The 180795-nt window shown below is 32.5% G+C and carries 150 protein-coding genes; 74 read left to right on the top strand and 76 right to left on the bottom strand.

All coding sequences use genetic code 11. From position 1 onward, the window contains the following. The 7 genes from Q0822_RS17130 to Q0822_RS17100 all read left to right on the top strand — a co-directional run. Positions 1 to 2418: gliding motility-associated C-terminal domain-containing protein (locus Q0822_RS17130; protein WP_299126076.1), on the top strand; the 2418-nt coding region annotated here is incomplete at its 5' end. 32 nt (positions 2419 to 2450) lie between these two features. Then, entirely contained in the window at positions 2451 to 3380 is a 930-nt protein-coding gene (locus tag Q0822_RS17125) for a type IX secretion system membrane protein PorP/SprF (protein ID WP_299126072.1), read from the top strand. A 10-nt stretch (positions 3381 to 3390) separates the two neighbouring features. Next, positions 3391 to 5370 (top strand): OmpA family protein, encoded by a 1980-nt coding sequence (locus tag Q0822_RS17120; protein WP_299126069.1) that lies wholly within the window; start codon positions 3391 to 3393, stop codon positions 5368 to 5370. A gap of 105 nt (positions 5371 to 5475) precedes the next feature. Then, complete coding sequence (idi, locus tag Q0822_RS17115; protein ID WP_299126082.1) at positions 5476 to 6000, top strand: isopentenyl-diphosphate Delta-isomerase; 525 nt, start codon at positions 5476 to 5478, stop codon at positions 5998 to 6000. Continuing rightward, complete coding sequence (locus Q0822_RS17110; protein ID WP_299126066.1) at positions 6000 to 6410, top strand: 6-carboxytetrahydropterin synthase; 411 nt, start codon at positions 6000 to 6002, stop codon at positions 6408 to 6410. The genes idi and Q0822_RS17110 overlap by 1 nt, the downstream gene beginning before the upstream one ends. A gap of 4 nt (positions 6411 to 6414) precedes the next feature. Beyond that, positions 6415 to 7386 (top strand): type I phosphomannose isomerase catalytic subunit, encoded by a 972-nt coding sequence (locus tag Q0822_RS17105; protein WP_299126064.1) that lies wholly within the window; start codon positions 6415 to 6417, stop codon positions 7384 to 7386. 69 nt (positions 7387 to 7455) lie between these two features. Beyond that, on the top strand, positions 7456 to 7725 hold the full coding sequence (locus Q0822_RS17100) for a hypothetical protein (protein ID WP_299126061.1): 270 nt from the start codon (positions 7456 to 7458) through the stop codon (positions 7723 to 7725). 104 nt (positions 7726 to 7829) lie between these two features. On the opposite strand, the gene Q0822_RS17095 is transcribed toward Q0822_RS17100, so the two are convergent. From Q0822_RS17095 to Q0822_RS17055, 9 genes are all read right to left on the bottom strand, one after another. Next, positions 7830 to 8282, bottom strand: a complete 453-nt coding sequence (locus Q0822_RS17095; protein WP_299126058.1) for a GNAT family N-acetyltransferase — start codon at positions 8280 to 8282, stop codon at positions 7830 to 7832. 22 nt (positions 8283 to 8304) lie between these two features. Continuing rightward, on the bottom strand, positions 8305 to 9018 hold the full coding sequence (locus tag Q0822_RS17090) for a DUF4369 domain-containing protein (RefSeq protein WP_299126055.1): 714 nt from the start codon (positions 9016 to 9018) through the stop codon (positions 8305 to 8307). A gap of 51 nt (positions 9019 to 9069) precedes the next feature. Then, positions 9070 to 10380 (bottom strand): DUF819 family protein, encoded by a 1311-nt coding sequence (locus tag Q0822_RS17085; protein WP_299126052.1) that lies wholly within the window; start codon positions 10378 to 10380, stop codon positions 9070 to 9072. Positions 10381 to 10446: 66 nt separating this feature from the next. Further along, a complete protein-coding gene (locus Q0822_RS17080; RefSeq protein WP_299126050.1) occupies positions 10447 to 10626 on the bottom strand; it encodes an Arc family DNA-binding protein in 180 nt (59 codons plus the stop codon). 11 nt (positions 10627 to 10637) lie between these two features. After that, on the bottom strand, positions 10638 to 10796 hold the full coding sequence (locus Q0822_RS17075) for a DUF4177 domain-containing protein (protein ID WP_299126047.1): 159 nt from the start codon (positions 10794 to 10796) through the stop codon (positions 10638 to 10640). Between the two features lies 1 nt (position 10797). Beyond that, positions 10798 to 10983: a hypothetical protein gene (locus Q0822_RS17070; protein WP_299126044.1), complete on the bottom strand. Its 186-nt coding sequence runs from the start codon at positions 10981 to 10983 to the stop codon at positions 10798 to 10800. Between the two features lie 2 nt (positions 10984 to 10985). Beyond that, positions 10986 to 11846, bottom strand: coding sequence for an SPFH domain-containing protein (locus Q0822_RS17065; protein WP_299126041.1), 861 nt, complete (start codon positions 11844 to 11846; stop codon positions 10986 to 10988). 294 nt (positions 11847 to 12140) lie between these two features. After that, positions 12141 to 13067, bottom strand: a complete 927-nt coding sequence (locus tag Q0822_RS17060) for an alpha/beta hydrolase (RefSeq protein ID WP_299126039.1) — start codon at positions 13065 to 13067, stop codon at positions 12141 to 12143. A gap of 374 nt (positions 13068 to 13441) precedes the next feature. Further along, positions 13442 to 14047, bottom strand: a complete 606-nt coding sequence (locus tag Q0822_RS17055) for an alpha-ketoglutarate-dependent dioxygenase AlkB (protein WP_299126037.1) — start codon at positions 14045 to 14047, stop codon at positions 13442 to 13444. Positions 14048 to 14080: 33 nt separating this feature from the next. Between Q0822_RS17055 and Q0822_RS17050 the strand changes: the two genes are divergently transcribed. Then, entirely contained in the window at positions 14081 to 14761 is a 681-nt protein-coding gene (locus Q0822_RS17050) for a M15 family metallopeptidase (protein WP_299126034.1), read from the top strand. Position 14762: 1 nt separating this feature from the next. On the opposite strand, the gene Q0822_RS17045 is transcribed toward Q0822_RS17050, so the two are convergent. The 4 genes from Q0822_RS17045 to Q0822_RS17030 all read right to left on the bottom strand — a co-directional run bounded on the left by Q0822_RS17045 (position 14763) and on the right by Q0822_RS17030 (position 17722). Further along, complete coding sequence (locus Q0822_RS17045) at positions 14763 to 15944, bottom strand: MFS transporter (RefSeq protein ID WP_299126031.1); 1182 nt, start codon at positions 15942 to 15944, stop codon at positions 14763 to 14765. A 12-nt stretch (positions 15945 to 15956) separates the two neighbouring features. Then, positions 15957 to 16313, bottom strand: coding sequence for a hypothetical protein (locus Q0822_RS17040; protein WP_299126029.1), 357 nt, complete (start codon positions 16311 to 16313; stop codon positions 15957 to 15959). Then, positions 16306 to 17283: a hypothetical protein gene (locus Q0822_RS17035; RefSeq protein ID WP_299126026.1), complete on the bottom strand. Its 978-nt coding sequence runs from the start codon at positions 17281 to 17283 to the stop codon at positions 16306 to 16308. The genes Q0822_RS17040 and Q0822_RS17035 overlap by 8 nt, the downstream gene beginning before the upstream one ends. A gap of 94 nt (positions 17284 to 17377) precedes the next feature. Then, positions 17378 to 17722 (bottom strand): DUF6249 domain-containing protein, encoded by a 345-nt coding sequence (locus tag Q0822_RS17030; RefSeq protein ID WP_299126025.1) that lies wholly within the window; start codon positions 17720 to 17722, stop codon positions 17378 to 17380. Between the two features lie 140 nt (positions 17723 to 17862). On the opposite strand from Q0822_RS17030, the gene Q0822_RS17025 reads away from it, so the two are divergent. Both Q0822_RS17025 and Q0822_RS17020 read left to right on the top strand, forming a co-directional pair. Next, positions 17863 to 18450, top strand: coding sequence for a sigma-70 family RNA polymerase sigma factor (locus Q0822_RS17025; protein WP_299126023.1), 588 nt, complete (start codon positions 17863 to 17865; stop codon positions 18448 to 18450). Next, positions 18434 to 18838 carry a hypothetical protein gene (locus tag Q0822_RS17020; RefSeq protein WP_299126022.1) on the top strand — a complete coding sequence of 135 codons (405 nt, stop codon included), beginning with the start codon at positions 18434 to 18436 and terminating at the stop codon, positions 18836 to 18838. The genes Q0822_RS17025 and Q0822_RS17020 overlap by 17 nt, the downstream gene beginning before the upstream one ends. Here Q0822_RS17020 and Q0822_RS17015 read toward each other — a convergent pair. The 17 genes from Q0822_RS17015 to Q0822_RS16935 form a co-directional block, all read right to left on the bottom strand. Further along, on the bottom strand, positions 18835 to 20151 hold the full coding sequence (locus tag Q0822_RS17015; RefSeq protein WP_299126020.1) for a hypothetical protein: 1317 nt from the start codon (positions 20149 to 20151) through the stop codon (positions 18835 to 18837). The genes Q0822_RS17020 and Q0822_RS17015 overlap by 4 nt on opposite strands. Before the next feature lie 62 nt (positions 20152 to 20213). After that, the gene (locus tag Q0822_RS17010; RefSeq protein WP_299126018.1) at positions 20214 to 21449 is read right to left on the bottom strand and encodes a DEAD/DEAH box helicase; all 1236 of its coding nucleotides are present in this window, start codon (positions 21447 to 21449) and stop codon (positions 20214 to 20216) included. A gap of 36 nt (positions 21450 to 21485) precedes the next feature. After that, positions 21486 to 22442: a 23S rRNA (adenine(1618)-N(6))-methyltransferase RlmF gene (gene rlmF, locus Q0822_RS17005; protein ID WP_299126016.1), complete on the bottom strand. Its 957-nt coding sequence runs from the start codon at positions 22440 to 22442 to the stop codon at positions 21486 to 21488. 45 nt (positions 22443 to 22487) lie between these two features. Next, the gene (locus Q0822_RS17000) at positions 22488 to 23012 is read right to left on the bottom strand and encodes a hypothetical protein (RefSeq protein ID WP_299126013.1); all 525 of its coding nucleotides are present in this window, start codon (positions 23010 to 23012) and stop codon (positions 22488 to 22490) included. A gap of 76 nt (positions 23013 to 23088) precedes the next feature. Continuing rightward, positions 23089 to 23526: a hypothetical protein gene (locus Q0822_RS16995; RefSeq protein WP_299126011.1), complete on the bottom strand. Its 438-nt coding sequence runs from the start codon at positions 23524 to 23526 to the stop codon at positions 23089 to 23091. Continuing rightward, positions 23519 to 24319 (bottom strand): class I SAM-dependent methyltransferase, encoded by an 801-nt coding sequence (locus Q0822_RS16990; protein WP_299126008.1) that lies wholly within the window; start codon positions 24317 to 24319, stop codon positions 23519 to 23521. Before Q0822_RS16990 ends, Q0822_RS16995 begins: the two co-directional genes overlap by 8 nt. A gap of 12 nt (positions 24320 to 24331) precedes the next feature. Continuing rightward, entirely contained in the window at positions 24332 to 27784 is a 3453-nt protein-coding gene (locus Q0822_RS16985; RefSeq protein ID WP_299126006.1) for a pyruvate carboxylase, read from the bottom strand. Between the two features lie 231 nt (positions 27785 to 28015). After that, on the bottom strand, positions 28016 to 28651 hold the full coding sequence (locus tag Q0822_RS16980) for an MOSC domain-containing protein (RefSeq protein ID WP_299126002.1): 636 nt from the start codon (positions 28649 to 28651) through the stop codon (positions 28016 to 28018). Positions 28652 to 28654: 3 nt separating this feature from the next. Then, positions 28655 to 29830 carry an NAD-dependent epimerase/dehydratase family protein gene (locus tag Q0822_RS16975; protein ID WP_299125999.1) on the bottom strand — a complete coding sequence of 392 codons (1176 nt, stop codon included), beginning with the start codon at positions 29828 to 29830 and terminating at the stop codon, positions 28655 to 28657. A 177-nt stretch (positions 29831 to 30007) separates the two neighbouring features. Continuing rightward, positions 30008 to 30592 carry a Crp/Fnr family transcriptional regulator gene (locus Q0822_RS16970; RefSeq protein WP_299125996.1) on the bottom strand — a complete coding sequence of 195 codons (585 nt, stop codon included), beginning with the start codon at positions 30590 to 30592 and terminating at the stop codon, positions 30008 to 30010. A 161-nt stretch (positions 30593 to 30753) separates the two neighbouring features. Then, on the bottom strand, positions 30754 to 31488 hold the full coding sequence (locus Q0822_RS16965) for a hypothetical protein (RefSeq protein WP_299125993.1): 735 nt from the start codon (positions 31486 to 31488) through the stop codon (positions 30754 to 30756). 108 nt (positions 31489 to 31596) lie between these two features. Then, positions 31597 to 32676: a serine hydrolase domain-containing protein gene (locus Q0822_RS16960; protein ID WP_299125991.1), complete on the bottom strand. Its 1080-nt coding sequence runs from the start codon at positions 32674 to 32676 to the stop codon at positions 31597 to 31599. A gap of 103 nt (positions 32677 to 32779) precedes the next feature. Continuing rightward, positions 32780 to 33532, bottom strand: coding sequence for a LytTR family DNA-binding domain-containing protein (locus Q0822_RS16955; RefSeq protein WP_299125989.1), 753 nt, complete (start codon positions 33530 to 33532; stop codon positions 32780 to 32782). A 129-nt stretch (positions 33533 to 33661) separates the two neighbouring features. Further along, positions 33662 to 34168, bottom strand: a complete 507-nt coding sequence (locus Q0822_RS16950; RefSeq protein ID WP_299125986.1) for a hypothetical protein — start codon at positions 34166 to 34168, stop codon at positions 33662 to 33664. Positions 34169 to 34354: 186 nt separating this feature from the next. Further along, positions 34355 to 35863, bottom strand: coding sequence for a hypothetical protein (locus Q0822_RS16945; protein ID WP_299125984.1), 1509 nt, complete (start codon positions 35861 to 35863; stop codon positions 34355 to 34357). A 106-nt stretch (positions 35864 to 35969) separates the two neighbouring features. Further along, positions 35970 to 37883 (bottom strand): molecular chaperone HtpG, encoded by a 1914-nt coding sequence (htpG, locus tag Q0822_RS16940; RefSeq protein WP_299125981.1) that lies wholly within the window; start codon positions 37881 to 37883, stop codon positions 35970 to 35972. 140 nt (positions 37884 to 38023) lie between these two features. Beyond that, positions 38024 to 40468, bottom strand: a complete 2445-nt coding sequence (locus tag Q0822_RS16935; RefSeq protein ID WP_299125978.1) for a prolyl oligopeptidase family serine peptidase — start codon at positions 40466 to 40468, stop codon at positions 38024 to 38026. A 166-nt stretch (positions 40469 to 40634) separates the two neighbouring features. On the opposite strand from Q0822_RS16935, the gene Q0822_RS16930 reads away from it, so the two are divergent. From Q0822_RS16930 to Q0822_RS16920, 3 genes are read left to right on the top strand one after another with little or no spacing between them, the layout of a single operon-like run. Continuing rightward, positions 40635 to 41639 carry a beta-ketoacyl-ACP synthase III gene (locus tag Q0822_RS16930; protein ID WP_299125976.1) on the top strand — a complete coding sequence of 335 codons (1005 nt, stop codon included), beginning with the start codon at positions 40635 to 40637 and terminating at the stop codon, positions 41637 to 41639. Between the two features lie 15 nt (positions 41640 to 41654). Next, on the top strand, positions 41655 to 43655 hold the full coding sequence (locus Q0822_RS16925; protein WP_299125974.1) for an NAD-dependent epimerase/dehydratase family protein: 2001 nt from the start codon (positions 41655 to 41657) through the stop codon (positions 43653 to 43655). Positions 43656 to 43701: 46 nt separating this feature from the next. Beyond that, complete coding sequence (locus Q0822_RS16920) at positions 43702 to 44808, top strand: heparin lyase I family protein (RefSeq protein WP_299125972.1); 1107 nt, start codon at positions 43702 to 43704, stop codon at positions 44806 to 44808. Positions 44809 to 45151: 343 nt separating this feature from the next. Here Q0822_RS16920 and Q0822_RS16915 read toward each other — a convergent pair whose 3' ends face one another. Beyond that, entirely contained in the window at positions 45152 to 47596 is a 2445-nt protein-coding gene (locus tag Q0822_RS16915) for a TonB-dependent receptor (protein ID WP_299125969.1), read from the bottom strand. Positions 47597 to 47696: 100 nt separating this feature from the next. Here Q0822_RS16915 and Q0822_RS16910 point away from each other — a divergent pair, with 100 nt between their 5' ends. After that, on the top strand, positions 47697 to 48059 hold the full coding sequence (locus Q0822_RS16910; protein WP_299125966.1) for a CoA-binding protein: 363 nt from the start codon (positions 47697 to 47699) through the stop codon (positions 48057 to 48059). 20 nt (positions 48060 to 48079) lie between these two features. Here Q0822_RS16910 and Q0822_RS16905 read toward each other — a convergent pair whose 3' ends face one another. Continuing rightward, positions 48080 to 51331 (bottom strand): VCBS repeat-containing protein, encoded by a 3252-nt coding sequence (locus Q0822_RS16905; RefSeq protein ID WP_299125963.1) that lies wholly within the window; start codon positions 51329 to 51331, stop codon positions 48080 to 48082. A gap of 145 nt (positions 51332 to 51476) precedes the next feature. After that, entirely contained in the window at positions 51477 to 52943 is a 1467-nt protein-coding gene (locus Q0822_RS16900) for a sodium:solute symporter (protein WP_299125960.1), read from the bottom strand. 78 nt (positions 52944 to 53021) lie between these two features. Here Q0822_RS16900 and Q0822_RS16895 point away from each other — a divergent pair, with 78 nt between their 5' ends. The 4 genes from Q0822_RS16895 to Q0822_RS16880 all read left to right on the top strand — a co-directional run bounded on the left by Q0822_RS16895 (position 53022) and on the right by Q0822_RS16880 (position 58840). Next, entirely contained in the window at positions 53022 to 55556 is a 2535-nt protein-coding gene (locus Q0822_RS16895) for a T9SS type A sorting domain-containing protein (protein WP_299125957.1), read from the top strand. Positions 55557 to 55640: 84 nt separating this feature from the next. Then, positions 55641 to 56258: a recombination mediator RecR gene (gene recR, locus Q0822_RS16890; RefSeq protein ID WP_299125954.1), complete on the top strand. Its 618-nt coding sequence runs from the start codon at positions 55641 to 55643 to the stop codon at positions 56256 to 56258. Positions 56259 to 56262: 4 nt separating this feature from the next. Further along, complete coding sequence (locus tag Q0822_RS16885) at positions 56263 to 57363, top strand: glycosyltransferase family 2 protein (RefSeq protein WP_299126079.1); 1101 nt, start codon at positions 56263 to 56265, stop codon at positions 57361 to 57363. Positions 57364 to 57454: 91 nt separating this feature from the next. Then, the gene (locus tag Q0822_RS16880) at positions 57455 to 58840 is read left to right on the top strand and encodes a dihydrolipoamide acetyltransferase family protein (RefSeq protein WP_299125951.1); all 1386 of its coding nucleotides are present in this window, start codon (positions 57455 to 57457) and stop codon (positions 58838 to 58840) included. 218 nt (positions 58841 to 59058) lie between these two features. Here Q0822_RS16880 and Q0822_RS16875 read toward each other — a convergent pair whose 3' ends face one another. After that, positions 59059 to 59883 carry a hypothetical protein gene (locus tag Q0822_RS16875; RefSeq protein WP_299125949.1) on the bottom strand — a complete coding sequence of 275 codons (825 nt, stop codon included), beginning with the start codon at positions 59881 to 59883 and terminating at the stop codon, positions 59059 to 59061. 191 nt (positions 59884 to 60074) lie between these two features. Between Q0822_RS16875 and Q0822_RS16870 the strand changes: the two genes are divergently transcribed. The 8 genes from Q0822_RS16870 to ftsY all read left to right on the top strand — a co-directional run bounded on the left by Q0822_RS16870 (position 60075) and on the right by ftsY (position 64901). After that, complete coding sequence (locus Q0822_RS16870; RefSeq protein WP_299125947.1) at positions 60075 to 60851, top strand: 3'-5' exonuclease; 777 nt, start codon at positions 60075 to 60077, stop codon at positions 60849 to 60851. Positions 60852 to 60867: 16 nt separating this feature from the next. After that, the gene (locus Q0822_RS16865) at positions 60868 to 61479 is read left to right on the top strand and encodes a fumarylacetoacetate hydrolase family protein (protein ID WP_299125944.1); all 612 of its coding nucleotides are present in this window, start codon (positions 60868 to 60870) and stop codon (positions 61477 to 61479) included. Next, positions 61480 to 61821 (top strand): Hpt domain-containing protein, encoded by a 342-nt coding sequence (locus tag Q0822_RS16860; protein WP_299125942.1) that lies wholly within the window; start codon positions 61480 to 61482, stop codon positions 61819 to 61821. Beyond that, positions 61822 to 63066, top strand: coding sequence for a competence/damage-inducible protein A (locus tag Q0822_RS16855; RefSeq protein WP_299125940.1), 1245 nt, complete (start codon positions 61822 to 61824; stop codon positions 63064 to 63066). Between the two features lie 115 nt (positions 63067 to 63181). Further along, complete coding sequence (rpmB, locus tag Q0822_RS16850) at positions 63182 to 63418, top strand: 50S ribosomal protein L28 (RefSeq protein WP_008271039.1); 237 nt, start codon at positions 63182 to 63184, stop codon at positions 63416 to 63418. Between the two features lie 27 nt (positions 63419 to 63445). Then, positions 63446 to 63628: a 50S ribosomal protein L33 gene (gene rpmG, locus Q0822_RS16845; RefSeq protein WP_008271040.1), complete on the top strand. Its 183-nt coding sequence runs from the start codon at positions 63446 to 63448 to the stop codon at positions 63626 to 63628. A 6-nt stretch (positions 63629 to 63634) separates the two neighbouring features. After that, positions 63635 to 63787, top strand: a complete 153-nt coding sequence (locus Q0822_RS16840) for a DUF4295 domain-containing protein (RefSeq protein WP_008271041.1) — start codon at positions 63635 to 63637, stop codon at positions 63785 to 63787. Positions 63788 to 63926: 139 nt separating this feature from the next. Beyond that, the gene (gene ftsY, locus Q0822_RS16835) at positions 63927 to 64901 is read left to right on the top strand and encodes a signal recognition particle-docking protein FtsY (protein WP_299125937.1); all 975 of its coding nucleotides are present in this window, start codon (positions 63927 to 63929) and stop codon (positions 64899 to 64901) included. 85 nt (positions 64902 to 64986) lie between these two features. Here the strand turns inward: ftsY and Q0822_RS16830 are convergent, their stop codons facing one another. After that, positions 64987 to 66240 (bottom strand): fibronectin type III domain-containing protein, encoded by a 1254-nt coding sequence (locus Q0822_RS16830; protein ID WP_299125935.1) that lies wholly within the window; start codon positions 66238 to 66240, stop codon positions 64987 to 64989. A 190-nt stretch (positions 66241 to 66430) separates the two neighbouring features. Between Q0822_RS16830 and Q0822_RS16825 the strand changes: the two genes are divergently transcribed. Then, on the top strand, positions 66431 to 68104 hold the full coding sequence (locus Q0822_RS16825) for an amidase family protein (protein WP_299125933.1): 1674 nt from the start codon (positions 66431 to 66433) through the stop codon (positions 68102 to 68104). Here the strand turns inward: Q0822_RS16825 and Q0822_RS16820 are convergent. Beyond that, positions 68101 to 69189: a serine hydrolase domain-containing protein gene (locus tag Q0822_RS16820; RefSeq protein ID WP_299125931.1), complete on the bottom strand. Its 1089-nt coding sequence runs from the start codon at positions 69187 to 69189 to the stop codon at positions 68101 to 68103. The two genes, Q0822_RS16825 and Q0822_RS16820, sit on opposite strands and share 4 nt — an antisense overlap. A gap of 80 nt (positions 69190 to 69269) precedes the next feature. Between Q0822_RS16820 and rimO the strand changes: the two genes are divergently transcribed. Beyond that, positions 69270 to 70577 carry a 30S ribosomal protein S12 methylthiotransferase RimO gene (gene rimO / locus Q0822_RS16815; protein WP_299125928.1) on the top strand — a complete coding sequence of 436 codons (1308 nt, stop codon included), beginning with the start codon at positions 69270 to 69272 and terminating at the stop codon, positions 70575 to 70577. A 36-nt stretch (positions 70578 to 70613) separates the two neighbouring features. Here rimO and Q0822_RS16810 read toward each other — a convergent pair whose 3' ends face one another. Then, positions 70614 to 71429 (bottom strand): hypothetical protein, encoded by an 816-nt coding sequence (locus Q0822_RS16810; protein ID WP_299125925.1) that lies wholly within the window; start codon positions 71427 to 71429, stop codon positions 70614 to 70616. A 546-nt stretch (positions 71430 to 71975) separates the two neighbouring features. On the opposite strand from Q0822_RS16810, the gene Q0822_RS16805 reads away from it, so the two are divergent. The 11 genes from Q0822_RS16805 to Q0822_RS16755 all read left to right on the top strand — a co-directional run bounded on the left by Q0822_RS16805 (position 71976) and on the right by Q0822_RS16755 (position 83603). Further along, a complete protein-coding gene (locus tag Q0822_RS16805) occupies positions 71976 to 73934 on the top strand; it encodes a tetratricopeptide repeat protein (protein WP_299125922.1) in 1959 nt (652 codons plus the stop codon). Continuing rightward, complete coding sequence (locus Q0822_RS16800; RefSeq protein ID WP_299125919.1) at positions 73934 to 74671, top strand: LytTR family DNA-binding domain-containing protein; 738 nt, start codon at positions 73934 to 73936, stop codon at positions 74669 to 74671. Before Q0822_RS16805 ends, Q0822_RS16800 begins: the two co-directional genes overlap by 1 nt. 145 nt (positions 74672 to 74816) lie before the next feature. Beyond that, a complete protein-coding gene (locus tag Q0822_RS16795; RefSeq protein WP_299125916.1) occupies positions 74817 to 75404 on the top strand; it encodes a hypothetical protein in 588 nt (195 codons plus the stop codon). 47 nt (positions 75405 to 75451) lie between these two features. Continuing rightward, positions 75452 to 77416: a leucine-rich repeat domain-containing protein gene (locus Q0822_RS16790; protein ID WP_299125914.1), complete on the top strand. Its 1965-nt coding sequence runs from the start codon at positions 75452 to 75454 to the stop codon at positions 77414 to 77416. A 96-nt stretch (positions 77417 to 77512) separates the two neighbouring features. Further along, positions 77513 to 77746, top strand: a complete 234-nt coding sequence (locus Q0822_RS16785) for a hypothetical protein (RefSeq protein WP_299125911.1) — start codon at positions 77513 to 77515, stop codon at positions 77744 to 77746. An 88-nt stretch (positions 77747 to 77834) separates the two neighbouring features. After that, positions 77835 to 78221 (top strand): hypothetical protein, encoded by a 387-nt coding sequence (locus Q0822_RS16780; protein WP_299125907.1) that lies wholly within the window; start codon positions 77835 to 77837, stop codon positions 78219 to 78221. 17 nt (positions 78222 to 78238) lie between these two features. Beyond that, on the top strand, positions 78239 to 79075 hold the full coding sequence (locus tag Q0822_RS16775) for a hypothetical protein (RefSeq protein ID WP_299125904.1): 837 nt from the start codon (positions 78239 to 78241) through the stop codon (positions 79073 to 79075). A gap of 12 nt (positions 79076 to 79087) precedes the next feature. After that, positions 79088 to 80851: a hypothetical protein gene (locus Q0822_RS16770; protein WP_299125902.1), complete on the top strand. Its 1764-nt coding sequence runs from the start codon at positions 79088 to 79090 to the stop codon at positions 80849 to 80851. Then, the gene (locus tag Q0822_RS16765) at positions 80844 to 81830 is read left to right on the top strand and encodes an SH3 domain-containing protein (RefSeq protein ID WP_299125899.1); all 987 of its coding nucleotides are present in this window, start codon (positions 80844 to 80846) and stop codon (positions 81828 to 81830) included. Before Q0822_RS16770 ends, Q0822_RS16765 begins: the two co-directional genes overlap by 8 nt. Positions 81831 to 81896: 66 nt before the next feature. Beyond that, positions 81897 to 82241: a hypothetical protein gene (locus tag Q0822_RS16760; protein WP_299125897.1), complete on the top strand. Its 345-nt coding sequence runs from the start codon at positions 81897 to 81899 to the stop codon at positions 82239 to 82241. A 66-nt stretch (positions 82242 to 82307) separates the two neighbouring features. Further along, entirely contained in the window at positions 82308 to 83603 is a 1296-nt protein-coding gene (locus tag Q0822_RS16755) for a hypothetical protein (RefSeq protein ID WP_299125894.1), read from the top strand. Positions 83604 to 83629: 26 nt separating this feature from the next. Here the strand turns inward: Q0822_RS16755 and Q0822_RS16750 are convergent, their stop codons facing one another. The 7 genes from Q0822_RS16750 to Q0822_RS16720 all read right to left on the bottom strand — a co-directional run bounded on the left by Q0822_RS16750 (position 83630) and on the right by Q0822_RS16720 (position 89287). Then, positions 83630 to 84172 (bottom strand): DUF4287 domain-containing protein, encoded by a 543-nt coding sequence (locus tag Q0822_RS16750; protein ID WP_299125891.1) that lies wholly within the window; start codon positions 84170 to 84172, stop codon positions 83630 to 83632. 3 nt (positions 84173 to 84175) lie between these two features. Then, positions 84176 to 84760 (bottom strand): SRPBCC domain-containing protein, encoded by a 585-nt coding sequence (locus Q0822_RS16745; RefSeq protein ID WP_299125888.1) that lies wholly within the window; start codon positions 84758 to 84760, stop codon positions 84176 to 84178. 61 nt (positions 84761 to 84821) lie between these two features. Beyond that, positions 84822 to 85655, bottom strand: a complete 834-nt coding sequence (locus Q0822_RS16740; RefSeq protein WP_299125885.1) for an AraC family transcriptional regulator — start codon at positions 85653 to 85655, stop codon at positions 84822 to 84824. Positions 85656 to 85659: 4 nt separating this feature from the next. Then, a complete protein-coding gene (locus Q0822_RS16735) occupies positions 85660 to 85986 on the bottom strand; it encodes a hypothetical protein (RefSeq protein ID WP_299125883.1) in 327 nt (108 codons plus the stop codon). An 11-nt stretch (positions 85987 to 85997) separates the two neighbouring features. Beyond that, positions 85998 to 86372: a VOC family protein gene (locus tag Q0822_RS16730; protein ID WP_299125881.1), complete on the bottom strand. Its 375-nt coding sequence runs from the start codon at positions 86370 to 86372 to the stop codon at positions 85998 to 86000. Positions 86373 to 86417: 45 nt separating this feature from the next. Next, positions 86418 to 86777, bottom strand: a complete 360-nt coding sequence (locus Q0822_RS16725) for a VOC family protein (protein WP_299125880.1) — start codon at positions 86775 to 86777, stop codon at positions 86418 to 86420. A gap of 29 nt (positions 86778 to 86806) precedes the next feature. Then, positions 86807 to 89287, bottom strand: coding sequence for a M14 family metallopeptidase (locus Q0822_RS16720; protein WP_299125877.1), 2481 nt, complete (start codon positions 89285 to 89287; stop codon positions 86807 to 86809). A 115-nt stretch (positions 89288 to 89402) separates the two neighbouring features. Here Q0822_RS16720 and bshC point away from each other — a divergent pair, with 115 nt between their 5' ends. After that, positions 89403 to 91001, top strand: a complete 1599-nt coding sequence (gene bshC / locus Q0822_RS16715; RefSeq protein WP_299125875.1) for a bacillithiol biosynthesis cysteine-adding enzyme BshC — start codon at positions 89403 to 89405, stop codon at positions 90999 to 91001. Between the two features lie 224 nt (positions 91002 to 91225). After that, on the top strand, positions 91226 to 96394 hold the full coding sequence (locus Q0822_RS16710; RefSeq protein ID WP_299125874.1) for an RICIN domain-containing protein: 5169 nt from the start codon (positions 91226 to 91228) through the stop codon (positions 96392 to 96394). A gap of 392 nt (positions 96395 to 96786) precedes the next feature. On the opposite strand, the gene Q0822_RS16705 is transcribed toward Q0822_RS16710, so the two are convergent. Beyond that, positions 96787 to 98556, bottom strand: coding sequence for a tetratricopeptide repeat protein (locus tag Q0822_RS16705; RefSeq protein ID WP_299125871.1), 1770 nt, complete (start codon positions 98554 to 98556; stop codon positions 96787 to 96789). Positions 98557 to 98592: 36 nt separating this feature from the next. Then, positions 98593 to 100404, bottom strand: a complete 1812-nt coding sequence (locus Q0822_RS16700) for a tetratricopeptide repeat protein (protein ID WP_299125870.1) — start codon at positions 100402 to 100404, stop codon at positions 98593 to 98595. 228 nt (positions 100405 to 100632) lie between these two features. On the opposite strand from Q0822_RS16700, the gene Q0822_RS16695 reads away from it, so the two are divergent. The 5 genes from Q0822_RS16695 (at position 100633) to Q0822_RS16675 (ending at position 110504) form a co-directional block, all read left to right on the top strand. Continuing rightward, entirely contained in the window at positions 100633 to 101280 is a 648-nt protein-coding gene (locus Q0822_RS16695; protein ID WP_299125868.1) for an outer membrane beta-barrel protein, read from the top strand. 96 nt (positions 101281 to 101376) lie between these two features. Continuing rightward, a complete protein-coding gene (locus Q0822_RS16690) occupies positions 101377 to 101907 on the top strand; it encodes a T9SS type A sorting domain-containing protein (protein ID WP_299125865.1) in 531 nt (176 codons plus the stop codon). Positions 101908 to 101939: 32 nt separating this feature from the next. Beyond that, positions 101940 to 104120 (top strand): hypothetical protein, encoded by a 2181-nt coding sequence (locus tag Q0822_RS16685; protein WP_299125862.1) that lies wholly within the window; start codon positions 101940 to 101942, stop codon positions 104118 to 104120. Between the two features lie 31 nt (positions 104121 to 104151). Next, positions 104152 to 109800: a T9SS type A sorting domain-containing protein gene (locus Q0822_RS16680; RefSeq protein WP_299125859.1), complete on the top strand. Its 5649-nt coding sequence runs from the start codon at positions 104152 to 104154 to the stop codon at positions 109798 to 109800. Beyond that, positions 109797 to 110504, top strand: coding sequence for a hypothetical protein (locus Q0822_RS16675; RefSeq protein WP_299125857.1), 708 nt, complete (start codon positions 109797 to 109799; stop codon positions 110502 to 110504). Before Q0822_RS16680 ends, Q0822_RS16675 begins: the two co-directional genes overlap by 4 nt. Before the next feature lie 78 nt (positions 110505 to 110582). Here the strand turns inward: Q0822_RS16675 and Q0822_RS16670 are convergent, their stop codons facing one another. The 4 genes from Q0822_RS16670 to Q0822_RS16655 form a co-directional block, all read right to left on the bottom strand. Then, positions 110583 to 111563: a hypothetical protein gene (locus Q0822_RS16670; protein WP_299125854.1), complete on the bottom strand. Its 981-nt coding sequence runs from the start codon at positions 111561 to 111563 to the stop codon at positions 110583 to 110585. Further along, positions 111554 to 112249, bottom strand: a complete 696-nt coding sequence (locus Q0822_RS16665) for a hypothetical protein (protein ID WP_299125852.1) — start codon at positions 112247 to 112249, stop codon at positions 111554 to 111556. Before Q0822_RS16665 ends, Q0822_RS16670 begins: the two co-directional genes overlap by 10 nt. A gap of 203 nt (positions 112250 to 112452) precedes the next feature. After that, positions 112453 to 114315 (bottom strand): tetratricopeptide repeat protein, encoded by a 1863-nt coding sequence (locus Q0822_RS16660; protein ID WP_299125849.1) that lies wholly within the window; start codon positions 114313 to 114315, stop codon positions 112453 to 112455. Positions 114316 to 114449: 134 nt separating this feature from the next. Further along, positions 114450 to 116015 carry an MBL fold metallo-hydrolase gene (locus tag Q0822_RS16655; RefSeq protein ID WP_299125847.1) on the bottom strand — a complete coding sequence of 522 codons (1566 nt, stop codon included), beginning with the start codon at positions 116013 to 116015 and terminating at the stop codon, positions 114450 to 114452. 234 nt (positions 116016 to 116249) lie between these two features. On the opposite strand from Q0822_RS16655, the gene guaA reads away from it, so the two are divergent. Genes guaA through Q0822_RS16635 form a run of 4 tightly spaced genes read left to right on the top strand, consistent with a single transcriptional unit; the run spans position 116250 to position 120494 of the window. Further along, on the top strand, positions 116250 to 117785 hold the full coding sequence (gene guaA, locus Q0822_RS16650; RefSeq protein ID WP_299125845.1) for a glutamine-hydrolyzing GMP synthase: 1536 nt from the start codon (positions 116250 to 116252) through the stop codon (positions 117783 to 117785). Positions 117786 to 117798: 13 nt separating this feature from the next. Next, the gene (locus Q0822_RS16645; RefSeq protein ID WP_299125842.1) at positions 117799 to 119706 is read left to right on the top strand and encodes a LysM peptidoglycan-binding domain-containing protein; all 1908 of its coding nucleotides are present in this window, start codon (positions 117799 to 117801) and stop codon (positions 119704 to 119706) included. A 12-nt stretch (positions 119707 to 119718) separates the two neighbouring features. Beyond that, positions 119719 to 120261, top strand: coding sequence for a DUF922 domain-containing protein (locus Q0822_RS16640; protein ID WP_299125840.1), 543 nt, complete (start codon positions 119719 to 119721; stop codon positions 120259 to 120261). 5 nt (positions 120262 to 120266) lie between these two features. Then, complete coding sequence (locus tag Q0822_RS16635; protein ID WP_299125839.1) at positions 120267 to 120494, top strand: DUF3820 family protein; 228 nt, start codon at positions 120267 to 120269, stop codon at positions 120492 to 120494. A gap of 15 nt (positions 120495 to 120509) precedes the next feature. Here Q0822_RS16635 and Q0822_RS16630 read toward each other — a convergent pair whose 3' ends face one another. The 4 genes from Q0822_RS16630 to Q0822_RS16615 form a co-directional block, all read right to left on the bottom strand. After that, on the bottom strand, positions 120510 to 121394 hold the full coding sequence (locus Q0822_RS16630) for a hypothetical protein (protein WP_299125838.1): 885 nt from the start codon (positions 121392 to 121394) through the stop codon (positions 120510 to 120512). Positions 121395 to 121516: 122 nt separating this feature from the next. Next, the gene (locus tag Q0822_RS16625) at positions 121517 to 122338 is read right to left on the bottom strand and encodes an alpha/beta hydrolase-fold protein (protein WP_299125835.1); all 822 of its coding nucleotides are present in this window, start codon (positions 122336 to 122338) and stop codon (positions 121517 to 121519) included. A gap of 36 nt (positions 122339 to 122374) precedes the next feature. Further along, positions 122375 to 123250 carry a hypothetical protein gene (locus Q0822_RS16620; protein WP_299125832.1) on the bottom strand — a complete coding sequence of 292 codons (876 nt, stop codon included), beginning with the start codon at positions 123248 to 123250 and terminating at the stop codon, positions 122375 to 122377. Between the two features lie 6 nt (positions 123251 to 123256). Beyond that, positions 123257 to 123832: a non-canonical purine NTP diphosphatase gene (locus Q0822_RS16615; RefSeq protein ID WP_299125830.1), complete on the bottom strand. Its 576-nt coding sequence runs from the start codon at positions 123830 to 123832 to the stop codon at positions 123257 to 123259. Between the two features lie 162 nt (positions 123833 to 123994). Here Q0822_RS16615 and raiA point away from each other — a divergent pair, with 162 nt between their 5' ends. Beyond that, positions 123995 to 124294 (top strand): ribosome-associated translation inhibitor RaiA, encoded by a 300-nt coding sequence (gene raiA, locus Q0822_RS16610; protein ID WP_299125828.1) that lies wholly within the window; start codon positions 123995 to 123997, stop codon positions 124292 to 124294. Between the two features lie 44 nt (positions 124295 to 124338). On the opposite strand, the gene rlmH is transcribed toward raiA, so the two are convergent. Beyond that, positions 124339 to 124812: a 23S rRNA (pseudouridine(1915)-N(3))-methyltransferase RlmH gene (gene rlmH / locus Q0822_RS16605; protein ID WP_299125826.1), complete on the bottom strand. Its 474-nt coding sequence runs from the start codon at positions 124810 to 124812 to the stop codon at positions 124339 to 124341. Positions 124813 to 124903: 91 nt separating this feature from the next. On the opposite strand from rlmH, the gene nadC reads away from it, so the two are divergent. From nadC to priA, 3 genes are read left to right on the top strand one after another with little or no spacing between them, the layout of a single operon-like run. Further along, on the top strand, positions 124904 to 125761 hold the full coding sequence (gene nadC / locus Q0822_RS16600) for a carboxylating nicotinate-nucleotide diphosphorylase (RefSeq protein ID WP_299125823.1): 858 nt from the start codon (positions 124904 to 124906) through the stop codon (positions 125759 to 125761). A gap of 25 nt (positions 125762 to 125786) precedes the next feature. Then, positions 125787 to 126749: a YihY/virulence factor BrkB family protein gene (locus Q0822_RS16595; protein WP_299125820.1), complete on the top strand. Its 963-nt coding sequence runs from the start codon at positions 125787 to 125789 to the stop codon at positions 126747 to 126749. Next, the gene (priA, locus tag Q0822_RS16590; RefSeq protein ID WP_299125817.1) at positions 126749 to 129202 is read left to right on the top strand and encodes a primosomal protein N'; all 2454 of its coding nucleotides are present in this window, start codon (positions 126749 to 126751) and stop codon (positions 129200 to 129202) included. Before Q0822_RS16595 ends, priA begins: the two co-directional genes overlap by 1 nt. A gap of 82 nt (positions 129203 to 129284) precedes the next feature. Here priA and Q0822_RS16585 read toward each other — a convergent pair whose 3' ends face one another. After that, complete coding sequence (locus Q0822_RS16585; RefSeq protein ID WP_008271090.1) at positions 129285 to 129980, bottom strand: LytTR family DNA-binding domain-containing protein; 696 nt, start codon at positions 129978 to 129980, stop codon at positions 129285 to 129287. Between the two features lie 199 nt (positions 129981 to 130179). On the opposite strand from Q0822_RS16585, the gene rpsF reads away from it, so the two are divergent. From rpsF to Q0822_RS16560, 5 genes are all read left to right on the top strand, one after another. Next, positions 130180 to 130530, top strand: a complete 351-nt coding sequence (gene rpsF, locus Q0822_RS16580; RefSeq protein ID WP_186845851.1) for a 30S ribosomal protein S6 — start codon at positions 130180 to 130182, stop codon at positions 130528 to 130530. A gap of 2 nt (positions 130531 to 130532) precedes the next feature. Beyond that, positions 130533 to 130829, top strand: a complete 297-nt coding sequence (rpsR, locus tag Q0822_RS16575) for a 30S ribosomal protein S18 (RefSeq protein ID WP_186845850.1) — start codon at positions 130533 to 130535, stop codon at positions 130827 to 130829. Between the two features lie 12 nt (positions 130830 to 130841). After that, the gene (gene rplI, locus Q0822_RS16570) at positions 130842 to 131291 is read left to right on the top strand and encodes a 50S ribosomal protein L9 (protein WP_299125811.1); all 450 of its coding nucleotides are present in this window, start codon (positions 130842 to 130844) and stop codon (positions 131289 to 131291) included. 67 nt (positions 131292 to 131358) lie between these two features. Beyond that, on the top strand, positions 131359 to 132228 hold the full coding sequence (locus Q0822_RS16565; protein ID WP_299125808.1) for a glycerophosphodiester phosphodiesterase family protein: 870 nt from the start codon (positions 131359 to 131361) through the stop codon (positions 132226 to 132228). A 6-nt stretch (positions 132229 to 132234) separates the two neighbouring features. Continuing rightward, the gene (locus Q0822_RS16560; protein WP_299125806.1) at positions 132235 to 132711 is read left to right on the top strand and encodes a DUF6495 family protein; all 477 of its coding nucleotides are present in this window, start codon (positions 132235 to 132237) and stop codon (positions 132709 to 132711) included. On the opposite strand, the gene Q0822_RS16555 is transcribed toward Q0822_RS16560, so the two are convergent. Continuing rightward, the gene (locus tag Q0822_RS16555; RefSeq protein ID WP_299125804.1) at positions 132708 to 132911 is read right to left on the bottom strand and encodes a hypothetical protein; all 204 of its coding nucleotides are present in this window, start codon (positions 132909 to 132911) and stop codon (positions 132708 to 132710) included. The two genes, Q0822_RS16560 and Q0822_RS16555, sit on opposite strands and share 4 nt — an antisense overlap. Next, positions 132904 to 134145 (bottom strand): ABC transporter permease, encoded by a 1242-nt coding sequence (locus Q0822_RS16550; protein ID WP_299125802.1) that lies wholly within the window; start codon positions 134143 to 134145, stop codon positions 132904 to 132906. Before Q0822_RS16550 ends, Q0822_RS16555 begins: the two co-directional genes overlap by 8 nt. Before the next feature lie 166 nt (positions 134146 to 134311). On the opposite strand from Q0822_RS16550, the gene hisS reads away from it, so the two are divergent. After that, a complete protein-coding gene (gene hisS / locus Q0822_RS16545; RefSeq protein WP_299125800.1) occupies positions 134312 to 135682 on the top strand; it encodes a histidine--tRNA ligase in 1371 nt (456 codons plus the stop codon). A 61-nt stretch (positions 135683 to 135743) separates the two neighbouring features. Here the strand turns inward: hisS and Q0822_RS16540 are convergent, their stop codons facing one another. Beyond that, the gene (locus Q0822_RS16540; protein WP_299125797.1) at positions 135744 to 138995 is read right to left on the bottom strand and encodes a LamG-like jellyroll fold domain-containing protein; all 3252 of its coding nucleotides are present in this window, start codon (positions 138993 to 138995) and stop codon (positions 135744 to 135746) included. A 423-nt stretch (positions 138996 to 139418) separates the two neighbouring features. On the opposite strand from Q0822_RS16540, the gene Q0822_RS16535 reads away from it, so the two are divergent. Next, entirely contained in the window at positions 139419 to 140006 is a 588-nt protein-coding gene (locus Q0822_RS16535) for a fasciclin domain-containing protein (protein ID WP_299125794.1), read from the top strand. 87 nt (positions 140007 to 140093) lie between these two features. Here Q0822_RS16535 and Q0822_RS16530 read toward each other — a convergent pair whose 3' ends face one another. Then, positions 140094 to 143492, bottom strand: coding sequence for an amidohydrolase family protein (locus tag Q0822_RS16530; RefSeq protein ID WP_299125791.1), 3399 nt, complete (start codon positions 143490 to 143492; stop codon positions 140094 to 140096). 243 nt (positions 143493 to 143735) lie between these two features. Here Q0822_RS16530 and Q0822_RS16525 point away from each other — a divergent pair, with 243 nt between their 5' ends. Next, the gene (locus Q0822_RS16525) at positions 143736 to 149525 is read left to right on the top strand and encodes a PKD domain-containing protein (RefSeq protein ID WP_299125789.1); all 5790 of its coding nucleotides are present in this window, start codon (positions 143736 to 143738) and stop codon (positions 149523 to 149525) included. 12 nt (positions 149526 to 149537) lie between these two features. Next, positions 149538 to 150533: a PorP/SprF family type IX secretion system membrane protein gene (locus Q0822_RS16520; protein WP_299125787.1), complete on the top strand. Its 996-nt coding sequence runs from the start codon at positions 149538 to 149540 to the stop codon at positions 150531 to 150533. 3 nt (positions 150534 to 150536) lie between these two features. Here the strand turns inward: Q0822_RS16520 and Q0822_RS16515 are convergent, their stop codons facing one another. Both Q0822_RS16515 and Q0822_RS16510 read right to left on the bottom strand, forming a co-directional pair. Further along, entirely contained in the window at positions 150537 to 151979 is a 1443-nt protein-coding gene (locus Q0822_RS16515; RefSeq protein ID WP_299125786.1) for a DASS family sodium-coupled anion symporter, read from the bottom strand. A 156-nt stretch (positions 151980 to 152135) separates the two neighbouring features. Continuing rightward, positions 152136 to 153425, bottom strand: coding sequence for an NAD(P)/FAD-dependent oxidoreductase (locus Q0822_RS16510; protein WP_299125784.1), 1290 nt, complete (start codon positions 153423 to 153425; stop codon positions 152136 to 152138). A gap of 456 nt (positions 153426 to 153881) precedes the next feature. On the opposite strand from Q0822_RS16510, the gene Q0822_RS16505 reads away from it, so the two are divergent. Together Q0822_RS16505 and Q0822_RS16500 are read left to right on the top strand one after the other, a co-directional pair. Further along, positions 153882 to 154688 carry an SdiA-regulated domain-containing protein gene (locus Q0822_RS16505; protein ID WP_299125782.1) on the top strand — a complete coding sequence of 269 codons (807 nt, stop codon included), beginning with the start codon at positions 153882 to 153884 and terminating at the stop codon, positions 154686 to 154688. Positions 154689 to 154932: 244 nt separating this feature from the next. Next, complete coding sequence (locus Q0822_RS16500; RefSeq protein ID WP_299125779.1) at positions 154933 to 155754, top strand: SDR family oxidoreductase; 822 nt, start codon at positions 154933 to 154935, stop codon at positions 155752 to 155754. A 95-nt stretch (positions 155755 to 155849) separates the two neighbouring features. On the opposite strand, the gene Q0822_RS16495 is transcribed toward Q0822_RS16500, so the two are convergent. After that, positions 155850 to 156005 (bottom strand): hypothetical protein, encoded by a 156-nt coding sequence (locus tag Q0822_RS16495; RefSeq protein ID WP_366125113.1) that lies wholly within the window; start codon positions 156003 to 156005, stop codon positions 155850 to 155852. A 51-nt stretch (positions 156006 to 156056) separates the two neighbouring features. Beyond that, on the bottom strand, positions 156057 to 159764 hold the full coding sequence (locus Q0822_RS16490; RefSeq protein WP_299125777.1) for a metallophosphoesterase: 3708 nt from the start codon (positions 159762 to 159764) through the stop codon (positions 156057 to 156059). Positions 159765 to 159819: 55 nt separating this feature from the next. Here Q0822_RS16490 and Q0822_RS16485 point away from each other — a divergent pair, with 55 nt between their 5' ends. Continuing rightward, positions 159820 to 161010 (top strand): Pycsar system effector family protein, encoded by a 1191-nt coding sequence (locus tag Q0822_RS16485; RefSeq protein ID WP_299125775.1) that lies wholly within the window; start codon positions 159820 to 159822, stop codon positions 161008 to 161010. 89 nt (positions 161011 to 161099) lie between these two features. Here the strand turns inward: Q0822_RS16485 and Q0822_RS16480 are convergent, their stop codons facing one another. From Q0822_RS16480 to Q0822_RS16450, 7 genes are all read right to left on the bottom strand, one after another. Then, positions 161100 to 161246 (bottom strand): hypothetical protein, encoded by a 147-nt coding sequence (locus Q0822_RS16480; RefSeq protein ID WP_299125772.1) that lies wholly within the window; start codon positions 161244 to 161246, stop codon positions 161100 to 161102. Positions 161247 to 161841: 595 nt separating this feature from the next. After that, positions 161842 to 162936 carry a DNA topoisomerase IB gene (locus Q0822_RS16475; protein ID WP_299125770.1) on the bottom strand — a complete coding sequence of 365 codons (1095 nt, stop codon included), beginning with the start codon at positions 162934 to 162936 and terminating at the stop codon, positions 161842 to 161844. 24 nt (positions 162937 to 162960) lie between these two features. Next, positions 162961 to 163092, bottom strand: coding sequence for a hypothetical protein (locus Q0822_RS16470; RefSeq protein ID WP_299125768.1), 132 nt, complete (start codon positions 163090 to 163092; stop codon positions 162961 to 162963). 28 nt (positions 163093 to 163120) lie between these two features. After that, positions 163121 to 164482: an NAD-dependent succinate-semialdehyde dehydrogenase gene (locus Q0822_RS16465; RefSeq protein WP_299125766.1), complete on the bottom strand. Its 1362-nt coding sequence runs from the start codon at positions 164480 to 164482 to the stop codon at positions 163121 to 163123. 114 nt (positions 164483 to 164596) lie between these two features. Beyond that, entirely contained in the window at positions 164597 to 165625 is a 1029-nt protein-coding gene (locus Q0822_RS16460; RefSeq protein ID WP_299125764.1) for a response regulator transcription factor, read from the bottom strand. 149 nt (positions 165626 to 165774) lie between these two features. Next, positions 165775 to 166371 carry a DUF2652 domain-containing protein gene (locus Q0822_RS16455; RefSeq protein WP_299125762.1) on the bottom strand — a complete coding sequence of 199 codons (597 nt, stop codon included), beginning with the start codon at positions 166369 to 166371 and terminating at the stop codon, positions 165775 to 165777. Between the two features lie 11 nt (positions 166372 to 166382). Further along, a complete protein-coding gene (locus Q0822_RS16450) occupies positions 166383 to 167657 on the bottom strand; it encodes a DUF2254 domain-containing protein (protein WP_299125760.1) in 1275 nt (424 codons plus the stop codon). A gap of 195 nt (positions 167658 to 167852) precedes the next feature. Here Q0822_RS16450 and Q0822_RS16445 point away from each other — a divergent pair, with 195 nt between their 5' ends. Then, positions 167853 to 168428 (top strand): hypothetical protein, encoded by a 576-nt coding sequence (locus Q0822_RS16445; RefSeq protein ID WP_299125758.1) that lies wholly within the window; start codon positions 167853 to 167855, stop codon positions 168426 to 168428. Between the two features lie 84 nt (positions 168429 to 168512). Here Q0822_RS16445 and Q0822_RS16440 read toward each other — a convergent pair whose 3' ends face one another. After that, positions 168513 to 168722: a DUF2945 domain-containing protein gene (locus Q0822_RS16440; protein WP_299125756.1), complete on the bottom strand. Its 210-nt coding sequence runs from the start codon at positions 168720 to 168722 to the stop codon at positions 168513 to 168515. A gap of 237 nt (positions 168723 to 168959) precedes the next feature. On the opposite strand from Q0822_RS16440, the gene Q0822_RS16435 reads away from it, so the two are divergent. Then, on the top strand, positions 168960 to 169409 hold the full coding sequence (locus tag Q0822_RS16435) for a PA2169 family four-helix-bundle protein (RefSeq protein WP_299125754.1): 450 nt from the start codon (positions 168960 to 168962) through the stop codon (positions 169407 to 169409). A gap of 120 nt (positions 169410 to 169529) precedes the next feature. On the opposite strand, the gene Q0822_RS16430 is transcribed toward Q0822_RS16435, so the two are convergent. Next, a complete protein-coding gene (locus Q0822_RS16430) occupies positions 169530 to 170567 on the bottom strand; it encodes an AraC family transcriptional regulator (protein WP_299125751.1) in 1038 nt (345 codons plus the stop codon). Positions 170568 to 170751: 184 nt separating this feature from the next. Here Q0822_RS16430 and Q0822_RS16425 point away from each other — a divergent pair, with 184 nt between their 5' ends. Further along, complete coding sequence (locus Q0822_RS16425; RefSeq protein ID WP_299125749.1) at positions 170752 to 171453, top strand: SOS response-associated peptidase family protein; 702 nt, start codon at positions 170752 to 170754, stop codon at positions 171451 to 171453. A 19-nt stretch (positions 171454 to 171472) separates the two neighbouring features. Here Q0822_RS16425 and Q0822_RS16420 read toward each other — a convergent pair whose 3' ends face one another. Continuing rightward, on the bottom strand, positions 171473 to 172492 hold the full coding sequence (locus Q0822_RS16420) for an AraC family transcriptional regulator (protein WP_299125747.1): 1020 nt from the start codon (positions 172490 to 172492) through the stop codon (positions 171473 to 171475). Positions 172493 to 172657: 165 nt separating this feature from the next. After that, a complete protein-coding gene (locus Q0822_RS16415; protein WP_299125745.1) occupies positions 172658 to 173692 on the bottom strand; it encodes an AraC family transcriptional regulator in 1035 nt (344 codons plus the stop codon). A gap of 233 nt (positions 173693 to 173925) precedes the next feature. Here Q0822_RS16415 and Q0822_RS16410 point away from each other — a divergent pair, with 233 nt between their 5' ends. The 4 genes from Q0822_RS16410 (at position 173926) to Q0822_RS16395 (ending at position 175949) form a co-directional block, all read left to right on the top strand. Further along, entirely contained in the window at positions 173926 to 174087 is a 162-nt protein-coding gene (locus Q0822_RS16410) for a DUF1328 domain-containing protein (RefSeq protein WP_299125743.1), read from the top strand. Between the two features lie 46 nt (positions 174088 to 174133). After that, positions 174134 to 174274 carry a hypothetical protein gene (locus Q0822_RS16405; protein ID WP_299125741.1) on the top strand — a complete coding sequence of 47 codons (141 nt, stop codon included), beginning with the start codon at positions 174134 to 174136 and terminating at the stop codon, positions 174272 to 174274. Between the two features lie 270 nt (positions 174275 to 174544). Next, entirely contained in the window at positions 174545 to 175012 is a 468-nt protein-coding gene (locus Q0822_RS16400) for a DNA starvation/stationary phase protection protein (protein ID WP_299125739.1), read from the top strand. Positions 175013 to 175070: 58 nt separating this feature from the next. Beyond that, the gene (locus Q0822_RS16395) at positions 175071 to 175949 is read left to right on the top strand and encodes a mechanosensitive ion channel family protein (RefSeq protein ID WP_299125737.1); all 879 of its coding nucleotides are present in this window, start codon (positions 175071 to 175073) and stop codon (positions 175947 to 175949) included. 520 nt (positions 175950 to 176469) lie between these two features. Here the strand turns inward: Q0822_RS16395 and Q0822_RS16390 are convergent. Continuing rightward, positions 176470 to 177045, bottom strand: a complete 576-nt coding sequence (locus Q0822_RS16390; protein WP_299125735.1) for a hypothetical protein — start codon at positions 177043 to 177045, stop codon at positions 176470 to 176472. A 322-nt stretch (positions 177046 to 177367) separates the two neighbouring features. Here Q0822_RS16390 and Q0822_RS16385 point away from each other — a divergent pair, with 322 nt between their 5' ends. Continuing rightward, positions 177368 to 180637, top strand: coding sequence for a glycosyl hydrolase (locus Q0822_RS16385; RefSeq protein WP_299125733.1), 3270 nt, complete (start codon positions 177368 to 177370; stop codon positions 180635 to 180637). The last annotated feature ends 158 nt before the right edge of the window (positions 180638 to 180795 follow it).

Raw genomic sequence — 180795 nt, 5'->3', positions numbered from 1 at the left:
GAGACAGTAGATGGTCCAGATGCAGGCACGGATCCAACAGAAGATCCAACACGAACGAACTTAGCGCCAAATGCAGAACTCACAGTAACCAAGACGACCGATGGAGTGATTACATCAGCAGGAGCGGCAGGTTTATTAGATGATACAATAGATTATACGATTACAGTAGAGAACACAGGCAATGTAACGATTACCGATATCGTAGTTACGGATGCAGATGTAACGTTCTTAACAGGGACGAATCCAATCGTTAGTTTAGCAGCAGGAGCGAGTGCGACCTTTACGGTACGAAAAGTGATCACCGCAGCAGACATCGCTAATGGTTATGTAGAGAACAGTGCGAGTGCAACAGGAGACAGTCCAAGTGGTACAGATGATGTTACGGATGTATCTGATACGGACGTGGACCCAGACAATGATCCAATACCGAACAATGAGACAGTAGATGGTCCAGATGCAGGCACGGATCCAACAGAAGATCCAACACGAACGAACTTAGCGCCAAATGCAGAGCTTACCTTAACTAAGACAGTAGTAATAAGTAATGATGTTGCACCAACTGGTATAAGTTTAGGAGATGAGTTAACCTATACATTCAGTGTGGAAAACACTGGTAATGTAACGGTCAGCAATATTACTATCGATGATCCTTTAACAGGTACGACAGGTTTATCTATAGTTCCAAGTATATTATTACCAGGTGAGATAGGTGCGGCAACAGTGACCTATAATGTAGATCAGGATGATGTTGATGCAGGCGTGATAGAAAATAGCGCAACTGCAACAGGAGACAGTCCAATGGGTACTGATGATGTAAGTGACATCAGTGATAATGGTGATGAGCTAACAGATGGACCAGACCCTGATAATGATCCAACAAATGATCCAACGGTAATAATTATACCAACAAATCCAGAATTAAGTATTACTAAGGCAAGTAGCTTAGATTTAGGAGCTGATGGTGTAGCAAGTGCTGGGGATATTATTACCTATACATATACTGTCACAAATACGGGTGATGTAACAATATTTGATGTAAGTGTTAATGAGAGTGCTGCAAACTTTACAGGCACAGGCATTTTACCAACACCAACATATGTTAGTGGGGGAAGTGATGAAGATGGTGAAGCAGACCTAGAGGATATGGTTGTTGGAATAGGTACGATAGTTTACACGGCAACATATACAATTACTCAAGATGATTTAGATGCTGGATTTGTAACGAACCAAGCTACAGTAGATGGAACGGATCCAAACGGAAATCCAGTAACAGATGATAGTGATGATCCAACGGATGCGACTAGTGATGATGATCCAACAATAACAGACCTTCCTGAAGATGCGAGAATCAGCTTAATAAAGACATCATTACCTTTAGCAGACACCAATGGTGATGGAATAGCTGGAAGTTTAGGTGATATTATATCATATGTGTTTATTGTAGAGAATACAGGAAATGTTACGCTAACAAATATTGAAGTCCAAGATGTGTTACCTGGTATTAATTTAATGGGTGGACCTATTGCCCAGTTAGTTCCTGGTGAAATTGATGCTACAACATTTACTGCAACATATGAGATTACTCAAGCTGACTTAGATGTTGGTAGTGTAACAAATTCAGCTTCTGTTAACGCTGAAGGACCTAGAGGTGATATAACTGATCCAACGGATGATGTTAGAGATACTAGTGACGATCCAAATGACACCAATGATAATGATGATAATGGTGATGGTGAACCGGATGATCCTACTGTCGTAATATTAAATTCAATTTATGATTTAGAAGTCGTTAAAACGGTTGATGAATTGCAACCTGCAATTGGGTCTGAAGTTATATTTACTATAGAAGTGGCAAACATTGGTAATGTTACAGCCACCGATATTGTAATTAATGAACAAATACCAAGTGGATATGTATTTGTTTCAGCTATAACAACAGCAGGAACATATTCTGACTTTGATGGAGAGTGGACCATTGCTCAATTAAATCCTGATCAAGTAGAGATTCTACAAATTACTGTTGAAGTATTAGGGTTTGGTGATTACTTAAACACGGCATTTGTACAAAGTTCTGTAGGAGGTAATGATGTTAATCCTGGTAACAATGAAGACAGTGCGGAAGTTGATCCAATTTGCTTAACCATCTACAATGAATTTTCACCAAATGGTGATGGCGTTAATGAAAATTTCGTGATTGATTGTATAGAGCGATATCCAGATAATATACTAGAAGTTTATAACAGATGGGGAAATATAGTTTATTCTAAAAAAGGATATTTAAATGATTGGGATGGTACTTCTAACGGAAGAGCTGTGATTAATCAATCTGAAAAATTACCAGTAGGTACATATTATTATGTTCTCGATCTAGGTGATGGCTCAGATCCAAGAGTTGGATGGTTATACATTAACAGATAAACTAATTATTACTGAATATAAAATATATTAAAATGATACATAAATCATCACTAGTAAAAGGATTAATAGTTTTAGTATTTACTATACTTAGTGCTAATAGTTTTGCACAACAAGATCCACAGTACACACATTATATGTACAATACGCTAAGTGTCAACCCTGCCTATGCAGGTCAAAGAGAAACACTAAGTGTGGTTGGTTTACATAGAAGTCAATGGGTAGGTATTGATGGAGCACCACAAACACAATCCTTAGGAATTCATTCCCCTTTACGTAATGAGCGCATTGGTTTAGGATTAAATATTGTAAACGATGCTTTAGGCCCTGTAAAGGAAACTTTTATAGATGCTAATTTTTCGTATACAATTCCATTAAACGCTAATGATTTAAAATTGTCATTTGGGGTAAAAGGGGGTTTTCATAACTTACAATCAGATTGGTCGTTAGGTGTTATTCAGCAAGTTGGTGACCCTACATTTGCAGATAATTTAAGTACATGGTCTCCAACTATAGGAGCAGGTTTATACATGCATACTAGAAAATGGTATTTAGGTTTAGCAGTCCCTAATTTTTTAGAGACAGAGCATTATGATGATGTTCAAGTTTCATTAGCTACTGAACGTATGCATTTTTTTGCTATTGGTGGCTATGTATTTAATATAAGTGAAACAACAGAATTGAAACCAGCCTTTTTAATTAAAGGTGTGGCTGGTGCGCCATTAATTGCAGATGTATCTGCTAATTTATGGTTTCAAAAGAATTTTACTTTAGGTTTAGCTTGGAGATGGGACGATTCCTTTAGTGCTTTGGCAGGTTTGCAAGTCACGCCTGGCATGTTTGTTGGATACAGCTATGATATGACCACAACTGGATTAAATAACTATAATAGTGGAACACACGAAATTACTTTAAGATTTGAAGTTAAGAGATTGGGTAGAATTTTATCACCACGATTCTTCTAAAAATAAGATTATGAAAACAATTACTAAATATATTTTATTAACGTTTGTATTAGTATTTTCTTTTACAGTATTTGCTCAAAATGGAAAAATACAAAGTGTTAAAGATGACTACAGAGATTTTGCTTACGTCAAAACAAGTGAGGTTTTATTAGAAGTTGCAAAAAAAGGTTATAAGTCTGTAGATTTATTTCAGAAACTAGGAAATTCATTTTATTTCAGAAATGAAATGGAAAATGCTGCTAAGTGGTATGGTGAATTAATGGCAATGGGAGAAGTTATAGATCCAGAGTATTATTTCAGATATGCACTAGCTCTCAAAGGTATTAAGGATTATGAGGGTTCAGATAAATGGATGAAAAAATTCAATGATTTAAAACCTGATGACTTAAGAGGTAAAGCATTTGTGTCTAAAGTTGATTATAAATCAACAATAGAAAAGATAAGTAGAGATGATATTGAAATCATAAACTTAGAGTTTAATACTGAATTATCAGATTTTGGAACTACAGAATTTGAAAACGGAATTGTATTTGCTTCAGCAAGAGGTGGTGGTCGTAAATACAGATGGAATGAAGAACCTTATTTAGACTTGTACATAGTTGAAAAAATAGATAGTACATCCTACGGTGAAGTTAAAGAAATTGAAGGTAAAGTAAACACCAAATTTCACGAGTCTAGTGCTGTATTTTCACCTAATGGTAAGTACATGTTCTTCACTAGAAATAATTTCTTTAGGTTAAGATATAAGGAAGATGATACAGGAATAAATAGACTTCAATTATACAGAGCTACATTGAGCGAAGACGGTTCTTGGGATGAGATTCATAAAATTCATTTTAATAGTGAGGATTATAGTGTTGCACACCCTACCTTAAATGTTACTGGTACTAAATTGTATTTTGCATCAGATATGCCAGGTACATATGGTCAATCTGATATTTTTGTTGTAGATGTAAATGATGATGGGACTTTAGGAGAACCAGAAAATTTAGGAACATCTATAAACACTGAAGGTCAAGAATCATTTCCTTTTATGAATACTAACGGTGATTTATATTATTCTTCAACAGGATTTCCTGGTTTAGGAGGATTAGATGTATTCGTCTCTGAAGGTCTAGACCAGAAATTTATTGGTTCTAATAAAAACTTTTCTATCAAAAATATTGGTGAACCTGTCAATAGTGCTTTTGATGATTTTGGATATTATGAAAACTTAGTTACAGAACGTGTTTATTTTAGTTCTAATAGAGAAGGAGGCAAGGGAAGCGATGATATTTATACGTTTGAAATACCAGAGTGCGAACAGATAGTTGAAGGAATTGTCCAAGATAAAAAGACTGATGAGTTAATAACTAATGCAACAGTCATTTTATTTGATGCAGAAGGGAATGAATTAGAACGTAAAACTGTAGGTGCTGATGCTGCTTTTCAATTTGAATTAGAATGTGAAAAAGAATATCTAATAAGGGGAGAAAAGGAAACGTATGCTTCTGATGAAAAACGTTTTACAACACCAAATAGAAAGCAAGAATTAAAACTACAATTATTGTTAGAGAAAGATGAAATTGAAATTAATCCATGTGATGATTTAGCTAAGATTCTAGATATTCCTATAATTTATTTTGATTTTGATAAATCTAATATTAGATATGATGCTGAAATTGAGGTACAGAAGGTATTAGCAGTATTAAATAAATACCCAACAATGACCATTGACATTCGTTCTCATACAGATTGTAGAGGACCAGCTTCTTATAATGAAAAGTTATCAGATAGAAGGGCACAATCTACCCGTCAATATTTAATAAGCAAAGGTATAGCAGAAGAGCGTTTAACTGCTAAAGGTTATGGTGAGTCGAGATTAGTAAACGATTGTGGCTGCGAACCAACAAACGAGTCTAGTTGTTCTCAAGAAGAACACCAATTAAATAGGCGTAGTGAGTTTATTATTACAAGTTTAAATGGTAAATCTTGTGATGATAAAGAATAACTATTTATCTAAATAATTTATATAAATGGCCGTTTAATTTTTAAACGGCTATTTTTTATGACTTCCTTTACCTTTTTTAAAGATGAAGGTGTTAATTTTGCTTTTATGATAGAAGAACAAGTCATCCTAGTAGATGAAAACGATAACCAGATTGGCCTAATGCCAAAAATGGAAGCCCACGAAAAAGCACTCCTTCATCGTGCATTTTCGGTATTTATTTTTAATAATAAGAATGAACTAATGCTTCAACAGCGTGCTATGCATAAGTACCATTCTCCAGGTTTATGGACTAACACGTGTTGCAGTCATCAACGCGATGGTGAAAGTAATTTGGAAGCTGGTAAACGTCGTTTACAAGAAGAAATGGGATTTGTTACCGATTTAGAAGAATCTACTTCATTTATTTACAAGGCACCTTTTGATAACGGTTTAACTGAGTATGAATATGATCATATTATGATTGGTCATTTCGAAGAAGAGCCGAAAATCAATGAAGAAGAGGTGGCAGATTGGAAATGGATGGAACTTGAAGAAGTAAAAGTTGATATGGCTTTGCATCCAGAACTATATACAGCATGGTTCAAGATTATTTTTGAGAAGTTTTATGAATTTATAAATATTAACAAGTAATGAAAGTAACAGTACATAGAAAAGCGCACTTTAATGCAGCACATCGTTTATATAGAAAAGACTGGAGTTTTGAGAAAAATGATGCTGTTTTTGGTCTATGTAATAACCCGAACTTTCATGGTCATAATTACGAATTAATTGCCAGTGTTACAGGAGAAATTGATCCTGAAACGGGTTATGTTATAGACGTAAAGATTTTAAAAGATATTATTAAATCTGAGGTCGAGGATGCTTTTGATCATAAGAATTTAAATGTTGAAGTTCCAGAATTTCAGGATTTAAACCCAACAGCAGAAAATATTGCCGTTATAATTTATAATAAGGTAAAGGCAAAGCTCGATGCTAAATTCCATCTAGAAATTACACTTTATGAAACTCCGCGTAACTTCGTAACGTATTCAGGCGAGTAGCTAAATGAAAAAGAGATTGTATCCATTAAAGTTTACACCTATTCTAAAAGACAAAATTTGGGGTGGTGAAAAACTAAATAAATATCTTAACAAAGCCTCTAATTCTAAGACTACAGGTGAAAGTTGGGAAATAAGCACAGTTTCTGATGCAATATCAATAGCATCTAATGGTGAGCTGAAAGGAAAATCTCTTCAAGAGCTTTTAGAAACTTATAAATCTGATTTGGTAGGCCAAAAGAACTATAAAAGATTTGGAAATAATTTTCCGTTGCTCATAAAATTTATAGATGCTAAAAACGATTTAAGTCTTCAGTTACATCCTAATGATGAGTTGGCAAAAGAAAGACATGATTCATTTGGTAAAACAGAGATGTGGTATGTTATGCAGGCTGATGAGGATGCAAACCTTATAGTTGGCTTTAATCAAAAAGTCGATAAGACTACTTATTTAAAACATCTCAAAGAAAATACACTTACTCAAATTTTAAACTTTGATAAAGTAAAGGAAGGTGATAGCTATTTTATTAAGGCAGGAAGAATTCATGCTATTGGTGCAGGTGTAATGCTCGCAGAAATACAGCAAACTAGTAATATAACTTATAGAGTACACGATTGGGATAGAGTCGATGAAGAAGGTAATAAACGAGACTTACACAATGACGTTGCTATCGATGCTTTTGACTTTAATATGAAAGATGACTTTAGAGTAAACTATAATAAAAATAAGAATACGTCAAATGAAATGGTGAATTGCGCATTTTTCACAACTAGTTTTTTAGAATTAGATTCAGACATAGAGAAACAAAACATGTATGACTCTTTTATGATATATATGTGTGTTGATGGTGAAGTAGAAGTTAGTACTGATATTTATAACACTAAGTTATATAAAGGAGAAACTATATTAATTCCTGCGGTAATTAGAAATTATAATTTAAAAACTAATTACGCCAAGCTTCTCGAAGTCTATGTTTAAAACTTCAATTTATTTTCAAAAGATTTAACCCAAGTATTTGTTATTTTTGCACAAATAAATATATGAATTATGGCAAATAAAAGAGATTTAAAGAAAGATATAAACCATGTTTTCGGTGATATATTAGACGCTGTTTATTATTGGGAATTAGAAAACACACAAAAATCAACTAAAGAGAGTGAAGCTATTATTGATGATGCTTTTGCTGGATTTGATGAGTTAATTGCGCGTGTAAATGATAGAAGTGTAGAGGATACAAAAGCTCACTTTAAGTCTATTAATAGTGATTTAGAATCAAAGGGAAAAGTTCTAATAGATAGAATTAATAAATTGAAGTAACATTTGAACTGGTCTTTTTGTAAGCTTATACTTAAAAATTAAAAATCCAATGACGAATAATTAGTCATTGGATTTTTTAATCTATTTTATTCTTTCTAAGAATTTTAAAAATGTAGTTTCATACCTTCGTGAGTAGCTTTAAAACCCAAGTTTTTATAAAACTTTATAGCTTCTGGTCTTTGTTTATCGGTAGTTAATTGTATCAAATGAGCATTTTTAGTTTTTGCACGCTCAATAGCCCACTTAAACATTATTTTACCAAGTCCAACACCTCTTTGATCTTTCCTTATCCTTACAGCTTCAATTTGGGCTCTTATTCCACCTTGATAGGTCAAATATTGAATAAAAGTAAGTTGTAATGTTCCAATAACCTCCAAGTCTTCATTTTCTACAACAATTAACTCATTGTTTGCATCTAAATTTATTTTTTCAAATGCATTTAAATACTGCTCAGGGAGAGGATCTTTAAAAACCTCTCTTTTCTTACCAAGTTCATCATCAGCAATCAAAGCTACTATCTTCGGAATATCATTTTTTGTTGCTTTTCTAAATTGCATTTAACCAGATTTGATTCATTTTCTATTCCACAGATTTTCTATTTTCAATAACATCACCTAATTTCTTTCCGTAAAAAGAGCTTTTAACATCATCAGTTAAATTATTGTACACTGAATCTATATAGATTGGATTAGCATTAGGAATATCATAAAGTGTTAAATATGGCGCAATTTCACTGTCTTTATTATTAAGAGCAAAATTTATAGTGTGCGCATATTTTAGTTTTAATATTTTTTCAGATCGTTTAGATAATGAATCTGTAGTTATACTATCATTTGCTCTTTGTGCTATAAAACTGGCTTTAATAATATCGAGATTTTGATCGTTATATCTTTTTTGAACTCTTGTATATTCATCTAGTTTTTTTTGTAATTCAGAACCAGTTATTTGGGCATCATAATTAAAATTCTTTAAAGTAGTATTGATTTCAGTAACTCCTTTGTCTGCAAAAAACGGGATAAAATGTTCCTCCCCATCATTCTTATATAACTTTAAATAAAGCACAATAGGTTCTTCTATTTCGGTTTTTAAGGTGAACTCTGGTTGACCATTAATAACCATAGAGTCTAGATCTATAATAAAAGTAGAGTCTCCATTCTTTTGGAGATAAACAACTCCTTTTTTAAGCCCTTTAATATGTCCTTTCAAAGTGAAATTGGCTTCGTTGTCTTTGCTACAAGAGATTGCTAGGAATACTAAAAGAATAAGAGTTAAGGCTTTATTTAAATTTGTCATATTTTGCTTTGATATTAAGATGGCAAATATCTAATATTAGTTTTAGAATTACTAACTAACGGCTGCTAATTCCATTAAAATTGTACAGCCTATGGCAGCAATAGTACCAACAGCATATCCGAAAACAGCTAAAAGAACACCAACAGTAGCTAATGATGGGTGAAAAGCTGAAGCTACTATAGGTGCTGAGGCTGCCCCACCAACATTTGCTTGGCTCCCAATGGCTAAAAAGAAATATGGTGCTTTAATGAGTTTTGCAATAAGGATTAAAAGCCCTGCATGGATGGTCATCCAAATGAGTCCAATAACTATAAGCATTTTATTATCAAAAATGAGAGTTAAGTCCATTTTCATACCAATACTTGCCACCAAAATATAGATAAACACACTCCCAAATTTACTAGCACCAGCACCTTCATAATTTTTTGCTTTTGTAAACGATAATAGAATAGCAATTAAGGTAGCTATACTAATCATCCAGAAGAATTTAGACCCTAAGAATGTAAATATATTGCGCGTGGTCGGTGATTCAATGCCAGCAACTAAATCTTCGAAAAAAGGTGCTAAAAAGTTTGAGGATAAATGTGCAATACTCACCGTTCCGAATGCTATAGCACAAATAATCATAATATCTGTAAGTGATGGATTTCGTTTTACTTTTTCTGAAAATGCAGACACTTTTTCTTTTAATTCTTCAATGGACGCCGTATCTGCTTTTAACCATTTATTAATGCGATTTCGTTTTCCTATACCTATTAAAATAATCGCCATCCAAACGTTTGCAACCACGATATCTACAAATACCATTTGTCCATATTTAGCTTGGTTGTAGCCATAAATTTCCAACATTGCAGTTTGGTTGGCACCTCCACCGATCCAACTTCCAGCTAGTGTAGACAAGCCTCTCCATACCGCGTCTGGTCCAATACCACCAACAGTTTCTGGTGAAAATGTTGCTATCAGTAAAATGGCAATTGGTCCACCAATAATGATTCCTATTGTACCTGTAAAGAACATTACGAGTGCTTTCCATCCTAAATTAAAAACGGCTTTTAAATCTATACTTAAGGTCATTAATACCAGTGCTGCTGGCAATAAATAACGACTTGCCATATAATATAAACTAGTACTATGTTCGGTTTCAACACCAGTTTCGGAAATGGTTGTCCATTCTGGCGCGATTAATCCTATAGTTGTTAATAGAGCAGGAATCATATACGCCATAAATAATCCAGGAACTATTTTGTAAAACTTTGGCCAAAAGCCCGTTTTTATAGATTCGGTTAAAAACACGAATCCTAATGCGAGCATTAGGAGACCAAAAACAATAGTGTCATCAGTAAAAATTGGTGTAGTGTCCATAGTTAGGATTATTTAGTGTCTGCAAAATACCAAAATAAAGTGCATAAAAAAAGTGACCGCTTAGGATCACTTTTCTTCGTTGGGTTTATCTTTCTTTTTAGGTTGCCTGTTGTGCTCCTTTAAGTACTGCATCAGCATCCATTCTATTTGCCCGTTGGTACTACGAAACTCATCTGAAGCCCATTTTTCAACAGCTTTCAGCATCTCTTCATTGATGCGTAGTGCGAATGCTTTCTTTTTAGACATTAGCTTTAATTTTACCTGTTTTTATCGCGTTCAAAAATAATCATCGGTGAATTCTGACCAATATGTTTTACTTCCCAGCCTTCTCTGGCATATTGGTTTAGGAAGTCTTCATATTTTTGAATACGATTTTTAAATCCAAGTTTTGGCGTTACTACTTTATATTCTTTCATGTTATTCTTCTTCCGTTTTATCATTTTTAAATACAACTAATGCTAAAGCCACACCTATTATAACACCAACCATGGAGCCGTAAACTGTACTTATAGCTATATCTCCGGTAACAGCTCCAATTGTAGTACCAATACTGGTGCCCATTGCACAGCCAACACCTATAGAAAGTATTTGATTTTGATTCATTTTTAATGACTTAAAGTTCCTGTATTTAATACTGGTGATGCATCTTTGTCTCCGCAAAGTACAACCATAAGATTACTTACCATAGCCGCTTTGCGTTCTTCATCTAAATCTACAACTTGTTTTTTATTAAGCTCGTCAATTGCCATTTCTACCATGCTCACAGCACCTTCAACTATTTTATGTCTTGCCGCTACAATTGCAGTTGCTTGCTGACGCTTTAGCATAGCATTTGCAATTTCTTGTGCATAAGCTAAATAACCGATACGAGCTTCTAAAACTTCAATACCAGCAATAGATAAACGCTCATCTATTTCTTTCTCTAAAGCATTGCTTACTTCATTTACACTAGATCGTAAGGTGATGTCTTCTGCTAAACCTTCGTCTGCAAAATTATCATAAGGATACATACTCGCCAGTTTACGTACAGCGGCATCAGTCTGTACACGCACAAAATTTTCGTAGTTATCCACATCAAAAGCGGCTTTGTAAGTATTTTGTACACGCCATACTAAAATGGTACTAATCATTACTGGGTTTCCAAGTTTGTCGTTTACTTTAAGACGCTCACTATCAAAGTTACTGGCTCTAAGTGATATTTTCTTTTTGGTATAAAAGGGATTCACCCAATAGAAACCATTCTTTTTAACTGTGCCAACATACTTTCCAAATAATAATAATACACGAGATCCATTAGGCTGGACCATTAAAAATCCGAACGCTAATATTACAGCGGCTAAAATTCCAAAAGCAGACCAACCCGTTTGTGTAATTGGAATTAGGGATATACTACCAAAGAATAGTACTAAAAATAAAAATAGCATTAGGTAGCCATTTGCCGGAACGATGATTTTCTCTTCTTTCATAATCTTGTAATTTAATTGGTTAATAATCATTGAAAATCAATATGATATTAAAATGATATCATAAAGATATAACATATTAGTGTACGGATAGTTGTTTTTGTTACATTTTTATTAAAAACATTATAAAATAAAGTTTGGCACGCCATTTGTATTATAGTAAGTGTAATGAATATTACGATAGTTACCGCAAGGTAACACTACTACAAAATCGTAACATTACATTTGGTTGGTTAGTTAGAAAAAAGCATCTCGTGGTTGGGATGCTTTTTCATTTTAAGACTATTAGAGTTCTACCTAAGAGTTGATAAAGTCTGTAATGCTGGTAATTAATTGAGGGGAAATGGTTCTAAACGATTCGTTATAAGATTTAGAGTTTTCTAAATCATCACCTTTTATTTCGAATAAGACATGATTCATGTTTTCAATAATTATGAGGTTAGCTTTTTCATTTGCTTCTTTCAATAATTTAGATTCACTTTCAGAAACCTGAAGATCTTTTGTTCCATTAACTATTAGAATAGGCATGTCTAGTTCTTTAATTAATTCTTTAGGATTGAATTGCATCCAATTCATCATAAAAGCTTGTATATCTGGTCCGAAAAGAGAAGCTAATGTCTCAGGGTAATCTGTAGTAGCTTCTCCTGCTTTTAATTTGTTTACAACTTTCTGAGCTTCTTTACCTAGTTTTGGTGCCATCTTAGTCACTTGTTCTACCAAAACATCTCCAATATTATTACTAGCACCAGCAAGAGAAATAAAGCCGTCAGCTTTGTCTTTTGAAGCTAACATACCAACCAAACTTCCTTGGCCATGACCAATCACATAAATTTTTGAATAGGTTCCTTTTTCTTTAAAGTAATCAATGACTGCTGAGGCATCGCTAACAAAGTCATCAAACATAATGTCATTATCTACTTTACCTTCACGAATCTGTTTTACAATGCGTTTATCGTATCTAAATGTTGAGATACCATTATTAGATAGACTTTCTGCGAGTTTTTTAAGAGAGTTGTTTTTTAAAAAATTCTGATTTCCATCTCTATTCGTTGGCCCTGATCCTGCGATGATTATTGCTAGACTAGATTTATTCGAGGAATTGGGACTTAATAATGTACCATCAATCCATTTTGTAATGGATAGATTTTCTTCGCTATATATTTTTTTTTGACAAAAACTAACTGAGCTAATCAATACTAAAACCAGAAATAAATATCGTTTCATTTTTAATTTTTAAGCGTTATAAAATTAATAGATATTCAATTGAATTCTAAAAATAGAAACCAATTTTATATTATTTTATTGTTAATCCGTTATTGATTTTAGTAACTATAAATATGCATTTCATCGTTGAAATGCATATTTTCATCTTTAAATGTTAAAATTAAATGTATTTTATCGATTAAATATGTTTTTTAGCGTTGTAATTAAAACGTAATTATATATTTGACTCGTACTAAAATTTAGTTTTTAGTTCAATGGATTAATTAATTAATATTTGCCTTATGTTATGTTGACTTAGAGACCCTAAATCTACTTACATAGTAAAAAAGCAAATTAAGGAAAACCGAGATTGAGGGATCTCGGTTTTTTCTTTTTTATAGATCTAATAGGCTTCTAAAAGTGAGATTTATTCTTGGCTTTATCTGCTTTTTAGTCTTAGCAATTTGATGAATCCAAAAGTGTTGCATTTCACCTTTCATAATAAGTAAGCTGCCATGTTCTAATGTTAATTTATGGCGTTGGTCTTTTAAAAATCTATGCTTAAAGTGAAACGGTCTAGCTTCACCAAAGCTTACAGAGGCTATTTCAGGATTCTCACCTAATTCTTTCTCATTATCTGCATGCCAACCATTACTGTCATTGCCATCTCTGTAAAGGTTAATTAAAAGCGTATTAAAATTGTAATTAGATAAATCTTCAACTTTGTTTTTGATAGTTTGAAGTGTTTGAGTAAACGGTTTTGGATACATCACAATATTAGAATAACTATAAGGTTGATTAGATTCTCCAAACAAAGCTGTTAATCTTGGCTGTTTGTAGGTCTTTCCAAAAACTGTTATATCGTCGTGTTGCCAATTGGTTTTGGTTTCTATAATTTTGAAATATGAATTTGCTTCCTCTTTTGAAAAAAAATCTGGAATGTAGATAAGCTCTGCATTTGGAAGTTTAAAATGTTGTTTCTCTTGTGAAAACAAGTCCATAGTATAAATTTTCTCTAAATTAGCATTAAGCTTATGAAATTCAAAACCATTATTTTAGTTATTTGCATTGCTTTTTTTGCTTTTGCGTCAAAACAAAGCCAAGATGTACCTAAGGGTTTTGTCTATGCAAGAGATATTATTAAAGATCTTGATGTAGAATTACGCTATTATACTACAAACAACTTTGTTGGTGACACTATTGATGGTTACAAGTCCAATCGTTTGATAATAACAGAGCAAACTGCCGAAAAACTAAAATTAGTTCAAGAAGAATTGCATCAACAGAATTTATGCTTAAAAGTATACGACGGTTACAGACCACAACGTGCTGTTAACCATTTTATCCGTTGGGCAAGAGATTTGAATGATACAATTAATAAGCAACAATTTTATCCAAATGTCAATAAACGCAACTTGTTTAAAGCTGGTTATATCGCGTCGCGTTCTGGTCATAGTAGAGGAAGTACACTAGATTTAACGATTACTAATGGAGAAACAGGAGAACCTTTAGACATGGGAAGTCCATATGATTTTTTCGGTGAGCAATCTTGGGTAGATTATAAAGATATTACTGAAGAACAAAAGAGAAATAGACAGTTGCTACAAACTGTTATGCTAAAGCACAATTTTAGAAACTATCCTAAAGAATGGTGGCATTTTACCTTACGTTGGGAACCATTTCCTAAGACTTATTTTGATTTTGAGGTAGAATAAGTTACGTTTTCTTTAGGTAATACAAACCAATTATAGGACCTAAGGCTAATATTAAAAATACAAATTGTGTAAAGTTGTAAGTTGCTATTAAAAAATTTAGCAGTTGAATACTTACAATAGTAATAGCAAACCCAATACAATTTACAATAGTTAAAGCTGTGCCTTTTGATTGGGCAGTGCTATTTTGTGCTACTAAGGTTGAAAATAATGGTGAGTCAGCGATAACAACCATTCCCCAAATAATAAGAAAGGAGATGAAAATTACACTAGAATTTATTAAGAAGAATAAAGGCGATAATAAACAACATAAACCAGAAATACTTAATGCTATTACTGCTGCTTTTTTTGTGCCACAACGACTAGAAATATAACCTCCTGCAATGCAAGCTAGAGAACCAGATGCAATAATGATAAATGAAAATAAAGAGATGTTTAGTTGATGGTCATGAAGTTCCGAATGCAATAATAGAAGAATAGGAACGAAAGTCCAAAAGGCATAGAGTTCCCACATATGTCCAAAGTATCCAAAAGCCGCAGATCTAAACGATTTATTTTTAAAAACTGTAACGATTTTTGAAAAATCAAAAGTATTGGCTAATTTCTGATAAGGACCATTAGGTACAAATAATAGCATTAAAACACCTCCCAACAATGCTAATGCAGAAGTTACACAAATAACTGTTTCCCATTCAAGACTTAATCCGAAGGACTTAATAAGGTGTGGAAATGCAGTACCTAATACCAATGCTGCAACTAAAAAACTGAGTGATTTTCCCAGGCCTTTTTCAAAATGGTCTGCTGCAATCTTCATTCCTACAGGATATATACCTGCGAGACTAAATCCCGTTAAAAATCTAAAACATAATAGGGTAATAATGGTATTATTTGAATATAGCATTCCTAGGTTAAAACCAGCACCAAGAACAGCACAAATAAAAAATATCTTGGAGGGCGAAAATCGGTCGCTCAAAGTCAGTATAGCAAATGCTAATGTTCCGACAATAAAGCCAAATTGTACTGAACCACTTATATAACCTAATGAATGAGGACTAACATTGAACACAGAAATTAAATCTTCAATAATTGAATTACCAACAAACCAAAGCGAAGTACAACAAAACTGAGAAAATATAATTATTATTAAAATCCATTTGGTCGCAAGAGATGTGGTCTTAATTTCCAAGATGCTTATACTTTAATTCAAATAAATCCAAGCCCAATACATCAATCCAAATTGAAGTGGTATTCGAAGCAATAAAATCCATTTAGGAATGCCAGCCGAAGCTTTTTCTCCAGAAAGCATATAAAAATGTACTAATAAGAAAACGATGAGCATGGCAATAATGCCATAAATTGAAACTGCTTTTAAAACGGGAATGCACAAACCTACACCCAAAAGTATTTCAGCAATGCCACTCCAAAAGACCAAAACCTTATGATTAGGTAAGTACCTTGGCATAATACGCATATACATTTTTGGTTTTATAAAATGCATAAGTCCTGCTAATATGTATATACCTGCCATAATATAAAGACCAATAGGCTCATTCATCCTTATAAGTTTTATAAGTTAACCCGATTCCGTAGTTAAAAAGATTCTTATCTAATAAACTCGATTGAAAACCATTTCCATTTTCAAATTTCAACCAATTATTTCCGCTAATAAACACACGCTTTATGTAGGTGTTTTTAGATTCAACTTTTTCTGTAAAAGGGAGTAATGGTCTAAAATTAGTTGGTATTTTTATAACATTACCATTTTTAGATTCAATTTCTTTGTATTTCTTATTTGGTAGCAATTTTCCTAGTTTGTCTGTGTAACCTAAAACTTGTAAAGACACAAAAAAACCATTTTCAGGAATATAAATATCAAACTCATCTACATTCAATTCAAAAACATCACCATCCTTTTCGGTTGCTCTAAACACAATAGTTTCGTAAGTAAGAACTTTGCCAGGAATACCATTATTATTGTTATAGAATTTCACCTTAAATAAAGTTGAAAACTTTTTCTTTTCACTATTAGATCGCTTACGCTTTTTCCAATCTTTAGATTCTAAAGCAATAGGGAAAGAAACACTAGATAATTTTTGGTCTTTGGTGGTGGTTTTAGGAAAATAAACGGCAATTTCAGATTCTATGGTTGGTAACCAGCAGTTATAATAATTATCATCTAAATATGGTTTTAGTGTTTCTTTTTTAAACTTTCTATCTAGTTTAACACCAACGACAACTTCATCTAACTCATCTGCTTTTGGTTGAAGAAACAATTCATCTGGAAGATTTTTAGTTGAGATATTAAGATTTTTAAAACCTAAGGCTGAGATAAACAGTGAATCTATATCTGGATAAAGTTTTTTAGTAAAGTAAAATTGACCTTCGTCATCGGCAAAAATACCATTACCATTACCAAAGGAAATAGTGGCATAACTTACAGGATACTTAGTAATACTATCCTTTACGGTTATCTGAGCAAATGATAATTGCCCAATAAATAATATAACAAATAAAATCTTACGCATGGTTAAGCTTATAGATTTTAAATATACGTCATTTATGCGCATAAAAAAACGCCTCAAATATGAGACGTTTTTCTACTTGATTGATGATATTTAATTAGTCCTCTAATGCTTTTTTAGTTTGTGTAAAGCCTACATACAAGCCAACACCAGCCATTAAGAATATCATTGCAGGATAAACAGCATCATCGTCTAAGACAGTATATGTATCTATGATAGTGGCAATGAATACTCCTATTCCTATACCCATTAGAAGGAATGCTAAATTTAAGACAATAACTTTCCAAGAAGAACCAGTACGTTTTCCTATATTAAATATACTGGCGTCTGCACCTTTTTCTATTAGTGCTAGTCGTTCTTTATTTCGAGTAGAAAAGTATAAGTAGACTATTCCAAAAATAGCTGCAAAAAAACTGAGTGGTATTAAAATTTCTTCGTCCATAATGTTTGTTTTTTAATTGATTAATTTTATGTGTTCCTAAGTTAGGACGATTACTTTTCAATTTAGGTTACACTTTTTTTGAAAAATATTTTTTCGAGTTTCTGTAACCTTATATATAAATCAGTCGTCTTAAAAACAAAATGACCACCAACAAAGATCAAATACTAATCGACGCTATTAAAAATGGCGATACTAAAGCTTATGCGCAATTAGTAGATTGTTATAAGGATTTGGTATATACTTTAGCGTTGCGTATGCTTAAGCACAGAGAAGAGGCAGAGGAAGTAGCGCAGGATACATTTATTAAAGTGTTCAAGTCTTTAGATAAGTTTAAAGGTGATTCTAAATTTTCAACTTGGATATACAGAGTGGCTTACAATACGTGTTTAGATAATATAAAAAAGAATAAAAAACATCTTAATGACGTCGCTATTGATGAATATAACTTTAATAAATTAGACACTATTGATAATGCTTTAGATAATATGATAAAAGAAGAGAAAAGTGTATTAATAAAAAAGTGCATTAATAAGTTGCCAGAAGATAGCAGTGCTTTATTGACTTTGTTTTATTTTGAAGAATTATCTTTAGATGAAATATCAAAAATTATAAATATTGAAGCCAATACAGTTAAAGTGAAGCTTTTTAGAGCTCGAAAAAAATTAGCTGTTATATTAGAACAGTATTTGCAACCACAAAATAGATTGAATTATGGAAAAGGAAGATAAAAGAATAGAGGCTATAGTTAATAAATTAATGCAAGCTGATAGTGTGGAAAAAGCTCCTTTAGATTTTACAGATAATGTAATGGCTAAAGTAGATGTACTTTCTAAATCTTCGGTTACAACTTATAAACCACTAATACCAAAGGTTGTTCTGTATGCCATAGCTGCAAGTTTTATTGCTCTGGTTGTTTATATTTTATTTAAAAGTCCTGCTGATAATACGAGTTTATCTGAACGTTATAATTTACCAGAGCTCTCATTAAACCCTCTTGAAGGTTTATCGTTCGATTTTTCTAGTACCTTAATGTATGCAACAGTATTATTTGCCATTATGATAAGTATTCAAATACCGCTATTAAAACAATATTTTAATAATAGACTGTCTTATTAATTAGGATAATACCAAAACGGAATTCTAGAATAATACACTTGTTGCGTATCTTTTTTTCGAATACGCTCTCTAAGAACTTTTAGTAAATGTTTACCTTCTGGTAAATTTTTAATACCTATATAAGTTTCAAAGCCTTTTTGACCATTTGAGCTTTCTCCAAGTATAAAGTCACTTTTATATATTGTGGAATCAATTTTTATGGTGAATATATCATTAAGTGTTTTCATGTAAGCACCTCTCAAACTATCTCGTTTTGACCATGAGACTGTAGAATTGGTGTACATTTGAGATTTTAATCCTCTAAGATCATCTTCAGGTTTTAGCGTTGGGTTAAAATCAAATATGTAATCATCAAAGTCCTCATCGATCATCATAAATACTTTTAAGTAATTATTTGTAACAATTTTAGATTCAATAGCGACATCTTGAATAAAAGTATCTTCAGTAAGCGCATCTTCATAATTCCGGCTGTCTGCAATAATGCTATTAGAGTCCATGTCATGACTAAAATAGTTAGATGTTTTATAGTTAAAAGTAGAAGCTATAACAATCAAAATATAAATAGGAACAAGGGCTAAACTGACTCTTCTTCCAAATTTATTATCTAAAAAATTATAGACAAGAGGACGATATAAAAATGCTAATGTTACTTTACTAAATACCCAATAAAAAGGGAAATATATGCGACTTAACCATTTCTTTTTCTTTAGCCAACCTAATGTTAAAAAGTCGATAAAGGTTAAGAGCATTCCAGTTACAAAAAAGAGAAGTAAAGGGATACCTATTAAAGGTCCATAAGTATCACTAATAGCATCATTGTCCACAGTTAATCTTACTATGATTACAATGGTTAAAATACTAAAGGTAAAAGCCAGTACATAGAATATCAATAAGAAGGATATTGCGAAAATAATACTACAATAATCTTCTAATCGACCAATATATCTATCAAAAGAGCCTACTTTCTTTTTTAGATATTTTGAAAACTTTTGACTGTAATTGAGTTCCTCATAGTCAATATCACCAGAAACATAACGTAGTCCTAGGGCACCAATCCAAAGCCCTCTTAAAACAACATGTAGAAGAAGATTAAAAATAAGAATGGCACAAGAGACCATAACAACAGTTAATACAATCCACGAATATACTTTTTCGTCATTCTGCGCGGCCTTTACTGCTATACTAATATGCGGAAAAGCAGTGAACAGACCAAAAATGGCAAAACCAGAAATCAGTAATTCTAACTGCCAGCTTTCTTCCTGAAGTTTTTGAAGTAGTTTTTTAAATGCAGGATTATTGTAATCTTGACTCATTGTTAGGTTGATTAAATAATAAGTTTAAATTTAGTAATTAAAAGGTGAATCAACTTATAATTTTAATACCAACGCTTCTTCTTTTTCTTAGAAGCGACACTCTTTCGACCTTTTTTGTACTTACTACCTTTCTTCTTATGCACTATTGGCTTCGCTTTAGGATCTAAAGGATAAGGATGCTCTGTCTCTACAGGAATTTGAACATTTATATAATTCTGAATCGTTTTTACATAGCTCTTCTCATCAGCAGAACACATGGCATAAGCTTTTCCTATATTTCCTGCACGACCAGTCCTACCAATTCTATGTACATAAGTTTCGGCTTGGTTTGGCATATCAAAGTTAAAGACATTATCGAGTTCATTAATATCAATACCACGTGCAGCAACGTCAGTGGCAATAAGGACTTTCACATAGCCATTTTTAAACTTATTTAAAGCAGTCTGTCGTTCACTTTGTGCTTTATCGCCATGAATACTGTCAACAGTATAACCATTCTTAAGTAAAGTTTGTTCAAGTTTATTTACACCAAATTTGGTTCGTCTAAAAATGAGTACGTTACCTTTTATAGTATTTCGCATTAAGTGCAAACACAATTCTATTTTGTTACGCTTAGGTACATAATACAATACTTGACTCACATCTTTTGCAACAGATTTTGTCGGAGTGACATCTACCCGTTCAGGATTTTTAAGAATAGTATTGGCTAGCTGCTCAATTTTATAAGGAATTGTTGCTGAAAATAATAAGGTTTGTTTTCCTTCAGGACAAAGACGTTCAATTTTCTTTACATCATCAATAAAACCCATGGCCAGCATTAAATCGGCTTCGTCTAACACAAAGGTTTCGATATAATCTAGATTTATATAATCTTGTTTATGTAAATCGAGTAGGCGACCAGGAGTAGCTACTAAAATATCAACACCCTTTTTAAGAACATCAATTTGAGGTTCTATAGAAGCACCTCCAAAAACTACTAAAGATCGTAGATTAGTAAACTGCGCGTAAGTTTTAAAATTTTGTTGAATTTGAACAGCAAGTTCCCTCGTAGGACTTATAATTAATGCTCTAATTTTTTTGCCTTTTTTTGGAGCATCTTGTTTATCAAACAATTGTTGTAAAATGGGTAAGGCAAAAGCCGCTGTTTTACCAGTTCCGGTTTGTGCAGATACGATCACATCTTTGCGGTCTAAAACTAAAGGAATAGCACGTTGTTGTACCAAAGTTGGTTCTACATAACCTGAAGCTTCAATAGCTTTTTGTAAAGGTTTTATAAGGTGTAAGTCTTTAAAGGACATGCTTTTATTATTTATTGTAAAGTTATACTATTAGGTTTACCAACGGTCAGCTACCCATTTGTTTTGTTCTTGCTCAGATAAAAACGTCCAAGCAATAAAACGACTCACTTTTTGTCCTTGTCCCATTTCAATAGTTTTCACATCCGTAGCTTTTACTTTTTCTAAAATCTTATACGTTGGTTTTAGCGTCACCTCTTTAGAAATTAAACTAGTAAACCACAAGCATTGCTTACCAAAATTTCGGCTTTCATAAATCATGTCTTTTACAAAACGTGCTTCACCACCTTTGGTCCATAATTCTTCTTGTTGTCCGCCAAAATTGAGAACCGCTTTGCTTGGTCGTCTTCCTTTTAAATTTTTCAGCTTTTTAAGGCTTGCTTTTTCAGCGTCTTTTAATGAGGCATGAAATGGAGGATTGCACATGGTAAAATCAACTTTTTCTTCAGGTTTTAAAATGTCTTTGAAGAAAGCATTAGATTGTTCTTGTCGCCTAATCTCAACGCTAGATTTTAATCTTGAATTGCCTTGTTCAATAGCTTTTGCCGAGGTAATTGCTGTTTCATTGGTATCACTACCAATAAATGACCAACCATATTCATAATTACCGATAATAGGATAAATACAACTTGCTCCAACACCAACATCTAAGCCCTTTATATGATTCCCTTTCGGAATTTCAGAACCATTTCCTTTTAATAAATCTGCAATGTTATGAATGTAGTCTGCACGACCAGGAATTGGCGGGCACAAATAGTGCTCAGGAATTTCCCAGAACTCAACACCATAATGATGTTTTAAAAGTGCTTTATTTAAAGCTAATACAGCTTTAGGATTAAAAAAATCTACAGAGTCATCACCATATTTATTTGGTGCAACAAAAGGAGCTAATTCTGGTGAACTCTTTATAAGCGCCTCAAAATTGTAACGTGCTCTATGTTGACTTCTAGGATGAAGCTGTGATTTTACTTTTGGGTGTGTTTTCTTTTTTTGCAACTTCTTTAAGTTTGTTGCTGCAAATGTAGTTGAAAAGAATATGACTTAATTGCTTGAATTGTTTTTTAGAGACTTTCTTAATTTACGTTTAAATTTTCTGTTATTCGATGTCATAATAATAACTCCGCATCGACCTCTTGATCCATACAAAGCTGAAGCAATATTTTCTTTTCTTATAATTGTCATTTTATCAATGTTTTTACTCGTAATTAGTTCGAGTATTTGATTTGTCTTAGTAAATAAAATTGGATCTAATATATAGGAGTCTTCTCTTACGCTAAGAAAAAATAATATTTTACATTGACAATCTGATTTCTTTATTGCCTCACTAGCAGTTTCGCCCTCTTTCACATAAACTTCACATGGTATCTTTTTTTTGTTGTAAATCGTATCTGATAATACTTTCTCTTTTATTGCAGTTATTTGACTCGATTTTGAGTTTATTTTTTCAAATTTAGTAATCCAATTAGCATTTTGACTTTCTGTGAGAATTGAATCAGCCTTTTTTTCTTGAGAAAAAGTGGTATTGTATATAAAAAGAAAAAATATAAGAATTAAAAAATGTTGCATTTTTTGTAAATTTTCACCAAACTTAAGAACGAATAATTATTATTAAAACTCTAAATGAGTAAACAGCTACTTTGGTTTAGGGAAACACTTTTCTAGTCATAACTAAAGGTAGTCCAATTAATATAAACGCAACAAGATTTATAAGTATAATATTATGAATAGCCCCATAGTAGAATGAAATTCCACTATCAACAACAAACCAAGATAGTAAGCCAAACCACATCGCTTTGTAAGCCCAAGGTTCTTTCTGTTTAAAAGAATTTTCGGAAATCATAACCATTAAAACATGAAACCCAATGATGGTGCCTCCAATAATTCCGAATAGCCAATTTTTTAATTGTAATACATCAGAATTAAATTCGGTTGAATTGAAAAATACATCTTTAGTATAATCATTATGCATTTCAAAGAAAATTGAATTACCCGCAAAAGCCACCAATATGCCAACTATAATAGTAAGCACGTTAGCATATGTCAACCATTTCTGCCAAAAGTAAAACTGCTTGTCAGTCATTTTTATACTTTAGATTTTCTCCTATTATATAAAGATAATCACCAAAATCATTTTCATAAGATTTTATGATGTCTTTTATTTTTTTACAATCAATATCTTTTCGTAATTCGGTTAGACCCTTTTCAATTTCATCTTTATTGGCTAAGGCACTAAAGGACGAAATGCCATGTCTAATACTTTTATCAAAATATAATTTTGGGTTTTGCTTACCGCAGTATAGAAATTGATCTTTTAAATCTGGTTTTATATTATAAGTTTCGGTTGCTGTAATTTGAAGTCCTGAAGAGTTCATAGCTTCTTCAACAGCTTCTAAAGTTGGCATTTGTAGCATGGAATCCTCCAACATTTTTGGAAAATAATGATTGAGCCAATAGCCTTTCATTTGTTGTGGAGTAGAAGTGAAGATGACAATTTTACCATTGGGTCTTAGAATATAATTTAATTCAGAAAACGCTCTTGCAAGATTACTCCAATGATGAATGGTCAGAGTGCCAATAATACCATCAACACTATTCTTAGGCAAATCAGTTTTTTCGGCAGATCCAATTTTCCATTTAATCTTTTGATTTTGAGATTCTGCTTTTTTAAGCATTTCAACAGAAGGATCAATACCAATAAATTGAAAGCCTTTATTCTGCAATGCATCAGTATAGTTACCAGTGCCGCATCCAATATCTAAATACAAGCCATTTTTATTGGGATTGAGATGCTTTAAAAGCTGCTCCGTTAAATACGAATCTGCTTTACGCGTTTGGTTGTAATTAACTCCAATAGAATCGTACTTGGGTGACATATTTTTAAATTCTTATTCAAAGGTAACAATAAGATCATCTTGTTTTACCATACTACCTTCATCTAAAGCTACAGATTTAATTTTTCCAGATTTGTGAGCCGTGACAGTGGTTTCCATTTTCATGGCTTCAATAACAAATAAAGGATCATTTTCCTTTACCGTTGCTCCTTTCTTAACTAAAACTTTGTACAAAGAACCTTGTAATGGAGCACCAATTTGGTTAGTATCTTCTTGATTAATTTTTGCGTTTTCTACTTTAGTAATATTTAATGATGTATCAAAAACTTCAACAAATCGGTTTTCTCCATTCACTTTAAAAAATACTGTTCTAACGCCTTCATCATTAGGAATACCAATTGAAAGCAATTTTATAATTATGGTTTTACCAGGTTCTAAGGTAACAAGCGTTTCTTCTTGAAGCTTCATACCATAAAAGAAATCTTTAGTCGGTATGAGCGCTACATTTCCATATAGCTTGTAATTTTCATGAGCTTTTTCAAATACTTTAGGGTATAACATATAAGATAAAAAGTCTTCCATTTCAATTGGTCTTGTAAAGCCTTGTTGGAACTTTTTCTTGAAAGTGGCATACTCTTTAGTAAAATCTACAGGTTTTAAATGTGCATTTGGGCGTTCTGTATATGCTTCTTTGTTTTTGAGAATAATTTTTTGAAGCTTCTTTGGAAACCCACCAACAGGTTGTCCTAAATCTCCTTTAAAGAAATTAATAACAGATTCTGGAAACGAAATTCCATCGCCACGTTCCATCACATCATCTGGTGTTAAGTTGTTGGTCACCATAAAAATGGCCATATCACCAACGACCTTAGAACTGGGTGTTACTTTTATTAAGTTACCAAACATTGTGTTGACTTTTGCGTACATTCTCTTTACATCATCAAACCGGTCTCCTAAGCCTAGGGCATTTGCTTGAGGTCGTAAATTTGAATATTGACCTCCAGGAATTTCATGTTGAAAAACTTCTGCTGTTCCTGCTTTTAAACCCGATTCAAATGGATAGTACATTTCACGTGTATCTTCCCAGAAATTTGAAAATTGATTTAAAGTATTCATATCAAAATTATGAGCACGCTCTTGCCGTTTCATCATTTCTACAACCGCGTTAAAATTAGGTTGTGATGTTAAACCCGATAAACCTCCTAGAGCAACATCGACTACATCTACTCCCGCTTCAATAGCTTTTAGATATGTTGCGGTTTGTAAAGATGAGGTGTCGTGTGTATGCAAATGAATAGGAATGTTAACTGTATCTTTTATTGCGGAAACGAGTTGTGTTGCAGCGTAAGGCTTAAGTAAACCTGCCATATCTTTTATAGCGACCATGTGAGCGCCAGCATTTTCTAAATCCTTGGCTAATTGTGTGTAATATTTTAGGTTGTATTTTGTTTGCTTTGGGTCTAAAATATCTCCAGTATAACTGATGGCAGCTTCAGCAATTCCGCCAGTTTTTTCTCTGACATAGTTAATGCTTGGTTCCATAGCTTTTACCCAATTGAGTGAATCAAAAATTCTAAAAATATCGACACCATTCTCCCAAGACTTTTCTACAAATTTTTCAATTAAATTATCGGGATACGCCTTGTAACCAACACCATTAGAGCCTCGCAATAGCATTTGAAATAGAATATTTGGCACAGCTTTTCGTAATTCTCTTAGACGTGTCCATGGACTTTCATGCAAAAAACGTAAGCAAACATCAAAGGTCGCACCTCCCCAAACTTCCATACTAAAAGTGTTAGGATGATTTTTTGCAAAACTCTCTGCTACTTTTAACATATCGAAAGTTCTCATACGTGTTGCTAAAAGCGATTGATGAGCATCTCTCATCGTGGTATCCGTGTAATGTATTTTTTTGTCGTCTTTAAGCCATTTGCAAAAAGCTTCTGGACCAAGTTTGGTCAATAAATCTTTAGTGCCTTTAGGAAACGCATCTGTACGCTTATATTTAGGAACTTTGGCGCTTGTAAATACTTTACTCCTATCTATGTATTTGACATCTGAGTTTCCATTAACGGTAACTTCAGCTAAAAATTTAACAGCTTTAGACGTTCGGTCTTGCGGTAATTTAATTTCGAATAATTCTGGTGTATTCTGAATAAAGTTTACAGTAACTTTTCCATCCCTAAACGTATCATGATGAATGACATTTTGAAGAAAATGGATATTAGTTTTTACACCTCTAATTCTAAATTCTTTTAGAGCACGAGCCATCTTTCTAACGGCTCCATCTAGTGTTCTGCCATGAGCGGAAACTTTTACTAACATAGAATCAAAAAATGGACTCACATTATAACCTTGGTAAATACTTCCGGCATCTAAACGAATTCCCATTCCTGATGCACTTCTATAGGTGGTTATGTTTCCGTAATCTGGTGTAAAGTTATTTTCAGGATCTTCAGTAGTTAATCTACATTGAAGCGCAAATCCATAAGTTTGCAAGGACTTTTGCTCATAAATTTTTATTTGTTTGTCAGATAATTTGTATCCACCAGCAATGAAAATTTGTGTTTTTACCAGATCGATACCAGTAACCATTTCTGTAACGGTATGCTCAACTTGAATTCTGGGGTTGACTTCTATAAAATAGATATTGTCTTTTTGGTCTACCAAGAATTCTACTGTACCAATATTATTATATTTAACCTCTGAGGTGATATTTATCGCATACTTGTACAAGGCATTTTTTACCTTTTGCGATACATTAAAAGATGGTGCGACTTCAACTACTTTTTGATGTCGACGCTGTACAGAGCAATCGCGCTCAAATAAATGACGAATATTACCATGTCTATCTGCTACAATTTGTATTTCAATATGCTTTGGGTTTTCTACATACTTTTCTAAAAACATTGTGTCGTCACCAAAAGCGTTTAAGGCTTCATTTCTTGCCGAATCAAAATTTTGTTCTAAATCTTTATTGTTTCTAATCACTCGCATACCTCGTCCACCACCTCCCGAAGCAGCTTTTAGCATTAATGGATAACCAATGGTATTTGCTTCAGAAACGGCAATTTTTAGCGACGTTAGGCTTTTTTTATTGCTTTCAATAATGGGTACTTTACATTTAACAGCGATTTTTTTAGCCATGATTTTATCTCCTAAAGCGTCCATAACTTCTGGGTCTGGACCAATAAAAATGATATCGTTTTCTGCGCATCGTCTGGCAAATTCTGAGTTTTCAGATAAAAAACCATAGCCTGGATGTATAGCATCTACATTTTTGTCTTTAGCTAAGGCTACTATTTCTTCAATATTTAAGTAGGGCTTTAAAGGGTCATTATCTTCACCAATTTGGTAAGACTCATCCGCTTTATTTCTATGTTGAGAATAGCGATCTTCATAAGTATAAATTGCAACTGTATTTATGTTTAATTCTGCACAGGCTCTTAAGACACGGATAGCAATTTCACTTCTATTAGCTACTAATATTTTTTTGATTTTCATGCTTTGTAGGATAAGTTGGTATTAATATAAATAAGTGTATGATTCTAGTAATTTTTGTTCAATTTTGTCAATTTATAAAAATCTACTACAACGTTTTCGTTAAAATACATAATTTATTAATGATTAGCTTTTAAGTACTTAGAAAATAGGTGTGTGGTATAATAAAAACTATAATCGGATTCTTTGGTCAATAAAATCCGATGAGCATGCAAAAAATTGATTTTGAATAGTTTAGCGAGCAAAAAACGTTAAACGTTTTTTTAAAATTTGGGGTAAAGCATCGTTATTAAGCAATAAATCAATGTGGGTTTGGTTTTTATTTTTGGCATAGAGTAATTCAAATAATTGAAAAATAGATATGCTTTCTTTTTTGCGTTCAATTAACTCAAAATCGTCTCCAGTTTTTACTTCACCTTCTTCTAAAACTTTAATATAGGTACCAGAATACCCATGTTGAATAAATTGTTGCAATACAGCCTCTGTCCCAAATTTATGAGCAAATTTAAAACAAGGTTCTCTAGGTTGTGTTATCTGCACTAATGCACTACCCAATTTATAAATATCACCTACAAAAAGTTGTCTTTCATCTAAATCTTGAACTGTTAAGTTTTCGCCTAGCATGCCGAAATTCCATTCTAAATTTGGATATAAATTCTGCCAATACTGATATTGATTTGCTGAGAATAAATAGCATGCTTTAAATTCACCTCCATGAACCTTTCTATCTGAAACTTCATCACCTCTTACTTCTTGTTTACCTAAATAGATTGGAACATCAGTTGGTTTCTTATAAATACCAGTTGTAACTTCTTTTCCATTCCATATGAATAGTGTAGGTTGCGCAATGTTGGTAGAAATGATTTTCACAGACTAAGACTTTATGGCTTTCCAATTTTCAAGCATCTCTTTTTCTTTTGATAACAATGTATTTGGATTATCTTCATACTTTTGCCGATGTTCTTTGGTAATTGCATCAGAATTCCACCAATCATACGTGTCTTTCACACTCTGTGTTAATGGCCTAAAAGTTAATCCAGCTTCAATAGATTTTGAGTTTGAAATTCTAGCTGAACCATAATTTTTTTCACCTCCCATAATCCAAGGTACTGAATAGTATAAATTGTTTTTAACTAAAAAATCATAATCATCTACCATTACAAATGACGATTGAACATCAAACGCTTTTGCAGCTTCTTTTACAAATTGCTGCATGGTTTGCGCTGTTTTAGGACCAACACCATTATAAGTGCCATGTTGCTTGTTCTCTGCTAGTCTAATAAACCACTCGGCAATATCTCTTACATCTACATATTGTACAGGATCTTCTTTTTTACCTGGTACTAGAATCTCATCACCAATTGCTAGACGAATTGGCCAATGTATAAAACGATCCGTTTTGTCTGCTGGACCAATCATGTAGGTTGGCCTAATGACAATTGTGCGCTCTTTACCAAATGCCTTGATAGCTTCAAGCTCAGAATTGGCTTTCATTACACCATACTCTTGCTCGTATTTTTCATTTTCTGTAAGACCTTCTGGCATTTCTAAAACTAGTTTGGTGTCTTCTTTAATATTATCTGTTAAATAGGGATAATATACTCCTGTTGATGAAGTATACATGTACATACCAACATTATCTTTTAGCAAATTGGCAGTAGCTTTGGTCCATTCAACATTTCGGCCAGAATTATCAATTACTACATCCCATTTTCTATTTTCTAGAGCCTTAAGATTATCTTCTCTATCACCAATAAGTTGTTCTACTTGGTCGAATAGCTCAGAATAGACTGATGGTTTTGTTTTTCCACGAGTAAAGGTTGAGACTGAATGACCACGTGATAAAGCATATGCTATTTGATGAGGTCCTAAAAAACTAGTACCACCAAGAATTAGGATATTTAGTTTTTTTAAAGTTGTTTCTGAATCTTTAGTTTCTTCCTTAGGTTCAGACTTACAGCTAATTAAGCCACTGCCTAATATTGGAATTGCAAAACTTGCTAATGTACTTTTTATTATAAATTCTCGTCTAGTCTGTGGCTTCTTCATCTTTTAAAGTCTTTATAATTTTAAAGGTATAAAAAAAAGCGCAAGTTTATTCAACTTGCGCTTTTCAGCTATTAACCGTCAGTCTATTTGGTTAGTACAATAGTTAGGGTTTGTACAATGCAAACATATGAGTATAAAGTCTAATAAAAATTGATGTATGATAATAAATAAAAATAGTTAAGAATTAGATAGTTCTTTTCTAATCCTGCTTAGGCTTTCTGTAGTAATACCTAAATATGATGCAATGTGATAATTTTTTATACTCTTTTCTATATTAGGGTAGGTATTTATAAAATTTATATAACGTTCTTTTGCAGGAAGAGATATGTTGCCAAGCATTCGGGTTTGAAATGATGCGAATGCTCTTTCAAGTTTTTTTCTAAAAAAAGATTCAATTTTAGGGCTTTTTTCATACAGAAAATCTCTATCTTTTTTTGAAAGTTCATAGACAATAGCATCACTAATAACCTCAATATTCATAGTTGCTTTTGTATCAGTAAAGAATGCAGTACAATCACATATCCACCAATCTTTTATAGCAAATTGTATTGTACGGTCTTTACCGTTTGCATCTATGTGATACAATCTTAAACAACCTTCATAAACGTAGTATTGTATATCTCCAGCTTCATTAGCTTGAAGAAGTTGTTTTCCTTTTTTGTACTCAGCTCTTTTTAAAACAGAACTAATAATCTTAATTTCATCTTTCGAAAAATTTAGATCTTTAAATATTTCTATGGCAGTCGAGTTGGTGTTAGGCACTTTAAACTTTAGTTTGGTTACAGAAAGATATATAAAACCTATTAGTTCACTTTGTTAAATTCGTTACTGTAAATTAATATCAGTTTATCGGTTTTATTATATAAGAAAAAACCACTTTGTTTTCGTAAAGTGGTTTATTATAAAGTAAATGACTAATTATTTTAAACAGGCTTAGATGATTGACTAAGTCTTAGTTCTGGTATAATATTTTTCATTTTTGCAAAAGCTAAACTTAACTTTCCTTCTCTTATATCATCAAGTAGCCACTTGCCTTCAGTGTATTCCATAATCCAAATATGTTCTTCATCACCGAAGACATTCTTACCTTCTACTATTCTGCGTGTGTCACGATCAATTAGATAATCCTTAATATTTGCACTAATAACAAATGCTATTTTTGATCCTTCAAAATTATCATCACTAGTTATTTCTGTATAAACAGGTTTTATACTTTTTATTTTATCCAATTTGCAAATATTCTTCAAATTCTCGCGCTTCCAACGGTCTATGTGTACTTGTTGTTGATTTTGCCAATACCAATGATTTACATAGTCAGAGACTTCATTCATGTTTTCCTTATCCCACGCTTCATAGACTCTTGTGAAAATATTAGAGACATTTTTTTCAAGATTTAACCAAGAAAAATCCCTGTTTTTAAGTCCTACTTGGTTAAGTTGTTTTTTTGTTTTTCTTATTGCAAAAAATTCTACTGTATAGGTATAAACAATTAATGGAAAGAATACAATAAAGAGAGCAAACAAAATTAGCTTTCCCCACCATGTTTTAAAAAGTCCTTTAGCAATAGTGCCTCCAGGACCTGCATAGACAGGGTCGATATAAAATAGAAATCCAATAATAAGTATAGTTAAAAGTATTTTCTTGTGATGTGGTTTCATTATCTAATGATTTTGATCTAAAGTTAATAAAAAAACCACTTTGAATAAACAAAGTGGTTTTAAATATCTAGGGTGTTGAATTAAGTTTAGTAATACAAATATATCATCTCAGTCTTTACGTTGAGAAATATCTATCAATTTTCCTGAAACTGTAGAAACTTCTCTGCTAGCACCAGATGTATTAGCCATTACTATAATTACTGTTTTAAGGCTTGGTATTACAAAAAATTGTGTTGATGAGCCTCTTTGCGATCCACTATGCCCAATAATATTACTTTCTTTTTCTTTTCCTCCATAGAGAAAGAATCCAAAGCCGTAACCATTATTAACTTTTTCTAAACTATGATGCTGTACCATAAAGTCATAGGTTTCTTCATTTATTAGTGTATGATTAATTATAGCATTTCCAAACTTAATAATATCGTTTACTGTAGAATAAAATCCACCAGCCGGAACTCTATTAGTCAGGTTGTTTGTCTTAGATTCTTTAATTTCCCCTTTGCGATCTCTTTGATATATTGATGAAGCGTTTTTTCGTTTTACTTCTGGCTTTTCAATTCCTGTATTAGTCATTTCGGCTTTATCCCAGATGTGTTTTTGCATATAAGTTTCATAAGATAGATTAGAAATTTTTTCGATTAGTATACCTAAAACAACATAACCATAACTGGTGTAGTAGTATTCTGTACCAGGTTCAAAACGTAGTTTACGGTCCTTAAAAACGTCATAGACATCTAAAAGTGAAGTATAAATGATTGTATTTTCTCCTTCTTTTTTGTTTTTGTATGCTCCAATTCCAGAAGTATGAGATAAGATATGCTTAGTTGTAATTTTTGTTTTTCCTTTTTGTACAAATTCAGGTATATAAGTATCAATTGGTAAATTGATATCTAATAGACCCTTTTCAACCAGTTGCATAACAGCTATAGCTGTCATAGGTTTTGCAATAGAAGCTATTCTAACTTCTGTGTCTAAAGTGAAATTTTTCTTTTTATCCTTGTCGGCATAACCCGTAGCGGCTCCCCATATGACTTCCCCATTAACAGAATAGCTTCCTGATGCTCCAACTGCAGAACCGTCTTTTACAATAGATTCTAATAAAGCATTGGAAGTTTTAGTTCTGTCTTGAGCTATGACAAAAAAGGCGTGTAAAACCAAAATGATTGTGGTTAAAAATGTCTTATTCATGATGAAATTATTTAAAATTGATTTACTTCAAAAGTAAAAATGAATCTTTTGCTAATCACCATATTCATTGCGTTTGGGATAAACTATTAGTTTTTAGGGACGACTAAATCACTTCTAATAGTGCAGCTCTATAATTTTTAGAAACTGGGACTTCCATTTGTGTTAATATAATACTACTAGAACCATTCCATTCTTTGAAATGGGTTGGATTAATTAAATGTGAACGATGTACTTTTAGTAAATCTGGCACATCATTTTGAATACCTTTTAATGTGTTTCTAAGCAATTTTTTTTGAAGTTTGTCATTTATTAGATAGCTCACTTCGACATAATTATCTGCACTAGAAATACAGATTAAATCTTCAGGTAATATTTTTAGAACATCTAATTTATTATCGCCTTTTAGGATGATGGTATTTTGAATTCTATTGGGCATTTTTTTATTCAAAAACCATCTCAAAAATAGAATTATTGGTAAAATAATTAATCCAATAGGAAGATATACATACAATACAAATGTTTCGAAATTATAATCGCCATTAATTATTTCAGTTTTATAATAGCTGTATGATGCTATAATTTGAAATGCATTGAACACAATAATAAAAGCAGCTTCTAATAGAATTGTCCATTTTTTAAGATAACGATGGATTAAATTCTGAAAAGGAATTATTAGCATGTAAGTCAAAAAACTAATAACTCCATAGAAAGGTAGAATTAATAATCGTACTTCGAAACTTAGATCACCAGCGTCAAAAGGGGCAATTATAACCAAGAAGAAGACCAGCCATAAACTAATAATTAAAGCTACAATTGTATGATGCTTATAAGATGTGTTTAGTGGTAGTTTTAACATTGATGAGTTGATTGATAAAAACGAAGTTAGTTGAAAATTTTTATAACAACAAGTAGCAAAAAACCACTTAGACTATTCTAAGTGGTTTAAGTATTTCATGAGATGCAAAAAAACTATTAATTATAAGAACTATAATTTCACAAAGTCAAATACGTATCTAATTTCCTGATCATCAACAACAATTGTAAAATAAAAATTAAACTTTTGACGACCATCATTACTATTACCATTGCTTGAATAGGATGCATTATAAATGTTCTGTCCCTGGAATGTAGAATCAAAGCTTAAATCACCAGAAAATCCGCCAGGAGTAGAACCTCCGCTAATCCAATCTCCAGTGATGATTTCAGAATTATCACAGTCATTATCATTATTCAAATTGTAATTTTTAAATTCTATCTCATTATTTGATTTAAACTTAAAAGCACCTAATAAATCACAATCTATATCTGGATAAGGTATTGTAGAAGTTCCCACTATCCAATTCATTTGCTCGATTACCATATATTCACCAACAGGGCTTATTGGTGGTGGTGCTGATGGAACGGCTTCCATATCACCAGCACAATTATAAGTCATTAACCCAATAAGTAATAGGTATATAATTTTATTAAAAAGCTGCGAATTGATATTCATGGTTATAGATTTTTAACAATAAAAGTAAAGAACTTATTAGTTCTTTAAGTAGTTTTTACAATTAATTTTGAGGTTCCTGTGAAAGCAGAAATATAATACTTAATCATATTATGACTAGGCTTGATATAGTTAGTTAACTCTTCACTATTTAAAAGGCTCTTGAACTAAACTTACAAAATCTTTTATTTAATTACAATTACCATTAATAATATCTTCTCCAGTCGGATTTTGGGCGTTAAATTCTACACCATAATTTTCAACAAATCCATTCGTAAATAGATTAGTAAGTGAACAAAAGTTACTTAAATTTGGGTTGTCATAAATTCCAATATTATCTGCAGACGTTAATGATTCTAGACCATTTAGACTAATTAGGTTTTCATTCTGATTCAAACTTAATATCCCTATATGTGTCAATGAATCTAGTCCTTCTAAACTAGTAAAATTAGACTGAAATAGTTCCAAAAGATCCATATTATTAACATTTTGGAATGCACTTAAACTGGTAATAGGACTCCCGAAATTTATTTTGAGCGTAGAAAAAGAGGTTAGATTTTCAAAAACTGGAAGGTCAATTAAGTTGTTATTGCCTGTAATTATAAGTCCACGAAGGGTTTCTGTATTTGCAACAGCATTTATATCTGAAAGGCTAGCGTTTTGGTTTAGTGAGAGTGATTCTAAGTTATTAACTGATTGAAGTCCGTTAAGATTTGTTAAACTATTATTAGTATCTATAGAAATGGCTTTAATAGTTTGCAAATTTTCTAACCCAGAGATATCAATTAAACTATTATTAGTTTGTATCGCTAAAAATCTATCTAATCCAATTGCCAGTAGACTATTCAGTCCGTTTAAATTCACAAGATTGTTGTTATTCGTTATATACATATCGCCAGCACTAACGTATTCTAAACTATTAAGTCCATAAAAATTCTGCAAATTTTGATTATTTATAATGTAAAAATTTCCTCTAATTAAGTTTAGATTATCTAAACCATCAAAACTTTCTAACAAACTATTATTTTCTATCTTAAAACCTTGAGCAACCCAATCTGCTATGACTCGAAGATTTTCAAGTCCTTGAAAATTTGTAAGATTTGATTCTACAATATCAACTTGCAAACCAGTTTCATACAATTGATTTAATGGTGATAAATCAGAAACAGAACCACCAATACGTAAACTTCCTGTTATTGAATTGTAGTTATTAGATCCAAATTCAATTACTTCTTCTTGAGTTGTCAATTCAATACTACCATTATAAGTTTTATTTCCATCCGTATTTAATATCACTTCATTTCCGTATCCAACACCATCTGCATTAATAGCATATCCTACTATGTATATAACTGAACTTTCTTCTGGTAAAGGCTCTAATGAGATAGAATACTCACCTAACTCATTTAGAGGTAAATAAGCGCTGTTTGAATTATTTTCTAAGCTTAAATTGGGTTCAAAACCAATTATTATTCCAGCTTCTACTACACCAGATTGTTGTTGATTTATAACTTTAAAACTTAATTGAGCTGAAACGGGAGTTATGTCAGAAGCTTCATAAGTTATTACTTGCGGTAAGTTTAATACTTCCACAATTTCATCCTCATTCTGAGAAGAATCATCCTTACTACATGAATAAAATAATATAACAGTTAGTATTAAGTATAATGGCATTAACTTGTTTAGACTGAAATTCATTGAAAATAAATTTGGTTGGAGTAAATATAAAAAAACCACTTTGAATAAACAAAGTGGTTTTTAATATGTGAGATGCTGAAATCAAGTTCAGCATAACAAATCGAGATTACTTAATCATATCATAACTACGCTTAATAAAGTTAGTTAACTCTTCGCCTTTTAAAAGACCTTGAGATAAACGTGCTAAATCTAAACTTTGATTGATTAAACGTTCTTGCTTCTTTTTGGTTTTGGTGTTTAGAATCTCGCCAACCAATTCAGAATTGGTATTGACGATGAGGTTATACATTTCTGGCATGTTGCCCATTCCAAACATTCCGCCACCACCACCTGTTTGCTGCATCTCTTTCATACGACGCATAAACTCTGGTTGTGTAATAATAAATGGTGAAGCGTCACTATCCATTGCTTCTAATTGTACCATAAACTTTTCAGAAGGTACAACGGCTTTTAAAACTTCATCTAGCTTTGTTTTTTCTTCATCTGTTAATTTAGAAATAGTGGTCTCATCTTTCTTAATTAAGTTATCGATGTGGTCTCCATCTACACGTGCAAAAGAAATATTCTCTTTTGTAGTTTCTAACTTTTGAATTAAATGCGAAACGATAGGTGAGTCTAGCATTAAGACTTCATAGCCTTTGGCTTTTGCAGATTCAATGTAGCTATGTTGCTCATCTTTGTTAGACGCATAAAGAATGACCATTTTATCATCTTTGTCAGTCTGCTTTGCTTTAATAGCGTTGGTTAATTCTTCAAACGTATAGAATTTTCCATCTACTGTTGGATATAATGCAAAAGCATCTGCCTTTTCGAAAAATTTCTCTTCAGAGAGCATTCCGTATTCGATAACGATTTTAATATCGTCCCATTTCTTTTCAAAATCTTCTCTGTTATTGTTAAATAACGATTTCAACTTATCAGCTACCTTACGCGTAATGTAAGATGAAATTTTCTTCACCGCTCCATCAGCTTGTAAGTAACTACGTGATACATTTAACGGAATGTCTGGTGAATCAATAACACCACGAAGCATTGTTAAGAATTCAGGCACAATACCTTCTACATTATCAGTGACGAATACCTGATTTTGGAACAATTGAATTTTATCTTTCTGAATGTTTAAATCATTCGTCATCTTAGGGAAATACAATATTCCTGTTAAGTTGAACGGATAATCTACATTAAGGTGAATATTGAATAATGGCTCTTCAAATTGCATTGGATACAACTCTCTGTAGAAGCTACTATAATCTTCGTCCTTTAAATCAGCTGGTTGTTTTGTCCAAGCCGGATTTGGGTTGTTAATGATATTATCTACTGTAATTTGCTTGTGTGGTTCAGTCGTTTCTTTACCTTCAGCATCAGTAGTTGTTTTTGGAGTAAACTCTGGATCGTTTATTTCCTTAGTTCCGAATTTAATCGGAATAGGCATAAACTTATTATATTTCATCAACAACTCACGAATTTTAGATTCTTCTAAAAAGCTCGTTTCATTTTCAGAGATATGAAGAATGATTTCTGTTCCTCTATCTTTTTTGTCAGATTCTTCTAAGGTGAATTCTGGGCTTCCATCACATGTCCAATGTGCAGCTGGTTCATCTTTATGGGATTTGGTGATGATTTCTACCTTATCTGCCACCATAAATGATGAGTAGAAACCTAAACCGAAATGACCGATAATACCAGAGTCTTTTTCAGAATCCTTGTACTTTTCTAAAAATTCTTCAGCTCCAGAAAATGCAATTTGGTTGATGTATTTTTCAACTTCATCAGCTGTCATTCCCAAACCTTGATCGATAATATGAAGTTTTTTTTGGTCTTTATCAATCTTTACTTCAATCTGCGGATTGCCATATTCAGATTTAGATTCACCTATACTGGTAAGGTGTTTTAGTTTTAGTGTTGCATCTGTTGCATTACTAATAAGCTCACGTAAAAAGATTTCGTGATCACTGTATAAGAACTTTTTAATTAACGGAAAGATATTCTCTACCGATACATTAATGTTTCCTTTTGTCATGATATATAGTTTTTTGTGTATAAAATTTAATAACTACTCATAGACAAATAAAATACCAAGACAAGTTTTGTGACAAGATGACATAAAAAAAAGCCATTCTAATTAAAGAATGGCTTTTCAACTAGATATACATAAACTATTTAGTTTTTAATCTTTTCTTCATTTTTAATAGGTTCTTCTTTTTCGACTTTATTTTTTACATGCTTATCTAACCATTGGTCTTGTTCCCAAAGCATATGCATAATAGATTCTTTAGCTCTATAGCCATGACTTTCTTTTGGCAGCATTACTAATCTTACAGGTGCTCCAAGCCCTTTAAGAGCGTTGAAATAACGTTCACTTTGTAATGGATAAGTACCTGAATTATTATCAGCAACACCATGTATTAAAAGTAGCGGTGTTTTCATCTTATCTGCATGCATAAAAGGTGACATATTGTAATAGATTTCTGGTGCTTCCCAATAACTACGTTCTTCACTTTGGAATCCAAAGGGAGTCAACGTTCTATTATAAGCTCCACTTCTTGCAATACCTGCTGCAAATAAATTGGAATGAGATAATAAATTTGCTGTCATAAATGCTCCATAACTGTGACCACCTACAGCAACTTTATCTCTATCAATATACCCTAAGTTGTCAACGGCATCAATTGCAGCTTTTCCGTTAGCGACTAGTTGTGTTCTAAATGAGTCATTTGGTTCTTCACTGCCTTCACCAACAATTGGGAATGCTGCACCATCTAATACGACATAACCTTTGGTTACCCAATAAATTGGTGAGCCCCAATAAGGATATACAAATTCGTTTGGATTAGCCGTACTTTGAGACGCACTTGCTTTATCTTTATATTCGCGAGGATAGGCCCATAAAATCATTGGATATTTTTCACCTTCTTTATAATCTAAAGGCAAGTATAGAGTACCATCTAAATCTAAACCATCATCTCGTTTGTAATTGATAACACGTTTGTTAACGGCTTCTAAACTTTTAAAAGGATTTTCAAAATCAGTGATAGCCTTTAAAGCATTTTTCTTTTTAATATTTCTGATGTAGTAATTCGGATATTCTTTTTGTGATTCAATACGAACAAGAATTTCTCCTTTTTTCATATCAATCGCATAGTTTAGGCTTTCTAGTTTGTCTGTGTATTTAGATTGGTATAAACGTTTCGTTTTATCTGTCTTAATATTGTATTCATCTATAAAAGGAAATTGGCCTTCTTTAGAATAACCGTCTCCCATTAAATAGAGTTTGTCACCATTCATATTTAGCGTGTATTGACCTAAATCATTTTTTGCACTTACAAAATTTCCAGGATCACTATATACGTCTTGGTAATTTCGATCAGATATAACTTTAGATTTGCCCGTAGATGGATTAAATAAATAGGTTTTTGTGTTTCTGGTATTCCACCAATAATCATAAGCCACAGCGGTATTGTCATTTCCCCATTGAACACCGCCAAAACGCTGTTTGGTTTTTAAAATTAACGTTTGTTGACCGTTGAAAGGAGCTTCCACTTGGTAAACAGCATCTCTATAATCTGTTTCTATTTCTGGATCACCTTTATCTAACGCTTCTGCCCAAAAAAGGGTTGATGGTTTATCACCTCTCCAATTCATATTACGTTTTCCCATACGAGTGGACATAAACCCTTTAGGTCTTACTTCGTCCAAAGGCACTTCATTTACAGTTCTAACTTTATTGCCGTTCTCGTCATATATGGTACTTTCGCTTGGGAATCTTGTATAGGTTACTAAATAAGAAAAAGGACGCTTTATTGTTGTGATCATAATATACTTTCCATCAGGTGAAAAATCAATACCACGATACATATCCGCATCTAAAAAGTCTTCAACATTACCATCTATAGATATTTTTTTAATTTCTGAACGCGCAAGTTGTTCAAAATTAAATTCATCATTCGGAGTCTTTAATAAATCTTGATAGGTTCGGTTTTGCGCCTTTTCACCATCACTAACAGATACTGTAGGACCAGTAGGTATTGCAGTTTCTGTATCAATTAGCGGTTTTCTATCACTTGGTAACATTTTTACTAAAAGATGCTTGTTGTCCTTAAACCAATTGATTGTACTTCGCATATTGGCATTTACATTAGCTGAAGTGAGTTTAGTAGCTTTTGCCTGTGCAATATGTAATACCCATACTTCAACACCTTTTATTGTGGTGTTTAGACAGGCAATCATAGATTCATCTGGTGACCAACTAAACCCTGAAAGCCTTGCATCTTCAGGTAAACCAGAAACTTGGGTTGCGTCTTTATCTGTTATTTTTTTTACCTTGAGATTGGTGTAATAATTAGTTCTACTACCAATATTGGTGACAGGATTGATGCGTAAACCAGCTAATCGTAATTCAGTTTCTGAAAGTTCTGCGATAGATTTATACTGGTTACGATAGAGTAGAACCATATGTTCTCCCTTACTATCGATTTGAACACCTGGTGCTAAATCTACGTCTGCCAATTCTAGAATTTCTTCTGACGGTTGCTGATAGGTGAGGCTTTGCTGTGTATAGCCATTTAAGCACAATAAAAATGCAAATAGTTGGATGATGTTTTTCATGATGATATAAATTGGATTAGTGGTTTGAAGGTAATAAAATTTGAAGCCTAAAAATGTGATAGAGTTGTTAAAATTGGTCAATCTATTATGCGTGCATAACGAATATAAAATGGAATAAAAATTTATTGTACCTTAAACTTTAAATTAGCAAGACTAAATATAAACTATGTACAATTCAAAAATAATAGGCTTAGGTAAATACGTGCCAGATAATGTAGTAACAAATGATGATCTATCTAAAATGATGGATACTAATGACGAGTGGATACAAGAGCGTACTGGTATAAAGGAGCGACGTTGGATAAAAGAAGGTACTGAAGATACGTCTGCTGTAATGGGAGCTAAGGCTGCCAGGATTGCTATTGAACGAGCAGGATTAACAAAAGATGATATCGATTTTATCGTATTTGCAACTTTGAGTCCGGATTATTATTTTCCAGGTTGTGGTGTACAAATACAAGATATGTTAGATATGCCAACTGTAGGTGCTTTAGACGTACGTAATCAATGTTCTGGATTTATCTATGCTGTTTCTGTAGCCGATCAATTTATTAAAACTGGTATGTACAAAAACGTATTAGTTATAGGAGCTGAATATCATAGCAATGGTTTAGATAAGAGCACAAGAGGGCGTGGAGTCACAGTAATCTTTGGCGATGGAGCAGGAGCAGCAGTATTAAGTAGGGAGGAAGATACTTCTAAAGGAATTTTATCAACGCACCTGCACAGTGAAGGTAAATATGCAGACAAGCTCATTGTAGCGTCTCCAAGTATTGCACATTGGGTTCCAGAGATTATTGAAGCTGGTGAAGAGGACTTATCATACTTTCCGTATATGGATGGCACCTTTGTATTTAAAAATGCTGTCGTTCGTTTTAGCGAAGTTATTATGGAAGGTTTAGCTCAAAATGGTTTACAACGAGAGGATATAGACATGTTAATTCCGCATCAAGCCAATTTAAGGATTGCGCAATTTATACAGAAGAAATTTAGCTTAAGGGACGACCAAGTGTTTAATAACATTATGAAGTATGGTAACACTACTGCCGCTTCTGTAGTTATAGCCTTAACTGAAGCTTGGGAAGAAGGTAAGATAAAAGAGGGTGATAATGTAGTTTTGGCTGCTTTTGGTAGTGGTTTTACTTGGGGAAGTTGTATTATTAAATGGTGATTTACATCTTAAAACGTGGATAATATAAGAGTTGGAATTACATGCGTTGGTAGCGGAATAGGGCAATCCATAATAGATTCTTGTAGATTATCAGATTTACCGTTAGTAACCTTTGGCCTAGATAACAGTGCTTTTGCATATGGACTTTATGAATGCGATCACATAATAGAAATACCAAATGCTACTTCTGCTAATTATGTAGAAAACATCATTTCTATATGTTTACAACATAATATTCAAATTCTTATTCCTGGTCTAGATGATGAGCTTCAATTATTTTCTAAAAACATCGAAAAGTTTAATCAGTCTGGTATTAAGATTATTATCTCAGGAGAAAAGGTTTTAAATCTTGTAAGAGATAAAGCCATGATGACCAAAGACCTTAGTAGTGTTGCTGATATTTTTGTTCAAAGTTTTTATACAAAGGAAGATTTTTTAGAAGCCTTAAATTCTAACAAGGCTAATTATCCTGTAATTGCAAAGCCATCTGGTGGATCTGCATCGACTGATGTACATATCATATTTGATGCATCTGATTTTCATTTAATATCTAAGAATCATATTATCCAGGAGATTGCAAAACCTCATAAAGATGATGTTAATATTAAACTTTTTGAAGAACAGATAAGTAAAAGGATTAATCCGCAAATTTCAGAAATTTCAATTCAATTAGTTGCTAATAGAGTAGGTGATATCATAGGAAAAATGGCATCTTTTAATCGTTTAAAAAATGGAGTTCCAATAGAAATTATTCCCTATGAAAATGCTGATGTATGGAATGAGATTGATAAAATAATTCCAGCCATTAAATCACTTGGACTCAGAGGCCCATTGAATATACAAGGTCGAATGACTGATAAAGGTTTAAAGATCTTTGAAATGAATGCTAGATTTACTGGCATTACTGGTTTACGAGCTTTAATGGGTTTTAATGAGGTAGAAGCTTGTATTAAAAGTTGGTTCGATATAGGTTTTAGTGAAAGTTCACTTCAAATAAATAATTCAGTATTTGGTACGAGACAAGTTTTAAATAAATCTATTCATAAGGATAGAAATCCAAAAGTTGAAAGTTTATTTTCTAAAATCAATCCTTCTCAAAGTTCTGAAACAAAAAAAATATTATTTACTGGCGCCACTGGTTTTTTGGGTAGAAATTTAATAGATGAACTTTTGAAGCAAAATATAAGTTTTGCCATTACAGCTTTAGTTAGAGATAAACCTGCTGCCCAGCTAATTTTACCGCAAAGTATAAAGATTTATGATATTGATGACTTAGAAAAAGGAAACTTCTCTTTGGGAAGTGTTGATGTATTGTTGCATTTAGGATTTGCACGTCCACATAAAAAATATGAAGAAATTGCTGAAAGTTTGGCATTCACTGCCAAAATTTTTAGACGTGCTGTAGAAAATCAATTGAGTAATATTATTAATATATCATCTCAAAGCGTATATGGGCAAGGGATTTTACCTCTTTGGAATGAAAGCACTATGGTGGCTCCAAATTCACCATATTCTTCTGCAAAATATAGCACAGAATTAATACTTAATGAACTATCGCATCAAAATAAGCATTTAAATACGACATCGTTAAGGCTTGCCGGAACTACTGGTGGAGCCAAAGGTTTGATTAATGTTGATTTGATGTCAAAATTTGTAAAAATGGTGAAAGAAGGGCAAGACTTGAGTATCGTTGGCGGAGCACAAGTGTTTGAGCGTATAGATGTTAGAGATGCTGTTTCTGGTATTATTTCATTATTAAATAGTCCATCAAATAACTGGAAGCCTATTTATAACCTTGGGTCTGGTCATCAATTTACATTGTTGGATATGGCCGAAGAAATAATAAAAATTGGTAAAATTTATAATTCGGATAATTCTTCAAAAATTAATATTGAAACAAAAGATGTTGATTTAAAATTCGGAATGGATATTACCTCTTTTTGTAACGACATGGGTTGGAAACCAAAATATTCTTTTCAGGATACAATTCACTCATTATTTAAATTTGATTATTGATTTCTAAATTTTTTCACGTATTTTTCTCTCGTCCAAGACCTTAACTATGAAAAAACCTTTCTTCCTAATTTTAATAATCATTTTGATTTCTACTTTAATTAGTTGTAGTGATAATGATGAAACTACCCAAGCCATAACGACTGATATTTCAATAGTTTCATCTGCAAGTGAAGTTACTTGGACGAATTATACTGATTTATCGCAAAAACTAGAAAGTGTATTAAGTTATAGTTATGGCAGTGCTCTTGTTAGTGAGACACAAAAACTACAAACTTTTAATGCAGATACGACTCAGGTAAATGCAACAATTGGTTTTAAAATGGAATTTCAGAATCAATACATTGATTCAAACCCATCCAATAATTCAGTAATCATTACACTTATAAAAGAAGTTGAAAACCCAAGTCCGCAAAGTGTTGAGTTAAATGCTGATGGACCAGGAGGTACATATGATTTAATCACTTCAGTATTAGCTCCAGGTCATAACCCAATAGAAGTGCCTGATTGTAATCATACAGAATTCGGTGATCATATCGATGAAATTTTTGATAACGAATTAAATTCAAATGTTTTTCAATTTTACATCCATGTTTCACCAGACAATGATCGTTGTATAAATTTTGATAGACAGCGAAATGAAATAAAAACGTATAACCAATCTCCAGATAATTTGTTGGGAGTAGAAAACGAAACTGTAGTTTACAGATGGAAATTTAAATTAAAATCTGGATTTCAGTCCTCACCAAATTTTACACATATACATCAATTAAAGTCAGTAGGTGGATCATTAGAAAGTATGCCTATGTATACGTTAACTACAAGAAAGGGAAGTCCAGACAAACTTCAGTTACGTTATGCCGAAACTGATGATCAAGATACCATATCAGAAACTGAATTAGGACCTTTCATTGATAATTGGGTAGAAGTCACTGAAACTATAAAATATGGTACGTCAGGAACCTATGAAATTGAAATAAAAAAAGTAAGTGATGGCGCAATTCTATTTGAATATTCAAATCCCTCAATTATTAATTGGAGACCTGGAGCTACTTTTGTAAGACCAAAATGGGGAATCTATAGAAGTCTTATTAATGAACAAGATTTAAGAGATGAAGAGGTTTTATTTGCCGATTTTAGTATAACTGAAATTTAGTAATGATTATATAAATACCTCAAAATAAAAAAGCCCAAACAATTATCTCGTCTGGGCTTTTTAACTATTAACCAACTTAACTAACACTATTATAAATTTTCATTTATAATTACTATTACTTAAAACTTATCTCATTACTATAGACGTAATAATTCTGTTTTTATTTCATGATTACATGAGTTTAACGTGTATTTAACAAAAACCCGAAACAGATGTTTCGGGTTTTCTTTATTTAATAGTTATACAATAACACTAACCATCAACTATTTTTGTCAACTATTAAATATTCTATTTTATTATTTTAAAGACACTTCTAAAGGTTGAATGTGACACTTTAGTATTGTTAAAATATACCTCCTCCTTCTTTCTCGTCATTATCTCTTCGCTTACGAGATTTAGCTCTATATTTTCCACCACCAAAGCGATAAGACAAACGACCTGAGATTTGTTGACTTTCCCAATTAAATTGTCCACGTTGTAAAAATGGTCTTTGACCATTAAACTGTGCAAACATAGTATCGAAAATGTCATTATAGCTTAAGCTAAAGTTGGCGCGTCCTTCCATAAAGTTATAGCGCATACCTAAGTTAACCATAAGCATATCTTCCATTTCAAACTGAATGTTTTTGTTCTTTCCTCTATACATTCCAAAGACCGAAAAACTTAGACTTTTAGAAGCCTTAAAGTTGTTGAATGCTCTAAGGTTCCAAGCAACGTTATCTACTTCTACAGTATTTAAAAGAATATTTTGATTATCATCAAACGATTCTGCTATACTCTTTTGCGTTTGTGAAAATAAATCGAAACTTGCATTGATACTCCACCATTTCGTAGGACGATAATTTGAAGATAATTCTACACCATAAGCAGTAGTATTATCGAAATTTAAATTCGTAAGAATTAAGCGGTCGATGTTGGTACGATCAATTAAGATGGCTTGTTGTATTTCATCTTCGATAATTCTGTAAAATATACCGGCTGTTATACTTCCTTTTTCAAGCTTTCTGGTGTAGTTAGTTTCAAAAGAATTTGTGAACTGTGGCAATAATTCTTGATTTCCGAATTGCGAAATCAAAGCTGTATTGAATTCTGGTAATGGATTCACTTGTCCGATTCCTGGGCGATCAATTCTTCTGCTATAGCTGAATTGATATGAGTTCTTTTCCGTTGGTGTGTAAGTGAAAAATGCAGAAGGATATACTTCAAAATAATCGTTTTCAAAAGGAATCGTTAATTCTTCATTTGCTGCCAAATCTCTTCTAAATGCTTCTGAATCTACATTTACAGTTTCTGCTCTTAATCCAACTTGGTAACTCCACTTCTCTAGTTTTTTGCCATAAGTAGCATAAGCCGAGTAGATGTCTCTGGTATAGTCGAAACGTGTTGTTGTTGGGATATAATCTCCAACCATATTTTGTTCTCGTCCATCAGATTCGTAAAAAATACTGTTGTCAAACAAACGTGCTTGTAAACCTAATTCTAATTTTACGGATTCAGATAATGGTTTAACATAATCTAGATTTATAGTAGTACGGTTTCTGTCCGTATTTGTATCTTCAATAAAGTTAGGGCGTTGAGCACTAAAAAATGTATTGTTTGTACCTCCAAAACCTTCGAATATATTATGATCTACTTCAAGTTCAATGTTATGACCTTCTTCATCAAAATCGTGCTTATAATTAAAATTATACTGCTGAGAGTCGTTTTCATTTACACCTCTAATTGCCTGAGATTGGTCTAAAGAAGGATCCAGTAAATAGTCTATGCGAGTGTTTACATCAGTCCAGCCATCAAAGATGTTTTGATTTGTGAATATTGATATGGTATTCTTATCATTTAAATAAAAATCGACACCAACCTTAAATAAATTCGATTTATTATTATTTAATATATCGAAATTTTGATTGATTTGCTGTTCGACTCTATTGATTCGTCCGTAATTGAAATTTTTTGCTACACTATTATTATAAGAGCCGTAAAAGTTGAATTTTCCATTACGATAATTTGCATCTATTGAACCATTAAACTTAGGCTCAATGTCATAATTTAAACCAACATTTATATTTCCATTAAAACCAATTTGAGTGTTTTTGTGAAGCACAATGTTTATAATACCACTCATACCTTCAGGATTGTACTTTGCTGAGGGATTGGTAATTAACTCAATGCTCTTTATGGAGGTGGAAGGAATCTGTTTTAGTAATTGTTCTGCAGGAATATTGGATAATTTTCCATCTACCATAACACGTACGTTTTGATTGCCACGTAAACTAATGGAACCTGTTTGTTGATCTACGCTTACCGAAGGCAGATTATTCATAATCTCACTTGCTGTTGCACCAGCGGTTTGTAAATCCTTACCAATGGTTATAACTTTTCGATCTACTTTTTGTTGAATTGTTGATACATCTGCCACAACTGTTACTTCATCTAAACCTGTCGCTTCTTCTTCTAATTTAATATCTCCTAAATCTACTTTGTAGTTTCCTTTACCTAATTTAACAGGCTGGTCAATTGTTTTATAACCTACAAATTGAATAGAGACAACAACATCTCCCTCTGGAATTTTGTCAATTTTAAAAGTACCATCATCATTGGTAATACCACCAGTGATAATTTTATTGGCTACATCTTTTATTACAATATTTACATAAGGTAATGGCTGATTGAGATCGGCATCGATAACACGTCCTGAAATAGAGCCGCTTTTAATGTCTGAGTTGGAATTGGGTTGGGAGAATGCTAATGCAGAAAATAGCATAGCAAACATTACAAATAAATGTTTCATTGATTGATTTTTTTTGATTGATTGATAGTTCGTTAATGGATAGACGACTACTTTTACACTATGTTACCTTATTTAACATTACTTAACATCTTTTTAACATATGAGTAAAAAAACATTGGTGCTAGGCGCATCACTTAAAACAGAGCGTTATTCTAATATTGCTATAAATAAATTAAGAAATTATAACCACGAGGTCAAAGCTTTTGGTGTTATAGAAGGTGAAGTTGCTGACGTCAGTATTGATAAGGAGTTATTACAATATGAAACGATCCATACAGTAACTTTATATCTTAACCCTAAGCGACAAGAAGCTTATTACAATTACATTATTGGCTTAAATCCACATCGGGTTATCTTTAATCCAGGCACTGAAAACCCAGATTTTTATAAGCTACTAAATGAAAAGAATATTGAATATGAAGTGGCTTGTACTTTAGTTCTTCTGGCAACAGGACAATATTGAAGATGTAAAAAATTTAGAAATTATTCTTTGTAAGAATAAAGTTTTAATTCGTTATCATTACTTAGGATAAGAACAAGGTTTTTATCCTTCATTTTAATGGTTTCAATTTGTTTTATTTGTGTATTAAATGGCTCAATTCCAAAATCTGAAACAGGTTGATAATCAGATTCGTCTTTAACCATAAGTCCTTTTAAAGATGTGTAAGACCCATGATATGTATTAACTTTATATGAATTCCCGCCCACAAGTAGTGACGAATCGCCATTAATTTCTATTTGAGAAAATGTATTAATTGGTGCCATTTGAAACGCTTCAGGAAGTGCTATAAATTCAGTAAAATTACCATTATCGTTTTTTATATAACCTGAAGCTAAGGTGTGAACTTTAAATTTCTCAGCTAGATTAATGGACCCTTTTCTTATAATTTCTTCAATGGTTTTACCAGCATAACTTTTATGATCGACATAGATTTTATTAATCACATTCATCTGTCCTGCCATCTCGTCTTTAGAGTTTAACGGATAATATTTTCCTTCTTTATTATAAGCTATAAGTGTTTCATTTTTACCGTTCTTATCAAAATCTGAATAATACTTTACTAAAGGACCATCAAAGTTGAGGTTGAACTTAGTATTTAATCCCCAATTTCCTAGTAAAATATCTTTATCGCCATCCTTATCAATATCAAATGTTGAAATAGTTTGCCAGAGTCCATTCATATCTCCTGGCAAATCCATTAATTCTAAGATACCTTTTTTGTTTATATAAATTTTTGGAGCATCCCATTCTGTTGCAACTAATAGATCCTTTATGTCGTCACCATTTATATCTTCCCATTTAGCAGATGTCACTTTAGAAGTTAACTCAAAATTTTGAGCCTTTGAAAAAGTACCTTTCCCATCATTTTCTAAAATATAAGAGTTCACAGGTTTTCCAGAATCTTTTGCATCTGCTACATTTCCAATAAACAAATCAATATCTCCGTCATTATCATAGTCGTAAGCATCAACTGCTGTGGTAACTAAATAGTTTAAGGGAATCTGTTTTTTAGATCGATTAAATTTTCCATTTTCGTTAATATATAAACGATCTTGTTGGAATTTTTCGATTTTACCTTCATTAATACCAGAAGCAACATATAAGTCTAAATCACCATCATTATCTGCGTCAAAAAATGCGGCATCATTATCTTCAAAAATAGCATCGTTTTCAATTTCTGGAATTTTCATTTTTGAAAAACTAGTTCCACTATTCATAAATATATGTGCTTTCTTTCCTGAAGCATTTCCAATGAAAACATCTTCGAAACCATTACCATCTATATCTGCTTTTGCTACAGCTGGTCCTAAAGTTGAAATTTTATATGGGATTAATTTCTCTTCTTTAAAATCATTATAATTATCTTCTCCATGATTGAACTCAAATAGATTTTCTTTAGTGAAAGTTGAATTAGTACGACTAGAGTCTTCGTAACTGTAAGTCTCATTTCCTTCTGAATAACTAACATTTAAAACATCATTTACCTTAGGGTTTTTGAGAGTTTGAAATTCATTATTTGGCCAAATAATCTGAATGGAATCAATTGATGTTGCATCATCAATTCCAAAATATAGTTTGCTTTCTATAGACGAAATAAATCCTCTAGACTTAAATAATTGCTTTAATTGAGGTTTTCCGTTATTGTAAACAATAGCTTTAATGCCAATTCCTTCTTTATTTCCTCCTTTATATTTAAAATCTAAAGCAACATAATTTTTTGTGCTATCAGTAGTGTTTTTATAAATACCGGCCGTTTCACCAAAATTATTGGTTACTAAATCTAAATCACCATCTAAGTCGAGATCGACATAAATAGCTCCATTAGAGAGATTTGGAACATTCTCTATCCAATCTCCAGTTTTATTTTTAAACAATTTAGAATTGCCTTCAAAAATTTCATTGGTTACTTTACCACTAGTCATTTCTCCAATAGAATTAAATAACCATTCTAATCCATCTTTTTCTGAGCGTCCTTTAAATGCACTCGAGACATATTTTTTGAAGTCTAATCCATTTGGTCGTCTTAAAATTCCGTTTGAGATAAATAAATCTTGATGACCATCGTTATTAAAATCTGCGAACAATGGTGCCCAGCTCCAATCTGTATCTGCAACTTTGTTTAATAGTGCTGTTTCTTGAAAGTAGTTTCCAGAATTATTGATTTGAAGCATGTTTCGAGAATATTGATCTTTATAACCTAGTTCCTTTAGTTGAACTTGCATATTAAACATAGCATCATCTCCTTCGGTCTCCTTTAAAATACGCTCACTTTTTGGTAACATATCTAAAGTCATAATATCCTGATAGCCATCACCATTAATATCTGCAGCATCACTTCCCATCGAAAATCTGCTTATGGTTGTAAAAGCATCTGCAAGACTTTCGGTAAATGTGCCGTCTTGGTTATTGAGATAGTAATAATCGTCCTCGTGAAAATCGTTGCAAACATAGATATCATCCCAACCATCATTATTATAATCTGCAATGGAAGCACTTAATCCATAACCATTAACACCACCAAAAATATTCGCCTTTTCACTGACATCAGTAAACTTCCCATTGTTATTATTTAGTAAAACATCACCAACTAATGGAGCTCTTTTATGTCGTAATTCGGCTTTTCCATGTGATAGTGTGGTATGTACTGCATGATTTACGATATATACATCTAAATCGTCATCTTTATCGTAATCGAAAAAATAGGCTTGAGTAGAATATCCTTTAAAATCTAGACCATAGTCTTTTGACTTTTCTGTAAATGTTCCATCTCCATTATTGATAAAAAGTTCATTGTGACCTTCAAAATCTAAAAGACCAGAAACTGCACACACATAGATGTCTAATAACCCATCATTATTAATATCTACCATTGTAACTCCTGTGTTCCAGCTTGAGTTACCAGAGATATTAGCTGTCTTAGAAATATCTTCAAATTTTAAATTGCCTTTATTTAGATATAATTTGTTGTCTCCCATGTTAGATACGAAATACAAATCTGTGAGACCGTCATTATTAACATCCCCTGAGGCAACTCCACCACCATTGTAATAGTAAATGTAATTGATAATGCTATGCTCAGCATCTTCAGAAACTATATTTGAAAAATCAACACCTGTAACTTCTTCTGATAATTTATTTAGAACATAATTAGGAGTGTCGGTTACATTTTCTGCATCGTCAGAACAGGCTAGCAATAGAAATATTGCAACCAGAGTAAGGGATATGTTTTTCATTTGTGCGATGGTTAGTCAACCAAACAAAAATAACGATTTTTTAACAAACCTTTAACGTATGTAGTTTATTAATAATTTTTGGAACAAAGAGAAATTGAAACCTAAATTAATTTAGTGTCAAGGTGAGTTTATAAACTATTTAATATCAATTAGATGGATGCTTTTTTCTAATTAATAGTAAGCCCAAAAAGGTTAGTAAACCATTAAGAGGAAGAATTTCCCAATGGAATATATAGGCTCCAATTATCGATTCTGGTAAAGAAGTAATTAGAAAACTTACGACGATTGAAAGTAAAGCCACAATCCACGCATATTTATCTTTTATTTGGTACTTAGTTAAAATTCCAAATGCGAATAATCCAAGTAATGGACCATAGGTGAAGGTTGCAAATTTAAAGAGATTGCTGACAACGTTACCTTCAAGCATATTGAAGAGAATAACAACTAGTATCAATAAAACAGAAACAGCTATATGTACCTTTTTTCGCAATGACTTTTGTTGCTCTTCTGGACGGTTTTCAATATTTAAGAAATCTACACTAAATGATGTTGTTAAAGACGTAAGAGCACTATCTGCACTAGAATAAGCAGCTGCAATTAATCCAATAATAAAAGTAATAGCTAATGCAGAGCCTAGTCTTTGATTCATAGCTATTTCAGGAAATAATAAATCTGTTCTTGTTTTTCCATCTAAAACAGGAATATTAACGTTAAATTTTTCTGCGTAGATAAATAATAAAGCACCTAATGATAGAAACACAAAGTTGACAAAAATGAGTAATGTTGCCATGCTAAAGATATTTTTCTTTGCTTCTTTTTGATTTTTGCAAGTTAGATTTTTTTGCATCATATCCTGATCTAAACCAGTCATAGCAATAGCTATGAAAATACCGCCTATAAAATATTTCCAGAAATAAGTCTTAGCATTCGGGTCATCAAAAAAGAAAATTTGTCCTTTAGCTTTAAATTCTGAAGAGCTTAAAAACTCAAAATAAGACCATTCTAATTTTACATTTATTAAGTAAATGGCAACACCAACAGACGTTAGCATAGCTAATGTCTGCAAAGTATCTGTCCATACAATAGTCTTAATTCCACCTCGATTTGTATATAACCATATTAGTAAAATAGAAATGACAACGGTTAACCAAAACGGAACTCCGATTTGATCAAAAACAATATACTGCATTGCAAGAGCTACTAAAAATAGTCTAAAAGAGGCTCCAGTGACTCTAGATAACAAAAAGAAAAAGGCTCCTGTTTTGTAACTGACATACCCAAAACGTTGTTCTAGGTACTGATATATAGAAGTAACATTTAATTTATAATATATTGGAATTAAAACAGATAAGATAAATAGATAGCCAACAAAGAATCCTAAAACACCTTGCATGTAAGCAAATTGTTCGCCTCCAATCATTCCCGGAACAGATATAAAGGTAACACCCGAAAGTGATGCGCCAATCATACCAAATGCTACGATATACCAGGGTGACTGTCTTTTCGCCTTAAAGAATACGTCATTACTATCGTCCTTCCCAGTAAAATAGGAGATTAAAACCAATAAGCCAAAATAGCTAGATATTAAAATCAGTATAGATGTTGGTGTCATAAATAAGAAGCTTTCTTAAAATAAATTTTACGAAAAGTAGTACTTTTGAGAAAAATAGCTATTTAAAATTAAAGAATTATGAAAAAGATCTATCTATTGTTAGTGATATTTGCTTTTTTGACGAATTCTTGGTCTCAAGAATACATGCAAATGATTGCAAAGGGTACATATTCAGTACAAGAAATTCAAGCAGAAGCAGAAGCTTATTTTAATGAAGTTGGTAGAGAAAGAGGAAAAGGTTATAAACCTTATAAACGTTGGGAAGCAACAGCGTTACTTATGATGGATGAAAACGGTATGTTAAAATCTCCTGATTATTATCTAAATGTTTTAGAAGAGTATAATACATACCAAAATGAAAACTCAAATTCTTTTGCTAGGACTACTGTAGGCACATGGGAAGATTTAGGACCAACATCTTGGACAGCTGCACCAAATGGTTATAATCCCGGAGTTGGTAGAATTTCCGCTTTGGATGTGCAACCATCCGATCCTAATCATATGATAGTTGGTAGCCCTACTGGTGGTGTATGGAGAACTACCGATGGAGGATCTAATTGGACAGTACTAACAGATAATCTATCTAACTTAGTTGTTGGATCTTTAACAATTCACCCAACTCAGCCCTCAATTTATTATTGGGGAACTAACTTCGGTGTTATTTTTAGGTCATTAAACTCTGGAGCAACATGGAATGTTTTAGGCGATATAGGAAATGGTGTAGTAAACAAAATAATAGTAGACCCAACTAGTACTTCTAAATTATATTGCAGTGCACAAGGTGGTGGAATATATAAATCCACTAATAGTGGTTTTACTTGGTCCATTATTCATCCAAATGCTACGAATGGATATGATGTAGAATTTAAACCAGGTGACCCAAGTGTTGTCTATGCTTCTGGTACTTCGGTTTTTAGATCTACTGATGGTGGAAATTCATTCGCTGAAGTAGGAGCTCCTTTTGATTCTGGACCAAAAATGATAGGAGTGGCAGAAGGTTCTACAAATTCTAGTAATCAATCTTATGTCTATGTTTTAGAAGCTTCGGGTGGTATTTTTAATCAAATTTATAGATCAACAAATAGTGGTTTATCTTTTTCAGCAGTAAACACAGAGACTAAAAATTATTTTGGATATGCATCTGATGGAAGTGACGATTTAGGACAAGCACCTAGAGATATGGATGTTGTTGTGAGTTCTTCTAATGCCAATGACGTTTTTATTGCAGGAATTAATACATGGTACTCTAATAATGGAGGTGCTACATTTACAATAACATCGCAATGGATTCCTGGAAATGCTACTAATCAAAATATTGGTTATTGTCATGCAGATGTGGATATTTTAAGATACGTAAATGGCGAGTTATATGTTGGTAGTGATGGTGGAGTATATAAAGCTGCTAATCCAACTACCATTAATAGTAATTATTATTCGGATTTAACGGATGGTATAAGCAATAGACAATTCTACAGAATTGGTGTAAGTCAAACGAATCCTGTCGTTGTTGTTGGTGGCTCACAAGATAATGGTAGTTCTGTTTTAAGAACAGATGGAATATGGTATGAATGGTTTGGAGCTGATGGAGGAGAATCTTTAGTAGATAAGGACGATGCTGATATAATATATGGCTCAACTCAATTTGGTAATTTTATTAAGAGTGATGACGCTGGCCAAAGTATAATCGGTGTTACTGCGCCAGAAGATAAAGGCGGACAGAATAATTGGAATTTTTTTTCAACACCGTTTGAACAAGATCCAATAGATTCTAATACAGTTTATATAGCTTTTGATGAAGTCTACAAGTCAATAGATGGTGGAGCTAGTTGGACTTCGTTATCGGACGATCTTTTTTCATCTAACATTTCCGCGTTAAAAATTGCACCTTCTAATAATGATTATATATATGTATCACTAAGTGATCGTTTTTGGAGAACTACAGATGGTGGTACAACATGGAGTGAAGCAACAAATTATCCTGGAGGAAGCATTGTATCTATTGCGGTGCATCCAACAGACCCAGATAGAGTCGCAGTAACTTCTAGTTTTGGGAACAAAGTTTACGTCACTACTGATTCTGGTGTAACTTGGATTCCTTATGGTTTTGATTTACCATTTGGCTTTACTCCACTATCACTCGTTTGGGATGATAATCCAGATAATGGACTTTACTTAGGAATGAATTACGGGGTATACTATACTGACGATACTATAGTTGATTCGTGGATACCTTTTAATAATAACCTACCAAATGTTATTATTTATGAACTGGAAATTAATTATGCAACTAACAAAATATATGCAGGTACACATGGAAGAGGCTTATGGGCTTCTGATACTTATGACTCAACTTTAAGCACAAATGATTTTGAATTAAATGAAGTTTCTTTATTTCCAAATCCTGCGAATAACGAGATTAATATAAAATGGAGTAATCCAGAAGATGTTAGTATCAGAGTGTACAATACTCTAGGAAAATTGATGTCTTATCATAAAAAGATAAGCTTATTAAATGGCTTTAAAATTGATATGACGTCCTTTAATTCTGGAGTATATTATGTGAAGCTGAATAGTTCTAAAGGGGAAATCACTAAAAAGTTGATTTTAAAATAGCAACATAAATTTTGTTTAAAAGTCCGACTATAACTCAATTATAACCGGACTTTTTTATTTCTAAAATTCAGTACCTTCGCAATTATGGAATTTTCATCTAAACTCTTAGAAAATGCGGTTAACGAAATGTCGCAATTACCTGGCATAGGCAAGCGTACAGCTTTACGTTTGGTGCTACATTTATTGAGGCAACCAGAAAATCAAACCTTTCAATTAGCTGATGCATTATCAAAGGTGAGGGCAGACATTAATTTCTGTAAATCTTGCCATAATATTAGTGATAAACCACTTTGTGAAATTTGTAGTAATCCTAATCGTAATGACGAACTTATTTGTGTTGTTGAGGATATTAGAGACGTGATGGCTGTAGAAAACACAAGCTCTTTTAAAGGATTATATCACGTTTTGGGTGGAAAAATTTCACCAATGGATGGCATAGGACCACAGGATTTAAACATTAATTCTTTAGTGGAAAAAGTAAAAACGGGCAAAGTAAAAGAATTAATTTTTGCGATGAGTCCAACGATGGAAGGTGACACGACTAACTTCTATATTTTTAGACAGATTCAAGATTACGATGTAGCTACTTCGACCATTGCTAGAGGTGTTGCAGCAGGTAATGAATTAGAATATACAGACGAAATTACTTTAGGGAGAAGTATTATAGACCGTGTTCCTTTTGAAGCCTCTTTAAAATCTTAATAGTCTGAAGTTATCAGTAATCATATTAAACTATAATGTTCGTTATTTTTTAGAATTATGTCTAAAAAGTGTCGAGGTTGCCATTCAAAATATTGATGCAGAAATTATAGTTGTAGACAACAATTCGCCGGACGATAGTTGCGCTATGATAAAGCAATTATTTCCAGCTGTAAATTTGATAGAAAACAAAGAAAATTCAGGATTTTCAAAAGGAAATAATATTGGTGTTTCAAAAGCAAAAGGTGAGTATTTGTGTATTCTTAATCCAGATACGGTTGTTGCAGAAGACACGTTTACTAAACTAATCAGTTTTGTGGATACTAAAAATAACCTCGGAATTGTTGGTTGTCAGCTCATTGATGGAAAGGGTAAATTTCTTCCAGAGAGTAAGCGTAATATTCCAAAGCCAAAAGTAGCATTAAAGAAACTATTGGGTAGCGATAAGGCTTATTATGCTAATCAATTAGCAGTTGATGCCGTTGGTGAGGTCGAAGTATTGGTTGGTGCTTTTATGTTTGTAAAAAAAGAGGTTTACAATACTGTTGGTGGCTTTGACGAGGATTATTTTATGTATGGTGAAGATATCGATCTGTCCTATAAAGTTTTAAAAGCTGGCTACGATAACTATTATTTTGGAGAAACTACAGTTATTCATTATAAAGGGGAAAGCACTTTAAAAGACTCTAAATATGCCAAACGTTTCTATGGAGCAATGCAGATATTTTATAAAAAACATTTTAAGCGAAATATTTTATTCAATGCACTGGTTTGGTTAGCTATTAAGGTTGCATATAGTATTAGAAAGAGTCCAAATTCAAAAAAAGCAACATCGCAAAATATAGTGATTTACACCAATGACTTGCCGGAATCCTTAAAACAACAACTGCAACAACCTATAGCTATTAGAACTGAAATCAAAGACAGTATACCAAATAACACTTTGGTTATCTACGATTTAGGCATAATGGAAACACAAGCTGTTATTGATGATATGAAGAAAAAATCTAAACAAGAAAATATAGTCTTTAGATTATTGCCGAAAAACAGTAAATTTATCCTCGGAAGTGATAGTGCTATAACAAGAGGCGAAATAATACGCTTTTAAAATCGTTATAATTGAATTAAAATCAATAAAATATCGCTTTTTTTATTAATTTTGCAATCGATTATAGAATAAAGACCTTCAAATTATAAATATGGCAAAGTTTGAACTTAAGTTACCTAAAATGGGAGAGAGTGTTGCGGAAGCAACTATAACCTCATGGCTTAAAGATGTAGGAGATACTATTGAAGCTGATGAAGCCGTTTTAGAAATAGCAACAGACAAAGTAGATAGTGAAGTACCAAGTGAAGTTGATGGTGTTTTGGTTGAAAAGCTATTCAATGTAGACGATGTTGTACAAGTCGGACAAACCCTAGCAGTAATAGAAACAGAAGGAGGAGATACTGTTGAGGTTAAAGCAACTGAGCCCGAACCAGCTGTTGAACCTGAAGCTCCTAAAGTAGTCGCTGAAGTTGCGCAGACTGTTGTAGCGGCAAAAACTTTAGTAGAACCTGTGATATCTTCAGAAGACCGTTTTTATTCACCATTAGTTAAAAATATAGCAAAGCAAGAAGGTATTTCTCAAAGTGAACTAGATGCCATTCCTGGAACAGGAAAAGATAATCGTGTTACAAAAAATGATATCAAAGCCTATATTGCATCTCGTGGTTCTGCACCAGTTCAGACAACACAACCAGTGGTAGCTAAGGCTGAAGCTCCTAAAAATGAACCTGTTGTTGAGCAAAAAGTAAATGTTACTGAAACAGCTGCTAAAGCTCCCGTTAAGCAAACTGAAGAAAAAGCTATTGCGAAACCAATAACAGCTTCTGGAGACGATGAAATTATAGAAATGAGCCGAATGGGTAAACTCATTTCAAAGTACATGGTAGATTCTATACAAACATCTGCCCATGTGCAGTCGTTTATAGAAGCAGATGTCACAACCATTTGGAACTGGAGAAAGAAAGTTAAGGATGAGTTCTTAAAACGCGAAGGTGAGAATTTAACCTTCACTCCAATTTTTATGGAGGCGGTTACAAAAGCATTAAAAGAATTCCCTATGATGAATATTTCTGTACAAGGGGATTCAATCATTAAAAAGAAAGCTATTAATGTTGGTATGGCAGCAGCGTTACCAGATGGCAATTTAATTGTACCTGTAATTAAAAATGCAGATCAGCTTAATTTATTTGGAATGGCAAAACGTGTTAATGATTTAGCAACACGTGCCAGAGAAAATAAATTAGATCCAGATGATATACAAGGCGGCACATATACTGTAACTAATGTTGGTACGTTTGGAAGTATTATGGGAACACCTATTATTAACCAACCTCAAGTTGGTATTTTAGCATTGGGTGCTATTAGAAAAGTACCTGCTGTTATCGAAGGACCAGAAGGAGATTATATAGGTATTCGTTACAGAATGTTCTTATCACATTCTTACGACCACAGAGTAGTTAATGGCGCACTAGGAGGCCAATTTGTAAAATATGTAAAAGATTATTTAGAGGCTTGGGATTCTTCTCGCGAAATCTAATTTGTTCTTTTGAAAAAATTATTAAAGCGAAAAGCACAGTTTTAACTGTGCTTTTTTTATAGGTTTTGATTAGTTTCGTTTAACGTTGTTGTGTATGGTTAGTTGCGTGGTTAAGCAACTAAGTTAGCAAACAAATCACAGATAGAAAATTCCAGCGGAATTTTCGTAAGTCGGCAGTGACCAAGCAATTAATTATACACGGTGTTGTAACACGTTTTTTATTCAATTCCAATTACTATCGGAATTTGTGATTTAACTTCTTTTTCATTTACACAAGCTGGATACCAATCAGTAAATTCAATTAGCAATTCCTTAACCTGAATTTGTGTTTCTTTATTTAACTTTCTAAAATCTCCAAAAAATCTGAACGGTTCTTTTTCGATTTTCCCATTTTCATTTATGATTACGAAAGCTCTTATTTTATTAGGCTTGTAACCTTTAATTTTTTTTATTTTTTCAGTCAGAACTTTATGGTCAGATTTCAAGGAAGGCATCTTGTCGGGACGCAAATAAACTCCGTTTTCATTTGTTATTCCGTAAAATACTTTGTTTTGTTCCAAAGCCCATAAATAATCAGATGATGACTTATCAATTCCTTTGAAAGATTTGAATTTGCCTTTAAACGTTATTTGCTTTAATATTTCTCCGTTTTCATTAACCTTTTTTATTTTCATTTCATATTGTCCTCGCAATCCGTTTGTTCCCTGAAAAGGATTTTGATTTAATTTAAAGTCAATATCAAGTATTTTATATTTTGTTCCAATTTCAGCAACATCAGTCCAATATTCGTAGTCTGAATTTATGATGTTTAGGTTATTGTCAATTTCAAAACATATAGTATGTCCAGTAAATCCTGTGCTGTATTGGTTTAAAATTTTAATATTTGAATTCTCGCTGATTTCTATATCAAAACTTTTGTATTTCTTAAGTTCGTTTGCAATATTGTCAAATCGGTTAAATTCATCTTTAATTTCATATTTCACAATATTTTGGTCAATCGTAACTTTTTTTTGTCCGAAAGCACAATTTGCGATTAAAATCAATATGATAATTTGAATTCTCAATGTTCGTTTTAAATGTTTTACAACTTTAGTGATATGAGTCCGTTTTAATGACTTATATCAGACATTAAACGAAGGTAGCTTTTTAATTTTACAAAGTCAAGCCAGCTTTTTCATTCCAATCAAGGCTATTCTGTATATTCTATTTATCTTTGAGTTTCAAAATAAAAGCAATGCAACTCAACCTAACAAAGCCTATCTGTTTTTTCGATTTAGAAACTACAGGAATCAACATTTCAAAAGACAGAATTGTAGAAATATCTATCCTTAAAGTTTATCCAAATGGTAAAGAAGATACTAAAACTTGGTTAGTCAATCCTGAGATGCCAATTCCTGCTGAGGTAACTGCTATTCATGGTATCTCAGATGCTGATGTGGCTGACAAACCTACCTTTAAAGACTTATCGAAAGAGATCTATAATATGATTAAAGATTCTGATTTAGGAGGTTTTAACTCTAACCGTTTCGATATTCCTTTATTGGCAGAAGAAATGCTTAGAGCAGAAATAGATTTTGATATGAAAGGCAGACAATCTGTAGACGTACAGACTATTTTTCATAAAATGGAACAACGAACCTTAGTTGCTGCTTACAAGTTTTACTGTGATAAAGACTTAAGCGATGCTCATAGTGCGGAAGCTGATACTAAAGCTACATACGAAGTCCTAAAAGCTCAAATCTCTAAATACGAAGAATTAGAAAACGACACCAAATTCTTAGCGGAATTCAGCTCACGTAAAAAGTTTGCTGACTTTGCAGGTTTTTTAATTTTTAATAAAGAAGGAGAAGAGTGTTTTTCGTTTGGAAAGCACAAAGGCAAAAAAGTAGTAGAGGTTATGGAAAAAGAACCAGGTTATTTTGGCTGGTTGCTCAATGCGGATTTCCCTTTATATACTAAAAAAGTGTTAACTGCTATTAAATTGCGTCAGTTTAATAATAAATTGAGTTAGAAGCTAATCATCTAGAATGAAACTAATCTGCATAGGTAGAAACTATACCGACCACATTAAAGAATTAGAAAACGAAAAGCCAACAGATCCTGTGGTGTTTTTAAAACCCGATACAGCGATTTTATTGAAGAAACAACCATTTTTTATTCCAGATTTTTCTGATGATGTGCATCACGAAGTCGAAGTTTTGGTGAAAATCAAAAAAGTAGGAAAGCACATCGATAAAAAATTTGCCCATAAATATTACGATGAAATTGGACTAGGAATTGATTTCACAGCACGCGATTTGCAAGCACAATTAAAAGCAAAAGGCTTACCATGGGAAAAAGCTAAAGCCTTTGATGGTGCTGCTGTAATAGGGAAGTGGTTACCAAAAACTCAATTTGATGATGTCAATAATATCAACTTTAGTTTAAAGAAAAACGATGACGTCGTTCAACAAGGAAGTACAGAATTAATGCTGTGGAAAATTGATGAACTTATAGAATATGTGTCAAAATATTTTACTTTAAAAATAGGAGATATTATCTTTACAGGAACGCCAGCAGGAGTTGGTAAGGTATTTGCTAATGATACATTAAAAGGATATATTGAAAACGAAGAATTGTTTTCTATAAAAATAAAATAAATGCCAGAACATTATAAATTACACCGTGTACGCGAAATGGCTGATAACGACGAAGATTTCGTTGCAGCACTAGCAGCAGCTTTTATAGAGGAAGTGCCAGAAGATGCAGAACGCTTAAGAACAGCTGTGCCAGCAAAAGACTATAAAGAAGTTTACCAAGCAGCTCATAAAATGAAGCCTACAATAGATTTATTTGAGCTTGGAGTTTTAGATGAACTCATCGAAGTACAAGATTGGGGAAAATTTGAGCAGTCTGATAAAAGTGTCGATGGACAACTTCAATCCGTTCTAACAGCAGTAGAAAATGCTACCAACGAAATAAAAGCCGATTTCGGACTGTAAATGCAAGCAGAAATCATCACTATTGGCGATGAGATTCTCATTGGTCAGATTGTAGATACAAATTCGGCATTTCTTGGTAAGGAATTCAATAAAATTGGTATTTCCGTATATCAGATTACATCAGTTCAAGATGATAAAGCACATATCTTAAAATCACTACAGGAAGCTGAAGAAAATGCAGATATCATTATTATTACCGGTGGATTAGGTCCTACTAAAGATGACATTACCAAACACACTTTATGTCAATATTTTAATGACACTTTGGTAGAAGACGAAGAAGTACTGGCCAATGTTGAACAACTATTCTCAAAATATAATATACCTCTATTAGAGGTGAATAAGCACCAAGCTTTAGTTCCATCTAAGGCAAAGGTGTTAACGAATAAATATGGTACAGCTCCAGGAATGTGGATGGAAAAAAATGGTAAGGTGTTTGTATCGCTTCCAGGTGTGCCTTATGAGATGAAGGCTTTAATTTTAGACCTAGTCATTCCTAAGCTTAGAGAACAATTTAAGTTTCCGTTTATAATGCACAAAACTGTATTAACTTATGGTTTAGGTGAAAGCTCATTAGCAAAACGTATTGAAGTTTGGGAAGATAATTTACCAAGTTTTATAAAGTTGGCTTACCTACCAAGTTTAGGAAGAGTAAGGTTGCGGTTATCTGGAAAAGCTATGGATAAAGCTAAAGTTGAAGCTGAAATAGAAAAACAAGTTGCTTTGCTACTACCTCAAATAGAAGATGTCTTTATTGGTTTTGAAGAAGACAAATCTATAGAAGCAGTAATCGGAGTACAATTAACAGAAATGGGTAAAACTTTATCAATCGCTGAAAGTTGTACAGGAGGAAACATAGCACAAGCATTTACAGCTAACCCAGGTGCATCTAAATATTTTAAGGGGAGTATTGTGAGTTATGCAACAGAATCTAAAGTAAAGATTTTAGAGGTTCCCGAAAGTGATATTGCTACAAATTCAGTAGTAAGTAAAGAAGTAGCAGAAGCGATGGCGAAAAATGTACTTACTTTATTTAATAGTGACTATGCTATTAGTACTACAGGTAATGCAGGACCATCAAAAGGAGATTCAGATGCTGAAGTAGGCACAGTTTGGATAGCAATAGCTACAAAAGATAAGGTGTATTCTGAGGTTTTTAACTTTGGAAATCATAGAGAAAAAGTAACGGTGAAGGCAAAAAATAAAGCCCTTGAAATGCTTCAAAAAGAAATTAAAAAAAAGTAGATATATATTTTTGCTAAACCTCAAAGTTTTATTAAATTTGCACCCTGTTTTAAAATAAACATTTTTCGGATTTATTATAAACAGAAAAAAATAATAGACCTAAAGAAAGAATACAATGTCAAGAGTTTGTGAACTTACAGGGAAAAAAGCGATGGTTGGAAACAATGTTTCTCACGCGATGAATAAAACAAAACGCAAGTTTAATGCAAACTTAGTTAAGAAGCGTTTCTTTATTCCTGAAGAAGATAAGTGGGTAACATTAAAAGTTTCTACATCAGCATTAAAGACTATCAATAAAATTGGTATCAGTGCAATGTTAAAAGAAGCTAGAGCAAAAGGATTTTACAAATAATAGCGTAAAAGCTAAAGTCAATTTAAAATGGCAAAAAAAGGAAATAGAATACAAGTTATCTTAGAGTGCACAGAGCACAAAGCTTCTGGTCAGCCAGGAACATCGAGATATATTACAACAAAGAACAAGAAGAATACGCCAGACCGTATGGAGATTAAGAAATTTAATCCTATCCTTAAGCGTATGACAGTTCATAAAGAGATAAAATAAGAAATCATGGCAAAGAAATCAGTAGCATCTTTACAGACAGGATCAAAACGTTTGACAAAAGCGATAAAAATGGTAAAATCACCAAAAACTGGAGCTTATATGTTCGTAGAATCAGTGATGGCACCAGAATTTGTCAATGACTTTTTAAACAAAAAATAATTTCTATTTATATATAGATTTATGAAACTGCTTTCGTTTGAAAGCAGTTTTTTTATGGCTATATTTGAGCTGGTATGACAACTTAGCAGTAAACTAGTATAGGCAAGGTTGTTGCGATATGCAAAGCAAATAGAATACAATGAGTTTTTTTAAAAAAATATTCTCTTCCGAAAAGAAAGAGACACTAGATAAAGGTTTAGAGAAATCTAAATCCACTTTTTTCAATAAATTAAATAAAGCAGTTGCAGGTAAATCTAAAGTAGATGATGATGTTTTAGATAATCTTGAAGAAATCTTAGTAACCAGTGATGTTGGTGTTAATACAACACTAAAAGTCATTGAGCGTATAGAAGCACGTGTTGCGAAAGATAAATACTTAGGTACTTCTGAACTTAATCAAATACTAAGAGAGGAAATTGCAGCCTTATTATCAGAAACTAAGTCTGGTGAAGAAACGGAATACACCATTCCTAATTTACCAAAGCAAGAAGATGGCTCTAAAACACCTTATGTACTTATGGTGGTTGGAGTTAATGGAGTGGGTAAAACCACAACCATAGGTAAATTGGCTTATCAGTTTAAAAAGCAAGGCTTGAAAGTAGTTCTTGGTGCAGCAGATACGTTTAGAGCTGCCGCAATAGATCAATTGCAGGTTTGGGCAGATCGTGTAGATGTACCAATGATTAGACAAGAAATGGGATCTGATCCTGCTTCAGTAGCTTTTGATGCTTTACAATCTGGTGTCAATCAAGACGCTGATGTTATAATCATAGATACTGCAGGTCGTTTGCATAATAAGGTGAACTTAATGAATGAGCTAACCAAAGTAAAACGTGTGATGCAAAAAGTGGTTGATAATTCACCTCACGATGTATTACTAGTACTAGATGGTTCAACAGGTCAAAATGCTTTTGAGCAAGCAAAACACTTTACAGCAGCAACTGAAGTGACATCGTTAGCGGTTACTAAATTGGACGGAACGGCAAAAGGTGGAGTGGTGATTGGAATCAGTGACCAGTTTCAAATACCTGTAAAATATATTGGAGTAGGTGAAGGTATTGAAGATTTACAAGTGTTCAATAAGTATGAATTTGTAGATTCTTTTTTTAAGTAATTAAACTAAATATCAAGTAATAAAAAAAAGTACTATTAGTAATAACCTTTTACTAATAGTACTTTTTTATTTATAAGAGCTAAAACTAATTACATATATCTTCGAGAGATAAAAGTACTCCAACAGGTGGATTAGTACCAGAATCTATCAGCGAACCATTTGGTGCAAATATTTCATAACCAACTTCTTCAGGATAAGTATCACCAGTAAATTCAAATATTAATACCGTTGTATTGCTAGGGACATTTACGGTTTGTGTACCCGTTGTTTGATTTGTTTGTCCAGATGCATCAGGAATAGTCGCATAGGAAACAGAATCATTAACGGTTATTTTTATACCATTTCCTTGCCAGCCATCTCCATAATAATCATACATGACAATAGTCCAATCACCTACAAAATTAGAATTAAGCTGATTTGTAGTCACTACTAAAGCGTCTGTATATTCGCTATAGCCATCGGATCCGCAGTTTGCTCTTACATAAACTTCATATGTCGTATTAGGTACTATATTTTCTGTTAAGACAAAATTTGTTTCAGATGTATTTATTACAGTACCGTTTCCTATCGCAAACCCAACTTCACCATATTCAATTTCCCATGCGGTTTCATTGTTACTAGACCAACCAATTCTAAATGAACAAGATTCTAACTCATAAAAATCTAAATTATTTGGTGTTACACAAGATGCTTCTGTTGTAAATGTGGTAGGTCCGACAAAATCGCTAGAAATATCACTAGAACAATTAGACTTTACGTAGAAATCATATTGCGTAGTTGGAGAAAGATTAGAAAGTTCATAAGAGTAGTTAGAAGTTGTCATTGACGTTCCAGTTCCGAGATTAAATCCGGCTATACCATATTCAATATCAAAAGATGCAATAATGCTACTATTTTCGTCATCATCAACAAACCATTCTAGATAAGCACTGTCTCCTGTTACGTTGTAGACATTAGGAACTGCTGGTAAGGGACAATTAATATTTGGAGTAGTAAAACTCAATGGGCCAACCCAACTACTAAAATCACTACCATCGCAACTACTTCTCATATAGACCTCATAAGATGTGTTGGCACTTAAGTTTGGTAAGTTTTGGGAAGTACCATTTATAGTAATAATATTTCCTTGTCCTTGATTAAAACCAGATGTCCCATATTCTATTTGAAAATTAGAATTGTCATTACTGTTACTCCAAGTAAGCGTAGCTGTATTCTCTAAAACGTTACTAATAGCAACGTTACTAGGACTAGTACAATTACTTCCTTGTGGATCGTCTCCTTCACTTGAGCAATTAAAAGTTAATAAAAGCAAGAATAAATAAAATAGTGATTTTTTCATTTTTTGTATGTCGTATAAATTTTTTCAAATGTAAATATAAAGTAAGAAAAAACAACTAAATACTGCAGTTTTGTTTGTAACGATAATACTCTTTTTTATAGCTATCATAGTAAGAAAGAACTAAGTGTACAGCACAATAAAATTTACGATACTTAAAGCGGTTTTTGTATTTTTATAAAAAATACTAATCATGCGTAATTTCCTATTCATTCTGCCTTTCTTTTTTATTCTTTCATGTAAAAACACTAAAACTTCAAGTACTGTAGCACCTAAAGAGAATGCTGAAGCAGTAACGCAATCGTCAACAGAGGATGCTTCAGATTTGAGCGCAATTTCTACCAAAGACTTCAGAGAGTTTAAAGTTTTAGATTCTAAAAACTTAACCAAGGCTGAAATCTGGATTACTATTAATCCTCAATTAGCTGATTTTACAGAAGAAGACTACAATCGTTTAAAACCTCATATCTTAGAAAAGGATATTAATACACTCCAAAATAATAGAAGAGCTCAAAAATTCACATATGAAGAGTTAACCAAATTCTATTTATACCGTATTAGAAAGTATGATCGTGAAAATCCATTATCACTAAACTCTGTAATTGCTGTCAATCCAAATGTTATTGAAGACGCAAAACTTAGAGATCGAGATTTTAGAAATAAAAAATGGAAGCATCCAATTTTTGGAATGCCAATTCTTCTAAAAGATAACGTAAATGCTTCTGATATGGCAACTACAGCTGGTGCTGTGGCGTTAAAAGACAACTTTACAGAAGATGCTTTTATAGTAAATAAATTAAAATCTAATGAAGCTTTAATACTTGGGAAAGCCAATCTTAGTGAATGGGCATATTTCTTTTGTGGTAATTGTCCAAGCGGTTATTCTGCTATTGGAGGACAGACTTTAAATCCTTATGGGAGACGAATTATCGATACAGGTGGATCTAGTTCTGGAAGTGGAGTTTCTGTAGCGGCTAATTTTTGTGCTGCTGCAATTGGTAGCGAGACAGCAGGTTCCATTTTGTCTCCTGCAAGTCAGAATTCGACAGTAGGCTTAAAACCCACCATTGGATTGGTGAGTAGAAGTGGAATAGTGCCTATTTCTTCAACTTTAGATACTGCAGGTCCAATTACAAAAACAGTTACAGATAATGCCATTGTGCTTGATGCTATTTATGGCTATGATAAATCAGATACAAAATCAATGAAAATAGAAAACGTTGAAGCCTATTATCGTATGCCTTCGACTAATACTTTAATGGGAAAGCGTTTCGGAGCACCAAAGCGATTACTATCAGACACGCTATATGCTAAGGCATTAGAGGTTTTAAAACTACAAGGAGCAGAGATTGTAGAAATAGAAGAAGAACTGGTTGGACTTCCGAATTTCTTACGCTTACTTAATCTGGATATGAAGAAAGATTTACCAGCTTATATGGAAGGTTATGCCAACAAAAATATTGATTTGAGAACCGTTTCTGATGTGATGAATTTCAATTTAAAAGACTCTTTAAAAACAATGCCTTACGGTCAGAATTTATTCAAAGGTATTGCTAATGATAAAGGTGATACTGAGTATTTAGAGCGAATTAAAGATACCTTAAGTACTAATGGAAAGCAATATTTTGATACTCCTATGATGGCTAATGATTTAGATGGATTTTTGTCTATTAATAATTACCACGCAGCTTTTGCAGCTGTTGCAGAATATCCTGCATTAACCGTACCAATGGGTTACACTGATGAAGGTGCTCCAAAAGGATTAACTTTTATAGCTAAATCTCTTCAGGAAAAACAATTATTAGAATGGGCTTATGCTTATGAGCAAGCTTCAAAAATGCGACTAACACCAAAAGATTATGACTAATTAATTAAGTCATTTATTTTTTCCCAAAGCAAGTTGTCATAATCTGATAGACTTAACTGTCCGTTATCTCCACCATCATTTCCCATGCGTATTATGACTAGTTTTTTGCTAGGAATTACATATAGTTTTTGGTCGTTGGCACCTAGACCAGCTATTAAATCATCAGGTGCATTTGGTATTAATTTTCCAGTAAATGAGTTTTCAGAACTTGGCAAGATATACGAAGATTTGCCATTTAACCAACACAAGTAACCATAAGCAGGATTTAGGTTCTGTGATGTATTTGTCATTTCAGTGAAATAATTCGCATCACCTAAAATAATGTCGTCTTCCCATATGCCTTCATTAAGACATAATAGGCCAAATCGTGCCATACTTCTAGCATTACTGGCATAGAATCTATTATAACCAAATTGAACCCAACCACCTTGCATTCCTATCTTATTTTTTAATTCTGAGTTGAAATAAGTATCAAAATCAGAATTTAAGGCACCAGAAATAATAGATTGCGTTAGTGTATATGGTGCGTTATGATAATACCAAAATGAATTTGGGTCATCTAAATACGTTAGACAATCCATATCAGTACAATATAAATCATCTGTGTAATCCAGTCCTGTTGTCATGGTTATATGATTTTTTACTGTAATTGCATTCTCTTGCTCTGAGGTTAAGCTACTCCAACCACTTCCTAAATAATTTGAAGATGAATCAGTAATATTTAATAAACCGTCTTCTTGCGCTATACCTAATGTAAATGCAGTTAGCGTTTTACCGGCAGAAAACCATGGATTATTAGAGAGCATAGTAGTTCCGTTGAAATAAGATTCATTCACAATTCTACCATTATGCAAAATTATAAATGACTTGGTGTCACTGTCTTCTAGAAAATCTAAAAGAGGTTGTAGCGCATTTTCATTCCAATCTAAATTTGATATAGATTTGGTTTCCCAAACATCAGAATCGTTCGGTGGAAAATATAGCATTTCATCAATAGGAGGCTCGTCTATAGAACTGTCATCCGAAGAACACGAAAAAGTGAGAATGAGACTTAGAATAATGTAGGTTAATCGCATTGGTTTCATAGATTGGTTTTTATTTAAGACCTATAAATATACTAAAGGTTTAATTTACGTTGTATCTTTGCAAACTGATTTATAAAAACATGCGTACAAAGACTTTAAAGAAAAATAGGATCAATGTAGTGACTCTTGGTTGTAGTAAAAATGTTTACGACAGTGAAGTTTTGATGGGTCAACTAAAAGCCAGTGGTAAAGATGTAGTTCACGAACAGGAAGGTAATGTTGTTGTTATTAATACTTGTGGTTTTATTAATAACGCTAAGGAAGAAAGTGTCAATACCATTTTAGAGTACATGCAAAAGAAGGAAGATGGAGAAGTTGATAAAGTATTTGTTACAGGATGTTTAAGTGAACGCTATAAACCAGATCTGCAGAAGGAAATCCCAAATGTAGATCAGTATTTTGGGACTACAGAATTGCCTGGATTATTAAAAGCATTAGGTGCAGATTATAAACATGAATTAATTGGTGAGCGTCTAACCACAACTCCAAAAAATTATGCTTACTTAAAAATTGCAGAAGGTTGCGACAGACCATGTAGCTTTTGCGCTATTCCTTTAATGCGGGGAAAACATAAAAGTACTCCAATAGAAGAAATTGTTATTGAAGCTGAAAAATTAGCTGCTAATGGAGTAAAGGAATTGATTCTTATTGCTCAAGATTTAACGTATTACGGATTAGATTTATATAAAAAGCGAAACCTTGCTGAATTGCTAGAACATTTGGTTAAAGTAGAAGGTATCGAATGGATTCGTTTACATTATGCATTTCCAACTGGTTTTCCAATGGACGTGTTAGATGTAATGAATCGAGAACCTAAGGTTTGTAATTATTTAGATATTCCATTGCAACATATTTCTGATTCTATTTTAAAGAGTATGCGTCGTGGAACAACTAAAGAGAAAACCACAAAATTACTCAAAGACTTTAGAGTAAAAGTGCCAGAAATGACCATTAGAACAACACTTATTGTTGGTTATCCTGGAGAAACCCAAGAAGATTTTGAAACCCTTAGAGATTGGGTAAAAGAGATGCGTTTTGAGCGATTAGGATGCTTTACTTACTCGCATGAAGAGAATACTCATGCCTATAATCTTGAAGATGATGTACCAGAAGAGGTGAAGATGGAACGTGCTAATGAAATTATGGAGATTCAATCCCAAATTTCATGGGAACTCAACCAAGTAAAAATAGGACAGGAGTTTAAAGTTGTTATTGATCGAAAAGAAGGTAATTATTTTGTTGGTCGTACAGAATACGATTCACCAGATGTAGATAATGAAGTCCGTATTGATGCTACTAAAACCTATCTAAAGACAGGTGAGTTTACTACTATTAAAGTCATTGAAGCTGAAGATTTTGATCTTTATGGTGAAGTTGTGTCATCCTGAGCGTAGTCGAAGGGTTGATCTTTATGGTGAGGTTGTCTAGCAACCATCTCTTGGTCCAAATGTAAAAACCAATTCTTGGTCTATCTTTTCACCTTTTACATTTTCAGCTGGTATCCATTTTCCAGGTATATTTTCTAAGAGTTGAATAAATTTTTTATCAATAGAAGGATAACCCGTTGTCATGGCATCGTGCTTAACATCCTTAACGCTTCCCTCTTTAGAAATTACAAAAGATAGTTTTATAGCTCCAAGGTCGTCACCTTTTATAACTTTCATGCTTTCTTTGCTGTTCACCTTGAGATATTCGATTAATGCATCTTTTCCTTCATAATAAGTGGCTTGCTTTTCTGGAACAACAGTAATATGAGGCCCAAAAAAGCGTTCCTCTAATTTACCTGTCTCTTTATTCTTTGATTTGAATTCGGTTCTAATAGTAAAATGACTAAAATAGTCTGTCGCTTTTAGAATTTCTTTTTGCGCATCTGTTAGTTTGGCTGAAGTTCCTCGTGCACGTATTTGCGATAGTTGATTATCTTTTACAATAATAACATCTACTGAATTGATATACTCTATTTGTGCCTTCTCTCCGTCATTAAGAAAATCATAAATTGTGGTGGCACTGTGGACGTCTTCTTTTTTTACAGCTGCAAATCTTGCGTCCACTCCATAATATAAATCAGGAATTGATTTGGTGTTTGTGTCTTTTATATTTGGGTCCTCTAGAGCAAGGTCTTTGCTGTTTGAGGAATCTTCGGAAATTACTTCGGTATTACTAATACAGTTAGTAAAACCAAAGATTAATAGACTTAAAATAGCTAGTTTGATGTTGAATGAAATAATACCCTTTTTCATAATTGATTGACTTAGATGACTAATTTTTTTCAAATATAAGTTGGAAGGTATATTCTGTCTCTAGATGATATGTGAAAAAAGTGCAAAATTTATGTGAAATAACGAATATTAAATCAATCCTAGCACTTATTGCTTAAAACCCTTCAAAAAAAGATTTCTTGTGTCTCACTGGACTTAATAAGTGTAATTTGTGGTATTACAACAAACGAATACTATTTTAAGTTTATATTTAATTCGTTATTTAGCCAAAACATTTCTGTGTATTTTTAAATAAGAAGATATTACAGTTTATACATGCACCTATTATTTAGTTATATGAAAAACATCAATTTGTCAGTTATTATTTTTGTCTTCTTCTTGTTTTTTCAGGCAATTTCTTTTTCTCAAAATACCAAAATAGATAGCCTTAAAATTGAATTACAGAATCATAAAGAAAAAGATACCACCCGAGTAAACCTATTGAACGAAATAGCCTTTTTGACCTATAAAAATGATTTAGATACGACTATAAACTATGTAAAGGAATCTGAAGCCATTTCTGAGTTGATGGGTTTTAAAAAAGGAAAAGCTAGAGCCCTATATATAAAGGGATTGGCACAATCTGAAGAGTCGGATTTTGACAGAGGATTTGAGTTTATGGAGAAGGCTCTTCAATTGTATAAAACAATAAATTATAAGGCTGGTATTTCAGAGTGCTATGATGGCATGGGTCTCATCCTTAATAATAAGGGTGAAACGAAAGAAGCTATTACATATTATCTGAAATCGGCTCGTGTTAATGAAGCAATTGGAAACAAGGAAGGTGTTGCTGCTGATTACATATCGATTGGAGTTGCGTACTATGAAATTGGTGATTACAACGAAGCATTAAATCAATATAAGAAAGCACTGCAAATAAATAAAGAAATAAATAATGATGAGGGAATAGCTCGATGTCTAATTAACATTGGAAATATTCATATAGTAAAAGGTAACTTTCCTCTCGCTATAGAGTATCAACATAAATCATTAGAAATAAATGAAAAAAGAAAAGATACCACGTTGATTTCATTTTCTCTAAATAACTTGGGAGTTATCTACAATAGCTTAGGAAATCATGAAAAAGCAATACCTTTTGTTAAACAAGCTTTAGAAATTCAGAAAAAGAGTGGTGATAAAAAGCGTATAGCAGAAACTTTGAATAATTTGGGTGCGTTGTATATTAATATAAAGAATTATGAAGAAGCACATAAATATTTGAAAGAAGCATTACACCTATGTCAAGATATTAATAATAAATTCATTGAAGGCAATACTTTAAATAATATTGGATCTGTATTTCTATACAAAAAGAATTATTATAATTCACTTGAATATTATGAAAAAGCAAGCATAATTAATTTAAATATAGGTAATAAGCGCGCTTTATTAACCACATATTTTGGTTTAGCTAGAGTTTATGCAAATCTGAAAAAAAATGCTGAAGCATTGACTTATGCTTTAAAAAGCAAACGCCTTTCCCAAGATTTTAAATTAGTAGAAATGGAGAGGCATATTCATGAATTGCTAGTGAAAATTTATAAAAGCAATAGAAATTATAAAAAAGCACTAGAAAATCATGAGCAATATAAAATACTTAGCGATAGTATATTTAATAAAACAAATTTAGAAAAGATAGCTCAGTTAGAAGCTGAATATAAATACAGACAAGCCTTAGATTCTGCTAATATTAGAGAATTAAAACTAACTAAAACAGTTGCGGCTACTTCTCAAGATTTAGAGAAAACACAACGAAATTATTTGTGGGCCATTATTGGGGTGCTTTTGCTTTCAATTCTGTTAGGTGCTATTGTTTTTTATCAAAAACTAAAAAACGCAAAATCAAAAACACAAAATGCCATTATGGAGCAGAAGTTATTACGCTCGCAAATGACACCACATTTTATCTTTAATTCGCTTTCTGTTTTGCAAGGCATGATTTTAAATAAAGAAGAAAAAAAGTCGGTGCATTATCTTTCAAAATTTTCAAAATTATTACGTATTACTTTAGAAAATTCAAGAGATAAAACAGTGTTGTTATCCCAAGAGTTAACGGCCGTTCAAGATTACTTAGCACTTCAAACTTTGGAGAATGATGCTTATAAATGTACGATACTCGTAGAAGATTCAATAGATGTGCCTACATTTGAAATTCCACCTATGCTTATTCAGCCCTTTGTAGAAAATGCTATTGAGCATGCGTTTGTAAATCAATCTGAAGACAAAAAAATTGATATACGCTTAATGTATAAGAATAAAAAATTGATTTGTAATATTGCTGATAATGGTGTTGGTATTAACTCTAAAAGAGAAACTAATAATAAAAATAAAAATTCTCTAGCAACGACAATTACTTCAGAACGCTTAAAGGTACTATCCAAGGATTTTAATATGGAAGGTTCGGTAACTATTGAAGATAGAGAAAAACATAACGAACAAGGTACATTGGTGACTTTAGTTATTCCTTATAAAATAAATGTTGAATAATGAAGACATTACTGGTTGAAGACAAAGCATATATTAGAAAAGGCTTACTTAATTTATTAGGTCAAATAGAGACTGATGTCGAAGTCATTGGTGAATGCGCCTCTGTTAAAGAAGCTGTAGTAGTCGCAAATGCTTGTAAACCAGATTTAATTTTTCTAGATATTAATCTTACAGATGGCAACGCTTTTGATTTTTTAGAACAAACAGAACATCTAGATTTCAAAATTATTTTTATTACGGCTTATGAAGAATACGCACTTAAAGCATTAAAAATAGGAGCGGTAGATTATATTCTAAAACCTGTAGATATAAAAGATCTTGAAATCGCTTTAAATAAGGTTAAGAGTTTACATGTTGAAGAACAAAAACAGCAAATACAGACTGTGAAATCAGTTTGGAATAATGATGAATCTAAATTAATATTATCCCTCCACGATAGCTTTCAGGTTATAGATTTAAATGAACTTATGTATTGTGAGTCGGACAAAGGCTATACATCTTTTTTCTGTAGTGATGGTAAAAAACACGTCGTATCTAAAACCTTAAAAACTTTTGAAGAACAACTCAGTGCAGCTAATTTTATACGTCCGCATCAATCATTTATGGTGAATCTAGCATTCATAGATAAATATGACAAATCTGGTGTGATTCATTTAAAAAATAGTAAAAAAATACCTGTCTCTTCACGAAAAAAAGAGCAATTTGTAACGGCTTTTTTAAACAGAAATATAGATTAAATACAAAAATATCGGACTAAAAACCTAATTTTTACAGATATTTCTTAAAGTGTCACGCTTATTTATTTATACCTAGAAGAAATAGATTCTCTATTTTTTTCTTCACTCTAGTCATATACATTTATCCTAATAATAGATAAATATTATGAAAAATTTGACCCCAAAGATCAGTAGAGTAGGATTACTGTTTGTATTATTAGTCATATTTAAACTAGTATCGTGCAGTGGTACAACCAATAACCAACCAGCAACTGCAGATGGATTTTCGGCAATAGAAAACGAACTAAAAAATAAGTTTGGTGACGACGCCTATTATACAGACTTAAGCATTACCTACGATAAATCTATCGGTAATATTATTGGAGTGACTGTAACTGAGGAGCCAGAATCTCTAAAAATGGGACAATGGAATTTATCACAAGATACATGGACGCAAAACTCAGATATCACCATAGAAGTTCCTAAAGGCACTAAAGCGGCTGATTACATGTTTCAGTTAGGTAAAACCATAAGCTTATCCAAATTAGGTGGCTTAGTTGAACAATCAGTTCAAAAGCTAAAGGATGAAAAAGACCTTAAAAATCCAACCTTGCGCACTGCTGCTTTAAATTACCCGGATAACGGAGATATCTCTAAAGCCGAATATATAATCAATCTCAAACCAGAAAACGGTGGCACCACCTTTAGGTTTTACTATACACTAAATGGTGACCTTATTAAAATGAATTATTAAACAACTTATAACAACTTTACTTTAACCTATTTTAAAAATCAAAAATCATGAAAAAACAACTACTTATTTTAATGACTCTATGTATATCCGTATTAGGGTATTCTCAAGTGTTTTTCGTTACAGATACTTATAGCAACTCACTAAGATGCTCGGTAACATCTACTAATACTGTTTCTATAATATTAGGAAGCACAATAAATAATATCAATGTCGATATACCTGCATCTGTTTCTAATGGAGGGTCAACTTATAACGTTACTGAAATTGGCTCAAATGCTTTTAGCGGCACAATAGTATCTAGTGTTAATATACCTAATACGATAACTAGTATAGGCCAATCTGCTTTTTTAAACACCAATCTAGCATCTGTAGTTTTACCTAGTAATTTAGTAAATATTGATAATTATGCTTTTCAAGGCAATCAATTAACTGAACTTACCATTCCTAGTAATGTTACCAATATAGGTATTGGAGCTTTTAGAAGTAATAATTCTTTAACCACTGTTACGTGTTTAGCTACCATACCACCTTCCATAACAACTGCCAATAATTCAAATGACACCTTTTATGATGGCTTTACTGGAAATCGTAGTGATATAGACTTAATAATACCTTCAGGTACAACAGGTGCTTATGTTACAGATCCTGGTGCTCTGTGGACAGGTTTTAATTCTGTTACAGAATTATTAAATGTTGGTGATACTTTTATTGTAGATTATATAACCTATGAAGTGACTTCGGTAGCACCAGATAATGTCGAAGCTATTGATTATGATATGACTGGAGGTACTGTAGTTGATATACCTGCTACTGTTTCCTATAGTGTTACAAATTATAATGTTACTAGTATTGGTTTAGGTGCTTTTCAATCTAATCAACTAACCAGTGTTACAATTCCAAATAGTATTACTAATATTAAAGATGGAGCATTTAATAATAATCCATTCACAAGTATTATAATACCAGAGAGTGTTACCAATATTGGTTCTCTAGCTTTTGCGGTAAATTACTTAAATACTATTGTTGTTTTAGGTACCACTCCACCCACCATAACAACAGGTGGTGGTGGTGAGACTTTTGCAAACTCTAGTCGACCAAACATTAATTTAGTTATAACCAACAATTTAACAGACGAATATGTTACAAATCCTGGCGCATTATGGACAGGGTTTAAAATGGTTTTTGAGGCCACGTCACCAACTACGGTTGAAGTTTCAAATTACGACCCAGCAAATGGCACCAGTGTTGTCATACCAGCAACTGTTACAGCAGGTTCAATAGTATTCGATGTAGTTAAAATTGATGATTCAGCATTTGAAAATATTGGATTAACTAGTGTTACTATTCCTGATAGTGTGACAAGTATTGGGATTTCAGCTTTTAACACAAATAATTTAACCAGTGTAACCATCCCAGATAGTGTTACCCTTATTGGCACTACGGCTTTTGCAACAAACCCTATTACTAATTTATCATTAGGAGCGAATGTTACCGATATTGGTATTGGAGCTTTTGTAGATAATAATTTATCTGATGTTACTATTCCTAGTAATGTTAATTTTATCGGTTTGTTAGCTTTTGCCAATAACCCATTAGCTAGTGTAACCTCATTGGCTACAATACCACCAACAATCACCACAGGTACTAATGATACTTTTGCTTTTAACCGTAGTAATATCCACTTGCATATTCCACCAGGTACTTTGGGAGTTTATGTCACAGATCCTGGAGCTTTATGGACAGGTTTTAATCCAGTAACAGAAGATGCAAACCTAGGTACTTCTGATTTTGAGCTAGCCAATGCAATTAATGTTTATAACACTAAAGATGAACTAAAAATTATCTCAAACGGTTCAGTTAGATTAGAAAACTATACCATTTACAGTATTGCAGGCGCCAAAATAAAAGAAGGCACAGAAAGCACTATTGCTATTGATGCGATAGCTAATGGTATTTATGTTATAGAACTCAACTTTGATAATGGTCGAGTGACCAAAAAATTTATAAAATAAAAACCCCAATTTACTTAAAACACACTAGTTGTTGTATTTACAACATCGTAAATACAACAACTAGATATGTATAATCAACTAAAACGAAAATATATTATGGAACACATTACATCTAAATTAGGAAAAGGAGGGCTACTATTAGCTGCCTTAGGAATTATGTCAATTGTACTCTCAGTTTTTAATTACAATGTTAGAATACTCGCTTGGGTAGATGCTTGGGGCAATACCACAGGATGGATTATTAGAATTCTATTAATTGTTGGTGGTGGAGCACTATTCTTAATCTTCGGAAGAGATGATGAAGATGAAGACTATTCAATAGACGAATAAGAATTAACATTTTAAACAACGTTTACATTTAGATATATCCTAATTGTTGACCTTATTAAAGTGAACTATTAATTAAAGATTATAAACAATGGAAAACTTAATTGAAATTAAAAACGACTATAACTCATTAGATAAATTATACAATCTTCTAAAGAAGGATTCGAATTTCGAATGTTCCAAAGCGTATGACTCTTGGGAAGTACGAACAGATCCCAATGGCCAAATGGCGCAATGTATTGTTCTTAAAAAGAGCGGAATGCATGCCATAAAAGCCTTTTTTGTAAATGAAAATACGTTGAAAATTAATTATATAATTCCTAACAAATTAATGCATGCCTACTTTGGAAAAAGTGAAAAAGCTTATCGGAGTATTATTGAGATTGTAGCTGGTACAATAAAACAAGCACTACTGGCAGGTTCTCAGCAAAAAGCATTTGAAGAACTTGAGAAAACGGTTAAAAGAGCAGCTGCCTAAGTAAACTTTCAAATGTTTTGGTAACTAATAAATTCGTAGTTCTTTTATTTATTTGTATCCTTTTCTCTTGTAATACAATAGAAGAGGATACTAGCTTTAAAATCTATCATTTAAAGCCTAATAATATTCACAAAAACCCTGAAAGGGTTACAAAAAATGGTTGGTTTACAATAACAAGGAATGATTTCTTTGTTGTGAAGAATTATGATATAAACAATGAACAGCATAAAATAAAAATTGACAGTTTCGTGGTTAATTATTTAAAAAAAGATGATTTTTTAACAACTAATAAAAACGTTAATTGGCGTTTAACTTTTTTTAAATATGGTGATGGTATCGATGAACATACAGAGCATATATCTGGCACAGATTACACCATCCATAATCTGTTTTCTTATAAAAAAGAGATTGCCAATTACTATTTTAACACTAAAATAGGTTATGCTGGTACATATTATAGAATTTTACCTGAAGAGCTAAATAAAGACAAAAGAAAAATCGTATCCAATTATTTTAACACACTGGATTTAAACCTAGAACAAACGGAAGGTTTCACAAAACACCTTACTGCTGTTTCTAAAAGAAATGACACTATTCAAGTTGTAGCAAGATTAATTTCAAAAGAAGATTGGGATGTATTTTATGTAGGGCAATTAAAAGTTGAAAAAGTACTCAGAGGCATGGTAAATAGCGATACACTAAAAGTCAGTTATAAGAATAATAATTCACTTGAAATTGGATCTGAACAACTTGTTTTAAACCTTATTGAATATGATTTGGTAGCAGGTGATGGTCCTAAGTACTATGTTGTAGAAGATGATAGCAAAATAGCATTGGGCAAAAAAGAGAACTAAAAGTAAAATTCAATGAAAAAAATAAGTTTTGGTTTGCTTATACTTCTGTGTTGTTGCTGTGAAAATTCTTCAAAGCAAGAAATTAGTATTCACAATTTGCAAGAGTGTTTTATTGTCAAAGATGAAATAACCTTTTTAAAGCAGTTCCCGAAGAACTTCAAACAGTACAACGACTATTTTGGATGGGATAATGTTAATGAAGCACCTCAAAAATTGTACACAGAAGCTGAAGATTATACTGAATATTTCTTCGATTTACTCAGAAATCCAAAATACAAAGCGTATGAAAAAAATATCATAAATATTTGTATTGACGGACACTGGGAAGCAGATGCTATAAATTATTTTCAAGACGAAACTCTAAAGTATATCAAAGAAAATCAAAAATATTCTTTAGTAAACAAGTTAAACGATAGTGACGCAAAATCGGTCCTGTTTTTTTTGTTAGATGGACCGCATCCACAATTTGATGCAGATTTCGCTTCTCATTTAAATACTGAAAAAAAGACGATACTGGATAATTTATTTAAAACAGACTTTTTCGACAACAATGAAAATCCAGACCCATTTGAAGCTGAAATTGTTTCAAGCGCATATAACATTTCAGACTATGAAAATGTTGAACATTATTTTATTAAGAATATTGATATTAACAACGATGCAATTATAGATAAAGTTGTGAGTGCAGGTCCTTATGAAGGTGATGAATTGCTATTATTTATTAATGACAACAATACATATGAATTTGCCTTAAAAACAATAAATTTTTCAGAAGATGGAGGCCATCAAATTATAGATATCAAAGAAAGCGAAGCAGGTTTTGTTATCGTAACGGCTTTTCCAGATGGCGGTTTTTTTGAGGCTCACCATTATATTTCATTTACAAACAATCAATGGATTTTAACCAATACCATTTATAAAACTGTGTCGAGCAATGAGGAAGATGCGTTTATTTATGTTTGTGATGTTAAACAGAACAAAGAACTTAGTGATACAGCTAGTTTAAAGAAACTCAAATCAACGCCATATGAGTCAGAAAGAGAAAAGGTTTGTTTAAAAGAAAATAGAGTTAAGTTAGCAATTATTGATTCTATTAGTATTAGTGAAATAAGAAGATTCAGCCGTTTAAAAAATCCTACTATCTATGGCTATTACCAGTATGAAAAAAAAGATGAAGTAGTAATTTGGTCAGACAAACTTTTTGGAAGATGTTGCTCTAATACTGACATCAGTTTTACTAAGAATTTGTTTTTTAAGATGAGTTCTAACTATAGTAATACTAAGTATCCTATTACGAATGTATCGGATCAGCAATATTTAACGGCTTTTGTTTTTAAACCAAATTTAAACGTTGAAATTGATGTACAATTGGACTTAGATAAATCCTTTTTAGATGGTAAATATTCAAACAAAAATCTTCTCAAGGCTAATGAGATTATTATGAACCCTATAAAACTTAGTATAGTTAATGGGTATGTTAAATCGAAAACCCTTTTTTATGAAAACAGTCGAGTTAAAGAGTTGCGAGTATCTATAAATAATCAATACATACAATCTATAATTTTATTAGACACACCATTGGTTCAAGAATTTAAAGTAAATGCGGTTTTTAAAACAAATGACATCATCTCTTTAGAGCCTGCGTCATATTATAAAGGGACTAAATACAATGATGTCTGTATTTCAGAAATACAAACAAATCTAGGAGAAACTGCCCTCGCAAGTTTAAATGAAAAGTATAATCTAATGGAGTTAATTAATAAGCAAAATGAATAAAACACTAATAATATGCTTAGTCATTCCAATGTTTCTATTTTCTCAAAGTGAAGCATCTCAGAACTATTATTATATAAACGCGGAGAATGGGTTGAATGTGCGTTCTGAACCGAAACTATCTTCGGAAAAAATGGCAAAGCTACCTCACGGCGTTATTGTTGAAAAGCTGACTGATACAAATCATGAATTAATTATAACAGATAATGGAGCGCAAATCAAAGGTCATTGGGTAAAAATTAAATATTCTAACTACACATATCTAGTTTCAGAGGAAACTGAATCGTTTGAAAGAGAAGGCTATGTTTTTAATGGGTATTTAAAACCTCTAGCAAATAAAAATAGTATGACCATTACTAAGATTAATAAATCCCAATTTGAAGAATGGTTAACGACTGTTCCAAAGCAAGTTTATATATCCAAAAAAATCAGTAATCTTGATTCAGTTAAAGCCATCCTTAAAGATCGCGTTGATTGGATGACAGAGGCTGATCTTGATGAAGGTGATTATATAAATTGTTTAATTAAAAGCATCACTATAGCTAATGGACAAAAACTTATTATTAATCAAAACAGTAACGATTGTTATTTTGCAGAAGACGCATCTGGATATTATCCAGAATATGATATCCTAGTTTTAGAAGGTGGTCATTCTATTGATGTGTGCTTTTCTATAAAAACGGGAGAAACTACTGACATCATTGGAAATCCTGAATATATAATCGCCTCACCAAAAAATACATATAGATTAAACGGTACTTTTGGTGGACAAGAATGTGTGTCCTATTTTTTTCAAAAAAAGGTAAATGGAAAATTTATTTATTTAACAGAATTTGATGAAACGTATTTCCCATGTCGATTTAAAGAATTTCACTGGATTACTGAAACAAAATTTATATACAGCACAACATACTCTATTTTTCATACTATTGATAGTGACATAGAATATTTTAAAGGAGAAATAAATAGCAAAAAAGATTAAAATGAAACAACATCTATAAAAGCAACTGATAACTTAAGCTTCGAACTAGCGTATTAACATGTTGTGATGAAAATACTTAAACAAATTTTAGCCTATTTATTTTGGATAGGAATTTCATTTGTAGCTGCTTTTAGTTACGTAAGGATACTCATAGGTCCAGAACCAGATGAATCAAACGGGTTTTTGAATCTGTTAGACTTATTAATTAATCGCACTGTAATTGTACAGTTAGTGCCAATAATTGCAAGTATCATAGCCATACTGTTTATCCTTACGGATATTTTTTATCTTAAAAAGAAACTTAAAAATAATTCAAAAGGAATACCTAGTCGATTTTTGGTAATTATGCTCATAACCATAGTAGTCGGAATCACACATTATATATTAGAAAAGGTTATTGACATTATTTAGAAAAAAGAATTTTTAAAGTTGAACTATAGCTCAACTGAATTAACAAAGCATTCAAAGCCAATAAAGATGATACAAGCACATACTAAGCACATGAAATTTTTAAATATCCTAATTGTAATTATAACAATCAATTTTACAACCAGAACAGTAGCACAAGAACGTGAAGCACTTCCTGCACAAGATGCTATGGGTACTCCTGCTAGTGATGTAGAAAAGAATACTGAAAAATTTATTCAACTTATAGCTGCGATGTGGACCAGAGAAATTCCACTAACCGACGATACAAATTTTGACAGTTTCATTGAGGCAGAAGATTACAAAACGGTTGATGCAAAGACCCTGAAATTAGAAGAAGTATATCCTGATTTTAATAAAGAAGGTTATAACTATAAGGCTATAAGGTCTTATAAAATAGAATTATCTGAAGAATTTTATGCTGTGGTCGTCACGCTTCTTAAAGGCGAGCACGAAATGGAATCTACATTAATCAACTATGATTTAAAAGGAAATATAATCGATTATCATGTGATTGCTTACGATGAGATTGCAGAAGGGCAATCGAGAATAGAGTCTAAAATCACAAAGAATATGATAGAAAGTAATCACATCTTTTACGGTAACCAAGTGCAAATAGAGCGCATCTTATCTGCAATTTTAGACGATGGAATAATTGACGGTATAGACCTTGTAGAATTGCATAAGGAATATGATAATTATCCTTTGATTTATGAAACCCTAGAGCAATTGCATTTAAATCAATTAGACATAAACATGGAGCTTTTCGTTAACAAAGTTATGCCCAATAACGAGAGCGAGATAATTATGGTAATTCCTGAAATTATTGAAGAAAGTATTGATGGTCTAAAGATGGATTGTCACATCGTAGTAGTGAATGTACAAACCCAAAAAGTAATACATCACTATGTAGATAAGGGCTATAGGTCAAATGCCGTACAACTCACCGAGATATCCATTGATACCGCTCGCTATCAGGTGTCTGAAAACGAAAGAGCTTTTGGCTTACGTGTGTTTTATTACAGCAGGTCCCAACCCAATCCTTACAGCAATAAAACACTTTCTCTTTATGTAAAATCAGGGGATTCTTTACGTAATATTTTAAATAGCTATGATGCTATGGAATATTCAGGCGAATGGGACACCAGATGTGCTGGTGAATTTACAGATATGAAAAATATTTTCATTATATCTAAAGAAAAGACAAATGGTTATTTTGATATCATTGTAAAAAGTGAAATTACTGATACAGAGAGTTTCCTTGATAAAAAAGACGAATGCAACTCTACAGAAAAGCTTTCAACTAAAAAAACTGTACTGAAATATGATGGTAAAGCTTATCACTAATAATAGATACATATGTTTTGTATCAACTATTCAGCTTCTTTATAAGCTTCCTTCATCCAACCGACCAACTCATCATCAATGTCATCTACCGAAGTAATTTGAACCCGATGTGTGCACATCGTACCAAAAGGACCTGAATTACCTAATCGATCTGTTGTTGGTTTGTTAGGTAACTTTAAACCTAAATCGATTCGTGTTTTAGTTGCTGGTTTTATTAAAACAAACTGTCGTTTTCTAATGACACTTACACTGGTCTTTTTAGGTGTTATAGTAATGTCTTTTCCAAAACCTTTTACAATAGGTAATAGCTTTTCATAAATTGGAAAAAGGCTTTCTTTACCTTTATATTGAGACGTCACCAAATCTTCAGGAGCATTATTTTCTTCTTTAGATAAACTTACAATAGTATTAGCAAAGCCATGTGTTACTCCATGTTCTTTTTTAAGATAATTGACGCCTTCAGAATGTTTTGCGAATGCTTTTTCTTTTAAAATTGATTTCCATTGGTCTAACGATTTACCAGTTTTCTCTGGCATATTATTAATCATAGTTTGTAATGCTTTGTCCATAATTTAATAGTTTACAGATGGTTTTCCTGTTTCTAAATACGAAATAAGGTTAAGATAAGAGTGCTCATTACCTTGAATGAAAAATTTCATCAAGGACATATACTTCTTGTTGTTTTTATAACCAATACCATAGGAGATGACTTTTGTTTTAGAAGGTTCTATGTCTTCAAAAAGAATCATGTTATACAAGTCTTTTTCATCTGCTTTCATAAAATCAGGAAAATTTTTGGTTAGTTCTGCCTGTAGTGTTAGCATTGTTTTAGGAATGTAATTCACAATATGCAAATAGATAGTAGAGTCATCACCAATTTCACCATCTTTTTTGTAATTGGTTTTAATAAGACCATTTATTTTAAAATCAATCTCTGCCTTAGCTGTTGCCCAACTTTCAAATCCTTTTTTTGTAGTGTAGGCATTCCAAACCGAGTCTAAAGGAACATTTACAATAAAAGATTGTTTTAAAACCATATTGTTGGCTTGCGAAGAATCTATTACTGATGTCACTCTTTTTTCTAAATTTTCTACGGTCTGAGCAATAAGTGCTACAGGAAAGCATAGTATTATAACCTGAAAGATTAGTTTTTTCATAATTCTACTGATAAGAGATTTACAAATTAAGAAACTTAAAGCAAATTACGATAGTAAAAAATTAACCTTTTCGATCTATTGGGAAGAAATTGGTGTCACCATCCTTATGAAAATCGGATTTAATAAATTCCTGTGGATTGAATCCTGAAAATTCTTTAAATTCCTTGATAAAGTGGGATTGATCAGCATAGCCAAACTCATAAGCTAGCTGAGACCAAACTAAATTTTCTTTGTTCTGTATTTGTTGAAGAATTTTATTAAATCTAAATATTCTATGGAAAACCTTTGGCGTTAAACCAAAATAGGTTTTAAACTGGTTGATAAGATGCTTCTGAGTTTTAGAATATGTAGCTATAATAGTATTATGATCTGATATAGGTTTTGTTTGTAATTGATAAAGGATTTCTACAAGTTCTAATCTTGGGGTTTTATTTTCTACGAGCTTATTAATTAACCAGTTTTCAATGATTTCAAACTTATGAGAAGCTTCACTTTTATTTAATATTTCAGTTCTTACGTCTAATATTTCTTTTCCGAAAATGGCTTCGCCATTAACAACTTTATTATTTAACTCATAAATCGGTAGATGTAAAAAGGGGTGAGAGCCATTCGTTTTAAATTGAATGACTAGCATTTCAGAATCTTGAGGTGCAGAAATAGATAGGAAATCTTTATGCATACCAGAAATCCATACATTTTTATAATTCCCATTTGGTTTTAGCGTCTTTTTATTAAATGTATGTCGCGTAATACCGTCTAATTCGAAAATAATAAACACATGACCAGTAGGGACGACACGTTCTATAGAATGGTCTGGCATAAAGCCTTTATAATAGAATATGGATTCAATAAATTCTGTTAGTGGTTTTTCTAATATGTGGTTGTGAAATATCAAGCTTTTATTTTGGAGGTAAACTATTTACGTAATCAAAACTTTGTTCAAAATAGCTGACCATTAATTTTCTATCAGTCCAAAGTGATTCTGGTACTAAAACATAGTCCTTCATTTTTGCACCATATGAGTAGTAAAAACCAGTATTATGTGTCTCCATAAATTTTTCTGCTTCGTCTTTTGGTAAGCGAATACCAATTTCGGCAGCTTTATTAAACAATGTAAACATATAACCATTAGATGAGGTATATATCATATTTTTACCTTTACGTTCAAATCCTTTACAGGCTTCGGTTATACTATCATAAATTTTTAGTCCGTCATCCCAATTCATAATAATAGTTTTTAGATATGTTGGTCAACTAGTATAGCATTTCCATCTGGATCTAAAACCACAAAACTTGCTGGGCCAGAATCAGAAGTTTCATCAATCTCGCTTGCAAATGCAATATCTTTTGATTTTAAATGCTTTTGAATTTTACGTACATCATCAAAATTTTCAAGCGTATTAGCATCTTGGTCCCAACCAGGATTAAACGTTAGTATATTGTTCTCAAACATCCCTTGAAACAAGCCAATGAGAGATGATTCATTTTTCATAATGAGATAATTTTTTTCAAGGTCTCCAGCAAAAACAGAGAATCCTAAAGTCTCGTAAAATGCTTTTGATGCCTTAATATCTTTCACAGCAAGGCTTATAGAAAATGCTCCTAATTTCATGATTTTGATTGTATTGTGAGTACTTAAAGGTAATAAAACTAACTTTTATAATATGCTTTGCCCGAAAGTCAATAAGTTAGTATCAGGATCTAGTAAAGAAAATTCTTTTTGTCCCCAAGGTTGAATTGTCAATTTACCATTTGGGTGAATCGCTATTTTTTTGTCTAAAAGCTCTTGGTATAATTGATCAATATTATCAGTTCTGATATAAACCTGACCATAATTTTCTTTTGGATTTAAGTCTTTAAATAAGAAAAAATGAATTTCAACAGTGTCCTTTTTTACCATTAAATAATCTTCATAATCTTTGTCACCTAATTCTCTAAATCCTAATTGATTTATATAATAATCCTTGGTTATTGTTTTATTGCGCATTGGCAATTTTGGATGGATATCAGTAAGCATAAATATTAATGTTTAAAATCACTTCAGCTTTATAACTCATATGCATTATTATTCACCATAAAAACAGCGTTAACTAAAAATAGTTTTCCATTTTCCCAAAAGCTTCTAAATAAGGTATTATCTACAAAGTAAATAAAACTACCGCTTCCCATACGTTCTTCACCAAATACTAAGGTTTGGTTGAGATTGCTTAGTGCATCTTTACCAGCAAAACCAGAATACACTTTGGTATTATCTAAATGCGCAACATTGTAACCACCATCTAATAAATCATAGGCAGAACTTCCTAATTTCAGTGTATAATAGTCTTCACCGTATCCAAAAGCCATAGGATGCGTACTATCTACTTTAGTTTTAAAAATAGCACCAGTTATAAGTTGATTAGTATACTCACGTTCACGATCTGCGTAAGGGGTTAATTTGTTATCCTCATTGTCATCGTCTGATGATTTGTATTTAAGACTAAAACCATCTTTACCAGCAAAACTTCTTAAGGCTCCATCAATAGCAATAACCTTTCCTCCAGCACGCACCCAATCCTTTAGTTTTGTCATATTGGCTTCATTCAAAGCACTTCCGTAATAACCATTAGGTATTATCAGCACATTAAACTTATCTAGGTTAGTACTATTTAAATTATCTGTGTTTATTGATGTTAAAGGGTATTGGAGTTGCTTTTCAAAGAAATGCCAAATTTCACCATAACTCAATGAAGACGTGCCTTTTCCAGAAAGTACAGCAACTTTTTGTTTATTAACGAGTTTAATATCTGGTGAGCCAATATCTGGATATGTTTCTGAAAACCCTGTATTAATTTGTGCTAAGGCTTTTGAATGCTCTTGGGCAATGGCATTTAATTTTGAAACAAATTTATCGATGTGTTTATTATCGCCTTTCGTTATTATTAGAGAACCACGTTCAAATTTGGTACCATTAGAAGTGAATGGTTTTTCTGTAAATCTAATCTTGAAATCATGCTGCAATACATCAGCTAAGAACTTTGCGTCATTTATTGAATTCCATTTGCTTACATAGCCATATGCATCATATAATACATTAAGCTCTATACGCTCAAATAGTTTACTACTACTCACTTTACTTGTGCTAGCAATAGCATCTAAACCGTAAGCATATGGGACAGACCAAGCTGTGATATCATAAGTTAAAGAATCTGTTAGTTTGGCATTGGGTTCAAACAAGACCTTAACCATTTTTCCTTTTGGTTGATTAGTATGTACAACCATAGCGTCACTAGTAACATTCATAGTGCTTTGCTGAGCAGATTTATAATTGTAACCTGAAACTTTAGAATTACTTGGGTTCTCAAAAGCGATGTCGTGCTTGCTTAAAAGTTCTTTTAAACTATTTAATTTATCTGTATTACCAGAAACCACATAACTCTTATATTTTAGTTTAGAATTATCAAAAAATTTCGCAAATTCTGAATTTAATTTTGAAGCGTTTTTCGATGCGATTTCAACTGTTGAAATTCCTGTTGTAGTATGGTGTGTTAGTCGTTCAACTAAAGTTAAAACATGCCCTTCATCATTTAATATTCCCAGTCCAGCCATGCCATGTCCACCTTGTTCGTAAGTCATACCAATTGCTCCCATATATGTTGGGTAGGTATCTCCATAACTCGGATAAAACAAATCGAAACGTTCTCTTGTAAAGAATAACCAACCTTCTGCATCAAAGTATTTGGCGTGATTTTTTCCGATTTGTGTTTGAAAATTGCGTTGCCAATCACTGATGATTTCATGAAATGGTTCTGCAGCTGGCGCAAAATAATAGGGTTCATTGATACCTTGCTCATGGAAATCGACATGAATATGTGGCATCCATTTGTTATAAACTTCTAAACGTTTTTGAGTTTCAATTTGCGTTGCCCAAGCCCAATCTCTATTTAAATCAAATAAGTAATGATTAGGTCTTCCACCTGGCCAAGGCTCATTGTGTTCACTAGCTTTTCTATCAATATCATATGGCTGACTTGCGGTTTCATTATACCAATTCACATAACGATCTCTACCATCTGGATTAATACATGGATCTATAATTACAACCGTATTTTTTAGTAGGTCTTTTTGTTCGGTCAATAATTTATATAAAGTCAACATTGACGCTTCTGTGCTCGATGCTTCATTACCATGAACATTGTAACTCAACCAAACAATGGCCACATCAGTGGATGTTGGAGTTCCTTCGATTAAACCTGTGTTTTTAAGATTATTTTCACGAATCGTTTCAAGGTTTTTTATATTTTCTTCGCTAGAAATATAGGCCAAGTATAAGGATCTACGCTCATTAGTTTTTCCATATTCTTCGAGCTTTACTTGATTAGGAACTGCATTTGCAACAGATTCAAAATAATCTACAACTTGATGATGACGACTAAATTGCGTACCAATTTCATATCCTAAAAAGTCGCTTGGAGATTGAATGTTTTGTGCTGATGCTAGGGTAAGACTACCAAAAAGGATCAACAGAACTAGAACTAATTTTTGCATTTATTAAATTTTTGGTTGAAAGCTAGTAAAGATAATCAGTGAAACTGAATTAACTAAAAATTAGCAGTTAAAAAACAGAAGTACATTATATTTATACCATAATTTAGATTACTATATGCCAACCGACTATATTCCGTTTAGAGAAACCAATTACTTCTCTGACTTTATTTGCGATTATCTAGACCAAAAGCCAGAGTTGAAATCTTTATACAATCGATTTCCAATTTTAGAAAACTTTAAAGCTCAGATAGAGGAGAAGTCTAAAAGCGGTTTCCTTGAGCGCAATCGAAAGGTGCTTTATGACGTATTGAACGAACAGTACAATAATCTAAATACTTCTAAAGCAACATTAAATCATATCGAAGTTTTAAAATCTGAAAACACTTTCACCATTACGACAGGCCACCAATTAAATTTATTTACAGGGCCTCTTTATTTTCTGTACAAGATAATTTCAACTATAAATCTAACAAAGGAACTCAAAGCAACATATCCAGATTATAATTTTGTGCCAATCTATTGGATGGCTTCAGAAGATCACGATTTTGATGAAATCAATTTTTTCAACTTTAAAGGAAAAAAGATTAAATGGAATTCAAATCAAACAGGTGCCGTTGGTCATTTTAATACTGAGGGTTTAGATGCGGTTTTGGAAGTGGTTTCTGCTGAATTCGGACCAGGAAAGAATGCTGAGCAATTAAAAACCTGGTTCAAAGAAGCGTATTTAAATCATGCTAATTTAGCCGATGCTACGTTTTACTTGGCAAATGAATTGTTTGGTGAATATGGTTTAGTGATTTTAGATTCAGATCATGCTGACTTAAAACGTTTATTTATTCCAAATATTAAGAAGGAACTCACAGAACAAACTGCTTTTAAACATGTTTCAAAAACTAATAAAACACTTGAAGACTTAGGGTTAAAGATTCAAGTGAATCCTAGGGAAATTAATTTTTTCTATATGGAAAAAGGATTACGAGAGCGCATCGTTTTTGAGAACGGTTTATATAAAGTTAATAATACAGAGATTTCATGGAGTAAAAGTGAATTCCTAAAGCACCTCGATGAGATGCCAGAACGGTTCTCACCAAATGTAATTATGCGACCATTATATCAAGAAGTTATTTTGCCAAATCTCTGTTATATAGGTGGTGGAGGAGAAATGATTTATTGGTTACAATTAAAATCTAATTTTGAAGCACAGGGTGTTACATTTCCTATGTTGTTGTTACGTAATTCTGCATTAGTAAAAACATTAAAACAAGCGGAAAAGCTTAAAAAGTTAAGTATTTCGGACAAAGATTTATTCTTAGATAGACATTCTTTTATCAATAAGAAGGTTAGAAAAATTTCAAATATAGATGTTGATTTTTCTGAGCAAATGAAGCATTTAGAACAGCAGTTTAAGGATTTACATCAACTTGCAGAGCAAACTGATAAATCGTTTTTAGGTGCTGTAAAAGCACAAGAGGTAAAGCAAATAAAAGGTTTAAGGCATCTCGAAAAGCGATTGCTAAAAGCTCAAAAACGTAAACTGGCAGATGAGATAGAACGCTGTACAGATTTACAAGAGCAGTTATTTCCTGGTCAGAGTTTGCAAGAGCGCAACACAAATTTTTCTGAATTATATTTAGAGCATGGAGAGGAATTAATTCCAAAACTTATGAATTTTCTTAAACCATTAAAAAGCGATTTTATCATTATAGCATTGTAATGAGAGCATGTTCTTTTAAACAATAATTTTCAACAGAAGTCTTCCTTTAGTTAGTTGTTACACAATATATTAAAAAGTTTTTTCTGCCAAATGCTAATATTCTACTCATATACATATGTAAAAGCGATGGATTGTCGAAAAAAGAAGCAGTTTAGCTTAATAAAGGCTTATTTGAATTTTTAGTGTATTTATTTGTTACGCTATTATATTCAACTTTCTACTCAATGCATTATTCAAACAATAAAAAAAGGATTTCATTTATTCTTTTTGGGATTTCGATATTTACTATCTTAGGTGTATCTCCTTACTTCTTAGGATCTGGTCTTAGTCAACCTGAAGCTGTAGGTGCTTTTTTAAATGGAAATTTTCCCGATGTTACTGTATCATCAGAACCTTATCGTCCGGCTTTTCCTAATCTTACATTTGATTCACCGTTAACATTTACTCATGTACCGAATAGTAATGTTTTGGTTGTAGGTCAGCGAAACGGTGAAATTTATTGGTTTGAAAATGATGAAACCGTAACAACAAAGAACCTTGTTGCTGATTTATCTACTGATGTTGGAGTAGTTTGGGATGGTGGTTTTTTAGGTTTGGCAATTCATCCTGAATTTGGAACACCTGGAAAAAACTATTTTTATACATATTATACATCTAAAGATGAGTTTGGTAATGATTATCCTGATGCATTTTTGAGTGGTTTTGGTTGTTATAGAGAAGATTATTGGGGCGGTTTTCTTTATTTAAGACGTTATGAGGTAAATCCAACAACATATACAGTTGTTCCTGGATCAGAATTGACAATGCTAAAATTACGTATGTTTAGTTCCACACATCGTGGAGGATCGATGGATTTTGGTAATGATGGTTTTTTGTATTTAACAACAGGAGAGCAATCTGCCTATACAAAATCGCAGAATATAACTACTAATTTAGATGGCGGAGTCTTAAGACTTGATGTTGATCAGGATCCAACTAAAAGTCATACTCCTATTAGAACATTAAATACAGGACGTTTTAGTGATGAAATATCTGGTGTAGGTTACGGTATTCCAAATGATAATCCATTTTTAAGCCCTTCAGGTACAAACTTTGAAGAATATTATACACTTGGTCATAGAAATCCTCATAGAATGACTAAAGATGAACTTACTGGTACTTTTTATATTGGAGAAATTGGTGGAGGTCAGCATGAGGAAATTAATATTGTTGACGCGGGTAAAAATTACGGCTGGCCAGTTTATGAAGGCTATGCCACAGGACCAGGAGCTGGTTGTGGTGCACCAGATGGTGGAATGTACAACAACATGCCCAATGAAGGCCCTTTAGTTTCGTTTCCACGTTCAGAAGCAAATGCTATAATAGGTGGTTACGTATATCGTGGTTCAGATCTACCAGAATTCTATGGTAAATACATATGTGCAGATTACGGAATTGGTGAAGAGATTTGGGCTGTTGATACTAATACTGGTGATTACGATCTTGTAACCTCATTCTCTCCCACAAATATTATATCATTTGGTGAGGATAATGAAGGTGAACTTTACCTATTGAGTCAGGGTGATAATGTCTTTTTATATAAACTAGTTCCAACTAATCAGTCGCCTTTAGACATAGCACCTCAATTACTGTCTCAAACAGGTGCTTTTCAAGATTTACAGACTTTAACTCCAAGTCCTGGTGTCATACCTTATGATTTAGTTGAATCGTTTTGGTCAGATGGAGCAGAGAAACAGCGTTGGATGGTTATTCCAAATGATGGTACTCATGATACGGCTCAAGAAAAAATTAGTTTTTCTGAAAACGGTGATTGGGAATTTCCTGTTGGTTCCGTACTTATAAAACATTTTGAAATGCCAATAGATGAGTTAAATCCTAGTCTGACACAACGACTAGAGACAAGATTTACAGTTAGGGCAAGTTCAGGTAGTTTTTATTATTTAACCTATAAATGGAATGCTACTCAAACAGATGCTGTTTTGCTAGATTCAGGTTTTGCAGAAGATATTCAAATAACTACCGCATCAGGATCTACACGAAACCAAACTTGGACTTATCCAGGAACTCAAGACTGCATATCTTGTCATAACAGTGCAACAGGCGGAACTATAGGACCTAGAACAAGAAATTTAAATTCTGATATGTTCTATCCATCGACTTCACTTACAGCAAATCAACTTGTTACTCTAAGTCATTTGGGTATTTTAGATGAAACTATCGATGATAATACAGTGCAAAGTTATCAGACCCATAAGACTTTGGATGATCCCAATGCAAGTTTGGACGAAAAAGCAAGATCATATCTAGATCTTAACTGTGCATATTGTCATAGACCAGGAGGTACTGGTGATAGAGCGCAATTTGATTTGAGACTTTCTAATAGTTTGGTTCAAACAGGTCTTATGTTTGCAGGAACAAACACACCTTTAGGAATTCCTGGTGAAAAAATTGTTGTAGCTGGTGATGCCTCTAAGTCTATTCTTTATCTTAGAACAGATAGCGTGGATCAAACTATTGCTATGCCACCAATTGCTAAGAATGAAGTAGATCAAGATGGTGTTGATCTCATCCAGGAATGGATAAACCAATTAGATCCTAATTATGAGGACCCTACAATAAGTGCTTCAACATATACTATAACAAATGTTGGTAGTGGTTTGGTTATGGATATTGCAGGTGTATCTCAAGATAATTTTGCAGATGTGCATCAATGGCAAGATTTTTCAAATGATAACCAAAGGTTCATTGTGCAACCAGCTGGTGGTAATTACTACACACTCAAAGCAGTTCACAGCAACAAGAATATTGACGTGCAAGCACAGGGGCAAGATCCTGGAACCAATGTAATACAATACCAAGAGAATGGTACGGATGCTCAATTATTTTCCTTTGAATATCTTGGTAATGATCAGTTTGCCATAAAAAGTAAAGCTAATGGACTTTATTTAGGTATAGAGAATAATTCTACAAATAATGGTGGTAGCATCAAAACATATGTAAATGATGATTCTGACTTTTTTAAGTGGACGTTTACAGATTTATTATATGTTCCAGTAACTGGTGTCAGTGTATCACCAGAATCTATTGAGATTTTTACTGATGAATTTGTCACTTTATTGGCTACGATTACACCTAATGATGCAAGTGAGCAAGATATTATATGGACTTCAAGTGATGAAACAGTAGCTATAGTTGATACTTTTGGTAATGTAACAGGCATTTCTGAAGGTGTTGCGATTATTACAGCAACTACTGTTGAAAGTGCATTTGCAGATTCTACTCAGTTAACAGTAATTTCTAATGATTGTAATGGTACAATTGTAGATCACACCGATCCAGTTGGTTCAGGAACAATACTAGCGAGAGGTGAGATTAACGCTGCTGAAGACAGATTTAAGGCCTTTGATAATAAGAAAACCCAGAATGATTTTAGTAAGTGGTTAGATAATACAGGAGTGCCAAGTGAAGCTAATCCTAGTTTTATTTCTATTGAGTTTGACAACCCACAATTTGTAAATAAATTAGTAATAACAAGTGCTAATGATAATCACGGTAGAGATCCTGAAAATTTTAGAATATTAGGGTCTAATGATAGTAATTTTATCGAATTAGCAAGTTGGACTGGAGTAGAGTTTACTGACCGTTACCAATCTAAAGATTTTAAGTTTGCTAATGTAACTGCGTACAAAACCTATCGCTTGGAAATCACCAAGAATGACGATGATGTAGCCATGACACAAATGGCAGAGATTGAATTAATAGGCTGTGATGGTCCTGTTGAAGGGATTATGTATGTTTATGATAATGGTTGGTTACCAAGTGACCCTAATGGTGTTGCTTTTATGAATGATTCTATTATGGTGAGTGCAGGTGAAGCTGTAATTTCTAGTAATACTATGTGTAATGATTTAACGATTAATCCAGGAGCAGCAGTAACTATAGATACAGGTGCTACTCTAACAACAACCGCAACTACACTAAAATCTACATCAATGTTGTATTCTAGTTTAATTGTTGATGGAGTAATTCAAGGTAATATAAAATATGAAAGATATGTTAATTCTAATATAGGAGGTAACGACCTTATTTCCCCACCACTTGCAGGAGAAATTTGGACTGAATTTTTACTCTCTGATACCAATGCAAGCGATATCTTGAATGATGGTAACGATAATCCAAGAACTTATTTATTTGGACCTTTTGATAAAAATGTTGATGGTTATGTCAATTATACTGATGATATTGAGTGGCCCTTAGTTAGTGGTAGAGGTTATAGAGCTGGCACTGTTGCTGGTTCTCATTTAGCGTTTAGTGGTGTCATACCAACGGGTCAAATCAACGTTAATATTACAGATACTGGTGCTACATTCCCAGATTGGAATCTTATAGGTAACCCTTACCCATCTTATCTTGATATGGATTTATTTTTAAATTATGTTATTGACGATAGCACAAATCCTGTGACAACCAATTTAAGTATCTTAGAGGATATATCAGGAATATATGGATATGTAGGTAATGGTAGTTCTAATGCATGGAGTGTTATTACGTTGGCAAATGCCTCAGATAAATTGATGACTCCTGGACAGGGATTTTTTGTTGCTGCAAATGATGCTTATGTAAGTGATTATGATATTGTTTTTGATCCATCTATGCGAGTAAAAGGAACTGATGATGATTTTATAGAAGGGCGTAGTTCAAATTTTTTAACGTATTTAAAACTAAATGCTGCAACAAGTAATAAAGACTATACTACTGAGTTTTATTTTAATGATAATGCAAGTTTAGGTTTAGATCTTGGATATGATGGGAAAATATTAGGTAATAATGCACCAAATTTCGCAATATATTCGCATCTAGTACAAGACAATTCTGGACTACCAATAGCATTACAGGCTTTAAATCCTTCCGATTTAATAAACACAATAATTCCATTAGGAGTTAATGCAAATCAAGGTGAACAATTAACTTTCAGTATTAGCGAAAGTACTTTACCTAATAATGTAGAAGTTTATCTAGAAGATAATGTAGCGAATACAGTTACACTTTTAAATTCTGGGGATTATTCACTTACACCCAATGTTGATTTGAGCGGAGCAGGTCGTTTTTATTTACGTATTTCTTCATCTAGTTTATCTGTTAATAATAATGCATTTGATAATATAAGAATTTATACAACTGACGATACGAAATCTCTATATATAAAAGGAAGTTTGGTAGAAGACTCAGCAATGTATTTATATGACGTTAAAGGAAGATTAGTATTAAATAAAGAGTTGAATTATCGCAATGAATTGAATACTATTGATATTTCAATGATTGGAACTGGTGTTTACTTTGTGAAGTTGTTTAATGATAGTCAAAGTAAAACAACAAAGCTTTTGATTAAATAATTTTGTTCTACAAAAAGCATATTTTTCGATTTGAAGTATAGAAACTATTTATAACTATTATTTCCACTTAACGATTGCTCGGTTGATAGTTTGTCGTTGATACTTTCGTTTCTGTAAGCGCGAATTAGTATAGTCACTAGAATATAAATTAACATAATTGTACAGTTTTGATTAGATAAATGATTTTGTTTAGTTTTCGTAGCGACTTGCGTCTGATTGTCTGCAGCCTAAATCAGCGCAAGGCACCACAAAACTGGTTTGCCATTTTTATAATGACAATACAAACTTATACAAGAGCATAACTGCAATGAAAAATACCTTACGGACATTAAGTGGACATTCCGCAAAGTACCATTGGACAAAAGGTGGACTAAATAGTGTAAATATTTGATTTAAAGCTCTATAACTAATTCTTGTAAAGACTCTTCGGTACTAAGATTAAGTTTTTTACGGAGTCTATAACGTGCTTTTTTTACACCTTCAATTGAGATATTTAAGATATTAGCAATCTCTTTACTCGATAAATTCATTTTCAATAATGACATTAAACGCAAGTCGTTATTACTTACCTCAGGATAACTGCGTTTTACCTTAGAATTGAAGTCTCTATGTACATCTTCAAAATAGTTTCTAAACTGTTCCCAATTATTATCATTATTAATATCTAGGTTTATGGTGTTAATGACTTTTTGATAGCTCCTAGAATTAGGACTGTTAGATTTAAGTTCTTTTAATTGAGATTTTAAATCTAACAAGACTTCGTTTTTATGAGCTAAGTGTAGTGCATGTGTTGTGAGTTCCTTTTCTTTAAACGCTAAGTCATTGTCTAATTTTTCACGCTCTATTTTGTTGCGTTTCATTCGTTGTCGTAAACCATAAACAATGGCTATGGCTAATGATAATGCACCAATAAGTGAGATAATGAGAAACAATTTTTCATTTTCAGCCTTTTTCTTTCTTTCTTCTAGTAGTTTAATTTCATTCTCTTTAATGATGAGCTCTTTTTCTTTCTTTTCGGTTTGGTACTGAATTTCGAGTTCATTAATTCTTTCAATATTTTCTGTATTTAAAAGTTCATCATGAAGCTCAAAAAAACTAAGATGATTTTCATAAGCTTTTTCATAGTTTCCTAATTTGGCTTGTGCCTTAGAGATGTCTAAATAATCATTTTTAATATTATCCTTAGCTTGGGTTTCTTTATCTATAGTTAAAGCTTCTTCATAATAGAGAAGGGCTTTTTTGTTATTATTTAATCTGAGTTCTACATTTCCTAATTCAGAAAGATTTAAGGCTACTAGAGCTTTTTGTTCGTAATTTTTGCTGATGTCTAACGATTTTTCGAATAGTTTTTTCGCTTTAGAAATACTATCTGTTTCCATGTAGATTTGTCCTAAACTATTATATGCACCAGCTAAGTCATTATTGTAGTTCATAGCTTTGTATTGAGGAATTATCTCTTTGTACATAGCAATGGCTTTTTCGTATTGTTTGGAGTGTTTTAAATTATTAGCTATTAAGCTATTTGTTGCGTTAATCTCTTCTTCATAGTTAGTAAGTGTAGAGAAAATAGCCTTCGCTTTTTCTAAGTAGGTATTTGACATTTCGAAATTTGAAATACTATTGTAAGAATATCCAATGTTATAATAGCTGTAAGCAATATTCCAAGGTTCAGACTTAATTGCTTCTTTAATTTTAAGTGCTTCTATATGTGTAGCAATAGCATCATCAAAATTTCCCAGGTCGTCTAATATGATACCTTTATTATTTAAAGCTTCTGCAATACTGGCACTGTCATTGAGCTCTCTTTGAAGTTCTATTGCAATATCAATTGTTTTTATTGAGTTTTCAAAATCTGAAATAATAGCATAGTAAACACCCAAATCATTGGTAGTTTGGGCTATTTGATCCTTAACGTTATATTGCTTGGCTAATGCTATAGCTTTGTCTAAATAGGGTTTCGATATTTTTGGATCAACATAAATATATTCCATATTAAGTTGTCTATACGATTCTATTTTTAACGTATCATGTTGTTTGGGAATACTATTAAGGATACTATCTACACGCTTTTTATCTTGGCAGTGGCTATCTAAAGTACTAAGTATAAAAATTAAAATTAGTATAGAAAAAGGAATATTGCGCAATGCTTTTGAGAGATTCATATGTTTCGTTTGTTAAGAGTTCAAAATAAAATATGACTATAATTCTATGACCAATTCTTGTAAAGACTCTTCTGTATTGAGATTGAGTTTTTTACGTAAGCGATAGCGTGCTTTTTTAACGCCTTCAATTGAGATATTGAGAATGTTAGCAATTTCCTTGCTTGATAAATTCATTTTTAAAAGCGACATTAAGCGTAAGTCGTTGTTACTGACTTCAGGATAATTGCGCATAACTTTAGAATTAAAATCTCTATGTACATCTTCAAAATAGGTTCTAAACTGTTCCCAGTTATTATCGTTATTAATATCTAGATTAATGGTGTTAATCACTTTTTGGTAGCTTCTAGCATTTGGACTACTAGACTTAAGTTCTTTTAATTGCGATTTTAGATCTAACAAGACCTCGTTTTTATGTGCTAAGTGCAATGCATGTGTTGTGAGTTCTTTTTCTTTAAACGCTAAATCAGTATCTAATTTTTCGCGTTCAATTTTGTTGCGCTTCATTTTTTGTCTAAGTCCATATACAATGGCTATTGCCAATGCTAATGCGCCAATGAGTGAAATAATGAGAAATATCTTTTCATTTTCAGCTTTTTGCTTTCGCTCCTCTAAGAGTTTAATTTCATTTTGTTTGATAATAAGCTCTTTTTCTTTCTTTTCGGTTTGATATTGAACTTCGAGTTCATTCATACGTTCAATATTCTCTTCACCCAATATTTCATCATGAAGCTCATGATAATCTGTATGATATTCATAAGCCTTTTTATAACGTCCTAAACCAGCATAAGCTTTAGATAGTTCTAAAAGATCACCAATCTTCTTTTTTCGTGTTCCAGTTTCATCAGCTATTTCTATAGCATCTTTCATATAATTTAATGCTTTTCGATATTCACCTTTTAGGTTGTAAAGTTCTCCAAGATGCCTTAGGTTTAATCCAATAAGTGAGGTTTCGCCATATTGCTTGCTTATAACTAGGGCTTTGTTATAAAAATCTTCTGCAAATTGCAAACTGTCTTGTTGTGCATAAATCCACCCTATATTATCATAAGCACCAGCCAAATCATTATTGTAGTTTTTCTCCTTATAAAATGGCACAGCCTCAAAGAGTAATGCCTTAGCTTGTTCATATTTTTTTTGGCCTTTTAAGTTAAGAGCCAGATTAACATTTATGGTTGCTACATCATCTGGCAGGTCTAGTTTTTCATAAATAGCTTTAGCTTTGTTGTAATATTCATTAGAGATGTCATAATTTTCTATATCTCCATGTATGTTTCCAATATTCCAATAACTTGCTGCAATACTTTCTTCTGTATCTCCAATCTTTTCTTTTAGTTTTAAGCTCTTCATATGAACTTCGAGACACTCATTGAATTTCCCTAAACTTCGCAGAGAATTAGCTTTATTATTAAGGGCGTAGGATACTTGTGTCATGTCATCGAGTTTAGTATACATATCGATTACCTTATCGTAAATAGAATCTGATTTTTCATATTGCGATGTCATATTATAGTAAACACCAAGGTAGTTTGTAGTTCTGGCAATAAAATCTTCGTTATTTAGTCGTTTAGCTAATACTAAGGTGCTATCTAGATAAGGTTTAGAAGCCAGTGGATCTACATAAAGATATTCTACCCATAGCCTTGCGTAAGTAATAATTTGCGTTGTATCGGTTTGTTTTGATACAACTTGTAGCAAACTATCAACTCGTTTTTGATCTTGACTATGTCCAATAAATGAACCCAAGCTAAAAACTAAAATCAGTATAGGTAGTAATTTGTCCACCTTATGGTAGACATCTTTAATTTTTGCAGAAAAAGGGACATTAATTGACGCTTTTGTGATATTCATGGTTTCTAATGGTTAGGTTATCTAAGATAATACTATTTATGATTTAATTTTAAATAACTGAAAATCAGTTTATTAATATATTTAAAACAAGAGTTGTCCACTCAATATAAATATCAAAAAAAAATTGAAATTCTATTTTTTTTAATGGTGGACAAAAGGTGGACAGACCCATTTTTATGGAAAATGAGACTGTATTTTGTCTAAATTGCTTCAACAAAAACTGGTTACATGTTCAAAATTTTCACAACCCTAACATTTGTTTTGGTCATAAACATTTCTTGTTTTAGCCAACAACTATATTTTGAATTGGGTACAACGGTCTCATCTTTTGATTATGAAAATTCTCAAGGAAGACCACTTGATAATTTACTTTCTAAGTCAAAATCATACTATGGTATGGGTTACAGACAAAGTATTAACTCTAGAAGAACTTTGTATTTATCGTTAGGTGCATCCTATAACAATTACGGAGCAATTGGTAGTGAAAGCAGTGTCGATAACTATTTTGAATGGGATGTTAGTTACCTAGGATTAAAAGCAGGGTTAGGTATAAAAATGTTTGAACTACGTGATCTTTCATTTTTTGCAAATGTCTCTGTTGCTTCAGAATTTTTAATCAGAGGAAATCAAACTATAAATAACGATGTGTTTAACCTTGTTGGTGAAGAAGAATTTAATAACAATATTTTATTCTTTAGAGGTGGAGTAGAGATGCAATATCCTATTTCGAGAAGTACGGCCATTTTTGTTGGTTACAACTATGGAAAATCTGTACTAATAAGTAGTGGCGAAAACGCTGAAAAACTGAAATTAAATGCGCATCAATTTGGTCTGGGTTTTATAATAAATCTTCCAAAATGTTACTGTGATTATTAACTTTTAGATATAAAAGTGGACAAAAGGTGGACATAGGACAATTACTGTAAAACTATAAAGAATTAAGTATAAATTTCATAACCAATAAAAATATAAATGATGAAAATATATAACATAAAAGGACCTATTTGCTTATTGCTTTTATTCTGTTTTGTTCAAGAATTTCAGGCACAGAGCAATTCTGGTTATCGTATCTTAAGGTCTAATTTAGGAAGTGCTGGCTCTTCTAAAACAATTGAAACTTCTAAGGGCAGTTATAACGTTAGTCAAAGTATTGGACAATCTAGTGTCATTGGTACGCATAGCAACAATGGATATTATTTGAGGCAAGGGTATCAACAACCTATGACCAATAAGATTGTAGTTGATAAAGAAGTTGATCGTAATTTAAAAGCAAAAGTATATCCAAATCCATTTATAAATGTAGTTGTAATATCATTTAGTGATACCATGTTTAAAGATATCACAGTTATGGTTTTTGATATTAATGGCAAAACAATTCATTCCCAAGAATTCCTTCCTCTGCAAGAAGTTGAACTAAGAATTAATGATATAGACAGTGGTATTTATTTACTCAAAGTCATATCAGGACATAAGCACTTTCATACAAAACTTATCAAGATTTAAAAAAATTAAGCAACCATAAAAAACCAAGAATTATGAAAAAAATACTAACCTTAGCATTTCTTATTTGCTTTACTTCTCTAGTTATTGCACAATCTGAAGGTATTACTTATCAGGCAGTTATTATCTCACCAGATGATTTAGAATTACCTGGTGTAGATTCAGAAGGTAATTATTTACCTAATACTACAATAGCTCTCAGGTTTTCTATTCTTTATAGTAACAATCCGTTAGAGACTCCTGAATTTCAAGAAGTACGTGTTGTAGATACTGACGAGTTTGGTCGTATAAATCTTATCATAGGTGAAAACAATGATGATTTTGAGGACGTTGAATGGGATGGTACAACTAAATTCCTAAAAGTAGAAATTGACTTTGAAGGCGGTTCTAATTTTGAAGAAATCAGCAGAGAACGACTTACTTATGTGCCATATGCACTTCATAGAAAAATAAGAGCTACAGATAGTCTTACTGTTGAAGGGCACACATTATTACATGGACATTTAGACGTAGAGTTACCAACTAATTTAAATAGCTCCCTTAATGTAAATAATGGCAATGCAACTAGCTTATCTGGTACTTTAACAGTAGATGGAGAGACCAATTTAAACAGTAGCTTCAATGTAAATTTGAACAGCCCATCTTACTTAACAGGCGATTTAACAGTTGATGGTAATAGTGCCTTAAATGGTACATTGGATGTTATAGGACAAACAACATTAGGTAATTTAACTGTAAATGGTCAGGCTAGTTTTGGAGATTTATCAGCGGAAGCACTTGTAGTTAATCAAAGTACAAATTTAAATGGAACAACAGTTATTGATGGATTAGGTAGTCAAGTAAAAATTACATCAGACATGAATGGTGTTTCACTTGAGAATCCGCCAATAGCATGGCACCCACTATTAATCGATGGAGGAATTAATGGTTTAGCTATAAGAGTACAAGGTAGTAGATCTAATCAATCCAATTTTATAACCTTTTATGATGAAATGCGAACAGCACCTTGGGGTAGAATTGAGGGTGAAACTATTGATGAATTTGAAAATAATGCTGATTGGGTATTTGATCAAAGCTCTTTAGAATATGACATTTTTGATGGTTGGATAGACTATGGTTCTGCACTTGCAGATGAAATTATTGCCGGTGCGCAGGTTATAAAGGCGGCTTCAGACTATAGACCATGTACTGGTTTTGGAGCTTGTATTGTAACTCCAGGTCCTGCGGATATTATATTCTCTGCACTAGAGATGATCTCTTCAGCGGCTCAAGCGATTGCAGCGGCATTTGCCATAGATCGTGCAAATGACAATAAAGATTTGTACAACTTTAATAAAGAATCACTACAAGGTGTTACATACGCATCAGGATCTGGTGATTATGCCGAGTACTTAATGCGAAATGACCTTAATGAAAAAATGACTTATGGAGATATTGTTGGAATTAAAGGGGGGAAAATATCTAAGAATACTTCTGGTGCCGAGAGAATGATGGTTGTTTCTTTTAAGCCTATTGTTTTAGGAAATATGCCAAAAAGTAGAGAGCAAGATTATGAAAAAGTAGCTTTTATGGGGCAAGTACCAGTTAAAGTTTTTGGAAAAGTAAGAATAGGAGATTATATCATTCCTAGTGGTAAAAATGATGGTGTAGGTATAGCGATATCTCCTTCAGAAGTTAATACAACTAACGTAAAGAAAATCGTAGGTATAGCATGGGAAAACTATGATGGTCTCGCTAGTTTTAATATGATAAACGTAGCAGTTGGCTTAAACAGAAATGATAACAACCCAATATTATTACAATTAGAAGAGAAAGTAAATGAACAAGATGCTGAAATTGCCAGTTTAAAAAATGAAATAAGTAAAATATATGACATGCTAGCTGGTAATATAGAAGCTTCAAAGTTAGAGGCGCTTGCAAGTCAGTCTAATGAAACTGAAAGTGCAACTAAGTATGATGACAGAAAGTATGAAATCATGGACACTGAAAGAGGAGAGATTATCTATTTTGAAATAACTAGAGAAGATATTGAAAAAGGCTTAAAAATGGCTCAAGACCAAATGGAAGCTCAAGGTATTGATATAGAAAAACATGTTTTCTGGAAAAAACTAAAGACTGATCCTAATTTTAAGAATGAGATAATGGAAAGAATAATGACCAATTTAGATAAGCAAATCCATTACCATAAAGAAATAAGTTTAGAACCTAAAAATTAGAATAATCTAAAGCTTTAGAAACATTAGTGTTATGAAAAATAATATGCTAATTTCTTTTCTGGTCTTACTTTTTACAGTGTCATCTTTAGACGCACAAACAGCTATTCCAGATCCAATTTTTGAGGATTATCTTGAGACTCATGCTGAAGATGGCACAATAGTTAGTTTAGGTGACGCAGCAAGTATGGGAGATGGTATTGCCAATAATGGTTTAGTCTCAACTGATAGAATTAATACTGTTGTATCTCTTAGTATTGATGGACTAGGAATTTCAGACTTATCTGGAATTGAAGATTTTTCAGCTCTGGAAACATTGATTTGTAACAATAATAATTTATCAGCACTAGATATTTCAAGCAATACTAATTTAATATCATTATTGTGCGGTTCTAATTTTTTGACTGCTTTCTCAATAAACAGTAACACTAATTTAGAGACTTTAAATTGTTCCGATAACCAAATTCAGAGTTTAGATGTTTCAAACAATTCTGTATTAGAAAGCCTCACAGCATCAGGTAATCAGCTCTCTGCTATAGATGTTTCTAACAATACTAATCTTACTATATTAAGTATTTCAAATAACAGAATTGCTGGAGAGTTATTTGTAAATAACAATACTAATTTAGAAAGTTTGTTTTGTTCTTCTAATCAAATTAGTGCATTAAACTTAGCGGCAAATACAGTATTAAAAAACCTAGATGCATCTAATAATGTATTAACCGATTTAGATTTAAGCACTATAAATACCGTTATTTGTCCAGATCCACAAACCGATCCAATTACCTTATGTCAAGGTTCGGCAACAATTAATGTTTCAAGAAATCAATTAACCTCATTAATTGTGGCGAATGGTTATAACGACCTATTTGCTGTAGTCAACTCAACTGACAATCCAGACTTATTTTGTATTCAAATTGATAGTGGTTTTACACCTTCTGGTTGGATAAAAGATGGCTGGACATATTACAGCGAAAACACATGTGTAGATATTTATACCTATGTACCAGATGATAATTTTGAGCAAGCTTTGATTACACAAGGGTATGATGATACCTCAGATAATTTAGTTTTAACGGCTAATATAGCTATGATTACAGATTTAAATATATCTAATGCGTCAATAACTAGTTTAGTAGGTATTGAAGATTTTTCAGCCTTAGAAGTTTTAGATTGCAGTACTAATACTATTGAGAGTTTAGATCTTTCAAATAATACAACCTTATTAGAACTAGATGTCACTAACAATAATTTATCAGCATTAGATTTAAATGCAAATTCAGCTTTAACAACATTGTATATTGCGAGTAATGCAATTGAGACAATGGATCTAATTAATAATACGGCATTAACGATTCTTAATTGTTCAAATAATTCATTGACTAGTTTAGATGTCAGTGCTAACGTATTGCTAAATGATTTAGATTGTTCTTTTAATGAAATTGAAAGCTTAAATGTTACAGCCAATATAGGGTTAGTAAGTCTGTTGTGTAATGATAACAACTTGTTCGCATTAACTATTAACAATGGAACTAATACATCTATTTCTGCCCTTAACGCTATAAATAACCCAAATTTGTTTTGTATTCAAGTTGATGATGTAGCATTTTCAGATACAGCTACAGGCTGGCAGAAGGATGCTTCAGCTTCATATAACTTAGTTTGTGGTACCTATATTCCTGATGATAATTTTGAACAAGCTTTAATTGATCAAGGTATTGATACAGATGGAACACTAAATAATTTTGTGGCAACAGCAGATATCAATACGCTCGCAACACCTTTAGATATATCAGGATTAGCTATTTCTGATCTAACAGGAATTCAAGATTTTACTTTATTACAGGACTTGAATTGCTCAAATAATATGATATCAGAGTTGAATCTAGAGTCAAATACTGCATTGGTTAATCTAGATTGTTCCAACAATCAAATCGAAGATTTAAACCTAACTACTAATACTGCTTTAACAGTAATACTTTGTAATGACAACAACTTATTAACCCTTAATATTGAAAATGGAAATAATGGCTCATTGACGGCATTTAATGCGACAAATAATCCCAATTTGTTCTGTATAAATGTTGACGACGCCGTTGTTGGAAACATTCCTGCAAGTTGGCAAAAGGATGCTTTTGCAATCTATAATGGTGATTGCATTAATAATCGGTTTACTGCAATACCTGATGCTTTGTTTGAGCAGGCACTTATTGATTTAGGTTATGATGATGTTACCGATAATCAGGTATTAACAGCTAATATCGAGCATATTTTAGCTTTAGATGTTAGTGGTGAAGGTATCTCTAACTTAGAAGGTATTCAAGATTTTAAATCACTTATAGAATTAGATTGTAGTAGTAATTTTTTAGACAATTTAAATGTAAGCGGAATGGTATATTTAGAACGCTTAAACTGTAGCTCTAATTACCTGTTAACTAATGATGTTAGTAATCCTAATGGTTTATTAAATACAACAGGAACTATTAGCTTAAAAGAATTGTATTGCGCTGGTAATAATTTAAGTGACCTTGATACGTCTCAGAATAACAATCTAGAGGTATTGGATTGTGCTGATAATAATCTCTCTCTTCTAAATATCAACAACAATACACTACTGAAAACTTTAAATTGTTCTAATAATGATTTAACGAATTTAGACATAAGTAGTAATACTAATATAGAAGACGTAAACTGTAATAGTAATCAGCTAGATAATTTGAATACAGCAAGTGTAAACAATTCAACATTAACTAGGTTGAGCTGTGCAAATAACAATTTATCAAGTCTGTTGGTTAATAATTATCAGGCATTAATATCATTAGATTGTGCATCAAATGAGTTGACGCAACTTAATGTTACTAACAATACAACTTTAAGTTTTCTATCTGCTTCAATTAATCAGATTTCAGATTTAAACTTATTAAGCAATACAGATTTAGAAGAGGTTTTAGTGTCTCAGAACGAATTATCTCAACTAAACGTATCTGCAAACACGCTTTTAGAACATTTAAATTGCGATTTTAATGAGCTAACACAACTAGACTTAGATTCAAATCTACTTCTCGAAATAATATCATGCTCTAGTAATCAATTAACTGAACTAGATTTAAGTAATACTGTTGATTTAATTGAAATCAATGCAAGTTCAAATATGTTAACGAGTTTAATTCTCTCCAATAATCTAGGGAAATTAAAAGCTCTTAATGTAAGCAACAATCAAATTGAAAGTGATATGGATTTAACGACAATGGCAGTTTCTGCATGTGTTTTTGAAGCCAACCAAACTGATTTTTGTCCAGAAATAATTTCTATAAACCTTTCAAATAATCTTCTAAGTTTTGTAGACATTCAAAATGGTATAAATGAAGATATAGTTAATTTTAATGCTTCTGGAAATCCAAATTTGGATTGTATTCAGGTTGATGATGCAGATAATGTTCCTGTAAATTGGATAAAAGATGAAACCACTTCATATAATGTAAATTGCAACTTTGGAGAAACCTATGTGCCAGACGATAACTTTGAACAAGCGTTAATAGCTTTAGGTTATGATTCAGGACCATTAGATGATTATGTGTTAACTGCTAATATTGATATATTAACAAGTTTAGATGTTAGTGGAAATGCTATTGCAGATTTCACAGGTATAGAAGATTTTGAAGCTTTAGAAAGTTTAAACTGCGCTAACAATGTTTTAGGAGAGATAGATTTAAGCTCTAACACTAATTTGCTTAGTGTTGACTGTTCAAACAATCAGTTATCTAATTTAGATGTTTCAAGTAATGTCTTATTAACCAATTTGAATTGCTCTAGTAATTCTATAAGTACTATAGGTCTTAGTGCAAATACAGATCTTATCGATCTAAATATTTCCAGTAATTCATTTAGTTCGTTTGTAACAAGTGAGGTGTTGTCTTTACAAGTATTTAATTGTGATAATAACACTATTGTGGAACTCGATTTTCAGCTTAATCAATCCTTAACAAACATAAGTTGTCAATCTAACTTATTAGAGCTTCTCAATATAAGAAATGGACAGAATGCTATATTAACTGATTTAAATGCACAGAATAATCCTAATTTAACCTGTGTAGAAACAGATACTGGTTCAGTTCCTTCAGGTGCAACTTGGTCAATTGATGCTACGGCTCAATTTGCAATCGAATGCTTTTTCGGACAAACTTATGTACCAGATGACAATTTTGAACAAGCCTTAATTGATTTTGGCTATGATTCCGGTCCTTTAGATGATTATGTCTTAACCGAAAACATTGATGATATAAATTATTTAAATGTCAGCGGAAGTGAAATTTCAGATATAACTGGTATTGAAGATTTTGTGAATCTAACCAGTTTAGAATTAGGAGAAAATTTAATTTCAACTATAGATTTAAGTAATAATGCGCTCTTAGTAAATTTAAATGTCTCTGGTAATTCACTTTCACTTATTGATTTAGCCGAACTTTCTAACTTAACATCTTTAGACGTGTCTAATAATAACTTAACTCAGATAAATCTAGAGAACAATTTAAGCCTTATTAATTTAGATGTTTCCAATAATATGCTGACCAATTTATCAGTTGATCAATTAATAAATTTACAGGATGTTAATTGTGGCTCTAACCAAATTAGTAGTTTAAACTTTACTCAGAATATAAATTTAAGCATCTTGTTTTGCCAAGCCAATATTTTAATCGCAGATCAGTTAAATATTCAAAATGGTAATAATGAAAACTTACTCATATTTAATGCTACAAATAATCCTGATTTAGGATGTATTTTGGTAGATGATCCAGTTGCTGTTATTTCGAACACAGATGGACTTTATGACAATTGGCTCAAAGATAATACGGCTAGCTATCAAACCATATGCGAAGATGCAGATAATGATGGTGTACCAAACGAAGACGATTTATGCCCAAGTACGGAGTTTGGTGCTACAGTGGATTTATTTGGATGTGCTATAATAGATTTGCCAAATGACAACTTTACAATTTTGATTACTGGCGAATCCTGTATGAACAGTAATGATGGAAAAATTTCAATAGAAACTCAAGAACTTTACGCCTACACAGCAACACTTACTAGTGAAGACTTCTATCAAGAATATAATTTTACCAATAGTGTTGACATGTTAAATCTGTTAGCTGGAACCTACGAAATGTGCATCACTATTGCAGAATGGCCAGATTATGAAAGTTGTTATACCATTATTATTACTCAACCAGAACCGCTCGAAGTTTTTGCGAGTAGATCTGCTTCAGGTAATGAGGTCTCTGTAGATTTATCTGGTAGTGCTAGCTATAAGATAGAATTTAATGGTGATTCGTTTATTACGCACAACTCAACGATCAACTTACAGTTACAACAAGGTGTAAACAATTTAAAAGTAAGTACAGATTTAGATTGCCAAGGTATATACGAAAAACAAATACTCATGACTAATGAGTTTATGCTCTATCCAAATCCCTTTGAAGATCAAATTAATATAAGTAAAAGTAATATAGAAGAAGAAATTACGGTTCGTATCTACTCTAATTTAGGTCAATTAGTGGCGCATAAAATATTTAGCAATCAAGATTCTAATTTGAATATAGATACTAGTCAGTTAGAAGCTGGCTTCTATATGGTTAAAATAGAGTCAAAGAAGCAAACATCAGTATATAAAATTGTAAAAAAATGAAAAGAGTAAACTACATATTTTGTTTGTTAGTTTTTATATTAGGATGTAAAGACACTACAGATGATTTACCTATAAATAACGGCAATGGTAATGGTGCGCAAGACCCTGAGGTTGGAGTTCAGTTAATATTTCCATTTGAAGGTTCATTGTGCAATGAAGGTACTAATATAACACCAACCGAAAGTACTGTGAATTTTGAATGGATACCTAATGATAACGCATTAAGCTATAAACTGAGTGTGCAGAATTTAGACACCGATGTTATTACAGAATATATAACAGAAGATTTTATATTGCCCATAACAATAGAGCGTTCACAGGCCTACAGATGGGTTGTAGAATATGATATACAGGAAGAAACTAAAACAAGTGCTATTTGGAACTTTTACAACGCAGGACCAGGCGAACAGACCTATGCACCTTTTCCAGCAGAAATTTTATCACCGACAATGGCAGAGAATTTAGCATCTACTACCTCAATTACACTACAATGGAGTGGTAGCGATGTTGATGATGATATTATTGGTTATGACGTGTATTTCGGTACAGAAAGCTCGCCAACATTAAACACAAGTGATATGACTTCAAATCAACTGACAGTTGCTGTAGCACCAGGTAGCATTTACTATTGGGAAATTGTCACTAAAGATGCTGAGGGTAATACATCAGAGTCTGGTGTTTATCAGTTTAGGATATTAGAATAGTTTAAATAATCCTTAGTTATAAATAAAAAAAGCAAATCTTTAAAGATTTGCTTTTTTTGACTAATTCAGATTGTTTTATCAATCCCATTGTTTTTGGGTAGTGCTCAATCCTTGGTACATAATCAGAGAGCTGGTTAAGTCTATATTATAAAAAAATGAGACTTCACCTGGCTCACAAGCATATATACTTTCAGGATTAACTTTAAACCCAATTTTATTTGGAGAGTAAATACTCAAAAAACCAATGTTGCTAGTCTCCAAGGTATTTCCCTTAAGTACAAAATAATTTTCACCACTATTATGGTTAGGCAACGTACTGCCAACATTCTCATAATCACCTGCTATGTCAGAAATAGATTGCTTAATTCGTGTAGATGAATTATTATCTTCGAATGCATTGTATTTAATAGCAAATACATAACTATTTTCTGGAATTGTCAATCCATTATTATTTGCCCAAGTTGAGGGAGAATTTGCACCATATGTTGTAGAGTTTGCATTATATTGAACATCCGATGTCGCAACTTTCCTAATCTCGTTCAGTTCAGTTACAAGCGTATTGAATTCATTTTCTGTAATTAAAATCCAATTACCTGCATCTGCATCTTTATAAGCTTGTTTAGATTCAGTTAAGTGAAATTCAATATCATCTATGTCATTAAGATTTATCGTTATTGTAGATTCTACGTATTCATTAATTGTACTAACTTGTACTGTGGCTTCTATCACAGGATTAGTTTCGTAGTCATATAAAGTTTCGTCTGCAATAGTTATGTTACCATTTACAGCATCTACTTCTATGGCTCCTTGTGGATTTTGTGAGATAATATAAAACTCAGCATCCATATTGACTTCAATAGTTCCCAAAAACTCAGTGCTCATTGGGTTTTCGTTTATTATGGTTTGAAAATTCTCAGCAACTAAACTAATGGTTGATTCATCTTTTGAGCCTACTTTTTCATCACTACAATTTGAGATGAGCACAATGAAAGCTATAAGCATAGAATAATTTCTAAATTGCCTAAACTTTAGTATATATCCAATCATAATTAGTCCCATTGTTTCTCAGTTGTACTTAAACCTTGGTAAAGAATAACAGCAGTATCAGTGGCTCCAGTAGTCCCTAAAGTTGAAGCATCAGATTGCGAAAAATAATAAATGGTATTAGTACTTGCTAACTCTTTATAACCTATCTTCTTAGGACAAAAAATGGCTAAAAATCCAGAATTAGTAGTTGGTGTATTATTTCTTTTTAATACAAAATAATTTTCTCCAGAATCGTGCATTGGCAGGGTAGAGCCTAGGTTACTATATTCGTCTTGAGGATTTGTACTAGAAATTTTTACTTTAGCAGAATCAACATTGTCTTCGGTAACATTGTATCTAAAGGCAAACACATAACCATTATTAGGAATTGTAGCACCATTATTGTTTGCCATTGTGATTCCATCATCACCTGAGCCTACGGGAATAATATTGCTATTAAAGCTATATTGTTCATCTGTGGTACCTGATTTACTAACATTATCGAGCGTTATTTCCAATAAATTATATTCAGGACCAGTAATTTTAACCCAAGAACCAACATTGGCATTTTGATATGCAGATTTGGAGGTAGTCAATGACAATTCAATTTTATCGGTTGTTTGCTGAGAAGGATTTGAACTGGAATCGTCACTAGAACAAGATGTTGTAATAAAACTTAATAATAAAGCAAATACGAAAGTGTTTTTTAAATAATTCATGATTAAAAGTGTTTTGTGGTTAAACATGGTTTTGCGTGACCTTGCGCCTAAAAGGTCTGCAGCCCAAGCGAGCGCAAGACACCACAAAACTGGTTTGTCAACTTAATGACATTGTAAACTTATAATCAAGATTTTGTATTAGCTAAAATTAGCGGTAGACAAGCGGTAGACAAGCGATAGTTAATGATTTAAATTGTTGGTAATCATATGTTTATGATCGTATCTTCTAGAGAGTCTTCAGTGGATAAATTGAGTTTTTTGCGTAATCTGTAACGTGCTTTTTTAATTCCGTCTGGTGAAATATTAAGAATACTAGCCAATTCTTTATTAGATAAGTTCATTTTTAAAAGCGCTATTAAACGTAAATCATTAGTATTGATTTCCGGATAGCGTACCTTTATTTTTTCATTAAATCCTTGATAGGCTTGTTCAAAATATGAGGTAAAACTTTCCCAATTTTTGTCATCTTGTAAATCAAAATTTATGGTATGTATTAATTGTTGGTAGCCATTTTTACTATCGCTATCAAGTTTAAGCGCTTCAGCCTTTACTTTTAATTTTTCCAAAACTTCATTTTTCTTGGCTAATTGTAATGCATGCGTGGTGAGTTCTTTCTTTTTAAACTCTAATTCAGCATCAACTTTCTCTTTTTCCAATCCATTACGTTTCATTTTTTGTCTAAAACCGTAGAAGCCGAATCCTAAAGCAATTAAAGAAAGGGTTAGGCCACTACTTAAAAGCCATTTTTGTAAGGTGCTGACTTTTGCTCTTTCCTCTAAAAGATCTATTTCATTTTCCTGTAATGCTATTTCTTGCTCCTTTTTTTCAGTTTCATAAACAATCTGTAGCTCTTCTGTTTTTTGCTTATTTTCAATATTAAATAAAGAATCGTTTAGTCTTTTGTTTCTTTTAAAAACAGACAAAGCCTCTTCAGCTTTTCCTGTTTTATCGAGTGCTAATGACTTATAATGTAAAGCATCTGTTAGTCTTTGTATATCATTTATTTTTTCTGAAATAGTAATACTTTCATCTAGTAAAGCAATAGCTTTTGTATAATCTCCTTTTTCAAAATAAGCTTGACCTAAATAGAATTTTGCTCGAGTTTCGTTGTGCGGTATACTTAACGATTCATATAGCTCTTGTCCCTCATTAAAGTGTGTTATGGCATTATCGTACTGTTTTTGGTTAAGTTTAAGTCTCCCTAAGTTTAAATAGCTTCGAGCTATATTACTATTAAAATTTAATTCCTTTGATAAAATAAGGGCATCGGATAAGTAGCGTTCTGCCTTATTGTATTCTCCTAAATTTAGATACGAATCTCCAATATAGCTTTGAGCTTGAGCAATAAATATTTTGTTGTCCAAGGTTTTGTATATATCTAGAGCTTCCTCAAAAGCTTCAATCGCTTCATTTTGTTTACCATTACCTTGATATGCGTCACCAATAAGCATTAAACTTTGAGCGATGTTAACTGAGTCCTTTAATGTTTTATATAAATTTAAAGCTTTTTGGTTGGCATCGACTGATAAATTAGAGTATCCTTTAAAATTATATGCTTGAGATTTAACTACATAGATTCTTGCCAACCTTGAGGTATCTGAAAATTTTTCAAAAATTGGAGCTAGCGAATCTAGCATAGTAATGGCTTTATCCGTATTACCAGAAGCGAGTTCAAAATAAGCTAAATTGGAAGTTTGGCTACTTGCATTTAAAGTATCATTAGCAAGCCATAATTGTTCAATATTCTTTTTTGTGTAATATTTGGCAGAATCAATTCTACCTATAGAATTATAATATGATGATTGATAAAAAAAAGCTTGAGATTGGCCTTTGTTATTTTTTGAGTTTTGATATAGTTTTAATGCTTTTCTGGCATAATCTAATGTTTTTTTTGGTTGTTTGAATCTGTATATTTCAGCCAATTCAATATAGTTTGAGGCTTTTATAGTATCAATTTTAGTTGATTCTATCTGACTTAAAAGGCTATCAATTTTTTTTTGATTTTGTTGCGCAGTAGAAATAGATACCTGCACTAGTAATATAAAGAAAAAACATTTTTCACGCATAATGTAAAAATTAGTAGCAGACATTTAAAGGTAATAAAAAAAAGCAAACCATTTGGTTTGCTTTTACTACAACTAACTTAAAAATCAGTTCTTTACCAACCTTAGGGTTTTTTAATGATTGAGCTTTATGCTTCCTATCTGATTTTTAATTCTTCAAACTTTATAACGCGTTTACCGTTTTCCATTTTAACTGTAAAGGCATACGATTCTTTTACCCATGGTTTTCCGCTATGGGTAAATACAAGTACACGTTCTCCATCAGTTCTAAATTCAATGAGTCCAAAATTTGTACGTTCAAAACCAGCATAGACAATATCTTTTAAACCATCATCTTTTAATGTCGGAGAAAACATAGCAGTTAACTCATCTTTTGAGAATGATGTTTTAGTACTATTTTTAAAGAAATTTTTAAGATCACTATTTTTAAAAGAGAGGTCTTTATATTTAAAAAAGGCAGCTAATTCCGTTGAAAAAATAACACCCTTGTCCTCTCTAGAAATCTTACCTAAAGCGTTCATTAATGTAGCTCTAGGATGCATATATTCCCAAAATTCACTATCATCACCTGAAGAAATTAATGATACAATAGGTTCCATTTTATTAAGGGTTTTAAAATCAAACTCGTGAGAACCATGATGTGGTGCTTTTAATACTTCAGCCTTTAATAAACGATCATCTAGCTTCTTATTAAGGATCTGCATTGACTCTTCATTTAGGTCACCAGTAAAATTAATTCTAATATTGCCATAGGATAGTCTAAAGGCAATAGAATGTCCGTTGATAGTATGCGAAGAAGAAAAACTATTTGATGATGTGCTAAGTCCCTGTGTTTCTATTTCTGGATCTGGTGCGTGCTTATGTAAAAAAGGTAATGCTTCAACTTCTTGCCCATTTTTAGTAACTTTTTCCGTAAAAGGACCATGTAAATCTATTTTTATATCATTATCGAGGAAATTAAAAATTTGAGATTCATTCATTCCATGACTAACTCTCTTAAATATAATGGGACTTCTAGCTGACCAATGATCTAGTGACTTTTTCCAAGCTTTAAATTTTATATTTTGCTCATTGAGTGGGACTTGTCTTGGGTCATCCACTAATTCTGTAATAAATAATTTTCCATTATCGACTACTGTTTCTCCTAATCTGTCCTTCTCAGTAACGGAGGATGGTCGTTTTACCAATCCATTGTGTAGTATTTGCTTAGGTTGTATCGCTACTTTTTTGTAACGTCTTGCACCACGATATTTTTCAGCTTTCACAAGTTCGTTTAAACCTTGAAAATGATCTGCATCACCATGAGTTATAATCATGGCATCAACAGGAACAGGATTTGAAGATGAGGATTTTTTATATCTAAATCTGGCTGCAAAATGCCTCGCAAAAAGTACATTGTGTCCTCCGTCTATAATTATGATTTTATCATCTGGAGTTTGTAGAACCATACCATCTCCTTGCTGTACATCTACCATGGACATTTTTAGAGTGCTTTTGGTCATGGTTTTTGGTTTTCCTTTAATGTAGCCTACATATGGGCTGAAAAAACGATTGAGAATTTTAACTTTTGTTTTTCTTGTCTGTGAAGAATATTCAATAATTTCAAAAGGATCTCCAAATATTAAAATATCACTTTTTTTATAAGTACCATCAGATCTCTTTCTATAGATTGATACAAAATCTTCAGCTATAAAGGTTTCCATAAGTTTTATTGTTTTGGTTGTGATTTAAAGATAATATTTAATTTTAAATAACTGATTTTTAGATCATTATTTGTTTTGAGATGTTGTGTAAAGACTTTGCTTTTCTGAAAATTTATTATTAGTTATTTAAAAGGGAGTGTATTGTTTTTGATAAAACTCATAAACTGTTAAAAAGTTAATTTAAAAAACAGCAAAACGTAAATTGTAATTCCTAAATCATTTCTATTTTTGCACATGCAACACAACAAAGTCCTAATTTTAGATTTCGGATCGCAATACACACAACTTATTGCGCGCAGAGTAAGAGAGTTAAACATCTATTGCGAAATCCATCCTTTCAATAAAATCCCTAACGATTCAGAAAGCTTTAAAGCTGTTATATTATCTGGTAGTCCAGTTTCTGTGCGTTCAGAAGATGCATTACATTTAGATTTATCTCAAATACGAGGAAAAAAACCAATGTTAGCTGTTTGTTATGGTGCACAATATTTAGCACATTTTTCTGGTGGTGAAGTTGCTGAATCTAATACTAGGGAGTATGGAAGAGCAAATTTGGGATTCATTAAATCTGATGAAGATTTCTTTGAGAACATTCATGAAGGTAGTCAGGTTTGGATGAGTCATAGTGACACGATAAAACAACTTCCAACTGATGGAGTTCTTTTAGCAAGTACTGAAGATGTTGAGAATGCTGCTTTTAAAATTGAAGGTGAAGAGACTTATGCTATTCAATTCCATCCAGAAGTATACCATTCTACAGACGGTCATCAGCTTTTACATAATTTTTTAATAAAAATAGCTGAGGTAGAACAAGATTGGACTCCACAATCTTTTGTTGAAGAAACCGTTGATGAATTAAAGACAAAACTAGGTAGTGATAAAGTAGTGCTAGGTTTATCTGGTGGTGTAGATTCGTCAGTAGCAGCAATGCTGTTGCATAAAGCTATTGGAAAAAACCTATTCTGCATCTTCGTTAATAATGGACTTTTACGAAAGAATGAGTTCGAAGATGTATTGCATCAATACGAAGGCATGGGATTAAACGTTAAAGGTGTAGATGCTTCGGCACGCTTTTTGGATGCTTTGAAGGGATTGAGCGATCCAGAGCTAAAAAGAAAAGCTATTGGTCGTGTGTTCATTGAGGTTTTTGATGATGAGGCACATCGTATAAAAGACGTAAAATGGTTGGCGCAAGGCACAATTTATCCAGATGTTATTGAAAGTGTTTCAGCAACTGGAGGACCAAGTGCAACGATTAAAAGTCATCATAATGTAGGTGGATTACCAGACTATATGAAGTTAAAAGTTGTTGAACCGCTTAAAGCATTATTTAAAGATGAAGTAAGAAGAGTTGGTGCTTCTATGAATATGGATAGTCAACTTTTAGGTCGTCATCCTTTTCCAGGACCTGGATTGGGAATTCGTATTCTCGGCGACATAACTGCTGAGAAAGTGCGCATCTTACAAGAGGTAGATGCTATTTTTATAAATAATCTACGTTCTTGGAATTTATATGACAAAGTGTGGCAAGCTGGTGCAATGTTATTGCCAGTAAATAGTGTGGGAGTAATGGGTGATGAACGAACTTATGAAAAATGCGTAGCTTTACGAGCTGTAGAAAGTACAGATGGTATGACTGCAGATTGGGTAAATTTACCATATGAGTTTTTGCAAAAAACCTCAAATGAAATTATAAATAAAGTAAAAGGTGTAAATAGAGTAGTGTATGATATAAGCTCTAAACCACCTGCAACTATTGAGTGGGAATAATAAAACAGAATACATGAAGAATTTTTTGACCATCATATTAATTGCTTTTACAATTAGTCTCAGTGCGCAAAAGTACGTAGAGCATAAAGTTGAAGCTGGTGAAACCATTGAAAGTATTGCCAAAAAGTATTTGGTAACACCTTTTGATATCTATGCATTAAATCCTGATGCAAAGCGTAAGTTTCAACCCAATACGGTTTTAATCATTCCAAATTCAAAAATTAAGAACGATCCTATTGAGGAAGAATCTCGCGAGTTAATTGGTTATAAGAAACATAAAGTGAAGCGGAAGGAAACCTTATATGGTTTATCAAAGCAATACAAGGTTACAGAAGAAGAAATTAAGAAAGCAAATCGTTTTTTGTATTCTGAAAACCTTAAAAAAGGGGATAGAATAAGAATTCCAAAATACAGAACGGTCATCTCAAAACAGACCTTAAGCAATACAGTAAAGAAGTATAAAGTTCAGCCTAAAGAAGGTAAATGGCGAATTGCTTATAAATTCGGGATTACTGTTGCCGAGCTAGAAGCTTTAAACCCTTCTATGAATGATGTCATTCAACCAGGTGATGAACTCAACGTACCTAACATTGAAGATGAAGATGAAAAACCAATAGAGACCACATATAATTATTATGAGGTTTTACCGAAAGAAGGATTTTACAGGTTAAAAGTAAAGTTAGAGTTAACCCAAGAGCAGCTCGAAGAATTAAATCCTGAACTAAAAGAAACAGGTTTAAAAGCGGGAATGGTTTTAAAAGTTCCATCTGGTACTGATGTTACAGGTAGTTTAGGAAATGTAGAAACTACAAATTTAAAAGGAAGTTTAAAGAATTTTGAAACTAAAAAAATAGCTTTGATGATGCCATATCAATTAGATAAAATTGATGTGGATGCCACAGAAGAAACTAAAGACAGAATTAAAAACAACAAACGATTATCTATAGTTTTAGATTTTCATGTTGGTGTGATGATGGCATTAGATTCTGCAAAGCAATTGGGTATTTCCACTGATCTAAAGGTTTTAGATACACGAAACCAAATTTCAGCTACAGGAAAGTTATTAGAGGATAATGATTTTTCAGATTATGATGCTGTAATTGGACCTATGGATGACGTAAGTTTTGATCGTGTAGCGACAACACTTAGAAGATACAATGTACCTGTTGTAGCAGCTATGAATAAGCCTGAGAAAGTTTATGGTAATGTGTTTCAAACTGTGCCAGAAGATAAGCAATTGCGCAAAAAAATTATAGATTTTGTGAAAGCAGACAGTTTAAAAACTAAAGTAGTTATTATTTCAGATCAAGCTCATCGTACATCTAGTGAAGCCTTAAAAAGCGAGTTTCTAGATTCACAACTTATTTTTTCAAGAATGCATAGAAAACATAAGGAAAAGGATGGCTTCTTTATTTACCCTCAGGATATAGAAAATATTTTTCCAGCAGGTAAAACCATTGTGTTTTTAGAAACAAATAATAACTCATTAGCATCTAGCGTCATTAGTATGCTCAATGCTAAGATTGATCCTAAAACAGAAGTTGTTTTAATGACTTTAGATAAAAATAAAGCTTTTGAAGGTAAAAATATAGACAACAATAATTTGTCTAATCTCAAGTTTCATTATCCTTCCGTAAATAAAGATTTTGATGAATATAAATCTAATAGTTTTGTAAGATCTTATCGTAAAGAATATGGAGTGTCTCCAAGTAAATATGCTACTCGTGGATTTGATATTACTTTAGATTTATTGATGCGTTTGGCGTCAGAAGAAAATTTATACGAAGCTTCTAGTGATATGATAGAAACAGAATATATAGAAAACAAATTCAGATACAAAAAATCGTTGTTTGGAGGCTATGTAAATGAAGCCGTTTATATCGTGAAATATGATAACTTAAGAATAGTTAAAGTCAATTAGTAAACCTTTAAAATGTACTTAAAGTCTCTCATATTGTGTCTTTTACTTTTTTTTGTTGGTAATAACTCCAACGAAGAAACTATGACTTGGAATGAATCTCGAAAATTGATTTGGGAAGATTTTAAGGCAGATCCTAATTTGGAGTCTGATGCAGTTGCTTTAACAGCTTCTGGTATTACTTTCGGTTATTCGGTAAAAACTTCAGGTAGACGAATTATTGATTTTTCTACATCTGTAGAAGCTCATTTTTATCCTTATAAATCTTGGTATCTTAAAGAAAAAGGGAATGACCATATTTTAAGTCATGAGCAATTACATTTTGATATTACGGAGTTGTATGCACGTAAATTTAGAGAGCAATTAAAGCGATTAAAAGTAAATCAAAATCTGAAAGACCAGATGAATAGATTGCATACTGCAATTAATGAAGCGCTTAACGAAACACAAAAGCGTTACGACGCGCAAAGCGAACATTCTATAAATTCTGAAATGCAAAAGCAATGGGAAAGTTTTATAGCTAAAGAGCTTGCTGACTTAGAACAATACAAGTCTTAATTAATTTGGAAGGTAGTAAAGAAGCACTCATTGAGTTAGCCCACTATAAGATGCCTTTTGGAAAATACAAAAATCAATACTTAGTTGATATTCCAGAATATTATTACACCTGGTTTAAACAAAAAGGATTTCCTGAAGGTAAATTAGGTAGAATGATGATACAGATGTACGATATTAAAATCAATGGTCTCGAAGAATTGATTTATACGATTAAGCGCGATTTTAAGAAGTAGATTTTTTCGTGTTATTTATTTTTCTTCAATATCTAGGTATTGAGAATTTAACAATTTTAAACCATCAATATTTCGTTTTAAAACCTTTTGAACATCTTCTGTTTTTATATGTCCTAAAATTCCCCAAGGACCATTAAATCCTTCTTCTTTAAGGCACTTTATCATTTCAAATTCACTTTTCCCTTTTCCTATTGTTAATATTTTAGGACCATCTTTGATCATTCCATTTAGATTCACATAGGATAAATAAGGCTTTATTTTTTTTACGACTGTTCTAAAATCATCGATATGCTCATGTGCATGATGAAAATTATAAACTATAGAAATAGAGTCTTGACTTACTTGTTCTAAAATTTTTATTTGATTATCAGGATTTCCAAACCAACCAGTATGATTATATAGTGCTAATGAACAACCTACTTCGTCGGCTTTTATTTTAATGAACTTAACCATTTCAACAGCTATATCTAATGATTGAGATTCGTTTAAGTTTTCAAAAAAATTATTACTAAAGGATACCCAAATGGCTGGTTTTTGTTCTAAAGTTTTCAGATTATTTAGTAAGCCTTGATTTTCTTCACTCAATTTGCCGACACTATCTCGTTTAGCGTTTAACCATAAGAATATAGAATTTATCTCAATGTTGTTTTCTTCGGCTAGATTGAATTCTTTTATCATTTGACTGATATCTCCTTTCCCTCTATTATAGCCATATCTTTTGAAACCCATCTCTTTGAGCATTTCAATTCGCTGCTTAGGAGTTCTGTCTAACACATCAAATCCTTTTACACACCATGCTGATACTTCATCGATATCAACTAATTGATCTGTTTTTTTTTCGCAAGAATAACATTGTATCAATAGTAAAAATATTATCCCTATTTTATTCAGTTTGTCCATCTTATTTTAATTAGTATGTCTTAATAATTTCTTAGAACTTTGATTATATAAGTCCATTTCAATATCTTAAGCCATAGGATAATAAATTTACAAATAACATTCGATTTTAAAAATCAAGAAATTTATTCTTTTTCTTTTCTAAACAAAGTATTAAATGCATCGTAGATAGCTAAATGTAAAGTATCACCATGATCTAGTTCTTCAAAAAAGCTAAAATATACTTGGGTATTATCTTTTTTATCTGTTTTTAAAGTCTCGTATAGATCTTTAGCATTTTTTTCCATTATATCACCTTCTTTACCTACTGCAACAAATATTTTCTTTTCTGAGATATGCGCTTTTGGGGTAAGTTCTAGTAGAGATTCATTATCCCACCAAAGACTTGGACTTACAATAATATAGTTATCAAATAGTTCGGGTTTTTTGAATAGGATTTCTGTAGCTAACAAACCACCTAGCGATTGTCCAATAATAGTGCTTGTATTATTAATCTTATATTGAGCTTCAATATATGGTTGAAGTTCGGTTTCAATAAAGCTGATAAATTTTTCGGATGCACCTGTTGTTGGGAAATCTTTTTTATCCTGCTCGATTGTGGTTGGATACGTAAAATCTCTTTTTCTGTCTATATTAGAAATGCCAATAACTATAGACTCAGGCACCATATTAATCCAAGAAAATGATCCAAATTGTACCAACCCAGAAATATGAACAAAATCTTCATTCATAGAGCCATCTAATAAATAAATTGCTGGATAAACTTTTGTAGAATCTGCAGAATACCCTTCAGGTAAATAAATATTAAGTGTTCTATCTTCATCTAATATTTTGGAATGAAATGTGACAGATTCACCAATGATTATAGGTGTTTTAGAAATGGTTCTATTTTGAGCTATAAAACTTTTGGGTAGCAGAACTGTAAATAATAGATAAAAAATGTTCACAGTTTTAAAGAGATGCATTCTGATCATAGTCTATGATTAATTTAATGCTTTATTTCTATATTTAGGCTGCCTGGTGAGTTTCATTGATCGCAATAAATCTAAATACTGATTTTTTACTACTTCGCTTGTAATACTATCAGATTTTATGCCATTAAATCCTGAGACGATTAGATAGCCCTCTTCATTTTTAGTAAATACTATTGTTATAGCTTCATTATAAAATTTAAATTCTATAAACCCATTATCGCCGTAGTAATCACCAACCATAAAATTAGGTTTGTTCATTTCGTCATGTAGTAATTCTAAACCAGTTCTTTGTTTAGCATAATCATAAAATGTTGTAATGAATTCTAGAGTTCCTTTATCACAGATAGATTCGAGAGGCTCTAAATTCTGAGTTAAAAAATAATCTTTAACACGGGGAAAAAATATATTTACAGCTTTTATTATAGAATCTGTTTTGGGTTTAAGCTTCAACTGTTTTTTGTAGTCTTTAATTTTATTACGTGCTTTTACTAACCTTTCAGTGGTTGGATATATACTATTTTCTCCTTTAATTTTCCAGTTCTCACCATCTTTACATAAGTGAATTTTATAATACTCTATACTCGTCATTTTACAGCTAGCGCAATCATCTTCAATTTCTACAGATTTCACATTCATTCTTAGATCTGCTCTTATAATAGGAGCATCGAGCATTTTTTCATACTCATGGTGTAGCATAATTAAACGAAATAATGAATCATCAGCTACAGATTTTAATTCTAATGAATCATTGTTTCTAAGGTTTATTCTTCCATTTATGAATCGGTTACACGTTTCTCTAACTTTTTCAGATTCGCTTTGAGCGCATCCTGAAAGAGTAATTAAGAATACTATTGCTGTAAGAAGTAGAGGTTTTGATTTACGCATAGACAATTATAAAGAATTTAAGTAATCAATTAAAGTTCGTACAGCTTTGCCACGATGCCCAATCTTATTTTTTTCTTCTAAGCTAATCTCAGCGAATGTCTTTTCATAACCATCAGCTTTAAAAATTGGATCGTAACCAAATCCCTTTTCTCCGTGTTTTAGCATTGTTATTTCACCTTTACAAATTCCGGTAAATGTGTACATTTCGCCATTGATATGTAATGCGATTACGGTTTTGAATTGAGCCGTTCTGTTTTTATTATCTGCTAATTCTGAAAGTAATTTATTCATGTTATCCTCAGCATTTCTTTGTGGACCAGCATAACGTGCAGAATACACACCAGGCTCACCGTTGAGTGCTTCAACTTCTAAACCTGTATCATCAGCAAAGCAATCGCAGCCATAGTTGGCTTTGACATATTCTGCTTTTTGAATGGCATTGCCTTCAATGGTTGCTTGAGTTTCAGGAATATCTTCGATGCATAAAATGTCAGACAAGCTGAGTAATTTTATATACTTTGGCATTAAGGCTTGTATTTCTTTGAGTTTATTTAGATTATTTGTAGCGAAAACGAGTTGCATAGGAGTCATAATTGAATAACAAATTTAGCTTAATGTAAGGTAAGCTTAAAATTAAAATGTTTAATTAGAATTTTAGCTAATATTTATGACAAAAGTCAGTCTATTAAAGTACTTAAATATGTATCTTAGTAAAGGAATTATTAACTTAAAGCAAGTAAGAATATGACAGTAAATTTTCAGTATGTAAATACAGATATTAGTGAAACATTATCAGCTTTCACAGAAGAAAAGTTAAATAAATTAGCGAATAAGAATGAATTTTTAATTTCTGCACAAGTATATTTTAAGCATGATGATAAAGATCATAGTGCTGGTAAAATTTGTAAAATTGAATTGAGCCTGCCTGGTCCACGTATTTTTGCCACATCTAATGAAAAAAATTATGAAATGGCAGTTAGCAAAACGATTAATGATTTGTCTAAACAATTGAAAAAGAGAAAAGAAACATACAAAACATATTAATAAGAGTAGCGTTACGACGTTTAATACCAGAGGGTTTATTGTTTTTAGCGATGATGATATGGTTCATTTCTAAGAATAGTAAACCCTCTGTACAGTTGTTCAATAAAAAACAATCTAACCATTTGATGCGAAAAAGTCATTTTAGATAAACCTAGTTTGCCATTGGCTCTCTTATAAACCGTATCTGAGAATCCATAAGGGCCACCAATCACAAAGATTAAAGTCTTAATTCCCGAATTCATATGTTTTTGTAGGTAATTAGAAAATCCAACAGAATCTAGTTGTTTTCCGTTTTCATCTAGTAAAATTAAAACATCAGAAGTCTGTGTTTTAGCTAAAATGAGTTCGCCTTCCTTATCTTTTTGTTGTGCTTCAGACAAATGTTTAACCTTTTTTAAATCTGGAATAATTTCAAATTCAAACCGAATATAATGACTTAATCGTTTTGTATAATCTTCAATTAAGTCTTGAAGATTCTTGTTGTCGGTTTTGCCAATGGCGATGAGCTTTATAGTCATGTTGTCAAAGTTATACTTTTTTGGAATTTGGCATTTAGTTTTTGAAGTTTTAATCTTTCAATTCATATTTTTACACTAAATAAGTTTACAAATGATTTCAAAAGAACAATTCAATAAAGAAATAAAAGGAATTATAACTAATGCTATTAGAGAAGACGTTGGCGATGGCGATCATAGTTCCTTGGCTTGTATTCCTGCTTCTGCACAAGGAAAAGCAAAGCTATTAGTTAAAGACAAAGGAATTATTGCTGGTATTGAATTTGCAAAACAGGTTTTTGCCTATGTTGATGCAGATATGAAAGTTGAAACATTAATTGAAGATGGGAGCAAAGTTAAATATGGAGACATTGCCTTTTATGTAGAAGGCGCATCTCAATCTATATTGAAGGCTGAGCGACTAGTTCTAAACGCTATGCAGCGCATGAGTGCCATTGCGACAAAAACCAGACAGTTTGTTGACTTATTAGAAGGTACTGAAACTAAAATTTTAGACACTCGTAAAACCACACCAGGTATTAGAGCTTTAGAGAAATGGGCAGTAAAAATTGGAGGAGGCGAAAACCATAGATTTGCCTTGTATGATATGATAATGCTAAAAGACAACCATATCGATTTTGCAGGTGGAGTTGCAAAAGCTATCAACTTAACAAAGCAGTATTTAAGTGATACTAACAGAGATTTAAAAATTATAGTTGAAGCCAGAAATCTAGAAGAAATTAAAGAAATTTTAGATGCTGGTGGCGTATATAGAATTCTAATTGACAACTTTAATTACGAGGATACACGCAAAGCGGTAAAGTTGATTGGAGATCAATGTTTAACGGAATCATCTGGTGGCATTAACGAAAGTACACTTAGAAAATATGCAGAATGTGGAGTAGACTATATTTCATCTGGAGCACTTACACATTCAGTATATAATATGGACTTAAGCTTAAAAGCAGTCTAAAACCCTAACAATCGAAAAATCTAGTATGTCCAAACATATAGAAGATAAATTAGATAAAATTCCTGTACTCAATTTGGTCGTTCGTTTCTTTAAGCAGATTAGACTACCAGGATTTGAAGGTTTATCTATTTATGATCTCATAGAACTATATATTCGAGGTATTGTAAAAGGAGCTTTAACTACAAGAGCAAGCGCTATTGCTTTTAGTTTTTTTACAGCTATTTTTCCGTTTTTATTGTTTGTAATTATCTTGATTCCGTATATCCCAATAGATAATTTTCAAACTGAATTTGAGTTGTTCCTAAATGATTTTTTACCACCACAAACCTCTGAGTTTTTCTTCTCAAATATTTTTGAAAATATCAGCGGGAGTGAAAGTGCAGGTTTGCTATCTTCTGTATTCTTATTATCTATATTGTTAATGGCTAATGGAGTCAATGCCGTTTTTTCTGGTTTCGAAAATTCGTATCACGAGCAGCTAACGCGAAATGTTTTTAAACAGTACTTATATGCATTAGGAATCGCTTTAATCTTGGCTATATTAGTTTTATTGACGGTTGCTTTCTTTGGGTATTTTCAGATTTATATCATAGAGCCTCTTTATGAAAGTATAAATAATGAAATGGTATCGTCAGACAATTCAGGACTCGGTTGGGTTATTTTTGCAAAGTATATGTTTTTTGTGCTCATGGTATATTTGGCAACTGCAACACTATATTATTTTGGCACAAAAGAAGGTCGTAATACAAGGTTCTTTTCAGTTGGTGCATTGTTGACAACCTTATTAATTATTCTAACATCATATTTATTTGGAATTTACATCAACAATTTTTCGCAATACAATAAGCTATATGGTTCTATAGGTGGTTTATTAATTCTCTTATTATATCTATGGTTGAATTCTAATATTTTGCTTTTAGGTTATGAGCTCAATGCTTCACTTCAGTACTTAAAAAAGAATCCGAAGGCTAAAAAGGAGATAGTATAATGCATTTTATAGATGTCATATTACCAATTCCGCTTCAAAAAGCCTTTACGTATCATATTACAAAAGCCGAAGCTGAATTCCTAAAACCAGGAATACGTGTAGCTGTGCCGTTTGGTAAAAGTAAAATCTATACGGCTTTGGTTTATAAAATCCATCAAAACCCACCAATAGCTTATGATGCTAAAACTATTCATCAGATTTTAGATAAAAGTCCAGTAGTCACTGAAACACAATTGCAACATTGGGAATGGATTGCACATTATTACATGTGCAGTATTGGTGAGGTGATGCGAGCTGCGATGCCAAATGCTTTTCTATTAGAAAGTGAAACTATTATCTCTAAAAATGAAAAAATTGAAATTAAAGATTCAGAATTAAAAGACGATGAGTTTTTGATTTATGAAGCCTTACAACATCAGTCGTCTTTAAAAATTAACGATGTGGTTTCTATTTTAGATAAGAAGCGTGTATTGCCGGTAATTAATGGCTTGGTAGAAAAGGGATTGTTAAACTTACAAGAAGAGCTTTACGAAAAATATCAGCCAAAATTGGTGCGATATGTAAAGCTTCATGATAATCATAAATCTCAAGAAAAGCTTCAGGAATTACTAGAGATGCTTAGTAGTAGAGCAACAAAACAACGTGAAGTCATACTAACCTTATTCACACTAGAAGCCTCAACAAATCAACCTGTAAAAGTTTCAGAATTAGTTGAACGCAGTGGTGCATCATCAGCAACAATAAAGACATTAATTGATAAAACTATTCTCGAAGAATATCATGTTAAGACAGATCGTAATCAGTTTGAAGGAGATGGAGATGCGGATGCAAAGATTTTAAATAAACCACAGGAAAATGCTTTTGATAAGATTGAAGCAATTTTAAAAGAAAAATCAGTGGCTTTATTGCATGGAGTTACCTCTTCTGGTAAAACTGAAATCTATGTGCAACTCATTCAAAAACAATTAGAGTCAGGAAATAAAGTATTATATCTATTACCAGAAATTGCGCTAACAACGCAATTAGTGCAACGTTTGCAAGATTATTTTGGAGAAAAAGTTGCGGTATTTCATAGTAGATACTCTGGTAACGAGAGAGTGGAAGTGTGGAATAACATGCTTAATAATTCAGATAAAGCTCAGATAATTATAGGAGCACGCTCATCATTGTTATTACCATTTAAAAATTTAGGGTTAATCATTGTAGATGAAGAACATGAGCAATCGTACAAGCAATTCGATCCTGCACCACGTTATCACGCTAGAGATGCAGCTATTGTACTAGCGAATTTACATAAAGCAAAAACGCTTTTAGGTTCCGCTACACCAAGTTTAGAAAGCTATTTTAATGCTAGCCAAGGTAAATATGGATTAGTAGAATTAAATACGCGTTATAATGATGTGTTAATGCCAGATATTGAGCTGGTAGATTTGGCAGATAAGTACAAGCGTAAGCGCATGAAAGGTCATTTTAGCGATCGACTTATTGAAGAAATGACTGAAACTTTAGAACAGGGTTTTCAGATTATTTTATTTCAGAATAGAAGAGGGTTTTCACCAATTATAGAATGTACTACTTGTGGAACCTCTCCACAATGTCCTAATTGCGATGTGAGTTTAACCTATCATCAGTATAGAGACCAATTGCGTTGCCATTATTGCGGTTATAACTCTGCAATGCTAAAAAGTTGTCAGGCATGTGGAAATTCGACTCTAGATACTAAGGGTTTTGGTACAGAACAAATTGAGGAAGAAGTGAAATCACTATTTCCTGAAAAGAAAGTCGCTCGTATGGACTTAGATACCACAAGAGGAAAATATGGTTTCGAAAAAATAATAAGCAGTTTTGAGCAGCGTGAAGTCGATATTTTAGTTGGTACGCAAATGTTAACCAAAGGCCTCGATTTCAGATATGTTAAATTAGTAGGTATAATGAATGCTGATAATTTGCTCAACTTCCCCGATTTTAGGGCACATGAACGGAGTTATCAGTTAATGGCTCAGGTTTCTGGTAGAGCAGGACGCACAGATCTTAGAGGAAAAGTATTGATTCAAACTTATAATCCACATCATAATATTTTACAGCAGGTTTCGACCAATTCTTATAAAGACATGTATGCTGAGCAAATGAATGACAGGTATAACTATAAATATCCACCAATTTATAGACTGATTAAGATAACTTTTAAGCACAAGGATTATAACCGAGTAAATTTAGCGGCAGATTGGTATGCAAAATCGTTACGCCAAGTATTTAAAGGTAATGTTCTTGGGCCAGAATTTCCCCCAGTCTCAAGGATAAGGAATCTTTATTTAAAGAATATCTTATTAAAAATACCAGAAAAACAATCCCTTTCAAAAACTAAAGAGGCTATTCAGAAAATAGAAAACAGCTTTAATGCGGTTAAGGATTTTAGAGCAGTGCGTGTTATTATTAATGTGGATAACTACTGAAAACCAAAAAAATCCCAAGCAAAAGCTCGGGATTTTCTAAAAACTTATAATGAGGGAGACTTTAATTTGAATGTAATTATTTCTACATATTATTTAAAGCATCTACCAATTGTGTCTTTTTATTTCGACTCAAAGGAATTTCATAGGCACCAACTTCAACATTTTTACTGTTAAATCGGTCAATTTTATCAAGATTCACGATGTATGATTTGTGAATTCTCAAAAATTTACCTTCTGGCAATTCTTGTTCAAAAGCTTTCATAGTAGATAATACTACTAAGCTATTCTCTTCTGTTACTACTTTCACGTAGTCACCAAGTGCTTCAATCCATTTAATATCCTTAATATAAACTTTACGTTTTTTAAGGTTACTTTTCACAAAGATATGTTCACCATCAGTTTCGTTAAAATCTAATTTCAGTTTATGCTGCTCAATAGCTTTTTCTACGGCAGTATTAAAACGTTCTTTTGTGATTGGTTTTTGAAGGTAGTCGGTAGCATCGTAATTAAATGCTTTAAAAGCATATTCCGTTTTACCAGTAACAAAAATAATTTGGGGTTTGTTGTTGAGTACATCTAAGAGCTCAAAACCGTTTAATACAGGCATTTCTATATCTAAGAAGATAAGATCTACTTTGTGTGTATTAAGACCGTTTTTCGTTTCTAACGCACTGCTGTATTCCGCAATAAGGTTAAGTGAGGAATGATTCTCAATTAACTTTACAATGGAAAGGCGCTGAATCGCAGAATCATCAACAACTACACAGTTTAAAGTCATAACATTATTCATTTTAGGTTAAGATATCGACAATAGTACGATAAATTCGGTTAAAAAACAAATAATACCGACAAACCGTATGTTTTAACATAATTTTTAACAGTATAATTTACCTAAATTTTACATCTAAAAACGTTGCCAGAATTAGAATTTATGTGTATTTTTGCAGCCGTTTTAATAACAAACAAAATTATTTATTATGAATCATTATGAAACTGTTTTCATCTTAAATCCCGTTTTATCTGAAGATCAGATAAAGGAGACAGTTAAGAAATATGAGGATTTCCTCGTTTCTAAAGGTGCTAAGATGATTGCCAAGGAAGATTGGGGCTTAAAAAAGCTGGCGTATCCAATCCAAAACAAAAAAAGTGGTTTTTACCACTTATTTGAGTATACTGTTGCTGGTGAAGCAATTGAACCTTTAGAAGTAGAGTTTAGACGTGATGAGCGTTTTATGCGTTACTTAACTGTAAAATTAGACAAGCACGCTGTGGCTTGGGCTGAGAGAAGAAGAGAAAAACTTAAAGTTAAAGCAAAAGCAAAAGCATAATTATGTCATCAATAGAACAACAAGCAAAAGGAAAAAAGGACGGAGAAATTAGATATCTTACTCCTTTAAACATAGAAACTTCGAAAAACAAGAAGTATTGTCGTTTCAAAAAATCTGGTATTAAGTATGTAGATTATAAAGATGCAGACTGGTTATTAGGTTTTGTAAACGAACAAGGAAAACTATTACCAAGACGTTTAACAGGAACTTCTTTAAAGTATCAAAGAAAAGTATCTGTGGCAGTAAAAAGAGCTAGACACTTAGCACTTATGCCATATGTTGCTGATTTATTAAAATAAAATATCATAACAATGGAACTTATATTAAAACAAGACGTTGAAAATTTAGGATTTAAAGACGATATTGTATCTGTTAAGAACGGTTATGGTAGAAATTTTTTAATTCCTCAAGGGCAAGCTGTAATGGCTACTGCTTCTGCTAAAAAAGTATTGGCAGAAACACTTAAACAAAGATCTTACAAAGAAAAATCAATTATCGCAGATGCTCAAAAAATTGCAGATGCATTGGTAGACTTAGAAGTTAAAATAGCTTCTAAAGTGGGTGCTGGGGATAAATTGTTTGGATCTGTAAACAATATCGATTTAGCAAATGCTTTGCAAAAAGCTGGTCATGAAGTTGATAAAAAATATATTAATGTAATTGGAGGTAGTGTTAAGCGATTAGGCAAGTATGACGCTGTTATCAGATTACATAGAGAGGTAACTGTAGACTTACCATTTGAGGTAGTAGCAGAAAAATAATATCTAATTTTAAATTAATTATAAACCGTTTAGTTCTCTAAGCGGTTTTTTTAATTCTAGTATTCCAATGAAACATTTTTTTTTAGCCATTTTATTAGTGTTCTTTTTAGGATGCAAAGATTCTAAAACTGATGTTACTCCTATAAAACCAAGTTCTAAATTAGTTAAGATATTTAAAGCTTCAAACAAGGATTTTCCTATTATAAGTGTTCATCGTGGTGGAAAAAACCTTAAGAATTACCCAGAAAACTGTTTAGAGACAATTAAATATGTTAATGATAGTATTTCTGCAATATATGAGGTTGATGTTGCACAAACAAAAGATGGGCAACTTGTTTTAATGCATGATAATTCAATCGATAGAACAACTAATGGCTCTGGCTTGGTAAAAGACTTAACCTATAGTGAGCTGAAAAAATTTAATTTAGTTGATGATTATGATAATACTACCAGTTTTAAAATCCCACTGTTTTCTGATGTTTTAGCGTGGTGTAAAGTTAATAATGTTATTCTTACAGTAGATATTAAACGTAGTGTAAGTCAAAAAGCAGTTATTAATGCTATTAGAAAAGCAAATGCAGAAGATATTAGTATTGTTATCACTTACGACGTCAATCAAGCTAAAACAGCTTTTGAGCTTGCTCCTGAACTATTGTTATCTGTTTCTGCTAGAAATGATAAAGAATTCGACAGATTATTGGCAGCAAAAATCCCAACAGAAAATATGTTAGCTTTTACAGGTACACGTTTATCGAATGCATCACTTTATAAAAGATTACATGCTGAAGATATCGTTTGTATACTTGGAACGCTTGGAAACTTAGATAGACAAGCTAAAGCAAGAGGTAATGAACTTTATAGTAAATGGAAAAACTTAGGTGTGGATATTCTAGCTACCGACAGACCGTTTGAAGTTTATAATGCTATTAATAACTAGTGCCAAATGAAATATTCAAGACTTACAAAAGAACAATTTGAAGAATTACACCAAGAGTTCATCAACTTTTTAGCGACTCAATCGATTACTGCTGAAGAATGGGGTGATATCAAAAAAAATAAACCAGAAGCTGCAGAGCAGGAGCTTGACGTATTTAGCGATTTAGTGTGGTTTGGAGTATTGAGTAAAGTAGAATATTTGGAGCATATCTCACCACAACAAATACATTTATTTCAGTGTAATGAAAAAAATATGCGATTAATCGCTTTAAAAATTGAAAACGAAGCTATTGATTTCACTACAAAAGAAGGTTTTCAGTGGTTAAGAGATAATCTGTTGTCTGATAGTATTGAGTTCTTTAATGCTAAAAAGGACTATTCAGACGATAAGCATTTAGATATTTTTAAAATGATTCAGACTGGTGCAAATATTACAAAAGGCGAATTGTTTCAGTATTTTGCTAATTTGATAAAGGGAGCTTAAAAACCTCCTGATTGCTGTTTCTGCTCATTTAACCTTTTTTGTTTGATGTCATTTTTTTGCCTTTCTTTTGATCCAAACTTTCGGTGATAAGGGAGTGGTTTATCGTATGGCTTATCAACATCATCAAGTAATAAATTTCTAAAGAAATCATTTAGTTTTATAAAGAAGTTCTTCATAAATGCTAGTTGGATTTTACTCATAACGCAAAGACTCAATAGGATCTAATTTAGCAGCTTTAGTGGCAGGATATAAACCAGATATTACAGCTACAATAAATGCAATACTCGTTGCCCAAATCATGGCAGTCCAAGGTGTTGAAAAATCTAATTCAAATTGACTAGATACAGCCCAACCAATTAAAATTCCTAAGATAATTCCAATAATTCCACCAAGCTGACCGATAATTATAGTCTCCATAAAGAACTGAAAAGCAATGGTTTTGGATTTAGCACCTAAAGCTTTACGTACACCAATCTCTCGTGTGCGTTCAGTAACCGAAACCAACATAATATTCATAAGTGCAATGGTAGAACCAAAGATTGTAATGATGCTTATGATCCATGCCGCGATATATAATACTTTAGTGTTTTCAGCAGCTCGATTTAATAAATCATCACTACGTTCTATACCAAAATTATTATCTTCAACAGGATTTAAGCCTCTAATATTTCTAAACGTTAAAGTGGCATCTTCTTGAGCTCCTTCGAGCATATCTTTTTTATCTACCTTAACACTGAGTGTGTAATTAATATTAGGATTTGTAAATATAGATCGTGCTTTTTGGATTGGTATGATGATTCTTAAATCTTGATTATTACCAAACGTTGACCCTTTTTCCTTCAGCACACCTATAACCTTAAATTTAGAGCCTCTAACACTTATGGTTTTATCTATCGGATTTTCTTCTGGGAATAATGCTTTTTGTAAATCACTACCAATCACAGTAACTGCATTACTATTTTCTATATCAAATACATTTAATGCACGACCATTTTCAACTTCCAAGCCAGAATTTTCAATAAAATTTTCGTTCGCCCCTAGAACAGCAACTTCAGGATCAGTTTTTTTGTTTTCGTATTTTACTTCAGCCGCAAACGTTCCCATAAAGGAAACTGCAACTTTTGTAAAGGGAAAGTCATAATTATCCTCAAAATCTTTTACGTTCCTATAGTCAATTACAGGATTTATTTTTTGACGTTCTCTACTACTTTGGCGTTGCGCTGTAAATTCATACCGTTGAAAATTAAAGGTATTTGCTCCCATAGAGGAGAAACTACCAGAAATAGTGTTTTCTAGAGCCGAAACACCACTTAAAATACCAACCAATGCCATAATACCAATGGCAATAATTAAAACGGTTAGAATAGTTCTGAGCAATTGACTTTTGATGGAACCAAAAGCAATTTTAATATTTTCTCTAGCTAATGAAAACATAGTAATATGTATAGTTAGTTGGCTTGTTTTACGTATAAGACTACTTAAACATGATAAAGTTACTATAAAAATGAAATAACTTAGTAAAGCCTTTGAAAATTATAATATTTTTGTGATTATTTGATTGTTTCACTAAAAAGAGATTTCTGCTTTTGCAGGAAGTATTATGGCACAAAAACCAAGCATACCAAAAGGCACAAGAGATTTTAATGCAGAAGAAGTAGCAAAACGTTCTTATATCATGGAAACGATTAAGGAACAGTTTCAGGTCTATGGGTTTCAACCAATAGAAACACCTAGTTTTGAAAACTCTGAAACCTTAATGGGAAAGTATGGTGATGAAGGTGATCGCTTGATTTTTAAGATTTTAAACTCTGGTGAATATTTAAGAAAGGTATCAGATCAGATTTATAATTCTAAATCTGAAATAGCTATTACTTCAAAAATCTCAGAAAAAGCCCTAAGATACGACCTCACAGTGCCATTCGCACGTTACGTAGTACAACACCAAAACGAAATAGAATTCCCTTTTAAACGCTACCAAATCCAACCGGTTTGGAGAGCTGATCGTCCACAAAAAGGCCGGTTTAGAGAGTTTTATCAATGTGATGCAGATGTGGTAGGTTCTAAATCTTTGTTTCAAGAAGTAGAATTTATACAATTGTATGATGCGGTGTTTACAGCTTTAAAATTAGAGGGAGTTACGATCAAGATCAATAATCGTAAAATATTATCCGGTATTGCTGAAGTCATTGGTGCAAAAGATAAACTCATCGATTTTACTGTGGCTTTAGATAAGCTCGATAAAATAGGTGAGGAGAAGGTAAAAGAGGAAATGCGCAGTAAAGGCATTTCTGAAGATGGTATTTCTAAACTTCAACCATTATTTACTTTGAAAGGGGATTTTGGAAATCAGGTAGAGAGTTTAAAATCTATTCTAAGTACATCAGAAATTGGGTTAAAAGGTATTCAAGAATTAGAATTTATAAATAATACTATTTCAAACTTAGAATTAAAAACAGCCAAATTACAACTCGATGTAACCTTAGCACGTGGACTGAATTACTATACAGGTGCCATCTTTGAAGTTTCTGCACCAGAAGGTGTAAAAATGGGTTCTATTGGAGGAGGTGGACGTTATGATGATCTTACTGGTATTTTTGGGTTAAAAGATATGAGTGGAGTAGGTATTAGCTTTGGATTAGATAGAATCTATTTGGTTTTAGAAGAATTGAATTTATTTCCTGCAACCATAACCGAATCAACCAAAGTCTTGTTTATCAATTTTGGGGAAACAGAAGCTATGTTTAGCTTACAAGCAGTAACAAAACTGCGAGGAGCTGGTGTTAAAGCAGAGTTATATCCAGATAATGCAAAGATGAAAAAGCAAATGAATTATGCTAACCGTCGCAATATTCCGTATGTGGTTTTAGTGGGTGAGGAAGAAGTAAAATCAGAATTGTTCACACTTAAGAATATGGATTCTGGTGAGCAAAATAAATTACCTTTTAATGAATTGTTAGCGTTATTAAAATAAGAAAAGCCTCAGCTATAAATAGACTGAGACTTTTCTAATCACTAACTAAAAACAATTGAAATTAATCAACCACTATCTTCTTGGTCAATACGGAATTGTTGGCTGTAAAAAGCTTTATGATGTATGCTCCGGCGCTTAAGTCGGTAACATCATATTCCGAATGATCACTTTGTATTATATTATTATATGTGTAAACCGATTGCCCTAACATATTAAAAAGTGCAATTGATTTTACTTCGATTTGGTTTGGGTTTATCAGTACAATTTTATTTATATCATTTGAGTAAAGTATCGCGATACTATCTTTAATCTCGTCATCAATACCAAGGGAATCTGCCATATTACTAAACGTAATTTCGAAACGATCTAGATATTCGCCTGCATTTAAGAAAATTTCATAATTACTTTCTCTTAAATCATGGTAAAGGTCTAAATCAATATCATGGACATATATATTGATATCATTAGGCACATTTTCTAAAGCATCTATGGATATTCTATTGAGTCCATCTGAATCTGTTCTTATACCCAAAGGATATATTGTGGAAACTTCGGCTTCATTACTTGCTTGTATGATATATTCTTCATCATTTATCATCCAAAACATGTCATCTATTTGTGTTTCGTTTAACTTTCCATCATAAGCCCAATCTACTCCAGAAGTTGTGTTTTCATCTATGGTTAAAAGTAATTGACGATATATAGTGTTAATAGAATTAAATCCGATTCTAAACTTCATTCTTTGATCTATAGCTTCATCTTCATTACTTTTTTGTGTAGTTGAAGTAACTGCATTTCGCATAAAAGGTGAGTTCTGATCTTCCTTTTGAAAGACGCGCTGACCATTATTAAAATTAATAGTGCCTCCGTTTTCACCAACTACAAAAAAGCCTTGCCCAACTGGAATATAACGACCAGGTTTTTGAGATAGTGATGTGTTAGTATTGAAATTAAGATTGTTACTATCTTTAGTTGCTGCAGCAACAGCTCCTGAAAAATTATAAGTCGCATAGCCACCATCGTAATCTTGTAAGATGTGAGAATCACCTCCATAATGTTTCCAGAAATAAAGCGTTCCGCTAATTAAAGAAGAATTTAATGCATTATCATTTTGAAATTCTGGACCATTATCTCTAATAAAAATATCAGCATCGATAGCAGAAGGGTATGGATTTCCTACTAAATATTCATTATTAGGAGCTAAAGCTAAATTGATATCTCCATTATTTGGTTTGCCTGAAAAGGTATAATTCTGCTGCGTTTCAGTAGATGCCAGTCCTGGTCCTTTCATCGTAAAACCTTCACCTGGAAAAATCGTACCTGTTCTTCTTATATGTTGCCAAGACGAATAGTTTTGACTGGGTTGATTGGCATATTTCCAAATCCAATAATCAGCAATACTGATGGGTTGAGTTGGTGATCCATTATATCCGGAAGATGAAAAATTAATCGGTAATGTTTCTGAGACTGACGTTCCGTCTTTCATTACATCGCTAACCTTAAAACTGTTAACTGACGAATTTTGCTTTGTTACAGGAGATGACCAATAATTATAAGTAAACATATCTCCTGTACCTTGTTGATCGCGTTCTATTTTTCCGTTGTATTCAATTTTCAAATCACTTTCTGTGGTTTGAATTAATTGCGATTCACCCTCTAAATCTATTGTTCCTGCAAGATTTAAATAATGTGAAACTGTAATTCCATTACCAGTTTGAGTTGATGTTTTTCCTGTTACTGTTAATATTTTGGCCTCTACAAATAAGCCAAGAATAGTTCTGTTATTGTTATTTACAGTTGGCAACGATGAATTATTTAAGGTTAAATTGTGAGCGGTTTTTACAATATTCCAATCAATAGTAACGTCAGGATTAACAATTGATCTTGAGCCTGGAGTATATTGAAAAGTGCCATTTGTCCAAGTTGAATTTATATTCCAATCTCCATCTTGTTTTGATGTATAAGGTAATGGAGCTGTCTCTCTTGCAACGGTGGTTAAATTTTTTAGTTGTCCATTATTACCATTTCCTGAGGCATCAATAGTATTTTTATAGGTGAATGCTGACATAGGATAATAACCTGCCAGATTAGACCAAGGGAGTATATTAATTTCGTTTTTTGTAATAGAACTAGGTAGTTCTTTTCCCACCACGCGGTCAGAATTGTTTTTAATCTCTTGATTCATAATAAAGCGCAACTGTTCTATGGATAGATCTGTATTCCATATGCGTACTTCGTCTATATGGCCTTTAAAGTGTTGTGAAGGATTATTTTTTCCAGCTGCTGCAATAAAAAACGATTCGTTTGTTGCTATTGGTGGATTTTTTGTGGCAGAATTATCTAATACTCCATCAATGTAGATAGAAATTCTAGAACCATTATACATAGCCGTTATATGGTGCCATTCATCATTAGGAATAGAGGTGTAAGATGTAAGAGACTGGTCGCCGTCATTTTTCCAGGATATTCTAACTTTCTTACCTTCAGTCAAAGTGAAATCATAACCTTGAGTAAAGGCAACATCTCTTTTAGAAAGTATAGAAACTTCTTCAGTATCAGCAGTATCACCTTTTACCCATGCCGAAATTGTAAAGCCATTAGGATTAAGATCTAAGGTGTTTTGCATATCAATATAAGCCTCAGTGCCATTAAAATAAATAGAACGTTCTTCCGTAATTTGAGGCGAAAAACCAAATGTAATGTAGGTAGTGCCATCAAAGTTATATTCTGTTTCTAAATTACCGTTTTCATTCAAAGTCATGGTTCTAAAATCTGATGTAGAATCAAATTCACCAGTATCAGAAATAAACATGTAATAATTACCTAAAAAAGAATTATTTGCAATTGAATCTTTTGGAATTTGAACTTTGACGGTTGGTATATCAATATCTGCTTCTTCGATTTTCCAAGTACGATGTATGGTTTTGTATGAAACCTCAGTTATTATAGATGAATTGAGGCTAGAACTTAAATTCACTATAACAGGTAAAGCATTATAATTTAAATCTTCACCATTGTTTTCTACAACTAAAAACTCATCGCTATTTAAATTATTTAAGTTTTGAGTATTTATGGAATTTGTTTGAATTAGGCTGATTGTTAGTATATCTTCAACCTCATTTGTAGGATTTAAATCAAAAGGCGTATGGTTAGTGCTTACAGGTGTGTTCATAGCAATCACCTTTTCAGATTTTGATGCATTTGCACTATCTGAATTAAAACCAAAGTCTTGCGAAAATGCTAAGCAAGACACTATTAGTATAACTAAACCTTGAATGTAGGCTCTTCCAGCATGTAGAGCAGAAGTTATCATAAGCGGTTGGTCTTAGATTTTGAGGCTTTAAGACACGCAAACATAATAAAAAAACTCTATGAAATGCATAAAAAGACGATAAAATACATAAATGATTTTATTGAAATTTGTAAATATCTGAAAAACAGCAATTTATAATTTTAAGTTTTTTAATGAATGATTAAAGGAATTTTATTGTTCTATGGATTAGATGGTGAAAAAATTGAAGAGAGGTGATATGTTTCATATTTATTTGATTTAATATAATTGATCCCTTTTTGAAATTTATGATATACTATTTTAGACTAATACTATTGAATCTATTTTCAAATAGACCTGTACATTTAAACTTTATTTGTTTAAGCTTTTGTTAAAAAACATAAACAAAACATATTTTGCAATACCTTTAACAAAATAAATAAATTAAAACAAACCAATTAAATTATGAAAGTATTTAAAATCTTTGTTATGTGTGCAGTCAGTTTAGTTGCATTCACATCTTGTAATGAGACCAAAAAAGAGAATAGTGAAGAAGCCGTAAAGGAAACAATTGAAGTAGTGGAGGAAGTCAAAGAGACTCCAACAACACCAAATATTGTAGGAGTTGCTGCTGGGAATGAGGCATTTTCAACATTAGTAGCTGCGGTAAAAGCTGCCGGACTAGTAGAAACTTTGAGTGGTGAAGGACCTTTTACAGTGTTTGCGCCAACGAATGACGCCTTTGGAAAATTACCAGAAGGAACTGTAGAAAGTTTACTAAAGCCAGCAAGTAAGGATCAACTTACAGCCGTATTGACATATCATGTTGTTGCTGGTAAATTTGAAGCTTCTGCTGTAATAGAAGCAATAAATGGAAATGATGGTAAGTTCACTGTGGACACTGTTCAGGGTGGAAAAATAGATTTAAGTCTTAATAACGGGAGCGTAACATTAACTGATGCGAATGGAAATACGTCAGTAGTTGTTATTCCAGATGTAGCGGCATCAAATGGTGTGATTCACGCCATTGATACGGTAGTAATGCCTAAATAATTATAAATAATTACACTTTAGATTAATAGCGAAAAAGCCATTGCTACATAGCAATGGCTTTTTGTTTAAAACAGTTTGGGAAAATAATTAATTTTTAACACCAGGTAAGCCTTCAGGTTTTTTGGTTTGCCAATGGAAAATCTCTGCTTTCTTTTCAACAGGAGCAACTTCATCTAACGTATTGGCATCATAAACAGTACCATTTTTCACAACATGTGTTAAGGTATTAGTGTGTCGCAAATTATCTAATGGATTGTCATTCATAATTAAAATATCTGCAATTTTTCCAACTTCAATAGAACCTAGGTCTTTATCTAATCCAAGAGCCTCACAACCTTTAATCGTCGCAATTTTTAGCGCATCATGGTTATTCATACCTCCACTGGCAACAGCCCATAACTCCCAATGAAAGCCTAAACCTTGTAATTGTCCATGGCTGCCAACACCTCCTATTCCGTCAGCTTCTGCGAGGTCTTTCATAAATTCTGCATGTTTTTTAAACACATGTTCTTCGTCCATAAACCAACCTGGTCGTCTTCTTGATTTCTGCGCTAACTCTTCGTAAGGAGTAAAATACTGTAACTTTTTGTCATGGTATGGATTCTCTCTAGAGTAGAAATAATTCTCTGCCCAAGGTCCTCCATAACTCACTAAAAGGGTAGGTGTAATTGCCATTTGAGATTTGGCAGCTGTTTTAATAACATCATCATATATTGGATAGATAGGAAATGAATGTTCATGACCTGGATAACCATCCATCATATTCACCATATTTTGTTTAAAGTCTAAACCACCTTCCGTAGTAGGCATTAATTTCAGTTCTTTGGCAGCCATTATAACCCACTGTCGTTGTTGACGATTTCCTACCAAATAACTCTTAATACTTTTAGTGTTATAATATTCACTGTATTGTTTCAGGACTTCTTTGGCGTGGTCTAAACTCTGAATATTGTAAGCCCAAAAGCCAACTCCTGGACCAGTGCTGTATACTCTTGGTCCATGTATCATTCCGGCCTCAACCATATCAGCATAAGTCAATACATCAGTAGTCGCAGTTTGAGGATCTCTGGTAGTAGTAACTCCATAAGCCAGATTTGCAGAATAAATCCAAACCTGATTTTTATGAATTCCCCAATTTGGCCACATGTGCGCATGCGTGTCAACAAAACCCGGTGTAATGGTTTTGCCATTGACGTCAATAATTTTTGCATCATTTGGTACAGCAAAACTTCCTGAAGCACCTACATTTACAATACGATTATTTTCTATTAAAATATCACCATTTTCTATGACTTCTTTTCCATTCATGGTAATAATACGCCCGCCTTTAAGTAGCGTTTTACCTTTAGGAATGGCTCGCTGATATTTTACTTTAACTTTATACTCATCTGCTTTAAAAGTAGGTTTGTCTTTTTTCTTGTCTTCTTTTTTATCTGTTTCAGTAGAATCTGTTTTCTTTTCAGTTTCCTTGAGTTCTTTTTCTTTCTTCTTCGCTAGAGCCAAACTGTCTGCAAAAGCTTTTCCTTTTACTAAATCATATACAAAATGACTAGCACCTAAAGACCAGTGTACTTTCTTACTATCGTTAGACCATTCTGGAAATTCGCCACCCATAACAGTCAATTTATTAGCAGGAAATGCTGCATTCTCTGCTTTGGCTAATGAAATGGATGGTGTTTCTCCAATCATTGGAATGATAACAGAATAAATATCGTTGTTAATTTTTGCTAAGGCATGAGTGCCATCTGGCGAAATTCTAATTTCACTTGGAGTTGACCCTTTATTATTCTCTCTCCAACCGTCTTCGTGACTTGGCATAGCTGCGGCATGATCGTGACCTTTTCCGAAAACATCTGAAGAACCGTAGGTTTTAATTCCTGTTAATTTTAAATGTTCTTTTTCATCACTACCATCCCAGCGTATAGAAATTAGGCCTTTGCTGCCGTGATTTAAATAAATACGGTTGTTTACTTTTGTAAAATGAGGCATTCCTCTTCTTTTGGCTCTATCTATAATTGTAATAGTTCCACCTTCATTAGGAATCCACGCTAGTTCTTCAACTACTCGACCATTAAAGGGGTCAATGGCATCATCATAGGTTTGCGCAGCTCCTTTAGTAAAAGCAATGCGATTTGAATTATAAGACCAGGCAGGATCGCTATAAATTCCACGCTCTTTAGTCAACTGAATTGGTTTTCCTTTCCCAGAAGCATTCACTTTATATAAATGACCTCCGTCAGGTTTCCATGTGGTAAATACAATTTGTTTACCATCTGGAGACCAAGCAGGCATTGCTTCCGTAAAGTTATGATCTGTCAATCGTTTTGGCGTTCCATTTGGTAAGTCCATGACATACAAACGATTTAATGCTGTAAATGCAATTTGGTTTCCGTTAGGTGATGGTTTGGCTCCTCTAATTTGTGTTACTAAACCTTCAGGTGAATCATCAATAGGATATTTAAAAGACACCATTGGTCCCATATCTAAATCAACATCTACAGAAAACGGAATTTCTTTTGCTTTACCATCTGCGATTCCTATGTTGTATAATTTTCCACCATAAGAAGCAATTAAATTTTTACTATCTGGTGTAAAAGCCATTGCAGGTAAAACACCCAATGGAGCAATAGACTCTTGGTCATCACGTTGAACAGGATATGCCAACCAACGTTCTTCTCCTGATTTAAGGTTTCTAAGAACAAGACCTGTGTGCTCTTCAAATCGGCTACCATAAACCATCCATTTACCATCTTTTGATAGTGTTGGAGTGAATGCTGAGCCATAGCGAGAAGTCACTGTTTCGGTCGTTGCGTCTTCCCGATCAAAACTTATAATCTGATATTGTGGTAATTGTGCATTATAATTCCACGCTCCACGACGTGCAGAAAAATATATATGTTTTCCATCTGCGCTGAATGTTGGGTCGATGTATTTGTTTGCTTTTTGTTTGCTCATTAAATTAGCACCAGAGCCCCCATCTCTGTGTACAATAAATGGTTTAATATTTCTTCGACCACGTGTACCTACAATGTAATCGCCATCTGGACTCCAAGCTGCAGAAACATGATACTTGTTTTTGTCTTTGGTTAATTGATTTTGTTCTTTGCTATTAAGATCCATAGTCCATAAATTATCAGAACCACTTTTATCTGAAATAAACAAAATCGATTTTCCGTCAGGACTATAACGAGGATGTACATCATATGGCATACCTTCAGTAACTCTAGTTGCTTTACCTCCTGTGATTGGAATGGTGTATAAATCTCCCATCATATCGAACATAATGGTTTTACCATCTGGACTTACATCTACTGATATCCAAGTACCTTTGTCTGTGGTAAAGTTGACTTTACGCTCAGGTTCTAAAGGCAGTTCTTTTGTGGCTTTTTTTGTCGAATCCTTGGCTTTGGATATGTCTTGAGCGAAAGAAATATTTAGGGTAAAAAGTAAGAGGAGGGTAATATAAATGTGCGTGAGTGTTTTCATGTATGGATTGGTTAATGAATTAAGTCTTTAAAAATAAGGAATTTAATTGTTGAATATTGTTAAACCGTAAACAACTACATTTTTAGATCTTAAACTTCTTAAAGGTTTTATTTTCTAATTCTCAAAATATCATACCATTCACGGAGGATTCAATAACCTTATCGAATATTATTAAAGTTTAATATTGGTATAACAAGAATTTAATTAAATTGAAGTCTTTAAGTAATTAGCTATTACAGTTTTATGGGGAAAATTAAATATAGCCTAATATTGGTTGTTATATCTGTTTGTGGATTAATTGGCGCAAATAATTTATCTATTAATATTTATGATGAAGAATTTGATAGTCTAACGCTCAATAGTTCCACTTCTTTACTTAACCCTCCAGGTGTTAGTTTTACTTTCAACAATAATAGTGCTTGTTCTGGTACCGTAATTAATTTTACTTCTGCAGTTACAGGAACAGGACCTTTTACTTACGATTGGGATTTTGGTGATGGCACTAGTTCTACTAACGCAAATCCAAATAAAATATATAATGCATTTGGCTGTGGTTTTTCAAACTTTACAGTAACATTAACCGTTACTGATGAAAGCGATGATTCTACAGGTAGTTCTTTTCAGACTATAAATGTTGAACAGCGTCCTCAGCTTATTTTTGAAGATTTAGATGATCAATTTCTTCCATTTGATAATTGCGGTAATAATACGGTCGATCCTACATATATAATTAATGTAGGAAATGTGTCTCCTTCTGCGGGTTGTATAACCTCTTACGATGTTAGTTGGGGAGATGGTACTTCTGAAACTAATATTTCATTTCCTATATCGCACACCTATACAGAATTAGGCTCGTTCAATATGACTTTTACTGGTTATGGTGATAGTGGTTGTAATTCATCAGAAACCATACTTGTTAAAAATTCCAGTAATCCAGGTGGTAACGTTACTAATCCAGGTAATACTACTAATTTATGCTTGCCTGTAGGAAACTTAGGGTTTACTATTGCGGATTGGGGTGATAATCCACAGGATACCACTTATTTCGTTGATTATGGTGATGGAAATCAAGAAACATTTACACAAGCCGATTTAATAGCGTTATCAACAGATTATGATCCTACTAATCCAGAAGCTGCTAGCCCTATTTTACTAGATTATATTTATACCACATCAAATTGTCCAGGAGCAGGTTATATTGTATCCTTAACTATTACGACTTCATGCGGTCAAACATTTTCTACAGCTGGTCCTGTAACCTTACTACAATTGCCAGATGTTGATTTCACGTTCGAATCACCAGGTTGCGTAAATACGGCAATATTGTTTACAAATGAAACTGAAAATGGATTTGGACCCAATTGTACTGAACAAGCAAATCATATGTGGGATTTTGGCGATGGTACAACATCTGACTTAGAAAATCCAAGCCATACCTACACATCTCCAGGAACTTATACAGTGACGTTAACTGAAGAGAATTTTTGCGGTATTACAGATCCTGTGATTAAGACTATATGTATTGAAGAAGATTTAACACCTTTATTTAGTCTGAATGTAAACGAAGGCTGTACTCCTTTACAAGTTATTACCACAAATTCTACCGATGAATCAAATAGTTGTGAACCTCCAACATATTTATGGGAAGTAGATTATACATCAGGATCTTGTGGTACTTCATCATCATGGAGTTTTACAAACGGGACAGATGAAAACACTGCAAATCCATCGTTTCAGTTTGATTCTGCTGGTACTTACGAGTTAACAATGACAGCAACGAATGGCTGTGGTGATTTTATGACAAGTCAGATCATTGAAGTAAAACAGCCTCCTGAAGCTTCAATTGAACCAATTGATGACGCTTGCGGAATGGCGACTTTTAATCCTGTTGCAATAGTTGAAACTTGTGCGCCAGTTTCAGATACTATAATTTATAGCTGGTCTTTTCCTGGTGGATCACCAGCAACTTCAGATCAGTTAGATCCAGGAACTATAACATATTCAGCAGTTGGTGATTATACTGTATCTTTTAGTGTAACGAATTCTTGTGGAACAACTACAGCTACTGAAGATTTTTCAATTAACGATTCGCCCACAATCACTAATACAGATTTAACCCAAACCGTATGTTCTGGAGCACTATCAAGTGCTATCAATATTACATCAGATAATGCTAGTACAATATTCAATTGGTCATCTAATAGTCCTGCAGGACTTACAGGTTATATTTCTAATGGAACATCTAATACAATTCCCGCTCAAACTATAATCAATGCCACAACTTCAGCCGTAACACTTATATATACAGTAACACCAGAAATCAGTGGTTGTGTAGGTGCTCCAGTAAATTTTGAAATTATTGTAGAACCAGCTCCAACTATAACGACACAACCGCAATCTAATTCGGTATGTTTAAATGGCACAACCGACGATTTAACTGTGACATTTGATGGAACAGGAACAGCAGTTTATCAATGGTACGAAAATACAGTTGACAATACTACTACAGGAACTTTAATTGCTGGCGCTACTTCAGCGACCTTTTCACCTCCAACAGATACAGTTGGGACGACCTATTATTATGTGGTGATTACATTTTCAACTGGTGGTTGTAATGAGATTGTTTCAGATACCGCAGAAATTGAAGTGGCCGATACAACACAAATTGATACACAACCTATAGATACGCAATCATTATGTGAAGGAGGAACGGCCGAAGAATTATCAATTGTTGTTTCTGGAGGAACAGGAATTGTATCTTATCAATGGTTCATTAATACCACAAATACAAATACTGATGGAACATTGATTTCCGGAGCAACAAACTCAGTTTACACACCTCCTGCATTTATGAGTACGGGTACATTTTATTATTATGTTGAGGTGAGTTATACAGCTAGTGGCTGTTCAGGACTTACAAGTGCTGTTTCCGAAATAGTAGTTGTAGATGATCCTACAATCACAATGCAACCATTAGATTATCAGAGTATCTGTCAAAATACTACATCACAAGATTTGGAGGTGATTGTAGCAGGTGGTTTGGGAACGACGTCTTATCAATGGTATGTAAATACCGTAAATAACAATACCTCAGGAACTGTTATTACAGGAGCAACATCTTCAGTATTTAATCCACCGACCACAACAGTTGGTACTTTATATTATTATTGTATAGTTTCTCAAGATGTTTCAGGTTGTGAAGTCACCTCTGATACTAGTGAAGTTGAAATTAGTGCAGGTGCACAATTTAGTGCGCAACCAATTTCTGATGAATTGTGTTTAGGTGAAACTACTCCAGCCTTAACTGTATCTTATACTAATGGTACAGGAACACCAACTTATCAATGGTATCAAAACACAGTTGATGATACCGTTACAGGAATAGCAATTTCTGGTGCAACTTCCAATGTTTACAATCCTCCTGTAAATACTACAGGGACTTTATATTATTATGTTATCATCACTTTTAATTCAGGAGGTTGTTCTGAAATTATATCTAATACCGCTGAAATTATTGTTAATGAGACACCAATAATAGCTGATAGTGATGCATTAATATGTAGTGGAAATACATTTGAATTCACTCCAGATACAACGAATAGTGGTGATATTGTACCATTAAATACTTTATATACATGGACGACTCCTGTTGTCAATCCTGCAGGAAGTGTTACAGGAGCAACAGAACAATTGACTCCAATAGCAACGATTTCTCAATTTTTAGAGAATACAACGACAAATCCAGCTACTGTAATATATACTATTACTCCTATTTCAGGTGATTGTGAAGGTGAGGATTTTGAAGTTGTGGTAACTGTAAATCCATCAATATCTATAACTCCTGCGGTTACTAATAATTCGTGTTTTGAATCTAATGATGCCTCACTAGGAATTACTATAGTGGGAGGTATACCGTTTACAACAGGAAGCCCTTACAATATTAATTGGACAGGACCTAACGGATTTACAAGTACCAATGAAGATATTTTTAATCTTGAAGCTGGAACCTATACTTTAGATATTGAGGATAATGGAGGTTGTCCTTATTCTGAAACTTTTACAATTACAGAACCTGAATTATTAGTATTTAGTTTTATTGATTTTGATCCTGAAACCATTTCATGTTTTAACGAAGATGATGGGGATATTAGCATAGATGTAGCAGGAGGAACAGCGCCTTATTCATACGTATGGACTTTAAATGGAGCTCCATTTTCTACAGATGAAGATTTAACAGGTTTGGGACCAGGTGAATATGCTATTTCCGTTACTGACTTTAATAATTGTTTACTAACAGGCCTTATCTTTATTATTCAAGAGCCACCTTTACTCGAAGTTACTTTAAATTCTAAAACAGATATACTTTGTTTTGGTGATGCTACAGGTACTATCAATGTTGACGTCTCTGGAGGTCGATTAGATTATACGTTTGCTTGGACAGGACCAAATGGGTTTACGAGTTCAAATCAAAATATTGATACCTTATTCGCTGGTATTTATAATTTGACAGTAACCGATAGCTCAGGATGTGTTGATACACTTCAAGTTGAAGTACTTCAAAATGATGAAATTGAAATAGACGTTACTGTGACTGAGATTGTATGCTACGGAGATAATGACGGTTCTATAACTATTAACAATATTTCAGGTGGTGTTGCTCCCTATGACGTAAGTTGGAGTAATCTCGCTACTGGAAATAGTCAAACTAATTTATCGCCCGGAACTTATACAATTACCATTACTGATGCCGAAAATTGTGAAAAAGATTTTCCTATTGTAATAGAATCGCCTCCAATCTTTTTAATAGATCCTGTAGTAACACAAATGTCTTGTGCTGGTGAAAATGATGCGAGTATAACTTTAAATTTTGTTGGGGGTATTGATCCTGTGACATTAGTTTGGGACGATGATCCGAACGCAGGGACGGAACGCAATAACCTGCCTCCTGGAACTTATTCAGTTACGATTACCGACGGCACACCTTGTGTCATTCAAGATAGTTTTACGATTTTCGATATTTTACCGTTATCATTATCTGCAAATGTTACAGACGCTTTAGATTGCGATGATACCAATACTGGATCTATAAACTTGTTAATACAAGGAGGAACTCCGCCTTTTGATATTGTTTGGTCTAATGGATCAACGACTGAAGATTTAGATAATATACCGCCTAATACATATGTTGCCCAAGTCACTGATGCTAATGGTTGTGAAATAGAAGGAAGTTGGGACGTCAATAGATTTGAGCCATTGGTATTGGATGTTGAGACACAAGTGGATGTAAATTGTGAGGCTAGAACTGTAAATCAGACTTTTGTGGCTATTGCCAGTGGAGGAGTACCACCTTTTCAGTTCAATTGGTCAAGTGGAAACGTGAGTGGCCTCAATGATGAAATTATGACAACTGAAGAAGATGGTTTAGTTATTTTAGAAGTTACAGATGCCCAAGGATGTTCAACCAATTACTCATTAAATGTTGAAATTCCTGTTCTAGGTGATCCAGATTTTACAACATCTTCTTTTGGGTTTTTAAATTATGGTGTTTATACGATTCAAGATCCAATAGAATTTACAAATACTGCTACAGGTAATTACGAAAGTATTTTGTGGGATTTTGGAGATGGTAGTTTTTCAGCAGAAGAAAATCCAATTCACACCTATTTTGAAGTTGGAAGTTATATCGTGACTCAAACTGTTACTTATCCATTTGGTTGCGTTTTTACAAAAGTAATAACGTTATACATTGAAGAAGGGTATAAGCTTGTAATGCCTGATGCTTTTACACCTAATGAAGATGGTCTTAATGACTATTTTGCACCAGTTCATATTGGACTCAATACTCTAGAAATAAATATCTTCGATACTTGGGGAAGTCTTATTTACAAAGAGTCTGGTGATTCTATTCGAGGATGGGATGGAAAAGTGAAGGATGAAATTGCAGAAAATGGAAATTACTTTTACACGTTTTCTGCAAAGACCTTTTATGGTGACGAAATTAAGAAACAAGGAGCTTTTGTATTTATTAAATAAACTAGAAAAACATTGAAGAAAATCACAGTTTTAGTATTTATTTTAATTGGTTTTATTGCCAATGCTCAAGATCCTATTTTTACCCAATCTAATTATATACAAGAAACATTAAATCCAGGGTTTTCTGGATTTGAAGATAGTGATCGAATAGCAGCTGGAGTATTAACCAGAACACAATGGCCTAATTTAGATTTGAGAGTAGATACACAATATGCCTATCTCAATAAATCCTACGATTATGGTCCAAGCCTTGGATTTGGTATTGGAGTGAATTTTTTAAGGCAACACGAAACTTTTAATAAATACAATTTTTACCAGTTTAATGTCAATTACATGCATCGCGTTAATCTTGATGGAGGTTGGTTTTTTAGACCAGCAATTGAAGTAGGCCTTGGTTTTAAAGATATTGGATTTAGTAATCTGACTTTAGCAGATCAGATTAATATTAGTACAGGAATGATTAATCCTGTTTCTGTAGATCCGTTGAGTAATAATACAGACAATGTATTTTTTGGTGATATTTCCGCTGGTATTGTTTTCGAAAGGGAAGAACGTAATGGAATTACATATTGGTTTGGTGCCTCAGCAAAACACCTCAATCGTCCGAATATATCATTCGTAGATGGTGAAAATTTACCATTAGATATATTTTATTCTTTACATGGTAATTTTCGATTTCCTTTTCTTCAAGATTATAATATTATGATGACTGCCAATTACATGCAACAAGGAGAATATAACCGGCTAGATATTGGTTCATTATTTATGGTGAATCAATTTCTTATTGGTATTACTGCTGCTACAAATCCGGCTAGAAATGACGATAATAGTCATGTATTAACCTCTATAAATGGATTTTTAGGATTAGAGTATGAAGAATTTAGATTCGGTCTTTCTTATGATGCCAATACTTCTAAAATAGGACGTACTAATGGTGTTTATGAGTTATCGATTACATACTTATCGCGTTGTCGAAGATGTAAAACTGATCGTAGTAGAAAAAGATAGATTTTATTTCAAATCCCAAACCAACGGTAAAACAAAATATACAATAATGGTCACCAGAATGATAGAAATCACGTTCATCCAAATCCCTTTTTTAATCATATCTTCAATTTTTAAATAACCAGAACCAAATACCACAGCATTTGGCGGAGTTGCTACAGGTAGCATAAATGCGCAAGAAGCAGCCAAAGTTGCACTTACCAATAATATGTATGGATGAATATTTAATACTGAAGCTAAGGCAACTAAAACAGGTAAGAGCATAGCTGTTGTAGCCATATTTGAAGTGATTTCGGTTAAAAAATTTACAGAAGCAATCAATATCAATAGCAATATAAATATGGAAACACCAATTAATGAGGTTAATTGATTTCCAATCCATAACGCTAATCCACTAACTTCAAAACCAGTTGCTAATGCCATTCCACCACCAAACAGTAATAAAATTCCCCAAGGTAACTTTACAGCTTCTTCCCAAGATATTAGTGAACTATTTCTTTTGCCATTTGGTATTAAAAATAAAGCCAACGAAGCAATCATTGCAATGATAGTATCATCAATTGCAGGCAACCATTTAGAAAGTAAAAACGATCTACAGATCCATGCTATTGCAGTTAAAGAGAATACAAATAAAATGACTTTTTCTTCATATGATATTTTACCTAAAGCTTTAAGTTGATTTTCAATTTCTTGGCGACCTCCAGGAAATTCTTTTTGTTCAAATTTAAATGCGAATCGTGTTAAATAAATCCAGCAGATTATCAACAGAATAATACTTATTGGAAAGCCAAACATAAACCATTGTGCAAATGTAATTTCAGTATTATATGTGCTCTCTACAACACCTGCCAAAACAAGGTTTGGAGGAGTGCCTATAAGTGTTGCCATACCACCAATTGAAGCGCTGTAAGCAATAGCTAGCATTAGAGCTTTTCCGAAAATTAAATTTTCATTTTCTTTAGTCTTAGGATTATCTTGAAGTTGTAAGACTATTGCAATACCAACAGGCAAAATCATAACTGCCGTAGCTGTATTTGAAATCCACATGGATAATAGTGCCGTTGCCACCATAAACCCAAGAATAATTTTGCTAACATTTGTTCCTACAAGTTTAATAATGTTTAATGCAATACGTTTATGTAGATTCCATTTTTCGATGGCAATTGCCAGAATAAAACCTCCAAGAAATAAAAATATGTACTTATGTCCATAAGAAGCTGTGGTTTCACTCAGAGATAGTCCACCAGATAATGGAAATAATATGATTGGTAATAATGCTGTGACTGATATCGAAATGGCTTCGGTTATCCACCAAACTGCTACCCAAGCTGTGGAAGCTAAAATGGCATTGGCCGAATCACCTAAGCCTTCAGGATGTAACAAAAACTTAATTAATATAAATAAAAGCGGTCCCAAAAATAGACCTACTTTTTGTTTTGGTGTGTTCATTTAAAATTATAGATACAGCTTTATTAAATGCTAATATATAATTATCATCTGGATTTCTATGGTTGTAAAAAAATTGGTGAAAGGTTTTACGTTTACTTAAAGGATTAAAAGCTTTTGATAAATTATGGAAACATTGACAGTTGAAAATAAGCTGCTTTATTGATTAGAATCATTATTCGCTCTTGCAGTAAGTTTACTTCTGCCAATCATTAAAGCATCTGGCTCAGTTTTCGTTAAATAAGATGTTGTCCATTGCCACATTGTTTTAATTTTGTTTCTATAGTTTATAAGTAAAAAAAGGTGTACTCCTAACCACGCTGCCCACGCAACCCATCCCGTTAGTGTTTTCTTAGGAATTTCCATATCAGCAGTAGCTTTGCTCTTACCAATTATTGCCATGGTACCTTTATCTACAAATTTAAATGGCTTTAAAGCTTTATTCTGAAACAACCTCTTAAAGTTTTTTGCTAGTTGCTTGCCCTGTTGCGTAGCAACACTTCCTAATTGTGGGAAACCTTCTTTATAACGATTATCGTGTTTTTGAATGCAAGTATCACCTATAGCAAAAATAGAGTTATGACCCTTTAACCTGTTAAACTCGTCAACCTCAATTCTATTTGCTTGCTTGTAAAAAGATTCTGGTAAACCTTCAAATTTGTAAGCTTTCACACCTGCTGTCCAGATTAAGGTTTTGGTTGGTATTTTATCGCCATTATTGAGAATAACGTTATTATCTTTAAAATCATCCACCTTAGTCTCTAGCATAACAATTACGCCTAGTTTGTTAAGACTCTTTTTTGCATAATCCTGAGATTTTTTTCTCATTCCACCTAGTAACGATTCTCCACCTTCGATAAGATAAATACGTAGTAAGTCCTTATTAATTTCTGGGTATATTTTTTGTAAAGCCTTATTTCTTAATTCTGCTAACATACCTGCCACTTCAACACCCGCAGGTCCTCCACCTGTTATTACGATATTACGTAGTTTTTCTTTTTCATCCTCGTCTTTGGTTATAGTAGCTAGTTCTGCAACACTTAAGAGTGTATTTCGCAATTGAATAGATTCTTCAATAGTTTTCATAGGTAAAGATTTCTTCTCAATAGACTCATTACCAAAGTAATTACTTGTTGTTCCTGTTGCAAGAACTAAGTAATCGTATGTCAATTTACCAGTATCTAAAATAACTTGCTTCGCAGCCTCATCGATAGATTTTAGTTCACCGATTCGAAATGTCAGATTCTTTTTACCCTTAAATAAGGTTCTAAATGGTGTACTTATGCTTGCCACATCTAGCATGCCTGTAGATACTTGATAGAGTAGAGGTGCAAAAAAGTTATAATTGTTTTTATCTACCAGCGTGACTTCAATGGCTTTATCACCTGCTAAATCTAATGCAAGATTTATACCTGCGAACCCACCTCCAATGATGACAACTTTATGCATACGATATAAATTATTAAATATGTACCGAATAATTAAGATGGTACATAATGAGCATTAAAATTAATGTTTTCACGAAGGATTATTACTATAAATCTTAAATTAAAAGTTTTAAACGAGACAAGAAATCTTTGTATTAAATAAAAGTGAGGGTACCACTGACCTAGGACTTTAGCGGACTTGTAATGCGACTATAAAGAACACAAAATCATTCCCCACTTATTATTTTAATCAAAGATGAATAAAAGTTTACATAATGTTTAACATTATTAGATCTATCATTACTCTTTTTAAGTCAAGTATCTTAGTTATAAGAGATATTTCTACAAACCTCTTAGTATAAATTTTTAACCACAGTGACAATGTTGAATTCAATGAAACGAGTTAATTAAAACTTTGAATAGGTTAAGTGACCTATCTAGGATCAATTATATTTGTGTTATCAATTTATTCAATTCCATGAAATACATACTTAGTATTATCGCTACACTTTTATTTTTTGTATCATCTTGTCAAATAGGCAAATTGGATGTCGTTGGTGACATCGATGGAGATCTAGAAGAGGTCTCAGCTGTTGAAACGGTTAGCAACTCATCTTTAAATTGGGTTCTTGAAGATGCAGGAAATCAGCCTAAGATTTATGGATTAAGTGATGATGGCAATATTCAAAAAGTAATTCTTATTGATGATGTTGATAATGACGATTGGGAAGACTTAACATCAGATAATGATGGTAATCTTTATATTGGTGATTTTGGTAATAATTCTGAAAAGCGAAAGAAATTTTCTATTCTAAAAATAGAAAACATATCTAATGCTAATGAGATTTCTAAGGCAAAAAAAATAAATTTTACCTTACCAAAAGGTGTAAAGTCAAAAGATTTTGAAGCCTTTTTTCTTCTGAACGACCACTTTTATATTTTTAGTAAAGAACGAAAAAAGGCAGTAGTAATAAAAGTACCCAATAGTGTTGGTGATCATAAAGCTAAATTTGTTTCAAAATATTATTTAAAGGGAAAAGATACTGAGGTAACTTCTGCTGATATTAGTGATGATGGCAAAACTATTGTATTACTGAATCATGATCGCGTTTGGAAGTTATCTAATTTTGCAGACGATAAATTTTTTGGTGGTACAGTAGAGGAACTTGATTTAGAGCACAAGTCCCAAAAAGAAGGGATATGTTTTAAATCCGATTCAATTTTATACATTACTGATGAGCGTAACAAATCTGAAGGCGGAAACATTTACAGTTTGAAACTATAGAAGTATCAATACGTATAAAATAAAAAAAAAGCCTTAGTTTCTGCGAGTCATGGACTGTATTAAAGTCTATAACTTTACTGTATTTATCTAATGCGCTAACTATTGATCCATACAGGCTAACAAACCTTTAGTCTTATAGGTAATTTTGAGAAGGAAAAATTATCATATAAATAATATTCAAACTTTTAAACTATAACAAGAGCACCATGCTCAGCGCATGAGTGTTCTATTCAATAAAAATAATATGAAAGAAAAAACAATTTTAATTACAGGTGCAGGATCTGGGTTAGGTAAAGGAACAGCTTTAGGTTTAGCAGCGAAAGGACATAAAGTTATTGCAGGTGTACATAAATGGGAACAAAAATCAAGACTGTTGAAAGATTCCAAAAAAGCAGGAGTAGAAGATAATCTTGAAATTATTAAACTGAATATTTTAGACCTAATGGATTGTCAGAAAGCATGGGAATATGATATAGACATTTTGGTGAATAATGCAGGAATAGGACACTCTGGTCCTGTATCTGAGATGCCTGTAGGATTAATACGTGAAGTTATGGAAACAAATGTGTTTTCAAATCTTGAATTTGCACAACCATTCATAAAAAAGATGATTGAAAAAGGAACTGGAAAACTAGTGTTTGTTTCTTCAGTTGCCGGACTTTCTACGACACCTTATTTAGGTGCTTACAATGCATCAAAACATGCTCTTGAAGCTATTGCACAATCTTTGAGAGACGAACTTACACCAATGGGACTAACTGTTGCTACTATTAATCCAGGACCTTATGATACTGGCTTTAATGATAGAATGTACGACAATTATGCACAGTGGTTTGATAAAGAAACCCATTTTACACCACTAAAAAATATTGAAGCCGCTGCAAAATCTATGGCTGAAAATCAGTTTAATCCAAAGGGAATGATTGAAAAAATGATAGAAATTATACCTCAAGAATCTCACAATTTTAGAACTATTTTACCTGTTGATTTTGCTGATATGTGTAAATCATATCAAGAGAAGCAATATAGTATTCAGTGTGATACTGCATTTGATTTCAAGGACTAATAGCGGTAAAACGAAGTGATTTATAAACAAGCTCACTGAAGAAGTTAATGTCTATCAATGGACTTGTTTATAAATCCGTTTTATTTTACGAATATCTAATACTCTGACTTCAAAAAACTCATCAAGGTTCGACGAAAACTAGTTAGAAATTTTAGTCTTTCACATGAAGGATTTCTAGCATCAGTATCTTCTTGAAGAACACGATGGTTAAATCTTAAACACGACAAATCTATATTGATACTTAAGGCCATTTTATTAGTTCATTCCTATGGGATAGAATTTGATATAATTTTATTATAGAATCAAAAATTCAATCCAAAACCAAACGAGAATCTTAAGCCTTCAACACTATTAAAGAAATTAAAGGTTCCTTGCACTGAATCTGCTGCAGATATCCAAAATCCGCCACCATAATCATTGTGCCATTTATCAGAATCTTCATTATCTATCCAAACTCTTCCGACATCACCACCACCGAAAATACCGATCTGTAAAGGCAATGTACTCGTTTTAAATGATTTGAATGCATATCTGATATCTGCACTACCAACTAGTGCATTTTGGCCTGTAAAGCGTTCTGTTCTGTAGCCTCGTAATCCGTTTCTACCTCCAATATTAGCAGCCTGATAAAAGACCAAATCATCACCAATTCTTATTTGAGATCTTACATCTGTTTTTAAAACCAGTTTTCTATTTCTTGATAGTGCATTATAGAAGCCTAAATGCGTATCTAGGTATCCAAAAGTATTTTTAGTTTCACTAGGTTCAGTTTTTATACCTGTTGTAGCATAAAATGTCATTGCTTTTGTTGGTGTAATTCTATCATCGAAGCTTTCGTATCTAAATATACCTTCTGCTCCTGCAAAAACACGTCTTTTGTAAAAATCTTCATTAGTTGTTGGTGCAAAAACTTCTATAAAACGGTTTGGTGTATTATCAATTTCTATAGCTTCAGCTAAGATTTTAAAACCATAATCACTTCCAAAATTCCCTTTTTTAATAAGTCCAAAACTCGCAGCATAAATACTGGTTTTTACCCTATTGAAATCTAGGTCTAAATCGTCATCATTATTTACAGTCTCATTGCCATAACCAAAAAAGTTATTAGTAAAATTTTCGCTAGTTATTTTACCAGAGATATGTAAATTCCAATCACCGAATAGGTTGGCAAATTCGCCATTGTAATCAAAACTAAATCCTTTTGTCGCAAAAAAGTAGCCTGCTTTAAATTTGTGTTGTCTTGTGAATGGGTTACGATGAAATCCTTTTTTTGTTGAGATTTTACTAATACCAATTAAAAACCCGTCGTCTGGATTAAAACCTAGACTTGGTGTAATAGAACCTGTGTAAACAATGTTTTTGTTAAAATCGAAAAGATTATTATTATAGGTATCTGCTAAGTCTAGCTTCGCTCCGTTATTTTCTTCGATCGTATTTTTCTTTGATTTATGATCGTATATTCTAACTCGTCTTCCATTTTTAATGCGATATATATCATTATTTTGACCACCTATAATACGTATGTAGATAGGATTATTGGCTTTTCCTGATACTTCAAATACATCGTCATCATCTAAACCATAAATCCAGAGGTTTTTAGTTATCTTCTTATTGAATGTTCGGTCTAACATTACTTCACCTTTTTCACCATCTTTAATTCTCGAAATTTTGACATGGGTCTCATTATCACCACTTCTGGTAATTTCAAAGAGATCGTCTTTATCAGTACCAGTTAGAATTACTAACTCATTTAAATAGCTATAATAGCGTTCTGCGATATCTTTTAAATTAGCTCTTCTGCCTTTTAGATGTTTTTGAATTTCTATCAAAGATTCATCTCTTACTTCTTCGGGTATTTTAGAAAATGCTTTAATTATAACATCATCTGTAATATTATTTTGAAGAAATTCTGCTTGTGCTAACCAAACGTCTTTTCCAGATTGCTGTATTAGTACTTTGTCGAGCTTAATACCAGCACTATTCATCCATTCAATATCTTTTAGCTCACTATCATAAACTTGTAATTGCTTTGTAGAACCTGATAATGTTTTCATTATATCTAATAATGCACCATCAAAATTTGAAAACACTTGGTCACGATCTCTTGGAATAGGTCTAAATAATTTATCACCATTCTCTTGGTTGAATTGTGCCCATCTCCACTGATCTTGGTGTCTGTCCCAATCTCCTAAAAGCATATCGAATAGACGTGCGCGTATGTAAGCATTCTCATCAATTTTATATTTTTCGTCTTCCCTTATTTTTTCAATAATATCATGTGTGCTTTCTAAATCATCTGCGTAGCCGAAGTTTTTTTCGTCCGAATAATTTTCTTCAGGACGTTCTTCAATCATGTATAATTCATCACCATAATCTGTATTGTAGTCTCCTAAATATTTGTGTTTTGGAATGTAGAAAAGTTTCGGATTTGTATGGTAAACCTCTGCAGCATCAGATAAATCTGGGACTACAGAAAAAGCGTAAGGATGAGCAGCTGTATAAAAGTCTAAAATTAAATCTTCGATTTGAGTTTTTTCAAAATCATCGGCAACATAGGTTTCTTTGAAAAGAACAGTTTGCAAATACTGCGTGGCGCTCTTTCTAAGTGCTCGCATATTCAATTCTCTTCCATCTTTCATTTTTAAACGTAATGAGCGTGTTTGATGTCCACCACCTGGCCTAACAATTTCTAACCCACCATATAAAGTATCTAATGTTGCTACTGGTACTTTAACCTTTGTACTGTATAAATCGCGATAACGGTCACCTAAAAGAACTTCATAAAAACCTGTTTTATCTGTTTCTTCTTTAGTATATATAGATGTTTCTATAGTGTTTGGAAACGTATCAGGTAGTGTATCTGTGTTAAATTTCTCTCGGTTTTTCGGTAAGACCTCTTTTGTATAGAGTAGCTTTGGATCTCCATTTTCTTCGCCATAAAAACTTACCCAACTACTACCATCTTTGAAGATGTTTAATTGTGCAAACCCCTGTTTACCATAAGTGAATAGTCCATTATTACTTAAACTAGCAGGAGACTCTTTGGCTCCAGAACCAGATACAATCTGTCTGATAGAATTACTTTCAATGTACTGCAAAGTATGTTCGTGACCAGAAGTGATTATAATATTATTATATTCTAAAGCCATTGTTTCTAATCGCTTCATCAGTTCGTTATAACGTTCATTATACCTATCTTGAATGGACACTCCTCCTTGCGTTCTTATTTGAGTTATTAAAGAGCCAATAATCGGTAATGGAACATTAAACTGAAATGGATAAAGATGCTTCCTAGCAGAATAATAACCACCATGTAAGCCGTTTGTAAACATGGGATGATGTGTAGCTAAAATGACTCTTTTGTGCTGAGCTTTTTTCAACTCTCCTTCTAATTCTTCTAAAAATCGCTTCCTAGTTTTTATTTCACAATCGTCATTTATGGTTGGGTTCTTGTTCCAATTTTCTAAATACCACTGCGTATCTATAGTGATAAGTTGTACTGTTTCTCCAATATCAATACTTTCTAGAGGGCAGCCATTTTCTGGTTGAAATGTGTTCTTCCCAAGTGCATCTTCAATATATTTTTCTTGACGTTTTAAGCCCTTAACACCGTCTGCATACCAGTCGTGATTTCCAGGTATAAAAATAGATTTACCTTTAAAATTGCTTACAGATTTTATCTGAGCATTTAAATGATTTTCTGCGTCACCCCGTTTTTCTGCACCTTTTTTAGGTAATCCGCTAGGATAGATATTATCTCCTAAAAAGATGGCGTAATCTTTATCTGAATGATTTTTTGAAATATGCTTCTTAAAAATTTGAAGTGCAGTTGATAAATCATTTTTAGGTGATTTACCAGCATCACCAATTAGATAAAAGACGCGATCAATTTCTTTTGATGGCAACGAGTGTATTTCGTTGTCGTCATTTTTATATTGTGTCTTTTTTGAAGCACATGCGACACATAGAGCACAAATTATTACTATTTGAGTTATTTTATTTCTTGTCATTTGTAATTTACTGCTAATTTTTTTGGTACTTTGTTACTTTATTAATAATTGACCTATGGCTACTATAATTGAAACGACAGACAAATATGTTCTTGATTTATTTACGAAGCATTTGCCTAATACATTTACCTATCATAATTATGAGCATACTAAGCGCGTATGGAAAAGTACAAAAGAAATCATAGAAAATTCTGAAATTAGTGCTAATGAGTCAGAAATTTTGCTTTTAGCATCACTTTTACATGATATTGGCTATACAAAGACAAGAGATGGTCATGAAGAAGAGAGCGCTAAAATGGCCACAGAATTCTTAAAATCTCAAAATGTAGATGGAAAGATAATCGATGGAGTTAATGAATGCATTATAGCTACAAAATTTGATAGAATTCCCGAGAATAAATTAGAAGAAATTATAAAAGACGCAGATTCTTCGCACTTTGGAAAGAAATATTTTACCGAAGTTAGTGAGCTCTTAAGGACAGAATTAGAGTTACAAGGTATTAAAGTCTATTCTTCAAAAGAATGGCTAAAAGAGAATATTAGAATTTTATCGAAAAAGCATAAGTTTTATAGTGACTATGCTAAGCTTGAATGGGGAACAAGGAAAAAGAAGAATTTGGCCAAATTGATGAAGTCTAAACTCAAACAGCGATCTAAAGACAGTAAGGAAGAATTAAAAGCTAGATATAAAGTAAAATATAAAAATGAAAGTTCCGAACGTGGTGTGCAAACCTTATTTAGAGTAGCATTGAGAAATCACATTAAATTAAGTGATATTGCTGATACTAAGGCCAATATATTACTTTCAGTTAATGCCATTATTATTTCTTTGGTACTTTCTAACTTAATATCTAAGTTAGATAATCCCTCTAACAGTTATATGATAGTACCCACTATTATTTTTGTAATCTTTAGTGTGATTTCCGTTATATTATCTATAGTTGCTACCCGACCTAACGTAACTCGTGGTCAGTTTACTAAAGAGGATGTTAAAGATAAAAAAGTGAACCTGCTATTTTTTGGCAACTTTCATAAAATGGAGCTAGGTGAATTTGAATGGGCTATTGAAGAGATGCTTAAAGATAAAGACTACATATATAGTAGCTTAAGTAAAGATCTTTATTTCTTAGGCAAAGTGCTTAGCAGAAAGTATAGAATTTTGAGAATAACCTATACTATTTTTATGGCAGGTATTGTAATATCTGTTTTAGCTTTTGCGATTGCATTTAAGACCCAAGCTCAGTAGAATAAATCTTAACACTCACTGTAATTAATTGTTGTGTAATAGTACTTTTTCAAGATAAAGATAGTTGGCAACATCTTCTTAATTCTATATTACCCTAGTGTGAAGTATGTAACTGCTACTGCCACTATAAGAAGTATTAAAACAATTGCTATGAATCTGGCTCCATAAACTGTTTTCTTATCTTTTTGAAAAATATAGTCTCTTCTTTCTTCTTCGTCTTCTTTTACAAATTTCATAATGTTCTGTTTTGTTTATTGTTCATTACAAAATTACAAATACGACAGAGGTGTGGTTAACGCATATGCTAAAAATGTTAATCTAAAAGAAAATCTAATAGTAATGCAGTGAATTAATTTAAATCTTAAGATCAATGTATTTCACAATGAAGGCTATACAATTATGAATTCATATCAAAAACGACAAGATTCATTAAGATTACAAAAAACACAACAGCAGTTAAAATTCCCATGAGAAAATAGAAATTTGATCTCTTAAATTTCTGGTGTTTATTAAATTTTCGATTGATGCTTGAAGTCTCTATCTCTGGTTTTCCGATTTTATAAAGTCCTTTCATTTTATGAATTATTAAGAGTTGAACTGTATTTATCTGATTGTATTAATTGACTAATTATTGGTTATATTTTTTACGAAATTAATGACTGTATGACTAGTGTTTTGGTTCAATAGAATTTAATATTTGCTCTATGAATGAATATAATTACAGAGATATATAGACTTCATTTTGCATGTTATTCTTATTTGTTGTTGGTATATTCTTTTTTAAGATTGGCAATAATTGCGTTAGCAAGGCTTAAGTTTGTTGATATTTACTTACTCAATTAAAAACGTAGGTACGTAGTTTTTAATCAAATCTAAAACTACTGTTTCCGTCTCCGACAAATAGTCTTTTGCTTTTGGATTTGCCTCTAAGATTGCAAAATCCGCTTTTATATTACCAGATATATATTTATTGACTACTGCTGGATGCACGTAATACTTACGGCACACATTCCTAGTATTTCCTAGAGCTTTAGCTGACTTATCGAAAGCTTTTAAGATATTCTTCTTTTTCCTTTTCTTCTTTTTGGCAATGCCTAAATCTAAAAGTGATTCAAAGAATATATTTGTTGCAGCCCAAGTTCGGTAGTCTTTGGCAGTAAATATATCTCCTGTAATATTGTGTATATAATTATTAATCATACTACTATCAATACTTCGCTTTTCATTGTTTTTATCAAAGTATTGAAATAGTTCCCAACCTGGTATATCTTCACATTTATTGACTAATCGGATAAGTTTTTTATCCTTTAATATAATGGAGTGCTCCTTTCCTTTTTTGCCAACAAAATTAAAAGCCAACTTATCATCAAAGATAGAAATGTGTTTAGTGCGCATAGTTGCTAAGCCGTAGGTTTTATTTCTTTTTGCATACTGCTCATTTCCTATACGTATGTGCGTCTCTTCCATCAATCTTATGACCAAGGCTATTACTTTTGTTTTTGGCCAACCATTTTGTTCTATATCTATTTCTACTTGCTGCCTTATTTTTGGTAGTTGTTCACCAAAAGCAGCCATTTTAAAGAATTTGGTTTGATTTCTAATTTTGGTCCATAATGCATGATATCTGTATTGTTTGCGGTTCTTCAAATCTCGCCCTACAGCTTGTATATGTGCATTTACTGGAATTGCAATTTTCACCTTTTTCCATGCTGGCGGAATTACTAAGCTTTCTATTCTTGTTAGTTGTTTTTGATCTGTTAATTCTTTATTGCCAAGTTTGTAAACAAACTTTTTGTTGTTTTTTTTGCGTCGTATTTTAAGCTTGTCCTTACTAGTATAAATCAATTCAAAAGTGTCAATAACAGATTCTGGCTCTTTTATGAGTTTAGCTATAAATTTTGGATTGGAATACTTTTTAAATTTCATTCTATAGTTGTGAAGATTCTATTTTTACCAAAATACGATTCCTAATATTAGAATTATTACTATTAATATACCAGCAGAAATAATAGTTTTATAAGAGTTGTTATTTGGTTTCTGTTTGAGATATTCGAGATTTTCATCTTCTTTTTTATAATCCATATTTACTCATTATAAGTCATAAAATGTCTTACTTAATATAAACTGTTTTCTTGTTAGTGAATTCTAAAATACCTTCTTTAGAAAGTTCTCTACCGTAGCCTGAGTTCTTCGTACCACCAAAAGGTAACCTTGGATCAGATTTCACCATATCATTTACGAAAAACGAACCGTCGTCTATAGTGTTAACATAAGTCCTTACTTTTTCAATATCTTCTGTAAATAACATCGCACCAAGGCCATAGTCGCTATCATTATTATAAGATAAAGCTTGCTCCGTGTCCTTTGCCTTAATAATTGCTGCTACTGGTCCAAATGTTTCCTCACTAAAAACCGACATTCCGGGAATGACATTGGTTAATATAGTAGGTTGATAAAATGCGTTTTTAGAATGGTTACCGTAATGTACTTTGGCACCGACATCTAGAGATTTCTGAACTTGTTTACCTAAATTTTCAGAGAATTCATCGGATGCCAAAACGGCGATGTCGGTCTCAGAATCCATCGGATCACCAATTTTTAATTTGGAAACTTTATCCGTAAACTTCTTCAAAAACTCGTCATAAATACTTTCAACTACAATGAAGCGTTTTGCTGCAATACAGCTTTGACCTGTATTTTGATATCTCGCTTTTACCATAGTATCTAAATGAGCGTCTAAGTTTGCATCCTCTAAGACAATGCATGCATTAGTTCCGCCAAGTTCTAATAATGTTTTTTTTAGATATTTACCTGCAAGTGTTGCTATTTCTTTACCAGCAGTTGCACTGCCAGTTAAGCTAACCGCTTTAACGGATTTATGATTAATAATAGATTCTGTTTTGTCATGTGTTGTGAGTAACGCTTGATAACAATTTTGTGGGAAGCCACTATCTATAAATAATTTTTCGATAGCTAGGGCACAACCTGTAACATTTGAGGCGTGTTTTACTAAAACGGTATTTCCAGCAGTTAAAGTTGGAATTGCAAATCTTAGGACTTGCCAGAATGGATAATTCCAAGGCATAACACCCAAAATACAACCAAGTGGATCGTAACTAATAAAGCTTTCAATAGCATCAGTTTTAATTATGGCATCGGATAGAAATTGTTCAGCATTAACTTTGTAAAAATCACTTAACCATATACACTTTTCAATTTCTGCAATACTTTCAGAAACAGGTTTGCCCATTTCTTTGGTTATTAATTCTGCAAAAGCTTGTTTATTTTTTTCGAGATGATTAGAGAGGTCGCTAAGAAGTTCTGCTCTCGCTTTGAGAGATCTTTTTTTCCAAGACGCCTGCGCTTTATCTGAATTTTCTATAATAGAGATAATCTCACTATCATTTTGTAAATGATAATTATTGAGTGTTTCTCCTGTATAAGGATTTACTGATGTTAATGTTGTGTACATAATATTATGGTGTATCGTTATTAAATTGGCTTCAATTTTATTATGACACTAAATTATGATACATCGCTTGTCTTGGTTAACGCATTTGATGTAATTATTAGTTGTAATACATTATCAGATTGCTATTTTAGCACGCTTAAGTTTTAAAAACTCACTAGGACTAATGTCAAATTTTTCTTTGAAAATTTTTGAAAAATAACTTCTACTACTAAAGCCAATTGAATAAACAATCTGGGAAATGTTTAAGTCTGTGGTATTAATTAATTCTCTTGCAGCTTCTAATCTTACATGTCTTATATATTCAGTAACAGTTCTGTTATAAAGTAATTTAAACCCTTCTTGAAGTTTTGCTTGAGTTAAACCAGATTCTTCAGCTAGTAAATCAACTGAATAATCTAAAGAAACATCTTTTAATATTTTTTTAGAAATACCACGTATAATTTTTAATTCACTTCTTGAAAGGTTTGTCTTTACTTTTTTGTTGTTAACGTCCAAATTATATTGCTGTAAATGCATGGATAATATCTGGTAGACTTTACCTTCAATTTGTAGGACTCTCGCCATGCCTTTTTGACGAATCTTTCTGAGACTACCAATAACTCCAGCTATTTTAAGATTGTGAGTGCCAAAGTAGGAAAATGTTTTATCATGATCTTTATCTAAAAACACTTCATATAATTTTTGATTGAGTTGTGATACATTATTCAGTCGCTTTTTTAAGAATTGTTTCCTTACAATTTGTATAACATTGATTTCTAATTTAGTGTCCTTTGGAAAGTAACCATAATTATAACCACCATCGCGGCTTGTTATAATTACAGACTGAAATTGCTGCAGGGTTTTAATTTCTTTTTGAAAACCAAATCGATGGCCACAATTACCATTTAGACAGTAGGCAAAATGGATAGGATTATACTGAGAAGCATCCATTATTAAAACAATCTCTTCAAAAAAGGTAATATCATATTCTAACAAGCTTACTCCCCAATCAAAAGTTATAAATCGAATATTTCCATGAGCTAAATCACTATCAACAGTCAATGTGTATTCTCCCCATTTATCTTCTATGGTACCACCAATGACTTCTTGTATTTGCTTTACCGTACCTTCTGTACTTTGAGCAGTTATATTTATTTCGGTCATATTACTGTGTTGGTTAGTTAATATAAAAATAGATTATAAGTATTTTTGTTTAATGTTTAAATATAAAAGTTTAACATAAATATAGCTAGGTCGTAAATATTCTTACAATGAGATTGTATTGTGAAGTATAATTTTTTAAATATTAAAAATTAATCTACTAAGGGCGTTAAGTTAACATAGCTATAACCTATTTCACCAATATGCTTGTAGGCCTCCTCCTCTTTTATAAGTCTTCCCCAATCAAAATTAGCATATATCTTTTCGTCTTTATATTCGTCTAATAAAGTATCAGATAACAGTAGATATTCATCAATTGGGATATTATTTTTGAGCAACCTATGTGCTATAATAACGTCTTCTCCCATGAGTTTAATTCTGGACCCGATGGCAACTGAGCCAACAGATTTTCCATAGTGCAACACTATTTTTAATCCTAGCCTTTCTGGAATATCATCACCATTTATTTTATGGCTGAAACGTTTACCTAATACCTCTAACTGTTCATAGAATCTTGTATAAAATAATCGCATTTGATTGATTAAATCTTCAAAAGGAGGTAACTCTCCTGTACGATAAAACAAAACAGCATCACCTTCTATCTCAGAGACTTTTAGATCGAGTTTATTGGCATATATGATATTATTCAAAAGCGACGGAATAACTTTTGAAGTTAAACTAATGTCTACGTCAGACATAAACTTAGTAAATCCACTAATGTCTGGTATGCATATTAATGTCGGTGACATATTCATATGTTTTATTTGATATTTAAAATAATATTTAAATCGTCTTTGTTAAAGATACTTTCTTTTGCATCATCTTCTAAAGATTTTAATTCTGAATTTACTGCTTTTTTAGCATCTAAGGTAATCGTGTCAGAATTATTGACATAATTCAACGTATCTATTAACTTATACATCACAACACTATCATTTTTAGAATATTGTCGTAAGGGTTGAAATACCAAGCGCATTATTTCCTTGTAGTCAATGTCATGATATAACACAGCAAAGTTGTCTTTTTCTAAATAAGTATGGCTTTTTAATTCAAAGGCTTTCTTTAAAAGTAGCCCTAATTTATTGATAACATCTACAGCTGTACCAGGATCATTTATACCTGGCGACATAGCTCGAATCGCAACTTCCATTAGTTTAATCATATTAGACGTGTACCCTTTGTCTACATGCATACTTGGCAAAATACTGAGGCTAAACAATAAATCTTCTCGCTTATCATCGTCAATTTGTTTGTTGCTTTTTATGAGTACATCTCCTTCTTTTATGTATTTATTGGTTTGTGGTATAATTTCTATGTGTATGTCGTCATAATTGTCAAGAGCGTTAGATAGTAAGTCTTTTGAGAAGCCTTCATAATAACCTGTTTTTTCTGATTTAATTTCAAAGTTTATACCTTCATTATTAAAATCTAATATACTTTTTGATTTTTTTTGCAATTCAATCTTCGATTCAATAGTCTTTAATGATGTTTTAAAAATACGACTGACGATATTTTGTATTTGTATTTCTTGCGATATAGTATGTATAAAATAAACAAAAAGCCCAGTGCAGCTTACACCAAAAAATACACCTAATAATATAGATAGACCTATGGAATCTTCCACGGCTTCAAAACTTTTAATATTCATTAGAACAATTAAGCTGTAGAGTAGTGTACCGATATAGGATCCTAAAATAATTTGATGTTTTTTATTAGAAATCAAACCAGGAAGTAGTCTAGGTGAAAAATTGGACGATGCCTGATTTAAGACCACCATTACCATTGAGAAACTAAAAACTGTAAGAGAAAAAATACCACCAATTAAAGTAGATAGCATTGTTCTAGCGGTATCAATATCTTTGATAAGAAGGTAGGAGATATTTTCTTTGATTTTAATGCATATGTCTGAGTTTTCAATACTCAACATTACAATTGCTAGTATTATGAATCCTAAGCTTATTAGGATAGGGTAGAACGCGATACTGCCGATAATGCGTTTATAAAATAGATCAATACCTTTAAGTAAATATTTCATTTAAATATTATCATCTTAGCTTATCACAAGATAGTATAACTATAACTAAGTGTATGTTGAAAGTCGTATTAATATTAACTCAATACATTATTATATTAGTTTGACTGAATGAGTCAATAAAGATTTTATTAGCGTTAAGTAGATTTTAAAATGCGCAGTAGGTTTGTATCATAATAATCAAACAACTTATACACAATGAAAAATTTATTTACAATAGTATGTATTGCAGTATTAATGACAAGCTGTGATATAACTCAAAAAAAAGAAACTCAATTACCTAGTGTTGACGTAGACGTCGATGTTGAAGAAGGGCAGTTACCAACGTTCGATGTAGATTGGGCAGACGTAAATGTTGGTACAAAAACAGAAACAGTTTCTATACCTAAAGTCGTTATAGTGATGGAAGAAGAAGAGGTTGAAGTACCTTATATAGATGTTGATATGCCAGATGGTGGTGACAAAGAAGAACGTACTTTATCAGTACAAGCAGAGGTGGAAAATAATGCCCACGAACTTGAGATTATAGAGATATGGGCAACAGGAAAAAAACTACATGTAATTTCTGAGCTTAAAATGACAGATCAAAAAATTGGTGACAAGAAAATGCGTGTTTCTGACCAAGTGACATTAAATGCACCAGATTTAGATGTGGCCTATTATATTGTTGGTAAGCGACCAAATCGCTCTTTCAATAGACAATACAAATATTTAAATAGTGTTAGCGATTTAAAAAATAAGCTAACAAATCCTAAAGTTATTTATTCAAAATAGAGATTTATTAGTTTTAGTGAGATTTCTATTTAAGCCTCAGTTTTACAACTTCTGAGGCTTTTTTGATTTCTATAGTTCAATCTTTTACAGCTTTGTTACTTCATCTTCACTTTTTAATACTTCGCTACCATCAGATTGCTTTATAAAAAGTGCTTTGTTGCCAGCCTCTCCATGCCTTGTAACATTGTTACCTTTTATCGTTTTAGTGACTTTTTTAGAATACGTTTCTACAACCTTACCCTCAGCTTCACCATTTCCCCATTTCCATTTTACTTTTGTTCCTTTTCTTATCATGATATTTAAATTTTATCTAAAAATAAAGATGAAATTTCACATTGATTTGCTCTATCGATTTCTTTTAAGAAAAATTTATGAAGTCATTTTTGAATGAGTTAATAATAAGCTCATATGAACTAAGTAAGCCTTTAGTTAAGCGCTAAATTTGTAACATGAAAAAGAAATAATGATGGCAAATGACAACACATCATTTATAAAGTACAATAGTTGTCATTAATTTAAAAACACAAAATTATGAGTAATTATACAGAAGAAGTAGGAGAAAAATTAAACGGACTATTAGAGAAAACATACGATGCGGAAAAGGGATATAAAAAAGCCGCTGAGAATGTAGAGCATTCTGGTCTAAAAAGTTTTTTTAATAGAAAAGCACAAGAGCGCTATAATTTTGGGCACGAACTAAAGAGCGAAATTAAATCATTTGGACAAGATGTGGACAAAGGAGGAAGTATAACAGGATCTGCTCATAGAGCTTGGATGGATGTAAAATCATTATTCTCTAATGATAATGCAGAATCAATGTTAGAGGAAGCTATAAGAGGAGAAAAATCATCTGTAGAAGAATATAACGATGTATTAAACGAAACAAGCTTGCCATCTACAACAAAATTATTGTTAAGTAAGCAAAAGCAGACTATTGAAAGTGGATTATCAACAATTGAAAGACTTGAGGACTTACAATAGTTAAAGAAACATTCTTAATTTAGTTAGTTAAGATTAGTTAGGTTGGTAGTAAAAAGGATGCTTTATAGCATCCTTTTCTCTTTTTAACTAATTTAAAAGTGCAGTTTGGGTAAGTACTAGTTATAAGCTGAGAGAGTAATGATTTTTACTTACTTTTTTCTTGTATTGTTTTGGACTACAACCATATTCTTTTTTAAAGATTTTACAAAAATAACTTCTACTTGTAAAACCTATACTGTATACAATCTCAGAAATATTGAAGTCAGTTGAATTCATTAAATATTCAGCCTTTTGTAGCCTTACATGTCTTATAAAGTCAGAAACAGTTCTATTATACAGTGTTTTAAATCCCTCCTGAAGTTTTGCTGGAGACAAACCAGACTCTCTGCTCAACATGTTTATGGAATATTGAGTTTCTGGCGTAGCTTTTATGACATCACCTAAATCACTTATTTTTTTAAGTTCCGTATAATTAAGTTGCGCATATGAATCATAATTATCATTACATTTTAATGCCAAACGAAAATGATTTGACAGTAAATGATAAATACTACCCTCTGCAGATAAAAAGCTCATATTTTTATCATCATTAATCTGTTTAAAATAACTTTTAAAATGTTCAGCAATTTTCACATCATAATCGCCTGGAATAATAGTCTTATCACTTTTATTTAAATCATTTATAAATTTTAAAGCTTTCATTGAAAACTCATCGTCATTTTTATTGAATAAGCTTGTGTAGACCTTTTTACGAAGACTAATGATATTAAAGATGGTTCTTGTATTTTTTCTTAGCCTAAGAATAGTCTCACTTGATGATTTGTTTAATATCACAGCTGTTTGTAGCTCATTTACAAGATGACGTTTATTTGAATTGTTAATGCGGTATTCCGCAGTACCTTCAAAAACGTATAAAAACTGTATTGTATCTATTTTAGAACTGCTTATGGGTATATCTAAGTCCTTATTTGGAGTCAAATCGGCATTAAAAGAAATAATACCATTAGAATGTTTTACGCATTTAATGAAACCTTTGGCAATAACATTATTGATATTTATATAGACCAATTTAGAATATTGGGTAAACTGGCCGCCTAATAATTCTTCTAAAATTGAAAAGTTATGGAATTCATTGATATGATGATCTTCTTTATACATCTATTCTGAAGAATTTATTTATTTCAAAGATAGGTGCTTAAGGAGTGCCTTATTAACACTATAGGGTTTATGTTTAACGGTTTAAAGGTTTTTGAAATATTAGATTGATTTGAGCTACTAATTGATTGATTTAAGATAAGATAGAGTACAAGTTGTCCGTAATTTTGCTCAAAAACTGCTGCTTATGTGTTATAGATTATCAAATACAGCCAATAAACATGCTATCGAGGAGGAGTTTAATGTGCAATTTAAATACCCAAAATTGCACAGAAACAATCCTGTAATAAATGGTTTAGAAGAATCATTCATTTCTGTTATAACAATGGAAGAACCTAAATCAGTGTCTTATGCCATATGGGGTATATTACCTAAGTTATATGAAGACGATTGGGAGCATTACCAAAACATACAAAATACTTTAAATATAGAGTATGATAAAATAGATGAAGAGCAGCTTTATAGCGAGGCTCTTATGAATAGGCGTTGTCTAATTATTGTAACCGGGTTTTTTACATACTATTTACATAAAGGTGAGTTGTACCCATATTATGTGCATCTAACAAATGAAAAGCCTTTTGCTCTTGCAGGTATATATAATCAGTTAAAGGATGGGTTTATAACTTGTGCCTTAATTCTATCTAAGGCTAATTCGTTTATTAGTAAAATTCATAACTCAAACCATAGTATGCCATTTGCTTTAGATGAAGATATGCAAAAACTCTGGTTAGATGATAGTTTGGATTACACTGAAACCCATCAATTATTGGGGAAGAAAATTAATTTAGATTTCAGTGCGCATCCTATAGCTAAAGAATTTCACAAAATAGGTGTGACCTATGACTCTGTGTTAGAACCCGTTTTCTATAAGGATATACCCAAACAATGAGCAATAAGTGAGTTCCTCATTATTTCTCTCTTACTTGAATTCTGTATTCATTAGGCAGAATACCGTAGCGTTCATGGAAAATTTTGCTAAAATAACTTCTACTTTTAAAGCCTATGCTGTAGACTATCTCAGAAATTGACAAATCGTCATTCGTAAGTTGATCTCTAGCTATTTCTAATTTTAAATCTCGAGTATATTCATTAACTGTCTTAGAATACAAAATTTTAAATCCTAATTGAATTTTTTTCGGACCTAGGCCAGACAGTTTTGATAACTCAGCAATTGTTAGTGGTTCAGAAATATTGTCTATAATATGATTAGACAGCTCTTGTATTTTCTTTATTGTATCTTTTGAAAGTGAATCAGTTATAGATTTGCTTGTTTCAGAGTTTTGGTGCTCTAAAATTTGCATTGCCATTATTAGATTGAGCTGACCTTCAATAGATAAAGTTCTTATAATACCATTATCGTAGGAGTCGCCTAATTCTTTTACTTTATCTGCAATCTTTAAGTTGTAATTACCTAAATGTTTAAAAGAGGTATTTGGATCGTTATCCTTAAATACAGACTTTAATACCTTATCTAAGTATTCTGTATTGTTATTTTTCTTTTTAAGATAATCTTTTGTAACTACCTGTATAAAATTAACTTTGACTTGTTGTGATTTGGGAAAAATAAAAGTCTTTTTATTGGTTTCCAAACTAGAAACAATAATATTTTGATAACGCTCAAGATTTACAAAATCCTCAGAAATTTTGCCCTTGTATTCGAGATAGCCTTCAGATATAAATATAAATTCAACTAATTTTTTATCAATAGTCTTAAATATTATTTTGGTGACTTCCTTAAAGTTTACATCAAAATCCAACAACGATAATCCCCAATCAAATCCTATACTTCTAATGACCCCTGCACCAAATTCATTGTTAAAGGTCAATGTGTATTCTCCCCATTTCTCAACTAAATTGCCGTCAAGCGCGACATTAAGTTCATTAATGGTATCTTCTATTGTAGTGTTATTTATGAGTATTTCTCGCATTAAATAAAAAACAATTATGTTTTTATCGAATGCAAAATTCTTGTAATTAAGAGTATTTCATTAACAATTTCGAAATCAAAAATGACACTTTTGGGTACATTAAGTGCAACTATTAGGTTAAATAGTTAAACAAAACCTAAAAAATAAAGGTTTATAAATATTCTTCTAACCTGTATTTGTTTGTCTAGCTCTATACTTATAGGCTTTTGGTGTTAGTCCGTATCGCTGCTTAAAAATCTTTGAAAAATAGCTTCTAGAATTAATTCCTATTTTATAAGTTATTTCAGTGATGTTTAAATCGGTTGTTTCAAGGAGATCTTTGGCTTTCTCTATTCTATGATTTTTAATATATTCTTTTACCGATGATTTATAGAGGTGCTTAAATCCACGCTGCAGTGTATTTTGATTTAGACCAACGCGTTTAGCCAAAATATTAATATTATCTATATTCTCAATTTCATTTTGTATAATGTCTACAGCTTCTTTTAAGCTTTCAATCGTAGCACGACGTAGAATTTTTCTTTTTTCAGGTGAATTTAAATCATCGAGATATAGTTGTAATTGATTTACTAGGATTTCATAGGCCTTACCTTCTAAAAATACAGATCTCATAAAACCTTCTAATTCCGATTCTGTAAATTCAGAAATAAGTCCTGAGACATCTAAGGAATAATGCCCTTTGTAGAAAAATTGATTAATACCATTAACATCTCTGAATAAATCAATAAGATCATCATTCATTTCAGAAAGAAAATCTTCAATTTTTTGTTCAAACAATTTCCTGTTTATTTCTAAACTAAAAATACAAACAGATGTATTTGAGGGAATTTTAAAAATATGATTATTAGTTGGCGTGCTAGAGGTTATAACACTTTCTAAACTTTTTATCTCTCGGTAAGATTCATCTTCATTAAATTTATGATAATAACCAGATTCTCGATTAAAAATTATTTTTAAAGGATGTATTTTTCCACGTTCTAGTTCAAAGACCAAATCTTCTTTTAAAAAGTAATCTGTTTCAACAACACTTATACCGTTATCAAAACTATAGGCTTTAACATAACCAGAACCCATGGATTCTGGTATTCGAATACAGTATTCGTTTGTGTTTACAATATCATATTCAATGTCTAGATTTTTAGCCATATCAAGGACGATATTGCTAGCTTCAAAATCTGTGACACTTAACTTTTCACCCATAATCTAATAGATTAAAACAAAACAGGATAATAGTCAATTCGTATTACGCTTATTTGCTATTAATGTAAATCTAGTAAAATTACAGTTGACTTGTCTAATTTTTCATGTAAATGAGTTAACATTTAATCCTATAGCACTAAGCAAAGCAATCTAATTCAATGATCTTTGTATTGTTAGCAAAAGTGAAAGACACTCTTGCTTATAAACTTATTAACCATTAAAAACACAAAATTATGTTACGTTGGACAATTACATTTATAGTCATAGCAATTATCGCAGGAGTATTAGGTTTCGGAGGAATTGCAGGAGGAGCTGCATCGATAGCTAAAGTTCTTTTCTTTATATTTTTAGTGCTATTTGTGGCATCTTTACTGAAAGGCTTAGTCAAGAAGTAGTATAAAGTGTTAAAAAATTTTTTATTATTAATTAAAACTTAAATCGATGAAAATATTATCAAGATTTCTATTAATCATGTTTACACTTTCAATATTTATTACTAGTTGTAGAGAGCAATCTACAGGCGAAAAAGTCGAAGATGCAGTAGAAGATGTTGCTGACGATGTTGAAGATGCAGTAGATTAGTAAAAAAATGTATTTATATAAAAGGGGTGTGTAGAGATGTCTATACTCCCCCTTTATTTATTCTAGTATGCATAGCGTTACGTATTTTGCTATGATTTCACATCACTTTCAACTTCATAGTTTGGTGTCTAGTAACAAGGATGATACAAACTTGTTTTAAACTCCCTTAATGTGCAACTATTGTCAGTTTATGAGCTAATATCAGTTTGATATGAGCAAACCTCAGAAAGCCCTTCATTATATCTTTGTATTAAACAAAATTTAACAAATATGGATTACCTAAATATGAATAAAGAGGCTTTAACGCCAGTAGTAAAACAATTGAATATTTTACTATCAGATTACAACTTATACTATCAAAAACTAAGAAATTTTCATTGGAATATCAAAGGGCATAGTTTTTTCGACTTACATAATAAATTCGAAGAAATGTATAACGATGCTAAGTTAAAAGTAGATGAGATAGCTGAGCGTATACTAACCTTAAATTTTAATCCAATAAGTAGATTTAGTGATTATCTCTCAACATCCTCCTTGGAGGAATCTGAATCACTCATATCTGATGAAAAAATGGTACAAGTACTATTAAAGGATCATTCTATTTTACTCGTTCAAATGAAAAAAACCATGGATTTGGCCGCAAAAGCTGAAGATGAGGGAACTATTGACTTGGTAGGAGCGTACATGAGAGAATTAGAAAAGGATAGCTGGATGCTCAATGCTTGGCTTAATAAATAAATTTTAACCCCAAAAGAAAGACTGACTAAAACTAAATAAATAACTAAAATTAACTATTATGAAAACTGAAACAGCAGCCTCACTAGGAAAAGTTACCGACAAGTTACAAGGGTGGCTAGATGCCTTAATACGCAATCTACCGAACATAGGTGTGGCGTTACTGGTATTAACTATTTCTTATTTTATTTCAAGGTTAATATTCAATATAACACTAAAACTTGCTAAAAAACAGATAAAGCAAACCTCAATAGCTAAGCTCATAGCAAGATTTGCAGCAGTAGTAGTTGTTCTTGCTGGTTTATTCTTAGCATTAGGAGCATTGAATTTAGGAAAAGCATTGACAGGTCTTCTAACTGGTGCTGGTATTTCTGGTCTGGTAATTGGTTTGGCATTGCAAGGAACACTCTCTAATACTATATCTGGTATTGTACTTTCATTTAGAAAAAATATTAGAGTAGGCGACTGGTTAGAAACTAATGGATACGCAGGAGAGGTCATAGATATTAATTTAAATTATTTTGTCATAAGAGAAGCCGACAATAATACTGTGGTAATTCCTAACAAGATGATTATAGAAAATCCTTTTAAAAATTATACATTAACAAGCAAAATTAGAGTTGTTGTAGAGTGTGGTGTAGGCTATGAATCTGATTTAGAAAGAGTAGAGCAGGTAACAAAAGACACAGTGTCTAAAATTTATAATCAAGAAGAACTGGGTAAAGAAGTAGAATTTTATTTTACAGAATTTGGGGCAAGTTCAATAAATTATATCTGCCGCTTTTGGATAGATGGCCATAGTGGGTTACAGAAACTACAAGCTCAGAGCAAAGCTATTATTGAAATTAAGAAAGCTTATGACAAAGAAGGGTTTAACATACCATTCCCAATCAGAACTTTACAGTTTGATAATAATCTGAAAGTTGAGAACAATAAATAAAAAATTCAAATCTTAAGCAACAGACTAATTCAAATAGAATTGGTAAAAAAACGGTCTAGTGAATACTAAACCGTTTTTATTTGTAGCGAGAACGAGAATTGAACTCGTGACCTCCGGGTTATGAACTCATGGGCGACATATTTTAGAACATGTTTACTGGGCTCAAAGATCAATAATTATTAAAAACGTATGCAGAATCGTATGCAGTTTAAATTTTCTGTTTATTAAATTAATATTAATCAAATATAAATTAAAATTGTTAAGGAGTAATGTTATTTTTAACCTGTAACAAGGGTTTCCAGTTTTATCTGGCTTAAAATTCTAAAAAAACGCGAAAAAAGAAGGCTGGCAAAAGTTAGTGCTACGATGCAATTGTTGCTAACGGTTCGTGTATGGTTTAGTTGCGAGTGTCGCGCAACTAATTTAGCAAAAGGAAACCGAACCTTAGGAAAATCCGCAGGATTTTCCGAGTAACACTAACCCAAGCAATTAATTATACACGGTGTTGGCAAACCGTTTTTTATATCTGTTCTTTAATAATTTCAATTTTCGTAGGCTCAATATCAAATGCTTTTTTAAATCCAATAGATTCTATAACTGACTTTTTAAAATCTCCGATATTCATATTCGAGTTATATCTAACATCAAATTCCTCAATTCCTTTGAAGTCATTTGGTTCATAAATCATATCAATTCTATATTCATAAAGATTGCCATTATTAGAATCAACTTTCTGATGTGAAAAACTTAATTCAAAAGTTTCAGAATCTTCTTTCCAATAATCAGTGCCGTAAATCACATAAATTCCGATTGGATTTTCGTTAGATTTGACAACTATATTTTTGTTTTTTTGATAAAGTTCAATTATAGATTTCAATGCTATTTCAGGATTAAAATCAGATTCGCCTTTTAGATTTTCCGTAATAATTTCATCCAGTTCTTCAGTTTCACCTTTTCTAATAATTTTAGAATTTTCACTCCTAAATTGACCAGAATTCCACATAGCCATAGGAATTCCAACTATTTTCGGTAAAGCATATGATATAAACAAATATGTTATAATTACTATTCCTATTATTTTTAGTAGTCTGTTCATCAAATGTTTGCCAACGGTCTTTTGTATGGTTAGTTGGGTATTTTAAATACCTAATTTAGTAAATACAAACCAAATAGAAAATCCGCAAGGATTTTCGTAAGCAGGCTAGAACTAGCAATAAATTATATACGGTGTTGTGCTTTCGTTATTTGTTCGTGTTCTATAATGTAGTGATTTAGTATAATTTTTAATTCTTACGCATATTTAAAGCAAAAATCAGACTCAGTCAGTATACTTTTTGAGAAGTTAACTTCTGCTTATAATTCTTTATATTTGAATTAATTACGATCAAATAATTATTTTATTCATAAAAAACAAACTAATGAGAAACATCTTCTTTACATTTCTACTATGCTTATTCTCGTTAACCTTTCTCTTCGCTCAAGATAAAAATGTCGAACCTTGGTCGGACGAAAATTTTAAGGGTCTAGAATTCCGAAGCATAGGGCCTGCTTTTATGTCAGGTCGAATTGCAGATATTGCCATTCATCCCGAAGATGATAATACTTGGTACATTGCAGTTGCCTCCGGTGGGGTTTGGAAAACTGAAAACGCTGGAGTCACTTGGAAGCCGATATTTGATAAAGAAGATTCTTTTGCCACGGGTTGCGTGACTGTTGATCCTAATAATCCACACGTGGTTTGGGTTGGTACAGGTGAGAATGTCGGTGGCCGTCATTTGGCGTTTGGAGATGGAGTATATAAAAGCGATGATGGTGGCACGACTTGGAAAAATATGGGTCTTAAAAATTCTAACCATATTTCTAAAATTGTGATTCACCCCGAAAACTCCGACGTGATTTGGGTCGCCTCACAAGGTCCACTTTGGACAAAAGGTGGTGAACGAGGATTGTACAAATCTATCGACGGCGGAAAAAATTGGAAAAAAACTTTAGGGAATTCTGAATGGACAGGTGTAACTGACATTGTAATTGACCCTCGCAATCCAGACCAAATGTATGCTGCTACCTGGGATAGACATCGAACCGTAGCCGCCTACATGGGTGGAGGCCCTGGAACAGGATTGTATCGAAGTTCGGATGGAGGAGAGACATGGGAAAAACTCAAAATAGGTTTACCTGAATCTAATATGGGTAAAATAGGCTTAGCAATTTCTCCACAGAAACCGGACGTGTTATACGCTGCTATTGAATTGGACAGGCGAAAGGGAGGTGTTTATCGCTCAACAGATCGTGGCTCGACTTGGAAAAAAATGTCTGATGCGGTATCTGGAGCAACCGGACCACATTATTATCAAGAGTTGTATGCTTCACCGCATCAGTTTGATAGATTGTATTTGATGGATGTGAGGGTGCAGGTTTCAGAAGATGGTGGGAAAAATTTTCGCCGCATGAATGAACAGCATAAGCACTCCGATAACCATGCTTTGGCTTTCAGAAAAGATGATCCTGATTATTTATTGATGGGGACAGATGGAGGTGTTTACGAATCTTTTGACTTAGCAGAAAATTGGCGTTTTATGGGGAATCTTCCTTTGACTCAATTTTATAAAGTCGCGGTTGATGATGCAGAGCCCTTTTACAATATCTTTGGAGGTACACAAGACAATTCCACTGAAGGCGGCCCTTCTCGAACCGATAATATACATGGTATTCAAAATTCAGATTGGAAAGTGGTTTTAGATTGGGACGGACATCAACCAGCTACCGAACCAGGTAACCCCAATATCATGTACGGACAACGACAGGAGGGAACCTTGTCCAGAATAGATATGATTACTGGCGAGGTGATGGACATTCAACCGCAACCTGGAGCAAACGAAGATTACGAACGCTATAATTGGGATGCACCGATTTTAGTAAGTCCTCATGCACCCGAACGAATTTTTCATGCATCACAACGACTTTGGGTTTCTGATAATCGCGGTGATGACTGGCGCACGCTGTCAGGAGACTTAACACGTAACCAAAATCGTTTAGAATTGCCGATTATGGGAAAACAACAAAGTTGGGATAATGCATGGGATTTGAACGCCATGTCCAATTATAACACCATTACTTCTATTGCTCAATCACCACTTGACGAAAATTTAATATATATCGGTACTGATGATGGGTTGATACAAGTGACAGAAGATTATGGGAAAACTTGGCGAAAAATAGAAGTAAGTACTATAAAAGGGATGCCAAAAATACCTTATATCAATGACATCAAAGCCGATTTACATGATGCGAATACTGTCTACGTGGCAATGGATAATCACAAGTATGGAGATTACCAACCGTATATTTTAAAAAGTAGGGACCAAGGAAAAACTTGGAAGCCGATTCAAAATAATTTGCCTCAACGGAACTTAGTTTGGCGTCTTGTTCAAGACCATGTAAAAAGAGATTTGTGGTTTGCAGGAACTGAATTTGGTATTTATTTTTCTCCCAATGCTGGTGGAAAGTGGATAAAACTCCAAGGTGGTGTCCCTACCATATCATTTCGAGATTTGGCGATTCAGCGGAGAGAAAATGATTTGGTTGCAGCTTCATTTGGACGGAGTTTTTATGTTTTTGATGATATAAGTGTATTACGAGAAGTCAATGATGAAGTTTTAAAAAATGACGCTACTTTGTTTTCTACTCGAAAAGCATGGTGGTATATTCCTCGTGGTCATCTCGGTTTTGATGGAAAAAAAGGTGATCAGGGTGCTGACCATTTTGTAGCTGATAATCCTCCATTTGGTGCTGTCTTTACTTACTATTTGAAAGATGATTTAAAAACAAAACAGGAAATTCGGGCCACCAAAGAAAAGAGAACTAAACACCATATCGCTTTCCCTGGCTGGGAAGCCTTAGAGGCGGAACGAATGGAAAACCCACCCAAAGTATGGGTTGAAATTAAAGATACAAATGGCGCTGTCGTTAGACGTATAGACGGTAAGGCCAAAAAAGGATTTCATAGAGTCGCTTGGGATTTGAGGTATCCTTCTCCTAATGCTATTTCCATGGTTGAACCTCCGACACCTATGTGGGATGATAGACCAAAAGCATTAATGGTTGCACCAGGAAAATATTCTGTGTCGCTTTTTCAGCAGATTAATGGCGTGGTGAAAGCCTTATCACAACCCATAGAATTTGAGGTTGTGCCTTTACGCAAAGGGGCACTAGAAGGTGCTACACCCGAAGAGGTTGCAAGGTTTTGGCGACAGTATGAAAGTGCCGTACGTTTGCATTCTGCAATTCAAATTAGTTTAAGAAATTCTTTGACGCGTGTAGAGCGTATGAAAAAAGTATTGAGTCATTCACCAACAACAGCTGGTAGTTTTGATAATCGATTGGCAGAAGTACGAATGGAACTTCTGAAAATTGACCAAGAGCTAAATGGTGAAAAATCGAAGTTAGAACCTGGAGAAAAAACGAAGCCGACAGTTGTCGGTAGATTATTTTCTTTACAAATTGGAATTGATCATTCAACGTATGGTCCTACAACCAATCATAAAAACGCTTTACAGCTAATCAATGAGCAGTTAAGTTCATCACAGTCACAATTGGAACTTAGTCAAGGGAAATTATCGAAATTGGCAAAGGATTTGGTTAAGGCAGGTGCACCGTGGATGGAAGGAGAGGCACTGCCGAAGAATTGATGGTTTACGTTCTTAGAAATCTAGGCTTATTAAATGAAATCGGTCTAATTTTTTCTATTTGGTTTTTATGTAATTATTGCCAACGGGATTGTGTATGATTTCGTTGTGTTGTCTAGGTCTAAGTTAGTAAAAGGAAACGAACCATAGGAAAATTCCGC

The sequence above is a fragment of the uncultured Winogradskyella sp. genome (genome assembly GCF_947496485.1).
Classification (GTDB): domain Bacteria; phylum Bacteroidota; class Bacteroidia; order Flavobacteriales; family Flavobacteriaceae; genus Winogradskyella.
Note: the sequence above shows the minus strand (reverse complement) of the source record. Positions and strands in the feature narration are given on the sequence as shown.

Coding starts and splice junctions, on each gene's coding strand:
- Q0822_RS17125 (WP_299126072.1), top strand. CDS start 2,451: ATGATACATAAATCATCACTAGTAAAAGGATTAATAGTTTTAGTATTT.
- Q0822_RS17120 (WP_299126069.1), top strand. CDS start 3,391: ATGAAAACAATTACTAAATATATTTTATTAACGTTTGTATTAGTATTT.
- idi (WP_299126082.1), top strand. CDS start 5,476: ATGATAGAAGAACAAGTCATCCTAGTAGATGAAAACGATAACCAGATT.
- Q0822_RS17110 (WP_299126066.1), top strand. CDS start 6,000: ATGAAAGTAACAGTACATAGAAAAGCGCACTTTAATGCAGCACATCGT.
- Q0822_RS17105 (WP_299126064.1), top strand. CDS start 6,415: ATGAAAAAGAGATTGTATCCATTAAAGTTTACACCTATTCTAAAAGAC.
- Q0822_RS17100 (WP_299126061.1), top strand. CDS start 7,456: ATGGCAAATAAAAGAGATTTAAAGAAAGATATAAACCATGTTTTCGGT.
- Q0822_RS17095 (WP_299126058.1), bottom strand. CDS start 8,282: ATGCAATTTAGAAAAGCAACAAAAAATGATATTCCGAAGATAGTAGCT.
- Q0822_RS17090 (WP_299126055.1), bottom strand. CDS start 9,018: ATGACAAATTTAAATAAAGCCTTAACTCTTATTCTTTTAGTATTCCTA.
- Q0822_RS17085 (WP_299126052.1), bottom strand. CDS start 10,380: ATGGACACTACACCAATTTTTACTGATGACACTATTGTTTTTGGTCTC.
- Q0822_RS17080 (WP_299126050.1), bottom strand. CDS start 10,626: ATGTCTAAAAAGAAAGCATTCGCACTACGCATCAATGAAGAGATGCTG.
- Q0822_RS17075 (WP_299126047.1), bottom strand. CDS start 10,796: ATGAAAGAATATAAAGTAGTAACGCCAAAACTTGGATTTAAAAATCGT.
- Q0822_RS17070 (WP_299126044.1), bottom strand. CDS start 10,983: ATGAATCAAAATCAAATACTTTCTATAGGTGTTGGCTGTGCAATGGGC.
- Q0822_RS17065 (WP_299126041.1), bottom strand. CDS start 11,846: ATGAAAGAAGAGAAAATCATCGTTCCGGCAAATGGCTACCTAATGCTA.
- Q0822_RS17060 (WP_299126039.1), bottom strand. CDS start 13,067: ATGAAACGATATTTATTTCTGGTTTTAGTATTGATTAGCTCAGTTAGT.
- Q0822_RS17055 (WP_299126037.1), bottom strand. CDS start 14,047: ATGGACTTGTTTTCACAAGAGAAACAACATTTTAAACTTCCAAATGCA.
- Q0822_RS17050 (WP_299126034.1), top strand. CDS start 14,081: ATGAAATTCAAAACCATTATTTTAGTTATTTGCATTGCTTTTTTTGCT.
- Q0822_RS17040 (WP_299126029.1), bottom strand. CDS start 16,313: ATGAATGAGCCTATTGGTCTTTATATTATGGCAGGTATATACATATTA.
- Q0822_RS17035 (WP_299126026.1), bottom strand. CDS start 17,283: ATGCGTAAGATTTTATTTGTTATATTATTTATTGGGCAATTATCATTT.
- Q0822_RS17030 (WP_299126025.1), bottom strand. CDS start 17,722: ATGGACGAAGAAATTTTAATACCACTCAGTTTTTTTGCAGCTATTTTT.
- Q0822_RS17025 (WP_299126023.1), top strand. CDS start 17,863: ATGACCACCAACAAAGATCAAATACTAATCGACGCTATTAAAAATGGC.
- Q0822_RS17020 (WP_299126022.1), top strand. CDS start 18,434: ATGGAAAAGGAAGATAAAAGAATAGAGGCTATAGTTAATAAATTAATG.
- Q0822_RS17015 (WP_299126020.1), bottom strand. CDS start 20,151: ATGAGTCAAGATTACAATAATCCTGCATTTAAAAAACTACTTCAAAAA.
- Q0822_RS17010 (WP_299126018.1), bottom strand. CDS start 21,449: ATGTCCTTTAAAGACTTACACCTTATAAAACCTTTACAAAAAGCTATT.
- Q0822_RS17000 (WP_299126013.1), bottom strand. CDS start 23,012: ATGCAACATTTTTTAATTCTTATATTTTTTCTTTTTATATACAATACC.
- Q0822_RS16995 (WP_299126011.1), bottom strand. CDS start 23,526: ATGACTGACAAGCAGTTTTACTTTTGGCAGAAATGGTTGACATATGCT.
- Q0822_RS16990 (WP_299126008.1), bottom strand. CDS start 24,319: ATGTCACCCAAGTACGATTCTATTGGAGTTAATTACAACCAAACGCGT.
- Q0822_RS16985 (WP_299126006.1), bottom strand. CDS start 27,784: ATGAAAATCAAAAAAATATTAGTAGCTAATAGAAGTGAAATTGCTATC.
- Q0822_RS16975 (WP_299125999.1), bottom strand. CDS start 29,830: ATGAAGAAGCCACAGACTAGACGAGAATTTATAATAAAAAGTACATTA.
- Q0822_RS16965 (WP_299125993.1), bottom strand. CDS start 31,488: ATGAAACCACATCACAAGAAAATACTTTTAACTATACTTATTATTGGA.
- Q0822_RS16960 (WP_299125991.1), bottom strand. CDS start 32,676: ATGAATAAGACATTTTTAACCACAATCATTTTGGTTTTACACGCCTTT.
- Q0822_RS16955 (WP_299125989.1), bottom strand. CDS start 33,532: ATGTTAAAACTACCACTAAACACATCTTATAAGCATCATACAATTGTA.
- Q0822_RS16950 (WP_299125986.1), bottom strand. CDS start 34,168: ATGAATATCAATTCGCAGCTTTTTAATAAAATTATATACCTATTACTT.
- Q0822_RS16945 (WP_299125984.1), bottom strand. CDS start 35,863: ATGAATTTCAGTCTAAACAAGTTAATGCCATTATACTTAATACTAACT.
- htpG (WP_299125981.1), bottom strand. CDS start 37,883: ATGACAAAAGGAAACATTAATGTATCGGTAGAGAATATCTTTCCGTTA.
- Q0822_RS16935 (WP_299125978.1), bottom strand. CDS start 40,468: ATGAAAAACATCATCCAACTATTTGCATTTTTATTGTGCTTAAATGGC.
- Q0822_RS16930 (WP_299125976.1), top strand. CDS start 40,635: ATGTACAATTCAAAAATAATAGGCTTAGGTAAATACGTGCCAGATAAT.
- Q0822_RS16920 (WP_299125972.1), top strand. CDS start 43,702: ATGAAAAAACCTTTCTTCCTAATTTTAATAATCATTTTGATTTCTACT.
- Q0822_RS16915 (WP_299125969.1), bottom strand. CDS start 47,596: ATGAAACATTTATTTGTAATGTTTGCTATGCTATTTTCTGCATTAGCA.
- Q0822_RS16910 (WP_299125966.1), top strand. CDS start 47,697: ATGAGTAAAAAAACATTGGTGCTAGGCGCATCACTTAAAACAGAGCGT.
- Q0822_RS16905 (WP_299125963.1), bottom strand. CDS start 51,331: ATGAAAAACATATCCCTTACTCTGGTTGCAATATTTCTATTGCTAGCC.
- Q0822_RS16900 (WP_299125960.1), bottom strand. CDS start 52,943: ATGACACCAACATCTATACTGATTTTAATATCTAGCTATTTTGGCTTA.
- Q0822_RS16895 (WP_299125957.1), top strand. CDS start 53,022: ATGAAAAAGATCTATCTATTGTTAGTGATATTTGCTTTTTTGACGAAT.
- recR (WP_299125954.1), top strand. CDS start 55,641: ATGGAATTTTCATCTAAACTCTTAGAAAATGCGGTTAACGAAATGTCG.
- Q0822_RS16880 (WP_299125951.1), top strand. CDS start 57,455: ATGGCAAAGTTTGAACTTAAGTTACCTAAAATGGGAGAGAGTGTTGCG.
- Q0822_RS16870 (WP_299125947.1), top strand. CDS start 60,075: ATGCAACTCAACCTAACAAAGCCTATCTGTTTTTTCGATTTAGAAACT.
- Q0822_RS16865 (WP_299125944.1), top strand. CDS start 60,868: ATGAAACTAATCTGCATAGGTAGAAACTATACCGACCACATTAAAGAA.
- Q0822_RS16860 (WP_299125942.1), top strand. CDS start 61,480: ATGCCAGAACATTATAAATTACACCGTGTACGCGAAATGGCTGATAAC.
- Q0822_RS16855 (WP_299125940.1), top strand. CDS start 61,822: ATGCAAGCAGAAATCATCACTATTGGCGATGAGATTCTCATTGGTCAG.
- rpmB (WP_008271039.1), top strand. CDS start 63,182: ATGTCAAGAGTTTGTGAACTTACAGGGAAAAAAGCGATGGTTGGAAAC.
- rpmG (WP_008271040.1), top strand. CDS start 63,446: ATGGCAAAAAAAGGAAATAGAATACAAGTTATCTTAGAGTGCACAGAG.
- Q0822_RS16840 (WP_008271041.1), top strand. CDS start 63,635: ATGGCAAAGAAATCAGTAGCATCTTTACAGACAGGATCAAAACGTTTG.
- ftsY (WP_299125937.1), top strand. CDS start 63,927: ATGAGTTTTTTTAAAAAAATATTCTCTTCCGAAAAGAAAGAGACACTA.
- Q0822_RS16830 (WP_299125935.1), bottom strand. CDS start 66,240: ATGAAAAAATCACTATTTTATTTATTCTTGCTTTTATTAACTTTTAAT.
- Q0822_RS16825 (WP_299125933.1), top strand. CDS start 66,431: ATGCGTAATTTCCTATTCATTCTGCCTTTCTTTTTTATTCTTTCATGT.
- Q0822_RS16820 (WP_299125931.1), bottom strand. CDS start 69,189: ATGAAACCAATGCGATTAACCTACATTATTCTAAGTCTCATTCTCACT.
- rimO (WP_299125928.1), top strand. CDS start 69,270: ATGCGTACAAAGACTTTAAAGAAAAATAGGATCAATGTAGTGACTCTT.
- Q0822_RS16810 (WP_299125925.1), bottom strand. CDS start 71,429: ATGAAAAAGGGTATTATTTCATTCAACATCAAACTAGCTATTTTAAGT.
- Q0822_RS16805 (WP_299125922.1), top strand. CDS start 71,976: ATGGGTTTTAAAAAAGGAAAAGCTAGAGCCCTATATATAAAGGGATTG.
- Q0822_RS16800 (WP_299125919.1), top strand. CDS start 73,934: ATGAAGACATTACTGGTTGAAGACAAAGCATATATTAGAAAAGGCTTA.
- Q0822_RS16795 (WP_299125916.1), top strand. CDS start 74,817: ATGAAAAATTTGACCCCAAAGATCAGTAGAGTAGGATTACTGTTTGTA.
- Q0822_RS16790 (WP_299125914.1), top strand. CDS start 75,452: ATGAAAAAACAACTACTTATTTTAATGACTCTATGTATATCCGTATTA.
- Q0822_RS16785 (WP_299125911.1), top strand. CDS start 77,513: ATGGAACACATTACATCTAAATTAGGAAAAGGAGGGCTACTATTAGCT.
- Q0822_RS16780 (WP_299125907.1), top strand. CDS start 77,835: ATGGAAAACTTAATTGAAATTAAAAACGACTATAACTCATTAGATAAA.
- Q0822_RS16770 (WP_299125902.1), top strand. CDS start 79,088: ATGAAAAAAATAAGTTTTGGTTTGCTTATACTTCTGTGTTGTTGCTGT.
- Q0822_RS16765 (WP_299125899.1), top strand. CDS start 80,844: ATGAATAAAACACTAATAATATGCTTAGTCATTCCAATGTTTCTATTT.
- Q0822_RS16760 (WP_299125897.1), top strand. CDS start 81,897: ATGAAAATACTTAAACAAATTTTAGCCTATTTATTTTGGATAGGAATT.
- Q0822_RS16755 (WP_299125894.1), top strand. CDS start 82,308: ATGATACAAGCACATACTAAGCACATGAAATTTTTAAATATCCTAATT.
- Q0822_RS16750 (WP_299125891.1), bottom strand. CDS start 84,172: ATGGACAAAGCATTACAAACTATGATTAATAATATGCCAGAGAAAACT.
- Q0822_RS16745 (WP_299125888.1), bottom strand. CDS start 84,760: ATGAAAAAACTAATCTTTCAGGTTATAATACTATGCTTTCCTGTAGCA.
- Q0822_RS16735 (WP_299125883.1), bottom strand. CDS start 85,986: ATGAATTGGGATGACGGACTAAAAATTTATGATAGTATAACCGAAGCC.
- Q0822_RS16730 (WP_299125881.1), bottom strand. CDS start 86,372: ATGAAATTAGGAGCATTTTCTATAAGCCTTGCTGTGAAAGATATTAAG.
- Q0822_RS16725 (WP_299125880.1), bottom strand. CDS start 86,777: ATGCTTACTGATATCCATCCAAAATTGCCAATGCGCAATAAAACAATA.
- Q0822_RS16720 (WP_299125877.1), bottom strand. CDS start 89,287: ATGCAAAAATTAGTTCTAGTTCTGTTGATCCTTTTTGGTAGTCTTACC.
- bshC (WP_299125875.1), top strand. CDS start 89,403: ATGCCAACCGACTATATTCCGTTTAGAGAAACCAATTACTTCTCTGAC.
- Q0822_RS16710 (WP_299125874.1), top strand. CDS start 91,226: ATGCATTATTCAAACAATAAAAAAAGGATTTCATTTATTCTTTTTGGG.
- Q0822_RS16705 (WP_299125871.1), bottom strand. CDS start 98,556: ATGAATCTCTCAAAAGCATTGCGCAATATTCCTTTTTCTATACTAATT.
- Q0822_RS16700 (WP_299125870.1), bottom strand. CDS start 100,404: ATGAATATCACAAAAGCGTCAATTAATGTCCCTTTTTCTGCAAAAATT.
- Q0822_RS16695 (WP_299125868.1), top strand. CDS start 100,633: ATGTTCAAAATTTTCACAACCCTAACATTTGTTTTGGTCATAAACATT.
- Q0822_RS16690 (WP_299125865.1), top strand. CDS start 101,377: ATGATGAAAATATATAACATAAAAGGACCTATTTGCTTATTGCTTTTA.
- Q0822_RS16685 (WP_299125862.1), top strand. CDS start 101,940: ATGAAAAAAATACTAACCTTAGCATTTCTTATTTGCTTTACTTCTCTA.
- Q0822_RS16680 (WP_299125859.1), top strand. CDS start 104,152: ATGAAAAATAATATGCTAATTTCTTTTCTGGTCTTACTTTTTACAGTG.
- Q0822_RS16675 (WP_299125857.1), top strand. CDS start 109,797: ATGAAAAGAGTAAACTACATATTTTGTTTGTTAGTTTTTATATTAGGA.
- Q0822_RS16670 (WP_299125854.1), bottom strand. CDS start 111,563: ATGGGACTAATTATGATTGGATATATACTAAAGTTTAGGCAATTTAGA.
- Q0822_RS16665 (WP_299125852.1), bottom strand. CDS start 112,249: ATGAATTATTTAAAAAACACTTTCGTATTTGCTTTATTATTAAGTTTT.
- Q0822_RS16660 (WP_299125849.1), bottom strand. CDS start 114,315: ATGCGTGAAAAATGTTTTTTCTTTATATTACTAGTGCAGGTATCTATT.
- Q0822_RS16655 (WP_299125847.1), bottom strand. CDS start 116,015: ATGGAAACCTTTATAGCTGAAGATTTTGTATCAATCTATAGAAAGAGA.
- guaA (WP_299125845.1), top strand. CDS start 116,250: ATGCAACACAACAAAGTCCTAATTTTAGATTTCGGATCGCAATACACA.
- Q0822_RS16645 (WP_299125842.1), top strand. CDS start 117,799: ATGAAGAATTTTTTGACCATCATATTAATTGCTTTTACAATTAGTCTC.
- Q0822_RS16640 (WP_299125840.1), top strand. CDS start 119,719: ATGTACTTAAAGTCTCTCATATTGTGTCTTTTACTTTTTTTTGTTGGT.
- Q0822_RS16630 (WP_299125838.1), bottom strand. CDS start 121,394: ATGGACAAACTGAATAAAATAGGGATAATATTTTTACTATTGATACAA.
- Q0822_RS16620 (WP_299125832.1), bottom strand. CDS start 123,250: ATGCGTAAATCAAAACCTCTACTTCTTACAGCAATAGTATTCTTAATT.
- Q0822_RS16615 (WP_299125830.1), bottom strand. CDS start 123,832: ATGCAACTCGTTTTCGCTACAAATAATCTAAATAAACTCAAAGAAATA.
- raiA (WP_299125828.1), top strand. CDS start 123,995: ATGACAGTAAATTTTCAGTATGTAAATACAGATATTAGTGAAACATTA.
- rlmH (WP_299125826.1), bottom strand. CDS start 124,812: ATGACTATAAAGCTCATCGCCATTGGCAAAACCGACAACAAGAATCTT.
- nadC (WP_299125823.1), top strand. CDS start 124,904: ATGATTTCAAAAGAACAATTCAATAAAGAAATAAAAGGAATTATAACT.
- Q0822_RS16595 (WP_299125820.1), top strand. CDS start 125,787: ATGTCCAAACATATAGAAGATAAATTAGATAAAATTCCTGTACTCAAT.
- priA (WP_299125817.1), top strand. CDS start 126,749: ATGCATTTTATAGATGTCATATTACCAATTCCGCTTCAAAAAGCCTTT.
- Q0822_RS16585 (WP_008271090.1), bottom strand. CDS start 129,980: ATGACTTTAAACTGTGTAGTTGTTGATGATTCTGCGATTCAGCGCCTT.
- rpsF (WP_186845851.1), top strand. CDS start 130,180: ATGAATCATTATGAAACTGTTTTCATCTTAAATCCCGTTTTATCTGAA.
- rpsR (WP_186845850.1), top strand. CDS start 130,533: ATGTCATCAATAGAACAACAAGCAAAAGGAAAAAAGGACGGAGAAATT.
- rplI (WP_299125811.1), top strand. CDS start 130,842: ATGGAACTTATATTAAAACAAGACGTTGAAAATTTAGGATTTAAAGAC.
- Q0822_RS16565 (WP_299125808.1), top strand. CDS start 131,359: ATGAAACATTTTTTTTTAGCCATTTTATTAGTGTTCTTTTTAGGATGC.
- Q0822_RS16560 (WP_299125806.1), top strand. CDS start 132,235: ATGAAATATTCAAGACTTACAAAAGAACAATTTGAAGAATTACACCAA.
- Q0822_RS16555 (WP_299125804.1), bottom strand. CDS start 132,911: ATGAGTAAAATCCAACTAGCATTTATGAAGAACTTCTTTATAAAACTA.
- Q0822_RS16550 (WP_299125802.1), bottom strand. CDS start 134,145: ATGTTTTCATTAGCTAGAGAAAATATTAAAATTGCTTTTGGTTCCATC.
- hisS (WP_299125800.1), top strand. CDS start 134,312: ATGGCACAAAAACCAAGCATACCAAAAGGCACAAGAGATTTTAATGCA.
- Q0822_RS16540 (WP_299125797.1), bottom strand. CDS start 138,995: ATGATAACTTCTGCTCTACATGCTGGAAGAGCCTACATTCAAGGTTTA.
- Q0822_RS16535 (WP_299125794.1), top strand. CDS start 139,419: ATGAAAGTATTTAAAATCTTTGTTATGTGTGCAGTCAGTTTAGTTGCA.
- Q0822_RS16530 (WP_299125791.1), bottom strand. CDS start 143,492: ATGAAAACACTCACGCACATTTATATTACCCTCCTCTTACTTTTTACC.
- Q0822_RS16525 (WP_299125789.1), top strand. CDS start 143,736: ATGGGGAAAATTAAATATAGCCTAATATTGGTTGTTATATCTGTTTGT.
- Q0822_RS16515 (WP_299125786.1), bottom strand. CDS start 151,979: ATGAACACACCAAAACAAAAAGTAGGTCTATTTTTGGGACCGCTTTTA.
- Q0822_RS16510 (WP_299125784.1), bottom strand. CDS start 153,425: ATGCATAAAGTTGTCATCATTGGAGGTGGGTTCGCAGGTATAAATCTT.
- Q0822_RS16505 (WP_299125782.1), top strand. CDS start 153,882: ATGAAATACATACTTAGTATTATCGCTACACTTTTATTTTTTGTATCA.
- Q0822_RS16500 (WP_299125779.1), top strand. CDS start 154,933: ATGAAAGAAAAAACAATTTTAATTACAGGTGCAGGATCTGGGTTAGGT.
- Q0822_RS16495 (WP_366125113.1), bottom strand. CDS start 156,005: ATGGCCTTAAGTATCAATATAGATTTGTCGTGTTTAAGATTTAACCAT.
- Q0822_RS16490 (WP_299125777.1), bottom strand. CDS start 159,764: ATGACAAGAAATAAAATAACTCAAATAGTAATAATTTGTGCTCTATGT.
- Q0822_RS16485 (WP_299125775.1), top strand. CDS start 159,820: ATGGCTACTATAATTGAAACGACAGACAAATATGTTCTTGATTTATTT.
- Q0822_RS16480 (WP_299125772.1), bottom strand. CDS start 161,246: ATGAAATTTGTAAAAGAAGACGAAGAAGAAAGAAGAGACTATATTTTT.
- Q0822_RS16475 (WP_299125770.1), bottom strand. CDS start 162,936: ATGAAATTTAAAAAGTATTCCAATCCAAAATTTATAGCTAAACTCATA.
- Q0822_RS16470 (WP_299125768.1), bottom strand. CDS start 163,092: ATGGATTATAAAAAAGAAGATGAAAATCTCGAATATCTCAAACAGAAA.
- Q0822_RS16465 (WP_299125766.1), bottom strand. CDS start 164,482: ATGTACACAACATTAACATCAGTAAATCCTTATACAGGAGAAACACTC.
- Q0822_RS16460 (WP_299125764.1), bottom strand. CDS start 165,625: ATGACCGAAATAAATATAACTGCTCAAAGTACAGAAGGTACGGTAAAG.
- Q0822_RS16455 (WP_299125762.1), bottom strand. CDS start 166,371: ATGTCACCGACATTAATATGCATACCAGACATTAGTGGATTTACTAAG.
- Q0822_RS16450 (WP_299125760.1), bottom strand. CDS start 167,657: ATGAAATATTTACTTAAAGGTATTGATCTATTTTATAAACGCATTATC.
- Q0822_RS16445 (WP_299125758.1), top strand. CDS start 167,853: ATGAAAAATTTATTTACAATAGTATGTATTGCAGTATTAATGACAAGC.
- Q0822_RS16440 (WP_299125756.1), bottom strand. CDS start 168,722: ATGATAAGAAAAGGAACAAAAGTAAAATGGAAATGGGGAAATGGTGAA.
- Q0822_RS16435 (WP_299125754.1), top strand. CDS start 168,960: ATGAGTAATTATACAGAAGAAGTAGGAGAAAAATTAAACGGACTATTA.
- Q0822_RS16430 (WP_299125751.1), bottom strand. CDS start 170,567: ATGTATAAAGAAGATCATCATATCAATGAATTCCATAACTTTTCAATT.
- Q0822_RS16425 (WP_299125749.1), top strand. CDS start 170,752: ATGTGTTATAGATTATCAAATACAGCCAATAAACATGCTATCGAGGAG.
- Q0822_RS16420 (WP_299125747.1), bottom strand. CDS start 172,492: ATGCGAGAAATACTCATAAATAACACTACAATAGAAGATACCATTAAT.
- Q0822_RS16415 (WP_299125745.1), bottom strand. CDS start 173,692: ATGGGTGAAAAGTTAAGTGTCACAGATTTTGAAGCTAGCAATATCGTC.
- Q0822_RS16410 (WP_299125743.1), top strand. CDS start 173,926: ATGTTACGTTGGACAATTACATTTATAGTCATAGCAATTATCGCAGGA.
- Q0822_RS16405 (WP_299125741.1), top strand. CDS start 174,134: ATGAAAATATTATCAAGATTTCTATTAATCATGTTTACACTTTCAATA.
- Q0822_RS16400 (WP_299125739.1), top strand. CDS start 174,545: ATGGATTACCTAAATATGAATAAAGAGGCTTTAACGCCAGTAGTAAAA.
- Q0822_RS16395 (WP_299125737.1), top strand. CDS start 175,071: ATGAAAACTGAAACAGCAGCCTCACTAGGAAAAGTTACCGACAAGTTA.
- Q0822_RS16390 (WP_299125735.1), bottom strand. CDS start 177,045: ATGAACAGACTACTAAAAATAATAGGAATAGTAATTATAACATATTTG.
- Q0822_RS16385 (WP_299125733.1), top strand. CDS start 177,368: ATGAGAAACATCTTCTTTACATTTCTACTATGCTTATTCTCGTTAACC.